The organism is Nucisporomicrobium flavum (genome assembly GCF_016464385.1).
GTDB classification, from domain to species: domain Bacteria; phylum Actinomycetota; class Actinomycetes; order Mycobacteriales; family Micromonosporaceae; genus Actinoplanes; species Actinoplanes flavus_A.
Genome location: NZ_JADMLH010000008.1, coordinates 129,688 through 360,373, shown reverse-complemented (window position 1 = coordinate 360,373; position 230,686 = coordinate 129,688). Strand labels below are relative to the sequence as shown.

Here is a 230,686-nt window from a genome sequence, read left to right as displayed (position 1 = left end):
CTTGGCGGCCCAGGCGACGGCCTCGTCGGCGTCCGCGCAGTCGATCAGGTAGAACCCGGCGAGGTGCTCCTTGACCTCGGCGTACGGGCCGTCGGAGGCGATCGTCCGGCCGTCGCGGACCGACACCCAGGTGGCGAGCGACGGGTCGGCGAGCCCTTCCGAGGCGACGAGCACGCCCGCCTCGGCCATCTCCTGGCTGAGCTTGAGGTGCCCGACCCCGAAGTCGGTGCGCTGCTGGTCGGTGAGCGTCTCCCAGACCGCGAGGGACCGCTCGTTCGACTGGATCAGGATCAGGTACTTCATCTTTTCCTCCTCAGGAATGGATCCTCCACCCGGTGACGTCGAAACCGCGTCCACCGCTTCGACATCACCGGTGACAGACCCGTACGCGAGGAGGAAATCGTGGAAGAGATCCGTACCGTCGTCCTGGAGCGAGCGGCCGCAGTGGCGGCGAAGGACCCGCGGGCGATGCTGGCCCACAACGCGCCCGGCATCGTCGAGTTCACGCTCGCGCCGCCGCTTCGCCAGCCGGAGAGCACCGTCGAATCGGTGTCGGCGTGGCTGGCGACGTTCGAGGAGTCGATGAGCCTGGAGGTGACCGATCTGGAGGTGACCGCCGGCGACGACGTGGCGTTCTGCACGAGCCTGAACTGCCTGACGGCGACGCCGAAGGGGATGCCGGAGAGTTTCACCCTGTGGTTCCGCTCGACGCTGGGCCTGCGCAAGGTCGCCGGCCGGTGGGTGGTGACCCACGAGCACGAATCGGTGCCGTTCGACATGGACGGCTCCTTCAAGGCCTCCATCGATCTGAAGCCGTGAAGCCGGCAGTTTGACCTTTCTTGCACGCACCTAGCGGAATCGGCACCTGATACGTACTGCTATCCGTGAACCAAGTTCACGGGAGGAACGACGTGCCGACATTCACCACCACCGAGGAGCAGGGCGCCTTCAATCTGGCCGAGGCGCTGAGCGAGAAGGGAATGGCGTGCATGCGCGAGGCCGAGCAGGCCGCGGAGAACTTCCGGCTCGGCAAGATGCAGATGCGGCGGAACTTCAAGGCGCGCGGGCTGTCCGAGGTCGATGCGGACATCCGGTGGTCGGGGATGACGCAGGCGAAGAAGGCGCTCGCGGACAACCAGTGGTACATGGCGCAGGCCTCGATGTACAACGAGGCCGCCGCCGCGCAGTACGCAAAGGCCCTATATCTCCGGAGCGCGGAAAAAATCTAGCGGCCGGCTGCCGCCCAGGTCGGCGGTGCGGCCGGCCGCATACCCCTGGCCGCGGCCGCTGCCGGCCAGCCGGCGAGGTCCCAGCCGGGCCAGCTTCGGGTACGTCTCGTCGCGCCGGCGCTCCACCGCAACGGTCCGGTCGACGAGCACCAGCTCCGCGCCCGGTGCCGAGGCGGCCGCCGCCTGCTCTGTTGCGGTGAGCCGGGCCCGGATCGCCTCGGTGAAGCCGACCAGCCACGAGCGCCGGAACGCCGCCGGGTGGTCGTAGGTCGGTACCGCGGCCGCGGCGAGGCCGTGCGCGGCCTGCACGAGCAGGGAGGTGAACAGCAGCTCGACGCGCTCGAGGTCGGCGCGGTGCCCGAAGAGGTGGATCCGCGCGGTGCCGCGCCGCTCCAGGTGCACGACCTTGCAGCGCAGAGCGATGGCGACGGCTCCGAGCAGGCCGGCCTTGTCCCTCGAGTACGGCGGTTCCACCGTCACGATGCGATCACCGACCGGGTCGGCGGCGGGATCGGCGCCGGCCAGCAACGCCTGGTCGACGCCGTACTTGGCGATGAGCTCGGCGGCCTTGGCGGTGAACGCCTCGGCCTCGGCGGGGGTGCACGCGGGGCTCTCCGCCTTCGCCAGCAGCTTCCTGACCCGCTCCAGGAGCCGATCGGTCATGCGGTCATGCCGCGCGGTGACGCAGCGTCGCCACCGTGGATCCCGCCAGTGCGAGCAGGCAGTCCGGGAGCTGACCGTCGGCGATGGCGGCCCCGAACAGAGCCTCACCGGTGGGGATGTCGCCGTTCACGTACGCGCTGACGAACCTGGCCACCCAGCGCTTGTCGTACCGGGCGTCGTCGATGCCGGGGAAGTCGAGGGTCCACGCGCCGCCCGTGGGCACGTTCTGTCCCACCATCGTTGCGGCGAGGCACCAGGCCACGTCGTACGCGCCCACCACGCCCGAACGGTCCACGACCGCGTCGAAGGTGCAGACCACAGCGTCGGAGTCGCCGCTGAGCGCGCAGTGCAGCACCTGCGCCGCGTCGTCCAATGCGTGCTGTGGTACGTCGGTCACGTCAAGAAAGGTACGCGGATTCGTCAAGAAACGCGGCTCAGGCCCCTCGAAGCAGGCAAGTCAGGCGGGCGGTGCACACCCGGTCGCCGTCCTCGTCCGAGATGACGATCTCGTACGTGACCGCCGTACGCCCGCGGTGCACCGGGGTCGCGACGCCCGTGACCTCGCCGGACCGTACGCCCTTGTGGTGCGTGGCGTTGATGTCCACGCCCACGGCGAACGGCCGGTCGACCGTGGCACCGTGCAGCGCCGCCCCCACGGAACCGATCGTCTCGGCGAGCACGCACGACGCGCCGCCGTGCAGCAGCCCGTACGGCTGGGTGTTGCCCTCGACCGGCATCGTGGCGACCACCCGCTCGGGGGTGGCCTCGGTGATCCGGATTCCCATCCGCTCGCCCAGGGATCCGCCCCCGCTGGCGAGGAGGGCCTGCATGGCATCTGCCGCTGTACTCACGAGGGGCAACGTTACCGGCGGGTTCCGCTCGATCCAGCGACTTCCGTCACAGCTCCGGCGACCGCCCGGGTCGCGGGGGTACCCCCTGGGCCCTACGTTGGTACCCACCTATTCGCATTGCCGGAGCGAGGAGACAGTTCATGAGCGAGCCGCAGGAGATCGTCGAGACTCGCGGGGACGACCGGGTCGACCTGCTCGCCACCGACACCAACGGCGACGGCAAGCCGGACGTGTGGGTGTCGGACACCGACGGTGACGGCAAGGCGGACCTGTTCCAGTTCGACACGGACGGCGACGGCAAGGTCGACATCACGATGGTGGACCTCGACGAGGACGGCACCCCCGACATGGTGGTCGACGGCGACGGTGGCATCCCGCCGGTCGTCTGAGCCGCGCCGGTCAGCCGCCGCCGAGCGTGCTGACGGCCGCCCACAGCACCGCGACGGCCAGGGCCGTGGAGAAGACCGCCGAGGCGGTACGCCGCCACGGACCCTTGCCCTCGGGCACGACCGCCTCCGGATGTCCCAGCCGGTTGAGGATGCGGCGCTGCCGGCGTACCTCCCGGCACCAGCGGCCGAGGTCCTCGGTGCCGCGGCTCAGCTCGACCGCCAGCCGGGCCTGGGCGCGCTGCAGCCGCCGTACGGCCGCCCGCGCGCGGAACCCGGCCTGGACCCGGGCGTGCCACCGCGCGCTGGCCCGCCGCGACCCTGACTTGAGGGCCTCGACCTCCGCCGGCGTGATGAGCTCCGGATCGTCCAGGGCCGCGAGCTGCTCGGCGTAGTAGTCGGCCTCCCGGTCATGCGCCGAGCGGACGAGCAGCCAGATCAGCAGCAGCGGCGGCAGCCCCTTGAGGACGAGCACGACGAGCAGGGCGATCGCGCCGTTGCCGAGCCCGTCGCGCAACAGCGGCGAGTTCCACAGCACGTGCGACGCCCACGCCCCGAGCACGCCCAGCATCGCCACGCCGATCCGCGTGCGCAGCGTCCGTTCGCAGCGCACGACGAGATACCCGATGCCCGCGCCCGCCAGCGCGCCGAACAGGGTGTGGCTCCAGACGCCGGAGAGGAAGCCCCGCAGCAGGAACGTGGTGATGACCGGTTCGACGTGGTCACCCCGGCCGGCCAGGGCGACCGCGCCCATCGCGTACACGATGTCCTCGACGATCTGGAATCCCAGGCCGACCAGCGCGCCGTACACGACCCCGTCCAGCACGCTGTTCACCTGTGCCCGGGCGACGAGCACGATGGCGACCACGCCGAGCGTCTTGGCGATCTCCTCGACGGTCGGCCCGGCCAACGCGGCGCCCCAGTCGGCCGCGAGGTGCGGCGAGCCCAGCTTGGCGATCACGTCGTCGAGGGCGGCGCTGGCCGGGATGGAGACCGCGGTGGCGACCAGCCCGCCCCAGCAGAACGCCAGCACGCGCAGCCCGAGCGGCTCCCGCTCGAGGAAGTCGAGCTCCGAGACGACGAACCAGAACGGGACGGCCAGCAGCGCGAACAGAGCGGCCGCGGTGAGCAGCGCGATCGGGTACGCGGCCGCGAACTGCCCCGCGATCATCGACATCCGTACGGCGCCCACGGCCAGCACCGCCACCACGATCCAGAACCCCGGCAGCCGCAGCACCCCGAGATCCGGCGGCGATCCCGGCTGTACGGGCGCGGACCGCGCGCTGCGCAACCGAGGCTCCGCGGTCACCGGGCCGGCTCCGGCGCCGACCGCAGCGTCCGGGTGCTGGCGTCGATCGCCGGCAACGTACGGCCGAGATCCAGGTCGGCGCCGCTCACGGTGACCTCGATGGTGTGACCGTCGGCGACGAAGACCGCGTACCGGCCGCCGCGACCCGGACCGCTGTAGCCGCCTTGCAGCCCCGCGAGGCCGCCGGCGGTCGCGACGGTCAGCTCGGTGCCGGTCACCTGGTAGCCCGACGTGCCGGTGATGCGCTGCCGCAGCCGTTCGACCGCGGCCCGCAGGTCCCCGTCGAACGGCTGGACGCTGATGAAATAGCGGACCGGCCCGAGCCGGAACAGCACGGTCCCGGACGTCTCGGTCGGACGGGTCTCGGTCACGTCGACGCGAGCTCCGGGCGGGGGCATGACGGTCACTCCACCCCCGATGTCGTACGGGCGATCCACCGGCACCGAACGCTCGGCCGGCAGCGCGTGGTCGAGCGCCGGCAGGCCGAAGGCGAGACCGCCCAGCGCGGCTACCAGGCTGAGCGCGCCGAGGAGGTTCGTCAGCTGACGCCGAGTAACACTCCCCATACCTTTACGCTATCGGGCCGGGGGCACGGGCTCGCGGTGGAGAACGTTTTGTCCGTTTACTCGGAACGTTCGCGCAGCTGAGCGGAGGGAATGGCGGCGGTCAGCCACACGCCGTTGGCGCTGCGATGAAAGACGTGTCCCGCCCGCGCCATGGCGGCCGCGTCTACCTCGAGGACCGCCACGTCGGGCGAGCGACGGCGGCCGACGACCAGCGCGGTCGCCAGGTCGGGAGACAGATGGACGTGGTGGCGGCTCCGCGGGCGCAGCCCCTCGCGCAGGATCGAGGGGAGGTTGGCCCGCGGCGTGCCGTGGTACAGAACAGCGGGTGGCGTGGCGGGCGGCAGTCCGAGGTCGACGTCGACCCGGCGGGAATGCCCCTGGCTCGCGCGGATCCGCTCGACGCCGTCCGCGCCGGTGGCGATCGCGAAACGCGACTTGTCGTTACCGGCGACGACCGCGTCCAGGGCGGCGCGGGCGAGGCCGAGCCCCGCCAGCAGGTCGGCGACCGGCACCCAGCCGTTCGCGTCCAGGATCAGCCCGGCGACCTCGGGACGGTGCCGCAGCACCAGGGAGATGCGCCGGCTGATGCGTACCTGATCCTTCGTCAGGCTCGTCATGGTTGAAGCTCCATGACCGCAAGGTAGTAAGGACGGTCCTCGTCGTCGATCGATGTGAGGCGCCACCGGGTGCCCTCGAGCAGCCCTTCGAGTTCCGCCACGGAGCAGACCAGGTAGTCGAACCACTCGGTCGTGAGGCGCCGATACCGCAGCCTCAGCCGGAGCTGACCGCCCAGCCGGCCACGCTCGCGGTTCCTCCGGTGATAGGCCGTATGGACAGGATCTTTCGTCCCGTACGGATCCGTGCCGTGCGCGATGATCCGGGCGCCGGGCCGGGCCAGCTCCGCCAGCGCGGCGAGGAAGGCCGGGGCGCGTCCGGGCCCTTCGAGCAGGCCGAGGTTGTTGCCCAGCATGAGGAACGTGTCGTAGCGGGAGGCCGCGCGGGCGGCGTACGTGTCGACGTCGGTGATCACGGTGTCCCGCAATCCCCGGGCCCGCGCCACTTCGACGGCACCGGGCGAGGTGTCCAGCCCGGTCACCGCCATGCCGCGCCGCTGCAGCTCGATCGCCGTACGCCCGGCACCGCAACCGATGTCGAGCACAGCGCCCCGGCACAGCCGCAGCGCGCGATGGTCGTGGTGCTGCCACTGCTCGGGCTCGTCCAGGTAATGGTCGGCGGGCGCGCCGTTGATCAGACCGTCGTCCCGCTCGATGATCTCGATGACCGGCCGGGGCAGCCGCCCGCCGGCCAGGGGCCGTGGGCCGATCCCGGTACGCACCGCGTACGCGTCCCGGATCATCTCCCCGAACACGTCTCCGACGACCGGCTCTTCCACCGCTACTACTCTTGGTCCATGACGGCGCTACGGCAACTCGGTTCGGAGAAGTACGTCCTGCTGACGACCTTCCGCAAGACCGGCAAGGCCGTGCCGACCCCGGTGTGGGCCGTGCCGGACGGGGACGGCCTGGCGGTCTGGACCACCAACGACGCGGGCAAGCTCAAGCGGATCCGCAACAGTCCGCGGGTGACCGTGGCGCCCTGCGACGTCCGGGGCAATCCGAAGGGCGACGAGGTCGAAGCGGCGGCGCGCATCGGCGACGCGGCCGATCTTGCCCGCGTGCGCGAGGCCCTCAAGCGCAAGTACGGCCTGCCCGGACGCCTTGTCCTGCTGGGGAGCCGGCTGCGCCGGGGTCCGCTCGGTACGACGGCGATCCTGATTGTATAGACGAAGAAGGGGCGATCGCCTTCCCCGGCGTTCGCCCCTCTATCGATCTCTCGGTCGACTGCGGTCCGTTCAGTCGCCCTGACGCTGCGTGGGAATCTGTCCCTGCAGCAGGGCGCGAACCTCCGACTCCCGGTAGCGACGGTGCCCACCCAGCGTGCGAATTGCGCTGAGCTTGCCCGCCTTGGCCCACCGGGTGACGGTTTTCGGGTCGACACGGAACATCGACGCCACCTCGGCCGGCGTTAGTAGCGGCTCAGGATCGTGCGTACGCGATGCCATCGGTCACTCCTCCACAGGTACCTAAAGACATCGGCCGGGGTCCCGCCGGCCGGTGCGTCTCTCATGGTCCGGCTAGTCCCCGATGTCCGACATGGGCCGAACGGCCGAACGTCCCTAGATAGACGGTTGAAGCATGCCCGATTTATACGAGTTTTCTACGCCAGAAAGTGTCTTGTTTGGACCGAAAATCACGCTTCGCGGACCCCTCGTTACGAAGAGTATTCACCTCGGAAGGGCCCTCCGGGGCACCGTTCCATGCCCCTTCGTCCTGTTTCCGCAGCTCAACAGCATGATAATCGTCGATCAGTTGCAGCGCTCCAGCAACTGCACCGCGCGCCACCGCGCGACGAGCTTCTCGTACGCCTCCGTGGCGGCGTCGGCGTCCCCTCGCGACAGCGCGGACAGGCCGGCGGCCACCAGCCCCGGGGAGTCGTCCTCCTGTAGATCGTCGTCCTTGAGGATGCCGGTGAGCCCGCCGTAGTCCAGCTCGACGATCGACCGCGGGTGGAACTCCTCCAGCCACCGCGTGCCCTCCTCCACCGCCTCGGTGATCGGGGCGTCGCCGAGCGACTTGCGCAGCACCGAGACGCCGCGGTGCGCCCGCCGGCGGGCCTTGGAGATCTCCGTGCGGTAGCGCAGCACCTTGCGGTCGCCGGACAGGCTGATCTCCCGCTCGTCCAGATCGACGAAGACGAACCAGCGCAGCGGCACACCCCAGGTGGCGATCTGCTCGTGCACCCGCGGCACGCCGCGCTCGAGCACCTTGGCCCCGCTGCGCCAGTCGTCGACCACGGCCTTCGCCTGGCCGGCCAGCACCGGCGGCACGAACGCGTCGGCCAGCACGCTGGGCACGCCGTCGCGGGCGTTCAGCGCGGCCTCGGCGACGCGCAGCCGAAGGTTCCACGGGCAGACCAGCAGCGTGTCGCCCCACTCCATGACGTACGCCTCGTCGGGCAGGTCGGGCAGGCGGGTCCACCCCGCGCCGAGCGCCTCCAGGACCGCGGTGCGCTGCCGGACCGGACCCTCGACCGGTCCGAGCGCCCGGCCCTCCCGGGCATAGCGGCGCCAGAAAATCTGGCGGTCGCGGTCGAAGGCGGTCAGCGGTTCGTAAACCCGCAGGTACGACGCGAACAGTGACGGCACGGCGCGATCCTTTCACGAAATGGCCGCCGGTTGACTTCCCGGTCGCCTGCCATTCCGGCGGCATGGATCACGACTAGGCTCGCTGATGTCCGGCACAACCCCGCCGGGACACCTCGGGCGCCCCACGAGGGCGTACCCACACACACTCGGGAGAGAGCAGCCATGGGCGTGTTCGTCAGCAGCGACGGCATCGACGCCGCCGGGCACGAGCAGGTCGTCTTCTGCCAGGACCGGCACACCGGCCTGAAGGCGATCATCAGTATCTACTCGACGGCTCTCGGGCCGGCGCTGGGCGGGACCCGGTTCTATCCGTACGAGAGCGAGGAGGCGGCGCTCACCGACGTGCTGAACCTCTCGCGTGGCATGGCGTACAAGAACGCCCTGGCGGGGCTGGACCTCGGCGGGGGCAAGGCGGTGATCTGGGGCGACCCGGCCACCGGCAAGTCCGAGGCGTTGCTGCGGGCGTACGGCCGCTTCGTCGAGTCGCTGCACGGCCGCTACTACACCGCCTGCGACGTCGGCACGTACGTCCCCGACATGGACGTCATCTCCCGGGAGACCCGCTACGTGACCGGGCGCAGCCTCGAGCACGGCGGCGCCGGGGATTCCTCCGTGCTGACCGCCTGGGGCGTCTTCCAGGGCATGCGCGCCGCGGCCGAGCACACCTGGGGCAGCCCGGCGCTGGCCGGTCGCCGGGTGGGCGTCGCCGGCCTCGGCAAGGTCGGCAAGTACCTGGTGGGTCACCTGATCGAGGACGGTGCCTCGGTCGTCGCCACGGACGTCAGCCCGGCGGCGCTCGAGTGGGCGCGCACGACGTACCCCCAGGTCGATCTTGTGTCCGACACCCCGGCGCTGATCACCAGCGACATCGACGTGTACGCACCCTGCGCGCTGGGCGGGGCGCTCGACGACGACACTGTGCCGGTGCTGCGCGCCAAGATCGTGACCGGTGCCGCCAACAACCAGCTGGCCCACCCCGGGATCGAGAAGCTGCTCGAGGAGCGGGGCATCCTCTACACGCCGGACTACGTGGTCAACGCGGGCGGCGTGATCCAGGTGGCCGACGAGATCGAGGGCTTCAACTTCGAGCGCGCCAAGCTCCGCGCCACGAAGATCTACGACACCACGGGCCAGATCCTGCGCCTCGCCGACGACGAGGGCGTACCGCCGGCGGTGGCCGCGGACCGCCTCGCCGAGCGGCGCATGGCCGAAGTCGGACGGCTCCGCAGCATCTACCTGGGTTGAGGCTTTTGTACGCCGTCGCGCGTCGAGTCCACGACAAGCCACGACGCGCGACGGTGGTACACGTAACCCGAGGTGCCGAAGGCGGCATCGTCCATGTACCGTAAGACCCACGAGAGATGCCTGACGTCATCGGGGCCCGCCTTCGGGCTGCCCCGAATTCTGTGCGAGGGGGTCGAGCCATGGGGCGCGGCCGTGCTAAGGCCAAGCAGACAAAGGTGGCCCGGGAGTTGAAGTACCACTCCCCGAACACCGACCTCACCGCCTTGCAGCGCGAACTGGCGGGTGCTGGTAAGTCCGACCGTCACTTCGACGCCGACGACAACGAGTTCGTCGACGACGAAGACGACGATGATCTGGACGACGAGCACGACGCCTGGTCGCCTTCAAGGCGCTGACCCGTATTGCACAGAGCACGCGGCTTCCCGCGTGCTTCCGTGTGTCGCGGTCGTTCCGGCAGTTCATGATGCCCTCGCGGGATGACCGCGCGGGCGTCGTGTCCTGTTCGTAGTCCCGCTCCCTCCATCGCCGTCGAAGCGAGGGTGACAGCCCCGGCGTCGTCATGACGTCCGGGCGGTTCGGTGTGCGGTTCTCCGGGGGGTGCGGTGCGTGCGTGTCGCGCGCTGATCATCTTCGGACACGGGCTAGCTACGCCGTGGCTTCGTCGTGCTCGGAACCGGGCGTTCGGCCCGGCGATCGATGCCGCGCGGGATCGCCATTCGGCTCGCTCCGCGGTGTCAGTGGTTCGTGCTCACGAGGCCGTGCTGGTCCGGCACGGCCTGACCCCGGGGCGCCGGCCAGACCGAGCGACGCCCGGGCGTCGCTCGTGCGCAGACGCCGGCGAAGCAACGCAACCGCCCGGCCTCATCCCCCGCAACCGGCGGTCAGGCGTATGACTGGCATGGCCCCATCCCGCTCCCACCAGCTGCCAGGCACGACCCGGCCTGCGGTGGGGCTCTGTCTCGGTTTGATCCGGGGGTCAGCGGGGCCGGTTGTTCCAGTTGTAGAAGGTCGGGATGTTCTCGAAGTGGTTCCAGGCGCACACCGCGGACCCGTCCCCGGCCGCCTCCGCACGCCGCTCCCGCGCCTCTTCCGCCTCCTCGATCAGGGCGGCCAGGCCCGTACGGGTGTCGCGCACCCGCGCGGTCACGGGATCGGTCTCCACGCGGTCAGACGGCCGTGGGCTCGTGATCTCGGGCATGGTCCAGCACTCCGTCCAGTAGGCGAATCTTGCTGTTGCGGCAGTGGTCCGTCGTCGTCACATCGAACCGGCCGTGCTCGAAGTAGCGATTGGCCGCGTGCGCCCCGCCGCAGAAGCCGAAATACGGGCACTGCGCGCGACACGCTTCGACACCGGTCAGGAACTCGCCGATCCAGGGGGTGCCGGCGGCGCCCGCGAGGATCTCCGCCAGCGGGGTGGTGAGCACGTTGCCGCTGCTGAAGTCGCCGTACCGGGGGTCGGAGAAGCCGGCGAGCTCGGGCGACAGCAGAACCACGCTGCCGTCGTACGCCACCGTGGGGATGGGGTCGAGGCGCCGGGGCAGGACGTCGTCCGCCGTACCCTCGAGCACCGCCGCCGCATAGCGCAGCGACCATTCGATCTCGCGCAGGTGGATGCGGGGGTCCCGGCGCCACGCGCTGACCAGTTCGGCCCAGAACGCGGTCACGTCACGCTCCGGATGCCGGTTGGCCCGGGTGTTCACGCCTTCCATCTCCTCGACGTTGATGCCGAGGACGTCGCAGCCCAGCTCGAGGAAGTAGCCGTACAGCTCGGTGGCCAGCCCCGGCTCGGGCCGCGCCACCACGCACAGCGCGGAGAACGGGATGTCGTGCCGCTTGAGCGCTTCGACGCCGCGCATGATCCGGTCGTACGCCGGCTTGCTTCCCCTGGTCACCCGCTCGCCGTTGCGGGGCTCGGGGCCGTCGACACTCACGCTGACCCGGATCCGGTGCTCGGCGAAGAACTCGCACCACGCGTCGTCGATCAGCGTCGCGTTGGTCTGCACGTGGTGCTCGACGCCTTCGGCGAAGGGCGCGATCAGGTCCGCGAAGTGGTCCCGTCCGGCGGCGAGCGGCTCGCCGCCGTGCCAGACCACCGAGAATCTTCCGGTACGGGCCCAGGGGCCGACAGACGCAGCAACGGCGCGGGCCACGTCGACGGACATCTTCCGGTCCACCCGCCGCAACGGAAGGTAGCAGTAGGAACAGTCGAGGTTGCAGAGAGTGGTGGGCTGCATGACGACGTACGTGGGAACCGTGGCGATGCCGCGCATACCGCTCCAGCCGAGCCCCACAGTCACCTCCCCGTCCACGCCGTCGCCGGCTCAGGCCAGGCTATGTGCCCGCGTCCACCCGAGTCTGCCCCGCAGCCGCCTTCATGACGAAAAGATCCGCGCGTGCCGATCCATCGACACACGCGGATCATTTCACACGAAGCACGAGAAATCCTCGGAAGCGGACCCCGCAACCGTCAGCGGGCGAAACGCCCGGCCGCGAGCCGGCCGCGCCCACGAAGGCCGACCGTCGCCGCCGTGGTCCCCCGCCCACCCGTGCCGGCGCGGGCGGGCCGCCGGGGTCAGCCGCGGGTGTACTGGCCGACCATCTGCACCTGGCCGGTGCCCTCGATGACCTCGCCCACCTGCCACGCCTCGACGCCGCGGCCGGTCAGGTACGCCATCGCGCGGTCCGCGTCGTCCGAGGAGACGATCGTGAACATGCCGACGCCCATGTTGAACGTGGCCTCCATCTCGGTGTCCTCGATGCGGCCCTTCGCCTGGATCAGGTCGAAGATCGGCTGCGGACGCCAGGACGAGCGGTCGACCACCGCGTCGACGTGCTCGGGGAGGATGCGGACCAGGTTGCCGGGGATGCCACCGCCCGTGACGTGCGAGAACGCGCGTACGTCGGTCTCCTCGATGAGGCCCAGGCAGTCCTTGGCGTAGATCTTGGTGGGGGTGAGCAGCTCCTCGCCCAGGGTGCGCTGCTTGCCGAAGTCGTCCACGACCGTGTCGAGGCGCATCCGGCCCGCGCCCAGCAGCACGTGGCGCACCAGCGAGTAGCCGTTGGAGTGCAGGCCCGAGGAGCGCATCGCGATGACCGCGTCGCCGATCTCGACCTTGTGGGCGCCGAGGATCTCACTCTCCTCGACCACGCCGACGCCGGTCGCGGAGACGTCGTACTCGTCGGGGCGCAGCACGCCCGGGTGCTCGGCCGTCTCGCCGCCCAGCAGCGCGCAGCCGGCGTACCGGCAGCCGTCCGCGATGCCGGCGCCGATCTCGGCGACCTTGTCCGGCACGACCTCGCCGCAGGCGATGTAGTCGAGCAGGAACAGCGGCTCGGCGCCGCAGGCGACCAGGTCGTCGACGACCATCGCGACCAGGTCGATGCCGATCGTGTCGTGGATGTCGAGCTGCTGCGCGATGACGAGCTTGGTGCCCACGCCGTCGGTCGACGAGGCGAGGATCGGGCTCTTGTACTTCTGCGTGTTCAGCTTGAACAGGCCCGCGAAGCCGCCCAGGTCGCCCATGACCTCCGGCCGCGTGGTCTTCTTGACCTTGGACTTGAGCAGCTCGACCGCGCGCTCGCCGGCGTGGATCGAGACGCCGGCGTCCGCGTACGTCACCGTGCGCTTACGGCCGCTGCGGCCGGCCCCGGCCGACCACGGCTGGCGGTCGGCACCCTCGGCGCCGTTCGATCCGGCACTGCTGCGCTCGGACACGTGGGTCACGGTTCTCCCCTTTGATGGTGGTGCTGCTCGGCTGGGCCGCTGTTACGACGTCTGGCGTGGTGCGGTGGTTCCGGTGCGACCCTAAGGGCGGTGCAGGGCGTCGACCCCACCCGGGCTGCCGACCAGCGGTTGCGACCGTTCGCGCTCGCCCTCGGCGTACTGCTCATCCTCGTACTCGTGCTCGAGCCCCGCCACCGCGGCGGTCGCGGCCTCCGCCGAGGCGTCCGGCATCGCAGCGCGCTTGCCGACGCTCTCGAGGAGGTGCTTGCCGATCAGGTGACCGGCCGGGAGCTCGATCGGATACTGCCCATCGAAGCAGGCCATGCAGAGTCGTGTCTTCGGCTGCTCGGTCGCCTGGACCAGGCCGTCCAGCGAAACGTAGCCGAGGCTGTCGGCGCCGATCGAGCGCCGGATGCCGTCGATCTCCAGGCCGTTGGCGATCAACTCGGCGCGGGTCGCGAAGTCGATGCCGTAGAAGCAGGGCCACTTCACCGGGGGCGACGAGATGCGTACGTGCACCTCGAGCGCGCCCGCCTCGCGGAGCATGCGGATCTGGGCGCGCTGGGTGTTGCCGCGCACGATCGAGTCGTCGATCACCACGATCCGCTTGCCCCGGACGACCTCGCGCAACGGGTTGAGCTTCAGCCGGATGCCGAGCTGACGGATCGTCTGCGAGGGCTGGATGAAGGTGCGGCCCACGTACGCGTTCTTCATGAAGCCCGCGCTGTACGGGATGCCGGACTCCTCCGCGTACCCGATCGCAGCCGGAATGCCCGACTCCGGGACGCCGATGACTAGATCCGCCTCGACGGGGTGCTCCTTGGCCAGCTTGCGGCCGACCTCGACGCGGGCGGAGTAGATGTTGCGGCCGGCGATCGTGGTGTCCGGGCGGGCAAGGTACACGTACTCGAAGAGGCAGCCCTTGGGCTCGGGGTTGGCGAACCGGCTCGAGCGCAGGCCGTGCTCGTCGATCGCGAGGATCTCGCCGGGCTCCACCTCCCGGACGAAGCTGGCGCCGACGATGTCGAGGGCCGCTGTCTCGCTCGCCACGGCCCAGCCGCGCTCCATCCGGCCGAGCACCAGCGGGCGTACCCCCTGGGCGTCGCGGGCGGCGTACAGCGTGCTCTCGTCCATGAAGACGAAGCTGAACGCGCCCCGCAGGCGCGGAAGCACCTCCATGGCCGCGGCCTCGACCGACAGGTCCGGGCGGCCGGCGAGCAGCGTCGTCACCAGCGAGGTGTCGTTGGTGGCGGAGTCCGCCTCGAGGCCGCGGTCGGCGATCTCCTTGGCCAGCTCGGCCGTGTTGACCAGGTTGCCGTTGTGCGCCAGCGCGATCGTCGTGCCGGCCGTGGTGGCCCGGATCGTCGGCTGGGCGTTCTCCCAGTTGGAACCGCCGGTGGTGGAGTAACGCGTGTGACCGATGGCGAGGTGACCCCGCAGGCTGGCCAGCGTCGGCTCGTCGAAGACCTGGGACACCAGGCCGAGATCCTTGTAGACCACCACACCCGAGCCGTCACTGACAGCGATGCCGGCGGCTTCCTGCCCGCGGTGCTGCAGTGCGTAGAGGCCGAAGTAGGTGAGTTTCGCAACCTCTTCCTCCGGAGCCCAGACGCCGAAGACGCCGCAGGCATCCTGGGGTCCGCGGTCCTGGGGGTCGAGATCGTCGGTCAACCGGCCGTCGCCTCGGGGCACGCGCTTGCTCCCTCATGCTGGTCTGCTCGGAGTAGGTGGGCTGTTCCGACGGCCCAGTGTACGCGAGATAACGGGCGTTCAGCTCGGGTGCACAGGGAGGTACGGAGTGAGATCAGTGCGTATTCCACTGGCCCGTACGCGTCCCGATTCCACCGCTTCCGCCCAGCTCAGGCGGCCCGTGGCGACGAGCAGCCAGGTCATCGGATCGGTCTCGACCACATTGGGCGGTGTGCCGCGGGTGTGCCGCGGACCGGCGACACACTGAATCGCACCGAAAGGTGGAATACGGACCTCCACCGATCGGCCGGGCGCGGTCCGCGCGAGCTCGGCCAGCAGTGCTCGCACAGCGTCACGGAGCACGGAACGCTCCGGTTCGGCACCGCCGTCCAGCGCGTCCAGCGCGTCCCTCACCGACTCGGATTTATTGTGCGCAGGAGACACGTCGGGACAATACGACCCGGCGAAAGAGCACAAGGCGGCGGCCCTGGGTCGCGCGGACGTCGTCCGACAGGGCATAGTGGCCGACGGTGTGTACTCGTCGCGGGATTCAGGGGGCCGACTCGAAGGCAACTTGGGACCGTGCGACCGGAAGGCGGTGGACGTGACAACGCACCTACGAGGCCGGATGGTTCAGGCCGGTGCGTTCCTGGCGCTGGTCTGCGGCATCATCGCCGCGGCGCCCACGGTTGCATCCGCGGCACCCCCGACGGTCACCATCAACAGTCTGTCGTCGGGCGACATCCCGTCCGGTGGCAAGACCACCTTGTCGTACACCATCACCAACCGGGTCCCGCCGACGCCGGAGGCGGCGGAGACGGTCACCGTCGTGATCAACGCACCGGGCATGAGCTGCGACCGGTGCAACTTCGACGACACGATCCCGCCCGGCCAGAGCAAGAAGTACACCGCCACGCTGACCGCGGGCAATGTCGAAGCTGGACAGACGCGCACCGTCAACGTCCAGATCAGCGCGACGATCGGTGAGGCCCCCGGCGGAGGCACCGGCAGCGCCGGCCGGGCCATCACGGTTCGCGGCGCCGACAAGCCCAAGACCGTGCGCGAGGTCAGCGGCCGGGTCCGCGACCAGGACGGCAACCCGGTCGCCGGCGCGGCGGTCGGCCTGCAGGACAGCGCCGGCCGGGCACACAACACCACCTCGGGCAACGACGGCCGCTACTCGATCTCCGGCTCGGAGAGCGACCCCATCGCGGTGGGCCGCATCGTCGTCGGCGCCACCAAGCAGGGTTACAACACCACCACGGCCACCGTTCAGGGCAGCGCGGACAAGTCGATCAACGTCCCGCTGACCATCAAGCTGCTGGCCGCACCGACCTCGGCGACCCCGTCGGTCTCCGCCACACCCAGCGCGACCCCGACCGAGGACGTCACCGACGAGGCGACGGAAGCCGCCACGGAGGAGGACACCGCGGCCGCGGCCCTCGACCAGAAGAAGACCTCCGGCGAGGACGACGGCAACGGCTCCCTGCTGTTCATCATCCTCGGCGGCCTGCTGGTCGCCGCGGGCATCGGCGCGATCGTGCTGGTCCTCATGCGCCGCAAGAACGGCGACCCGGACGACCCGGACGGCGTCGGCCCGGGTGGCGTCGTGCCGCCCAGCAGGGGCTTCGGCGCGGCGGACGAGACCCGCGTGGGCGCACCCATGGGCGGCCGGGCGAGCGACGCGACGATGATCGCGCCCCGCTCCGGCGCACCGTCCATCGCGGACGCCCCGACGATGATCCACCACGTGCCGGCGGCCGACCCGGTCGACGAGTTCCCGGACCCGTACGGAGCGCCACTGCCTCAGAACGGTGCGTACAACGCGCCGGGCGGCTACGGCGCCACGGCCGCGGCGGGAGCGGCCGGCGCGGCCGGCACCTACGGAGCGGCGACGCAGTACGGCGGCGCGCCGGTGCCGGCCCAGAGCGGCGGCTACGGCGACGACGACGGCTACGGCGGCGGATACGACGACCCGAACGGGTACGGCGGCCAGGGCGGCTACACCCCGAACGGCGGCCCGCAGCGCTACGACGAGCCCACCGGCATGTACCGCCCCGACCCCAACGGCTTCGAGGAGCCGGCCGGCTACGGCGAGCCCGGATACGACAACGGCTACGGCCAGGGCGGCGGCGACTACGCGGGCGGCGGCCGGCCCGGTCCCGACGACTACGCCGGCCCCGGCCGGGGTGGCGCGTACCAGGCGGGCGGCTACCAGGGCGGCGGCTACGGGCAGGGCGGCGACGACCAGGGCGGCTACGGCTCCTGGGACGACGCCGGCGGCATGGACAGCGGCAACGCGTACGGCCCCCCGGCCGGCGGCGGTGCGTACGGCGCCGGCACCGGCACCTACGGGGCCGGCGGCGCTGCGGGCGGTGGCGCGTACGGCGGCGGTGCCCCCGGCGGCGCGTACGGCGGTGGCGCGTACGGGAACGACCAGGATGCCGGCTACGACGAGGACTACGACCAGCGTGGCGGCGGCACGTACGGCGGCGGCGGTGCGGCGTACGGCGGCGGCGGGGCTCAGCCCGGCGGCGGGACGTACGGCGGCACCTACGGCGGCGGGGCTGCCGGTGGCGCGGCTGGCGCGGGCGGCACGTACGGGGGCGAGCAGGGGCGTCGTGGGGCGCCTCGGCAGCAGCCGGACGGTCCGCAGCAGCCCGGCCCGCGGCGGCCCATCGACTGGATGGACGACTGACAGCCGGGTCGTCCGGTAGATCTGCACCGGCCCTCGCCGATCATGGCGAGGGCCGGTTTTTTCGTGGCTGCCTCGGGCCGGATGCGGGGCTGCTGCGCCTTATCGGTCACTGCCGCCGGGCCGGATTCCGGGCCCCGCGGAATGCAACGCGCGGGCGGACACGGAATGCCCCACGGACGGCCCGGCGCGCAACACCTAGCCCGCGAGCCGACACGGTCTGCGCAACGCGCTAGCTGACGGGGGAATCTGCAAACGCGCGGGCAGACGCGGGGAATGCGCAAACGCGCGGGCAGACGCGGGGAATGCGCAAACGCGCGGGCAGACGCGGGGAATGCGCAAACGCGCGGGCTGGCGCGGAACCTGCAGACACGCGGGCCGGCGCAGTCCCCGGGCGCCGCACTCCGCGGGAAACGGGCCGGGGTCCGAATGCAGAACGCCGCGGCGAGCTGTTGCTCACCGCGGCGTTCACCGCTTGCTGCGTGGATCGGGTCAGGCCTTGGGCTCCGGCTTGTCGGCGCTGCCGTTCCCGGTCAGCTCGGTGTCGGAGGAGGCCGGCGCCGCGTCGGTTTCCTTCGTCGTGGGGGACGGGGCTTCCGCCGGCTTGGCGTCGACGGGGCCGCCCGGCAGCGACGCCGCCGGCTCGTCCTTTGTCGCAGCCTCGGGCTCGCCTGCCGAAGCGTCCTGCGCCGTGGCACCGGCTTCCGACGGCTCCGCCGGCAGCTCGGCAACCTCAGCCGCCGGCCCTTCGGCCGCCGGCCCTTCAACCGCGTCGGAAGCGGAGGCCGCATCGTCCCGCGACGAAGCCGGGTCGCTGATCTCCAGCGTGACCGACCGCCCCGTACCCTCAGCACCGTCGTCACCCGAAGCCGACGACGAAGCCGGGCCGGCGGCCGAAGCCGGGCCGGCGGCCGAAGCCGAAGAAGGAGCAGCGGCCGAAGCCGAAGAAGCAGCTGAGGCCGAAGAAGGAGCCGAACCCGGAGAGGTCGCAACCTCAGGAGCCCGCGAAGCCTCAACCGACGTCGACACCGCCGGCTCCGCGACCGGCGACACCGCGGCCGGGCGGGGGCCGATCTCCGCCGAGCCGCCGAAGAGGTTGCGCATCGTCGAGGTGAAAGCCTCGCGCAGCTCGTCGAGCGGGATGGCGAACTGGCCCTGGATGTCGAGGATCGGGTCCTGCGAGGTCACGCCGATCTGAGTGCAGGACACGCCGTGCTCCGCGGCCAGGGCGGCGAAGGCCTTGTCGTGGCCTCGGGGCACCGCGACCAGGACGCGGCCCGCCGATTCGCTGAAGAGCCAGACGAACGGGGTGGTCGCCTCGTCCTGCTCGGGGAGCGTGACGCGGGCGCCCACGTTGCGGCGGAGGCAGGACTCGACCAGGACCTGGGAGAGACCGCCGTCCGACAGGTCGTGGGCGGCCACGACGTGCTCGCGCTCCGACGCCTGGGCGATGAGCCGGCCGAGCCGCTGCTCGTGGGCCAGGTCCACGGCCGGCGGGCGGCCGCCGAGGTGGCCGTGGGTGACCCACGCCCATTCGGAGCCGGAGAGCTCGCAGCGGGTGTCGCCCAGCAGGAACAGCAGGTCGCCGTCCGAGCTCGGGGGCGGCGGGAAGCCCATCGGTACGCGGCGGGCGACATCCTGCAGCACGCCGAGCACGCCGATCACCGGGGTGGGGTGGATCGCCGCGGCACCCGTCTGGTTGTAGAAGCTCACGTTGCCGCCGGTGACCGGGATGCCGAGCTGCTGGCAGCCGTCGGCGAGACCGCGTACGGCCTCGGCGAACTGCCACATCACGGACGGGTCCTCGGGCGAACCGAAGTTGAGGCAGTCGGTGACGGCCACCGGTTCGGCGCCGGTCACCGCGACGTTGCGGTACGCCTCCGCGAGGCCGAGCTTGGCGCCCTCGTACGGGTCGAGCCGCGCGTACCGGCCGTTGCCGTCGACGGACAGCGCGACCCCGAGGCCGGTCCGCTCGTCGATGCGCAGCACGCCGGCGTCCTCCGGCTGGGCCAGGACGGTGTTGCCGAGCACGTACCGGTCGTACTGCTCGGTGACCCACGTCTTGTCGCAGAGGTTCGGCGAGGCGATCATCCGCAGCACGGTCTCGCGGAGTTCGTCCGCGGTGACCGGGCGCGGCAGCGTCTCGGCGCGGTCGGCCTGCAGCAGGATCAGGTCGCCGGGTTCGCGGATCGGCCGGGCGTAGACCGGGCCGTCGTCGGCGAGCGAGCCGGGCGGCACGTCGACGACCACGTGGTCGTTCCAGGTGATGATCAGGCGGCCGGGCACGCCCGGGTTCTCGCTGGGGGTGACCTCGCCGATGGCGGTGGCCCACACGCCCCACTTCTCGGCGACCGCGAGCACCTGGTCGAGCTTCTCCGGCGCCACGATCAGCAGCATGCGCTCCTGCGACTCGCTGGCCAGGATCTCGGTCGGCGACATCGAGGCCTCGCGCAGCGGCACCCGCTCCAGCCAGACCCGCATGCCGGTGCCGGCCGCGGCGGCGGTCTCGGTGAGTGCGCAGGTCAGGCCCGCGCCGCCGAGGTCCTGGATGCCGACGACCAGGCCGGCGTCGTACAGCTCGAGGCAGCTCTCGATGAGCAGCTTCTCCATGAACGGGTCGCCGACCTGCACCGACGGGCGGCGCTGCTCGGCGCCCTCGTCGAAGGTGGCGGAGGCGAGCACGGAGACGCCGCCGATGCCGTCGCGGCCCGTACGCGCGCCGAGCAGCACGACGACGTTGCCGACGCCGGCCGCCTTGGCGGTCTGCAGCCGCTCGACCGGCAGCACGCCGATGGAGAGCGCGTTGACCAGCGGGTTGCCCTGGTAGCACGGGTCGAAGACGATCTCGCCGCCGATGTTGGGCAGGCCGAGGCAGTTGCCGTACCCGCCGATGCCGGCGACGACGCCGGGCAGCACGCGGGCGGTGTCGGGGTGGTCCGCGGCGCCGAAGCGCAGCGGGTCCATGACCGCGACCGGCCGGGCGCCCATGGCGAGGATGTCGCGCACGATGCCGCCGACGCCGGTCGCCGCGCCCTGGTACGGCTCGACGTAGCTGGGGTGGTTGTGCGACTCGACCTTGAAGGTGACCGCGAGCTCGTCCGAGATCTGCACCACGCCGGCGTTCTCACCGATGCCGGCGAGCATGCGGGTGTTCTTCGGGGCCTTCTCGCCGAACTGGCGCAGGTGCACCTTGCTCGACTTGTACGAGCAGTGCTCGCTCCACATGATCGAATACATCGCGAGCTCGGAGGCGGTGGGGCGGCGTCCGAGGATCTGGCGGATCCGCTCGTACTCGTCGTCCTTGAGCCCGAGCTCGGTGTGCGGCTGCAGCTCGTCCGGCGTGTCGAACGCCTGCTGGACGGTGTCGACCCCACCGAACTCGTTGACCAGCACGTCGGTCGCGGCGAATCCGCTGCGCGTGGCCTGCTGGTTCGGCACCCCGCTCGGCGCCGGCGCGCCGCTGGTCGCGGTGTCGGGCTGGGTGGTCATCGGTGGGCTCCCCCTGTGAGCTGCCCGCCCGCGGCCGTCCCGGCCAGATGCCGCAGGGCGGAGGTGAAGAAGCCGAGGCCGTCGAGCGACGGGCCGGTCAGCGCCTCCACCGCGTGTTCCGGATGCGGCATGATGCCGACCACATTGCCGGCCGCGTTGGTGATCGCGGCGATGTCGCGCTGGGAGCCGTTGGGGTTGCCGCGGGTGTAGCGGGCGACGACCCGGCCCTCGCCCTCCAGCTCGTCGAGCGTCTTCTCGTCGGCGACGAAGCAGCCCTCGCCGTTCTTCACCGGGATCAGGATCTCCTGACCCTCGCTGAAGGCGTTGGTCCAGGCCGTGGCCGTGGCGCCGACGCGCAGGTACTGGTCGCGGTTACGGAAGTGCAGATGCTGGTTGCGGGTCAGCGCCCCGGGCAGCAGGTGCGCCTCGCAGAGGATCTGGAAGCCGTTGCAGATGCCGAGGACCGGCATACCACCCCGGGCGGCGTCGGCGACGGTCTCCATGACCGGCGCGAACCGGGCGATGGCGCCGCACCGAAGCGCGTCGCCGTACGAGAAACCGCCCGGGAGGACGACGGCGTCGACGCCGTGGATGTCCTCGTCGCCATGCCAGAGGCGGACGGCCTCGCCGCCGGCGATGCGGACAGCACGGGCCGCGTCGCCGTCGTCCAGGGATCCGGGGAAGGTGACGATTCCGATCCGCATGGTCACGCGCTCGTCTGCGCGGCGGCGGGCTCGTCGACCCGGAGCGTGAAGTCCTCGATCACGGGGTTGGCGAGCAGCTTGTCAGCGATCTCGCGGGCGGTTTCGAGGTCGGCTTCACCGGCGAACTCGATCTCGATGCGGCGTCCGATGCGAACGGAGGAGACCTCGCTCACGCCGAGCCGCGGCAGTGCGTTCGCGACTGCCTGGCCCTGCGGATCGAGGATCTCCGGCTTGAGCATGACGTCGACGACGACGCGAGCCACGGGCACTCCTGACTGTAGGCGCGCAGTTGGGTGGCCCTCTAAGGGGCGAGCACGCGAAGCCTACCTTGTACGGCCGCCGATCGACCCATCGGCCGGTGTCGGCAGGCCGACGGCCAGCGCGCTGAGCAGGGCATCTCGACGGTGATCTCGAACACGCGCCCCGGACGGTACGCGACCGGGTGATCACGGGAGGCGACGACGCCCCATCTCACGGTGATAGGTGCCAATTGAAGTCTTGTCCCGCGGCAGCGAGAACTTTAACGTTCGGTCACCACTTCGATGTATTCCCCCGCATCGATGACATCGGAAGGAGCCCGGCGTGCGCATCCGCATCGCTGTCGCCTCTCTGGCCACCGCCCTGACCGGCGTGCTGGCCGTACCCGCCGCCGCCCAAGCCGCCGACGACGGACCCCAGCAGATCATCGGCGGCAGCACCGTCTCCTCGGCCCCCTGGGTCGCGGCCGTCTTCAGCAACGGCAGCTTCACCTGCTCCGGCACGATCATCTCGGCCAACTACGTGCTCACCGCACGGCACTGCATCAGCGGCACGATGTCGGTGCGCGTGGGCAGCGTGAGCCGCTCGTCCGGTGGCGTGACGCGGACCGTCTCGTCCACGACGACCCGCAACGACCTCGCGCTGATGCGCCTCAGCAGCTCGGTCTCCACGTCCTACATGCCGCTGGCGAGCTCGAACCCGCCGGTCGGCTCGACGAACTCGATCTACGGCTGGGGCCAGACCTGCTACAGCGGCTGCGGCGCCTCCGCGACTCTCAAGACCGCCACCGTCCGCGTGTCCAGCACCAACGTCACCGACGCCTACGGCGGTCAGGCCATCCGCAGCACGGCGATCAGCGGGGCGGCCTGGCGCGGCGACTCCGGCGGCCCCGAGGTCTACAACGGCGCGCAGGTCGGCGTCGCCTCGACCGCCGACGGCCAGAGCATCCAGAACTACGGCAGCGTCGCGTACAACCGCAGCTGGATCTCCCAGGTGGCGGGCGTCTAGAAGATCAAGAGCTTGATGTCGTAGCCCGGTGGGTGGTGCTGACCGCAACTCCCGTCGAGGCCGGGGCCGGGGCCCAGCATTCGCTGGCCCTGGCCCCTTCATTCTGCGTGCGTGGCGAAGATCAACTACAGGATCGGCGCGGGCGCGTAACCCGCCGCCTCCGGGTGCGCGGCGACGATCTCCGCCACCCGCGCGGCCACGGCCTCGACCTGCGCGGGAGCAGCCCCGACGAACGCCGCCCGATCGGCGACCAGCGCGTCGATCTCGGCGCGGGACAGCTGCAGCCGCCCGTCCGCGGCGAGCCGGTCGAACAGATCGTTCTCGGCGATGCCCTTCTCACGCATGGCGAGCGCCACCCCGACCGCGTGCTCCTTGATGACCTCGTGCGCCACCTCGCGCCCCACGCCCTTGCGCACGGCCGCGACGAGGATCTTCGTGGTGGCGAGGAACGGCAGGAACCGGTCCAGCTCCCGCGCGATGACAGCCGGGTATGCCCCGAACTCGTCGAGCACGGTCAGGAACGTCTGGAACAGCCCGTCGGCGGCGAAGAACGCGTCCGGCAGGGCCACCCGGCGGACGACCGAGCAGGAGACGTCGCCCTCGTTCCACTGGTCGCCGGCCAGCTCACCGACCATCGACAGGTAGCCGCGGACGATCACCGCGAGCCCGTTGACCCGTTCCGACGAGCGGGTGTTCATCTTGTGCGGCATCGCCGACGAGCCCACCTGGCCCGGCTTGAAGCCCTCGGTCACCAGCTCCTGGCCGACCATCAGCCGGATCGTGGTGGCCAGCGACGACGGGCCCGCGACGACCTGCGCCAGCGCCGACACCACGTCGAAGTCCAGCGAGCGCGGGTACACCTGACCCACGCTGGTGAGCACGCGCTCGAAGCCGAGGTGCTGGGCGACCTTGCGCTCCAGCTCGGCGAGCTTGCCGGCGTCACCGTCGAGCAGGTCCAGCTGGTCGGCGGCCGTACCGACCGGACCCTTCACGCCCCGCAACGGATAACGGGCGATCAGGTCGTCGAGGCGCTCGTACGCGATCAGCAGCTCCTCGGCGGCGCTCGCGAACCGCTTGCCGAGCGTGGTGGCCTGCGCGGCGACGTTGTGCGACCGGCCGGTCATGACGAGATCGCTGTGCTCGACCGCCCGCTCGGTCAGCCGCGCGAGCGTGGCGACGACCCGGCCGCGGATCAGCTCGAGCGACGCGCGGATCTGCAACTGCTCGACGTTCTCGGTGAGGTCCCGCGAGGTCATGCCCTTGTGGATGTGCTCGTGCCCGGCGAGCGCGCTGAACTCCTCGATCCGCGCCTTCACGTCGTGCCGGGTGACCCGCTCGCGCTCGGCGATGCTCGCCAGATCGACGTCGTCGACGACCCGCTCGTACGCCTCCACGACCCCGTCCGGAACCGCGATCCCCAGATCCCGCTGGGCACGCAGCACGGCGAGCCACAGCCGCCGCTCCATCCGGATCTTCTCCTCCGGCGACCACAGGGCGACAAGGTCGGCGGAGGCATAGCGGCTGGCGAGGACGTTCGGGATGCTCACGAGGCCGATTCTTCCATGGACGTCGCTGCGGGCTCCGAGGCGCTCGCCCGGGTGAAAGCCGCCACCGATCAGCGATCGCTGCAGGCTCCGGGACGCTCGATCGGGGCTCCACGGCCATCCGGCCATCGCTGCGGGGTTCTCAAGCGCCCAGCCGGGCACCGCCGTCACCATCAGGGCATCGCTGCCCTCCCCGGGGCACCGCCGTGGTCATCCGGGGTGAGACGGGGCTCACTTCGAAGCCCTCCCTCGGAGGTTGAGAGACTGCACGGCGACGCGGTAATCGCTAGGGTTACTCGTGAGTAGGTCTGGCGCTCATCCCGAAAGGTCCACGATGACTGAATTCAGCCCCGAGTCGCTCGCCTCGATCGGTCCGAAGGAGTTCGCCCAGCTGGTGAAGTCCACCCCGGACTCGAAGATCACCGAGGCCATGGGCTCCGACAGCCGCAGCAAGATCCTGGACGAGGTCTTCGGCCGGATGCCCACGCTCTTCCGCGCGGACCGGGCCGGCGCCACCCAGGCGGTCATCCACTGGAACATCACGGGCGGCCCGGGCGGCACCACGGACACGTACGAGACGGTGATCGAGAACGGTGCCTGCACCGTGACCAACCAGCCGGTCCGCGAGCCCAAGCTCGCCATGACGATGGACCCGCTCACCTTCCTCAAGGTGGTCTCCGGCGACGGCAACCCGATGATGATGTTCATGACCGGCAAGATCAAGGCGAAGGGCGACCTCGGCCTGGCGGCCCAGGTGGCCAAGCTCTTCGACATCCCGAAGAGCTGACCCACCGCAAGGCCCTCCGGCACGAGTAACCCCCGGACGCCGGCCCGGTCGCTCCGCGCAGAAGCGCGAGGCCATCCGAGCCGGCGTTCGGCGTGCCGGGAGTGGAGCCCGCTTCCGCGGCGGGCCCGGGCAATCGAGCCCGCGCTCGGCGCGCCAGAGCAATCGAGGCCGCGCTCGGCGCGCCAGAGCAATCGAGGCCGCGCTCGGCGCGCCAGAGCAATCGAGGCCGCGCTCGGCGCGCCAGAGCGTGCGCTCGGCGCGCTCAGAGCTTGATGCGGCCCTCGACGGCGGCGAGCGCGATGTCCGTGCGGTGGTGCGAGCCTTCCAGCTTCACGCCCGCCACCAGGTCGTACGCCGCCGCGCGGGCAGCCGCCAGGTCGGAGCCCGTCGCGGTCACGCTCAGCACCCGGCCGCCCGAGGACACCAGGGCGCCGTCCGCGCGCCGGGCCGTGCCCGCGTGGATGACGCCGGGGCGCTCGCCGCCCTCGATGACGTCGCCGGTCCGGGGCGTACCCGGGTAGTTGTGGCCGGCCACGACGACCGTGACCGCCGCGCCCTCGTGCCAGCGCAGGGGTGGGAAGTCGGCCAGCGTGCCGGTGGCTGCGGCGTTGAGCAGTTCGCCCAGCGGCGAGGCCAGCAGCGCCAGCACGACCTGGGTCTCCGGGTCGCCGAAGCGGGCGTTGAACTCGATGACCTTCGGGCCGCCACTGGTGAGCGCGAGCCCCACGTACAGCAGGCCGGCGAACGGGGTGCCGCGCTTGCGCATCTCCGCCAGCGTCGGCCCGACCGTCTCGGTCATCACCCGCTCGACCAGGTCGGCGGGCGCCCAGGGCAGCGGCGCATACGCCCCCATGCCGCCCGTGTTCGGCCCCTCGTCCCCGTCGGCGACACGCTTGAAGTCCTGCGCCGGCATCAGCGGAACCGCGGCCGTGCCGTCGGTGACCACGAAGAGCGACACTTCGGGTCCGTCGAGGAACTCCTCGATCACCACGCGGCCGCATTCCCCGGCGTGCTGCGTCGCGACCGGGAGCGAGTCGGTCACCACGACGCCCTTGCCCGCTGCGAGGCCGTCGTTCTTCACCACATACGGCGGGCCGAACTCCTTGAGCGCGGCGCCCACCTCGTCGGGGGTCGTGCAGGTGTAGGCGCGGCCGGTCGGCACGCCCGCCGCCGCCATCACGTCCTTGGCGAACGCCTTCGAGCCCTCCAGCTGCGCGGCGGCGGCGCTGGGGCCGAAGCAGGCGATGCCCTTGGCGCGCACGGCATCGGCGACGCCCGCGACCAGCGGCGCCTCCGGGCCGACCACGACCAGGTCGGCGCCGACCTCGACGGCCAACGCGGCGACCGCCTCGGGGTCCGTGGCCTTCACATCACGCAGCGTCGCCACCGAGGCGATGCCGGGGTTGCCGGGAGCCGCGATGAGCTCCTCCACCGCGGGGTCGGCGGCCAGGCCGACAGCGAGGGCGTGCTCACGCCCACCGGATCCGATCAGAAGTACGCGCACGCCGCAGATCCTACGGGCCGCCGTGGATCGAGCTGACGGTCGTCCACAGGTCCACTTTGCACGCGGTGCGACCCCCGGATGACGCCCTGTGGATAACCTCCCTAGCCTGTGGATAACCGGTCCGACCTGTGGACAACCCGGCCGCGGCCTGGGACGGCGTCGCGTAAACTTCGGCAGTACCCGGGCCTCTCCGCGTACGACGTGTTTCAACGGAAGGCGTCATCAAGTGCCGGTGATCGTGTTGGTCGGCGCCCAGTGGGGCGACGAGGGCAAGGGCAAGGCGACGGACCTGCTGGGCGACCGGCTGGACTACGTGGTCAAGTTCAACGGCGGCAACAACGCCGGCCACACCGTGGTGATCGAGGGCGAGAAGTACGCCCTGCACCTGCTCCCCAGCGGCATCCTCACCCCCGGCGTGACCCCGGTGATCGGCAACGGCGTGGTGGTCGACCTGGCCGTGCTGTTCGAAGAACTCGACGCCCTCCAGGCGCGCGGCCTCGACACCTCCCGCCTGCGGATCAGCGCCAACGCGCACGTCATCGCCTCGTACAACCGGTCGCTGGACAAGGTGAGCGAGCGGTTCCTCGGTGCGCGGCGCATCGGCACGACCGGCCGCGGCATCGGCCCGACGTATGCGGACAAGATGAACCGCCTCGGCGTGCGCATCCAGGACCTGTTCGACGAGTCGATCCTCCGGCAGAAGGTCGAAGCGGCGCTGTCCTTCAAGAACCAGGTGCTGTCGAAGATCTACAACCGCAGTGCGATCAAACCCGACGAGGTGATCGCTGAGCTGCTGTCGTACACGGAACGGCTCCGGCCGATGGTGGGCGACACCGCCCTGGAGCTGTCGCAGGCGATCGACGAAGGCAAGGTCGTGCTCTGCGAGGCCGGCCAGGCGACGCTGCTCGACGTCGACCACGGCACGTACCCGTTCGTGACCAGCTCCAACGCCACGGCCGGCGGGGCCTGCACCGGCTCGGGCATCCCGCCCACCCGCGTCGACCGGGTGGTCGCGGTGCTCAAGGCGTTCACCAGCCGCGTCGGCGAGGGCCCGTTCCCCACCGAGCTGCACGACAAGACCGGCGACTACCTGCGCGAGGTCGGCCACGAGTACGGCACCACCACGGGCCGCCCGCGCCGCATCGGCTGGCTCGACCTGGTGATGGGCCGGTACGCGCAGCGCATCAACGGGGTCACCGACTTCGTGCTGACCAAGTTGGACAATTACGACGGACTGGACGAGATCGAGGTCTGCGTCGCGTACGAGGTGAACGGCGTACGGCACGACGAGATGCCGGTCAGCCAGTCGGACTTCCACCACGCCGTACCGATCTACGAGACGCTCCCCGGCTGGAAGAAGGACATCAGCGGCGCGCGCCACTTCGACGAGCTGCCGGAGAACGCGCAGCGCTTCGTCGAGTTCGTGGAGAGCCGCATCGGGGCCCGCATCTCGGTCGTCGGCGTCGGCCCGGGCCGCGAAGAGGTCATCGAGCGCCACCCCATCCTCAGCGAGACCCGGCGATGACGGGCGAGGGCTGAATCGTGTACGACGTGATTCTGCTCAGCCTCGCGGAGAGCTCCGGCGCGGCCGGCGGCGCCTGCGGTTCGGCGTGCGGCGGGTGCGATTCCGCCGAGAAGGAGACCTGCGAGACGCCGCGCGTGCCGGTGCTGAAGTGCGCCGACGCGCTCACCGAGGCGGGCGCCCGGGTCGAGACCGTGGTGGCCTCGTCCGACGCCGAGATCGATGCCGTCATCGCACGGTTCGACGCTGAGGCCCGTACCGATGGATTGGCCTGGCCCGACGCGGACAGCAAGCTGCGCCTGATCGTCGCGACCGCGACCGACGGGCAGTTGCGGGCCGTCATGCGACGGCTGGTCCGGCGGTACGCGCCGCCGCCGAGCAAGCGGCCGGCCGACCTGGCGGACAACCGTACGGTTCCGGATCTGCCGCCCGTGGCGATCCTGCCGCTGGACCCCGGCAACAACGCGGACCTGGCCGCCCAGCTCGGGCTGCCCCGGGATCCGGCGGAGGTGGCCGCGGCGGTCCTGGCCGGCAAGGTGCGCCGCCTCGACCTGCTGCGCAACGACGGCGGATCGGTCACTGTGGACGGTGCGCTGGTCGGCGGGGTGGACGAGTCCGGCCGGGCCGTGCCGTGGCGCGGACGGGTCGAGGTCGACGACGCGGTGCTGTCCGACGGCTCCGAGGGGATCATCGCCTGCGCGATCGGCAACGCGGGCGCCTACGCGGAGTTCGACGGGCTGCGACTGCTCGCCGACGGCGATCCGACCGACGGCCGGGTCGAAGTCGCGGTGGCGGTTCCGGTCGTGGTCAAACAGCGTTTCAAGAAGCCCCGCGTACGCGTGGAAGTGCGCCGAGCCCGCGGCCGAGCGGTGTCGGTGCTGCCGCGCGACGGTGAACTGCAGTTCCTCGACGACGGCGTCGGCGGATCGATGAACCGCAAACGTTCATGGTGGACCGAGCCCGGCGCCTGGGCGGTGTACGCAGCATGAGCGTCTGTGCGAGGCTGAAGTAGCACGCAGGTACGAAACCGTTTTACGGGGAGGTCGCATCCGTGGAGGACGAGAACGCCGACCGCGTCTACGTCCCGGGCACGAACGGCTCACCACCCGACCGGGACGTCGAACCGTTCTGGCCGCCGGAGGAGTTGAGCGCTCCGGTGCACGGTGGCAGGCCGGTGCCGCACGAGGCTTCGCCGGCATTCCCGCTCCCGTCACCCCCGGCGCCGCCGCACCAGGGCGAGGCCGCGGTCTACCGGCCGGTGGACCGCCCCGCGCCCACCCCGCCGGGCTACCAGGCACCGGTGCCCCCGGGCCCGGCACCCGCCCCGGCGCCGCGCCTTCCGGTGCAACCACCCGGCCCCGACGCCACCGGGCGGCCATGGTCGCAGCCCACGCCGGCACCCGAGTCCGGCCACTTCTCCGCGTCGGCGTCCGTTTCATCCGGCGCTGCCGCACCCGGTCCACCGCCGGCCGCTGCCGATTCCCCGTCGAGCGCTGGCCAGTCTTCCGGCCCGGCAACCACCGGTCCGGATCCAAGCTTGTTCCGGGGCGCGGTGGCGCAGCCGGGGCCGAACCTCTCCGCCTGGTCGGCGGGAGCCCGATCCGCGGAGGCCGCAGCCCGGTCCGGTGACGCGACCGGTCAGAACGCCGTCCGGAACGGGCAGAACCCCGAGCCGAACAAGCAGGCCACGGCAGGCGGCGCGCCGGCCGGGACACCCGCAGCTCAGACCGGCCCGCACGCCTCTCAGACGGGCACGCCTGCAGCTCAGACGGGCACACCCGCCTCTCAGAGCGGCACGCCCGCCTCTCAGACCGGCACGCCCGCTGGGACCCACGCCGCTCAGGTGGGGACGCCCCCAGCTCAGCCGGGGATGTCGGCCGCGCCGGCCGGGACCTCGGCCGCATCGGCCGCGCCGGCCGGGACCTCGGCCGCATCGGCTGGGGCGTCGGCACCGCAGGCCGGGACGCCGGCAGCATCGGCCGCGCCGGCCGGGACGTCAGCACCGCGGGGCGGGACGGCTGGGGATGCCGCTCAGCAGCCGCCGTCGGCGGATTCGCCGTGGGCACAGCCGCCGGCCCGGCCTATCCCGCCCATTGCAGACAAAGCAGAAAAAGCGGATCAGCAACCCGGTTCGCCCGGACAACTGCCCCAGCGCACCCGCTCGAGTGGCAGCGCGAGCGTGCCGGCCAGGCAGAGCGCTGACGAGCCCGAGCCGGACACGTCCGGGGCCGTGTACCGGCCGGGGCCGGTCACCGCGGGCACCCCCCGCGCGCAGGTGCCGAACCAGCCGATCCCGCCGCAGCCCGGCCCGGCCGTGCCGCCCCAATCCGGACCGGTCATGCCGCCCCAATCCGGACCGGTCATGCCGCCCCAGTCCGGCCCGGCCCCGCACGTGGCGCCGCCAACGCAGCCGGGCCCGGGACCGCACGGCGCCCCGACGCCGCAGCAGCCTGGCCCGGGTCCCCAGGTCGTGCCGCCCCAGTCCGGCCCCGGTCCGCAGGCCGCGCCGACGCAGCCCGGCCCAGGACCGCGCGCCATGTCACCGCAGCCGGGACCCGGTCCGCACCTCACACCACCCCAGCCGGGACCTCAGCACGGCGGTCAGCCCGGCCCCCAGCACGGCGGTCAGCCCGGCCCCTACCCCGGCCCGGTGCCCCCGCAACCGATCCCTCCGGCCCAAGGCCAGGCCCCACAGCACCCAGGCCCGCAGCAACCCGGACCGCACCAGCCCGGCCCTCAGCACCCCGGCCCTCAGCACCCCGGCCCCCAGCACCCCGGACCGCAGCAGCCGAACCCGTACCAGCCCGGGCCCCCAGCACCCTGGACGGGCAACGGCCAGCCCCCGCGGCCCGTTGCGGGGCCGTACCCGCCGGCCGTCGTGCCGCCGCACGGCACTGAGCAGGCGCCCGGGCCGAATCCTCCGCCGGTCGATCCGTACCAGCAATTGCCGTGGGTTTCCGACGGGACGCCGACCGCCGAGGAGTTCGCGCGGCGGCGGCTGGCCAAGCCGGCCGAGCCGGTGGCGACCATGGGTGCCCGGGCGATTCTGCAGAAGGGCACGATGGGCCTGGTCCGGCTGGCGCCGGGCAAGCGCGAGCAGGAGTACAAGCAGGACGTCGAGATGGTCCGGCGCAACTTCGGCGGGCTGCGGCAGGTGACCGTGGTCAACCCGAAGGGCGGCGCCGGCAAGACCGTGGCCGTGCTGCTGCTGGCCATGACGTTCGGGCAGAAGCGCGGCGGGTACGTGCTGGCCTGGGACAACAACGAGACCCAGGGCACGCTCGGCATGCGGGCGCAGCAGGACTTCCATGCGCGTACGGTCCGCGACATGATGCGGGACCTGCACCTGTTCCGTGGGTCGCACGGACGGGTGGGCGATCTGTCCCAGTATGTGCGCGCGCAGGGCGAGGGCATGTTCGACGTGCTCGCATCCGACGAGTCCGCGACCGCCGGTGAGATGCTCACGGCCAGTGCGTTCGCCGAGATCCGGGAGATCGTCAGCCGGTTCTACAAGCTGATCTTCGTGGACACCGGGAACAACGTACGGGCGCAGAACTGGCAGGCGGCCATGGACGCCACCGACCAGCTGGTGATCACCATGTCGGCCCGTAACGACTCGGCGGAGACCGCGGCGCGCATGCTCGACCACCTGGAGCAGAGCGGCCGGCAGCGGCTCGTGCGGCAGGCGGTGAGCGTCGTGACGATGCCGCCGACCCGCAAAGACATCGACCTGCCGGCGATCCAACGGCACTTCGCGGCGCGGACCCGCGCGGTGCTGCTGGCGCCGTACGAGAAGCTCATCGACTCGGGTGAACCGCTGCGCTACGGGCAGCTCTCCAGCGGCACGCGCGACTCCTGGCTGAAGATCGCGGCCGCGGTCGCGGAAGGTCTGTAGAACGGGCCAGGCCGCGCTGCGGCCTGGCCCGAACGTGTCAGGAGAGGGCGTCGGCCGCGGCCGGGTCGCTGTCGCGCAGGAACTGGGCGCAGCGGGCCGCCTCGTCGGCCTCGCCGATCTCCGCGGCGGCCAGCGACAGGCTGTGCAGGCAGCGCAGGAAGCCCTGGTTGGGTTCGTGCGACCAGGGCACCGGGCCGTGCCCCTTCCAGCCGTTGCGGCGCAGCGCGTCGAGGCCGCGGTGGTAGCCGGTGCGGGCGTACGCGTACGCGGTGACGGCCTGCTTCTCGGCGAGCGCGAGCTCGGCGAGGGCCGCCCAGCCGCCGCTGTACGCCGGGAACCGCGCGGCCACCTCCTTGTACGCGTCGGCGGTGCCGGTGGTCGCCGCTTCGGCGAGCGCTCGGTCGGCTGGCTCGTCGGCGGGCAGGCGCGTCGCCGGAGGCTCGGGGAGGAGATTCTGCATGACCACATTCAACCCGGAGCCGCCGAGATCATTCCTGGCGGATCCCGATCAGTCCCACCCGCGACCCGGAAACCCGCAGCGGCCGACCGATCAGCCCACGCGTCACTCAGAGGCGCCGCCGGTCAGTCCCAAGCGTCACCCAGGGCACGCAGCCGGTCGGCGTACTCGATGCGCCCGCTCCACGCTTCGGGCCAGGCCGCCATGCCCAGCGCCGCGCCCGCGAATGCGCCGGCCAGGCAGGCGATCGAGTCGGAGTCGCCGGACGAGGCCGCCCCGCGCCCGAGTACCGCCACCGGGTCGTGCGGCGAGATCAGGTAGCAGTACAGGGCTGTGGCCAGCGCTTCTTCGGCGATCCAGCCTTCGCCCGTGGCCAGGCACGGGTCCCCGCCGACGTCGCCGCGGCGCAGGGCCGTCTCGACCCGGGCCAGCGCGGCGTCCGTTTCTGCCCAGCCGACCGCGATGAACGCCTGAGGGTCCGAAGCGCCCGAGCGTCGCCAGAGGTCACCGAGCCAGTCCTCGCGGTAGTGCTGCCCGACGCAGCGTGCCCGGAGGGCCGGGAGAAGATCATGAGGATCAAGACCGTCGGCGAGCCACCGTACGGTCAGAGCGGTCAGTTCGCTGGCAGCCAGCCCGGTCGGGTGACCGTGGGTGAGCCCGGCCTGCAGCTGGGCCGCACCGGCGCGCTGGTCCTCGGTCAGCCCCGGCGCCAGGCCCAGCGGGGTGACCCGCATGTTCGCCCCGCACCCCTTCGAGTGGATCTGCGACGCGTCCTGCCACCGCTTGCCGTCGGCCAGCTCGGCGCACGCGCGCAGGCACGTCATGCCGGGCGCACGGTTGTTGTCCGGGCTGGCGGCCCAGTCGAGGAAGGCCTTCCGCAGCACCGGCTCGTAGCCTTCCGGGGTGAGCTGCGGCGCCGCGCCCAGGGCTTCGCCGACCGCCAGCATCATCTGCGTGTCGTCGGTCACCAGCGCCGGTTCGCCGGTCAGCTCCTGCGGCCCCTGCGCGCCGTAGCGCGCGACGATCGTCGCGTAGTCCTGGAACTCAGTGGGCTTGCCGAGCGAGTCCCCGTACGCGAGTCCGAACAACGATCCCGACGCGTTTCGCACGGTGGCTACCCTACGGTGATGTTCGGAGACCGTGCACACCCGTTCGACGCCACCGAGTTCGAGGTCGAGTCGCGCGCCGAGTTCGACGTCCACCTCGCCAAGCGGTCGCTCGCCGGCCTGATCGTGCTGGGGCTGCGGCTCGACTCCGATCCGCCGGACTTCACGGGCATCGACGTCTCCGGGACGTTCTTCGTCGGGTGCGAGTTCGCCGGCGCCGAGGTCGAGGTGGACCTGATCCGCCGCGGGGCGCACCTGATCCCGCCGTTCGACGCCCGGCCGTACCCGACGCATCCGGCACTGCTCTACACCCCGGAGGATCTGGCGTACGGGTTCGCCGAGGGCGGCTTCGCCGGCATGTTCGACACCCGCATCTACCAGCACTTCCTCGACCATGGCGGGGCGACGCCGGACCTGCGGGAGGCGATCGCGCAGCGGCTGCACGACGCGGGTATCGACAACGCGCTGGGCAAGGCGCTGACGGCGTGGCTGGCGGCGAACGGCAGCCACGGCGCGGTGGGGATCATGGGCGGGCACGCCGAGCCGCGGGGCTCGGAGGCGTACCGGATGGCCGCGACGCTGGCGCACCGCCTGGCCGCAGGCGGGCGGCTGATCGTGACCGGCGGCGGTCCGGGCGTGATGGAGGCGGCGAACCTCGGCGCGTACTTCGCGACCCGTCCCGAGGCGGAGCTCGCCGAGGCGATCGACATGCTCGCGCCGGCGCCGGTGTTCCACGACCACGACCCGTACACGGCCGCGGCGCTGGCCGTGCGGGAGCGGTTCCCGGCGCCGGTCGCCGGGGCGAACGACGTGGTGGGCCGGCTCACGCATGGCGGCCTGGCCCTGCCGACCTGGCTGTACGGGCACGAGCCGGCGAACCTCTTCGCGGGCCAGATCGGCAAGTACTTCTCCAACGCGGTACGCGAGGACTCGATCCTGCGGCTGTCCCGCGGCGGCATCGTGTTCGCGCCGGGCTGGGCGGGCACGGTGCAGGAGGTGTTCCAGGCGGCGACGAAGACCTTCTACCGTACGGACGGCCCGTCGGGCGCCTTCGTGTTCCTCGGGGTGGCGCACTGGGCGGAATTGCCGGTGGAGGCGCTGCTGCGGCCGCTGCTGGCGAAGTCCCCGCACGGCGACCAGTCCGATCTGCTGGTGGTCACCGACTCGCTGGACGAGGCGATGGCCGCGCTGAGCGAGCCGGCTGGGTGACGCAGTGGCGGGCGTCGCTCACACTGCGGTCATGGCGATGATCCTGTTCCTGGTGTTCCTGCTGGTGGTGGTCGCGGTGGCCGCGGCGAGTGCGCGCCGGAGCGGTGACCGGTCCCGGCGGCTGCGGGGCGGCGGCTGGACCGGCGGAACCGTGGGCGACGCGGCCTACGACGCGGGTCCGACCGACTACGGGCACCACGGCCACCACCACGGCCACGACGGCGGATGGGGCGGCGACGGCGGTTCGTGGGGTGGCGACAGCGGCGGGGGTGGCGGCGGCGACTGAGCCGCTCAGGCCACGTGGACGCGGCGCCAGCTGGTGACCGGCAGCTCCATCTCCGGCACGTCGGTCAGGCCGTTCTCGTCCATCGCGTTGAAGATCGCCAGGCGGGCGCCGTCGAAGAGGAACTCGACCGCGTGCAGGAAGCCCGAGTGCCACTTCGCGGGCGTCGTCCGCTCGATGATGTTGACCTCGCGCAGGATCCGGCCGCGGGCGTTGCGCAGCGCCGCGTGCGGATCGGCGCGCCAGTCCAGCTGGATGCCGGTCGCGTACCAGTCGATCGGTGCGGTCATGTCCACCTGGTCCCAGGTGATGGCGCACTCGTCGAACTTGCGGTGGGTGACCTCGACGTTCGTGCCGCCGAAGCCCAGGATCACCGGTCCGTCGGCGAACCAGCCGCGCTCGGACATGTCCCACATGAGCCAGCCGTGCAGCAGCTTGCGGCCGATGAGCCGGGAGAACCGTGCTCTGTGGACGGCGGCGAGCGCGACGGCATCGTGGTGCCATTCCGGGTCGTAACCCTCGATGCCGAGCAAGGTCACCGCCTCCCTGAGCAGCAGACGACGATGGTACCCACGGCCGAGCGGCACCTCGCAACACGAGAGCGGCCGGCCCCCACAACGGGGGACCGGCCGTCGGCGGTGCTTACTTCGAGAGCGTGGTGCCCGTCGAGCGCAGGTGCTCGCACGCCTCGACGACGCGCTGCGCCAGGCCGTTCTCGGCCAGCTTGCCCCAGGCGCGCGGGTCGTACGCCTTCTTGTTGCCGACCTCGCCGTCGATCTTCAGCACGCCGTCGTAGTTCTTCAGCATGTGATCGACGACCGGGCGGGTGAACGCGTACTGGGTGTCGGTGTCGATGTTCATCTTCACCACGCCGTAGTCCAGGGCGCCGTGGATCTCCGAGAGCAGCGAGCCGGAGCCGCCGTGGAAGACCAGGTCGAACGGCTTCTCCTTGCCGTACTTGGCGCCGACCGCCTCCTGGATCTCCTTGAGGATCTCCGGGCGCAGCTTGACGTTGCCCGGCTTGTAGACGCCGTGCACGTTGCCGAAGGTCAGGGCCGTCATGTAGCGGCCCTTCTCGCCCAGGCCCAGCGCGGCGGCGGTGGCCAGGCCGTCCTCGACGGTCGAGTACAGCTTGTCGTCGATCGCGGCGGAGACGCCGTCCTCCTCGCCACCGACCACGCCGACCTCGATCTCGAGGATGATGTGCGCGGCCGCGGCCTGGGCCAGCAGCTCCTCGGCGATCTGCAGGTTCTCCTCGACCGGCACGGCGGAGCCGTCCCACATGTGCGACTGGAACAGCGGGGCCTTGCCGTTGGCGACGCGCTCCTTGCTGATGGCCAGCAGCGGGCGGACGTACCCGTCGAGCTTGTTCTTCGGGCAGTGGTCGGTGTGCAGCGCGATGTTGATCGGGTAGTGCTTGGCCACCTCGGTCGCGAACTCGGCGAGCGCCACCGCACCGGTGACCATGTTCTTCACGGTCGGGCCGGACACGTACTCGGCGCCGCCGGTGGAGATCTGGATGATGCCGTCGCTACCCGCCTCCGCGAAGCCCTGCAGGGCCGCGTTCAGGGTCTGCGAGGACGTGACGTTGATCGCGGGGTACGCGAACGCGCCGGCCTTGGCGCGGTCGAGCATCTCGGCGTAGACCTCTGGGGAAGCGATGGGCATCGGTGCGCTCCTTGATTCTCTGGCGTGAAGAGGGCAGGACCGCGCTGTCCTCCAGCAGGCAGTATTCCGCAGTCGAGGGCGCCGGTGGTAATCACCCCGGTTTACGTACCGTCACGGCGGGGGACCGGGCACCATTGATGCTGCCCCTGACGGTGGAAGGGAGTCCGTTATGACGTACCCCGAGAACGAGCTCGACCTGGAGACCCCCGAGGTGGACGCGGCGGAGCAGGCCAAGGAGGCCGCGCCGGGCTGGCTGGAGGAGGACGCCGAGGAAGCGGAGGCGCCGGAGGCGATCGAGGTCTCCGAGTGGGACCGGCAGGAACAGAGCCGCGTCGTCGAGATGGACGACGACTACCGGTGATTTGCGTCTCGCCGGGCGCAAGCTCGACGTCTTCGCGGCTGAATCGGAACCGGTCGATCCGCGCCGGTAATACACAGCATTCGTACAGGCACCCCCCGAGCGTGGGCCGGTACCCTTCCATGTCGTGACCTACCGTGCGCTGACCGAGCAGCTCGCTCTGAACCCGATGGACCCGAAGGATCTGCTGCACACCTTCGGGCTCATCGGCGTCTGGGTGATCCTCTTCGCGGAGACCGGCCTGCTGGTCGGCTTCTTCTTCCCCGGAGACTCCCTGCTGTTCCTGGCCGGCGTCGCCGCGTCCCCGGTCGCCGACTCGATCTTCGGCGACGGCACCCGCATCTCGATCGCGGGCCTGCTGATCGGGGCGCCGCTCTGCGCGATCATCGGCGCTCAGCTGGGTCACCTCCTCGGCGCCAAGTACGGCCGGCGCATGTTCGACCGCCCGGACAGCAAGCTGTTCAAGCGCGAGTACGTCGAGAAGGCCGAGTACTACTTCGAGAAGTTCGGCCCGGCGAAAGCGGTGGTCCTGGCCCGGTTCATCCCGATCGTCCGGACCTTCCTGAACCCGGTGGCGGGCACCCTCGGCATGTCCGCCCGCAAGTTCCTGCTCTGGAACGTCGTCGGCGCGATCCTGTGGTGCGACGGCGTGATCCTGCTCGGCTACCTGCTGGCGCAGAAGATCTACGACACCATCGGCGACAAGATCGACCGCTACATCCTGCCGGTGGTCGCCCTCATCGTGCTGATCTCGGTGCTGCCGATCCTCATCGAGGTGCTCCGCGAGCGGCGCGCCAAGAAGCGCGGCATCACGCTCGGCAAGGGCCCCGGCGCGCCGATGGACGACCCGGGCCCGGCCACCGCGATCGGCGTGGTCGCGGCGGCGACCGTGGCGGGCATCGCCGAGGAGTTCGCCGACCGCGACGACGAGGACGACCACCGCCACCACCGCCCGCGCCACTCGGCCTGACGGCCCGGCCCGCCCGGGGGCCTCACGAGCCCCACCCGGCACGCCCGGCATGACGACCCGGCCCGGCTCGCCCGGGTCTCACGAGCCCCACCCGGCACGCCCGGCCTCACGACCCGGCCCTGCCTCACGGGGGCCGGCCGTCGGCGCTGCGTTCGTTACACGGAGACCGGTTCGGGGCCTGCCAGGCGGTCCAGGAATTGCTCCGGCACCTCGCGCAGATTGTCGAGGCGGCCCAGCGTGAGCGCCCGATAGGTCAGTTGCGCGGCCTCCTCGAGGTTCCGCGCGCGTTTGTGAGCCAGCTCCACGCTGTCGGCGAGCACCACGCACCCGTGCTGGCTGAGCACGAGGCAGTTCGTACCGTCCGCCGCCATGGCCGCGGTCAGCGCCGCGACCTCCGTGCCGCCGGGCATCCGGAACGGCACGGTCGAGACCCGGCGCAGGTAGTACGCGTGATCCGTGGTGACGATGCGGATGTGCTCGCCCAGGGCGTCGAGCAGCAGCGCAGTCTGCGGGTGCAGGTGGACGATCGCCTTCACGTCCGGCCTGGTCCGGTAGATCGCCAGGTGCAGCGCGATCTCACTGGTCGGCTCGACCCGCGGCTCGGGCAACCCACCGCCGCCCAGCGACGCCGGCGCACCGTCGAAGATCCGGATCGCGGCGAAGGAGTTGCGGCTCAGCCGCTCCAGCCAGGCTCCGCTCGCGGTGACCCAGCACGCGTCCTCGTCCGGGATACGGGCGGAGAGGTTCCCGCCCGAGCCGCAGACCAGGCCGGCCTGGACCACGTCGTAGCCCACGTGCGCGAGCTGGTCGCGCAGATCACCGGAAACGTAGTTCAAGAGTCGCTCCTCGGGTCCCGGGGGTGGATCCTGATGGAGGTGTCCCGCCTGGCGTCACGTCAGCTTCGGTGACGCCAGGCACCTTCCCGCCGAAGCGGGCGTCCCGTCACCCGCGCTCGTCCGCGCGGGCCCTGCCTTTCACCGCGCCTGTCGCGCGGGCCCTGCTTCGCCGACCGGTTGGGGCGGGCCTGCCCGTGGCCCGCCCGGTCTCCAGCGGGCTTCTTGTGCACCCGGCCCGAGGACCGAAACGGTGCTGCGGCTCCCGGCCGGGCCGGGTGCCGTTCCTCCTAGACGTACGCCTGTCTCAGCGCGCCTTCTTGGTCGCGCGCTTGCGCGGCGGGGTGAGCAGGTCCGCGATCGTCGCGATCGCCGTCGGGACCAGGCGGTAGTACGCCCACACGCCCCGCTTCTCCCGCTCCAGCAGCCCAGCCTCCGTGAGGATCCGCAGGTGGTGGCTCACCGTCGGTTGCGACAGCCCGAGCGGTGCGGTGAGGTCGCAGACACACGCCTCGCCGTCCGTCGCGGACTGGATCAGGCTGAGCAGCCGGAGCCGGGCCGGGTCCGCGAGTGCCTTCAGCACCCCGGCCAGCCGCTCGGCGTCGGCACGTTCAATAGGCTCGCCGGCCAGCGGCGAGATCTGAGGCATTGTCATTTCCGCCAACGCAGTTCCCACGATCTCCATCCTTCCACCAACTGCATCGATTCTCCTGCATGTGCGCAGGAACGAACCGGCTGACTTTCAGGCCGTAAGGCCGAAGTCGATCGAACGGTAGGCCGATCGGTACGTCTGTCCGGCACCCCGCACGGCAGCGTCCGCACCCCGATCGACCATTCCCACCACACCGACTTCGGTCTCTGCCTCCTGCAACGCCTCAGCCGCCGTCTGGTCGCTGTCCAACGCGGTCGAGCTCTTCGATCCCCGCCCCCGGAGTGAGCCGTCCCACATTTCCATGTCGCGATCAGTACGACGACTGCCCGGCACCCGCCCGGTCGCCGGAACCGCCGTGTCCTGCACCGTCACACGGCGTAGGGCCTCGTCACAGTCAGCTTCACGACCCGATGAAAGCACGGCACAACGCTGCGCGACGGGCAATTCAGTGATGAATTTACGCAGGTCGTCGTGGGCTTCCATGACATCGAGAGTACTGGCTGGACGAAAACCGGAACCTTCTGCCCTGGCAGGGCGGAAAGGAACTATTGACCCTCGCCTAAACATGAGCGCAACAGGAAATATTGTTAACTGAAGCACACCCGGCAGCCCCTTTCGGGGACACATAGACGCAGCTCAAAGCACTTCTCCCGTGCGCGGGCGCCGGGCTACGACTCATGGACGGTCATCAAACGCGTACGCACTGACACCGATGTCATCGCGACACGTCTGGCCGTCTTCCGGAAAAGCCGATCCGGAAAGCGAAGGCGGGCAGACCCTCGGCCACCAACGCTACCCGTTCGGGTGACGTACGACCATCGATGTCCTGTCCCCCGTCAGCTGGACGGACGGGCAGAAGAACCCTCTTCCGTGTCACCCGCCGCAGACCCTTCCGGGTGACGGTCCGCGGGTGTCCGGTCGGTGTCGGACCCGGCTGGGCCGGCCTGGTCGGCGAGCGAGGCACTGACGGCTCCACCGTGCGTGACGGCCGGCGGCCCGGCTTCTGGGGCCGGGGCAGGCTCCAGCGCTGCCGGCGGGGTCGGCGCGGGCTCCACCGCTGCCGGCGGGGTCGGCGCGGGCTCCACCGCTGTCGGCGGGATCGGCGCGGGCTCCACCGCTGCCGGCGGCGGGGTCGGCGCGGGCTCTGTGTCCTGCCCCACGATTGGCATGTTCTGCCCGACCGTCGGGGCGGAGGCCGACGAAGGAGCGGCCGGCGACGGTGTGGACGGCGACGGCGCGGTCGGGGCGACAGGCCGGGGCGGCGCCCACGGGCTCGGTTCGTCCGGATGCGCCGAGGCCGGCGCAGGGTAGGCCGGCGCGGGCGCCATCGGTGCCGACGGCGGCGCGGACGGGTAGGGCGCGCCGTACACGGGCTGGGGCGGGCCGTAGTAGCCCGGCTGGGCGTACCCGGCGGGCGGGAGCTGGGAGTTCACGGCGAAGGGGTCCGGCGGCGCGGGCTTCGACGGGCGGCCGAAGAACTCTCGCGGCGCCGCGAGCAGCAGCGCCCCGACCAGCACGTACCCGGCGATCTGGGCGATGGCGAGGCTGAGGTTGAGCGGGATCCACGACCCCGGGTACGCGTCGGTCAGCGCCGCGCCCAGCGAGCCCGGCGCGGAGTCCCCGCTGCGCTGCACGCCGACTGTCGTGGCCGAGGCGCAGCCGGCCAGCAGGCCCAGCGCGCACACCACCAGCGTGGCGACGCGGAAGCCGTTGCTGCCGCGGCGCAGCCCCAGGGCGAGGACCACGTACAGGGCGAAGAGGAGCACGGCCAGCACGGCGGCCACGGCGGCGCCCATCCAGACGACGGTCACGTAGCCGTCGACGTCGTCACCGGCGCCCGCCGCGGTCCGGAAGCGGTCCACCGTGCCGGGGGCGGTCGCCAGCGTGGCCACCGCGTACGCGAGACCGGCCAGCGCCATCATGATCAGCAGCACCGACGCGAGCGCCACCGAGGCGGGACGGCGCGGCGCGGCGACCGGTGGGGGCGCGGCGGCGAGCGGCGGCTGAACTGCGTACGACATGACCGTCTCCCGGGTGATCCGTTGCGGACGACCCTCCCGGGCCGCGTCACGCGCCGCCGGGCTTCCCCGGCGGCGCGTGCCGGGACCGATGTCAGGCGGGGTCGGTCGGCGGCCGGCCCGGCTCCTCCGGCGACGACGACGAAGGAGGAGGCGAAGTCGGCGACGGCGGCGGCGTCTCCGAGGAGGGAGGCGACGACGGCTGGGCCGGCGCGCTCCACGGATCGGTCGCCGGAACGCTGCCGGTATGCGGGTCACCACCGGGAGCCGTCGCACCCGGAGGCGTCGCGCCCGCAGGCGTAGCACCCGCAGGCGTAGCACCCGCAGGCGTCGCGCCGGGAGAGCCCGGTCCTGCGGGAGCGGTCCCTGGATAGGCCGGGAAGGACCCCGGCGCCGGGTACTGCGGATACCCGGCCTGACCCGGGTAGCCGGGCTGAGCGGGGTAGCCGGGCTGAGCCGGATATCCCGGCTGAGCGGGATAGCCGGGCTGGCCCGGGTACGCCGGGTACGGCATCGACGGGTCCCAGGTCTGCTGCGGCTTGCGGAAGTACGCGTTCGCGGCCGGCAGCATCAGCAGGATGATCGCGGCGAGGACGGCGAGGACCAGCAGGATGCTCAGCGTCGTCGTCACCGGCTTGTACCAGGACGGCAGCGCGTCGTTGAGCCGCTGCTCGACCTCCCGCGCGCTGGGCCCGGTGGTGCTGCCCGTGTCGAAGTTCATGCCGCTGGTCGCCGCGTTGCCGATCAGGCCGAAGCCGAAGCAGCAGAGCGAGATGCCGCCGATCACCCAGGTGGTGATCCGGGAGCCCTGCCGGCCCCGGTTGTTGAAGATCGCGAGGACCGCGAAGCCGGCCGCCAGCAGGAAGTCGATGCCGATGCCGACGGCGCTGGCCCCGACGATGACGCTCTCCATGCCGCTGTTGGAGGTGCCGGCGTACAGGTCGGTGTAGACGTCGGAGATCGCCGAGATCGTCGTCAGCGCCATCACCGCGTTGAGCACGATGAGCGCGGCGCTGAGATAGAGCAGGTACGACGAGACGGTGACGACCGTGGGGCGTGAACGCGGTGCCGGTGCTCCGGGGTACATCGGCGCTCCCTCCTAGATCCACTCACGGTATCGGGTGGCTGCCAGATGCGCGGACCGGCGGACACCGGCCCGGCACTGTGGCAGCATCGCCCGACGTAGGACGAAATCGGATGAAATTGGTCGCTCGTTCAGGGGGCGACAGACGGTGAGCCCGGCCCATACACTTCCATCTCGTGGCGCGCCGCAGGCATCGGAGTCTGACAGCGCCGCCCTGTGCCCATCCGAGTCGCCGCCCCCGCGTACCCATCGCCGGGGCCGAGGCAGACCGGATCCGGGCGCCCACCCGATTGCGCAGGCCGCGTGACCACGCCGCGGCTGCCCCAGACCAGTTAAGGACCGGTGAGTCCCATGCCGCACGCAGACACCCTGACCGTCGTTCACCATGACGACTCGAGAACCAGTTACGAGGACGTCCGGTATCAGCTCCACCGCGACGGGATCAGGATCTGGTCCGAGGAGGGCGAGCACGCCTTCACGGACATCCTCATGACCCACGCCTACCGGCAGCGGGAGGCGAAGGCGAGCTGAGCACGAGAAGGGCCCCGAGGCGCGACCTCGGGGCCCTTCTTCATGCGTACGGTCAGGCGCGGGCGACGCGAAGGCCGTCCTTGTGGTCGTTCAGGTCGACCACCACCGTGTCGCCGTCGACGATCTCGCCGGCGAGCAACGCCTTGGCGAGCGAGTCGCCGATCGCCGACTGCACCAGCCGCCTCAGCGGCCGAGCGCCGTAAATCGGGTCGTACCCGTGCTCGCCGAGCCACAGCACCGCCGCCTCGGTGACGTCGAGGCTGAGCCGGCGGTCCGCCAGGCGGGTCCGCAGCCGGCCGAGCTGGATGTCGACGATCGCCGCGAGGTCCTGGGCGGTGAGCGCGTGGAACACCACGATGTCGTCGAGCCGGTTGAGGAACTCCGGCTTGAAGTGCGACCGGACGACCGCCATGACCTCCTCGCGCCGCTCCTCCTCGCCGAGGGTGAAGTCGGAGATGACCGACGAGCCCAGGTTGGAGGTCAGCACCAGGATCGCGTTGCGGAAGTCGACCGTACGGCCCTGACCGTCGGTGAGCCGCCCGTCGTCGAGCACCTGCAGCAGCACGTCGAACACGTCCGGGTGGGCCTTCTCGACCTCGTCCAGCAGCACCACGCTGTACGGGCGCCGGCGTACGGCCTCGGTCAGCTGACCGCCCTCCTCGTAGCCCACGTACCCGGGCGGGGCGCCGACGAGACGGGCGACGGAGTGCTTCTCGCCGTACTCGCTCATGTCGATGCGGACCATGGCGCGCTCGTCGTCGAAGAGGAACCCGGCGAGCGCCTTGGCCAGCTCGGTCTTGCCGACGCCGGTGGGGCCGAGGAACAGGAAGCTGCCGGTGGGGCGGTCCGGGTCGGCGACGCCCGCGCGGGCCCGGCGTACGGCTCCGGAGACGGCCGCCACCGCCTCGGCCTGGCCGACCACCTTGGCCTGCAGCGACTCCTCCATGCGCAGCAGCTTGGCGGTCTCCCCCTCGAGCATCCGGCCGGCCGGGATGCCGGTCCACGACGCGATGACCTCGGCGATGTCGTCCGCGCCGACCTCCTCCTTGACCATCGGCGGCTCGGTCTTCTCGTCCTCCGCCTCGGCCGCGCTCTCGATCTCGCGCTCGAGCGCGGGGATCTCCTGGTACTGCAGGCGGGAGGCCTTCTCCCACTCGGCGTCGCGCTGGGCGCGCTCGAGCTCGGCGCGGGTCTCGTCGAGCTTCTTCTTCAGCTCACCGACGCGGTTCAGGCCGCCGCGCTCGCGCTCCCACCGGGCGTTGAGGGCGGTCAGCTCCTCCTCGCGGTCGGCGAGGTCGCGCTCGAGCCGCTCGAGCCGGGCGATCGACGCGGGGTCGGTCTCCTTCTCCAGCGCCAGCTTCTCCACGCGCATCCGGTCGACCTGCCGCTGCAGCTGGTCCAGCTCCACCGGCCGGGAGTCGATCTCCATGCGCAGCCGGGAGGCGGCCTCGTCGATGAGGTCGATGGCCTTGTCCGGCAGGAACCGGTCGCTGATGTAGCGGTCCGACAGCGCCGCGGCGGCGACCAGGGCGGCGTCGGTGATCTGGACCCGGTGGTGGGCCTCGTACCGGCCCTTGAGGCCGCGCAGGATGCCGATCGTGTCCTCGACCGTGGGCTCGCCGACGACGACGGGCTGGAACCGCCGCTCCAGCGCCGGGTCCTTCTCGATGTGCTCGCGGTACTCGTCGAGGGTGGTGGCGCCGACCATGCGCAGCTCGCCGCGGGCCAGCATCGGCTTGAGCATGTTGCCGGCGTCCATCGAGCCCTCGCCCTTGCCGGCGCCGACGACCGTGTGCAGCTCGTCGAGGAACGTGACGACCTGGCCGTTGGAGTTGCGGATCTCCTCGAGGACGCTCTTGAGGCGCTCCTCGAACTGGCCTCGGTACTGCGCGCCGGCGACCATCGCGCCGAGGTCGAGGGAGACCAGCTTCTTGTCGCGCAGGGTCTCCGGGACGTCGCCGGCCACGATGCGCTGGGCGAGGCCCTCGACGATCGCGGTCTTGCCGACGCCGGGCTCACCGATCAGCACCGGGTTGTTCTTCGTACGCCGCGAGAGCACCTGCACCACGCGGCGGATCTCGGCGTCCCGCCCGATCACCGGGTCGATCTTGCCCTCGCGCGCCTGGGCGGTGAGGTCGACGCTGTACTTCTCCAGCGCCTTGTACGTCTGCTCCGGGTCCTGGTTGGTGACCCGGCGCTCGCCGCCGCGCACCGACGGGAACGCCGCGACCAGCGCCTCCTCGGTGGCGCCGACGTCGTGCAGGACCTTGCCGACCGCACCGCCGACGCGGGCCAGGCCGGCGAGGAGGTGCTCGGTGGAGACGTACTCGTCGCCGAGCGGCTTGGCGATCAGTTCGGCCTCGCCGATGGCGTTGACGAACTCACGGGACAGGCTGGGCTCCGCGGTGCTGGAACCCCGCGCCGAGGGCTGCTGCTCGACGGCGCGGACGGCGGCGCGGCGGACGTCGGCAGGGTTGGCGCCGACCCCCCGCAGCAGCGCCGGGGCCGTGGAGCCACCGGTGTCGAGCAGCGACAGGAGCAGGTGCCACGGCTCGACGGTGGCGTGCCCGCGCTGGCTGGCGTTGGCGACCGCGCCGGTGATGACCTCGCGGCTCTTGGTGGTCAGGCGTTCGGCGTTCATGAGCTCCCCTGGTCGGATCTTCTGCCACAGCATCCGAGTGGTTCAGCACTCTCAGACTTGAGCGTATTCCACTCAACTCTAGGTCGGCGAGTCCACCGGCCGGAAAGAGACCTTCGTGACCGGTATCTCCGTGGGCAAGGGCCCCGGACGACCCGTAGCGTCGCGGCCATGGCCCTGGACACCTCGCGGCGTACGCCGCAGCTCGCTCGTGCGCTCCTCCCCCTGGGCCTCGTCTTCCTCGCCGTCGGCATCTCCACCGCCCTGGTCGGCCCGTTCCTGTCGCTCTTCCTCAGCACGGACGTTGACGCCGGCCCGCTGCAGGTGACGGTCTTCCTCGTGGTCGCGCCGCTGTCCGGCGTCCTCGGCTCCACGCTGATCGGGCGGCTGTCGGACCGGCGGCCGATCCGGCGGGTGCTGCTCGTCGGCGGCGCGCTGGCCGGCATGGTGGGCTGCGCGTTCACCGCCGTCGTGCGGGACTACTGGGTGCTGCTCGGGCTCACCGTCACGGCCATCGCCGTCGCCAACTCACTCTTCCCGCAATCCTTCGCGTACGCCCGTCAGGTGCTCGAACGTGACGCGCCGGAGCGGTCGGCGATGGGCATCAGCGCGCTGCGTACCGTCTTCTCCCTGGCCTGGGTGGCCGGCCCGCCGCTGGCCGCCTTTCTGCTCGACGCCGGAGGCTTCACCTGGGTGTACGGCGGCGCCGCCGTCATGTACGCCCTCGCCGCCGCGGTGGGCCTCCTCTGGCTCCGCGAGGTGCGAGTGCCCGCCGCCCCGGCCACCGAGCACTCCGGCGACGGCACCGACCTGGAGCCGCTGGAGACGCCCAGGTGGACGCTGCTGCTCACGGCCACCGCGTTCACGCTGATGCAGACGCCGCTGACCCTGGCCGTCCAGGCGCTTCCGCTGTTCATCAGCACCGACCTGGGCGGGGACGTCTCGGACGCCGGCCTGGTCCTGGGCCTCTGCGCCGCGCTGGAGATCCCGTTGATGCTCGGGGTCGGTGCCCTGTCGACCCGGCTGCCGCTGCGGCTGATGGTCTTCGCCGGTGCCGCGTTCGGGGTCGTGTACTACGCGACGGTGGCGGTGAGCACCAGCGTGTGGGTGCTCGTCGGGGCGCAGCTGTTCAACGCGCTGTTCATCGCGGCGGTGGGGGCGCTCGGGATCACGTACATGCAGGACATGCTGCCTCGGCACCCCGGGCGGGCGACGACGCTGTTCACGAACTCGTTCCCGCTGGGCGCCATGCTCGCCGGGCCGCTGTTCGGCCTCGCCCAGCACTTCGGCTACCGGCTCGCGTACTGGATGTGCACCGGGCTGTGCGCGGCCGGGCTGCTCCTGCTCGCCCTGGTCCGGCAGCGGCGGGTCACGGGTGCGGCCGGGTAGATCCGTTACCGTGGAACGGTGCGCGTACGGGTAGAGCAGACCCCACTTCCAGGCATCGGTGTCCGTCACGACCTGGTGACCTCCTCGGGCCGTACGGTCGGCGTCGTGTCGCACCGCAACGGCCGCCGCGACCTGGTGCTGTACGACGTCGACGACCCCGACGCGTGCCTCGCCTCGATACCGCTCACCGACGACGAGGCGGAGGCGCTGGCCGACGTCCTCGGCGCCTCGCTGATGCTCAGCCAGCTCTCCGGCCTGCGCCAGCAGGCCGCCGGCCTGCTCACCGAGCAGATCGCGCTGCCCGCCGGCTCGCCGTTCGTCGGCCGCCGCCTCGGTGACACCAAGGCGCGAACCCGGACGAGCGCGTCGATCGTCGCGGTCCTGCGTGACCGCGAGGTGATCGCGTCGCCGGGCCCGTCGTTCGTCTTCGAGGCGAACGACGTGGTGGTCGCTGTCGGCACCCGCCCGGGCCTGGACGGCGTCACCGCCATCCTCGCCGGCGACCACGGCGACTGAGCCGCGGTGCACAGCACGACGATCCTGCTCATCGAGGTCGGCGCGCTCCTCTTCGCGCTCGGCATGCTCGGCCGCCTGGGCCGGCGCATCGGGCTCTCCCCGATCCCGCTCTACCTGCTCGCCGGGCTCGCCTTCGGGCACGGCGGCCTGATCCCGCTCTCGGCGAGCGAGGAGTTCATCGAGATCGGCGCCGAGATCGGCGTGATCCTGCTGCTGGTGATGCTGGGGCTGGAGTACTCGGCGAGCGAGCTCGTCGGCAACCTGCGCTCGGCCGCACCCGCCGGCCTCATCGACGCGCTGCTCAACGCGTTGCCGGGCGCCGGATTCGCGCTGCTGCTCGGCTGGGGCTGGCAGGCGGCGCTGGTGCTGGCCGGCATCACCTGGGTCTCGTCGTCCGGCGTGATCGCCAAGGTCCTCGCCGACCTGGGCCGGCTGGGTAACCGCGAGACGCCTGTCATCCTCTCCGTGCTGGTCATCGAGGACCTGGCGATGGCGTTCTACCTGCCGCTGGTCACCGCCGTCCTGGCCGGCGCGGGCCTGCTCGGCGGGGTCAAGGCGCTGGCGGTCGCGGTGCTCACCGTGATTGCCGTCCTGGTCGCGGCGATCCGGTACGGCCACGCCATCTCCAGCTTCATGTCGGTCAAAGACGCCGAGGCGCTGCTGCTCAGCGTCCTGGGGCTCACCCTGTTCGTCGCCGGGGTCGCCGCCGAGCTGCAGGTTTCCGCCGCGGTGGGCGCGTTCCTGGTGGGCATCGCGTTGTCGGGCGAGCTGGCGCACAGCGCCGTACAGATGCTCTCGCCGCTGCGTGACCTGTTCGCCGCGGTGTTCTTCGTCTTCTTCGGGCTCTCCACCGATCCCGCCGCGATGCCGCCCGTGCTGCTGCCCGCCCTCGGGCTCGCACTGCTCACGATGCTCACCAAGGTGGGCACCGGCATCCTCGCCGCGCGCCGGGCCGGCATCGCTCTGCCCGGTCAGGTCCGCGCCGGCGTGGCCCTGATGCCCCGCGGCGAGTTCTCGATCGTCATCGCGGGGCTGGCCGTGGCGAGCGGCGTCGAGCCCGGGCTGGCCCCGCTGGCGACCGCGTACGTGCTGATCACGGTGGTCAGCGGGCCGCTGCTCGCCCGGGTGCCCGACTACACCTGGTTCAAGAAGTTCGTCCGGCGGCGGATGGCGGTCGGCCGTACGCCCGGGCCGCTGCCCGCAACGGACTGACCAGGCAACTTCCAGACTCCTCAAGGTTACTGACCAGTATCTGAAAGTGATACACCATCACTTCCGCCGGCTCGTGGATCGCGCTAACGTGTCGCCGCGACAACATCGTGTTATCGGGGCGACCAGCGACGCGGCGGAACGAGGGGGCTCTCCACCGCAGGCGCGGGCCCACTGCCGGAGGAGGACGGCGGATGAATCAGCGTGACGAGGCGGCATCGTGACCGTGCGCGAGTCGACGTTCTTCGGGTTCACCAACCCGGTCGACCCGAGGCCGGAGGAGCTGCAGGCCTGGGCGTACCACCCGGAGGCCGTGCCGCTGGACAGCATGCCGTCCGACTGGGACCTGCTCATCTCGGGCGACGTCCTGGCGCCGACCCTGTTCGAGCTGGCCATGGACCGGCAGTGCCCGGCCCGCCGGTTCGCCCAGCACTGCATGTACATCTACGCGGCGGACGGCGTGCGCCCGAACGCGTCCTCGCAGCGCAAGCGCCGCCTGAAGAAGTACGTGGAGCGCGCCGAGGAGGTCGGCGACGAGCCGATGTCGATCTGGGCGCACAACTGCCGGGTGCTGATGACCCGGCCGGAGCTGTTCGACTACGAGGACTGGATCGAGGGCGGCCTCGTCCGGCACCCGCGCCGCCTGGCGCTCTTCGGCCGCCGCTGAACCGCTGAACGGGAAAGCCGCCGGTGCTCTGCGCACCGGCGGCTTCTACTTGTCGCCCGAGCGGCGGGGCCGCCACACCACGAGGGCGGTCGACGGACGCTCCTGGCGGACCAGGTCGCGGCGCGGATACGACCCCATCGCCTCGAGCTGGGCGATCCGCCGGTACGCGTCGTCGAGCTGGGCCTCCAGCTGGGACACCCGCTCCTGCAGCTCACCCACGAGCTGTTCGAGGCCGATGATCCGCTTGATCCCGGCGAGGTTGACGCCCTCCTCCTGGCTCAGCTTCTGCACCTCGCGCAGCAGGGCGACGTCGCGTTCGCTGTACCGCCGGCCCCCGCCACCGGCCCGCCCGGCCTGCACCAGGCCGAGCCGGTCGTACTGGCGCAGGGTCTGCGGGTGCATCCCGGCCAGCTTCGCCGCGACGGAGATGATCAGGACCTTCGCGTCGGAGGCCCGCTCCACCGAGATGTTGATCTCCTCGTACATGCCACCTCCCGAAGGTGTCCCGGCACAGGCGATTATCCCCGGCGCAGCCGCGCCTCGATACGCCCTCGCTCCGCCTGCGGCGTCAACTTCGCCAACTGTTCGAGCGCGTCCCGCGCCTCGCCGGAGACGCCGGCCGGGACCTGCACCTCGACGGTGACCAGCAGATCGCCGGCCTGGCCGTCGCGGCGCTGCACACCCTTGCCCCGGGCCCGCAACTTGCGACCGCTGGGCGTGCCCGGCGGCACCCGCAGGGTCACCGGCGCGTCCAGCGTCGGCACCCGCAGGTCGGTGCCGAGCACCGCCTCCGCGAACGTGATAGGCACCGTCAACGTGATGTCGTCGCCGACGCGGCCGAACAGGTCGTCGGGGCGTACGCGGACCTGCACGTACAGGTCGCCCGCCGGGCCACCGCGCTCGCCCGGCTCACCCCGGCCGCTGAGCCGGATCCGCTGCCCGTCGGCGACACCGGCCGGGAAGCGGACGTTGATCGTGCGGTTCTTGGTGACCCCGCCCGTGCCGCGGCACTCCGGGCACTTCTCGTCGACGATCGTGCCCGCGCCCTGACACTCCCGGCAGGGCTCCGAGAAGCTGAACGAGCCCTGGTTGCGGGAGAGCAGGCCCGAGCCGTGGCACTGCGGGCAGGTGCGCGGCTGGGTGCCGGGCTTCGCCCCGTTGCCGTGGCAGGTGTCGCAGACGCCCGGCGAGCGCAGCGTCAGCGGCAGGGTCGTACCCCTGACGGCGTGCGCGAAGTCGAGCGTCACCTCGGCCTCGACGTCACGGCCCCGCTGCGGTCCCCGGCGCCCCGCCCCGCCGGCGTTACCGCCGGAGAAGATCGAGCTGAAGATGTCGGAGAAGCCGGCGCCACCGAACCGGCGGTCGCCGGCACCCGAGCCCGCTCCGGCGCCGGTGAACCCGCCGAACAGGTCCGACGGGTCGAACTGCGCCCCACCCGGGCGCGCGCCCCGGCGGAACGCGCCCGAGCCGAAGAGCGAGCGCATCTCGTCGTACTCTTTGCGCTTCTTGTCGTCGGAGAGCACGTCGTACGCCTCGGACGCGGCCTTGAACCGCTCCTCGGCCTCGTTGTTGCCCGGGTTGCGGTCCGGATGGTTCTCCCGGGCCAGCTTCCGGTACGCCTTCTTGATCTCATCGGCGGAGGCGGACTTGCCCACCCCGAGAACGGCGTAGAAGTCCTTCTCCAGCCAGTCCTTCGAACTCATCCGCCCCACCTCCTCCTGCAGAGCATCTTCAGTCCTGTTTTGGGCGGCGGGTGGGGCGGTCGGACGGTTGTCCCGCCCACCTGCATGTGGTGGGCGGGACGGGACATCGTCACGCGGGGTCGGCGACCGCGACCAGCGCGGGCCGCAACAGCCGCTCGCCGAGCGTGTAACCGCGGCGCATGACCTCGACGCAGGTCGGCTCGGTGACGTCGGCCGACGTCAGGTGCGCGACCGCCTCGTGGCGGGTGGGGTCGAACGCGTCGCCCTTCTCACCGAAGGCCGCCAGCCCGAGCTTGCCGACCACGGCGCCCAGCGACTCCGCGACCGAGGCGAACGGCCCGACCAGGTCGCCGTGCTCGCGCGCCCGGTCGATGTCGTCCAGCACCGGCAGCAGCGCGGTGAGCACCGCGCCCGTCGTCTGCTCGGCCGCCGCGCTGCGGTCACGGTCGACCCGCTTGCGGTAGTTGGCGTACTCGGCTGTCACCCGCTGGAGGTCGCGGGTGCGTTCCTCCAGCTCGGTGCGCAGCGCCTCGAGCTCCGCGCCGAGACCCGGCGTGGTGTGCCCCTCGTCCTCCGGCTCCTCGGCGGCGCGGTGCGCGCCGCCCTTGGACTCCGTCGGATCCCGGGGCTGCTCGTCGGCCTGCTCCTCGGGCTCCTTGGTCACCGTGGTGTCCTCACCGTTCAGGTTGATCTTGCGGCGATTCCGGATGACGACGCGTTCGGTCGCCTGAGCGTCCCCGTCGTCCGTCCGGCTCACTTCTTGTCGTCCTCGACGATCTCGGCGTCCACGACGTCGTCAGCGCCACCCTGCTGCGGACCGGCGCTCGCGCCCGCCGCGCCGGCCGGACCACCGGTCGCACCCTCGGTGCCGTCCGGCCCCGGGGCACCCTGGGTGCCGTCCTGCTGCTGCTGGGCGTAGAGCAGGGAACCGGCCTGCTGGGAGACCTGGGCGAGCTTCTCGTGCGCCGTCTTGATCTTCTCGATGTCGCTGCCGCCCAGCGCGCCGCGCAGGTCGCCCAGCGCCTCGCTGATCTGGTTGCGGGCGTCCTCGGGAAGCTTGTCGCCGCTCTCGGCCAGGAACTTCTCGGTCTGCCACTGAAGCTGCTCGGCGAGGTTGCGCGTCTCCGCGTCCTCCTTGCGCTTCTTGTCCTCGTCGGCGTGGTCCTGGGCGTCGCGCATCATGCGCTCGATGTCGTCCTTCGGCAGCGCGGAGCCGCCGGTGATCGTCATCTTCTGCTCCTTGCCGGTGCCCAGGTCCTTCGCGTGGACGTTCACGATGCCGTTCGCGTCGATGTCGAAGGTGACCTCGATCTGCGGCACGTTGCGCGGCGCCGGCGGCAGGCCGGTCAGCTCGAAGGTGCCGAGCTTCTTGTTGTACGCCGCGATCTCGCGCTCGCCCTGGAAGACCTGGATCAGCACGGACGGCTGGTTGTCGTCGGCCGTGGTGAAGACCTCGGAGCGCTTCGTCGGGATCGTGGTGTTGCGCTCGATGAGCTTGGTGAAGATGCCGCCCTTGGTCTCGATGCCCAGCGACAGCGGGGTCACGTCGAGCAGCAGGACGTCCTTGACCTCGCCCTTGAGCACGCCGGCCTGCAGGGCGGCGCCGACGGCGACGACCTCGTCCGGGTTCACGCCCTTGTTGGCCTCGCGGCCGGTCAGCGACTTGACCAGGTCGGAGACGGCGGGCATACGGGTCGAGCCGCCGACCAGGATCACGTGGTCGACGTCGGCGACCTTGACGCCGGCGTCCTTGATGGCCTGCTCGAACGGGCCCTTGCAGCGGTCCAGCAGGTCCTGCGTCATGCGCTGGAACTCGGCCCGGCTCAGGGTCATGTCCAGGTGCAGCGGGCCCGACGGGCCGGCCGTGATGTACGGCAGGTTGATGCTGGTCGTGGTCGCCGCGGACAGCTCGATCTTGGCCTTCTCGGCGGCCTCCCGCAGGCGCTGCAGGGCCATCTTGTCCTGCGACAGGTCGACGCCGTGCTCGCCACGGAACGTCTTGACCAGGTGGTCGATGATCCGCTGGTCCCAGTCGTCGCCGCCGAGGTGGTTGTCACCGGAGGTCGACTTGACCTCGATGACGCCCTCGCCGAGCTCGAGCAGGGAGACGTCGAAGGTGCCGCCGCCGAGGTCGAAGACCAGGACGGTCTGCTCCTTGGAGCCCTTGTCCAGGCCGTACGCCAGCGCGGCGGCGGTGGGCTCGTTGACGATGCGCAGGACGTTGAAGCCCGCGATCTCGCCGGCCTCCTTGGTGGCCTGGCGCTGCGCGTCGTTGAAGTACGCGGGAACGGTGATCACCGCGTCGGTGACGGTCTCGCCGAGGTAGGCCTCGGAGTCGCGCTTCAGCTTCATGAGCACCCGCGCGGAGATCTCCTGCGGGGTGTACTTCTTGTCGTCGATGTCGATGGACCAGCTGGTGCCGACCTCACGCTTGACCGAACGGATCGTCCGGTCGGGGTTCGTCACCGCCTGACGCTTGGCGACCTCGCCGACGAGGACCTCGCCGTTGCGCGCGAAGGCGACGATGGACGGAGTCGTCCGGGAGCCCTCCGCGTTGGCGATGACGGTGGGCTCGCCGCCCTCCAGAACGCTGACGCAGGAGTTCGTGGTGCCGAGGTCGATGCCGACCGCTCGTGCCATGTTCGCTTCCTCGCTTCTAACCGGGTTCTTGCTGGGGTGATGCAAGCTTCGGGTCTCAAGTTGAGTGGACCGGACTCAATGATGCCACGGGATCACCAGTCCGCAAGTCGGACTTGAGTCGACCCGGCGCAACTTCTGCGCCGAAGGTCCCTGTCCGGTCACGACGGGTGGGGTACCTGTTGTCTGCGATGCATAGATCGGGCACGCTTTACCCGTGACGACGCACGGTGACGCGGTCGGTCCGTCGGCCACGCCCGCCGTAGCCGACACCCCGCTGACAAAAACGCAGACCAACGCCGGTCCGGCCGCTGCCGGGACGAGCAGATCCACGGGTACGCCCCCAGCGTCCCCGACCGCACCACCACCCGGGCCGGATTCCATGGCAGAGACAGGCGAACCCGAGGAACGGGGCACTACCGCGCCCTCCGAGCCCCCGGAGGCGAAACCGGCGCCCGACCCGGCTCCGGCCGCTCCCGCCGCCCGGAAGAAGCGCCCCGCGAAAGCGCCCGCCAAGAAGCCGGCGGAGGCCGAGCCCACCGCCGAGGCCAAGCCCGACGCGAAGCCCGACGCCGCGGAGGCCGAGCCCGCCGAGGCCAAGCCCGACGCCGCAGAGCCTGAGCCCGACGCCGAGGTCAAGCCCGACGCGGAGGCCGAGCCCACCGCCGAAGTCAAGCCCGACGCGGAGGATGACCCGGGGCCGACCGCCGAGGCGAAGCCGGAACCGGCCGCGGACACCGACCCGGCCGCCGAGGTCAAGGCCGAGGACGACGGCGGGCACGGGACGCCCGAGTGGCCGCCGCCATCCGCGTCCACCAGCGGGAACACCGTCACCACGCAGGCCCGGCCGCAGACCCTGGACGATCTCGCCCCGCTGCCCACCAGCCCGGCCCCCACCTCCGCGGGTGCTGCCGCGCTGGAGGCCGTACCGCCGGTGGAGGCGCCGGCCGAGGTGGGGCGGCTCGCCACTGCTCTGTCCCGGCTGCGGGCGACGATCGGCGGGACCTCGTACCCGTTGGTGATGCCCTCGGCCGACGAGGCCAAGCGCGTCGGCGACGCGCTCGTCTCCCAGCTCGACGACTACCTTCTGCCGCGCCTGGCCCGGCTCGACGCGCCGCTGCTCGTGGTGGTCGGCGGTTCGACCGGCGCCGGCAAGTCCACGCTGGTCAACAGCCTGGTCCGCGCGCCCGTGAGCGCCGCCGGGGTGCTGCGCCCGACCACCCGGTCGCCGGTGCTGGTCAGCCACCCGTCGGACTCGTCGTGGTTCCGCAAGGGCGAGCTGCTGCCGGGGCTGACGCGGACGGCGGAGTCCAGCACCGACCCGCGGACCCTGCAGCTCGTCGCGGCGCCCGCGCTCGGGCCCGGCCTCGCGTTCCTCGACGCACCGGACATCGACTCGGTGGTCGACCGCAACCGGCAACTGGCGGCGCAACTGCTGGCCGCGGCGGATCTGTGGCTGTTCGTCACGACCGCGGCGCGCTATGCGGACGCCGTACCGTGGGAGCTTCTGAAGACGGCCCGGCTGCGCGGCACCGTGATCGCGCTGGTCCTGGACCGCGTGCCCGCGGACGCCGCCGGTGAGATCTCCGCGCACCTGGCCGAGATGCTCACCGCGAACGACATGGGCGCCGCGCCGCTGTTCGTGCTGCCGGAGACCACGCTGGACGGCCAGGGGCTGCTGCCCGAGGACGTGACACGGCAGCTGCACGACTGGTTCGCGCAGCTCGCCGCCGACGCGAGTGCGCGCGCCACCGTGGTGCGCCAGACGCTCGACGGCGCCCTGTCCGCGCTCGGGCCGGCCGTCGAAGGGCTGGCCGCGGCTGCGGACGAGCAGGCGGTCGCCGCGAAGGCGCTGGACGAGCGGGTGACGGCGGCGTACCGGACGGCCCGCCGCACCATGGAGAACGGGCTCCAGGACGGCCGGCTGCTGCGCGGCGAGGTGCTGGCCCGGTGGCAGGAGTTCGTCGGGACCGGCGAGTTCCTGCGCACCCTCGAGTCCCGGGTCGGGCACCTGCGGGACAAGGTCGTCGCGGCCATCACCGGACGGCCCGCGCCCGGCCGCAACCTGCAGGTGGCCCTGGAGTCGCAGCTCGTCACGTTGCTGCGGGGCGTCGCCGCCGACGCGGCCGAGCAGGCGTACGCGGCGTGGCAGGCGCATCCGGCCGGGGCCGGGCTGCTGGAGCCGTCCCTGCAGAAGCCCTCCCCCGACCTGCCCGACCGGGCCGAACGGCTGGTCCGCGACTGGCAGCAGTGGGTGCTGGACCTGGTCCGCCAGGAGGCCGGCGACAAGCGGATCGTGGCGCGCGGTGCCGCGTACGCGGTGAACGGCGTCGGCCTGGCCGTGATGATCGCGGTGTTCACGTCGACGGCGTTCATCCCGACCGGTGCCGAGGTGGCGGTCGGTGCGGGCACCACCGTGGCCGCCCAGAAGGTGCTCGAGGCGGTCTTCGGCGACCAGGCCATCCGTACGCTCGCCGCCCGCTCGCGCGAGGAGCTGCTGGCCCGGGTCAACGTGCTGCTCGACGAGGAAGCGGCCCGGTACACGGACCGTACCGCCGCGGTGGGCCTCGAACTGGAACCGGGCGCTACGCTGCGGCAGGCCGCCGCCGACGTGGAGCGCGCCAGGGAGGAACTCGCCTTGACCGGGACGCCGTCATGAGCCTCGTCGAGAAGGTGAAGCGTGCCCTGACCGGCGACGACCGGGTGGACGCCCAGCAGCTCGTCGAGCGGCTCGAGGCGCTGAAGCGCTTCCTGCGGGTCACCGACCCGTACCTGCCGGACAACGACCTGGTGGCCGCGCACACGCTGGTCGAGCGCGCGGGCAGCCGGCTCGCGCTCTCCCAGGACCACACGGTCGTCGCGCTCGCCGGCAGCACCGGCAGCGGCAAGTCCAGCCTGTTCAACGCCCTGGCCCGGCTCAAGCTCTCCCCCGTCGGCGTCCGCCGCCCCACCACTGGGGTCGCGCACGCCTGCGTGTGGGGACCGCTGGAGACGGCCAACCCACTGCTCGACTGGGTCGGCGTCCTGCCCCGGCAGCGGTTCGTCCGCGAGAGCGCCCTCGACGGCGACGACGAGGCGGCCCTGCGCGGGCTCGTCCTGCTCGACCTGCCCGACTTCGACTCCGTCGAGCGCGGGCACCGGCTCGAGGTGGACCGCCTGCTCGGCCTCGTCGACCAGGTCGTCTGGGTGGTCGACCCGCAGAAGTACGGCGACCGCATCCTGCACAACGCGTACCTGCGGCAGTTCCGCTCGCACACCGACGTGACGATCGTCGTGCTCAACCAGGCGGACCGGCTCTCGCCCACCGACACCGAGATCGTGCTGACCGACCTCAAGCGACTCCTCGACGAGGACGGGCTGAGCGGCGTGCCCGCCATGGCCACCTCGGCGAAGCAGCCGGGCATGCTCAACGAGCTGCGCGCGGCCCTGGAGAAGACGGTCGCCGAACGGCAGGCCTCGCTGCGCCGGCTCGCCGGGGACGTCGACGCGGTCGCCGAGCAGCTCGCCACGGCGATCGGGCCGCCGGCCGCCGAGGACGAGATCGACCGCGCGACCGTACGCCAGCTCAGCGAGGCCCTCGCCGCCTCCGCCGGGGTTCCCGCCGTGGCCGCCGCGACCGAGGGCGCGTACCGGCACCGGGCGATCGCGAGCACCGGCTGGCCGCTGATCCGCGGCGTCCGCAAGCTGCGCGCCGACCCGTTGAAGCGGCTCCACCTGAGCACGGACAAGAAAGAGAAGGAGACCGCCGAGCCGTCGAAGGAGCTCGTGCCGGTCTCGCGTACCTCCCTGCCGGAGGCCGACGCCGCGCAGAAGTCGGCGGTCGGCCTCTCCGTGCGGGCGGTGGCCGCCCGGGCCGCCGCGCCGATCCCCGACGTCTGGGCGCCGGCGCTCAACACGGCCGCCCGGTCCAAGCTCGGCGACCTGCCCGACGCGCTCGACCGGGCGGTGGCCAAGACCGATCTCGGGATGAGCCGCAAACCGTTCTGGTGGACCGCCGTCGGGCTGCTGCAGTGGCTGCTCACCATCGCCGCGGTCGTCGGCCTCGGCTGGCTCCTCGCCGGGTACGCGGTCCGGGCCCTCGGCCTGCCGGCGTTCGACAACCCGAAGGTCGGCGAGGTGCCGCTGCCCACGTTGCTGCTGCTCGGCGGCCTGATACTGGGCCTGCTGCTGGCCGTGGTGCTGCGCCCGATCGTCAACGCGGGGGCCCGCCGCGCGAAGCGCCGCGCCGAGCAACGGCTGCGGACGGCGGTCACCGAGGTCGGCCGCGAGTACGTCGTGGCGCCGGTGCGCGAGGTGCTCAACGGGTACGCCCAGGCTCGCGAAGCGCTGACAGTCGTCCGTTCGGAATAGGGTCTGCCCCCTGCCGTGCCGGTAGGCTCGGCGACATGGCCGCACCTCAGACTCCGTACGACGCGGTCCTGCACGCGGCGCGTGACGTCGCGAAGCTCGACTGTGCCCTCGACGCCGAGATGCTGGGCACCGCGCTGCTGGGCAGCGTCTACTCGGTCGCCACGGCCGATCGCGCGGCGGCGGTCCGCGAGTTCGTGGGCCAGTTCCTCAGCGCCACCGCACGCCGGCGCACGGCGTCCGCCACAACGATCCGCGAGGTGTTCGCGGCGCTCGTACCGGACGCCGAGGGCGCCGGGGAGGTCCGGGCCGGCGCCCAGGCCCCCGCCTGGACGGCGCAGCTGGGCCGGGTCCGCCCGACCGGCTGCTACGCGTACGGCGACGTGTACGGCGACCAGACGTCCTACGTGGTCACCTTCGCCTACGACGACACCGAGGAAGGCGGCCCGGAACACGCGGTCGTCGCCCTCGTCGACCACAACATCGGCATCACCAAGGACGTGTACGTCGGCGGCCCGGCGGACCGCATCCTCAGCCAGGTCCGCGAGATGTGTGCCGGCGACGAGCTGACGTGGTTCCGCGAGGAGGACCCGGCCCGGCTGCGCACCGAGGTGGACCGCCACCTCGAGATCACCGACGACCTCGGCGAGCTGCCCCAGGACGGCAACTTCGCCACCGACCGCGCCCTCGCCGTCGCCCGCCTCTCCCTGCTGCCCCGCTCGAGGGTCCCGGCACCGGCCGAGCCGCCGGAACTCACCGGGCCGGACCGCGAACAGCACGTCCGCGACTTCCTGTCGTCACCCGAGGCGGCCCGCTTCGGCCTCGACACCGTGTCGGCCGACGACGAGCTGGCGTCCCTGCACTTCTGCCTCAGCCTGCTGCTCGACCACGCGGCGAGCCTGCCGGACACCGACCCGCTGCGCTGGAGCCCGGCCGTCGCCGGCCTCTTCCTGCTCGACTGGGTGCACCGCCGCGCGGTCCTCGACATGGACGACGCGGCGATGCTCCCGCGCGTCACCCGGGCCTGGTCGGCGTACGCGATGCGCAAGAAGGGCCTGCCACCGGCCGCGGCCGAGCAGACCGACGAGATCGTCGAGGAGATGATCCCGGAGTTCGCCCGCCTGTACGCCACCGGCGAGAAGCGCAGCCCGGCGACGGCGGCGGTGGCGCAGCTGATCTCCGAGGGCGTGGACCCCAACGACCCGGACGCCATCGACGCCTGGATCGAGACCAACCGGCACCGCCTCTCCGACGACTCCTGAGCCCGCTACCGGCGCCTGTGGTGGTGGCCGCCGGTGCGGGAACTGCGGTCGGCGGCGGGCGTACGGTCGTCCGCCCGGTGACTGCCCCGGTACGGGCGGGTCGCGGCGTGGTCGGCGTCCGGCGCCCAGCGGTAGCGGTGGCTGTTGTGCGTACGGGCCGCCGTGGACGGGGAGCCGAGGTTGTGCGGGCGGTCGGTCACTGCTGATCTCCGGCTGGTGTGGGGACGGGCCGTCCGGTGAACGGCGATCTTCTTGAAGCGGGCCGGGAGGTGGTGGGCGGCCGGGGCGCGCCTGCGGTCGGCGCACCACGGCGGGCGGGCGGGCTCGTCGCCGTCATCGTCCTGACCGCCACCGTCGTGATCGCCACCGTCGTGATCGCCACCGTCGTGATCGCCGCCGTCGTGATCGCCCCCGTCGTGATCGCCACCGCCGTCATGGCCGCTGCTGTCGTCGCCGTCATGGCCGGGGTCCGGGGAGTCACCCGGATCCGGAGAACCGCCCGAATCGCCGTCGTCGCCCGGATCACCGTTATTCCCGGGGTCACCGTTGTCCCCGGGGTCACCGTTATCACCCGGGTCCGCCGAGTCGCCAGGGTCAACCGAGTCGCCCGGGTCGGAGTCGCCCGGGTCGGGGTCGCCCGGGTCCGGGCCGGGGTCGGCCGGTTGCCGGTCCGGCAGGGTCGGGCCGTGCGGTTTCAGCACGCCGGTCCAGCCGCCGCCCGCGGGGGCCGGGCGTACCGGGCCGGGCGGATTCGATCTCTCGGCTCGGCCGGGGGCCGGGGTGCTGCCCCTGGGGGCGGGACTTGTTGTCGCGGCGGTGCGCCGGGGACGCCGTGAATTGTCCGATGCGCTGTCCCCGTACTTTCGGACTTTGCGTTTCTGGGCCTGGCCCTGCACGGGCCCGGCGCCGGGCATCGGTGTCGTGCCGCTCGGCGGGGTCGGCACGCGGACCGGGCCCGACGAGGCCGGCGGGATGAACGGCACGTCGGTGACCTTGGTGTCGCCGCCGGCGAGCTCGTCGGAGCCGGCGGTGATCGCCGCGAGCGTCGGCAGCGACGCCAGGCCCACGAGCATCACGACGAGCAGGACGTAGCGGCGGGTCGGTCCGGTGAAGCCCTCCGCGCTGTAGACGCCGTTGAGGCGCTTGCGCAACACCTTGATCGGTGGCACGAGCCCGTCGTCGTTCGGCTGCTCCGGCACGGCCGGCACCCTCCCCAGAGTCAAAGATCCAGATGGATCCGTCGGCTGCTGGGGTGAACGACGGACGCGGCGTTCGGGAGCGGCGCGGATCGTCCGTTCAGACGGAAGTGACGGTACGAAAACCGCTTATTCGGACAAACACCTCTACCAATGGCTCGGCAAGATTTCGGATCTGTGATCGACCTGACCTGTGGCGACCCTCACGTTCTCTGCGAGGATGGGGCGGACGGCACCGCCGCCGTCGCCTCCGCCCACCAGCGGGGCGCGGTGGGGGTCGTCACTCCCCGGCGGGGTCTGCGACCTCGCCGACCAACCGCGCGGCAACCTCACCCGGGCCAGGCGCGGCGCACCAGCGGTCCGCCGCGCGGACGGGCAACACCCGCCGTGGGCGCAGAGATGAACAGGGAGACACGGATGGCGAACGACGAAAGCGAAGCCGGGGCGGACGCTCCGGCCGGCGGTTTCGTTCAACTGCTGACCCCGGACGGTGAGCGCGTCGACAGCGTCACCACGGCGGAGGGCGTCACGTACTCGGTCGACTTCACCGACGACGAGTACCGCGAGCTGTACAAGGACCTCGTCACGGTCCGCCGCCTCGATGCCGAGGCGACCGCCCTGCAGCGGCAGGGTGAGCTGGGCATCTGGGCCAGCCTGCTGGGTCAGGAGGCCGCGCAGGTCGGCTCCGGCCGCGCGCTGCGCCCGCAGGACATGGCGTTCCCCACCTACCGCGAGCACGGCGTGCTCTACACCCGGGGCATCGACCCGATCATGCCGTTCGGCCTGTTCCGCGGCGTCGACCAGGGCGGGTGGGACCCGAACGAGTTCAAGTTCAACACGTACACGATCGTCATCGGGTCGCAGACGCTGCACGCCACCGGCTACGCCATGGGCATCACCATGGACGGCAAGACCGGCAGCCCCGACGGCGAGGCCGTGATCGCGTACTTCGGCGACGGCGCGACCAGCCAGGGCGAGGTCAACGAGTCGTTCGTCTGGTCCGGCGTGTTCAACGCCCCGATCGTCTTCTTCTGCCAGAACAACCAGTACGCGATCTCCGAGCCGCTCGAGCGGCAGACGCGCATCCCGCTGTACCGCCGCGCCGCCGGCTACGGCTTCCCGGGCGTACGGATCGACGGCAACGACGTGCTCGCCACGTTCGCGGTGACCCGGGCGGCGCTGGACAACGCACGCAACGGCCAGGGCCCCACGCTCATCGAGGCGTACACGTACCGCATGGGCGCGCACACCAGCTCCGACGACCCGACCCGCTACCGGATCGCCAGCGAGGTCGAGTCCTGGAAGGCCAAGGACCCGATCAGCCGGCTCAAGGCCTTCCTGACCAAGCAGCAGGTGGCCGACGACACGTTCTTCGGCGAGGTCGACGAGAGCGCCCGCAAGCTGGCCCTCGACCTGCGCGAACGGGTGCTGGCCATGCCGGACCCGCAACCGGTCACGATGTTCGACAACGTCTACCCCCACGGCTCGCCCGAGGTCGACGCCCAGCGTCAGCAGTTCGCCGATTACCAGGCGTCGTTCGAGGGGAGCGGGCACTGATGGCCGAGAAGATCACCCTGGGCAAGGCGCTCAACCACGGCCTGCGCCGGTCCCTCGAGAGCGACTCCAAGGTCGTCATCATGGGCGAGGACGTCGGCAAGCTCGGCGGCGTCTTCCGGATCACCGACGGCCTGCAGAAGGACTTCGGCGAGGACCGGGTCATCGACACCCCGCTCGCCGAGGCCGGCATCGTCGGCACCGCGGTCGGCCTTGCCATCCGCGGCTACCGGCCGGTGTGCGAGATCCAGTTCGACGGGTTCGTGTTCCCGGCGTACAACCAGATCGTCGCCCAGGTCGCGAAGATGTACTTCCGCTCGCTGGGCAACGTACGGCTGCCGATCGTCATCCGGATCCCGTACGGCGGCGGCATCGGCGCGGTCGAGCACCACTCCGAGTCGCCCGAGGCGTACTTCGCGCACACCCCCGGCCTCAAGGTCGTGACGTGCTCGAACCCCGCGGACGCGTACGTGATGATCCAGCAGGCCATCGCCTCCGACGACCCGATCGTGTTCTTCGAGCCGAAGCGCCGCTACTGGGAGAAGGGCGACGTCGATCTCGACGTGGACCTGGCGGGCGCTTACCCGCTGCACGCCTCTCGCGTGGCGCGCGAGGGCAGCGACGCGACGGTGATCGCGTACGGCCCGATGGTCCGGGTCGCGCTCGACGCCGCCGCGGCCGCCGAGGAGGACGGCCGCAGCCTCGAGGTCATCGACCTGCGCACGCTGTCGCCGCTCGACCTCGGGCCGGTGTACGACTCGGTGCGCCGTACGGGCCGCGCCGTCGTCGTCCACGAGGCGCCGGGCAACCTCGGCATGGGCTCGGAGATCGCCGCGCGGATCACCGAGGAGTGCTTCTACTCGCTCGAGGCGCCGGTGCTGCGGGTGACGGGGTACGACACCCCGTACCCGGCGGCCCGCGTCGAGGAGGAGTACCTGCCGGACCTGGACCGGGTCCTGGACGCCGTCGACCGCTCGTTCGGCTGGTGACGCCGATGTCGCGGATCAAGGAGTTCACCCTGCCCGACCTCGGCGAGGGCCTCACCGAGGGCGAGATCCTCGCGTGGCTCGTCGAGGTGGGCGACACCATCGAGCTGAACCAGCCGATCGTCGAGGTGGAGACCGCGAAGGCCGCGGTCGAGATCCCGGCGAAGTGGGCCGGCGTCGTGACCCGCATCTTCCACGAGGCGGGCAGCACGGTGGAGGTCGGCGCACCGATCGTCGCGATCGACACCGACCCTTCGGCGGGCCCACTGCCGTCCTCTCCGCCGTCTTCCTCCCCGGAAGCTCCGCCCGGGTTCTCCGGTCCGGTGCCGTCGGCGGAATCGCTGGCCGCGGTCGAGGTCGCGCCGGCCGAGGGGGCGATCGAGCCCGGCCTGATCGGTGGTCCGGCCCCGGGCGGCCGCACGGCCGTGCTGGTCGGTTACGGCCCGCGGACCGTCACCGCCAAACGCCGACCCCGCATCGGTACGCCCACAGCGTCACCAACCGCAACACCGGCCACCCCGCCTGCGGCGGCTACCGCACCGGTTCCGGCGCCGGCCGCCGCTCCTCCGGTTGCTTCTCACCCGGCTGCTCCGGTTGTCGCCGCTCCTCCGGTTGCTTCGGTCCGGAGTGGCGTGGTCGTTCTCGCCAAGCCGCCGGTTCGCAAGCTGGCCAAGGATCTCGGGATCGACCTGTCCTCGCTGGCCGGGAGCGGCCCGCTGGGATCGGTGACGCGCGACGACGTGCAGCGTGCCGCCGCCGGCCTTGCTTCCGCTGCCACAGCCGCTCCGGCTGCTGCTCCGGCCACGTCGGTCAACGGCACTTCCGCGACGGCCGCTGCGGCGGCTCCCGCTCCCGCACCGGCGGTGTTCGACGCCTCACGCGAGCAGCGGATCCCGATCAAGGGCGTCCGGAAGCTGACCGCCGAGAACATGGTGGCCTCGGCATTCACCGCCCCGCACGTCACGGAGTTCCTGACCGTCGACGCGACGCGGGCGATGAAGACGCTGGAGCGGCTCAAGGCGCGCCCGGAGTTCCGGGACGTCCGCATCTCCCCGCTGCTGCTCGTCGCCAAGGCGGTCCTGCTCGGCATCAAGCGGCACCCGCTGATCAACTCCACCTGGTCCGGCGCGACGAACGAGATCGTCGTCAAGGAGTACGTGAACCTCGGCATCGCGGCGGCCACCGAGCGCGGCCTCATCGTGCCGAACGTCAAGGACGCCGGCCGGCTGTCGCTCCGGGACCTGGCCCAGGCGCTCAACAAGCTGGTGCAGGTGGCCAAGTCAGGCAAGACACCCCCGTCGGACATGTCGGGCGGGACGTTCTCCATCACGAACGTCGGGGTTTTCGGCGTCGACACCGGCACCCCGATCCTGCCCCCGGGCGAGTCGGCGATCCTGGCATTCGGGGCCATCCGCCCCACGCCCTGGGTCCACAAGGGAAAGATCAAGATTCGCCAGGTCACGACCCTCGGCCTCTCGTTCGACCACCGCATCGTGGACGGCGAACTAGGGTCGAAGTTCCTGCGCGACGTCGGGACCTTCCTCGAGGACCCGGAGGGCACTCTCCTCTCCTGGACGTGACTTTCGTCGGCCAGGGCTAAGGATTACCTACGATTCTTAGGCGGGTAAGCGAGATCACCCCCTGAAACGTTGGCTGCCTGTGTTTCGGTGCGGTTTAATGAATACAGCGCCGAAACACAGGCACGACGCCAAGAAGGCCCACAAGGCCGACAGGGGAGTGAGCACCACCATGAGCACCATCGAGCGCATCCGCCACCGCCGCCAGGTCAAGCGCGAGGCCCGCGCCATCGAGCGCGCCTGGAAGGCCGCGCCGACCCAGGCCATGCGCGACGAAATCGCCATCTTCGCCCAGCACCGAGTCCTCTGACCGGTCCGCTGCCGATCCGCGAGTGACCGGCCCGCCGGCGACCGCCCCGTCAGGCAGCCGCCGCTGACCGGTTCCGCCGGCGGCGGCACCGTCGCCGCGATCTCCGCGGCCAGCTGAGCAGATCGTTCCACCACCGCGTCTTCCGATCGCCTCCCGATCGACGCGGCAGACGAAGTCCAGGCCACCGCACCGGCCTGGACTTCGTCATATCTCCGGGATGCCGGCTCGCCACCCTCCGCGGCCCTCCGCGCTTCTGCCGCCGGCGGCTCCGCCTCCCGCCGGCCTGCTTCTGCCGCGGCCGGCCGCCTCTGCCGCCGGATGGCCTCCCGCCGCCAGCTGGCCTCCCGCCGCTGGCCGGCCTCCCGCCGCTGGCCCCTTGCTTCATCGGCCGGCCATTTTGTTGCGGCCCTTCTTCCATCAGCCGGTATCGGGTCTGGTTTGGTCTGCCGTATCGGATCGTGCGAGTCGGCTCCGCACCGAAACCCGCCGATCACAGCGTGCGATTTTGAATCCGGGCTTGGAGTGATTTGTCCGGCGTAACCATGATCACGTCAGGTGGTTTCTGCGCCGTTCCCGCGCTCAGCGGGGCGTACACCGGGATTCCGAGTGTCGTCGGCGACCGGTACGGTTGGGCACGGTCACCCGCCCCGGCTCGGCCGGTCGGGGAAGTGATCAGGGTCATGCCCAGCTCTGCTACGTCGGCCGCATCCGTGCATAAGCTGGCACGGCCGACAGTCATGGAGGAGGCGGATATGACGTCCGAGGGCCAGCAATCCGGCCGGCAGCCGGGGGCCACGTCGGGCGGCGGAGCCGAGCCGTTCGGCACCGACGGTTTTCCGCCGGACGCTTTCCCGCCGGACACGCACGGTTCCGCGCCGTCCGACCGCGCCCCGTCGTACCCGCACGCGCAGGACTCGTTCCCGAGCGCGTACGCCCCGCCGCCCCACTCGACCCCGAACGGCGGCTCGCCCTTCGTGGTCCCCGCCGTGCCGCCCACCGGACAGGTGTCCGCGCAACAGGGCCCCACCTTCGGCCCGGGCGCCGCGAAGTTCACCTCCACGGGTTCCGCCCGCGTGCCGGCCCCGGCCGCTCCCGAGGCTGAGGGCTCAGCCCGCCCGGCGGCCTTCCCGCAGGGCCCGACCGGCACCCCGGAGCCCGTACGCGCCTCCGCCACGCCCCCGGAGCCCCCCGCCTTCGCGCCTCCGGCCGCAGGCCAGGCACCGGCCTTCTCGCCGCCCGCGGGTCAGGCGTCCGCTGTGCCGCCGGCCGCAGCGCAGCCGCCCGCTTTCCCGCCGCCCAGCGGCGCAGCGCAGCCGCCCGCTTTCCCGCCGCCCAGCGGCGCAGCGCAGCCGCCCGCTTTCCCGCCGCCCAGCGGCGCAGCGCAGCCGCCCGCTTTCCAGCCCAGCGGAGCAGCGCAACCTCCTGCCTTCCCGCCGCCCAACGGTGCAGGCCAGGCTCCCGCGTTTCCGCCCGCCGCTTCGGGGTCCGCATTCCCGCCGCCGCAGGGCGCCGCAGGTCAAGCGCGCGCCGCGGTGCCGCCGCCCCGGGATGCCGGTCAGCAGGACGACGGCTTCCGCGGATCCGACGACAACGAGCAGCAGCCGGCCCGTCGGCAGGCCACCCTGGAGCCGGCCGCCCAGTCGTCGAACGCCACCCACCAGGACGAGTCGGCGCACTCCCTGTGGGCCCCGCCGGTGGCGGCCCGGTCCGCCGCCGACGAACGGAACCCCTTCGAGCCGCGGCAGGCGCCGGGCGCCGGTCAGCTCCCGCAGCGCTCCCCGGGCATCGCGGGCGGCCCGCTGTCCGGTCCGGTCGGCGAGTTCAACGGCTTCACCCCCGCCCGGTCCGCTCCCTCGCAGCCGGAAGGCCCGCGTCGCATCGGCGGCCCGTTCGACCGCGAGAGCGACCCATTCCAGCGCGACAGCGGCGCGGCCGACCGCGCAGGCGACCCGTTCCAGCGCGAGAACGGCTCGGCCGACCGCGCGAACGATCCGTTCCCACGCGAGAGCAGGCAGTTCGACCGCGAGAGCGAACCCGCTGACGCCCAGAGCTCGCCTGTCGGCCGCGGGCCCTTCGAACGGGACGGCGCCTCCTTCGATCAGGGCGGCCCCGGCCACAACGGTGGCGACCAAGCGTCCACCGGCCGCCCGCCGGGTGTCTCTGCCTTCGGTGACCAGCGCGTTCGCGTGCCCGGTGCCACGTTGACCGGCCTGCCGGACGGCCCGGCGTCCCCCGAGGACGGCGGCGCCCTTCCGGCGCGCGGCGGGTCGTCCGAGAGCGGCGGTTTTCCCGTACGCGGCAGAGCGCCCGAAGGAGCCAGCTTCCCGCTGCGTGGCGGTTCGCAGGCTGACGGTTCGCCGTTCGGCACCGATCGCCAGTTCGCGGGTGACGAGCGCTCGGAGGACCCGTTCGCCCGGCAGACCGACGACGCGTTCGCCCAGCAGCCGGGCGACCCGTTCGCTCGGCAGAGCGATGATCCGTTCGCCCGCCCCGCCGACGGTCCCTTCAGCCGTCCCGGAGCCGATGCGCCCCGCGACGCGGCGGAGCCGGCTTTCGGGCGTACGGAAGGATCCCGGGACGAGGGTGACCGGCCCGCCGGCTATCCGCAGCGCGTGCCTGGCGCGTCTTTCAACGCGCCTGACGCGGGTCGGCCTCCCGCACCCGACTCCGCGCCGCCCGGCCCGGCCGACGACCGGCCCAACCTGGCCGGCGGGTACCCACAGCGCATGCCAGGCGCTTCGTTCGGTGCCGCTGGTGCTCCCGTCGTCGCCGATCCGGTGATCGCCGAGCCCCGCAGCGCCGCATCGGTTCCGCAGCCCCGCGACCCGGCCGACGTCGCCGACCAGTCCGAGCCGTCCGGTCCCGCCAAGGGCTCGGCGCGCCCGGTCTCGGCCAGCGCCTCGGTGCCGGTGGCCAGCCGCGCCCCGGTCGAGGCGGACGAGATCCCGCCGCCGGCGCCGGCGCCGCAGTCCCGGGTGTACGGCCGCGCCGCCCCGGCGTCCGAGCCGGCTCAGGACGAGGACGGCTCGGAGCGCGCCTTCGGCACCCGGCCCGGCGAGAACCCCTCAGACGACGACAGCATGTTCGGACCACGCCCGACGTCGGGATCGGCCGGAACGTACGGCGCGGCACCCGCTGGGACCTACGGTGCGGCATCCGCCGGGACGTACGGTGCGGCATCCGCCGACGGGCCGTTCGGGGCCCGGCCGGCATCCGGATCGCCCGCTGACGGCTCCGCTCACCCGCCGTTCGAGGGTGGCCGGCCCGGCGGCTTCGAACCGGCTCCCCGCCCGACCAGCGGCGGTTTCGGTGGCCACGAGGGCGAGTCCGGCTCCGACGAGCAGTCCGGACCGGACCGGTTCGGCCCGCCGCCGAGCCGACCCGGCACCTACGGCACCCCGTCCTCCGGCGCGGCCTCCGTCAGCGGCGGCCCAGCCCCCATGAGCGACAGCCCGGCCTCCGTCGGCCGCGGCCCGGCACCCATGGGCGGCGGCCCGGCCTCCGTGAGCGGCGGCCCGGCACCCATGGGCGGTGGCCTGGCGGCCGGCGGTGGGCCGGCGCCCACGTCCGGTGGTCCCAAGGCTGCGGGACGGGCGACCGCGAGTGCCCGGGTCAGCCCGCCCGGCCAGCCCTTCACGCCCCCGGCACCCGGCTCGCCGGCGCCCGGGGCGTCGCAGGACGGACCGGACCCGGCGGCGTTCAGCGAGTTCACATCCGACCTCGCCGGGCGGGGACGGCCGGGCCAGCCCGGGCACCCCGGTCCGGTTCCCGGCAACCCGGCGAGCCGCACCACGCCGCCGGACTACAGCGAACACACCACGGACGTGTCCGGCCGCGGCCATGACCAGCCGGAACAGCCGTACGTGCCGGCGCCCGCCCTGCCGACCATGCACGCCCGGCCGCCGCTGGAGAACGGCTTCCCGCCGCCCTCGGCGCCACCGTTCGGCGAGCGGCCGCCCGCCGCCCCAGCGTTCGGCGAGCGTGAGCCCTTCGGCGACCGACCCGCCGGTGGGCAGCCGTTCGGCGAGCGGCCGCCATCGGCACCACCGTTCGGCGAGCGTGAGCCTTTCGGCGACCGACCGGCCGGCGGCCAGCCCTTCGGTGACCGGCCAGGCGGCCAGCTGTTCGGCGAGCGAGGCGAACGAGACCAGCGAGGCGAGCTGGGCCAGCGGCCGCCTGCCGACGCGACCGCGCAGTTCGGGGAGCTGCTGCCCGACGACCCCAACCAGCCGTTCGGGGCCCGGCCGCGGGACGGTGTCGTCAGCCGCGCCACGGTCACGCCGCCGCCCGATCCGGACCGGACCGCGAGCTGGCCCGGCACCGGCGGACACGACGATCAGGACCGGTTCAACTCGTTCCAGCCGGAGATCCAGCCGGCCTCGGACGCGGCCAAGCCCGAGACCCCGCACGTACGGATGCTGCCCGTGCTGCTCGGCGTCATCCTCGGTGCCGGCCTGCTGGTGGGGCTGACGTTCGGGATCACCTGGCTGATCGCCCGTGGTTCAGATTCCGGCGGCTTCGCGGTGAGCACCGGCGACTGCGTGAAGCGTGAGGGCACCGAGGCGGTGACCGCGAAGTGCGGTGATCCGGGAACGTTCGAGGTCACCTCCATCGTGGACACGAAGGAGCAGTGCTCGGACCCGGGGCAGCCGTACGTGCTGAACCCGACCGCGGACAACAAGACCAAGGTGCTGTGCCTGAAGCCGCGAGGCTGAACGCCGGCGAAGCGGAACGACCGCAAGCCGGACGGCCGCGAGGCTGAACAGCCGCGAAGCGGACGCCGGCGAGCCGGACGGGAGGTGTGCCGAGTCGCACACCTCCCCGCCCCTGATCCGCGCTGCTGATCGGGCACGATGGGCGGCATGAGCGCGCGCGTACGGGCCCCCGAGTTCCGGGGCCGTGGCTGGCTGAACACCGGCGGGAAGGACCTCCGGCTCGCCGACGTCCGAGGCCGGATCGTCCTGCTCGACTTCTGGACGTTCTGCTGCATCAACTGCCTGCACGTCCTGGACGAGCTGCGCCCCCTCGAGGAGAAGTACGGCGACGCGCTCGTCGTCATCGGCGTGCACTCCCCCAAGTTCGAGCACGAGCGTGACCCCGAGGCGCTGGCCGCCGCCGTCGAGCGGTACGGCGTGCACCACCCCGTCCTCGACGACGCCGACATGGTCATGTGGCAGCAGTACGCCGCCAAGGCCTGGCCGACCCTGAGCGTGATCGACCCCGAGGGGTACGTCGTCGCGTCGATGGCCGGAGAGGGTCACGCCGAGGGCCTGTCCCGCCTTCTCGACGAGCTCATCGCCACCCACGGGGCGAAGGGCACTCTCCAGCGCGGCGACGGGCCGTATGTGGCGCCCGCCCCGGAGCGGACGCTGCTGCGGTTCCCCGGCAAGGCGATCGAGCTGCCGGACGGCAACCTGCTGGTGTCCGACTCGGCACGGCATTCGCTGGCCGAGTTGTCCCCGGACGGCGAGCGGCTGGTCCGGCGGATCGGCACCGGTGAGCGGGGGCGCGCGGACGGTCCCGCCGACCGGGCGAGCTTCTCCGAGCCGCAGGGCCTCTGCCTGCTGCCGGACGGGCGGACCGTGGTGGTCGCCGACACCGTGAACCACCTGCTGCGCGGCCTGGACCTGGAGACCGGCGAGGTGTCCACGCTCGCGGGCACCGGGCGGCCGTGGCGTTCGGCCGAGGACGACGGCGTCTCGCTGTCCTCGCCGTGGGACGTGGCCTGGTACGACGGCCGCGTCATCATCGCGATGGCCGGCATCCACCAGCTGTGGTGGTTCGACCCCGAGCACGGCACCACGGGCGTGTACGCGGGCACGACCGTGGAGTCGCTGCGGGACGGCCCGATCCCGGATGTGTGGATGGCCCAGCCGTCGGGCCTGTCCGCGTACGGGACGAAGCTGTGGATTGCCGACAGCGAGACGTCCGCCCTGCGCTGGATCGAGGACGGCGAGTTGCACACCGCCGTCGGTCAGGGCCTCTTCGACTTCGGCCACGTCGACGGCGCCGCGAAGGAGGCGCTGTTGCAGCATCCGCTCGGCGTCGGTGCGCTCGCGGACGGTTCGGTGCTGGTCGCGGACACGTACAACGGCGCGGTCCGGCGCTTCGACCCGGCGACCGATGAGGTGTCCACGGTCGACTCCGGGCTGGCCGAGCCGAGTGACATCCTCGTCACCCGCGCCGGGGACGTGTTCGTGGTGGAGTCGGGCGCGCATCGCCTGGTGCGGCTCGCGCCCGGCGCGGTGAAGACGGTCGAGGGCGAGCGGCATCGCACCGAGCGGCCCCCGTCGCGGCTCGCGCCCGGCGAGGTCACGCTGGACGTGGTGTTCACCCCGGCGCCGGGTCAGAAGCTCGACACCACGTACGGTCCGTCGACCCGCCTGGTGGTCTCCGCCGCTCCCCCGGAGCTGTTGCTGGAGGGCGAGGGCACCGGCACCGACCTGTCCCGGCGGCTGGTGCTGAACCCGGCCGTACCGAAGGGAATCCTGCAGGTCGTGGCGCAGGCCGCGACGTGTGACGCCGACGTCGAGCACGCCGCCTGCCATCTCACCCGCCAGGATTGGGGCGTGCCGATCGTGATCGACGAGGGCGGCCCGAGCCGGCTGCCGCTGATTCTTCGGGGATTGGACATCTGAGGGACCAGGATCACTACTCAGGAGTAACCTACGGTGTCGTAACCTGAGAGGCGTGACGACCTCGACCCCGTTCCGGATGAAGCCTGCCGATGTCGGCAAGCCGCGGTTCCGCGGCCGGTTGCACCAGTACGCGTTCTTTGTCGCCCTCGCTTGCGGCATCGTGCTGTGCTCGATCGCCGCGACGCGTCCGGGCTGGGCCCCCTTCGTCAGTTGCCTGGTGTACAGCTTCACCGTCTGCGGCCTCTTCGGCATCAGCGCGCTGTACCACCGGCGGGTCTGGAGCGAACGCGGCTACCAGATCATGCGCCGGATGGACCACTCGATGATCTTCATCTTCATCGCGGGGACGTACACGCCGTTCTGTGTGCTGCTGCTCGACGGCCGCAAGAGCACCGTGATGCTGAGCCTGATCTGGGTGGGTGCGCTGGGCGGCGTCGCCCTCAAGAGCATCTGGCCGCACCTGCCCCGCTGGGTGGGTGCGCCGCTGTATCTGGCGCTGGGCTGGGGCGCCGTCGCGATCCTCCCGGATGTGCTGCACAGCGGCGGGGTCGCCACCCTGGTGCTACTCGCGGCGGGTGGGGTCATCTACAGCGTGGGCGCGGTCTTCTACGCGCTGCGCCGGCCGAACCCGTGGCCGGAGGTCTTCGGCCACCACGAGTTCTTCCACGCCTGCACGCTGGTCGCGGCTCTCTGTCACCACATCGCGATCTACTTCGCGCTCTATGCGTGAGCTGCAGGTCGGGTCGCTGCACGCGTACGACACCGGGGGCGACGGGCTGCCGGTGCTCTGGCACCACGGCACCCCGAACATCGGGACCCCGCCCGGGCCGCTGCGCCGGTCCGGCATCCGGTGGATCTCGTACGACCGTCCCGGGTACGGCGGATCAGCGCCGCAACCGGGTCGCGGCGTGGGGGACGCGGCCGGCTGGGCGACCCGGGTGGCCGACGCCCTGGGCATCGACCGGTTCGCCGTGGCAGGTCACTCCGGCGGTGGCTCACACGCTCTGGCCTGCGCTGCCCGGCTCACCGACCGCGTGCTTGCCGTCCTGAGCATCTCAGCGCCGGCGCCCTTCGACGCCGAGGGGCTCGACTGGTTCGCCGGCATGGGCCCGACCGGCGAGGCGACGCTCCGCGCGGCCGCAGCGGGGCGGACGTACACCGGCGAGGGTGTGGACTTCATCGCGGCCGACTGGGCGATGTTCGACGGTCCGTGGTCGTGGTTCTCGGAGGTCGTCGAGCCGGCCGTCGCGGGTGGCCGGGAGGGGCAGGACACCGACGACCGGGCGTACGTGTCTTCCTGGGGTGGTGACCCGGCGGCAATCGCCGCACCGACGCTGATCCTGCACGGCGGCCGGGATCTCGTCGTGCCGAGCTCGCATGGCGAGTGGCTCGCCGCGCGCATCCAGGGCGCGGAGCTACGCCTGAGCCCGGAGGACGGGCACATCTCGATCCTGAATCACGCCGACGCGGCGATGGACTGGCTGGTCGCGCGGGCGTCGTAGGCCTCGCGGGCGTCGATGACGTCGCCGATGTGCGTCTCCGCCCACTCCTTGAGGGCGTTGACCAGCCCCAGCAGGCTCTGCCCGAGTGTCGTGAGCGTGTAGTCCACCCGCGGCGGGACGACCGGGTGGACCGTACGCGTGACCAGCCCGTCGCGCTCGAGCCCGCGCAGGGTCTGGGTCAGCATCTTCGGGCTGACGCCGGGTATGCGCTTGGCGAGTTCGGTGTAGCGCAGCGAGCCGTCCTTGAGCGCGCCGACGATCAGCACGCTCCAGGCGTCGCCGATCCGGTCGAGCACCTGCCGGCTCGCGCAGTCCCTGGCGTAGACATCGGGGGCGTAGGCATCGGGTTCCACCTGCACACTATCCCTGAGGTGAGTACTGCACTTCAAGGTGCTCACTCTCCGTCGGGAAGTGCCGGTCCACCTGCGTCGTTGTGCCGTTGGGGCGGTCGACCGGCCGCCGTAGGACCACTCAGGGAGTTGTCATGACCATCGTCGTCACCGGGGCCACCGGACACCTCGGCCGGCTCGCCGTCGAGTCGCTGCTCAGCCGGGGCGTACCCGCCGACCAGATCGTGGCGATCGGCCGCAGCGTCGAGAAGATCCAGGACCTCGCGGACCGCGGTGTGGTCGTGAAGCGCGCCTCGTACGACGAGCCAGAGACGCTGCGCGCGGCCTTCGCGGGCGCCGACAAGCTGCTGTTCGTCTCCGCCAGCGAGCCCGGCAAGCGCATCCCGCAGCACCAGAACGTGATCGCCGCGGCCAAGGACGCCGGAATCGGCAAGATCGCGTACACGAGCATCGCGCACGCCGACACCTCGGACCTGATGCTGGCGTCCGAGCACATCGCCACCGAGCGCGCGCTGACCGAGTCCGGCATCCCCACGGTCTTCCTGCGCAACAGCTGGTACCTCGAGAACTACGACCTCAAGGGCGCCCTCGAACACGGCCTCTACGGCGCAGCCGGCGAGGGGAAGCTCAGCATCGCGACCCGGGCGGACTACGCGGAGGCTGCCGCGGCCGCCATCGCCGCGGACGGCATCGACCAGCAGGTGTACGAGCTGGGCGGCGAAGGCGTGACGCTGAGCGAGCTCGCCGCCGAGGTGGCCCGCCAGTCCGGCCGCGACGTCACGTACACGAACCTGACCCCGGAGAAGTACACGGAGTTCCTGGTCGGGCTGGGCGTACCCGAGGGGTTCGCCGCCGTCCTGGCCGACTCGGACCGGGGAGCCGCGGAGGGCGCCCTCCACACCGGCACCGAGGACATCGAGAAGCTCCTCGGCCGCCCGGTCACCCCGCTGGCCGACTCGGTCCGCGACGCGCTGGCCTGAGAAATGACGACGGCGCCGCCCCCTTCACCGGGAGCGGCGCCGTCGGTCTGCTTACGCGCCGTACCCGGGCGGCGGGGGCGGCGGGGCCTGGCGCCGGGTCGTCTCGCGGTACTCCTGGACCACCTGGCCGTCATCGCGGACCACCGGGCGCTGGTCGACCACCGTGGTACGGCGACGGCTGTTCCAGAACCAGAGCGTGATGATCAGACCGACCAGGCCGGCCAGCATCAGCACGTAGCCCACCACGTTGATGTCGAGACCGCTGATGTCGGCGTTGACGGCGAACGCGAGGATCGCCCCCAACGCGAGAAGGAAGATGCTTCCGCCGATGCCCATCGAGGACCTCCCTGGCTCGTGGCTGCCGCACCGAGCCGCGGCAATACGTCGATGAGGGTGTCTACCCAGCCGCGGGAGAACTCAATCAGGCATGCTCATCGGTATGACCGCGCGAAAGCTCGTCCTGCTCCGCCACGCCAAAGCCGAGACCCCCGGTGAGCTTCCCGACTTCGAGCGTCAGCTGACCGACCGCGGACGCGCCGACGCGGGGGCCGCCGGCGCCTGGCTGGCCGCCCAGAACCTGAGCCCCGACCTGGTGCTCTGCTCGTCGGCCACGCGTACCAGGCAGACCTGGCACGGCGTGGCGGTGGCGCTGTCCCAGGCCGCCCCGGAGGCGCCCGCGCCCGAGGTGCGCTACGAGGACTCCCTCTACCACGGTGGCCGTACGGAGGCCGTCGACCTGCTGCGGGCCGTACCCGAATCCGTCGCGACCGTGCTGGTGATCGGGCACAACCCGACCATCTCCGACGTCTCGCTGCTGCTGCGCCCGGACGGGGGCGCCCCGGCGACCGAGGGTCTCAAGACGGCGGGCATCGCCGTCCACGAGGTCGACGACTGGTCGTCGGCGGAGCCGGGCTCGATGCCGCTGATCGCGGAGCACACCGCTCGCGGCTAGCGAGAAAGAACCGGCGGACGCCCTTGTCCGCCGGTTCTTGGTCTTCTCACCAGAGGTCAGAAAGCCTCTTCGGGCAGGTCCATCAGGTCGAGCGTGGTGTTCTCGATGATCCGCCGGTCGGCGCCGATGCGGGGCAGCACCTCGCGGGCGAAGAACCGGGCCGCGGCGATCTTGCCCTCGTAGAACGCCTTGTCGGCGGCGCTCAGCTCGGTGCCCAGCTGCTTGAGCGCGACCTCGGCGCCGCGCAGCAGCAGCCACGAGACGACGACGTCGCCGAGCGCCAGCAGCACCCGCCGCGAGGTCAGGCCGACCTTGTACAGCTCCCGGGTGTCGCCGCCCTGGACCGCCTGCAGCCAGCCCATCTGCACGCCGAGGATGGCCTGCAGCTCGGTCAGCGCCTTGCCCAGCGCCAGCCGCTCCTCCTTGAGCCGGCCGTTGCCCGCCTCGGTCTCGACGAAGGCCTGCATCTCCGAGGCCACGGTCGCCAGCCCGACGCCCTGGTCCTTCACGATCTTCCGGAAGATCAGGTCGAGGCTCTGGATCGCGGTGGTGCCCTCGTACAGGGTGTCGATCTTGGCGTCCCGGACGTACTGCTCGAGCGGGTAGTCCTGCAGGAAGCCGGAGCCGCCGAAGGTCTGCAGCGACTCGTGGCCGAGCAGCTCGTACGCCCGCTCCGAGCCGACGCCCTTGACCAGCGGGAGCAGCAGGTCGTTGACCCGCGCCGCCGTCTTCGCGCCCTCGGTGTCACCTGCCGCCTCCGCGATGGCGACCTTGTCCTGCCAGGTGCCGGTGTAGATCACCAGGGACCGCAGACCCTCCGCGTACGCCTTCTGCAGCATCAGCGAGCGGCGTACGTCCGGGTGGTGGGTGATGGTGACGCGCGGGGCCGCCTTGTTCGTGTTCTGCACCAGGTCGGCGCCCTGGACGCGGTTCTTGGCGTACTCCAGCGCGTTGAGGTAGCCCGTCGACAGGGTGGCGATCGCCTTCGTGCCGACCATCATGCGGGCGTACTCGATGATCATGAACATCTGGCGGATGCCCTGGTGGACCTCGCCGAGCAGCCAGCCCTTGGCCGGGGTGCCGTGCTCACCGAAGGTCAGCTCGCAGGTGTTGGAGACCTTCAGGCCCATCTTGTGCTCGACGTTCGTGGCGTAGACGCCGTTGCGCTCGCCCAGCTCGCCGCTCTCCGGGTCGAAGTGGTACTTCGGCACGATGAACAGCGACAGGCCCTTGGTGCCCGGGCCGCCGACGCCCTCGACGCCCACGGGGCGAGCGAGCACGTAGTGGATGATGTTGTCGCTGAGGTCGTGCTCACCCGAGGTGATGAAGCGCTTGACGCCCTCGATGTGCCAGGAGCCGTCCTCCTGCGCGATGGCCCGGGTGCGGCCGGCGCCGACGTCGGAGCCCGCGTCGGGCTCGGTGAGCACCATCGTCGAGCCCCACTGCTTGTCGACGAAGAGCCGGGCCCACTTCTTCTGCTCCGGCGTGCCCTCGACCTGCACGACGTGTGCGAAGGAGGGGCCGGACGAATACATCCACACCGGGGCGTTCGCGCCCAGGATCTGCTCCGCGATGGCCCACCAGAGCGCCCGCGGGGCGAGCGTGCCGCCGAGAGCCTCGGGCAGGTCGAGGCGCCAGAACTCGGAGGCCATGAAGGCCGCGTACGACTTCTTGAAGGACTCGGGCAGCGGCGCGGTGTGCGTCGCCGGGTCGAACCGTGGCGGGTTACGGTCCGAGTCGGTGTAGCTGGCCGCGAGGTCCTCCCGGGCGAGCCGGTTCACCTCGGCGAGCACGTCGCGCGCCGTGTCGGCGTCGATGCCGTCGAACGGCGCCTGGCCGAAGGCGCGATCCGCCCCGAAGACCTCGAAGAGGTTGAACTCGAGGTCGCGCAGGTTGCTCTTGTAGTGAGTCATGTGGTCTGGCCCCGATCTCCGGACGCGAGTTACCCGTCAGTAACCAACACTGTATTACCCATCGGTAGCGACCGACAAGTCACCTGCGATCAACGGTTGCGCGCCCCCTGGGGGGCTAAACCCCTCCGATCGGGTGGGAAAAGAGACAGCCGTTCGGACATTTGCAAGCCGCCGCGCCGCGGGCACGTATCGACGTGTGCGCCGCCTCGTTGCTTCGGGTGTACGCGCAGGACGTACGCAGACCCGGGGAGGTCTTTCATGTTCGCGACGATCAAGAGTCTGATTCCTGAGCCTCGCCAGGCGGACCAGCCGCGCCACTACGTGGGGCGGCACCGGCAGCCGGAGACCGTCGCCGCCCGTGCCGCCGTACCGATGATCCCGGCACCCGCATCGGCCCCTGAGGCCGGCACAGCCGAGCCATCAGCGGTTCCGGACGCACCGGCGGCGACCGGGCCGGAGCCGGCCGGGCCGGGCTCGAAGGCCTAGCTGCCGGCGGCGCCGACCTCCCAGCTCGGCATGGGTACGACCGGCCCGCCGTCGGATCCGGCGTACTCCAGCAGCACCAGGGCGATGTCGTCCTCGAGCCGGCCGTGCACCCAGTCGACCAGGGCCGTCTCCAGCGAGGCCAGGCCGTCGCCGACCGTGCCGTGCCCGAGCAGCCGCCACGCGCGGTCGGTGGTCGGGAAGAACTCGCCGTCGCGGCGGGCCTCGCCCAGCCCGTCGGTGAAGAGCAGCAGCCGGTCACCCGGCTCGAGCCGCTCCACGCGGGGCCGGGCGACCGGCATGAAGCCCAGCGGGGGCGCCGGCGCCGGCGGGTCCAGGGCGATCACCTGACCGCGGCGCAGCAGCAGCGGCGCCGGGTGTCCACAGTTGACGATCGTCAGCGTGCCGCCGCGCTCCTCCACGAGGGCGGCGGTCACGAAGTCCTCGTCACCTACGCTGCGGGCCACCGCCCGGTCCAGGTCGGCGACGATCGCGCGCAGGTCGGAACGCTCGTACGCGACGTGCCGGTACGAGCCGAGGACGATGCTGGCCAGGCGTACGGCGTCGAGGCCCTTGCCGCGCACGTCGCCGATGATGATGCGGACCCCGTACGGTGTGTCCAGGGCCTCGTAGAGGTCTCCACCGATGTCCGCGGCGGCCGACGCGGAGATGTAGCGGCCGGCGACCGCGAGCGAACCGACCTGCGGGCCCAGCGGGCGCAGCACCGCCTGCTGAGCCACCGCGGCGAGCCGCAGCAGCTCGGCGATCCGGTGCGCCTGGCGCTGGCGGATCGTGGCCACGGCGGCGGCGATGCCGGTGGCGAGCACGATGCCCAGGACGTTGATCATGTCGACCGGGCCGAACGTGCCGTCCGCGGTCGCGAAGGCGGTGCCGGCCGCGGCTGCGAGGGCACCGACGGCGAGCACGGTCGGCCAGTAGGCGAAGACCGCGGCGAGGAACGGCACGGCCGCGAAGAGCCCCACGTAGTTCGCCTCGGTGCCGTCGGAGAGCTCCAGACCGGCGACGGCCGCGAGCAGCACAAGGGCCGCGCCGAGACCGGCGCGGGAACCAGGACTGAGCGGGCCGCGGCCCGACGGCGACTTAGGCATGAGTACGCCGAACAGCATGCCTGATGGAGGCCTGTGGCTGCATCAACTTGGCCCCTAATCCGATCGCGTTCTGCCCACTCGGTGGCGGAGGGCCGGAACGCCGGTGACACGATGTCGACGTGCCGTCAGATCTGCGTGACCTGCTGCGGAGCGAGTTCCGCTGGACCGAGCCGGAGCCGGGCAGCGGGCTGCTCGTCAGCGACCGCTCGGGATGGTGGCGCGACTCACGGATTCTCGACGGCCTCGGGCCCTCCCTGGCGGCGCTCTTCCCGGACGCCGCCCCCACGGTCGTCGTCTCGCCGGAGGTCACCGGGTTCCTCGTCGGGCCGCTGGTGGCCAGGGCCTCGGGGGCGGGGTTCGTGGAGGCGTACCGGATGGGCGCCCGCCGTCCGATCGCCGAGCCGATGACCTGGGCCGACGTCCCGGCCGACCACCGCGGTGACGCGCAGCGCCTGGGCGTACGCACCCGCTTGATCGGTGCGGCCGACCGGGTCCTCGTGGTGGACGACTGGGCGGTGACCGGCGCCCAGGCCCGCGGCCTGTACGCCCTCATCGCTTCACTCGGCGCGACCGTGATCGGCACGGCGGTGATCGTGAACGAGTGCGCACCCGCGGTCGCGGCCGAACTCGACATCAGGGGCCTGCTCACCGGGACGGATCTGAGCTGAGTACCCGGGCCCACCTAGGTAGCGCTACTCAGGAGGTCGCCGCGGAGCCTCACAAGGATGGTCCGCATGACCAGATTCCTCTTCGGCAACTGGGCGACGCGGATCTATCTGTTCGCCGTCGCGACCAGCGCGGTGATCCTGCTCGGCGGCAACCTCGCCACCGGCGACCACGAGCCGTCCGCCGCGGCCGCCTACCTGATCGGGCTCACCGCGCCGGTCTCGGTGATCTTCGCCCCGGTCTTCCTCCTGGGCGACGGCTGGCTCGCGATCGCCATGCTGTGGCTGAGCGTCGCGGCCGGCGTCCTGCTGAACACCCTGCTCATCAACATGATCGTCGGACAGGCGGGACGGCTGCGCCCGCACCGCATCCGATGAGGACAGACAGCGTCACACCCCTGCCCTAGAGTCTGTGCCACCAGATCGGCACTCTTGGATACGGGGACAAGCATGACCAAGCATGTACGCCGCTCAGCCCTGCTCGCGTTCGCGTCGGTCGCGGCCGTCGCGGGCACCCTCCTGGCCCCCGGCGCCGCCCAGGCCCAGCCCGTGAGCTCCGGCTCCTTCACCCTCTCCGGCGACCCCGGGGACTACATCTCCCAGGGCCGCGACTGGAGCTACAGCACCGAGGCCGGCGACCGGCTCTCGGTCAACGGCTCCGACGACGGCCGCGTCGTCAGCATCAGCATCGACGGCGCCAACGGCGACTGGTGGTACGCCGACTTCTCGGCGCCCGCCGGCGAGAAGCTCGAGCCGGGCACCTACACCGGCGCCACCCGCTACCCGTTCAACGACGAGGGACCCGGCCTCGACATCTCGGGCGAGGGCCGCGGCTGCAACCAGCTGACCGGCACCTTCACCGTCACGGAGGCCGCGTTCGGCCCGGAGGGCTACGTCGAGGACTTCGACGCGACGTACGAGCAGCACTGCGAGGGCGGCACACCGGCGGCCCGCGGCCGCGTGCAGGTGCACAACCAGGCCGCCCCGGAACAGCTCGCCGTCTCGCTGAACACTTCCACCGAGGGCACGTTCGACCGGCTGAACGGCAACGCCACCCTGCACGGCACGGTGACCTGCACGGCCGACGTCCCCGTCCACGTCAACGGCGACATCACGCAGGTCAAGCGCAAGACCATCATCCGGGGTACGTTCGCCGCCACGGTCGACTGCGTCGCGGGCGCGGAGGTGCCCTGGTCCGCCACGGCCGAGCCGAGCGGCACCACCCCGTTCCAGCTGGGCCGCGCCGAGGTGAACAGCACGGCGAGCGCCACCGACCCGGTGTACGGCAACTCCGTCACCGACAAGGAGACCGTGACGGTCGTCCTGACACGCGCCTGAGCGATGCCGGCGGCCCCGGCGGGCACTCCGCCGCCGGGGCCGTCAGGCCTTGCTCATCGCTGCCGGGCCGTCAAGCCTTGCCTTTCCAGGTGGACAGCACGCCGCGGGTGGGCTTCCATCCGGTGGCCTTGTACTCGGCGAGGCCACGCTGCACATACGGGTCCTGCGCGATCAGCTCCTGCGCCTCCTGCTCGGAGTCCACATCGAACAGGATCACGCCGCCCACCGGGGGCTCCTGCCGCCCGGCGGAGACCACCAGCCCCCGCTCCTCCAGGCCGGCGATGAACGCCAGGTGATCCTCACGGGCCTTGTCCACCTCGTCGAGCGGCGCGAGGTAGGTCGAGATCATCAGGTACACGTGGTGTTCCTCTCAGGCGGGAAACTCGCGGCAATCGTACGATCCGAGGAATGAATGAGATCGGACGCTTCGGACTGTGGATCAGCGGACGCCACTGGCCGGCCGACCCGGCGGCCATCGCGGAGGCGGCGGCGGAGATCGAAGCCCTCGGGTACGGCTCCGTCTGGATCGGCGGCAGCCCGGCGGATGACCTGGCGCTCCCCGAAGCTGTCCTGGCAGCGACCACCCGGCTCGTCGTCGGCACCAGCATCGTCGACATCTGGCGCAGCGACCCGAAGACCCTGTCGGCCGCCACCGCCCGCCTGCGCTCGGCCTTCCCGGGCCGCTTCTACCTCGGCCTCGGCATGGGTCACGCGCCGGCGGTGGAGGCAACCGGCCGGCAATACGTACGCCCGCTGAGCAAGCTCCGCGCGTTCCTCGCCGACCTGGTCGACGTGCCGGCCGAGGAGCGCCTCCTGGCGGCGCTGGGCCCGAAGGCGCTGGAACTGGCGTCGACATCCGCTGCCGGCGCCCTGCCGTACCTCGTGCCGGCGGCCCACACCGCCGACGCCCGCCGCATCCTCGGCCCGGACAAGCTCCTCATCCCGGAGCAGAAGATCTTCCTCGGCAGCGACCCGGCCACCGCCCGCACGGTCGGCCGCCGCGGCACCGCCATCTACCTCAACCTGCCGAACTACACCAACAATCTGCGCCGCTACGGCCTCACCGACGACGACTTCGCCGGCGAGGGCAGCGACCGCTGGGTGAACACGCTGGTCGCCTGGGGCGACGACGAGATGGTGCGGGCGCGTGTGGAGGAGCACTTCACGGCCGGAGCCGACCACGTGGCGTTGCAGGTGCTGTCGGCCAACCCGGCGCCTCAGCTGCCGATGCCGGAAATCCGTGCTGCCGCTCGAATCTTCCTCTCCTGAGCCGGAACCTCGTCAGCTCGGCTTACGCCAGCCGCCGCTCGTTGGCCGGCGGGCCTTCGTCGACCGGCCTTGATCAACCGCCTTAGCCTGGCCTGCCTTCGTCAGCTGCCTTGGCCCCGCCTGCCCTCGTCGGCCGCCTGGTCCGGGCCGCCTTCGTCGGCCGGCGTTGGTCAGCTGGTGGGCCAGGTGCGGAAGTTGTGCGAGCTGCGGCTGGGCGTCGGGCCGCGCTGACCCTGGTAGCGCGAGCCGTAGACCGCCGAACCGTACGGGTGCTCAGCCGGGCTGGACAGCCGGAAGATGCACAGCTGGCCGATTTTCATGCCGGGCCACAGCTTGATCGGCAGGTTGGCCACGTTGGACAGCTCCAACGTCACGTGCCCCGAGAACCCGGGGTCGATGAAGCCTGCGGTCGAGTGGGTCAGCAGGCCCAGCCGGCCCAGGCTGCTCTTGCCCTCCAGGCGACCGGCCAACTGGTCGCCCAGCGTGATCACCTCGAGCGTCGAGGCCAGCACGAACTCGCCCGGGTGCAGCACGAACGCCTCGCCGTCGGTCACCTCGACCTGGGCGGTGAGATCGTCCTGCTGCTCGGCCGGGTCGATGTGGGTGTACAGGTGGTTGTTGAACACCCGGAAGAACCGGTCCAGCCGCACGTCGATGCTGGACGGCTGCATCAGCTCCGGCTCGAACGGCTCGAGCGCGAGGTTGGCCGACTTGATCTCGGAGACCAGGTCACGGTCGGAGAGCAGCATCGGGACACCATACCGATCAGGACATCCCAGCTCACCACCTGGCCTCCCTACCCCTCGGCCGCGCTGCGTGGTTGCCGCGGAACCCACCGTGACCAGGCGTTCCACCCGTCACCCGATCCGTGCTTTCTGGCGCGTCGAGTGGCCCTCTCGTACATATGTTCGATATGATGTTGCCATGGCTTCCTGGTCCGAATTCACCGCCGCCGAGCCCGACCTGGCCGCGGCCGTCCGCGCACTGCTCCAGCAGTACGGCCCTGGCATGGGCTACCTCGCCACCGTGCGCGCCGACGGCGGCCCGCGCGTGCATCCGGTCTCGCCGGTGATCACCGACAAGGGCCTCTACTGCTTCGTGGTCGACTCGGCCAAGCGCCGCGACCTCGAACGCGACGGGCGCTACGCCCTCCACTCCTACCCACCCGAGGAAAGCGACGACGAGGCGTACGTGACAGGCCGCGCCCACCTTGTCACCGATCAGGCGGTCGTCGCCGAGCTCGCGGACGCCCTGCGCGCCTCCCCCCGAGTCGACTGGCGCCTCTTCGAGTTCAGCATCGAAACCGCCATGCTCCGCCGCCACGGCCCCGCGGGCGCCCTGCCGCTGGCCATGAGCCTCCGCTACCCACCTATCACCCTCACGTGGCGCGACCCGGCACTTGGCTTATCCACCGCCAGCTCCGCAGCGCCCCTCCGCGAGTCGACAGCCACGGTCACCCTCACCACCCCGACCCGCGACCGCCCCACACCCCACCCGCCCCTGCCGCCGGTTGCCGACCTCAACCCCCGCAGCGCCCCCCTCGGCATCCGCCTCCAAGACCTAGCCACGGCCACCACCAGTTCGTAGGCGCCGGCCGGACACCGCCACCTGCGTACGCGGGGCGCTGCCAGGCCTGGAGGGAGCTGGGCCGCGCCACGTCCGCCGGCGCCTACTTCACAGAAACACCCCGCCGCCCCGCACACGAGCGACCCACCCCGGCCGCCCGAAGTGCGGGGCGGCCCCGCCACAACGCCCGTCGATCGGGTACAGTGGTGCCGCTCGCGGGTGTAGTTCAATGGCAGAACATCAGCTTCCCAAGCTGACAGTGCGGGTTCGATTCCCGTCACCCGCTCCAACGCAAAGGCCCAGGCCAGGGACATGATCCCCGGTCCTGGGCCTTCGTCGTTCTGGGCCACGGACGGCGCTCGGGCCATCCACGGGCCATTAGCTCATTCGCCGTCCGGCCCGGCCTTGCCCTTCTTGCGCTTGCCGCCGGCCTTCTTCTTGGCCTTGCCGCTGCCCTTCTTGTCCTTCTTCCGCTCGGCCGTCATCACCTCGTCGACGGCCGCTGCGATGGCGCGGTCAGCCTCGGCCGTCGCGTGCTGGTAGATCAGCGCCGCCTGCGACGAGTCGTGTCCCATCCGAGCCATCAGCTCCCGCGTACTGGCCCCCGTCCGCGCGGCCACCGTGTTGCCGGTGTGCCGGAGGTCGTGGAAGTGCAGACCCTTGACGCCGATCTTCTCGACGGCAGCCGACCACCGCACCAGCGGGTTGAAGTTGCCCCGCCGGATCGGGGCGCCCAACGGCCCAGTGAAGATCAGCGCGTCCGGGTCGTCGTCCACGAACGCGGCCAGGTGCTCACGCAGCACGGGCAGGACACTCGCCGGCAGCGTGACCGTCCGCAGCCCCGCCCGGGACTTCGGCGGCCCGGCGACGAGGCCAACGCCGCGGATCTCGGTGAACGCCTGCCGCACCCGCACCGCCCCGGTCTTGAGGTCCACGTCCCTGCGCCGCAACGCCGATACCTCGCCCCAGCGCAGGCAGGCGAACGTGGCGACCAAGATCAGGGCGCGGTACCGCTCGTCCATCGCCTCTGCGAGCCGGAACACCTGGGCCACGGTAAGTACCGGCCGCTCGGCTGGGCGCTCCTGATCGGCACCAGGAATCCGGCAGGGATTGCGCCGCAGCAGCTCGTCCTGGTCGACCGCTGTCATGACCACCGCCCGCAACAGCCGGTACGCCTTGGCGGCCATGGTTGCCGAGACACCGTCGCGCAGCAGGTCCGAGCGCCACTGCCGGACCATCGGCGGATCGAGGCGGCCAAGCTCGACCTCACCGAGGTACGGCGTGATGTGCTTGCCGAGAGTCCATCGGTAGAGGGCGACTGTGCGGGGACGAAGTGCCGGCCGTTCGGTGATCCACCGGTCTGCGTAGTCACCGACCCTCACCTTGGCCCGCTCCGGGTCGGTCCACTCGCCGCGCGCCATTTGCGTCTCGATCATGGCGAGGTATCGGTCCGCGTCCGTCTTGCGCACGAACGTATTCGGCGCGGTCCGTTCCCGGCCATCGGGCCCGAAGTAGCGCACTTGGTACCGGCCCGACGCCCGCTTACGCACACTGCCGAAGCGCCGCCGGCCCGCCATCAGGCTGCCCTCCCGAGGTCACGCCACACCTCGGACGCGGAGAGAGTGTCCACGCGGCCAGCCTCGACGTGGGCGGCCAGGTCGCTCGCCTTGATTCGTACGCAGCGGCCCAGCTTGTGGAAAGGGATGCGCCGCTCGGCCACCAGGCGGCGGACGTACCGCTCGCTCATCTGGATACGCGTCGCCGCTTGCTCGATCGTCAGAACCTCATCCACTGTGTCGCGCTCCCCCGTTCGTGGTGGTCTGGGTGCCGATTGCCGAAAGGTTGGGTGAGTCGCCGGCCGCCGCCCGGTCCTTGGCTGCCAGCAGTTGAGAGCGCCACCGGGCGCGCTCGGATATGGAGCGCAGGAGCCGATGCGCCAGCGGCGGCACATCCCGGTCCGTCGGGTGGGCCATCTCCCAGGCATGCCGCAGCGGTGCCGGGCCAGCAGCGTCCGGGTCAGCATCGGTCCCAGCGAGATCGGTCGTGACGCCGAGCAGCGCCCGCACCCACTCTCGGGCGTCCGCCTTGTGGTCCGAGAGTGTCTTTCCGGACCAGTCGCGGGAGATGAGGATGCGCCGGCCGCCGATGCCGAGGGTTGACCGCTGGTGCACCTTGCCCTTGCACCGGCCGGGCCGCAGCTTGCCGGTGGCCTGCTTCGGCTGCACGCCGTAGAGCAGCCAGTTGGCGCACCGGTCGGTGCAGGGCGTGATCTGCAGTTGCTGCCACAGCCGTTCGAGGTGCGCCCGCTGCCGCCCCGTCCCGCTCGGGTGGCAGTCCGCCGCGTGCTTGGTGATGTACTTCGTGATGTAGCGCAGCGTGCGCTCGGCATCCTCAGTGCCCGGCATGACACCGCGCGCATCGACCTGGTTGCCGAAGCGGACTACGTGTACCGGTTCGGTGTCCGGTTCCTCGTCGATCGCGTCGAGCGCTTCATCCCAGGTCGCCAGCGGTACGCGGGTGTCAGGGTCGACCCAAGACTTGGCCTGCTCGTTCCAGACCGGCGGCCGGTCGACGCTGTACCGCTGCACGTCGACGGACGGCCACCACACCTGGTGATAGGTCGCTGCCGCCACCGTGCGCAGCACGTCACGCGAGATCGTGCCGCGAATGGCGAAGTGCGCGTGCGGAGCCAGCCGTCGTTGCGGCTCGACACAGCCGGCGTACTGGACGTTCCACCCCTCGCAACGGCGCAGGTTTTGCCAGAACCGGTCCAGCAGCCGGGGGAAGTGCACGGCGTCCCAGGCAGCGCGCCGGTAGTCGTACCGGCCCGGGTTGAGCGGCGTGCCGTCCTCACGGACCGGGCCGTACGAGCCGAGGGTGAGGGTCAACCACATCGACGGTTGGTAGGTGCTGCCGTCGGGAGCGGTGTAGACCTTGCCGACCGTGCGCGGCTCGACCTTTCTCCGGGGCAGTTCGACAGCGTCCTGCCGTCGGCGGGTAGAGCGCTTGCGGCGCGGCCCGGTCTCCGGTTCCTCATCGTCCGGCCCGTGGTGCGGCGGTGCGACTCGGCCGCGCAGGCCCTCGGTGGTGATCGCTTCTTCCAGCTCGCGGATGGCCTCGTCCAGGTCCGCGACCTCGCCCCAGCTCGCATCGCGGGCCGCCTTGTCCCGTTCGAATTCCAGGTGAGCCCGCATGACGATCATCGACCGCTGATCGTCAGCGGCCGGTTCCGGGCCGGGCAGCGGTTCGTCGGCCCGGTGCCAGCCTTCGCGGATCTGCGCCTGCCGCAGCCGGCGGTTACGCCGTGCGCAGGGCAGGCACTTGTCTTCACGGGTCGCCCCGCACGGCAGGTCGATGACCTCGGTCTGCCCGGTGTCCAGGTCGGTACGGCGCATGGAGATCGGCCGGAGGCACACGCCGTAGTCGGTGGCGAGGTCCTTCAGCACGTCGGCTGATCGAGGCAGCATCATGCGAGCCGCCCGCGACCCGGGCCGCGGTGGCTTGGTGGGCTTTGTGTCGTGTGCCGCCGGTTCGGCCGGCGCGAGTCCAGGCAGAGTCGGGGCGTTCACAGGCGGTCTCCGGTGTCGATCCGGGCGAGCTGGAGGGTGCGCAGCGGCGGCCGTTCCGGCACGGCCGGCCGTTCGGCAGGAGCCGGGTCGAACACGACCGGTTCTCGTTCCGGCTCTTCGACGGATACGGCTAGGTCCTCCTCCGCTGCGGTCGGTTCGGGACTGGCGGAGGCGCTGGAGAGCACCACCTTGACCAGGGCGAGGAAGGCCAGCGACGGTACGGCCGCAACGATCCAGCCCCACGCCGAAGCCTCGGCCTCAGCGACCTGTGCGGCCAGCGACAACAGTGCGAACGCGACGAGCAACGCCGCCATGAACCCGACGGGTCGCCCCGCTCGCCGTCGGGCGCGAATCTCCAGGCCCAGGTAGATCGTCATCAGCTCCACCGCGACGGCGTTCGCCCAGCCGATCCAGTGCGGCTGGCCGTGCGCCACGGTCAGGTCGTGCACGTGGGTGAACGCGGCGGCACCGGCCATGCCGCCGATAGCGAGGAGGATCAGCAGTCGGGCGGCCGACTCCAGCCGGAGCCGGGGCGCTTGCGTCTGTTCGGGCATCGTGGTCACCTCCCGCTCGGGCGAAGGTTGGTGCGGATGTAGTCGGGCGGATCTCCGAGTGAGGCGACCGCCTCGGAGAGGCAGCGCCAGAGGGTCCACGCCTCGGCGTCAGTGAGGTGCATGCGCCGACGGCCGGCGCCCACCGCGAGGTAGACCGGGAACGGGTCATCTCGTTCGGTGTCCACCCGGACGGACACGGCGGTTTGTTCTCCGCCCGTGCCGGGCGCGCGGAGTCGGTAGAAGCGGCGTGCAGGCTGTTCGGTGGTCACACGTCCTCCTCGGCGTCCGGCCGGGCCTTCAGGGCGTCGAGCAGCGACTTGGGCAGCAGCGGCCGGGCCGCAGCGGGGCGCGGCGACGGTCGGCGGGCCGGCTCCGGGGCGGTTTCACGGCCGACCTGGGCGAGGATGTCGGCCGCGTCCGCAGGTGCCGGGTGCTCGGCCGCCATCGCTCGGACCTGGTTGTCGTTCAGGTAGGAGAAGCGGACCCTCAACGGGTCCGGGGTGCCGTCGAGGAGCACGTAGCCAACACCCCTCGCCCATCGGGGCATCTGATCGGCCAGCGCGCCGCGGTCCCGCGCGCCGTCACCAAGCACCAGGTCCACCTCGGACTCTTCGGTGAGCCCGAGGGCGATCCGGGTCGGGAACAGGTTGCGGAAAGGCAGCACCTCCTTGCGCGGATCCTGGAGTGCGGCGACGACCAGGACGCCGACGCCCGCGCCTTGTGACAGCAGCAGACCCAGCGAGTTGGCGATCCGCTTCTTCAGGTCGCTGTCCTGGAGGTACGCGGTCAGCGCCGCCAACTCGTCGATCATGATCACCACGAGCGGGTCATCGGTGGTGGGAACGTGCACCCTGACCACGCCCGCCAGGCGGGCTTGCCGTTCTTGAAGCACGGTGACCGCTTCGTCCAGCAGGTCCGCCATAGCCTCGAACGACTTGCTCGCGAACCTGGCGAACATCGGCCGGCCTATCGCGAACTCCATACCGCCCTTTGGGTCGAGCACCCAGAGCCGCACCAGCCCGGACGAGATGCCGCCGGCCAGCGAGCGAACCAGAGACCACTGCACCGAGCCCTTGCCGCGCCGAGTTGCTCCGCCGATCAAGACGTGCGTCGCGAGTAGGTGTAGCGACCAGGTGCGCAGATCCTCCCGGCGGGCGAGCGGTAGAGCGGTGAAGTCCGGAACCGCCGGTACGGGGAACGGGTCGACGACCTTCCGCAGCGCGTCCGTCCGTACGAGGACCAGATAGACCACCGTTGGCCGGTCCCGGTATCGCACTCGGTCGAGCGCGCGCAGGAACCAAGCCGCCCGACCGGTCCGTGCCGGTGGGTCGTCTGGGTGCTCGGCGTAGACCCGCGCATGCCGCCGGCCGAAGGCGTACGCCAGGTTTTCTGTTGCCTTCTGAAAGTCCGTCGGCCTTTGCCCACGCACCATGCGGATGGTCAGTACGTCCAGTGCCTCGTCGCAGCGCACCCGCAGCAGCTTGGGCAGCACAGGCTTGTGGTCGTAGGTCTTCGCCAGGCCGCACAGCGTCATCGCCTCACGCCACGCCCAGCGGTAGATCGTCAGGCGCCGCACTCGGCCTAGCAGCGGCCCGCCGAACCAACCCCACCAAGAGCGCGGGTGACGCCACCACCAGAGCGCCGCACCGCCTGCCACGACGACGCCTGACATGACCAGGCCCACCCAGCCGTAGCGGTCGAGCAGTACGGCCACCGTGAGGACAACGCCGCAGGTACCGGGGTTGCGAAGGCACCACCAGCCGGCCCGGGCCAGCCAGCGGATCAGCATGCCGATTGCGACCACCCACAGGGGCAGCTCGAACCGCTTCGGCCGAACCATGACGAGGTCACCGGCCGTGGTCGTCACGACCTCGCCACGAGGCCGCCTCATCGGGCACCGCCGGTGTACCGCGGGGTGTTCGGAGAGTCGTGGTATCGGAGGGTGATCGCGGCTCTGGGCCGCCTACCCTGGGCCATGTCGAACCTTCCTCCTGGTGAGTGAGGGAAGACGGAGGGCGGGGCTGCGATCCGCCAAGATGTGTCAGCCCCGCCCGCTCCACGTCCGGTCACGCGGCCACCGAAGCGGTCGCGTCGGAGTCGTCCACTGCATCCGGTGCGACCAAGGCACCGGCCCGGATCGACCAGGCCAAGCGAGCCCGGCACTTGTGCGGGCGCCGCTCCCCCTTGCAGCCCATGCCATCCGTGTACGGCGTGACCGTGACGTCGGTGAACGCCACCGGAGTGACCGTGATGCCGCCCGGCAGCTTCACGCCCGCTGGCGGAACCGGCTGCTGGGGCGCCGCGATCTTGACTTTGACCTCGGTGGTGCGGCCGAACTTGCCCGCCTCCGGGTCCTGGTCCATGACCTTGACCACCCAGATCCGGACGCCGTTCTCGTCCCGCGCCTGGTTGTCGTCCTCACGGATGCGGTCGAAGTCGACCAGCTTGTCGACGCTGAGGAACAGCGCCCCGCTGGGGAAGACGTACGAGAACGGAACGGGGATCTTGATCGAGTTGGGAACCACTGCGCCTCCATCAGACATCAAGTCGACAACTTGACTTGTTATGTGGTTGCCCAGTTTAACTCGCGAAGATCGATCGTCAAGGAATTTGATGAGCAACTTTCAGCCGAGCGGGAACGTCGCCTCGATCTCCTGGCGGTTCGCCGGGATCACCGCGTCGACCGCAAGCTGCGGCCGACCGTCCCGGTCGTACACCGTGACCAGCATCGTCAGAACCGAGTCGCGCTCATCGATCTTGAGAAGCTCGGTCTCCTCGGCACTCGGCAGCCGGGCCGAGATCCGCTCTGTGACGTGGTCGAAGGTCACGCCCTTGCGGTCGGCCAGGTGCTTGAGCACGCCGTCCGGAAGCAGCTCGGACTTGCCGATGGCCGTTCCAGCCGACAGCTCCACCGGCACGTAGAGAGAGCTCAACTCGACCGGCCCGATCTCAGCCTCCACAAGGCGACGACGGGCGATCACAGGGGTGTCAGCGTCCAACTCCAGAGCTGATGCGGCCCGGTTGGTCGCCATGATCGCGCCGACGCGGAGCAGTGTCACGTTGGCGGTTTCGCCCTGACCGAGAAGCTGCGCCGACCGGTCCGCCGGCCGATGGGCGGCCGCAGTTGGCCTGCCTTTGACGAAGCGGCCCTTGCCCTGCTGTGACTCGATCCAGCCGTCCTGTTGGAGGATGCCCAGTGCCCGCACGATCGTCGGGCGGGAGGCGTTGAACTCGGCCATGAGCTGGGTTTCGCTCGGAATGGCCTCGCCCGGTCGATAGGTGCCGTCCTCGATGCGCTGCTGGACAGCGTTGACCAGGACTGCGTACTTCGGCGGTGGGACGTTGATAGCCACCTGGGACCCTCCGCGTACGCTCGACAGGACGTCAACTTGACTTGTTGACACCATAGAGCACTAGTCGCGCGTAAGGGAACCTGAGCGACTGACGCCCTTCCGACGAAGGCCGGTCAGCGAAGTCGGCTGGGCAGCCAGTGGGCAGACTCCACCTGCTCTGCTTGCCAGGCGTGCAGTGCGGCCTTGATCCGGTGATTCTCCGCGTACACCTCAGCGAGTTCTTCATACAGCGATGCCATGTCGTCGGCGACCTGGTCGACGAAGCGCTGCGCCTCCTCCGGCTTCACCCCACGCCCCAGCCGGAATACCGACCGCAACCGGGTCGCACGCACGGCGTCAGGAGTCAGGCGCCCGCGGCTGCGCGCCGGGTAAGTCGCGCCCGCAGCATGCCGGCCGGTCACAGTCGCTCACTCGCGGGCAGGAGATCAGGCAGGTTGCGGGAGGTCAGAAAGCCACGCACAGCCAGGTAGCGGCCGATACACGGGCTGAACTGCCCCGGCACGCACGTGACGCAGAACCCGTCGGCGGACGAACGATGATCTCGGTGCAGGCGATAGGCCATGGACCACATCAGGTAGTCCGCGCAGGCCGACGGCGGGCGGGCCGGCGGGTCGTTGGGATCGAAGGGCAGCGGGGCCAAGGTAATCGCTCCTCCACAACCGGCGTGGTCAAGACGAAGCGATGTCATCGAGGAGGCCGGCGCGGCACCCGGTGAACGGGACCTCGCCCGTCAGTCCGACTGCCGCGCTCGCGGGAGCGGTGGTGAGCAATCAGGGCATGCACGGCGTACCAGCTCGACCGCCTGTTCGCCGATGCGGACCCTGCGCCGCGAGGACGCCAACCGCCACCCGCGCCCTTCGCACGACCGGCACACCCCCGATGACATCGCCATACTCCGATCCTCGCGACCACAGCGCGGTCAACCCATCACACGGCGTGGTCCATTGGGGAATGACTTGTATCCGGGGGCCGGATAGCATCCACAGACGCCGCTATCTGCCACCTGGATAGGTCACCGCCGTACCGGCCGGAGGAGCCACACGTGAGCCCCCGCACCGCGACCGCCTCGTTCACGGTCCCCGAGCAGCTTTGGGAGGCCGAGCCGATGCTTGACGCTCTGGCAGCCCGCGATATCGCTCAGGTCTTCCGCCTAATCCAACGCGAGACCAAGGTCAGTCAGACCCACCTCGGCGTCGCTACCGGCCTCAGCCAGGCCCAGGTCAGCGAGATCATCGGCGGCACCCGTCGGGTCAGCAGCATCGACGTACTGACCCGGATTTGCGTCGGCTTGTGCATGCCGACCGATGCCCGCACCACCCTTCTTCTAGGCGAGGGCGGGCACGCCATCGGTGCCGCGGCTCCCACGGCGCCGTCACGAACGCGCGAAGAGATCGACCAAGCTCTGACCGAGCAGTTCGCTGACGTCGAGGCGGTCTACCCGAGCCGGTCGGAGTTCACCTCGAAGATGCCGCCGCACGCTCTCTTCGACTGCGCCACCGACATCCGAGCCGCCGGCCTTTCCCTCAACCTCATCTGTCAGCAGTACGCCGACACCGAGCTTGCCCAGCTGGTCCAGAACGGCGCTCGACTGCGACTGCTCTTTCTGGACCCGGCAGGCAACGCGATCCGGCAGCGGGAAGATGAAGAGGGCCACACGGCCGGCCACCTCGGCGCGCTCACGACTCTCAACCTGCAAGGCGTTCTCCGTGTCCGCGATCGGCTGCCGGCAGCGATCCGCGACCGGATCGAGGTTGCGACCTACGACCAGACCATCCGGGTCAACATCACGCTCATCAATGACGCGCTGTGCATCGCCCAGCCGTACCTACCCCACGCGCGAGGGGTCGAGTCCCCCACAATGGTGATCAAGAAGCGGTGGGCCGACAGGGGCCTCTACTCCGTCTTCGAGCGCACCTTCGACGAACTCTGGGACGGTGGACAGCCCCGATGACCGACTACGCCGATCTGCTACCCATCGCCCACCAGGCCGTCGACCTGTCTCGCGACATGATGCGAACCATGCAGCCGGGCACGCTCACCGCCAAGGGCGACCGGGACATGGCCTCCGAGGTTGACTACGCCATCGAAGAGCGAGTACGCGCCTTCCTCGCCGAGAAGACGCCTGACATCGGGTTCCTGGGCGAGGAGAATGGCACCAGCGGTGGCACCGACAAACTGATGTGGGCGCTCGACCCCGTGGACGGGACGGTCAACTTCGTCCACGGCTCCCCGCTCTGTGCGATCTCGCTGGGTGTCATCACCGAGAACCGGTCCGTCCTCGGCGTCATCGACCTGCCCTTCTTAGGCGGCCGGTACTCAGCAGTCGAAGGCCGCGGAGCGGAACTTGACGGCCAGCGCATCCACGTCAGCAGCGTGACTGACATATCTGAAGCCGTCGTAGCGATTGGCGACTACGCCGTTGGTGAGCGAGCTGAGGAGAAGAACAGGCAACGGTTTGCCATGACTGAGCGGCTCGCCGCGAAGGTACAGCGAATCCGCATGCACGGCTCGGCAGCCATCGACCTTGCTTGGCTTGCGGCAGGAAAGGTTGATGTCATTGCCATGCTCGCCAACAAGCCGTGGGACACGGCAGCCGGCGTCGTCATCGCTCGGGAGGCTGGCGCCGAGGTGGTCGACAGCTATGGACGTCCGCATAGCTTGACCGCACGGTCATCGATCGCGGCGAATTCTCAGCTCATACCGCATATCCTCGGACTAGTGACGGAGAACCGCCTCGACGGCCAGTCAGGCGATGGTTAAGGCGCGATACGCGTCATGCTCGTCCTACCCGGTTCAAACCTCTGTCGTTCTTCAAGGCGGCCCAAATGGACCACTCGCGCCGTCGACCGGGGCGTCGCATCTTTCACCCGTCGGCTGACATGAACTACGGACAGCGACGGCACGCGGCGATGAGCAGCGAAACCGTCGGAGTGCTAGCGGCAGCCCACCATCCCGGTCGGGACGATGCGGACGAGCCGTCCTCGTCCGACCGTAGCGCTCGCCGGGCTGGGTGTGGTGGGGCTAGTGCGCCTTCGGCGGGGGCGCCGGGATGGCCGCGCACCGGTCGCACCTGCCTCGGGCAAGCCGAACCAACACTCACCGGTCTCTACCGGCCCGACTGCCCACCGTCTAGGCAGTATCGACGCGGCGGGCGCCAATAAAAGACGCTCCTTATCGCATGCTCCCGGCAGAGCGAGCAAGGTCAGCTGCAAGCCTGCTGGTCGCGGCGTCCCCCTGGGCTGGATCTCGTCCTTGCAGCGCCGACAGACTCGCTGGCTCCAGTAATCGGGTCAGCGCCTGGCTCAACTGCCATCGGCGCCCGACAAGTGGGGCAGCAACTAGCCTACGTAAGCTGGAACTGCAAAGCAGGCGTCGCCTCGTCATGGGGCTCGGCAGAGACATGGGGGCTCAGTGACGAGGCATTCCGGACGGCTTGAACTGACGTGGACCGATAAAGACAAGGCGCTCCTGTCCGCTAGCGACGGTACGTACGATTACACCTTTGCCGATCGGCACGACCCTCGCGTTCAAGAAGTGCGCCTGCTCCATGAGGTCGACAAGGTCATGGTGCCGGCCCCGGCCGACCGGCCCGCTGATCTTCCCCCGCCCACTGACGACAACCTGTTGATTACGGGTGACGCAATGCATGTCCTCGATGCACTGCGGAAAACACCGGAGTGGGCTGCCAAATACGTTGGAAAAATAAAGCTCGTTTACATCGACCCCCCGTTCAACACCGGCCAAACGTTCAACGACTACGAAGATGGAATTGAGCATTCCATCTGGCTAACGATGCTACGGGATCGGCTAAGGCAAATAAAACAGTTGCTTGCCGACGACGGCTCCGTGTGGGTGCACCTTGACGATGTGGAGGTGCACCGGTGCCGTGCCGTGCTCGATGAGGAGTTCGGGTCCGACAATTTCGTGGCGGAAGTGGTTTGGCAGAAGGCGGACTCACCACGCTCCGACGCGAAAGGACTTTCCGTTTCACACGACACGATTTTAGTCTACAGGCGAACATCTAAGTGGATGCCTAACCGCGTTGCCCGGCTCGCTTCGACGGATGCAACCTTTGGCAGCCAGGATGGCGACCCTGTGCTGTGGAGGAAGAAGGACTCAACCGCACCGGGTGGTGCCACACACCAAGGAATGGTATACGCCATCCAGAATCCGGTCTCCGGGATCCTTATGTACCCTGGAGTGGGCCGCCACTGGGCAATGGACCAACAATGGATGCTCGAACAAATGTCGGAGTATGCCTCATACGAGCTGCGTGATATTGCAGACAATGAAAAGCGCGCTCATCTTTGTGGAATCGAGACAGCCGAGGTTCGGCCCGGAGTCAAGGCCCTAATGTTGGCCGAGCCTCTACACGTTGCCTCGGCGCGTGCGACGGCGCGCTATGAGGCCGGCAATTGGCCCACCGTCTACTTAACTGGACCGCGCGGGTCACGCGGTATACAACGGAAGCAGCACATCTCAGATATAGGACGCGTGCCTGAAACCTGGTGGCCGCACAGCGAGGTCGGACACAACCGATCAGCGAAAAATGAAATCAAGGCGCTATTCCCGCAGATTCATCCGTTCTCCACTCCCAAGCCCGAGCGGCTTCTTGAACGGATCATCCGGATTGCTAGCGCCCCAGGCGACATTGTTCTTGACTGTTTTGCAGGCTCAGGGACGACGGCAGCGGTCGCACACAAGATGGGTCGACGTTGGGTAACGAGCGAGCTACTTCCCGAGACGGCCAACACCTATACGAAGCCTCGACTTTTGAAAGTAGTCCATGGTGCGGACGCTGGCGGTGTCACCAGCGCGACACAGCGGGTCCCCCTAGACGATCTACCAGAAGGCATCACCGTTGAGGAGGCGCAGCAATTCAACCGCCTGCTCAATAAAGTCTCAAAGGTGGTCTCGGGCCTCGATCCGGGCACCATAAGGTCATTGAAGGACGCAACCAAAACCAAGGATGAGACGACCACCTTGTGGCACGGCGGTGGCGGATTTACTCATCTGCAGGTAGGTCCGTCAATGTACGAGGTTGACGACGACGAAGGCGACGTCTACCTATCTGAGGCGGCGGTGAACGGCGCTTGGTCCAAGAGCGTTGCAGCTCAGCTGCGGTTCACATTGACTCCCGAGCACCCCCTCTTCTGCGGTGTGCGTGGACGGCAGCGGTTGGCTGTCGTTGATGGCGTGGCCGACGAAATTGTTGTCCGTGTAGTGGTTGAGAATCTTCGCGACAAAGAGAGCGCGATTATCGTAGCGAAGATTGTATTGCCTGAAGCCGAAAACCTCCTGCAAGATCTTTCACCAGGAAGCCGCTTGAAGAAGGCGCCTCGCGACCTGTTCCCGAAAAGGACCATCCGATGACCGTAGATCTATCGTATGACCAGCCTCTGATTCGGGAGATTGCAGCCAGGTTCGACCTGCGGAGCCCGAACAGGGAAGCGCTGGAAGCGGTCATCCGAGCAATCGTCGGCAGCTCCACAGAAAACTACCCTGAAGTTGTCGCAGACCTTGCGACCGGGGTGGGAAAAACCTATCTTATGTCTTCTCTAGTTGACTACGTTGCTACGCAAGGCGTCCGGCACGTGCTCGTTGTAACGCCTGGCAACGTCATTCAAGATAAGACCGTCGCCAACTTCGACGAAGCCTCGTCAAAGTACGTGCCCGGGGCGGACGTGGTCCCGTTCATTATCACCCCCAACAATTTTCGCACCGCGGCGGTCGGTGCGGCGCTCCGCGACACGGATGTGCTCAAGGTATTTGTCTTCAATGTCCAACAACTGATTTCGCCCGCTTCTAAAGCGAGCCGGAAAACCCGGACACCCGACGAGAACCTCGGTGACGCACTTTACGACTATTTGCTTGCAGCGGACGACCTCCTCGTCATAGCCGACGAGCATCACTTGTACCACGAAAAAGCACTGTCATTCTCCGCTGCAATCCGTGACCTAAACCCGTTCGCATTGGTAGGACTGACGGCGACGCCAGCGGCATCGGACGAATCTAAAGTCGTATTCCGGTACACTCTTGGCCGAGCCATCGCCGAGAAACATGTCAAGGTTCCCGTCATCGTGTACCGGCGCGACGGAACCCGCGATGAAAAGACCCAATTGAAAGACGCATGCACCCTACTGCGGCAGAAAGAGGAGGCGTACGAGAAGTATCGGTCTGTGACGCCGGGTGCGGCGAGCGTAAAGCCAGTTCTGTTCGTAGTCGCCTCGAACATCGGTCACTGCACTGAGGTTGGCCAGGTTCTAGCCGGGCAGGACTTCATCGGTGACCCGCGTGCCGTCCTCGAAATCACCTCGGAGTCCTCGGAAGAGGCACTCGCCGCCCTTTCGGCGGTCGAAGAAGCCGATTCGCCGGTTCGTGCCATTGTTTCAGTCAACAAACTGCGTGAAGGCTGGGACGTCAAGAATATCGCAGTCATCGTAGCGCTCCGCCGGCTAGCGTCCCAAGCCTTGACAGAGCAGATTCTGGGTCGCGGACTTCGGCTCCCATTTGGAAAGCGGACGGACGTGCCGATGGTCGATCAGGTCGACCTCGTGGCTCACGATTCATACCGACAATTGCTGGCCCAAAAAGATATTCTCTTGCAGCGCATTCAGGCCACCCCGAGCGCCGCAGACGTTGATGATCAAGGGGCTGCGGTGGACGCGGGCGCCGTCGCCGACCTCGGTCCAAACGAATCAACCGGTCAGCAGCCGGACCCCGCCTCGACATCTACAAACGTGGGCGGCGGAAATGATACGGTCGCCAACCTTGAACCCGTAACCTTCAAAATTCCCAATGCCGAGGATGAAGGCGGCGGGGCCCTATTCTTCATTGAAACAGCCGACCGGAAGAACGAAACGACCCCAAAGCCGCAATTTCGGGTCGATGGCGCTCCACAGATCATCTTTCCTCGTCGACAGGCGAACTTGACTTACGCGACCTTCACTCTGTCAGATATCGCAGACGGCGATGCCGAAGCGGCTGGCGCCAGATTCATTGCTGAGGTGCCGACCTTTCTGGCCCGTGACGCACTTGAGTTGAAAGAAACGGACGGAAAACTGCGGGTCGCAGTCACGCCGCAAGCGAATGTGGAGGTTCAGCAGGCCCTTACAGGCATCGACACCATTCGCGAGGACCTGGCGAGCGCCATCCTTCGGCAAGTCGAAGAAACCCGAAGTGAGCGTGGAGCAGCACGCCGTCTAGTCCGGGCGTTCCTCAAAGGCGCGGGGGTAACCGCGGCAACGACGACGGCTTCGTGGGGGGAGCTGCGCCGCCATCACGCTATTCAAGGCATCAGCGACCTTATTCGAACCGCTCATGGCCAACGAAAGCGTGAGATAACTTACTCCCTCGTGCCGATCACACTACCTATCGAGCCGGTATTGGTTAGCGATCCGAGAGACGCCAATAACGCCAAGTTTGAGAAAAATGCGCAGTTTTTGGGATGGGCGAGGAATATTATGCCAGTAGCATCGTTCGACGCTGGCACTACGGAATGGTCATTGTCCCAGCTGCTGGACCGCGACCCCGACGTGGCATGGTGGCTGCGACTCTACACGAATGGCCCGGCATACATTCCGACGGTTGAGGGCAACTACTTTCCGGACTTCATCGTCCTTGACAAGGAGGACGAGTTCTGGGTCGTCGAAGGGAAAAGCGACAAGAACGCCAACGACGCCGACGTCCTTCGTAAGCGCGACGCGGCCGAGAAGTGGGCTAGGTCCGTCCGCGACAGCGGCGACTTTGGCGAGTGGCACTATTTGTTCGCCACCGAGTCTCACATTGCTAAGGCAGGGTCTTGGGCCGGTCTTAAGGTGCTCACGGCGCCCGAGTGACTCGATAGCGAGCGCGGCACTCCGACCTTCAGCGTGTGCCGCAGCAGTTGACCGCCGAAACCAAAGGGTGTCTCTTCAAACACGGTGGCACACCCGACGGACCATAACGCCGGATCCGGCGTTGAAGCCGGTACGTGCAGTTCGGGCCCCAATGCAGGGACCTTCCGACTGCGCGCGCGTGGGCGCATTGGTGGTGCTGCCGAATACGGCTCTTGGGGATCAAGGCACCGCGCTGCGCGCGGTGCGGGCGCGGCGAGACCGGCCGGCGGCAAGCCGCCCCGGTCAGCCTTCGGCACCGGGGCGGGAAGCCGCCGACACCCGCCGGAAGGCCGCGCCCAAGACCCAGACGCCGTGACGATCGCTTCAGGGGTCGCCCAGGACACGGCTCCGGGCGATCGGCTGCCGCACCGGCTCCGCCGGCTTGCCACCGAGTCAGCGGGTCACTCCAGGTGGAGTCCGACCGGGCCGTCCACGGGCCATAAGTCGGTGTCAGGTGAGGCCACTCCAGGCCACTCGGACCGCCTCTGAGCTGGACTGCAGCGCTTCTACCTCGGCCTCATCGCCTTTTCCCAAGCTGACAGTGCGGGTTCGATTCCCGTCACCCGCTCCAACGACTGAGGCCCAGGCCAGCGGCATGATCCGCGACCTGGGCCTTCGTCTTATCTGATCTCTATTCGGCGGCCGTGCCCCCTGCGTGCCCCTCCGGACTCGCGTGCCCTTCCGTGCCCTCCGCCTGCGTGCCCCGCGCGTCCTTCACCAGCTTGCCGAGCGCGTCGGCGATCTTCCTGTCCCGGCCAGCCTTCTTGTGCAGGTAAATCAGCGCGGCCCGCGTGGTCGAGTGACCCATCCGGTCCATCAGGTCTCGCAGCGTTGCCCCGGTCTCAGCCGCCCAGGTGTTCCCCGTGTGCCGGAGGTCGTGGAAGTGCAGACCGGGCACGCCGGCTTTCTCGATGGCCGCGCGCCAGTGCTCCTGGAAGTTCGATCGGCGCAGCGGCCCTTTCTTCGGTCCGACGAACAGCAGCGAGTCCGGGCGACCGCCGGTGAACTCGGCGAGGTGCCGTACCGCGTCCGGGATGAACACCAGCCGGGTCACCGTAGTCTGCTGGGCAGGCCGTGGGCAGACTCGCCCTGCTCTGTTTGCCAAGCGTGCAGCGCGGCCTTGATCTGGTGATTCTCCACGTACCCCCCAGCGAGTTCGTCGTACAGCGAGGCCCGTCGTCTTCTCAGCGGCGCCCTCCCAACGGCGTAGTCATCAACCGCCACTACCGCCTCGGAAATGTCGGTCATCAGCGCGAGTTAGCGATCAGTGCCACCGAGCCGCGGCAAGATCCTCGATGCCGACGCGCAGCAGAGCGACTACCGCTGGGCCGCCGGCCCCGGCACGACACAGTCGAACCACCAGCATGGCGCGATCGCAAGGGGCTCGAAACAAGCTGATCCTGACCGCATAGGCTTATCCCCCCACATCGCACCAGGATGCGGGCAGGAGACCGGAACGTATGCTGGGTAGGCTGCCCGAACTCGTCCGCCCCAGAGCATCGACCTCATCCGATGTGCCGAACTCGGGGATGCAACGGTGCCACTCTTCGCGGTCAGGGTCGCCGGGGCCGAAGATGGCGCATGTCCCACCTTCACCGTGGGCGGTTTCCCTTGCGATAGTCAGGCTATTGGCGACGACGACCCACGCGCCCAGATCAGTGACCAGCTGCACGGCGGACTGCTGCTCCCAGTGAAACTCGATGATGGGCTTCGAGAAGATCGGCACGAGAATGTGGGAGACGCCGAACGCCGCCGCTTCCCGGCTCCATGACATTCGCTGGGCGAGGTCCTCACAGATCGCGATGATCAGTCTCCCGACTATCGAGTCCCTCATCTCGAGAACGGAGCCGACCCGGATGCCTTCCACCACCCGGCCGATGGCCGGATCCCAGGGCACCTCCCACTCGCGTGCTTGACTACGAGTGATGGTGAACCGGGCCATCTTGTCCTGGGTCATCACGACTTCGCCGCTGATCCGGTCGATCAGGACGGCGCGATTCGGCGGCGGATACGACGGGTGGCAAGGGCCGCTGCCGACGAGGATCCAGCGCAGCGATGAGGAGGGCGTCGCCGTATCCTTCGCGACCTTTCGCCATGCCTCGAGAATTTCGCGGGACAGCGAGCCTTCCGGAATCATTCCGATGTGTGCGCCGGCATCGTCCATCTTTCGGACCACGGTGCGGATTCTCTCGACGAGCGCGTCGCTGTATCGTGGCGCGAAGCCGTAGGACGCGGGTCCATGTTCGAGATCCACCGACAGCCCCATCTCCTCAAAGCTGTCCATGAAAGGGGCGCACGCCACCAGGAGTTCCGCCCCTGGGCTGAACGGCTCGTGGGACGCGGGGAGTCGAGAATGGCATACATGGCGCGCCACCTCGGCTGACACTCGGTGAACCGAGAAGAAGTCCTCTTTCCGCCCCGAACCAAGCGGACGTCCTGGCATGGCGCAGCGCGGCAGGAGCAGGCCGTCAACGCATTGCGGATCATTGAAGGCGCCCGTGCGGGCATAGCGAATGGCGATTTCGGTCAGCCGGCCCGACTCGTAGGCGTTGGCGAACGGATTAGCATGCCATAGCGCGCCGTCAATCCCACGGACCGTCGCTAGGAGCAGGTACTGGTCCACTGTGTTGACCGTGGCCCCAGGAGACACTTGCGCCACATACCCATAGTGAAGAAGGTGCTCCTCGACCTCGGCGACAGTGTTTCTGAACTCCGGCTCGGCGCTCCACCGAGAGGCTCTTCCATCGTGAAAGATCTCTTCGTCGAGCATGTCGTACAGCTGCATGAAGAGATGCGCGGCGTCCTGCCAATGCAACAACTCGCCGGGTACCTGTGTCAGCTCCGTATCGAGCATACCCGCCCCCCGCTTCCGCTTAGATCGCGAAGCCGACACAACCCTACGGGGTAAGCGTGGATCCGATGGAGTGAACCGATGAAACTCACCGAGCGGCTGACTGAGGCCATCACTTGGCGTTCACTTGGCTAAGGCGGCGCACTGCCGCCGGGGAAGAGGTGAGCGGCCGTGCCCAACGATGAAATCACAGGCCGTGTCCTGCGGGATGCTGAAAATGCAGCGAGGCGGCGAGAACCGGACAGAGGCACTCGACTGGCTACGATAGCTGCGTTACGGGACGAACTCGATGCGCAGAGCGAGTTGACCGAGGGGGATTTCAGCGCCTGGGGGATGCTCGTCACCGACGCCTCATTGTCAGCCGACAAAGAAGCTCTTGAGGCGGCCCGCGACGGATTGCACTGGTTGCTGCGTCGCTACGAGTCCGCGGAGACCGGACCTGCCGCTCAGCACCGGGGCAGGATCCTCGGGCTCGTGGACGCGGCGTACTGGGCGATCCGTCGGCTGCCGTCCGTCCACCAACTGGGTCCCGCATCGGGCCATTCATACCGTTTCCTGGAGACCGTAGGCGAGTTCCCAGGGATGTCGAACAAAGAACTAGCGGCGGAATTGAGAATCAACGAGACGGAAGTCAGTCGCGTGGGTCGGCGACTCCGAGCAGCCGGCCTCGTGTGGGCGCGCCGGGACTGGCGGCGCAATGCTTGGGACATTACGCCGCGCGGCTACGGCTGCCTGACGGAGTCGGGATGGATTCCCTCCAGCGCGCGGGACACAGTGGAGCCCGTCGTGAATCCGCCGTCAGCAGATACGACCGCGTACGGCGTGCGGGCGCGTTCCCATCGCATCGTTGGTGTACGCACGGACGGCCGGTGCACGGTTCAACAGGAAGCTACCCAGAATCTGACGAATCCGAGCGACCCTGCCTGCCTCAGCTCCGCCATTGTCGACGTCATTCGTCGCCTCCAGCGCGGTACGCCGGGAACGGAGAACGACCTCGTCGCCGGGGTGGAGATCGACGGTCCGGTCGACGTACGCGCAGGCACCGTGGCCTGGTCCCCGCAGGGCTCGAGGGGACCCAGGGTGTCGCTGGCACTAGCCGCCAATCTTGAGGAGCGCACGGGCCTGCGGGTCGTCGTGGAGAACGACGCCAACGCGTTGGCCATCTACGAACACAAGTTCGGGTCAAATCGGGGCATGAGGTGTGCGGCGACGGTCGTCCTGGATGATGGCGTCGGTTGCGGGATCGTCGTGGGTAAACAGCTGATCCGAGGCTGGCACGGCGCAGCCGGCGAGATCGGACACATGATCGTCCAGCCCGAGGGCATCCCCTGTCGCTGTGGCAGGAAGGGGTGTCTGGAAAGCCTGGCCGCTCCGCAGTCCATCCTGGAGCTGATGCGGGAATTCGACCAGGGCACGTCGATATCGAGCCTGGCGGAACTGGCTGAGCACGCCGAAAAACGGGACAAGGCGGCGCTCCGGGCACTCGAGCGGGCTGGAACGGCGCTAGGACAGGGCCTGTGCACGTTGTCCATCACCGTGGACCCAGAGCAAGTCGTCGTCTACGGACCGAGCGAGTTGATGCACGAGAACGGATGCATGTCGGCCGCCATCTTCATGTCCGCGGTCCGCGCCGCGCGCGACGCGAACCTGCCACCCGCCGACCGGTTCGCCATCGTCCCGAAGATTTACGACGCACTTGACGGTGCACGCGCCGCGGCCGCTGTAGCACTTCGGGTGTGACGTGGAACGTTCCCTGCTCGCCGCCCGGGAGGCGGAGGACGGCGAAGGCGAGGTAGGCCCGGTGACCCCCTGGCTGGCCGGGGATGTACGCGACGAGTGATCGGACCGGGACGTTTAGAGTCATCTGGAGCTGGTCGCGGTGATGACGAGGTCACGTTGTACGGCTACAACTTGTCGGGGAGACGTACCTGGAGACCATCGTCACCGGCGCGGGCTGGGTTGGGCCTTCGATGCCTGGCGTTCGGTGGCTAGACCGGCCGTGACAGCGTGGAGGGTCGGCGGCGGGATGCCCGTGCCGTTGTCGGTTATACGGCATAGAGTGCCTCACGACTTGGCCGGTGGGCGCAAGCTCGCATGCCGGCACGGTCGCGCTTGCGCCGCCCATGCCGGTGGTCCGGCGATCAGCCCAGCACGAATGGACGAGAGGCAAGACCATGACAGCGGTACCGGACCAGCGGCCGACTGGCGTGGGCTCGGCCGCAGTCGGGCAGGCGGCGGAGGCTGATCTGCGGGCGTTGTTCGGGCAGTCCACCGCCGTTTTCGCCTCGCTCGCGGGGCCGGCGCATGTGCTGGAGGCGGCGAACCCCGCGTTCTTCGCCACCATCGGCGAGGATCGGGCCCGCACCGGGGTTCCGGTCGCCGAGCTGGTGCCCGAGCTGGCCAGTCAAGGGTTCACCGAGCTGCTGGACCAGGTCTACCGCACGGGTGAGGCGTACACCGGCCGCGATGCCCGGGCCGTGCTGGGGGCGGGAGCGCACGCCCGGGAGGTGTACTTCGACTTCACCTACGAACCGCGCCGGGATGCCGACGGGGCCGTGGTGGGGATTCGGATGCTGGGCGTCGAGACCACGCAGGTCAAGCAGGCTCAGCGGCTGATGGCGGGGCAGCGGGCCGTGCTGGAGCAGATCGCGCGTCAGGCGCCCCTGGGCGAGGTGCTCGACGGGATGGCGCGCTGCATCGAGGAGCTGGCGCCCGAGGAGATCCTGGTTTCCGTGCTGCTCGCCGACCCCGACGGCCGGCACCTGCGCCACGGTGCCGCTCCGAGCCTTCCCGGCTTCTACAACGAGGCCATCGACGGGATCGCGACCGGCGAGGGCGTCGGCTCCTGCGGCACCGCCGCCCACCGGCGGGAGCCCGTCATCGTCACCGACATCGCCACGGATCCCTTCTGGGCCGACTTCCGGGAGCTGGCCGGCCGGGCCGGGCTCGCCGCCTGCTGGTCCGTGCCGATCCTGGCCCGCGACGGCGAGCTGCTCGGCACCTTCGCCATGTACCACCGCACCCCGCGTGTCCCGCAGGACACCGACCTCGCCCTGATCCGGGTGTTCGCCGGCACCGCGGCGCTGGCCATCGAACGCCACCACATCGACCAGGCGAGGGCCGCCGCCGAGGCCCGCGCCAAGCAGGCCCACGAGGAGCTGGCCAAGGCCGTACGCGCGGAGCAGCACCTGCGGGCCCAGGCCGAGGAGCGGGCGGCCGCGGCCGCGGAGATCGCTGCCCAGATGCGCACCGCCGCGGCCGCGCAGGCCGCCATGCCGCATCCCGAGCACTGCCAGCTCGGCGGCGCGCCGGGGTGCACCGCGCCGGCCGAGATCAAGATCGCGGACTCGTGGGGCGATTCGGCGTGGGGCTGCCCCGCGCACGTCGAGGAGGCCATCATCAACGTCCGCTCGGTGTTCATCGCCAGCGAGGAGCTCGGCGGCCTGGCCGCGTACCGCAACCGGGCCTGAGGTCAGGGGACGAGGGCTACGAAGCTGAGGCCCGTCGTACGCTCCGCCAGGTCGAGGGCCGCCGCCGGGTCGTCCAGACCTACCGTCAGCAGCTCCACGGCGGACAGGTCCAGCAGCCCCGAGCGGACCAGGTTCCACACCGTGGCCACGGTCTCGTTGTCGCTCATCCAGGAGCCGCGAACGGTGAGCCTGCGATGCATGAGGTCGCCGTACGGGATGGTGAGGTTCTGGCGTACGCCGCCGATCAGCGTGAGTGAGCCGCCGCGGCGGAGGCTGTCGTAGGCGGCCATGGTGGCGTCCGCCGTCGGGGTGGCGCCGAGAGCGTCCAGCGCCACGTCGACCGGGCCGATTCCCGCCGCGTCCGTCGCGCGGTCGCCGGTCAGCTGATGGGTGCGTACGCGGGGGCCCAGCTCGGCCAGCCGGTCGAGCGCCGCCTTGTTGCGGCCCACCGCGGTCACCGTCGCCGCTCCCTCGGCGAGCGCCACCAGCACCGCCGCGCCGCCCAGCTGGCCGGTTGCGCCGATCACCGCGACGTCGCGGCCGGCCAGGGGACCTGCCGTGTGCAGGCCGGACGCGGCGATGCACAGCCACGGGAGGAACGCCAGGTGTGCCGGCTCCGGGTGGTGTTCGGCGCCGGGCAGCTTGACCATCGTCTCCTTGGCGCACAGGGCCTGCTCCGCGAAGACGCCGTCGTGCCACACCGTACGCATGTGATCCGTACGGTCGCTTCCGCCGCCCGGACCGCCCAGGCCGACCCAGCCGACCAGGATCTGGTCGTCGCCGCCGGCGTCGAGCAGCGCGGTGTCCAGAACGATGTCGCCCGGGGCGACATGGAAGACGTCGGGCGCGACGTCGGTGACGCGCCCGACGCACGAGGGGCCCAGGATCAGGGGGACCGGCAGGGCGCCGCGGTTGCCCTTGACCACCATTTTCGTGTACGCCGGCAGGTGCGCGGCGAGCACCTCCACGACCACACCGCCACCTCGCAGCGTGGGCGTCGGCACCTCGGAGAGGCGTACGTCGTCGTCGTGTTCAGCCACAGTCCAAGCTCGCATGGGACAAGCCTCGCGCCGTCTTAGACTGGTATCCAGAATCGCTTTATTCTGGTACTGGAGGTTCTAGGGTGAGCGCCGAACTCGGGACGTTCCTGCGCAGCCGCCGGGAACGGATGACGCCGGTCGACGCCGGGCTCCCCGCCACCGGGCGCCGCCGCACGCCCGGGCTGCGCCGGGAGGAGCTGGCGCTGCTGGCCGGCATCAGCGCCACCTGGCTCACCTACCTCGAGCAGGGCCGCGACGTACGCCCTTCCGGCCAGGTGCTGGACGCGTTGGCCCGGGCGCTGCGGCTGACGAGCGCCGAGCGGGAGCACCTGCGCCGTCTCGCCGGTGGAGGGGCGGTGCCCGCGGAGGACGTCCCCGAGGAGGTGGCGCCCGAGGTCGCCGGCGTCCCCGCGTTGCTGGGCGACAATCCCGCGTACGTCACGGGCATCTGTTACGACGTCCTCGCGCACAACGCCGCCGCCGCGGAACTGTTCCAAGCCATGGAACCGGGCGGCAACGTCGTGCGCTGGATGTTCACCGAGCCCGCTGCCCGGCACGTGCTGGTCGACTGGGAGGCCGAGGCCCGGAACCTCCTGGCTCGGTTGCGCGCCATCGCGGGGCGGCACCCCGGCCACCCTCGCGTGACCCGGCTCGTGAACGAGCTGACCGCGGCCAGCCCCGAGGTACGCGAGTGGTGGCCGCGGTACGACATCCAGTTCAGCCACGCGGGCCACAAGCGCTTCCGGCACCCGCGGCTGGGCGTCATCACCGTGTCGCACGCTGCGTTCCACGTCGCCGAGCGGCCCGAGCAGACGCTGGTCGTCTACCACCTCCCAGGCCGGCCCGGCGAAGCCGCAAGCTAGCCGCCGGCTGAAACGACGCGCCGAGCGGCCGCCTCCGGCACCTATGCTGGTCGGGTGAAGCCCGAGGAGCTCAAGCACCTGCGGCGGGCGCGGGACCTGATCGACCGGGAGTACGCGCGGCCGCTGGACGTTCCCGCGCTGGCCCGGGCCGCGTACATGTCTCCGGCGCACTTCTCCCGACAGTTCCGCGCCGCGTACGGGGAGTCGCCGTACAGCTATCTGATGACCCGGCGGATCGAGCGCGCCAAGACGCTGCTGCGGCGGGGCGACATGAGCGTCACCGACGTGTGCATGGCCGTCGGCTGTACGTCGCTCGGATCGTTCAGCACCCGGTTCACCGAGCTCGTCGGGGAGAGCCCGAGCGCGTACCGGGCGCGGGACCACGACGAGCTCGCGCCCATCCCCGGCTGCTGGGCGAAACTCGTCACGAGGCCGAGCAGATTTCGAGAAGCGCAGGTCAGCCCCGCCTCGTAGCGTTCCGGGCATGGATCTTTCGCTGAAGTACACGTTCCTGGAAGTCGACGACCACGAGGCCGCGCTGGCCTTCTACCGCGACGCCCTGGGCTTCGAGGTACGCCAGGACGTCTCCATGGAGGGCGCGCGCTGGCTGACCGTCGGGCCGCCGTCGCAACCCGCGCTCGGCATCGTGTTGCAGACCGCGGGGGTGGCCCGGCCCGCCGATGACGCGCAGGCGCTGCGGGAGCTGCTGGCCAAGGGGTCGCTGTCCGGGCTGGTCCTCGAGACCGACAGCGTCGACGACACGTTCGAGTCGGTACGCGCGACCGGCGCCGAGGTGCTGCAGGAGCCGATGGACCAGCCGTACGGGACCCGCGACTGCGCCTTCCGCGACCCGGCCGGCAATCAGGTGCGCATCAACCAGCGCGCGAAGGGCTAGGAGGCCCGCCGGGGCGAGGCACCACGCAGGTGACTCGCCCCGTGAACCGACGAACGGGCGTGCCGGCGGCCGCTCAGTCCTCGGTGATCGTCAGAACCAGCGGGCCACCGGGCAGCGCGCGGCTGTCGGACCGGTCCGGCATGTCCCAGTAGCTGCTCAGGCCCGCAGCGTCGTCCAGGCCGAAGCCCACGGTGTAGCGCCCCGGCTTGATGTCCCAGGGCAGGTACACCCAGTTCGTCACTGTGCCGTCCTCGGCCTGGCTGGTGCCACCGAACGACTGGGATGCCACCTCGCCGTCGGCGTCGTACAGGTAGACGCTGATGCCGTCGACCGGTGCCGTCTGCACCGCGGCCCGGATCGTCAGGGTCGGCGACCGGTAACTCGCCTCGCTCTGCGTCAGCGTCACCGGATCGAGGCTCGCGCCGAGGACGACCGGGGCGGTGGTGCTCGGCAGGCGGTTCACGGTCAGGCCCGGGTCGGGCGCCGCGTACGCCGGGCCGTACAGCGCGACGGCGCCGCTGCCGTCGACGACCGCGATGCCCTCGACCCTGCACCGCTCGGTCTGGCGGTACATCGTGACCGCGACCGCGATACGGCCGTCCTTGACGATCGGGTCGTCGGAGGCGTAGCACCCGCCGTACTCGAAGTCGACGCGGACGGCCGAGACGCCCTTGCGCGCTCCAGTCACCGACATGGACAGGTCCGTCTTCGCGGAGTCGCGCCAGTTGTCCACCGGGTTGGGGCTGATCGTGAAGTCGTCGGCCCGCACGGCCGCGTTCGACGTCACCGTGATCGACGGCGCGGTCGGGTTCTTCGACGTCGTCTGCCCGCCGGCGTTGTTCTGCAGCACGAGCGATGCCACGCGCCAGCTACCGGCGGCCGCACCCGCGGGGAGGGTCACGCCGATCGAGCAGGGCATGTACGTACCGTCGCGGTCGCCGCCGCTGACGGAGCCGCAGCGGAATCCGGTGCTGTAGTCCTCACGCTCCCAGGTGAACGAGGTCGTGATGCTCTGGCCGCCGGGACCGGCCAGCTTGATCTTGCCCTTCCAGAACCCCGACTGTCCGTCCTGGACGGTGAAGTCGAAGGAGGCGGTGGCCGAGCGGTCACCCACGTAGAGGTACGGCTTCCGCGAACCGCCGAGGCTGATGGAGTCCACCGTCGGGCCGGAGGAGTCGATCAGCGTACGGGCGCTGAACGCGTACCCGAAGGACTGCAGCCGGGCACCGGAGACGGCAGTCGAGGCGTCGTCGGACTCCATCGTGACCTTGGTGACCTCCCAGGTCGTCGTGGCGGCGTCGGAATACCGCCGGACCGGGAGGTAGAACTGGTACGTGGACTCCTGCGGCGTACCCGAGACGTATTCGGCGTCGCTGCAGCAGGTCTGGCCGTATTCGTAGCGTGCCACCCAGTCGTGCCCGACGAGCGCGCCGGTCACGGAGCTGCGCATGCGCATCGTCACGGTGCCGTGCACGGAGTCGGCGGCGGGGTCCGAGTTCGTGACCGTCCAGGTCAGCTTGTTGGCGGCGTAGTCCGTGGTGACGTCCACAGAGGACTGTTCCCACGTCAGGGCGGACAGGGCGAGCTGGGGAGCCGCCGCCTGGGCGACCGCGGATCCGGCAACCGTGGCGGCCGCCGCCAGGGCGAGCGTCAGTGCCCCGCGGAGCAGTGCGCGGGGAGCGCGAAGAAACATGAACGCTTTTTACCATCGCGCCGCATTTCCGGCTGCCCCGTTCCGGTCACCTCAGCCGATGGTCAGGAAGACGTTGTCGATCTGGCCCGCGTACTGGTCGTTGCCGTGGTTGGGGCCCTTGCCGCCGACCCGCAACGGCTCGGCGTTGGCGATCGACAGCGTCGCCGGCACCGGTACGGACGCCCGCTCGACGCCGTCGATGCTGATGGCCAGGCGATTGCCCGTACGGCTGCAGAGCACGTCATGCCAGTTGCCGTCGGCCACGTCGACCGGCGGCTCGGCCCGGTAGATGCGCGTACGGCCGGCGATGACGCAGCTGGGGTGCCCCTCGCGGTGATCGACCTGCAGCTTGAACTGGCTGACGCCGCCGACCGAGTAGCCCTTCTGCACCACGTTCGCGCCATCCGCCAGGTCACGGTGGGTCATGAGGATCGAGGCGCCGTACTGCATGGGCCGGGTGCCCGGGTTGAGGCTGTCGTCGCGCGTGCCCTCGAGGATCGCGCGGGGGCAGTCGCGCTCGCGGGGCAGCGTGCACCGGGCTGGGTACCGGACCGCGAGACCCGCGCCCTGGGGTACGAGCTCCAGCGAGCCGCCGTTCTGACCGAGGGCGCGCAGTTCGAAGCCGCCGTGGACATCCGTGATCGGCTCGGTCACGCCACCGTCGAACGTGTAGCGGACGGTCACGGGCGCCGCCGCGACGCCGATTCGACCCGGGTCGGGTGGCGTCTCGAGGCCGGAGCCGGCCACGGGCAGCGCGCCGGCCGACGCTCGCGGCAGCACGAGCGGGGTGAGCCGGGGGGCGGCGTCGCTGCGCTGGGCGAAGTGAGCGGCGGCCAGGAGGCCGGCACCGAGGACAGCGGTGGCCGCCAGCGCGCCGACGGGGGTGAACCAGGACCGGCGGGTGTCGAACATGCGGCTATTGTCCAAAACCGGGCGTTGACTTGTTAACTACAAACTCCGAGACGGCGCAAAAATGGGCTAAAGCACCCGAATGAGGTCGGCCAAACGGCCACGCGCGCCTCGGCGACGCGGCGCAGGCACGGGCGGGGCGCAGACGCGGGGGCGCGGCGGGGTCGCGGCGGAGGCCGGAGGGCCGCCGCGCTAGCTCGCCGGCCGGCCGGCCGGCTCGCCCACGACCGCGTGCAGCACGTCGTCCAGCGCGATCACCCCCAGCGGCCGCCTGCCCTCGCTCACCAGCACGATGTGCCGCCGGTCGCGGCGCATGGTCAGGAGGAGGTCGGCGAGGTTGCGGTCCGGCGGGACCACCGCGAGCGGGCGGATGATCTCCGCCGGGATCGGGAGGCGGCGCTGCGGGCCTTCGTAACCCAGGACGTCCTTGACGTGTACGAAGCCCAGCACGCGCCGGGATTCACGCTGCACGACCGGGAACCGGGAGCGTCCGCTGCGCGTGGACAGCGCCTCGATGGTGGCCGGGGACGCGTCGTCCGCCACCGTCGTCACGCCCGACCAGGGGCGCAGGGTGTCCGCCGCGGTCCGCTCGTTGAGGCCCAGCGCGGCGTGGATGCGTTCGTACTGTTCCGTGCCGAGCAGGCCTTCCGAGCGGGCCTGGGTGACCATCCCGGCGAGTTCCTCGGCCGTGAACACGGTCTTCACCGCGTCCGTCGCCTCGACCTTCCACAGGCTGAGGACCGTACGCGCCGCCCAGCGCATCGCCGTCAGGATCGGGCGGGTCGCCGTGCAGAAGGCCAGCATGAACGGGCCGAGGATGAGCGCGGACCGCTCGGGGCCGGCCAGCGTGATGTTCTTCGGCACCATCTCGCCGACCACCGTGTGCAGGAAGACCACAATGCCCAGCGCGACCACCAGGGCGACCGGGTGGACCGCGCCCTCGGGCAGGTGGGCCGCCGCGAACGGGCCCTCGAGCAGGTGGGCCACCGCGGGTTCGGCGATCGCGCCGAGGCCGAGCGAGCAGATCGTGATGCCCAGCTGGGCCCCGGCGATCATGAGCGGGATCTGGTTCATTGCGGACAGCGCCCAGCGGGCCGGGCGGGAGGTCGCGGCGAGCGGTTCGAGGGCCGTACGCCGCGACGCGATCAGCGCGAACTCGCCGCCGACGAACAGCGCATTGCCCAGCAGCAGTGCCACTGTCACGAAGAGCTCAGTCATCGGCCGGCTCCGGGGCCACGACGCGTACCTGTTCGACGCGGTGCCGGTCGACCTCCATGACGGTGAACTCCCAGCCGTCCTCCTCGAGCGACTCGCCCGGCACCGGGATGTGGCCAAGGCGGGCGAGCAGGAAGCCGGCGAGCGTCTCGTACGGGCCCTCGGGCAGCCGGAAGCCGGTCTGTTCCACCACCTCGTCCTCGCGCAGCAGCCCGTCGACCAGGAACGTCCGGCCGCCGTCCGGCGCGGTCAGCTCCTCGCTGGCGGCCTCGGTGACGTCCAGGTCGTACTCGTCGGCGATCTCACCGACCAGCTCCTCGATGAGGTCCTCGACGGTGACGACGCCGTCCGTGCCGCCGTACTCGTCGACCACGATGGCCAGGTCGGCGTCCGCCTCGCGCAGGGCGGCGAGGACCTTGTCGAGGCCCAGGCTCTCCGGGACGTAGATCGGTTCACGGGCCACGGCCGACACCGGCGTGGAGGCTCGGCGGTCCGGTGGCACGCCGAGCGCATCCGGCACCCCGACCACCCCCATCACGAGGTCGAGCGTCGACTCGTACACGGGGAAGCGGGTGTGTCCGGTCTCCCGCGCGACCTTGATCAGGTCCGCGACGCTCGCGGTGGTCTTCAGGCCGACCACGTCGACGCGCGGGGTCATCGCCTTGGCCGCGCGTTTCTCGCCGAAGCGGATCGTGCGGCGCAGCAGCGTCGCCGTCTCGGCCGGCAGCGCTCCCGCCCGGGCGCTGATCGCGGCGAGCAGGCCCAGCTCCTCAGGGGAGCGGGCGCTGGCGAGCTCCTCCTGCGGTTCGATCCCGAGGCGGCGGACCAGCCAGTTGGCGGAGCCGTTCAGCGCGCCGATGAGCCAGCCGAACAGCTTCGAGAAGGTCCGCAGCGGGGCCGCGGTCGCGAGGGCGACCCGCATCGGGCGGGCCAGGGCCGCGTTCTTGGGTACGAGCTCACCGAAGAGCATCGACAGGACGGTGGCGAGCACGAGCGCGAGCAGATGCGTGATCGTGTCGGTGCTCCCGCCGGCGACGTGCTCGATCATCGGCGTGAACAGCCGGGACAGCGCGGGCTCGGCCAGGTAGCCGGTCAGCAGCGTGGTCAGCGTGATGCCGAGCTGCGTACCCGAGAGCTGGAAGGACAGCTCGTGCAGCGCGTGCCGCACCGTCCGGGCCCGGCGGTCGCCGCCGTCGGCCCGCTTGTCGATCTCGACCCGGTCGACGGTGACCAGCCCGAACTCGGCCGCCACGAAGAAGGCGTTGCCCGCCGTCAGCAGCGCGAAAGCCACCAGCGGGAGCACCGCGGTCAGGAGCAGGCCGGCCATGATCGGTTCACCTCGGCCCTCATTGTGCCGGAACCGGGCATCGGGCACATGCACGCGGTGGCTCGTGCGCGCACCGTTTACCTTCGTGGCATGAACCTGGCCGAGGAGTTCGCATTGCTGGCGTACCGCGACGACGGGTCGAAGGACACCGACGGTACGAGCCTCGACAACGGCCTCGGCGGGGCGCTGCTGCTGGAGCTGGCCCTCGCCGAGCGCGTCGACGTGGTGGACAAGAAGGTCGTCGTCATCGACCCGAGCCCCACCGGCGATGCCCAGGTCGACGAGGCGCTGGCCCGGATCGCCGCCGACGAGCAGGGCCGCAAGCCCGGCTACTGGGTGGCGAAGCTCGCCAAGGACGCCCGCGGCCGGACGTTGGACCGGCTCGTCGAGGCGGAGGTGCTCACCCGCGAGGAGAGCAAGGTGCTGCGGTTCTTCCCGCGTACCCGCTATCCCGCCCGGGACGGCGTGGAGCCGGCGGAGGAGTCGGAGGCCCGGCAGCGGCTGCTCGCGGCCGTGTCGGGTCAGGGGCCGGTGGAGCCGCGTACGGCGGCCCTGTGCGCCCTGGTGACAGCGACCAGCCTGGACCGCAAGGTCTTCGCCGGCCTGGACCGCAAGCAGGTCAAGGCCCGGCTGAAGGAGATCTCCGCGGGCGCCTGGGCCGCGGCGGCCGTCAAGAAGACGATCGACGAGATCCAGTCCGCGGTGGTGGTGGTCGCGGTCGCCGCGGCGGCCGCGTCCTAGGCGGGCGCCTTGTCGCCCTTGATGCTGCGCAGCAGGACGCTGGCCACGTCGATGACCTCGACGTTCTCCTGCTCGCCCTTGCCGGTGACGCCGTCGCCGATCATCGTGTAGCAGAACGGGCAGCCGACCGCGATGGTCTTCGCGCCGGTCGCGAGGGCCTCCTCGGTGCGCTCCACGTTGATCCGCTTGCCGATCTTCTCCTCCATCCACATGCGGGCGCCGCCGGCGCCGCAGCAGAAGGAACGTTCGGAGTTGCGGGGCATCTCGATGAGGTTGGCCGCCTCGCCGAGGACCTCGCGGGGCGCCTCGAAGACGCGGTTGTGCCGGCCCAGGTAGCAGGGGTCGTGGTAGGTGACGTCACCCTCGATCGGCTGGACCGGGGTGAGCTTGCCCTGCTTCACCAGGTGGGCGAGCAGCTGGGTGTGGTGCACGACCTCGACCTTGAGGCCCAGCTGCTCGTACTCGTTGCCGAGCGTGTTGAAGCAGTGCGGGCAGGTGGCGACGATCTTCTTGACGTTCGCCTCGGTCAGCGTCTCGACGTTCTGCTGCGCGAGCATCTGGAAGACGAACTCGTTGCCGATGCGCCGGGCCGGGTCGCCGGTGCAGGTCTCACCCTCGCCGAGGATCGCGAAGTCGACGCCGGCCTCGTGCAGCAGCGTGGCGACCGCGCGGGTGGTCTTCTTCGCCCGGTCCTCGAACGCGCCGGCGCAGCCGACCCAGAACAGGTACTCGAAGTCGTCCTCGCCGACCCGCTTGATCTCGAAGTCGAGGCCCTTGGTCCAGTCCTCGCGGGTGTTCTGCGGCGCGCCCCAGGGGTTGCCCTTGTTCTCGAGGTTGCGCAGCATCACGCCCGCCTCGGCGGGGAAGCTCGACTCGATGAGCACCTGGTAGCGGCGCATGTCGACGATGTGGTCGACGTGCTCGATGTCGACCGGGCACTGCTCGACGCAGGCGCCGCAGGTGGTGCAGCTCCACAGCACGTCCGGGTCGATGACGCCGTTCTCCGCCTCGGTGCCGATCAGCGGCCGGTCGGCCTCCGCGAGCGCCAGCACGTCGACGCCCTTCAGCTGCTCCTCGGTCGCCTTCTCCTCGCCGGTCAGGTCCTTGCCACCGCCGGCCAGCAGGTACGGCGCCTTCGCGTACGCGTGGTCACGCAGCGACAGCACGAGCAGCTTGGGCGACAGCGGCTTCGCCGTGTTCCAGGCCGGGCACTGCGACTGGCAGCGGCCGCACTCCGTACAGGTGGAGAAGTCCAGCAGGCCCTTCCAGGTGAACTGCTCGACCTGGGCGACGCCGAACTGGTCCTTCTCCGGATCGGCCTCCTCGAAGTCCAGCGGCTTGCCGTCGCTCATCATCGGCCGCAGCGGGCCCAGGCCGGAGCCGGCCGGCTTCTCCGGGTTGCGCTTGAAGAAGATGTTGAAGAAGGCCAGGAAGCGGTGCCAGGCCACGCCCATCGTCACGTTCAGCGCGATGGTGATCAGCCACGCCATCGAGATGAGCAGCTTGACCAGCGCGACCCAGGTCGGGCCGTCCTCGGCCGCCGGCAGCAGCGCGCCGACGCCGTGGCTGACCGGGGTGGCCCAGGCCGGGAACTCGAAGGTGTCGTTGGCGACCTTGAACCCGCGGATCAGGAAACCGCAGACCAGCACGCCGAGGATGACGGCCTCGACGAAGTAGCCCTGCCACATCGTCGAGCCCAGGAACCGGCTGCGCTTGGCCCGCCGGTCGCGCTGCCGCCGGTAGATCAGGTACAGGATGCCGAGCAGGCCGAGCACGGCGACCCACTCGGTGACCAGGCCGTACACGGTCCAGTGGCCGACGATCGGCAGGCCGCCGGTGGGGTCGACGACCTCGAAGTACGCCTCCACCACCAGCAGGAACAGGATCATGAAGGAGACCATCACGAACCAGTGGGCGGCGCCGACGGTGCTCCACTTCAGCATGCGGGTGTGCCCGAGCGTCTCGACCAGCATGGTCCGGGTCCGGGGGCCCTTGTCCGTGAAGCGCTCCGGCGCCGGCTGGCCCTGCCGGATCACCGCGGTCATCGTCATGACGGCACGCACCGCGAGGACGACCGCTACGAGCGTGACGGCGCCCGCCAGGACGGTGGCGACGATCTGCGCGATGCCCATCTGCGTTGTGCCTCCTCGGTCGGGTGGCGACCATGTTACCCACGAGTAATCAGTGTGCGCGCCGCAGATCGCGGTTGGGTTCGTCTCAGCGACGACCGGGCCCGATCAGCCGAAAGCGCACCCCGCGGCCGGGAGGCCGGCAGGGTGCGCGGTCGCGGATCAGACTTTACGGCCGGTTGCGCCCACGGGCATCGGTTACGGCCGCGAGCAGCGCAGAAGGGTACGGCGACGCACCGCCACCGCCTCGAGGGCGACGACGGCCGACGGGCGTGCGGTCGTCAGCGCCAGCGCGACAGGATCGCCAGCGAGGCGACCATGCAGCCGAAGCCGACGAGCAGGTTCCAGTAGTGCCACGCCTCGACCGGGTACTGCTGCTCGGAGAGGTAGTACACGACCAGCCAGGCGATGCCGAAGACGATCAAGAAGACCGCCGTGGCGGGCAGCCACACCGGACTCGGCTTCTTGGACGCGGCCGTCGCTGCCGGACGGATGTCCGTCGGCGGCGTGTAGACCTTCTTCTTGCGAACCTGTGACTTCGGCACGGCGCTCTCCTGAGGGCAACAAGTGGTGAACAACCCACCCCTGAGCGGCTCCGGGGACACCGAAAGCTGCCCGTGGCGAATACTGTTCGATAGCTAGCGTAGTCAAGGCGGCGCGCGCACAGGCACCCGCCGGTGGGTTTTTCGGACATCCCGGGGAGGAAGACCGACGTGGAGTACACCACGGGGACGCCCTCGTGGCGACTTGTCATGCGCCGGGCCCTCGGCGGACTCCGCCCCCGGCGCCGCGGACAACGGCAACGGGGCTGGTCGGTGGGCGTACCGCTGATCGCACTGGCCGCCGGACTCCTCTTCACCACCTCGGCCACCACGGCCGACGGCACGGCGCTGCGCGACGACCGGCGCCCGCAGCTGGCCCAGCTGATTGCCGACAAGCGCACGCGCCTCGAGCAGCGGGAGAAGCAGGCCGCGGGACTGCGTACGACCGTCGACCAGGACGCCGCGCGCCTCGCCGACGTGGACACTCCGGTCAAAGAGGCCCGGCAACGGGCGGATGCGATGCGCGAGCCGGCCGGCTTCACCGCGCTGCACGGGCCGGGCCTCACCGTCACCCTCAACGACTCGTCGCGGCGGCCCACCGACACCGGCGGCGACGTCCCCCAGAACGATGATCTCGTCGTCCACCAGGGTGACGTCCAGGCGGTCGTGAACGCCCTCTGGGCTGGTGGGGCCGAGGCAATGTCGATCATGGATGTCCGCGTCATTTCGACCAGCGCGGTACGCTGTGTCGGCAATACGCTGCTGTTGCACGGCCAGGTCTTCTCGCCGCCATTCAAGATCACGGCGATTGGCGAACCCACAGGGATGCACCGAGCGTTGGAGTCCGCAGAGGGAGTCCAGCAATTCCGGGCAGCGGTCGCCGACTTCGGCCTCGGCTACACGGAAACCGTCGAGAGGAACGTGACTGTGCGGGCGTACGACGGGTCGAGTGACCTCCGATCCGCCGAGGTCACGAAGTAATGGCAGCCCCGGAGACGCCCAACTCGGGCCGGCACCGCGCACCCGACACCGACGCGCAGACCGCTTTCATCCCGCGCGTCACGGACGCCACGCCGGGCGGGGTGCCGGGCGGGCCGCTCGAGCCCCCGGTCGGGCTGGGGAACCCGGCCTGGCCGTCGGCCACCGGCGCCGCGGTCCCCGCCCCGCCCTCGGCGAGGCCCGTGACGCCTCCCGTCCCGGCTCAGCCTCCTGTCGCGTCCCCGCCATCTGCTGCTGCGGCGGTTCCACTTCAGCCCTCGCCGCCGGCCGGCCCTCTTCAGCCCACCCCGCCGGTCGGCGGGGCGCAGCCGGTGCGAGGGCCGGTGCCTGCGGGCCCGGCAGTGCCACCGCAGCCAACGGTGCCCTCCGTCGGCGCGTCGGTGCCGACCGGTGAGGCCGCGGGGGTCGACCCGCTCGTGGCCCGCGCCGCCGCTGCTGCCCGGGCGCGCTCGGATGCCGCCCCGGCAGGCCCCGGTGTGACGCCCGGCAGGCCCGGGACCTTCGACTTCTTCGCGCCGGCCGGCGGGAGCTCCGCCGCACCGGGGAGCACCGGGACCGACAGCCCTGCCATCCCGCAGAGTCCGGCCACGCCGCAGACCCCGGGCAGCATCCCGGCCGACGGACCGGCCGTCCCGCGAAGCCCGGTCATCCCGCGAAGCCCGGTCATCCCGCGAAGCGCGGCCACTCCGCAAGATCCGGCAATTCCGCGAAGCGCGGCCACCCCGGCCACCCCGGTCACTCCGCCGAATCCGGTGGTCCCGCAGAGCGCGGGCAGCGTTCCGGGGCCGACCGCCGGCAGTCCAGCCGGCCGGCAGCAGGGCACCGGCGGCTACGACACCCTGAACGAGGACGACCGGTGGCGCGGTGAGCGTCGCCGGGCGGCCGAGGGCGGCACCGGGTGGCAGAGCGGCACGGGTTCGACCAGTACCGGGTGGGATCACTCCGAGACCGGCGCCTGGATGAACAGCGCGGCCGGGAGCGCCTGGGAGGAGCTGGTCGAGCCGCAGACCGCCGAGGAGCCGTCGCGGGGCCGGTGGGGACGCCGGGACGAGCGGCAGGCCGCGGAGGCATCGCCACGGGGCAGGTGGGCACGCCGGGACGAGCCGGTGGCCGCCGAGCCGGTGGCTGCGGACATCGCGCGCCGGCCGGGCCCGGAGGCGGGCGGGAACGATCCTTCCGCCACGGCTGTCATCCGTACCGCCGATGCGCCGACCGGTTTGCTGCCCGCCGTACGGAAGAAGACCCCGCCGCAGGCGCCGGCCAAGCCGGCGCGGCCCCGCGGCAAGGAGGACGGCGTGGTCGGTGCGGCCTCGGTGGCCGCTGCCGCGGCGGCGGCCGAGCGGGAGCCGGATGTCGAGCCGGCCGAGGAGCCGAAGCCGAAGCGCGGCGAGAAGGTCGTCAAGCTGCGGCCCGAGCAGACCGGCGAGGGCTACAAGAGCGTGTATTCCGAGTTGACCCGCCCGACGCTGGGCTCGCGGATCCGCACGGGCGTCCGGGTGTCCGGCGAACTGATGATCACGTTCGGGCTGATCATCCTGCTGTTCGCCGGGTACGAGGTGTTCGGCAACTCCGCGAAGGTGCAGGACGAGCAGGACACCCTGGCCGACCAGCTCGACCAGGAGTGGAACGACCCGACCGTCGCGCCCAGCGCCGGGCCGACGAAGGCCGCTCCCGCCGCGCCCGGCAAGAACCTCGTCGGGCGGCTGTACATCCCGAAGCTCGGCATGGAATGGGTCGTGGTCAACGGCGTACGGCCGCAGGACATCCGGTACGCGCCGGGGCACTACCCGGACACCGCCCAGCCCGGCAAGGTCGGCAACTTCTCGGTCGCCGGCCACCGCATCCGCAAGATCTTCTGGCGGCTGGACGAGCTGAAGCCCGGTGACGTGATCGGCGTGGAGACGCGCTCGAGCTGGTACGTCTACAAGGTCAGCTCGAGCGAGGTGGTACGGCCGTCGCAGGTCGAGGTCGTCGCGCCCGTACCCGGCCAGCCCGGCAAGAAGCCCACGAAGGCGATGCTGACGCTGACCACCTGCAACCCGAAGTTCAACAACTACCAGCGGCTCATCGTGCACGCCGAGCTGGTGGACACGCTCAAGCGGGACCCGAAGCTGCCCGACGCGGGCCGGCCCGCAGAGATCCAGAAGGCGTAGGGAGGGCCCGTGTACGCGTGGATCTGGCGCAAACTGCCCTTCGGCCTGTGGGGCAAGCTGACGGGCTCGCTGGTGCTGGCCGTGACGGTCGGCGCGCTGCTCTGGTACGTGGTGTTCCCGTGGGCGACGCCCCTGCTGCCCTTCGACGACGTGCAGGTCGGCACCGGCACCGAGCAGAGCGGCCCGGCGCAGCAGAACCCGGACGCCGTGGTGCCCGGCGGCGACGACGCGCAGCTGGGACCGGACGAGATCCCGTACAACGAACACACGAACGAACCCGAACCCTCCACGAGCACCAGGTGATCCCCGTGCGCATCCTCGTGATCGACAACTACGACTCGTTCGTCTTCAACCTCGTGCAGTACCTGGGCCAGCTCGGCGCCGAATGCGAGGTGCGGCGCAACGACGAGATCTCGGTCGCCGAGGTCGGCGGCTTCGGCGCCGCGGGGGTCCTGCTCTCCCCCGGACCGGGTACGCCCGAACGCGCCGGCATCACGATGGACGTCATCTCCGCGTACGCCGGAAAGCTTCCGATGTTCGGGGTCTGCCTCGGCCATCAGGCGATCGGGGCGGCGTTCGGCGCGACGGTCACCCGGGCCCCCGAGCTGCTGCACGGCAAGACCTCGTCGGTGCAGCACAAGGGCGCGGGCGTGCTGGCCGGCCTGCCCGACCCGTTCACCGCCACCCGCTACCACTCGCTGGCGGTCGTCCCGGAGACGCTGCCGGACGAGATCGAGGTGACCGGCTGGACGGAGTCCGGCGTGGTGATGGCGATGCGGCACCGCACGCTGCCGATCGAGGGCGTGCAGTTCCACCCGGAGTCGGTGCTGACCGAGGGCGGCCACACCATGCTGGCGAACTGGCTGGCGTCGTGCGGGCTGCCGTCGGCGCTGGAGCGGGCCCCCGAGCTCGCCGCCGAGGTGGAGTCCCGCCGCCGGTCGGCGTTCGCCACCGCCTGACGGCCCCACGACCAAAGCCCGGGCTCCCGATGGGGAGGCCCGGGCTTTTCGCTGCCGTGGGTGCTAGTTGCCGAAGATGCCGCCGACGCCCGTGCCGGTACCGGTGCCGTCGTTCTCGCCGCCACCGGTGCCGTCGGGCGGGGTGGAGCCGTCCGGGTCCGGGGTGCTCGGGTCGGGCGTCGGCTGGGCGATCACCGTCAGCGTGATCCGGGTCGACACGCTCCGCTTCTGCTTCCCGCCCGGGGTCTGCTCGATCACCGTGCCGGGCGTTCCCTCCTGCGGGGACTCCTGCACCTGGATGTTGGTGAAGCCGCGGTCCTCGAGCCGGGCCTTGGCGACCTCGAGGCTCTGCCCGGTGACGTCCGGAATCTCCTTCAGGTTGCCCCGCGAGACCTTCACCGTGATCTTGCTGCCGGGCGCGACCTGCTCACCCTCGCTCTCGACGTCGAGCACCTCGCCCTCGCGCGCCTCGTTGTCGACGCGGTCGATGACCGGGACCAGGCCGCGGGCCTGGAGCGCCTGCCGGGCCGCCTCCTCCGTGCCGCCCCTGAGGCCGGTCGGTACGGGCACCTTCGACGGGCTCTTGCACATGGTGATCGTGATCGTCGTGCTCACCGGCTGCGTGGAGTTGGCCGCGGGGGACTGACTCTCCACCTTGTTCTCGCAGTCGGACGTCTCCTTCGGTGTGCCCGAAGCGATGTTGGTGAAGCCGGCCTGCTGCAGCCGGGTCCGGGCGTCGTCCTCCGAATACCCGGTGACCTTCGGGACCGTGGCCTGGGCCGGCGGCTCGTCCTTCTCGCCGTCCTTGTTGGCCAGCACCAGGCCGATGCCGAGCGCCACCACGGCCAGCACGCCGAGAGCGGCCAGGACCGCCATCACCCACGACGACGTCTTGCGCTCCGGCGGCTGCGGACCGCGCGGGCCGGCGGCCGCCGCCGGGATCGCGCGGGTCGTCGCGGTGGGCGCCTGGCGCATCGGGCCGGTCATCGCCATCGTCTCGGCCTCGGTCATCACCGGGGTCGCCATGACGGGACGGCCCGCTACCGCGCGCAGGGCGTCGGCGCGCATCTCCTGCGCGCTCTGGTAGCGGTTGAGCGGGTTCTTCGCCAGCGCCTTGAGGACGATCGCGTCGACGTCCGGCGGCACGTCCCGGTTGATGTCGCTCGGTGCCTTGGGGTCCTCGCGGACGTGCTGGTACGCCACGCTGACCGGGCTGTCGCCGACGAAGGGCGGGTGGCCGACGAGGAGTTCGAAGAGGACACAGCCAGCCGCGTACACGTCGGAGCGGGCGTCGACCGACTCGCCGCGGGCCTGCTCCGGGGAGAGGTACTGGGCCGTACCGATGACCGCGCTGGTCTGCGTCATCGTGGTGGCACCGCTGGCCAGGGCCCGGGCGATGCCGAAGTCCATGACCTTGACCTGCCCGTTCTGCGTGATCATCACGTTGCCGGGCTTGATGTCGCGGTGGATGATGCCGTGCCGGTGGCTGAACTCGAGCGCGGCGCAGATGTCGGCGATGATCTCGAGGGCGCGGCGCGGCTGCAGGCGCTGCTCGGCCGCGAGCACCTCCTTCAGGGTGCGCCCGTTGACGAACTCCATGACGATGAAGGGCTGCTTCTCACCGGCGGACGACGTCTCCTCGCCGGTGTCGTAGACGGCCACGATCGCCGGGTGGTTGAGGGCCGCGGAGTTCTGCGCCTCGCGGCGGAACCGCTCCTGGAAGGTCGCGTCGCGGGCGAGGTCGGACCGGAGCATCTTGATGGCCACGTCCCGGCCGAGCCGGAGGTCGCGCCCCCGGTGCACCTCGGCCATGCCGCCGTAACCGAGCAGCTCGCCGACCTGATACCTGCCACCCAGCAGGCGGGCCTGCGCCGTCATAACGTCTGTCGTCCTTCGGTCGCGGGGATGAGGCTGTGCGGTGCACCAGCCTGCTTCGTAAGACGGTACGACGCCGCCGCCGCGCCGTGATCGGCCGCGCCCAGCGCTGTCGTGTTCCCCTCCTTGAGCAGGAACGAGATCACGCCCGCGCAGAGCAGGACGAGCAGCGCGAGCACCACGGCCAGGACGATGAGGACCTGCCGGCCACCCGAATCCGCCGGCTTGCCGGGCGCGATCACCGGGTGCTGCATCGGCGGGGCCGACGGATGCCGGTACGGCTGCTGCAGCGGCGGCACCGAGGCGGCACCCCGCGCGCCCTGTCCACCCGACACCGGACGGGGCACGGGCGGATACGGCGGACGGGCCTGCCCACCGTTCGGGTGCCCGGGCGGGCCGGACGTCGGCGCGCCGGAGTGCGGCCGGTTGGCGACCGCGGGGCCACCGGAGTGCGGCCTGTTCGGCGCCGCGCTGCCCACCGGGCGTCCCGCGTTGCCGGCGCCGTTCACGGCCGGCTGATGCACCTGCGTGGTCAGCGACGACGCGGCCTGGCGGGCCACCGACGCCATCGCGGAGGCGGTGGGCCACCGGGCGTTCGGGTCCTTGGCCATGGCCCGCTCGACGATCGCACGCACCGAGGGCGGGATGTCGGCCGGCAGCGGGCGCGGGTTGTCGCGGACGTGCTTCATCGCGATCTCGATCGGCGTGGCGCCGTCGAACGGGCGGTGCCCGGACAGGCACTGGTACGCGACCACGCCCAGCGCGTACACATCGGAGGCAGCCGTGGCCACCGCGCCGGACGCCTGCTCGGGCGAGATGTAGGAGGCCGTACCGAGCACCGAGCCGGCCACCGTCAACTGGCCCACCAGGGCGGACCGGGCGATGCCGAAGTCGGTGAGGACCAGCGTGCCGTTCGGGCGTACCAGCAGGTTGCCGGGCTTGACGTCGCGGTGCACGATCCCGTTCGCGTGCGCGGCCTGCAGCGCGTCCGCGGCCTGCGCGACCAGCGCCATCGTGCGCGCCGGGGTGAGCCGGCCGACGCGGCTGAGGGTGCGCGAGAGCGCGTCGCCCTCCACGTACTCCATCACGAGGAACGCGAGCTGCTGGTCGCTGCCGTAGTCGTAGACGTCGACGACCCCGGGGTGGTTGATGGTGGCCATGGTCCGCGCCTCGCCACGGAACCGTTCGGCGAAGCCGGGCTCGTCCAGCAGGGCCGGGAGCAGGATCTTCACGGCGACCGTACGGCCGAGCACCTCGTCGGTGCCCCGCCACACGTCACCCATGCCGCCGCCGGCGATCCGCTCGTCCAGGCGGTACCGGCCACCGAGGGTCACCCCAGGGCTGATCATCTCAGTCCCCTCCCCCGCCGGCCGCGGCCTTCATGATGAGCCCGGAGATGCGGGCAGCCTCGGCGCTCGCGTGGCCGCCGGACACGTTCTCCAGCATGACGCACACCGCCGAGACCGGTTCACCCTTGTCGTTGAAGGCGAACCCGACGAACCACCCGTGCGGGTCGGCGCCCTCGGCGTTCTGCGCCGTACCCGTCTTGCCGCCGACCTGGAAGCCGTTGATCTGCGCGCGCCGGCCGGTGCCGTTCTCGACGACGCTGACCATCATCTCCCGCAGGTCGCCGGCCACCTGGCTGTTGATCGGGGTCCGCAGCACCTCGGGGTTGGCGTTGTAGATCGCCCGGCGGTCCGGGCTCAGCTCCTGCTTCACCAGGTACGGCCGCATCTGCCGCCCGCCGTTCGCGACGGTGGCGGCCATCAGCGCGCCCTGGACGGTGGTCATCCGGACGTCCTTCTGCCCGATCGACGACTGCGCCAGACCGGCCTGGTCGGTGCTGCCGTCCGGGTTCTGGATGTCGCCGGTGTGGCTGGGCGTGATCGGCAGGCCGCCGTCCTTCAGGTTGCCGATCGTGAGGTCTTCCTGCTCGAAGCCCCACGCCTGGGCTTCCTTCTTGACCTTGTCGCCGCCGAGCTGGACACCGAGCCGGGCGAAGCCGGTGTTGCAGCTGTCGGTCAGCGCCTCCTTCAGCGTGACGCGGGCGCCCGGGCAGGTCTCGGCCTCGGCGTTGTGGATCGGCGCGCCGGAGCCGGGCGCGACGTACTCCGAGCCGGCCTGGATCTCGGTGCTCTGGGTGAAGCCGTTCTTCAGCGCCGCCGCCGAGATGATGACCTTCATCGTGGAGCCGGGCGGGTACGTCTCCTGCGTCGCCCGGTTGAGCAGCGGCTTGTCCTTGTCGGCGTTGAGCTCCTTGTACGCCGCCGCCGCGACCTTGGGATCGTGGCTGACCAGCGGGTTCGGGTCGTAGCTCGGCATGGACACCATCGCCTGGATCGCGCCGGTGCGCGGGTCGATGGCGACCGCGGACCCCTTCTTGGCGCCGCGCTCGTTGTTCGTGAGCTGCTTCCAGGCGGTCTCCTGCGCCTTCGGGATGATCGAGAGGACGACGTTGCCGCCGCCCGGCTCGTCGCCGGTGAACATGGCGCTGATCCGGTCGGCGAACAGCTTGTCGCTGGCACCGGAGAGGAACTCGTTCTCGCTGCGCTCGATGCCCACCTCGGCGCCGCTCACCGGCTTGTAGCCGATGACGGGCGCGTACAGCTGCTTGTCCGGGTAGACCCGCAGGTATTTGAGCGTGCCGTCGGTGGCCTTGCTCTCGGCCAGCGGCTGGCCGCCCGCCTCGATGACGCCGCGGGGGATCTCGTACTCGGCGACCTGCACCCGGCCGTTGTAGTCGCTGGTGCGGTAGTCGTCGGCCTTGTACGCCTGCACCCAGTTCAGGTTGGCGAAGAGCAGCGCGAACAGCACGAGGATGACCACGCCGGCCCGGCGGAGAGGGGCGTTCACGGCTTGATCACCTCCGTCATGGCGCCGTGCAGCTGGGCGGGTGGTTGTTTCGGTCCGGCCTGGGCGGCCGGCCCGCCCGTCACCGGCCCGCGCGCCGCGTCGGAGATGCGCAACAGCATCGCGATGAGCAGCCAGTTGGCCATCAACGACGAACCACCGGCGGACAGGAACGGCGTGGTCTGACCGGTAAGCGGGATCAGGCCGGTGATGCCACCGAGGATGACGAACACCTGCAAGCCGAGCGTGAACGCCAGGCCGCCGGCGACCAGCTTGCCGAAGGAGTCGCGTACGCCCAGCGCCGCGCGCAGGCCGCGCTCCACGATGAGCAGGTAGCAGACCAGCAGGGCGGACAGGCCGAACAGGCCGATCTCCTCGCCCAGCCCGGCGAAGATGAAGTCGGTACGCACCTCGGGCACCAGCCACGGCGAGCCCGCGCCGGCACCGGACCCGAACAGCCCGCCCGTGCCGAGGCCCAGCAGCCCCTGCACGAGCTGGTAGCTGCCGCCGAACTCGCGGTTGTAGAACTTCGGCGCGAACGGGTCGAGCCACACCGAGGCGCGGTCGTAGAAGTTGGCGAACGGGCCGCCGACGGACGCGCCCAGCAGGTACGCCACGTAGACGCCGCCGAAGAACATCAGCAGACCGATGATCAGCCAGCTCGCCCGCTCGGTGGCCACGTACAGCGTCACGACGAACAGGCCGAAGTACAGCAGCGCCGTACCGAGGTCCTTCTCGAAGACGAGGACGAGCAGCGAGAGCAGCCACACCGTGACGACCGGGCCGAGGTCGCGGCCGCGCGGGAAGTCGATGCCGAGGAACCGGCGGCTCGCCAGCGACAGCACCTCCCGCTTGCGCACGAGGTAGTAGGCGAAGAAGGACACCAGCGCCAGCTTCGCGAACTCACCCGGCTGGATCGAGAAGGCGCCCAGCTTGATCCACAGGCGCGCGCCGTTGACCTCGGAGATCGAGGGCGGCAGCACCGCCGGGATCATCACCAGGACGATACCGACCAGGCCCAGCGTGTACGCGTACCGCGAGACGACCTTGTGGTCCCGGATGACCAGCAGCAGCACCGCCGCCAGGATCAGCGCGAACAGTGTCCACATCAGCTGGCGGCCGCCCGTGCCGGCGAACATGCCAGGGATCGGCTCCTTGCGGGCGATCGCCCGTTCGATGTCCATGCGCCGCAGGAAGCCCACGCCCAGGCCGTTGATCAGCGCGACAGTGGGGATCAGCACCGGGTCCGCATACGGCGCGGTGAAGCGCACGACCACGTGCAGCGCCAGGAACAGGACGCCGAGCAGGGCCGCCTGCACCCAGAAGGTCGACGTGATCTTGTCGAGCTGATTGGCCTCGGCCGTGGCGCCGAAGATCGCCACGATCGCCATCGCCAGCAGCAGGAGGACGAGCTCCGAGTTGCGTCTCGTCTTCGTGCCCGGGACACGCGGCATCTCACCCGTGGACGCGGGTGTGGGAGCCGGGAGGGCGGGCGCGGTCAAGAGGAGATCCCCAGACGTCGGTCGGGCGGCGCTCAGTCGACGGGCCGGCACCCGACCGGGTCGCTGTTGACCGGCGGGGTCGGTTCCGAGGGCAGAGCGTCCGGCGTGGTGGCGGGCGCGAGATCGGGCACCGAGGAGGTGGTGCTTCGAGTGGGAGCCGTGGTCTTCCCGGCGGCCGTCGAGCCCGAGGGCCTCGGCGGCGGCGTGGTGGACGGAGGCGCGCTGCTCGGCGTGCACACCGGCTTCAGGTTGGGGTTCGAGGCGTCCTCGCTGGTCAGCTCCGAGAGCCGGCGCTGGGCGTCGGGCCTGCTGTCGGCGTGGATGCCCTGCTTCACCCGGTCCTGCGCGACCGTGGTGAGGTCGTCGAGCCGGGCCGGGCTGGTCTCGGCGACGCTGGACAGGTCGAGGCCGGCGATCTGCCCGGGCACGCCCTGGAAGATCGCAAGCTGGCCCTCGTCGGTCGCGCCGACGTAGTACTGGTCCTGGGTGTACCGCCAGCCCATCCACAGGCCGCCGCCGAGCACGGCCAGGAGCAGCAGCACCAGCAGGCTCGTCCGCACGGGGTGCCGCTTCGGCTGCTCGGGCTCGTCCCGCTCGTACGCCGCGCCCTCCGGCTGGGCCGGCCGCGGCGGTGCCTGCAGCGCGGCCGCTCGGGCCGCGGCGGTGGAGCTGTCCGCCACTGTCGAGTTGCCGCGGTCGCGGGCCGCGGCGCCACCCACTATCGGCGACTGCTCCATGATGTCCGCGTCGGTCGCGTCGGCGATGACCACGGTGATGTTGTCGGGGCCGCCGCCACGCAGCGCCAGCTGCACGAGGCGCTCCACGCAGGCCTGCGGATCCGGGATGTCCCGCATGGCGTCGCCGATGGTCTCCGCGCTCACCACACCCGAGAGCCCGTCGCTGCAGATCAGGTAGCGGTCGCCCTTCAGCACCTGGCGGACCGAATACTCCGGGTCGATGTCGCGGCCGTCGAGCGCCCGCGTCAGCAGCGAGCGCTGCGGATGGCTGCTCGCCTCCTCCGGGCTGATCCGGCCCTCGTCGACCAGCATCTGGACGTACGTGTCGTCCTTGGTGATCTGCGAGAACTCGCCCTGGCGCAGCATGTAGGCGCGCGAGTCGCCGATGTGCACCATGCCGATCTTCGTGCCGGAGAAGAGCACCGCGGTCAGCGTCGTGCCCATGCCCTCGAGCTGCGGGTTGGCGTCGACGGTGTCGCGTAGCTGCTGGTTGGCAGTGCCGACCGCGTGCCGCAGGGCGTCGACGAGCGCGTCACCGGGCACGTCCTCGTCGAGCGGCGCCATGGCGGCGATGACGATGTTGCTGGCGACGTCACCGGCGGCCATGCCGCCCATGCCGTCGGCGACGGCAAGCAGCCGCGGTCCGGCGTAGACGGAATCCTGGTTTCCGTCACGGATCAGACCGCGGTCGCTCTGGGCGGCATAGCGCAGGGTGAGAGTCATGGCCGTAACTCGAGAGAAGTGCGGCCGATCCGGATCGGCACGCCAAGCGGGACGGGAGTAGGTCCGGAGACCTTACCGCGATCGAGATAGGTGCCGTTCGTCGAGCCGAGATCCTCGACGAACCACTGGCCATCGCGCGGAACGAGCCGGGCGTGCCGGGCCGACGCGAAGTCATCGGTGATGACCAGCGTGGAATCCTCGGCGCGCCCTATCGTGATTTGTGCCTCACCGAGCGTGATCCGGGTGCCGGCGAGCTGACCGGCGGTCACGACGAGTTGTCGCGCCGTCTTGCCACGCTTCGCCTTCGCCGGCCGGCCAGGAGCCATCACCCCACCCACCCCGCGAGGTGTGGCGACGATGCTCTTGGACCGGACGCCGGCGAAGAGATCCTTCCGGATCACCCCCACCACCGTGAACACGAAGATCCACAGCAGGATGAGGAAGCCGAAGCGGGCGACGGTGAGGACGAATTCGGGCAAGGTCGCTAGCCGTCCACTCGGAACGTCAACGTGGTGGTGCCCAACTGGATCATGTCGCCCGGGTTGAGGGCCACGGCCGACACGCGCTGACCGTTGACCATCGTGCCGTTCGTCGAACCCAGATCGGTCAGCACCACCTGGCTGCCGTCGTAGTCCAGCCGGGCGTGCCGGCGCGAGATGCCGACATCCGGCAGGCGCAGATTGGCCTGGTCACCCCGGCCGATCACCGTGGAACCCATCTGCAGCGGGTACGTCCGGCCGTCACCGGACACGAGGCCCACGTTCCGGCCGTTGTGCCCGTGCTGCTGGTAGCCGCCCGGCTGCTGGTCGTACGGCGAATACGCGGGCTGCGCGTCATAGGCAGGCTGCTGCACCGGGGCGACCTCGCCGCCGGTGTACACCTCCGCCGTGACCCGGAACATGCCCGTGTCCAGCCCGTCGCCCCGCTCGATCTCGACGATCACGTCGCCGTACACCGTCCAGGCCTGCTCACCGATGAACTCCGCCTGCGACTGGGCCAGCTCCTGGGCCAGTGCAGCGGCGTACGGCGCCAGCCGGCTGTGGTCGTACGGCGAGAGATCGATCACGTAGCGGTTCGGCACGAGAGTCCGGCCACCAGCGAGGATAGCCTTGTGCGCCTCGGCCTCCCGCTGCATGGCATTCAGAATCTCCACCGGGTGCACGACACCCTTGAACACCTTCGCGAAGGCCCCCTCGACCAGGCCTTCCAACCGCTTCTCAAAGCGCTGCAGCACGCTCACCGGCTCCTCCTCGGGTTCCGAGGACATGATGGTATCCGGCCGCCGCTTCCGCATCACTGCGGCGAGCGGCCGGTCGCTCCTGACCCTCGTATAACGGCCCTCGGCGCCGTGCTAATCTTCCCTGGCGTCGAGGGCAGTACCTGCTCGCGATGTAACGAGGGACAGCGTAGTCTGTTCCGGCTAACGCAGTGCCACGGGGATGTGGCGGAATGGCAGACGCGCACGGTTCAGGTCCGTGTGTCCGAAAGGACGTGGGGGTTCAACTCCCCCCATCCCCACGAGCGACCGGGTGGCCCCTGTCCGCGGAAAGCGCGGAGCGGGGGTCGCTCTTTTTTGTCTGCTCCGGGGGCCGAGCCCCCGGAAACCCCACGGTGCGGTGGTCACCCTGAGGGGCGTCCGTCACCCTCAACCCACGGTGCGGTGGTCACCCCGAGGACGTCCGTCACCCTCAACCCACCGTGCGGTGGTCACCCCGGGGGGCGTCCGTCACCCTCAACCCACCGTGCGGTGGTCACCCCGGGGGGCGTCCGTCACCCTCAACCCACCGTGCGGTGGTCACCCCGAGGGCGTCCGTCACCCTCAACCCACCGTGCGGTGGTCGCCCGTGGGCGGGGGTGGGGCTCGGCCCTCTTTGGGTACGGGTTGTGGTTCGTGACCGACATCGCTTCGCTCGTCTCGCTTGTTCGCCTCGTTCGGGTGAATCGGATGGGTGGGCGTGGGGGCGTTATGCTCTCGTCTTGTTTTTTGGTGCCTAGGCGTCTGGAGATTCGCTCGTGGCCGTTGCTCTGGTAACCGGATCAGGTGGTCTCATCGGGTCGGAGGCGGTTCGGCACTTCGCCGGGCTCGGACTTGACGTGGTCGGGATCGACAACGATATGCGGCAGGAGTTCTTCGGGGCCGAGGCGTCGACCGCGTGGAACGTGCAGCGGCTGAGCACCGAGCTGGGGTCCTCGTACGAGCACCACGGGGTGGACATCCGGGACCGGGACGCGGTCGCACGGATCTTCAAGAAGTACGGCAAGGACATCGCGGTGGTGATCCACACCGCCGCGCAGCCGTCGCACGACTGGGCCGTGCGGGACCCGTACACGGACTTCGATGTGAATGCCGGCGGCACGCTGACGATGCTGCAGAACACGCGCGACCACTGCATCGAGGCGCCGTTCATCCACTGCTCCACCAACAAGGTGTACGGCGACACCCCCAACCGGCTGCCGCTGATCGAGCAGGAGACGCGCTGGGAGCTCGACCCGGCGCACCCGTACTACAACGGCATCACCGAAGACATGTCGATCGACAACTGCCTGCACTCCATCTTCGGTGCGTCGAAGGTGGCGGCCGACGTGATGGCGCAGGAGTACGGCCGCTACTTCGGCATGAAGACCGCGATCTTCCGCGGGGGCACGCTCACCGGGCCCGCGCACTCCGCCACGGAGCTGCACGGCTTCCTCGGGTACGTGATGCGCGCCAACATGGAGCGGCGCACGTACCGGATCTTCGGCTACAAGGGCAAGCAGGTCCGCGACGCGATCCACAGCCACGACGTGCTGAGCGCGTTCGAGGCGTTCTTCCGCAACCCCGGCTCGGCGAAGGTCTACAACCTCGGCGGCGGCCGCCACTCCAACTGCTCCAACCTCGAGGCGTTCGCGATCGCGGCGAAGATCAGCGGCACCGAGATGATCACCGAGTACGTGGACGACAACCGCATCGGCGACCACCAGTGGTGGATCGGCTCGATGGCCGCCTTCCAGGCCGACTACCCGGAGTGGAAGCAGGTCTACGACGTGCCGATGATCCTCCAGGAGATCTACGAGGCCAACGTCGACAAGTGGGTCCCCGCGTCATGATCGACCAGGGCAAGCGCAACGTGCTCGGCGTCCTCGTCGACGCCGTGGATTACGACGCCGCCACGGCGAAGATCATCGAGGCCGCCCGGGAGCGCCGGCACTACGCGGTGACCGCGCTGGCCGTGCACGGCGTCATGACCGGCGTGCAGGACAAGGCGCACAACGCCCGGCTGAACTCCTTCGACCTGGTGACCCCCGACGGCCAGCCCGTACGCGGCGCGCTCAACCTGGTGCACCACGCCGGCCTGACGGACCGCGTCTACGGCCCCGAACTCACGCTGCGCGTCCTGCGCCAGGCCGCGGCTGAGGGCCTGCCCGTCTACCTGTACGGGTCCACCGAGCCGACCCTCGAGAAGCTGGTACCGGCGCTGGAGCGGATGTTCCCGGCGCTCAAGCTCGCCGGCGTCGAGGCCTCCAAGTTCCGCAGCAACCGCCCCGGCGAGGAGGCGGAGATCGCCGACCGGATCAAGGCGTCGGGCGCGCGGATCGTCCTGGTCGGCCTGGGTTGCCCCCGGCAGGAGATCTGGGCGTACGCGATGCGCCCGCTGCTGGACATGCCGTTGCTGGCGGTCGGGGCGGCGTTCGACTACCACGCCGGGCTGCTGAAGAACCCGCCGGCGTGGATGCAGAAGTACGCGCTGGAATGGCTGTGGCGGCTCGGCCTCGAGCCCAAGCGGCTGTGGAAGCGTTACGTGCTGCTGAACCCGGCGTACGTGTCGCGGCTGGCGATGCAGAAGGCCGGCTTGTGGAAGGCGAAGCCGCCGGCGCCGACCAGCGAGCCGGTCACGTCGTTCGCGGTCTGAGCCCCCGGCTCCCCGCCGGGCGGCGCCGGGACCCCGCGCCGCACACGCGAGGGATCCCGGCCGACCTCCCCAGGTCGAGCCCGTCGCCCGCACATCCGGGATCGCCCTCTCCGGACAAATCGCCGATGCATCGCGGGACGTCTGGCACTCGACACTAGGACAAGGGTCACGGTCGCAACAGGGGCCAATGTCCACTTCGCCCGTTGGAATGAGAGCGCACAGTAATACGGCGCTCACAGGCCGTTTCGCGATCACCCCTAGGGGACCCGGGTCCGGTGATATCCCGGTTTTGCGGGTTGCGCCGCAGGTGAAGTCTGTCGATGTGAACACCACGACGGACCTCATCCTCGTCGGCACCCTGGCCGCGGTCTGGCTGACCGCCGGGCTGCTCGCCGACACCCTGCCGGCCGCCCGTACGGCCCGGGAGCTCCGGCGGCGCGCCGGGGCGCTGTCCACGATGGTCGGTGCCGGCGTCGCGGTGTTCCTCGCCGTTCCCGTGATCACCGGCCTGCTGCCCGGCGAGTCGGCAGCGCCGTCCGCGGCTCTCCTCCCGGCCGTGCCGGCGCTGGTCGTCGTGACCGTGACCGCTCGCCGCCTGACGCAGCTCCGGCGCGGCGCGGCCACGTTCGCCACCGCCCCGCTCACGCCCGTTCCGCCGGCCCTGCGCGCCGCGGCGGCGCACCCGCTGGTCGCGACGCCCCTGCAGGTGACCGGCCTGGCCACGCTGATCGGCATCCCGATCGCGGCGGGCATCGTGGAGGTACCCGGCGCGGACATCGCCGGCATCGTCCTCACCGTGACCGGCCTCGCCGTGCTGGCCCTGGCCATCCGCCACGCGGTCCGGCACAGCCGCCTCAACCTCGCGGTGCTGGCACCCATCGGACGGCGGCGGCTCCGCCCGCTGCCGGTCACCCAGCAGCGCGCCGAGGCGTACGCGGCCCTCCCCGACGAGCCGCGCCCGGTCGCAGCCCCGGCGGCACCTGCGGCACACGAGGTCGACCTCGCCGCCTGATCACGTCCCGGCCCTCGCCCTACCCGCCGGCTGCGCGATCGGCCCGCCTCCCCCGCCGGCTGCGCGATCCGGCTGCGTCGCCCGCCGGCTGCGGTCCGGGACGGCTACTGCCCGCGCTTGGCTTCCTGCACGTAGAGCAGTTCGAGGATCGAGCGCGCCGCCTCGAACCAGCGGTCGAGCCAGTCCGACGCGGGCATCGTGCCGCGCGCCGGGAGCTCGAGCAGCAGGCCGCGGAGCAGCGGGTGATCGGCCATGGACTGCGAGGGGCCGGCGTCCACCCAGCCGCCCGACGGGAACACCGGCTCGGTGAGGCCCTGCAGGTCCAGCGACGGCAGCTTGGCCGCGCGGTCCAGGGCGCTGGTCGGCTCGATGGGCGTACGGGTCGGCAGGCCCGACGAGGACAGGCTCGGCCCGCCGCCGCGGGGAACCAGCTCGCCGTCACCGTTGTCGGCCAGCGCCGCTTCACGCCGGTTCTGCCGGTACGCGCTCACGCCGCCGCTGAACCGGTCCTGCGCGCTCGAAGATCCGTTGCTCAGGTTGTCGGAACCAATCGTCATGTTCTCGCCTTGCCTCGCTCGTTGAGTCAGCCCTGCCCGCACCGTCACGAGGGGGACGGTCAGCCGTACGGGCGACGGCAGTTCGCCGGCGCGGTCCGGTCCGCGCTTAAGGCGTTCAACGATGCGGGTCGCGGCGGGCGACGGTACAAATCCGGCGAAAATGGGGCGGGCGCTGTTCGTCATCGATGACGGGGCTTTTCCGGCCCGGACGCGGATCGACCCGCTCACCGGCGCCATGTCCGGCCCGGTGGGCGGGTCGGTCGGGGGCACGCGGGGAGCGGGTCGCCGTTTCGTTCTCGCCCGGCCCGTTCGTCAGGCTCCGGGAATCCGTTCCTACAGGTCGAACTCGCCGTCCTTGGCGCCACCCACGAACGCGTCCCATTCGTCGGCGGTGAAGATCAGCGCAGGTCCGGTGGGGTTCTTCGAGTCGCGCACCGCGATGGCCTCGTCGACGAACGCCACCTCGACGCAGTTGTCGCAGTTCGGGCCGCTACGGGTGCTCTTGAACCACTGCGCACGGCTCAAATCGATCCGGAAACCCTTGGTCTCGACTTCCACAATGGCTCCTCTGCCAGCATTGCGATCATGTTCCTGGACTCCTCCGGTGAGAGGGCCGTCGCCCGGATGGTCTCGAAGATGGAGTTGTACTTGCGGAGTTCGTCGGTCTTCTCCAGAAAGAGCCCGCCGGTCGCGTTCTCCGCGAACACCACGTCCGGGTCCTCGACATCGGGAAAGTCGAGGATCGCGAACGTGCCGTCCATCCCGGCGTGCGCTCCCACCGCGAACGGCAGGATCTGAAGGGTCACGTTCGGCAGCTCGCTCATCCGGGCCAGGTGAACCAATTGGTCCCGCATGACCTCGTCGCCGCCGACCGGCCGGCTCACCACCGCCTCATCGAGCACCACCCAAAGATCGATCGGATCGTCCTGAATCAATAACGCTTGGCGAGCCATCCGGACTCGTACCCGTTGCTCTATTTCTTGGTCGGTGTCACCCGGTCGGGCGGCCCGAATCATCGCAATTGCATACCTGTCGGTCTGCAGAAGTCCGGGCACCACCTGCTGCTCGTACGCCCGGATCGACTTCGCCGCGGCCTCCAGCCCCACATAGGCGCCGGTGAGCACCGTGCTGAACGGGTGCCACCACCCTTTTTGCCGCGCTTCCTTGGCAATCTGAACCAATTCTTCGGCTTCTGTGCCATGCACGCCGTAAATGTCCAACATGTCCTGAACATCGCGGGGCGTCGCGCTGGTGTGGCCGGTCTCGATCCGGGACACCTTGGACGGTGAACACCCGAGCCGATCGGCGACGACCTCGATCGTCACGCCGGCGCCGTCGCGATGTCTGCGCAGTTCAGCACCGAGGCGACGACGGCGGATGGTGGGGCTGCGGCGGGGATTCACGCTCACCTCCGGTACGACGGTGGAAACGGCGAGATGCTCCGCCGTACGGCGTTTGTCGGTTCCAGTCTCTCTGGTGATCTCTTGATCCTTCAAGCGTCGACAGTGATCACTTGGTCACGTTCGGCTGACGTGCAACTTGCATCGATCCTCGGGGTGGTGCAATCTTTGCGTATGGCAGGCATCACTGAGTGTTCTCGGTGAAGCGGCCCAGCCCGACCCATCGCACAAAAAAGCGACGCCGATGCGGGGGTCGGCTCCAACCAAATGTCCTTCGTGGACTGATCAAGTCACGGGGTCCTGGCGGGGGCCGACGGCGACGTTATGGCACCGTTGTGATGATTGGCATCTTCGCAACCTTGCCAACGCGTTTAAGCCGGGCACACTGGAGCATCTGTGTTCACTGTGCGGCAAATCGGTGTTTGCCCCGAGACTGGGTTCAGGACAGGAGTTGACGTGCTTCCTCGATCCGGCGATGTCATCCACGTGACGAAGGCGGCGAGCGTCCAATTCGCATCGCCGATGCTTTTCCGGGTCATCCGCGTCCACGACTGGCCGACGTACGAGGGCTGGATCTGGCTGGACGGCTACGAGCTCAACACCTCCGGCGACGCCGTGGAACGCCGATCAATCTTCGTGCAGGTCAGCGGCCTGCGCCAGGTCGGCAAGGCGCCCGACCCGCGCACCCGCAACGCCCGCCAGCCCGGCCTGACGTCGGGGGCGATCCCCGCCCGCGCGCTGCGCACCAACCGCTGACGGTCCCGGCAGCGGACCGGGACCCCGGCCCGCGGCCGGACGGCCGGAAGCACGTCCCGGCCGTCCGTCACCGAGCCGCGAGCCGCACCACCGCCCAACCGGCACCGCCCAACGGCACCGCGCGACCGACACCGGCGGCGACGCCCGCGGTCACCACCGCGTGTATCGGCCGCCGGCTGCGACACCGCCCGCCGGCGGCCGCAGGCACTGCCCGGCGGCCGCAGCGCAGCCTGGCGTCCCTGCCCCTGCCCAATCTCACCGTGGGGTCGTGAAACCCCCTGGTCAGTCCTCGTCCGGGACGTCGGCCGGTTCGGTCGCCGGGGTCGTCGGCGTTGTCGTCGGCGCCGTACGTTCGGAGGCGATGATGAGGTTGACGACCGTGTCGTCGGGAACCTGCTGGCCCTCCGGCGGATCGCTGTCGATCACCGTCCCCGGCGGCGCCTCCGTGCTCTGCACGTACCGCAGGCGATAGTTCAGGCCGCTGCGGTTCAACGCGGCCCGCGCCTCCTCCAGCGACAGCCCACGCAGCGCGGGGATCGTGATGTCGCTCGGCGACGTGGGTGGCGTCGTCGTCGGCTGGGTGGTCGTCGGCGCGGTGGACGTCCGGGTCTTCGTCGGCTCGGTGGTCGGCGGTGCGGCCGGGGAGATGGTCGCCGTCGGGGCGGGGGTCTGCGTACCGCCGTCGTCGTCGGTGGACTGCAGGATCAGGTAGATGCCCCAGGCCAGCAGGCCGAGCAGGATCAGCCCGACGATGCCCACCACGATCGGCGTCCACCAGCGGCCGCGCGGTTCGTCGGCCGGCACCGCCGCCCAGTCCGTGACCTCCTCGGCCGGGCGCGGCGCGCGGACACCGGCGCGACCGGCCCAGACGCCGTCGTCGTCGGCCCAGTTCGCGCCGGCCGGCGTGGGCGGGTAGACCGAGGTCGCCTCGACGCCGCGAGCCGGCGGAAGGACAGCGGTCGGATCGCCCGGCGCCGGCTCGTCGACCGGCGGCATCATCTGCGTACGGTCGCCCGGCTGCATCCGGGTGGAGTCGTCGGCCGCGGGCAGGAGCGCCGTACCGTCCGGATCGGCCTCCTGGCGCGGCATCTGCTGGGTGCGATCGGGTTCGGTGTCACCCGGACGCGTACCCCCATTCGGCTGATTTCCTCCCTCGACGGGGGGTTCGTCGCCGGAAGGGAAGGACTCGCGGGTGTCGCCGGGCATCGCCGTATCGTCTCCCTCGCCTGGGGCCTCGACCGTCAACCTAACCAATCTTGAGGCATCCGCTCATCGATTCGCAGCCATAGCCGGGTCCGGCTACAGTGCCCCGCATGGCCGCGAAGGGCTGGACAGGGCAGGTGGCAGCCGCGGCCGGAGCAGCCGCGGGAACGGGCGCTGCGCAGCTCGGCCTGGGGTACGGGCTGGGCGTGGTGGTCTGGCCCGCCGCGGGTACGGCCGACGACAGCGTCTGGCTCGGCAGCCTCGGCTGGGCGACCTGGATCGCGGCGAGTGCGACGGTGTTCGGCGCGGTTATCGGCGCACGGATCGGCCGCGCTCCGGGTGGACCCTGGCGCTTCGCGCTGGCCGCCTCCGCCGCGGTCGGGGCCCTGCTCACGGTGCTGCTCGTCGCCCTGCCGGCGCGGGCGGCCGTACGCACGGACACCTTCTCACCGCAGACGATCGCCGCCGGGTATGCCGCCATCGGTGTCGTGCTGGGCCTGCTCATCGCGTACTGGGCGGTGGTCTCCCGGCCCGTCGCGACGAACCTGCTCGTGACCGCGGGCTGGCTGTGGGCGCTGGCCGTGGCGGCGGTCGCCTCGGACATCTTCTGGAACCGGCCCTCGGCGGCGTACCCGTCCAGCTGGCAGTTCGCCGCCGGCGACGGTGGCACGTACGGGACGATCTATTGGCCCAGCGCGCTCCTCACCCTGCTGGCGGCCTTCATCATCGGCGTGCTCGGCGCCTGGCCGTCGGCTCGCCGCGGCAACCTCGGCGTGGGTACGGCCAGCTCCGGCGCGGTGGGTCCGCTGCTGGTAGCGGCCGCGTTCCTGGTGCTCGCCCCGCAGCTGACCCGGTCGCTCGGACCGCTCGAGTCGGCCTACCTGATCGCGCCGTACGCGGTCCTGGCCGGTCTCGCCGGGTCCGCGGCGACCGTGGCGCTCGCCCAGCGGACGGCGGCACGCGGCGCCACCCGAGCGACCGACCCGGTCGAGGCCGCGGAGGCGACAGGGGTGATAGCGGTTCCGGCGCAGCGTCCGTCTTCCTCGGAGGCTCCGCAGAGGGCGGCTTTCTCGGAGGCTCCGCAGCGGCCGGCTTCCTCGGAGGCGGCGAAGCAGCACGTGGAGCCGGCGAAGGAACCGGCGCGGGGGCGGGCCAAACCGGAAAGGGCAGAGCCGACCGACGCGCGAAGCACAGCGACGGCAGAGCCGCGAAGCGCAGCCGTCGCCGCGGCCGACCCCGCAGCGGCTGCCGGTGCCCCGCCCTCATTCGCGACCGGCCGCGCAAAGGCACGCCCACCGGCTGCAAAGCCCGCGCCGGTCGAAGCCCATCCGGCCCAGGCCAAGCCGGCCGAGACCAAACCGGCCGAGACCAAACCGGCCGAGACCAAACCGGCTGAAGCTCGGTCCACGGTCGCCCGGCCACCGGCAGCCCCGACCGTCGCGCAGATCAATCCCGGTCGGGCCGGGAGTGTCGCCGCGAAGAAGGCGGCCCCGGCGAAGAATGCGACTCCTGCCAGGAAAACCGGTGCACCGAAGGCTGCTCCACGCCAGGACGGGCCGGACGGTTAGTCGATCGGCCAGGTGTGGACCGGCTCGTTGGTCTGCTGGTGGACGCTGTACCGGAGCAGCATGTCGTGCAGGGCGGCGGAGCGGCTGAGGTTGCGGTGGTGCTCGGCCGACCACACCGCTTCCGCCTGCCAGGTCGCGCCGTTGCGGCCGGTCCGGCAGCGGCCGTCGATGATGCCGAGGAGCCGGTCGCGGTGGCGGCGGTCGACGCCGAACATCGCCAGGCCCTCGTCGGCCTTGGGGAGGAGGGTGTCGCGGACGAGGTCGGTGACGGCGCTTTCTCCCGTACCCGGCCAGAGGATTGTGGCTTCTATGCCTCGACGGGCCGCGACGTGGAAGTTGTCCTCGGCCACCGGGAACGCCAGGCGGCTCCAGACGGGGCGCTCCTCGGACGCGAGGCGGTGGGTGAGTCCGAAGTAGAAGGCCGCGTTGGCCAGCATGTCGACGACGGTGGGGCCGGCCGGCAGAACCCTGTTCTCGACCCGCAGGTGCGGGCGGCCGTCCATGACGTCGTAGACCGGGCGGTTCCAGCGGTAGACCGTGCCGTTGTGCAGGCGCAACTCGCCGAGGTGCGGTACGCCGCCCCGCTCCAGCACCGCGACCGGGTCCTCGTCGTCGATGATCGGCAGCAGCGGCGGAAAATACCGGACGTTCTCCTCGAAGAGGTCGAAGACCGAGGTGATCCAGCGTTCGCCGAACCACACCCGGGGCCGTACGCCCTGCGCCTTGAGCTCGTCCGGCCGGGTGTCCGTGGCCTGCTCGAACAGCGCGATCCGGGTCTCCGCCCACAGCTGCCGCCCGTGCAGGTACGGCGAGTTCGCCCCGATCGCCACCTGGATCGCCGCGACGGCCTGGGCGGCGTTCCACTGGGCGGCGAAGCGTTCCGGCGGGACCTGCAGGTGGAACTGGACGCTGGTGCACGCGGCCTCGGGGGCGATGGAGTCGTTCGCGGTCTGCAGGCGTTCGACGCCGCGGATGTCCACACTGAACTGTTCGCCGCGGGCGCCGGCGATCTGGTCGTTGAGCGCGCGGTAGCGATCGTTCGCGGACAGGTTGGCGAGCACCAGGTGATCCGGGGTCAGCGTGGGCAGGCTGCCGATGAGCACGATGGTCGCGTCGGACTTGGCCGCCCGGTCCGCGGCCCGGCCGAGGCTCTCGAGCAGGTCGTCCTCGTAGTCGGCGAAGCCGTCGCCGCTGATCAGCCTCGGACGGGCGTTGAGCTCGAGGTTGAAGCGGCCGAGCTCGGTCTGGAACGCGGGGTCGGCGAGGTCCGCGAGCACCTCGGCGTTGCGCATGGCCGGTTCGCCGTCGGCGTCCATGAGGTTGAGCTCGATCTCGAGGCCGGTCCGGCGGCTGTCGCTGTCGAACGCGGGGCCGCACCGCCCGCGCCGGTCGAGCATCAGCGCCAGGACGTCCAGGCAGCGCCGGACCTTCTGCCGATAGTGGACCCGGTCCTCGGTCGAGAACGTCGTACCGGACAGGTCCTTACCCATCGATCCTCCTGGCACGTTCGCATGACGCTCTCACGGTATGTGGACCCGCTAACGGAGGCCAGGGACGAAACGGACGTACATCAGCTCTTAGTAAGCACGCGGAAGCGCAGGGTCCACCTTCGCAGACAGTGGCGGGCTTCGCCAGCGGACCGGGAACGCGAAAGCGCCGCCCCTGCGGGGGCGGCGCTTTTCGGTATCGACGTGCGGCGGAGCGGCGCTGTTCGGTATCGACCTGCGCCCGAGCGGCGCTGTTCGGTATCGACCCGCGGCGGAGGGGCGCTTTCGGCGTCGGCACGAAGCGGGCGGCGGGATGGGCCGCGGTGGCGGTCAGGCCTGGCGGATGGCTTCGCCCTCGATCTCGATCTTGACCTTCTTGCCGATCATGACGCCGCCGGACTCGAGGGCCATGTTGTAGGTCAGGCCCCAGTCCTCGCGGTCGATCTCGGTGGTCGCGCTGAAACCGAAGAGCTGCTGACCGTACGGGCTGACGGTCGCGCCCTCGAACTCGACGAGCAGCTCGACCGGCCGGGTCACGTCCTTGATCGTGAGCTCACCGGTGAGCACGAACTCGTTGCCGTCGAACGACTTCACGCCGGTGCTGCGGAAGTCCATGGTCGGGTACTTCTCGGCCTCGAAGAAGTCGCCGGTGCGCAGGTGGTTGTCGCGGTCGGCCTGGCCGGTGCTGACGCTGGCGGTCTTGATGGAGGCGACGACCGAGGACTCGAGCGGGTTCTCGGCGACGGTGACGGTCGCGGTGGCCTCGGCGAAGTCGCCGCGGACCTTGCTGACCATGAGGTGGCGCACCACGAAGCCGACCCGCTTGTGCGCGGCGTCGAGCTCGTAGGTGCCGGCGGCCGGAATCTGGAGGCCCTGGAACTCGCGGGTACCAGTGGCGGCGGTGTCGGTCATGACGGGTCCTCTCGGTAGTGAGCCTGTATTTGTCTGACGTAGCAACTATACACTGAGCAATATTCCCCGTGTCAATAGGGTGCTGTTAGCATGGATGGCGTGGGAACCAACTTCGATGACCCCCGGTTCACCGCCTACGGCCTGTTCGCCGAGGCGTTCACGGGCCTGACCAACCGCTTCGCCGCCCAGTTCGAGCAGCACCGGCTCTCCAGCGTCGAGTTCGAGGTGCTGCTCCGCCTCGCGCGCTCGCCGCAGCACCGGCTGCGGATGACCGACCTCGCCGGCCAGACCTCGCTGTCCACCAGCGGAGTCACCCGCGTCGTCGACCGCATGGATCGTGAGGGCCTGATCCGGCGCGAGGCCTGCCCCAGCGACCGCCGCAGCTCGTACGCGGTGATCACCCCGGCCGGGGTGCAGCGGCTGGAAGAGGTGATACCGGGCCACCTCGAGCTCATGCAGCAGTGGTTCATCGGCCAGCTCAGCCCGGAACAGCTGGACCAGCTCCTGGACGCGCTCCGGACGATCCGTGACGCGGTGAACCCGTGCGCGACGGCCGGGAGCGCGGAGCTCAGCCAGGAATCGGCCGCGCCAAGCCGATCCTGACCCTGCCGCGCCCCGGGCCGGCGTCCTGCCGCGCCGCCGGGCCGGCGTCCTGCCGCGCCCCCGGGCCGGCACCCCGCTGCGCCGCTGCGCCGCCGGGCCGGCACCCCGCTGCGCTGCCGGGCCGGCGGTCGGGCGACTGGGCTTCTGCCGCGGGTCCGGGGCGTGTCGGCGGATGGTTCCGCAACCGCTGAGTGAGCGCCCGCGGGCCTGGAGTAAGCGCTTCCCCGGCGCCGCCGCCACGGCCGGGTGAGGAACCGGCAGAACTACCGGCAGAACCGCCCGGGACCGGGGTTCAAACGCACCGATCTACGCAAATCCGCCTATCGCCCCCGCTAAGGTGATCACGGCAGGGGGACGCGGCGCGGCCGAGGCCGAGGCGGGGGCCGAACGGGGGAGCCATCGTTCTCGCCGCGTACCGGGGCGTTGCGACGGCCGGCGTTGTGGGGGGCACGGAAACGCCGGTCGTCCACGCCCCGCGCTAGGCGATGTGCTTCTGCTCCCGGGGCAGCAGCGTGATCCCGGCCGTACGGCACAGCTCCGTCAGCCGGTGCACCGCCTTCGCCCGGCGGTCGAGGTCCCGGGTGCTGCGGATCAGCCCGATCAGCGCCTCCACGGCGTCGCGGGGGTCGTGGCCGCCGTCGTACGCCTCGATCGCCGCGGTGAATGCCTCCGCCGCGCGATCCGCGTCGCCGCGCTGCAGGGCCACCGCCCCGGTCACGACGGCGGCCGGGCCGTCCAGCGGAGCCGTCGAGCCGGGGGGCCGAAGCTCCTCGAGCACCGCCTCCGCCTCCTCCATGAGCCCGGCCTCCGCGACCGCCAGCCCCACCGTGGCCAGGACGCGGCGTCGATGGCCCGGATCGCCGACGTCCTCGAGCTCGGCGATCGCGTCGCGGCCGAGGCGGGCCGCCTCCTCGACGTGGCCGTCCAGCCGTTCGATCTCCGCGAGGTTGGCGACCGCCACCGCGCGCAGCCGGTGTTCGCCGCAACGGCTCGCCAGCCGGTCGACCTCGGCCAGGCGGGCGCGGGCCGCGTCGAGGTTGCCGGCCCGGACCTCGTGCCAGGTGAGGTTGTTCTCGGCCACGGCCATGTCGCGGATGCGGCCGCTGTCGCGGGCGAGTTCGCACGCCGCCTCGGCGTGGTGGCGGGCACGGTCGTAGTCGCGGGTCGTCATCCGCAGCGCGGCGAGCTGGGTGTGGGCGATGAGCTGCCCGGACACGTCGCCGAGCCGGATGAACCCGGCGAGCGCGGACTCGGCGGAGCTGATCTCCTCGGCGCCGGCACCGTGCTCGAGCGCCAGCTGCGCGAGGCCCACCTCTGCCCAGGCGCGCGTCGCGGGGGCCGCGTCGGCCGTACGGGGGTCCGCCAGCAACCGCCGCAGCCACTGCCGGCCCGTCACGTCGCGCCCCCGGAACCGCCACCAGCGAGGAAGGCAGGCGGCCAGGCGCAGCGCGGTGTGCGGTTGCTCGCGGGCGGCGTACGTGAGCGCGGCGCCGAGGTCCCCGGCCACGTCGTCGAGGCGGGCGGCCGCGTCGGCCAGGCGGGCTCCCTTGAGTTCGGCCGCGATGCTCATGGCCAGGTCGGCCATCACCTCGGCGTGCCGTCGCCGGGCTGCCGGGAGGTCACCCTGGACCGCGGCCTGCTCGAGGGCGTAGTCGCCGACCACGTCGAGCAGGCGGAAGCGGAACGCCCGGGCGCCCCGGGCGCTCAGCAGGCCGAGCTCGAGGAATCGGTCGAGCAGGTGCACCACGTCGAGGTCGGGACTGCGGTCGACGATCCGCTCGGCGAGGTCCAGGGACCAGCGGTTGCGGAAGGTCGCCAGGCGGTGCAGGGCCATCTGCTCGTCGGTGGAGAGCAGGCGATAGCTGGCCGCGACGGCTTCGCGTACCGAGACGACGCCGGTGTCCGCGGGCCGGCCGGACAGGTCGCGCACCGGCAGGACGCCTCCGTCGGCCGGGCGGCCGGACAGGTCGAGCACGCGGTCGCCGTACCGGTCGAGGATCTCGGGGATGGTGAGCACCCGGCCGCGGGCCGCCGCGAGCTCGATGGCGATCGGCAGGCCGCCGAGCCGGCGGACCAGGGCGGCGAGCGCGGTCACCTCGGCCGGTTCGACGGGCTCCTCGCGTACGCGGCCGAGCCGGTCCATGAACAGGGCGGCCGCCGGATAGCGGGCGACGTCCGCGGGTGCCGCGTCGGCGGGCGGCGCGTCCAGCGGCGCGACCGGGCGGACCCGCTCGGTGGGCAGGCCGACCGGGTGGCGGCCGGTGGCGAGGAACCGCAGCGTCGGATGCTGGGCGAGCAGCCGGCCGAGCGCCTCGGCGACCGCCTCCGGTGCGCGCTCCACCGCGTCGATCAGCAGCAGCGCGGACCGCCCGGAGAAGCGCGGCGCCAGGTCGTCGGGGCGGCCGACGCCGAAGACGGCCGCGACCCCGCCGAGCACCTCGCCCGTGGTGGAGCCGTCGGTGATGACGATGCCCGCGACCCCGCCCGGGTACGCCTCGGTGACCCGGTGGGCCACCGAGAGCGCGAGGCTGGTCTTGCCGACGCCGGCCAGGCCGACCAGCGTGATGCCCCGGCTGCCCTCGGCGGCGCGGTCGCGCAGGCGGTCGGCGAGCTCGGCGACGTCTCCGTCACGGCCGATCAGGTCGCCCGGCGGGGGCAGGCGTACGTAGCGTGGCGGCGGCGCGGTCTGCGAGGCCTGACCGCGGGCCGCGGCGAGGAAGGCGAGCCGGTCCGCGCCCGCCAGCCCCAGCGCGGCGGCGAGCAGCTCCACCGTGGTGCGTTGCGGGCGGGACGCGCGGCCGCGTTCCAGGTCCCGTACGGTGCGGACGCCGACTGCCGCCCGGGCCGCGAGCTCGTCCTGGGTCAGCTTCGCGCGCAGCCGGTAGCTGCGCAACACGGCGTCGAATCCCGGACCCCCCTGGTCCGCCCCGTGATCGGCCGTCATGGCAATGAACCTAGGCAGACATGATGATGAATGCCGAGTTCAGACGGCGGATTGTCGACTAACCGACGCAACCGCCGTCGGATTTATCGCGGATCCTGCCCGGGAGTCCAAGATCTACAGCGCGGCCCGCGGAGCCCCGCAGGCCGAGCCGCGGAGCCCCGCAGGCCGAGCCGCGAAGCTCTACAGCCCGAGCCGGCGAGCGATGATCATGCGCTGCACCTCGGACGTGCCCTCGCCGATCTCGAGGATCTTGGCGTCGCGGTAGAACCGGCCCACCGCCGACTCGTTCATGAAGCCGTAGCCGCCGTGCACCTGGGTGGCGTACCGGGCGTTGTCCATCGCTGCCTCGCTCGCGTACAGCTTGGCGAGGGCGGCGTGGTGCTTGAAGTCCTCGCCGGTGACCAGGCGCGACGCCGCGTCGTAGTACGCGAGCCGCGCGGTGTGCGCCCGCATCTCCATGTCCGCGATCATGAACTGGACGGCCTGGTTGGCGCCGATCGGCTTGCCGAACGCCTGACGCTCCTTGGCGTACGCCACCGACTCGTCGACACATCCCTGGGCGAGACCCGTGGACAGGGCGGCGATCGCGATCCGCCCCTCGTCGAGGATGCGCAGGAACTGGGCGAAGCCGCGGCCGCGCTCGCCGAGCAGGTTCTCGGCGGGTACGCGGACGTCGTCGAAGGCCAGCTCGTGCGTGTCCGAGGCGCACCAGCCCACTTTGGAGTAGCCGGGCGCGACGGTGAAGCCGGGGGTCCCGGACGGCACGATGATCGCCGACAACTCCTTGGAGCCGTCCGGGTTCGTGCCGGTCACCGCCATCACGGTCACCAGGCAGGTGATATCCGTGCCCGAGTTGGTGATGAACGCCTTGGAGCCGTTGATCACCCACTCCCCCGTGGCCTCGTCGAGCACCGCGCGGGTCGTGGTCGCAGCGGCGTCGGATCCGGTGCCCGGCTCGGTGAGACCGAAGGCCGCCAGGGCTTCCCCGCTGGTCAGCTGAGGGAGCCAGCGGCTCTTCTGTTCCGGCGTACCGAACAAATGGATCGGCATGGCACCCAGCGAGACGGCCGCCTCCAGGGTGATCGCGACGCTGCTGTCGACCCGCGCCAGCTCCTCGAGGGCCAGGCAGAGGGCGAAGTAGTCGCCGCCCATCCCGCCGTGTTCCTCGGGGAAGGGCAGCCCGAACAGCCCCATCTTCCCCATCTGGCGGATCAGGTCGTACGGGAAGGTCTTGTGCTCGTAGTGCTCGGCGATGACCGGGGCGACCTGCTCGCGGGCGAAGTCCCGGACGGTGTCCCGCAGCGCCTCCTGCTCCTCGCTGAGCCGGAAGTCGACCATGGCGTGTCCCTTTCGGAGGGTTGATCAGACGGGCGTGACGCCGTGGCGGCGACGGGAGAACGAGCGGTCCTTGCCGCGGGCGGCGGCGAACCGGCGGACGAGCTCGCCGCGCAGGTCACCGGGCTCGACGACGGCGTCGATCACGAGTTCGCTGGCGAGGCGGAGGATGTCGATGTCGCGTTCGTACTCGGCGCGGCGTTCGGCGATGAAGGCGGCGCGGTCCTCCTCGGGCAGCGCCGCGATCTTGTTGGCGTAGACGGCGTTCACGGCCGCCTCCGCGCCCATCACCGCGATCTTGGCGGTGGGCAGGGCGATCGTCGCGTCCGGGTCGAAGCCGGGGCCGGCCATCGCGTAGAGGCCGGCGCCGTACGCCTTGCGGACCACGACACAGATCTTCGGTACGGTCGCCTCGGAGATCGCGGTGATCATCTTGGCGCCGTGCCGGATGATGCCCTGCTTCTCCACCGCCGAGCCGACCATGAACCCCGGCACGTCGGAGAGGAAGAGCAGCGGCACGTTGAAGGCGTCGCACAGCTGCACGAAGCGGCTGGCCTTGTCGGCGGAGTCGACGAACAGCACCCCGCCCTTGAACATCGAGTTGTTGCCGACCACGCCGATGACCTGGCCGTCGAGCCGGGCGAAACCGATCGTCAGCTCCTTGGCCCACAGCGCCTGGATCTCGAAGAACGACCCGGTGTCGACGATGCCCTTGATGTAGCGGCGCATGTCGAACGCCTGCCGCTCGCTCTGCGGCACCAGCGCGCCAAGATCCACATTGGCCGGTTCCCCGGCCTCCGCGACCGGCGGCTGCTGCGTGTAGTTCGCCGGCAGGTAGGACAGGTACGAGCGGACGACGTCCAGGGCCTCCTGCTCGCTCTTGCACAGGAAGTGCCCGACGCCGGACTCCGCGCAGTGCACGCGCGCGCCGCCCATCGCCTCGAGCGTGGTCTTCTCCCCCGTGACCATCTCGACCATGCGGTCGGAGCCGAGGTACATGCTGGCGTTGCCCTCGACCATCGCGACCACGTCGCAGAAGGCGGGGATGTAGGCCCCGCCGGCGGCGGACGGCCCGAACAGCGCGCACACCTGCGGGACCGACCCTGAGGCGCGCACCTGGGTGTGGAAAATCTTGCCGGCTCCGCGCCGGCCAGGGAACAGGTCGACCTGGTCGGTGATGCGCGCGCCCGCGGAATCGACCAGATAGACCATGGGTACGCCGGTCGCGTACGCCCGCTCGATGATCCGGATGATCTTTTCCACGGTACGGGCGCCCCACGACCCCGCCTTCACGGTGGAGTCGTTGGCCATGACGCACACCTCGCGCCCGTCGATGCGGGCCGAGCCGGTGATCACGCCGTCCGCGGGAAGCCCGTCCGCGAGGCTGTTGGCGTAGAGCCCGTCCTCCACGAACGAACCGTCGTCGACGAGCAGGGCTATCCGCTCGCGCGCGAACAGCTTGCCCTTCGCGGCGTTCGCGGCGTGGTACTTCTCCGCGCCGCCGGCGACCGCACGCTTGCGTGCCTGTGCCAGCGCTTCCTCGTCGATTGCCACGTGCCCCCCTCGGCCACTGCCTGAACGATCGTTAGGTTAGCGCATCTTGCATCTGGGGGCCATACGCGAACGGGAGCCCTCGCAGGCTGCGAGGACTCCCGTCCGATGGGTGCCGGCGCTGTGGAGGAGCACCGGTTTCTTTTTCACTGCCCGGCGCCTCGCGGCGCCGTACGGGTCAGACCCGGGACCGGCCCGACCCGCGTCTCCCTGTGCGGGACCCGTTGCCTACTTGAGCAGGCCCGTGACGTCCAGGCCGCCCACGTTCAGGCCACCCGCGTTGCTCAGGTTCTGCGTGAGGCCGTCGACCGGGGTCGCCTCGGTCTTGGCGGCGGCGTGCTTGCGCGGGTGCTCGCCGTACGTGTCGTCGCCGCCCTGCGAGCCACCGTCGCCGCCGACGTCGTCACCGTCGTCGTAGCCGCCGTTGTCCCCGCCGTTGTCACCGCCGTTGTCCCCGCCGTTGTCGCCACCGTTGCCGGTGCCGTTGGCGCACGCCGCCGACGCGTTGGCCTCGCCCAGGATCGCGAGCGCGTTGCCGCAGACGTTCACCGGAACCGTGATCGGCGCAGCCACCTGCGTACCGTTCAGCACGCCGGTGTTGTCGCTGCTGTCCTGCTTGATGCCGCCGCCCTGGTGGCCGGACTCGTTCGCTGAGGCACCGGCCGCGTTGGCCTCGCCCAGCACCGCCGCCGAGTTGCCGGTGATGTTCAGCGGGACGTAGATCGGCGCGGCGATCTGCGTACCGTTGCCGATCCCGGTGTTGTCCGAGCTGTCCTGCTTGATGCTCTCGGTCTTGTGCCCGCCGCCGTTGACGCACACCGCCTGCGAGTTCGCCAGGCCCAGGATCGCCAGCGAGTTGCCGCAGACGTTGACCGGCACGTTGATCGGCGCGGCCACCTGCGTGCCGTTCAGCACACCGGTGTTGCCGGACGAGTCCTGGTCGACCTTGGCACCCTCGGTACGGGCGCTCTCGGTCTTGTTGACGCCGGAGCCGGCCGCGTTGGCCACACCCAGCACGGACGCCGCGTTGCCGACGACGTTCACCGGCACGGTGACCGGCAGCAGCACCTGGGTGCCGTTGAGGACACCGGTGTTGTTCGAGCTGTGCTGCTTGTACTTGCCACCCTTGCCGTGCTTGCCGCTCTCGACCCAGTTGATGCCCTGGCCGGCGGCGTTGGACTCGCCCGCGACGCCGATCGAGTTGCCGACGACGTTCAGCGGCACGGCGACCGTGGTGAACACCTGCGTGCCGTTGGCGATGCCGACGTTGTCGGACGTCGTCTGGGTGACGTCGGCGTGCGCCGCACCCGGGGCGAGCAGGAGGGCGCCCGCGGCCAGAACGCCGGCGCTCAGAGTCTTACGAACCCAAGTCTTCATGAGAAGAAACGTGCCTTTCACAATTGTCGAATGGTGAGTCGCATATTCAATTGAATGGTGCTCACGGGCGCAGCGGTGCCCTGGCGCAATTTCGGATGCCCTGACCCCGCTCGTCGACGTGCGCCCTCGTGGTGGCGCCTGCGCATGCGGTGATGTGATGACCCGCGGCCACGGAATTGATTCGCCGCTTGTTCGCAAACGGTTTCAGGAATCGGGCCGGGTCGTCACTGAACCCTCTTCGACCGGGCACCGGGCCCGACGGCGGTGGCCCAGCGGCCCCGCCACGTCGAAGAGACGTCCCCTAGTCAGGTGAGGCGGTCGGAGCCTCGGCGTCGTGGCGCCGGACCTCGACCTCGGTGGCGATCGGCAGCCGATGGCAGGCCATCGTGCTGTCGGCGATCGCCGACGGAAGGACGGCCGCGGAAGGACCGCCGTCCGTCGCTGTCCCCGACCCGGAGGCCGGGGCACCGTTCGCTGCCCCGAGGCGGACCTGTGCGGGTCCCTCACCATCGGGTGTCTCGCTGACCGTGTCGCGCACTCCGGCGGACCTGGTCGGCGCGAGCTTCTTCCTGCCCAGCGGCACGTCGGCCCCGGGCTTGCCGGCCCCGGGCTTGCCGGCCTTCTCGCCCGGCAGCGCGTGCGTGCCGTCGGTTGCGGCCGCGGCCGGTTCGATGACCTGGGGCGATGCCCCGGTTCCCGGCTGTGGCCGGTTCTGCTGTGGCTGGTCCTGCTGTGGCTGGTCCTGCTGCGGCTCGTCTTGCTGCGGCTGGTTCAGCTTCGGCTCGTCTTGCTGCGGCCGGTCCTGCGGTGCCTGGACCGCTGGAACGATGTGTCCGATGCCGACCGTCTCGCCGGTGAGGCGAACAGGGGCGGTCAGCTGACGGACGGCCCCGCCCAGGGCGGAGCCCCCGGCGCCGCCGGTGACCTCGCCCACGAGCCGCTTCGGGATCTTGGTCACCGCGCCGAGGTCGTGCCGGTCACCGGAATCCAACGGCTGGACGGCCGTCGTGAGGATCCGGTCGATCAGATGTTTTCCCTGCTCATCGGCACCGCTCCTGGTACCGGCGCCGGGCTTGCCGGCGTCTTGCCTGCCGGTTCGGGTGCCGTGCTCGCCGGTACCGTGCTCGCCGGCGCTGTGCTCGCCGGTACCGATGCCGATGACGGGCTTGCCGGTGCCGGCGCTGTGCGGCGCCGCCGTGATGTCGTGCACCACGGCGCCGAGCAGGCCGGTCGGCGGGTCACGGTCGTCGGCCTGGGCGGCGGCCCCGGAGAGCAGCCACGCCGCGCCGGCGATGCCGCCGACGACCAGGACGCGCAGACCCCAGGGGGATCCGGGACGCCCGGACCGGCGCCGCTGCCGCTCCGCCCCCTGGCTGGGAGGCGGCATGGGCGCGGAACCACCGGCGGGCGAAACGACCGACGGACGGCACGCCGGGCGCCGCTCGCGCTCGACCCCCCACCCCGTCATCGGATCCGCCCCTCATGTCGTCGGCTCGTGACCGGCGGCCGAAACATCGGCCGCTCGGTATTGGTAACGAAGCGACACAGTCAGGGTCACGCAGACGAATGGAGAAAAGTGATCGGCCGCTTTCCGTACCGACCAAAGAATGAGTCAGGAGGAGGCGACCAATCTGGTACGCGGCCCGGCCCGAAGAACACCCGACGGGAGGGTGCGCCCGAGCAGACCCTCGGCGAGTTCCGCCACCCGGATCAGCTCGTCGAGATCAATTCCCGTGTCGATACCCATGTCCTCGAGCATGTGCACCAGTTCCTCGGTCGCGATGTTGCCGGAGGCGCCCGGCGCGTACGGGCACCCGCCGATCCCGCCCACGCTCGCGTCGAACTCCGTCACCCCCAGCTCCAGGGCGGTCAGGACGTTCGCCAGCCCCGTACCCCTCGTGTTGTGGAAGTGCAGCAGCTCGGGGCGTACGGCCGACAGCAGGTCGCGGACCCGGCGCGGGGTCGCCATGCCGGTGGTGTCGCCGAAGGCCACCCGGTCCGCGCCGTCGGCGCGGACCCGCTCCACGATGGACGCCACCCGGTCCGGGGCGATGTCACCCTCGAAGGGGCACCCGAAGCTGGTCGCGACGATGACCTCGAGCGTCGCCCCGGCGTCGTGCACCAGCGGGATCAGGCCGGCGATGTCGTCCAGCGAATCCTCGGTCGACCGGTTCAGGTTCCGGCGGTTGTGGGTGTCGCTGGCGGAGACCACGACCTCGATCTCCCGGAAGCCGGCCTTGATCGCCCGCTCGGCGCCGCGCGTGTTCGGGATCAGCGCCGAATACCGCACATCCGGGTTGTGCCACGCCCGCGCCCACACCTCGTCGGCGTCCGCCATCTGCGGGATCGCCTTCGGGTGGACGAAGGAGACAGCCTCGATCCGCCGTACCCCGGTCCGGGACAGCGCGTCGATGAGCCGGACCTTGTTGTCGGCCGGGATGGGTTCCTCGTTCTGCAGCCCGTCGCGCGGAGCGACCTCGCGGACCGAGACAGCCGTCGTCGTCATGCCCCTCACCTCATCCGCGCAACGATGCCGGTGTCATAGTCGCCGCTGAGGAACTCCTCGTTCTCCAGCAGCTCGGCGAAGAACGGCAGGTTGTTCTTCGGCCCGGCGATCTCGAACCCGGCCACGGCGGCCCGCGCCCGCGCGATCGCCTCCGGGCGGTCCGCGCCGACGACGATCAGCTTCGCCATCAGCGAGTCGTAGAACGGCGTGACCGTGGTGTCGGGCCCGTACCCGGAATCCACCCGGATCCCCTCGCCGGACGGCTCCACCCAGGTGGCCACCTTGCCCGGCCCGGGCAGGAACCGCTTCGGATCCTCGGCGTTGACCCGCAACTCGATCGCGTGCCCACGGGTGGTGAGCTCGTCCACGTCGAAGGTCGGAGCCTCACCTGAAGCGATCCGCAGCTGCTGCTCGACCAGGTCGATGCCGTGGATCAGCTCGGTGATCGGGTGCTCGACCTGCAGCCGCGTGTTCATCTCCAGGAAGAAGAACTCGCCGCTCGCCGGGTCCAGCAGGCACTCCACGGTGCCGGCATTGCGATACTTCACGGCCTCACCGGCCTGCACGGCGGCGGCGAGGAACCGCTGCCGCAGCTCCGGGCCCACGGCCGGGCTCGGCGCCTCCTCCAGCAGCTTCTGGTTACGCCGCTGCACCGAACACTCCCGCTCGCTGAGAGCGATCACCCGGCCGTCGGCCAACCCGAGGATCTGCACCTCCACGTGCCGTACCCGGGGAAAGAACCGCTCGATCAGCACCGAACCGTCACCGAACATCCGCTCGGCGAACGCGCGCACCTTGTCGAACTCCGTCCGCAGCCCGGCCTCGTCGTTCGCCACGGCCATGCCCATGCCGCCACCACCGGCGGCGGCCTTGACCATCACCGGATACCCGATCGCGGCGGCGGCCCCGATCGCTTCCTCCACCGAGGCGGCGGGATCCTGCGAGCCCGGCGCCACGGGCACGCCGGCGGCAGCCATCAGATTCCGAGCATTGATCTTGTCGCCCATCGCGCTGATCGCATCGGCGGACGGCCCGACCCACACCAGGCCGTTCGCCTCCACCGTACGGGCGAAGTCGGCGTTCTCACTCAGGAAGCCATAGCCGGGGTGGATCGCCTGAGCCCCGGTCTGCTTGGCCGCGGCGAGAATGGCGTCAGTGTTGCGGTAGCTCTGAGCAGGGTTCGCGGGTCCGACACACACCGCCTCATCGGCCTCGAGCACAAACGGCATCGCGGCATCCGCCTCGGAGTGGACCGCGATCGCCCGGACACCGAGCCGCCGGGCCGTACGGATGATCCGGCGGGCGATCTCGCCCCGGTTGGCGATGAGCAGCGATTCGATCATGTCGCTCCTTGTGTGGAGGGCGGGTGCGGGGTGGCCGTGGGTGGGCCGTTAAGGGGTGGCTTTTGGCCGGTGGGTAGAAGGCCGGCGGGTTGCCGGCCGGAGGTTGCCGGCCGGAGGTTGCCGGCCGGGGGTTGGTTGCACGCGGGCCGAGGGTGGGTGGTCCGGGGCCAATTCGTCGCGGGCCGGCGTCCGCTGGCTTGAGGCCGGTTGGTCGCGGGCCGAGCGCGGCTGGCCTGAGACCGGCCACGGGCCGAACGGGGCTGGCCTGAGACCGGCCACGGGCCGAACGGGGCTGGCCCGAGGTTGGTCGCGGGCCAAGCGCGGCCCGAGGTTGGTCGCGGGCCAGGCGCGGCCCGAGGTTGGTGGCCGGCCGAGCGGGGCTGGCCTCGAAGCCGGTCGCCGGCCGAGCGGGGTTGCCCCGGGGCCGGTCGGCCGTCGATAGGCCGGCAGCAGCCGGTGGGCCGCCGCCAGGCATCCAGCCCGGGGGCGTCGGGCTTGATGATGAGTTCGGCTTCGACCATGTGCTCGATCTGCCGGTCGGTCAGCGGCCGATCAGTGCGTGCATGGTCGCCTCGCGCAGGAGGGCGGCCCGGCGTTGGCGGTCGACCTCGCCGCCCAGGAACGGCGTCGAGTTCATCAAGCCGAACGCCGAGTGCGCCAGTACCCGCGCCTCGCCGGCGTCCAGTTCGGGACGCAGCGTGGACAGCACTCCGACCCACTCCTCAACGTACAGGCGCTGCAGTCGCCGGATCTGTCGCTTCGGCTCCTCGGGCAACCTGTCCAGTTCGTGCAGGTGCAGCGCGATCACCGCGGGATTGGCCAGCGCGAACTCGACGTGGAACTCGATCAGGTCGGACAGCGTGGCCTGCGCGTCGCCGGAGTGACGCCCGACCCGCTCGCGGCCGCCGTGCAGGAGGCTCTCGCTGACCGGGATGAGCGCGGCGACCAGCATGGCCTCCTTCCCGGCGAAGTGGTGGTACAGCGCCGGACCGGTCACCCCGGCGGCCGAACCGATGTCGTCCATCGATACGCCGTGATATCCGCGGGCGGCGAAGAGGCCGACCGCGATCTCGAGGATCTCGTCCCGGCGCGACCGGCGGCGAGGGGCCGGCGGTCCAGGACGCTGGTGCTGATCTACCGTCACCTGGCCACTCTAACCCGCTGTCAAGCCGAGTACTTAACGGTCGTTCAGGCAGCGTGGTCCGGCACCTCGGCCGTACCCGGCGGGACACTTTGTCGGCTATGCGGCGGCGGAATCTCCCCGGCCGGCACGGGACACGCCCACCATCGCCGCGAGGCCGCAGCAGCCACCACGGCCCCGACGGTATTGATGAGCACGTCATCGGCGCTCGACACCCGGCCGATGGCCAGCACCCACTGGAGGGCCTCGACCACACCTGAGGCGACGGCAGCCACCACCGCCACCCGCCAGAGGGAAGCGAAAGAGTCGAACCGCAGCGGCAGAAAGAAGCCCAGGGCGGCAAGGACGAGCAGATTCCCGACAATCTGAGCCGCCGCGGTGCCCGGGCCGCCCGACACCCATGACGGCAGATCGTGCAGCGGTACGAGGTCGACCGAGCGCGGAGCGGCCTGCGGCGTGAAGAGCATGACGGCCCAGGGCAACGAGCCGGCCACCATCCCGACCTCGGCGATCGCATACCGGCGACCCGATCTGCGCCGACGCCACCGGTACGCCAAGAAGCTCGCCGCCGGAAGGAGGACGAGCGCGACGACGATGGTGACGCCGTGATCCCGCCAAGCCGCACCCATCGCCGCACCGTATGCCGCCCGGCCAAATCGACGCCGTGTCCGATGGATCGTGCGGCGAGCGGCTCATGGCTCAGGATCGGGCTCGGGAGAAAGCCGACAGCTGTGCCCGCAGCCATCTCAGCCGTCTCAGTGCGTTTCAGCCGCTTCAGCGGTCTCAGCCGTCTCCGCGGTCTCAGCCGTCTCCGCGGTCTCAGCGCGGCGGGCGAAGCACGAACGCTTGCGTCGGACGGGGGCGCGGCGGATATCCCTCGTCCTTGGTCCAGCGAAGCCGACGAGGCCGGCGACGTGCGCGGCGCCCACTCGCTCACGACTCACCCACTAGGTCGGGCGTCCCGACACCGGCGCGTTTCCGCGGGCGCCACGGCCAGACCTCCCGGTTCGCGAGCACCAACGCGGCGGCGAGGACGGGCAGCATGGGTAGCCACCAGTCGTGGGCCACATCCCACTGCGGGGAATCCGGAAGAGGCCATGCCGAGTACTTGGCCGGCAGGAAGAGCGTGGCGACCATCAGACCGCCCTGCGTCGCCGGGCCGGCCACGGCAGTGGTGAGGGAGTGCGCCCGTCGGGCGGCCACGGCGGCACCCACCAGCCCGGCCAGCCCACACACGGCCGCCTCCACTGCGAGATCCGGGGACGGGAGCCGACCAGGAGCCACGCTGGCGACGGCGGCCCGATGCAGACCTGCCCATATCGCCGCGGCCGGGATGAGGACGACGACGACGCGTAGCCATTGCCGCAGCCAGCGCGGGGTCGGCGTCACCGACAGCGGAGCCATCGGGTCGACCATGGCGAAGCTCGCACCCGCGCCGAGGACGACAGCGGCGATCCGTACGCCCCAGATCTGGCTCGCCGGAGCGGGTGCGCCGGCAAGCGCGGGAAGCAGGGCGAGCGCAGACACCGCGGTCGCGGCGGCGAGAGGGAGCCACGGCACGAGGCGCACGACCGGCGTCGCGAGGAGAAGCAACTGACGAACCCTCACGGACATGCCGCCTCCTGGTCGGCGGCCGGCAGGTTGGTCACCCCGAACGGCGCGAGCAGGTCACCGACCGGGGCTGCCGACCGCACCGCGCCCCAGTTGTCGGCCACCAAGGCGGTCACCCTGTCGCGGGGTACGTCGAGCAGGCGCTTCGCGGCCTCGATCTCGGCCTCGCCGACGTCGACCCGGCCGAAGTGCAGGTTCTTCGGATCGTTGAGCAGCGCACGGCCGTCTTCGCCGGACTGGCCGAGCAGCCACAGAGCGATGACGGTGCGCAGCTGACCTGCGCCCGAACATCTCGGTCCGGTGCTCAGCTCCAGCGAGCCGCCCGGAAGCACCGCCCTGTTGCGCTCGGGCAGGCTGCCAGGCCCGGGCCGGCCCGCGAGCTGATCCGGCATCCCGAGGAGCACGCGCACGTACTGCGTGGTGAGGTCGGTGCGGCTGGTGCGTGCCCACGAGCCGTGGCGGCCCCAGTGTTGGTCGACGACCACGCTGGTGGCGGGCCCGGCACCCTGCCGCACAATCGGCACATCGGTGACGCCGACGGGCAGCGCCGAAACCACCGGATCAACCGCTTTTTCCCACAGCGGGACCCAGCGCCCGTACCCGTGCAGCGCGCAGTACGTCACCCTGTTCCGTTGCTCGCAGTGCTGCACCGACTCGTCGAGATAGGGCTGCGCCGCCTCGGGGCCGGCCGGGAGCCGCTCGTCCTGTTGCCGCTCCACGGCGACAACGGCGACCACGAGCGCGACCGCCAGGACGGCCGAGGCCAGGATCCGCCAATGCCGGAGAAGCGCACCCGCGATCACGACCAGGAGAAGGGCAACCAGGTAGACCAGGTGGGCGCCGGTCGGCCGGGGCATCGTCGGCGCCACGTTCTCGTCGACCACGACCGGGAACAGCAGCCAGGCCAGGGCGTCCGCGCTGGATCCCAGCACCGGCAGGATGGCCAGCACCGCCGCGAGGCCGAAGAGGGTCAGCGGACCGGCTGCAGTCGACGGCAGCCACCGACCCACCGCGACGCCCACCGCCGCACCGATCATCGGGCTCACGACGGCTACCGCCATGAGCCACGGGTCGAAAGCACCCGCCGGCCACGACGGGAGCAGCAGAACCAACTCGACGCCCACGACCAGCACAGCCACGAGTCCTGCCGTCGGCACGAGCGCCAGCAGCCCCACCGTCCTGCGGCGCGCCGGGCTGGGCAGCGTACGGGCTGATTCCGTCGCGCCGTGCCGGTGGTCCCGCGACGCCGCCAGGTGCCCGATCAGCACGAGGAAGCCGGCGAGCACCAGGGACGCCATGCCGGAGTTCGCCGTGAACACGTCCCAGCGCGGCTCGGTCGTCCAGCCCCACGCCGTACACAGGGCCACGGCCAGGACCGCCCCGATCCACAGGGTCGACATGCCCAGCAGCAGGCGTGCTTCCTTGAACGCCAGCGATCTCGTTGCCACACGCGTCGCAGCTCCACCGGGCCTGACGAGCGTCGCGGTCATCGGACCGCCACCTCCGGGCCCAGCAGCATCAGGTAGCCGTCCTCGATCGAGGGCTTGACCGGCGTGCCGTTCGCCGGCTGCGGCCCGAGTGTGCGGAACTCGCCGTCGGAGTTACGCCAGTACAGCGGGTTGGTCTCCGGTGGCTCGGCGGACAACCACACCTGGCCTTCAGCCTGCTGCGCGAGGCCTCGGGGGGTGCCGTCGTACACCGCTCGCCCCTGCTTCATCACCACCACACGTCCGCAGAGCGCGCCGACGTCTTCCGTCTGGTGGGTGGAGAGCAGCACCGTACGCGTCTCCCCGAGCCGGGAGATCAGGGCGCGGAAGAGCATGCGCTGCTCGGGGTCCAGTCCCACCGTCGGCTCGTCGAGGATCAGCAGATCGGGCTCGCCGAGGAGCGCCTGGGCGAGCCCGAGGCGCTGGCGCATCCCGCCGGACAGCTTCCGCACCTTCACGGTGGCTCGGTCGGTCAGCCCGACCTCCTCCAGCACCCGGCGCACCTCGGCACGGCGGCGACGCCCGTCTGTCATCTCCTTCAGCACGGCGACATAGTCGAGCAGCGCGGCGGCGGAGAAGTTGGGATAGAGGCCCGGGTCCTGCGGCAGGTAGCCGAGGCGACGGCGCAACGCGGTCCGTTGGGCGCCGACGGCCGGATCCAGCCCGTACGCCTCCACCCTCCCCCGATCCGGTGCGAGCGCCGTCGCCAGGCAGCGCAGCAGGGTGGTCTTCCCGGCGCCGTTGGGACCGAGCAGGCCGGTCACGCCGATGCCGATGTCCAGGTCGAGATCGTCCACCGCGGTCGTGGATCCGTAGCGCTTGCTGAGCCCTTGAATGCGGACGGTGGTCATCTCGTCTCCCCCGGGTCGAGGCGGCGTCGGCGCACGGTCAGGACAGCGGTCGCCACGGCAGCCGCGGCGAGGTAGCCGGCCTGAGTGACCGGGCCGAAGAACAGCGTCTGAACAGGTGAACCGGCGATCGCCACCCCGCCGACGACGATCAGCCACAGTCCGCCGAAGACTCCGGCGGCGGTGGCGAGGGGCAGGGCTGTGGCCAGCGCAAGGGTGCTGACGCACAGCAGGAAGGCGGGCAACAGCCATGCGGCGGCCAACCATCCCGGCCCGGGAAGCAGGAGCGCCGCGACGGCGCCCATGGCCATGGAGACCCCGACGACAGCCGTCGCCCGCCACAGCACCAGCGACGGTCCGGCCACGGGGGTCGCCGAGGTGATCTCATGCATCGGGTCGGCGGGTGGGCCGTACGCGGTGGCGACCGCCAGCACAGGAAGCACAGGGGCAAACACCAGGAACAACACCAGCGTCGTACGGGCGCCCTCCTGACCGGTATAGGCAGCGGCGACGCCGAACGCGAGCACCGCGGCTGTGGCCAGAAGCCACGACCAGCGCAGGGCGGGAGTGGCAGCCAGCAGCCGCACGCGATGCTCGGGGAGCCCGACTCCTCCCAGCGCTCGCTCTGCCCGGCTCTGTCGAGGGACTTGGAGGGCCTCCGTCACCACGCTCCAGCTGCGCTCGAGCCAGGCGATGTCGGTCGGCACAGCCGCGCGGCAGAGTGCGCACGCTCGCAGGTGCGCGTCGACCGCCATCACGCGACTGGAGGTGAGCCGACCACCCGCGTACGCATCGAGAAGCTCCGCGTCGGCGTGCCAGGTGGCGGCGGTTTCCTTCGAGGTCATGCCAGCAACTCCCGTAGCCGTGCCCGGGCCCGCATCAGCCGGGTCTTCGCCGTGCCTTCCGCGACGCCGAGGTAACGCGCCGCTTCCTTGACCGTGAGGCCGTCGATCGCCGTGGCCTGGATGACCGCGCGCAGTTCCGGCGAGAGCCGGTCGAGGGCCTTGCCGAGGTCGCCGTGCTCGACCCGGAGAAGCACCAGGTCCTCGGCTGACGGCACGGTCTCGACGTCCTGCTCAGGAATGCCGCCCACCCACCGATGACCCGGCCCGCGGAGGTTGCCGATCAGCCGCCGGATCGCGATGGTCCAGATCCAGCCGGCGGGATCGGCGCGGGTCTCGCGATAATTCCGGGCATCCCGCCAGATGGCGACGAACGTGTCCTGGATCGCGGCGTCGACGACGTCAGGGTCCGCACAGCGGCGCGTGAGCCGGAACCTCAGCCAGGGTGCGTGGCGGCCGTGCAGCAGGTGCAGGGCCTCCATGTCCTCCGCGGCGATGGCGCGCAACAGCTCGGCGTCGCTGCTGTCCTGGGTCACCGGCCGGACCGGTGTCTGCCTTCTGCGCCTCACACAAGGACTATCGCGAAGCGAGCCGAATTTGGTTCACGCGGCGAAGCCTGCCTGTGGAAAACCTCGACGGCGCCCGGCCCGCAAAAGAAGACGCCGTCCGGATACCCGGACGGCGTCAGCGAGAAACAGCAGGTCAGGAGAGCCCGCCGGGCTCCGCACCCTTGGCGATGGGCGCCCGGACCAGGTTTCCCCACTCCGTCCAGGAACCGTCGTAGTTCCGCACCTGCGGGTAGCCGAGCAGGTGGTGCAGCACGAACCAGGTGTGACTCGACCGCTCGCCGATCCGGCAGTACGCGATGATGTCGTCGCCCGATTCGAGGCCGAGCTCGTCCTGATAGATCTTGGTCAGCTCATCGGCCGGCTTGAACGTGCCGTCCTCGTTGGCGGCGGACTTCCACGGCTTGCTGACCGCGCCGGGAATGTGCCCGCCGCGCAGCGCGCCCTCCTGCGGGTACGCCTCCATGTGGGTCAGCTCACCCGTGTATTCCTGCGGGGACCGCACGTCGACGAGGGGACGGCCGCTCGAGAGGTGCGCCATCACCTGGTCACGGAAGGCGCGGAGCTGGCTGTCGTCGCGCGTGGGGATCGGGTACGTCGCGGGCGGGCGTACCGTCTTCTCCCGGGTCGTCTTCCGTCCCTCAGCCACCCACTTCTGCCGGCCGCCGTCCAGAAGCCGCACGTCGCGGTGCCCGAACAGGCTGAAGACCCAGAGCGCGTACGCGGCCCACCAGTTGAAGTTGTCGCCGTAGAAGACGATCGTGTCGTCCCGGCCGATGCCCTTGGCCTCGCACAGCGCTGCGAACTGGGCCGGGTCCAGGTAGTCGCGGGTGAGCTGGTCGTTCAGCTCGAGGTGCCAGTCGACCTTCACGGCGCCGGGGATGTGGCCGGTGTCGTAGAGCAGGACATCCTCATCCGACTCGACAACCACCAGGCCGGGGGTGTCGAGGTTGGCGGCGAGCCAGTCGGTGGTGACCAGCTTCTCGGGGTGGGCGTACGCCTGCAGAGACGGCGCCGGGTCGTTCGCAACGGACATGTCACTCACGCTATCGCGTCGATGGGAGCCAGCCGGGGTCGCTTCGCCGTGACCTCGTCACCGGATGAGTCGCCGACGAGCCGCCGCTTCAGCCAGGGGGCGAAATGCTGCCCGGCCCAGCGCAGGTCGGCGCCGCGGGCCAGGAGCCAGGGCGTCGGCGCGGGCATCGGCGGGACCAGCATCCACTCCTCGTCGACGCCCACGCCGAGCGTGGTCAGAACGTGGGCGGCGACACGTCGATGTCCGGCGGCCGACAGATGCAAGCGGTCCGCACTCCACATCAGCGGGTTCCGGAAGGCGTCGTCGGCGAAAAGATCTATGAGGTACGCGCCGTGCCGCTGAGCCAGCTCACGCACGCCGTCGTTGAGCGCCGCAGCACGAGGGCCGACGATGCGCTGGCCCGGCAGGTGGCCGGTAACGTCCGCGAACCGGAAGAGGATGACGTCGGTGCCGGCTGCGCGTAGCCGCCCGATGACCGGATCGAGCCGGTGTACGAGGCCCCACGGGTCCACCTTGCGGCGCAGCACGTCGTTGCCGCCCGCGGCGAAGCTGACCAGGTCAGGCCGCATCGCCAGGGTCGGCTGCACCTGTTCGGCGACAACCTGGTCGAGCAGTTTGCCGCGGACGGCCAGGTTGGCGTACCCGAAATCGGGGCCGGTCTCGACGGCCAGCCGGGCCGCCACCAGGTCTGCCCACCCGCGGTAGGTCCCGTCGGGATAGTCGTCATCCATGCCTTCGGTGAAGCTGTCACCCATCGCCACGAAGCTCTTCCAGGTCATGCCCCCGCCCCCCTGAACGTCTCCTCAGTCGCAGATCCAAGGCGAGTTTTCCACCGGTCGGCGACGAACGGCAGAGTGACGCTGGCGACACTGGGCAGGGGCGCGATAACGGGATGTTTCTGTCGGTGGGCCTCCCTAGGCTCTCGGGCATGCTCACGCGAATGTCCACGATGCTGCTCAAGACCCTGCGCGAGGAGCCGGCGGAAGCGGAGGTGCCGAGCCATCGGCTGCTCCTGCGGGCCGGTTACATCCGCCGCGCGGCGCCGGGCGGATACACGTGGCTGCCGCTCGGCAAACTCGTCCTCGACCGCGTCACGGCGATCGTCCGGGAGGAGATGGCCGGCATCGGCGGCCAGGAGGTCGCCTTCCCGGCCCTCCTGCCGCGAGAGCCCTATGACGTCACCGCACGCTGGACGGAGTACGGCGACGACATCTTCCGGCTGAAGGACCGGCGCGGGGGCGACTACCTGCTCGCCCCGACCCACGAGGAGATGTTCGCGCTGCTCGTGCAGGACATGACGAGCTCCTACCGCGATTTCCCGCTGATCCTCTTCCAGGTGCAGACCAAGTTCCGCGACGAGGCGCGTCCCCGCGCGGGGCTGCTGCGCGGCCGGGAGTTCCTGATGAAGGACTCCTACTCGTTCGACCTGTCGGAAGAAGGACTGCGCGAGGCGTACGCGAAGCACCGGGCGGCCTATCAGCGCATCTTCGAACGGCTCGGACTCGACCACACCATCGTGTCGGCGGTGTCCGGGGCGATGGGTGGCTCCGCGTCCGAAGAGTTCCTCGCCGTGTCGGAGGTCGGAGAGGACACCTTCGTCGGCTGCACCCGGTGCGACTACGCGGCTAACACCGAGGCCGTGGTGACGCCCGCGCCGCCTCCGGACAGCCGCGAGCACGGTGCGCTCACCGTCCACGACACTCCCGCGACGCCGACGATCGCATCCCTCGTCGACCTGGCCAACGCCCGCGCGCTCGACGGCCGCACCGACTGGACGGCGGCGGACACCCTCAAGAACGTGGTCGTCTCCGTTCACCACCCCGGCAAGAAGGACGAGCTGCTGGTCATCGGCGTTCCCGGTGACCGCGAGGTCGACATGAAGCGCCTGGAGGCGGCCATCGCCCCCGCCACCGCGACGATGTTCGACGACTTCGCCTCCCGGCCCGACCTCGTCCGCGGCTACCTCGGTCCGCAAGGTCTCAAGGTGCGATACCTCGCCGATCCACGCGTCGTCACCGGGAGCGCATGGTTGACCGGCGCCAACCAGCCCGGGAAGCACGCGACCTGCGTCGTAGCGGGACGCGACTTCACACCGGACGGCACGATCGAGGCGGCGGAGGTCCGCGCCGGCGACCCCTGCCCCCGGTGCGGCGAGGGTGCGCTGACCATCCGCCGCGGCATCGAGATCGGGCACATCTTCCAGCTCGGCCGCCGCTACACCGATGTGTTCAAGGTCGACGTGCTCGGCGCCGTCGGGCGACCCGTACGCCCGACCATGGGGTCCTACGGCATCGGCATCTCCCGCGCGGTGGCCTCGATCGCCGAGCAGCACCACGACGACCGCGGCATCATCTGGCCCGACGAGGTCGCTCCGGCCGACGTGCACGTCATCGGCGCCGGCAAGGAGGGGCAGATACCGGCGGCGCTCGAGCTCGCGTCGCACCTGTCGGCCGCGGGGCTGCGCGTGCTGGTCGACGACCGGCCGCAACTGTCGGCCGGGGTCAAGTTCACCGATGCGGAGCTGATCGGCATCCGACGCTGCGTCGTGGTCGGCCGCCGTCTGTCCGAGGGGTACGCGGAACTACGCGATCGCCGTACGGGTGAACGCCGCGACGTCGCCCTGCCGGAGGTCGTCGATGCCGTCGCAGGCTGATCGGCGGCCGGCCGCGGCGATCCCTCGCCCGAGGGGCACGGGGTGTAATCGATGAGACGGTCGGGTACCCGCTCGCGTAACGGGCGGGTACGAGCGCGGGGAGGTACAGCCATGGCTCGGACGGCAGTGGCGGACGTGATGACCCGGAAGGTCGTCTACCTGCCGGGCGACACGATGCTCGACGAGGCGGCCCAGGTCATGCGCGACCAGGGCATCGGCGACGTCATCGTGACCAACGGCCCCACCATGTCCGGCATGGTCACCGACCGCGACATCGTGGTCCGGGCGATCGCCGAAGGTCTGCCGCCGCACTCGACGACCCTGGCATCGATCGCCACGGTGGAGCTCATCATGGTGGAGCAGGCCGCGACGGTGGAGGAGGCGGTGCAGGCGATGCGCGAGCGCGGCGTACGCCGGTTGCTGGTGTGCGACGCCGACCGCAAGGTGGTCGGGATTCTGAGCCTGAGCGACGTCGCCCTGGTTCCGACCTCAGCGCCGGCCTGACCCATTCGGCCCGGGCCGCCGATCTGTACGCGCGCGGCACGAGGCGCTGGCGCGACCCGTCCGGCAGGGCTTGCCTGCCGACTCGCTCACCGGCGCCGGGACCGCCGGTTGCGGGACGCGTTGATGCTCCAGCTGATCGTCAACGACTTGGTCGTCGGGCGGCGGCCAGACGGTGCAAGGCTCGTTGGCGCGCACCGGCTGATCGTCGACAGCTGGCCGGGACGGACGTGGCCATCGACACCCGGTTGGCCGGCCGGCGGGACCGGCGATGGGTGCTTGGGCGACGTAGGGTCACATCCGTGAGCGACATGCCGCCGAAGCTGGCCGAGATCGTCGACGAGTTCTCCTCCGCGCCTCGGGAGGTCGTGCTCGAGATGCTCCTGGAGTTCGCCGACTCGGTGCCTCCCCTGCCCGCCGAGCTCAAGGATCACGAGGGCATGGAACAGGTGCCGGAGTGCCAGACGCAGTTCTTCCTCCGCGCCGAGGTGCAGCCGGACGAGACGGTCAAGACGTGGTTCGACTGCCCGCCCGAGGCGCCGACCACGCGGGCCTTCGCGGGCATCCTGTCGGAAGGGCTCGAGGGCGCCTCGGCGGGCGAGATCCTCACCGTGCCCGACGACCTGTACAGCAGGATGGGCCTGGCCACGGCGATCAGTCCGCTGCGCATCCGTGGCGGGACGGCGATCCTGGCTCGGCTCAAGCGTCAGATCCGCGAGCAGGAAGAGGCCCGAGCGTGAACATCGAGGTGTGGTCGGACGTCGTCTGCCCGTGGTGCTACATCGGCAAGCGTCGGCTGGAGGAGGCGCTCGACGGGTTCACCGGGGACGTGACTGTCACGTTTCGGGCGTACCAATTGGATCCGAGTCCCGTGCCGCAGCCGGTGCCGACGAAGCAGGCCCTCGCGCAGAAGTTCGGCGGCGCGCAGCGTGCGGAGCAGATGTTCGCGCACGTCACCGCCATCGGTGCGGCCGGCGGGCTCGCGCTCGATTTCGACCGGGCGATCAACGCGAACACGTTCGACGCGCACCGGCTCATCGCGTGGGCAGCCGGGCAGGACCTCCAGCTGATGATGATCGAGACGCTGCAGCGCGCGCATTTCGAGCAGGGCGTCGACATCGGGAACCACGCCGCCCTGGCGCGGCTCGCAGGTTCCATCGGCCTCGACGAGGAGGCTGCACTGGCCTACCTCGCGTCGCCCGCTGGGACGGACGCGGTGAACGCTGACCTGCTGGAGGCGCGCGAGCTGGGCATCACCAGCGTTCCGACGTTCGTGATCGACCGGAAGTACGCGGTGCAGGGCGCTCAGGAGGTAGCGGTGCTCCGGCAGGCCCTCGACGAGATCGCCCGCCGTGAGGCCGTCGACGCGGCTCGATGATGTTCCACGTGAAACCAAGCTAGACCGGCCGGCCGCTACGCCTCACGGGCCAGTCCCTCGATCACCTCGGCCCCGGGCAGCGCCCCCAACGCCGGCCCCGCAATGGCGATCTTGCTGTGCCGTACGCCCGATCCGATGATCACGTGCGGCATCGCGACCACCCGAGAGTCGACCAGCACCGGCCACGACTTCGGCAGCCCGATCGGGGTGATGCCCCCGTACTCCATGCCGGTCAGCCGCACCGCGTCGTCCATCGGCGCGAAGCTGGCCTTGCGCACGTCGAGGTGCCGCCGCACCACACCGTTGACGTCCGCGCGCGTGGTGGACAGGACGACGCAGGCCGCATGCCGGGTCACTTCGCCGCGGCGGCCGGCCGCGATCACGCAGTTCGCGGACTGCTCGAGCCCCACCCCGTACGCCTCGCAGAAGGCCGCGGTGTCGGCCAGCTCGCCGTCGATCGGCGCCACCAGCACGTGGTCACCGTCGATCGGCGCATCCGCCGGCCACACCTCGAGCGCGGCAGCGACCGGCCGGGCGAGCAGGTCCAGGCGAGCGATCGCAGGCTCGAGCTTCAGAGATCCCATCACGCCCGTCATCCTGCCCGCATTCCGACCGGCCAACCACTCAGCCCGCCGTCGGCATCCGGCAGTGTCCCGGCCACCACAAAACCTGCCCAACCCACCCCGTCGCGGCCCCTCGATAAGACCGTCGACACCCGGCAACGTCCTGGCCGCGTGCCGGCCCGGGACGCACGCCTCAGCGGCAGCCCGGTGGCCCGCCTCAACCGGGCGCCGGGTGTCCCGGCCGCCCGAAGGCCTGCCCGCCTCACCGCGTCGCGGCCAATCGAGAAGACCGCCGGCCCCCACTGAACCAAGCCGCCCACATCGAGAAGACCGCCAACCCCACCGAGCCAAGCTGCCCACGCGGCCAATCACATCGAGCTCGCGCACCAGCCGTACCCATAATCAGACCGACCCCCCGCTCAGTCCGACCCCGATCCTGCCGACTGTCATGTGATGTGGAGGAAAGACGCAGCGCACGGGTCGGCACGGTCAGCGGCCTCGCCCTGCTCACCGGCGGTATGGCCGTCGCGGCCGTCGCCGGCGGTGCCCAGTCGATCTTCGCCACCGTGCTGCTCGGTCTGCTCGCGCTCGGCATGGGTCACGCGCTGCTGACCGAAATTCATCGCCAGGCGCGCCGCCGGACCGCGCGCTGGGCCGCGCATGACACCGCCAACGCGACCCTGCTCGCGATCTGGTCGGCGGCCGCTCTGGCCGTCGCGCTCCCGGCCGTCGTCCCGCTGAGGGTCCGGGCCGTCGGGCTCCTTCTGACTTTCGCGTACGCCCTCAGCAGCGCCTACTTCGTCACGGAACGTCGCCGCAGCATCAGCCGCGCCCCGGCCTCCCCGCGGGAACCGGCTCCGACGAGCGGGACGCCTACCCCGGGCGCAGCCCACCCCGACTCCACGAAGCCGATCCCCCGACACCGGGATTGACCGAGGCCAGGCAGCTCCTCGACGCCTCGACGCCCCGCTGGGTCGATGGCTCGCTGGCTCGCTGCCTCAACGGCTCCTTGGGTGCGACGTGCTGGCCGGGCTCATCAGCGACCGGTTCGGTCCCGCCAACTTCACCGCGCTATGGCCAGCCTGCCGACGCTGAGGAGCAGGTCGAAGCCGTTCAGGGCACAGGTGCGGCAAGGCCACCCCGGCTCGGCCGCCTACTCCAGCCGCATCGCAATGATCATGGGCGGGATCGGCACCAGCCCTCCAGCCCCCGGCTCCACGTCCGGCAGCGGCACCCAGGCCAGCCCGATCGGCTCCGGCCCGCCGAGGTGCGGCCCGAGCTCCGGCTCGCCGTCGCCCACCGTGCACGCGAACACCGAGGTCATGCCCGACGGGTACGGCACATCCTGCAGGTACCGCGCCTCCTTGACGACGAGCCCCACCTCTTCCAGGACCTCACGCCGTACGGCGTCCTCCGGGGTCTCGCCCGGGTCGATCCCGCCACCCGGCAGCGTCCACCATTCGCGGCCGCCGTCGCGCCGGCTCCGCTCGTGCACCATCAGCACTCGCCCGTCCCGCACGATGATCGCCGCGGCTCGTTTCCGTCCACTCACGAGTGAAGGCTACTCACGATGAGGCGAAGCCCGCGCGAACGAAGAGGCACGCACACGCGAACGAAAGCCCGTACCCGTGGCTCGGAAAGGGGTCGCGCAGCGTGACGGGGTGACCTAGCTTGGGCGGAATGCGCTACCGCTCCCCCGACGAGGACAGCGCCCGCTGGGACGGCTTCCCGTTCCGCCAGGGCGACATCGTGATCAGTACCCGATCGAAAAGCGGCACGACGTGGGCGCAGATGATCTGTGCGCTGCTCGTCTTCCAGGACCCCGAGCTGCCGGCACCGCTCCCGGAGCTGTCGCCGTGGCTGGACTGGCTGATCGTGCCCCGCGACGAGGTCTATGCCCGCCTGGAGAAGCAGCAGCACCGCCGCTTCATCAAGACCCACACGCCGCTGGACGGAATCCCCCTCGACCCGAGAGCAACGTACGTCGTGGTCGCCCGGCACCCGCTCGACATGGCGGTCTCCCTCTTCCACCAGGGCGACAACCTCAACCGCGCGCGCATCGCCGAACTCCTCAACCCGGGCCAGGACCCGCCCGCGGCCGACGAGCCGGCTCCGGAGGCCCGCCCCCTCCACGACTCCCTCGTTGACTGGATCAACAACGAGGTCGAGCCGGCGGAGTCGCTCGATTCGCTACCGGGAGTCATGTGGCACCTGTCAGACGCCTGGCGTCGCCGCGACGACCCGAACGTCGTCCTGCTGCACTACACCGACCTGGCGAACAACCTCGAAGGCGAGATGCGACGCCTCGCCGCCCGGCTGGCCATCGACGTACCGGAGGAGCGCTGGCCGACGCTCGTCGAAGCCGCAACGTTCGCGCAGATGAGAGCGCGCGCCGACCGTCTCGCCCCGGACCCGGCCGGCATCATGAAGGACCGCAACGCCTTCTTCCGCCGCGGGACGTCCGGCGCCGGCCGCGAGCTCCTCACCTCCGAAGAGCTTCTCCGGTACGAGCACAGAACAGCCGAACTGGCACCGGCAGATCTGCTGGCGTGGCTGCACCGCTGACGGCTTGAGTGCGCGGCCCGTCCTGCGGCCCACCGCTGCCGGACGGGCCGGATGAACGCGCATCGACGAGCCGCGCGACGGCGAGACCTCGGGTTCAGACGCTGCGGAGAACGCGCTCGAACTTCTCGGGTCGCATCGGGCGCGCATGGTCGGCCCGGCTGGCGGCGAAGGCGGCCAGCACCCGGCGACGCTCCGCCTCGGTGAGGATGCCGACGAAGGGCGACGCGGCCCGCAGCTCGACGGCGTACTCGGCGGAGGAGGTCAGCGCGTCGAGAACCGCCTCGACGCCCTGGTCGAGGACGGCGTCCCACCGGTCGAGCCACTCCCAGCCCCGGCCTTCGGGGTGCAGACGGCGGAGACGGCGCAGGTTGATGGCGGCCGCTGCCATGATCGCTCCGGGGTCCTGCACGAGCCGGCCGGCGACCGCCCGGTGCAACCACAACCCCTGCAGCTGCTCCCGGCTCATCCCCGGTTGGATGAGCGCCTCGACATCGGACCGCCGGATCCGCCGCTGCCCCTCAATCGTCACGTACGGCAACAGCCCGCGCAGGCACAGATCGACGACATGAGCCCGCGACGACCGCAGCAGTACCGCTGCCTCGCCCGTGGTCATCCAGCTCCGTGTGCGCATCGTCACACGTGGATATTGGCGCGATGGTTGACCTAATGCAACAACCGAACGGCCGATGGCTCTTTCACGCTCGGCGAGAAAGCCTATCGATGCGCGCCGCGGCCCGGAAGCAGACCGCCGCGGTCCTCGACTACGCCCCACCCAGGGGCAGGGGCGCCCACGAGGCACCGACTGGCGGTGAGGTCGGGGTGGCCGCTGCGGGGGTTGAGGGTGGCCGCTGCGGGGGTTGCCGCTGCGGGGTTGAGCCACCACACCGCCCGGCAACAGATGCGACGCAGAGACTGACGCGGCCCTTCGAGGGAAGCGAGCAGCGAGGTCGCCGGGGCAGGGCGCGCGAGAAAGCCGAGGGCCGTACGAGCGTGAAAAAGCCCCGAGGCCATAACAGCCCGGGGCCGAAGTCGATGCGGATAAGTGGAGCCCAGGGGACTTGAACCCCTAACCCCCGCCTTGCAAAGGCGGTGCTCTGCCAGTTGAGCTAGGGCCCCCAGACCGGGAAACCTATCGCAGGTCGGGTGCCGTCGTGGCCTCGTGCCACAGGGCGCGCTCGTCGCTGGAGGCCTTGACCTTCTTGACCACCAGGGCGGCCGCGCCGACGATGCCGGCGACGAGGAGGAGCTTCTTCAGCATGGGCCTGGTCCCCTTTAGGTCTTCGGCGGAGGACGTGCGTGGTGGGGCTAGCTGGAATCGAACCAGCGACCTCAGAGTTATCAGCTCTGCGCTCTAACCGACTGAGCTATAGCCCCGTGACAGCGACACGAAGGTTACCGTACCCGGTTCCGGTCGCCCAAATCGGGGGCCGCCGGGCCGTCACCGGTCCCACCACGAAATCAGCCCCGGCCCGGCGACGCCAGCGGATTAAGGCGGCGGCCGGTCAAGTCGCCCGCTTCCGACGACGGCCGGGACGTTGGTGCCGGCGGTCCGGAGCCACCCCCGCCCGTGGCGCTCAGCGAGCATCGGGACCGGCGGCGAGGCGGCCAAGCGGCCCCGCGGCCAAGCGGCCCGGCAGCCAAGCGGCCCCGCGGCCAAACGACCCGGCAGCCAAGCGGCCCCGCGGCCAAGCAGCCAAGCGGCCCGGCAGCCAGCAAGCGTCGAAGGGCCTGCGCGACGGGAATCGAGGCATCCGGCGCGCCCCGCTTCCCGGGAGAAACGAAATCGGCCGCCACGCGAACGTGACGGCCGATACCTACGCTCTCAGCGGCGCCGAGTGCCCGGGGCGGGACTCGACGCCGGGCCGGTCAGTCCCGCTCGGCGAGCGTCAGCTCGACGCCTCCGACCAGGTCGGCGCAGACGTTGTAGATGAAGGCGCCGAGGGTGGCCAGCGCCGTGAACAGGACCACGTTCACCGCGCCGATCAGCATGGAGGTGCCGATGACGCCCCAGGCCGTGATGCGGAAGCCGCCGCCCGAGGAGCCGTCGGTGCCGCCCGCGGAGTTGACGAGGCTTTCGAGGCTCTTGTTGACCTCGCCCCACACGCCCATGGCGTCGAGGGCGAGGTAGAGCACCGACGTGGCGACGACCACGACGATGAACAGGACGATGGAGACGGCGAACGCGAACTTCATCACGGACCAGGGGTCGATCCGCTTGAGGTTCAGCCGGGCGCGCCGGGGACCGCGGGCGGCGGCCGACGACACGGTGTTGCGGGCCGAGCGGACGGTCTCCGACACCCGGGCGGCGCCCACGGCGGCCGAGCCGGCGGCGGTGCCACCGGACGGGCGCTTGGGGGCCTCACCGGGCCGCTGCGGGGCCGTGGCGGGGTTCGCCGGTGGTGGCGCGACCCCCGCACGCGCGGCCGGCGCCGCAGGTGCGGCGCCGCCGCTCTTGCCCTTGGTGACGATCGGCACAGTGGCCGAGCCCTTCACCGCGCCCTTCGCCCCCGCGCCGGCCGGGCGCTTGCCGTCGGCCTGGCCGTCGCTGTCGGCGGGCGGTTCGCCCGGCGGCGGGGCCATGCCCGGCGCGCGGGTGAACTTCGGCGGGGACGGGGCTTCGGCGGGGACCGCCGCGCGGCCTGCGGCCTCACGCCCGGCCGGTGCGGCGCCGTCCTTCTTGGGCTCCGCACCGACGGGAGTCGCCGAGGCCCCCGGACCTCCCGACTTCGCCTGTGTCTCCGGCATCAACTAGTCCTGTTCGTCAGGCTCGTCGGCATTACGAGCAAGCGCCACGATGGTTACACCCTCTGGGAGGTCCATCAGCTTGACCCCCATTGTGTTCCGATCCCGCGTGCGCCGTACAGGCTTCACGGGAGTCCGGATGACACCACCATTGCTGGTGATGGCAAACAGTTCATCCTCCGGGTCGATCACGAGCGCTCCGACGAGGCCACCACGACGCTCCGTGATTTTCGCGGTCAGTACGCCCTTGCCACCCCGCCCCTGCACGGGATACTCCTCGATCGGCGTCCGCTTCGCATACCCGCCGTTGGTGGCGACCAAAACGTCGAGGCCCTCACGCACGACCTCCATCGCGAGCAACTCGTCGCTGTCGCCGAAGCGCATGCCGATCACGCCGGAGGTGGCCCGCCCCATCGGCCGCAGCGCCTCGTCGGTCGCGTTGAACCGGATGGCCTGGGCGTTCTTCGACACCAGGAGCAGGTCGTTCTCCGGAGCGGCCAGCGCGGCGCCCACCAACTCGTCATCCTCCCGCAGGTTGATGGCGATGATGCCACCGCTGCGGTTGGAGTCAAATTCGGTGAGGCGGGTCTTCTTCACGAGGCCATTCTTGGTGGCGAGCACAAGGTACGGCGCGACCTCGTAGTTCGGGATCTGGATGACCTGCGCGATGTGCTCGTCCGGCTGGAAGGCGAGCAGGTTGGCGACGTGCTGGCCCTTCGCGACGCGGTTGGCCTCCGGCAGCTCGTACGCCTTCGCGCGGTAGACCCGGCCCTTGTTCGTGAAGAACAGGATCCAGGAGTGCGTCGAGATGACGAAGAAGTGGCTGACGATGTCGTCCTGACGCAGAGATGCGCCGCTCACGCCCTTGCCGCCGCGCTTCTGCGAGCGGTACAGGTCGACCTTCGTGCGCTTCGCGTAACCAGTTCGTGTGATGGTCACCACAACGTCCTCGCGCGCGATGAGGTCCTCCATCGAGACCTCGCCGTCGAACGGGATGATCTGGGTCTTCCGGTCGTCGCCGAAACGACTCACGATCTCGGCGAGCTCCTCCGAGACGATCGCCCGCTGCCGCTCCGGCTTGGCGAGGATGTCCTTGAGGTCGGCGATCTCGACCTCGATGCTGGCGAGCTCGTCGATGATCTTCTGCCGCTCGAGGGCCGCGAGGCGCCGCAGCTGCATGTCCAGGATCGCCTGGGACTGCACCTGGTCGATGTCGAGCAGCTGGATGAGGCCCTGGCGGGCGTCCTCGACCGTGGGCGAGCGCCGGATCAGGGCGATGACCTCGTCGAGCGCGTCGAGGGCCTTCACCAGACCGCGCAGGATGTGCGCGCGTTCCTCGGCCTTGCGCAGACGGAAGGCCGTCCGCCGGCGGATGACCTCGATCTGGTGGTCGACGTAGTAGCGGATGAACTGCGCCAGGTTCAGCGTGCGGGGCACACCGTCGACCAGCGCGAGCATGTTCGCGCCGAAGGTCTCCTGCAGCTGGGTGTGCTTGTAGAGGTTGTTCAGAACCACCTTCGCGACTGCGTCGCGCTTCAGGACCAGGATCAGGCGCATACCCGTACGCCCGGAGCTCTCGTCCCTGATGTCGGCGATGCCGGTGAGCTTGCCCTCCTTGACCAGCTCAGCCACCCGCTCGGCCAGGTTGTCGGGGTTGACCTGGTACGGCAGCTCGGTGACCACGAGGCAGGGCCGGCCGCGCTGGTCCTCCTCGACCTCCACGACGGCGCGCATCCGGATCGAGCCACGGCCGGTGCGGTAGGCGTCCTGGATCGCCTGCTGGCCGACGATCAGCCCCCGGGTGGGGAAGTCGGGTCCCTTGACGATCTCCAGGACCGCCTCGAGGGTGGTGGCCTCGTCGGCGTCGGGGTTGTCGAGGTACCACTGCACGGCCCCGGCGATCTCACGCAGGTTGTGCGGCGGGATCTTGGTGGCCATGCCGACCGCGATGCCCTCGGAGCCGTTGACGAGCAGGTTGGGGAACCGCGCCGGCAGGATCGTGGGTTCCTTGGTCCGGCCGTCGTAGTTGTCCTGCATGTCGACGGTGTCCTCGTCGATGTCCCGCAGCATCTCCATGGCGAGCGGCGAGAGCTTCGACTCGGTGTAGCGCATGGCGGCCGGCGGGTCGTTGCCCGGCGAGCCGAAGTTGCCGTTGCCGTCGATCAGCGGGTACCGCAGCGACCACGGCTGGCCCATGCGGACCAGCGCGTCGTAGATCGACGAGTCGCCGTGCGGGTGGTAGTTACCCATCACGTCGCCGACGACGCGGGCGCACTTGACGTACCCGCGGTCCGGGCGGAAGCCCGAGTCGTACATCGCGTACAGGATCTTGCGGTGCACCGGCTTGAGCCCGTCGCGGACGTCCGGCAGCGCGCGCCCGACGATGACGCTCATGGCGTAGTCGAGGTACGACCGCTGCATCTCGACCTCGAGGCCGACCGGCTCGACGCGCTGGCCCACGCCGCCGCCGGTGGCGTCCTGCGGCTCCTCGGCGGGGATCTCGGGAGTATCCGTCACAGTTAACCCTTACTTACGGTCAAACCCGACAAACGGGTATGAGCTGCGCAACTAGCTGTGGATAACGCTGTGGAAAGCAGTGGAACGCTGTGCATAACCCGAGGTGAGCGGCGTCGCGTGACGCCGCTCACGACGGATCAGATGTCCAGGAAGCGCACGTCCTTGGCATTGCGCTGGATGAACGAACGGCGCGCCTCGACGTCCTCGCCCATGAGGACGCTGAAGAGCTCGTCCGCCACGGCGGCGTCGTCGAGGGTGACCTGACGCAGCGTCCGGGTGGCCGGGTCCATCGTCGTGTCCCACAGCTCGCGGAAGTTCATCTCGCCGAGACCCTTGAACCGCTGGATGTCGTCCGGCTTGGCGTTGGGCTTCTTCTGCTGCCGCAGGGCGATCAGACCGTCACGCTCCCGGTCCGAGTACGCGTACTGCGCGTCGTCACCGCGCTTGTTCCACTTGATCTTGTACAGCGGCGGGGCGGCCAGATAGACGTGGCCCACCTCGACCAGCGGCCGCATGAAGCGGAACAGCAGGGTCAGCAGCAGCGTCTGAATGTGCTGGCCGTCGACGTCGGCGTCCGCCATCAGCACGATCTTGTGGTAGCGCAGCTTGGCGATGTCGAAGTCGTCGTGGATGCCGGTGCCGAGCGCCGTGATCAGCGACTGGACCTCGTTGTTCTTCAGCACCCGGTCGATCCGGGCCTTCTCCACGTTCAGGATCTTGCCTCGGATCGGCAGGATCGCCTGGATCTGGCTGTCGCGGCCCTGCTTGGCCGAGCCCCCTGCCGAGTCGCCCTCGACGATGAACAGCTCGGAGACCCGCGGGTCGGTCGACTGGCAGTCGGCGAGCTTGCCCGGCATCGAGCCGGACTCCAGCAGCGACTTGCGGCGGGCCAGCTTGCGGGCCTGCTGCGCGGCGATGCGGGCGCGGGCGGCCTGGTCGGCCTTGGTGATGATCGCCTTCGCCTCGGCCGGGTTGCGGTCGAACCAGTCGGCCAGCTGATCGTTGGCGACCTTCTGGACGAAGCTCTTCATGTCGGTGTTGCCGAGTTTGGTCTTCGTCTGACCCTCGAACTGCGGGTTGGCCAGCGTCACCGAGATGATCGCCGCGAGACCCTCACGGATGTCCTCGCCGGAGAGCTTCTGGTCGGCCTTGAGCAGCTTCTTCTCGATGCCGTACCGGTTGACGATGCCGGTCAGCGCGGCGCGGAAGCCCTCCTCGTGGGTGCCGCCCTCGTGCGTGTTGATGCGGTTGGCGAACGTGTAGACCGACTCGCCGTACGACTCGTTCCACTGCATCGCGATCTCGACGGCCATCCGCGCCTCGTTGTCCTCGGCGCTGAACTCGACCACCGTCTTGTGGATCGGGCTCTTCGTGGCATTGAGGTGGCGCACGAAGTCGGCGATGCCGTTCTCGTACATGAAGGTGACCTGGCGGGCCTTGCCCTCCTCGTCGACATGGTCCGGCCGCTCGTCGAGCAGGTTGATGGTCAGCCTCTTGTTCAGGAACGCCATCTCCTGCAGCCGGCGGTAGATCGTCTGGAAGTCGAACTCGACCGTCTCGAAGATCGTCGGGTCCGGCCAGAACTGCACCGTCGAGCCGGTGCTGTCGGTCGGCTCGCCCTTCTCCAACGGCCCGGGCTTGCTGGCGTTGTACTTCTGCCGGTACACGTTCCCCGACTTGTGGATCTCCAGGGCCATCCGGGTCGACAGCGCGTTCACGACCGAGACGCCGACGCCGTGCAGACCGCCGGAGACCGCATACGCCTTGCCGTCGAACTTGCCGCCCGCGTGCAGCACCGTCAGCGCGACCTCGACACCCGGCTTCTTCAGCTTGGGGTGCAGGTCGACCGGGAAGCCACGGCCGTTGTCGGTGACCGAGACGCCGCCGTCGGCCAGCAGGACCACGTCGATGGTGTCGCAATACCCGGCGAGCGCCTCGTCGACGGCGTTGTCCACGACCTCCCAGACCAGGTGGTGCAGACCGCGCTCACCGGTGGAACCGATGTACATACCGGGACGCTTGCGGACCGCCTCGAGGCCTTCGAGCACGGTGATGGACTCGGCACCGTATTCCTGCTTCTTCTCTGCCACCCTCGGCCACTTTCTCGCGCCCGGTCCCCCACGCGGAGGCCCGGCCACGGGGTTGGCGGGCGACCGGCGGGCAGCCGGCGGGCACGGCGAACCACAGGCGAGCGAGCCGCGAGGAGGAGGCGGACCACCGGTGGAGCCGAGCGCGCCGGTCGCCGCGGGCGTCCCGCGGATCGTGATCGGCTGGAAAAATCGCGTAGCGTGACGGATGGCCCCTTGCGGGGTGAACAGCTCTGCAAGGGTTGAACAGCCCTGCAAGGTTGAACAGCCCGTGACGGTTCGCGACTTCCCGGTCTCCGTCGATTCTACTCCGTCCGGGCGAGTTATCGGAGGTCCGGCACCCTCGTACGGGCACCTCAGATTGCCGTAGCGCCCCGGAGGGCCGTTCCCACGGGTCCCCCTACACGGAAGAAGCTCCGCCCGCAACGGTGAACGCGTCCGGTGGTGGACGACGGGGCGCGCCTGCGCCGGGTCGGCGACACGCGCTGCGACACTGCCTCACAACGCCGGGCGGAGGTGTCGTAACCTCGCCCGCGCGGACCCGTGCGCGGCCGGGCGGTCCGCACGCCGCGGGCACGGTTCCCGCCGGACGGTCCGCAGCCGGCAGGTCGAGGAGAGGTGGTCCGCCATGGCGCACGACAAGGGGCTGGACAACGTCGCCGTGCACTGGCCCCGGACGAACCGGTTCTACGACCCGGTCGCCCCGGCCGAGTTCGTCGACTTCGGCGCCGTCGCGGACGCTCCGGACATCGCCGCGCCCACCGGCGCGCTCGCGCTGCACATCGCCAAGACGGGTACGGTGCGCGCCACCGCGTACACGGAACTGGTGGACCTGCTGCTGGGGCTGGAGGGCGTCCTCTACGCGACGGACGCGGCGGCCGAGGACGAGGATCCGGTCATCGACCCGGACGGCTGCGCGTGGATCGCCGGCGGGCTGGAGCGCTTCGTCGAGGGCCACCAGCCGTACGGGGACCTCGTCACGTTCGACAGCGTGGCGAAGGTGATGCGCGAGGCGGTCGCGGCGGGGCGCCTCGCCGAGCAGCAGCTGCGCTGGCTGGACCAGCGGCTGGCGGCGCTCCGCGACGACGCCGGCAACGCCCCGCACTGGAGCTTCGCGCGTACCGAACTGGCGATCCTGGCCGGCTTCTACCGCCGCTGCGCCGACCGCGGGTACGCCGTATTTGCGGACTACTGAGAAGCGGCTGTCAGCCGTACGTGTCTCGAGGGCCGCGGCCCTGCACCCGGCGCGGCCCTTTGTTCCAGGACGGTGCTGCCGGGCCGTGGATGTTGAGCCGTTTCACGACGTTGTGGCCGACCTCGGCGGCGATGCTGCGCAGCAGGGTGGCAGCCAGCAGACGCAGCTGGGTCGCCCACGCCGTCGACTCCGCCTCCACTGTCAGCACGCCGTCGTCGAGCTTCATCGGCCGGCTGTGCTTGGCGATGTCCGGGCCGACGACCTTCTCCCAGGCGCCGAAGACGGTCGCCTCGGCGGCCGGCTTCTGCCAGCCGCGCTGCTTCAGGATCCGTTCGAGGACCGCGCCGAACAGCTGCGGATCCCGGGGATCGGGGCCCGGGCCGGAATAGCCGCGCAGCCGTCGCCCGTCACCCTCGCCTGCCTGGGTGCGCCGGCGCGGCGCCTGCTGGGCGGCCCGGCGCTTGGCGAGCGCGGCGTCGAGGACGGCCCGGGCGAGCTGAGGCCCAGCCATGCCCTCGCTCGCGGCGCCTTCGGCGGACCCGGGCGTCGTCGAGGGACCTGAGGCGGCCGCTGAGCTCTTCTCGGGGCGATCCTCAGACACGGGTCACCGTTCCTGGTCCGACGTCGTAGCGGGCACCCTGGAGGGCCGCCGGCACATCCTCCGGCACGGCGCAGGTGACCAGCAGCTGGGCGGCGTCGGCGACCAGCATCGCGAGCCGTTGCCGCCGGCCCGCGTCGAGCTCGGCGAACACGTCGTCGAGGATCAGCACCGGCTCGATGCCGTCGGTGCGGAGCAGGTCGTACGCCGCCAGCCTCAGCGCCAGCGCGAACGACCAGGACTCGCCGTGGCTCGCGTACCCCTTGGCGGGAAGGTCCCCCAGCGACAGCGTGAGGTCGTCGCGGTGCGGTCCGACCAGCGTGACGCCGCGCTCGATCTCCGCCTGACGGCGTTCGGCGAGCGACGCGAGCAGGGCTTCCTCCAGCGCCGGGCGGTCCGGCGTGAGGCCGTCGCCGAGACGAGATGCGTACGCGATGGACGCGGCCGTCCGCCCGGCAGCCACTGCGTCGTACGCCTTCGTCAGGTGCGGCCCGAGCGCGCCCACCAGCTCGATCCGTCCGGCGAGCAGTTCGGCGCCGTGGTGCGCCAGGTGCTGATCCCACACCGCGAGAGTCGACAGATCCTGCCCTCGCGTACCGCCGACTTTGCGCGTCAGGTACGCCGTGCGCAGTAGTGCGTTGCGCTGCTTCACCACGCGGTCGTAGTCGGAACGCACACCGGCGTACCGCGGCTGCCGCGCCACGAGCAGGTCGTCCAGATAGCGGCGGCGCTCGGACGGATCACCACGGACCAGCTCCAGGTCCTCCGGCGCGAAGAGCACCATGCGCAGAGCGCCCAGAACCTCACGGGACCGGCGTACGGGTGAACGGTTGAGCCGTGCCCGGTTCGCCTTGCCCGGGACGATCTCCAGCTCGACCAGCAGCTCACGTCCATCGTGGACGATTGCGCACCTGATCACCGCCGAGGTCGCGCCCGCACGGACCAGCGGGGCGTCCGTGGCGACCCGGTGACTGTCCAGCGTGGCCACATAGCCCAGCGCCTCGATGAGGTTGGTCTTGCCCATGCCGTTCTGGCCGACCAGGACGCTGACGCCCGGGTCGAGGTCGACCGCCACCCGCTCGTACGAACGGAAATCGGTCAGCTCGACCCGGCGCACGTACATGGATCAGCGCTTGACGGCGTGGCCGCCGAACTGGTTGCGCAGCGCGGCGACGGCCTTCATCGCCGGCGAGTCCTCCTGGCGGGAGGCGAACCGGGCGAACAGCGACGCGGCGATCACATTGGCGGGCACGGCGAGGCGTACGGCCTCGTCGACGGTCCAGCGGCCCTCGCCGGTGTCCTCGGCGTACCCCTTGAGGTTGGCGAGCTCGGGGTCCTCGTCCAGGGCGAGGTCGAGGAGGTCGAGCAGCCACGACTTCACGACGGAGCCCTCGCGCCAGCTCTTGATGACCTCGGGGACGTTCTCGACGAGCTCCGAGGCCTTCAGGATCTCGTAGCCCTCGGCGTACGCGTGCATGAGGCCGTACTCGATGCCGTTGTGGACCATCTTGGCGTAGTGGCCGGCGCCGTGCGGGCCGGCGTGCGCGAAACCGTACGGGCCGGCCGGCTTGAGCGCGTCGAAGATCGGCTGGCAGTGCGCCACGATCTCGGCGTCGCCACCCACCATCAGCGCGTACCCGTTGGTGTTGCCCCAGATGCCGCCCGAGACGCCGCAGTCCAGGTAGTGGATGCCCTTGGCCTTGAGCCGCTCGGCGCGCGGGCCGTCGTCGGTGAACTTCGAGTTGCCGCCGTCGATGATGATGTCGCCCTCGGAGAGCAGCTCGGCGAGCTCGTCGATCGTCTTCTCGGTGATCTGGCCGGCGGGAACCATCGTCCAGACCACCCGCGGCGCGGCCAGCTTCTCGACCAGCTCGGCGAGGCTCGCGACGTCGGTGGTCTCCTTGTGGTGGTCGTAACCCACCACCTCCTGGCCGGCGGCGCGCAGGCGGTCCCGCATGTTGCCGCCCATCCGGCCCAGTCCGATGAGGCCGAGCTGCATGATGTTCCCCCTAGGTTTGTGACTCTTCCAGCCCAGTATCAGCGGGTTACCCGGATAGGCATGATCAGATAGCGGTATCCGGGCACGATTTCGCCGTCTTCGGCTGCGGGGGAGATCACAGCGGGCTTGAAGGCGTCGACGAACGACAGCACGGCCGTCGGGGCGCCCAGGTTCTGCAGACCGTCGATCAGATACTGCGGGTTGAAGCCGATCGTGAGCGGCTCACCGGTGAAGGTCGCCTCCATGGCCTCGCTGGCCCGCGCCTCCTCGGTGCCGCCCGCCTCGACCACGAGACCGTCCTCGCTGAAGCTCAGCAGGACCGGGGTGGTGCGCTCGGCGACCAGGGCGACGCGGCGGACCACCTCGACCAGGGCGGAGACGGTCACCCGGGCCTCGGCGTTGTGGCTCGCCGGGAACAGCGACCGCACCGGCGGGTAGTTGGCGCCGTCCAGCAGCCGGCTCGTGGTGCGCCGGGTGCCACCCGCGAAACCGATCATGCCCTCGCCGGCGTTGCCCTGCGCGAGGGCGAGCGTGACGGCGCCACCGATCGGGCCCAGCGCCTTCGCCGTGTCGTTCAGCGTCTTCGCCGGCACCAGGGCGTTCAGGCTGATGTCGGGGTCGTCCGGGTTCCACTCCAGCTCACGCATCGCCAGGCGGTACCGGTCCGTGGCCAGCATCGCCATCGTCGAGCCGTTCAGCTCGATCCGTACGCCGGTCATCATCGGCAGCGTCTCGTCCCGCCCGGCCGCGACCGCCACCTGCGCGACGGCGACGGCGAACGCCTGGGCGTCGACCGTGCCGGCGCTGGACGGCATGTCGGGAAGAGTCGGGTAGTCCTCCACCGGCATCACCGGCAGGGTGAAGCGGGCACTGCCGCAGACCAGCTCCAGGTGCGACCCCACCGCGGCGATGTCGACCGGCTTGGCCGGGAGCGCCTTGGTGATCTCGGCGAGCAGCCGGCCGGAGACGAGGGCGGCGCCGTCGGCGTCAGCCTGCACCTCCACGCTCACCTGGCTGGAGACCTCGTAGTCGAAGCCGGAGACGTGCAGCCTGCCGTCTGTCACCCGCAGCATGACCCCGGCCAGGACCGGCACCGAAGGACGGCTGGGGAGGCTCTTGGCCGTCCACGCCACCGCGTCGGCGAGTGCGTCTCGCTCCACCCGGAACTTCATGCCATGCCCTCCGCGTCACTTTCCTCGACGAACCAGCTTGAGATCGGAACCAGCTTCGGAGCTGGACCGGCTTGTGCACCAGAGCAGCTTGTACGCCGGACCGGTTGTGCACCAGACCGGGTCATGTATCGGACCAGCTTGCGCACCGGACCAGTTTGTCTGCTGGGCCGGCTTGTGCACCGGACCGGGTCGTGTGCCGGACCGGGTTGTCGCCGGCCCGGGTGGTGTGCCCGATCGGGTTGTGTGCCCGACCAGCTCACCTGCCCGGCCCGCTCGTGCACCGGTCGTCGCCGATGACCTGGACCGGCCACTGACCTGGACCAGCCTTTCACCTGCGCCGGCCACTCACCTGGACCGGCTCGAGACGGACCACCTCAAGAGGGTTCAGCTCGAGACTGACCTACTCGGGCGGACCAGCTTTCGAGACGGACCAGCTTTCGAGACGGACCAGCTTTCGAGACGGACCAGCTTTGGATGTGCTGATGGAGCCCACTGAACTCTATGGCGCGGGTGGGCGTGACGTCCGCCCGGCCCCCGATGCTGGTTGGACCTGCCCGGGGTGGATCGGGCCGCGAGCGGCTCGTCCACACCTTCCCCAACGCTGATGATTGGGTTTTGGATTTTCAGCAGAGAGATATCAGTCGTAATCATCGGGCCTGTGCACACTGTGGAGAACTCACGTTGTCGCAGGTCAGCGGGTTATCCACCGGTGATTCACATGTGGGCAACCGGGGTATAAACCGGGGTCTGCGTCCACAGCCGCGGACGAGACGGCGGTTGTCCACCGTTGTCCACCGGCTGTCCACCGCTTATCCACCGGGTTTGTCCCCGGGTCTGGGGATAACGCTGGGACGCTACCGGCTCGTCGTCCCCAGAACCTTCAACAGGAAATCCACACCCGTCCACAGGGTGTGGGCAACGTTGTGACGCTCAGTGTCTGTCCACATCGATTTCCCCAGGAGTTCTCCACATCTGTGCGGAACGGGGCGCGAAGTTGTCCACCGTTGGGGACAAGTCCTGTGAAGAGCTGTGGATTAGTGTGGAAAACGTTGGCACGAAACGGTTCCGTCGCGACGTTGACATTTCGCCGCGGAGGTGGGTGTGGATCTACGGCCTCGGCGGGCGGTTGTCGGAGAGGTTGGGGCGGGGCCTGTGGGTAGACCGGTGCAGAAGCTGTGGACAACTCGGTGAAAGTGCTGGTCACAGCCTCGTGGCCGCCTGAGGTTTAGTGTCGGCACTGCCAAGGGCCCGGGCGGGGGCGGCGGCACGCCGGCTGGGCGGTGGGGACGGCGGCTGGCCGGCTGGGCGGTGGGGGCGGCGGCTGGCCGGCTGGCCGGTGGGGGGCTGCGGCTGAGCAGCGTTGCCTGCTGTGGACGGAGCTTCGCCTGTTGCCCGTCGGGATGGGGAACGAGTCGACGGGCTCCGTGCGAGGGGTCGAAGTGGCCGGGACCCGGAGGGCTGACCGGCTGGCCACGCATGGGGCCAGCCATGACGGGCCGGCCGTGCGAGTCAGAGCGGCGGGTCAGTCGGGCGGGTCAGCGCGGCGCAGTCAGGCAGGCGGGTCGTGCCCGTGAGCGAGTCCGGCCCGTGAGTCCGGCCCCTGAGTCCAGCGGGTCGAGCCAGCAGGGTGAGCCCGGCGGGCGGGCCGACAGCGTGAGCTCGGCGGGTGGGCCGACACGGTGAACTGGTGGGTCTGCCGGCACGGTGACCGCGCTCCGCGCGAGACAGCCCAGCGGGTCGGGCCGGCAGGGTGAGCCCAGCGGGGCGGGCCGATACGGGGGCCCGGCGGGGTGGGCCGACACGGGAGCCCGGCGGGTCTGGCCAGCAGAAAAAGTCCGGCGGGTCAGGGCGGCGGGGTGAGCCCGGCGGCGGGCGACGGCCTGGGGTGGTTACGGCCTGGTCCGCGTGGGGGCTCCGGCCACGGTGGTGCGGTTGTGGGCGGGTGCGGCCGTACCTTCGAGACGGTTTTGATCTAGGTGTTCTGCTTGATGCGGTTCGTCAGCTCGGCGATCTGGTTGTAGAGGCTGCGGCGCTCGGCCATGTGCTGGCGGATTTTGCGGTCCGCGTGCATGACTGTGGTGTGGTCGCGGCCGCCGAAGGCCTGGCCGATGCGGGGCAGGGAGAGGTCTGTGAGCTCTCGGCAGAGGTACATGGCGACCTGGCGGGCGTTCACGAGGACGCGGGAGCGGGAGTGGCCGCGGAGGTCCTCGAGGCTCACGCCGAAGTAGTCCGCGGTCGAGACCATGATCTGGTCGGCGGTGATCTCCGGGCCGGCGCCGTCGGGCATGAAGTCGCGGAGGACTTCCTCGGCGAGGGAGAGTTGGACCGCGCTGCGGGTGAGGCTGGCGAAAGCGGTCACCCGGATGAGGGCGCCCTCGAGTTCGCGGATCGAGTTGGAGACGCGGGAGGCGATGAACTCGAGGACGTCGTCGGGGGCGTACATGCGCTCCTGCGCGGCCTTCTTCTGCAGGATCGCGATGCGGGTCTCGAGGTCCGGCGGCTGGATGTCCGCGAGCAGGCCCCATTCGAAACGGGTACGCATGCGGTCCTCGAGCGTCGCCAGCTGCCTCGGTGACCGGTCCGAGCTGATGACGATCTGCTTGTTGGCGTTGTGCAGGGTATTGAACGTGTGGAAAAACTCCTCCTGCGTACGCTCGCGGTTCTCCAGGAACTGGATGTCGTCGATCAGCAGGATGTCGACGTCGCGGTAGCGGCGCTGGAAAGCCTGGGTCTTGTCGTCGCGCAGGCTGTTGATGAAGTCGTTGGTGAATTCCTCGGTCGACACGTAGCGGACGCTGCGGGCGTGGCCGAGCGTGGTGGCGTAGTGGCCGATCGCGTGCAGCAGGTGCGTTTTGCCGAGCCCGGAGCTGCCGTAGATGAACAGCGGGTTGTAGGCCTTCGCCGGGGACTCCGCCACCGCCACCGACGCGGCGTGCGCGAAGCGGTTGGACGAGCCGATGACGAAGGTCTCGAACATGTACTTCGGGTTCAGCCGGTTGCCGTCGTTGCCGCCCGGGCGCCCGGCGGCCGGGCCGCGCAGGTCGATCGGGGCGCGGCCGGGACCGTTGTCGCCGCCGTGCCGCATCTGCATCGTGTCGTCGCGGCGGTCCTGCTGCGCGCGCTCGTCGTGATGGCGCTGGTTGTCCCGGAGCTGCGCCGGCTCGGTCGCCATCCGGTGCCCGGTGGAGTCGTTCGGCGTCTCCGTGTAGTGCGGCAGCTGCCGGGGCGGCTCGGGCGCCGGCTTCTTTTCCTCCGCGATGGTGGATTTCGCGGGCTCCGGCTGGCCCATCGGCAGCGGCGCGGCGAACAGCGCGTCCTGGCCGTCGCGCGCCGCCGGCACGCCGCGCGTGAAGGGCGCCTGCGCCGACCCGGTCGGCGCGTCACCCTGGTCGTAGCTCTCGCCGTAACTCTCGCTGTAGGCGGGAGGCTGTGGATAACGATCCGGGTACGGCGGGGGCTGCGGATCCGAATAGTGGGCGGGAGGCTGCGTCGCCGGCTCGGGCGGCGGGGTGCCGTACACGGTGCCCGGGCGGCCGGTGCCGTCCTCGGGCGGGCGGACCGTCACGGCGACCTGGATAGGGCGGCCGAGCCGGCGCGACAGGGCCTCGGTGATCGCCAGACGCAACCGCGACTCGATCACGTCCCGGGTGTACGTGTCCGGGACGGAGAGCAGCGCGGTGTCCTCCACGATGGCGCGCAGGCGGGTCAGCCGCAGGTACGCACGCTGCTGGGCGGACGCGATCTCGTCCGCCAGCTCGTCCGTCGCCGCAGCCCAGACCCCGCCAAGGTCGACCGTATCGGCCACCGCCGCGCCACCCCCATCGCCACCGGACCCCCGGTGGCCTTGTTCGGCTTCCGCCTTGCCTGCCGTCACCCGTACGGGCGACGGACCGGCTCCCCCCAACCCAGCACATCCAACGTGCTGAACATGCACGGCGCCACCGGCTGTCCACAGGTTATCCACAACCTGTGCACGCGTCGGCGGTCGCACCCCGGCCGGACGGTCGGCAGACTTCCCGGAGCCTGTGCTGGCGCGGGAAAACAGGCTCACCGTGCCGAACGATTCACCGCTCCGTCGGTTCCTCTGCGGTTCCCTCCCCAGCGGTTCCGTTCCCGGGGGAGTCCGTTCCCCGGCGGTTCTCCCAGGGGGCAGGCTCCGTGAGGCGGTGCCGTGAGGTGGATCCGTGAGGTGGTCCCGGCGAGGGCGGTTTGCGAACAGCGCTGAAGACCAGCAAACGGGCACGCTAACAGCGCAGGCGCGTCCGCATCAACCGGCGGTACCCGACCCGGGGCACACGTGGCACGAAAAGATTCACTCCGTACGCGTATAGACCGGCCTGGGTGACGGACGGTGCGGAGATCGGGGCTTGCCGGGGTTGTCCAGGTCCGTTCGTCCGGGGCGTGCTCGGTGGTCGGGAGCGTTGTCGACGGTCGGCGGCGTTGTCGGTCGGCCGCGTTGTCCCGGGCGTGTCTCGGGGCTCCGCTCCGGTGCAGGTTCCGCGCTGCCGGACCGGCTGGGGCGCGGCTCGACAGGGGTCTGGCCTGGGCCGGAATGCTCGGCGTGCCGGGCACCCGGTGGTTGACCACCGATGGAGCCTTGCGTAGGGTCGAGCGGTTGCTCCGCCGCGCTCTGCTAAAGTGGCGTCTTGCAGCCTGATGCCCCCTGGACGTAGTACGAAGACGGAGTTCTGACGTGAGCAAGCGCACCTACCAGCCGAACAACCGCCGGCGCGCCAAGACCCACGGTTTCCGGCTGCGCATGCGCACCCGGGCCGGCCGCGCCATCCTGGCCTCCCGCCGTGGCAAGGGCCGCAAAGAGCTGTCGGCCTGAGCCGACCGCTGGTCGGGCCGGATGCCGGGTAGTCGTGCTGGCCGCGGAGCAACGACTGCGGCGTAGCACCGACTTCGCCGCAGCGGTTCGTGGCGGCCGCAGGGCGGGCCGCGGCACCGTGGTCGTCCACCTTGTTGTCGATGAGCCGGCGCAAGCCTCCGAGGCGCGCGCCGGCTTTGTCGTGTCCAAGGCGGTCGGCAACGCGGTGGTCCGCAACAAGGTGCGCCGTCGCCTGCGCCATCTGGTGCGTCCACGGCTGAGTGAGCTCCCCGCGGGGACGTCGCTCGTCGTGCGCGCCCTGCCCGCCTCGGCGTCGGCTTCGTTCGAGCGGCTCGGCGCCGACCTGGACGCGGCTCTGGCTGCGGCGCAGTCACCCCGGCGGCGCCGATGACACCGCTTGCCCGGCTGCTGAGCGCGGCGATCGTCGCGTACCGTCGTTACGTGAGCCCGGCTCTGCCGGCTCGCTGCCGGTTCTACCCTTCGTGCAGCGCGTACGCCCTCGAGGCAGTCGCGAAACATGGAGCGCTCCGCGGGACCGGACTGGCGATCTGGCGGCTGCTGCGCTGCCACCCCTTCCACCCTGGCGGGTTCGATCCGGTTCCCGACCCGATCCGTCACCGTCCTGCCGATGTGACTGGAGCATGAATTGAGTCTCGACTGGATCTACTACGGCATTTCGTGGATCCTCCTGCGCTGGCATGCCCTGTGGGACACCATCGGCATCCCTGACGGACCGGTGCTCGGCACCAACTGGTCCTGGATCCTCTCGATCGTCTTCCTGGTGGTGACGCTCCGCGTCATCCTCTTCCCGGTCTTCGTCAAGCAGATCAAGTCCCAGCGGGCGATGCAGGCGCTGCAGCCCAAGGTCAAGGAGCTGCAGGAGAAGCACAAGGGTGACCGGGAGACGCTCCAGAAGGAAATGATGGAGCTGTACCGCGTCGAGAAGGCGAACCCGCTCATGGGCTGCCTCCCGATGTTCCTGCAGATCCCCGTCTTCCTGGGCCTGTTCCACGTGCTGCGCCGGCTGAGCCCGGACAACCCCCGGCCCACGCTGTACGGCTGGACCGCCGAGCAGTTCCACTCGGCGACCCACTCCGCGCTGTTCACGGCTCCCCTGCCGGCCAAGTTCGGCTCCACCCCCGCCGAGCTCGCCGCCCTGGACGCCGGCAGCGGCACCACGGTGAAGATCATCGCGGCTGTGCTGGTCCTCATCATGATGGCGACCACGTACCTCACCAGCCGGCAGATGATCCTCAAGACCGGCTGGGCCGAGGACCCGCAGCAGAAGATGATCCAGCGCCTGATGCTGTACGGCATCCCGCTGTCGCTGCTCGTCTCCGGCTCGCTGTTCCCCATCGGTGTGGTCATCTACTGGGTCACGAACAACCTCTTCAGCCTCGCGCAGCAGCAGTGGGTGCTCCGCAAGTTCCCGCCGCCGCAGATGGCCGGCAAGTCGGGCTCCACCTCGGCCCGCCCCGCGAGCGGCGCGACCGCCGGCAAGGGCTCCGCGAAGAACCCGGTGCAGCCAGCCACCCGTGGCCTCTTCGGCCGCAAGCAGGCCGAGCCGGAGCCGACCACCCCGGTCGTGGACACCAAGGCGCTCGCCCCGAAGCCCGGCGCGAAGCCGGTCAACCCGAAGAAGGGCGCCCGGCCCGCGAACAAGCCCAAGGGATGACGCAGCAGCGGCCCGGGCCATGCCCGGGCCGCGCGCGGCCCCGGCGAGGGCGGCGACACAGACCTCCCCGCGCACCGGCGACGGACCCGGCCGGCGCGGGAAACAGCGGACCGAGCAGGTCCGGCCCGAGAGTACGGAGATGAGACCGTGACCGACACCAGCACTCCCAGCGCCGAGGAGACCACCGCCACCGCCGCGGAGTCCGCCGGTACGGAGGAGACCAAGAAGTCGGAGAGCGTGGCCTCCGACTCCGACCTGTTCCGGCAGAGCGAGATCGCCGCCGACTACGTGGAGGGGCTGCTCGACATCCTCGACTACGACGGCGACATCGACGAGCTCGTGTCCGGGGGACGGCCGATGGTCGAGGTCGTCGGCGGCCGGCTGCAGCCGCTCGTCGGCCAGCGCGGCGCGACGCTGGAGGCGCTGCAGGAGCTGACCCGGCTGGCGATCTTCCGCGCCACCGGCTCCCCCAGCCGCCTCCTGCTCGACATCGGCGGCTACCGCGCCACCCGCCGCAAGGAACTCACCGCGGTCGCCCGCAACGCGGTCGAGAAGGTCAAGGAGCACGGGGACGCCGTACGCCTCGAGCCGATGTCGGCCTTCGAGCGCAAGTGCGTCCACGACGTGGTCAACGCGATCTCCGGCGTGGAGAGCGAATCCGAGGGCGTCGAGCCGAACCGCCGCATCATCGTCCGGCCGGCCGACTGATCGCGCGACATGACTGATCCCCGCTTCGGCGCGGGAGATGGTGGCCCGGGTGATGTGATGCCCGGGCCGTCGTCGTCTTCCGCTCCTTTCTCGCCTTCGTCGTCCGGCTCGGTCTCTTCCTCCGCGGCGTCTCCGTCTTCCGGCTCGGTTTCTTCGTCGGCGTCTCCGTTGTCCAGCTCTTCTTCCGCGGCGTCTTCGTCGTGCGGCTCGGTCTCTTCCTCCGCGGCGTCTCCGTCCTCCGGTGGTGCTGTCGTCGGCTCTCTCTTCGAGCCGCCGGCCGAGCACCGGGACGCTGCCAAGCGGGTGTTCGGCGAGCGTCTTGAGCTGGCCGGCCGATATGCCGAGCTCCTCGGCACTGACGGCGTCATCCGCGGTCTGATCGGCCCCCGGGAGGCGCCCCGCATCTGGGAACGCCACCTGATCAACTGCGCCGTTATGGCCGAGATGATCCCTATCGGCGCTTCGGTGACCGACGTGGGGTCTGGTGCCGGTTTGCCCGGTATCGTGCTGGCAGTGGCCCGGCCCGATCTCACGATCACCCTGGTCGAGCCGCTGGCACGACGTACCGCTTTCCTGACCGAAACGGTGACAACGCTCGGACTCGACACGGCCATCACGGTCGTCCGAGGACGCGCGGAAGACCTCGCCGGTGGACCCCCCGCCCCCGCCGATGTCGTCACCGCCCGCGCGGTGGCCCCGCTCGACCGGCTCGCCGGATGGTGCCTCCCGCTCGCCGCCGTCGGCGGCCGGCTGCTGGCACTCAAAGGTGCCTCGGCCGAGGAAGAAGTCGCGGAACACCGTCAGGCGGTCGCCCGCCTCGGCGGCGGCGAACCGGTCGTCCGGCTCTGCGGAGCCGGCCTGATCGACCCGCCGACCACGGTCGTCGAGATCGTGCGGGAGCGCGACGTCGTGGCACCACGGCCGAGGCCGTCCAAGCGGGCGGCCACCCCGGGCCGCTCCGCCGACGCCGGCGGGCGTGGCGCCGGGAAGAGGAGATCGCGGAGGGGATAGATGGGCAGGCGGGGCGCTCGGAAGCGTACGGGGAAGGTTCCACCCTCGCCCAGGCCGGCGGTTTCCGCGCCGCCGCCCTCTTTGGAAGGACCGGTGCCTTCTGCGGGTACGGCCCGGTCTTCGTTTGGATCGGCGCGGCCGGAGTCCCGTGATCGCGCCGGTTCGCCTTACTACAGCGCTCATGCCTCGGGCAGTTCTCGAGCTGGTGTCGATGGGTCGGCTGAACCGGAGCTGGTCGCGAGCGGACTTTCGCGCGGACTTCCGAACGGACTTCCGAGCGGACTTCCGCGCGGTGAGAGCGCAGCGGCTCGGATGGCGCCCGTGGCCGTGTCGATCGACATGGGGGCTGTATCCGTCCCCGGCTGCAACGCGATGGAGTCCCACTCCACGGGAGGGCTTCCCGATTCCGATTCCACGTCGCGCCCGGCTCCGGTCTGGCCGGTCGTCTCTGCTGCGGCTTCGGCTTTCTCCGGGGGCTCTGCTCGTTCTTCCGTTGCCTGGTCCGGGTCCGGTGGGAAGTCGGCTGCCGCCAGTGCTGCAGCGGGTGCGGCTGCTGGCGTGGGTGCGTCCGCTGACACTGTCGGCACCCCCACCTCCGCCGTAACTCCGTCTGCTGTCGTTGCCTCTACCGCCTCTACCGCCTCTACCGCCTCTACTGCTGCCGCCGCGACGGCAGCGACCGGCACGGCAGCCGCAACGGCAGCGAACGGCGCGGCGGCCGCGAACGGCGCGGCGGCCTCAACCGGCACTGCGGCCGCGACCGCAACCGGCGCGGTGGCCTCAACTGGCACTGCGGCCGCGGCCGCGACCGCAACCGGCACCGCAACCGTGGTCGCAACCGGCACCGCAGCCGCGGCTGCCGCTAGCCTCGATGTCGACGCTGCGGTCGACTCTCCGACCGCTTTTCAGGACGGTCCTTCTGCCCTCCCCGATCCAGTAAGTCCACTCCTCAGCGACGAATCGCTTGGCCCGAATCCGCCGGCCCCGGCCGTCTTCAAGCAAGACGCCGCCGGCCCGGCGCGCGGAAGAAGGTGCGTCTCCGGGGTGGGCTGGCCTGACCAGACTCGGACGTACGGCGCGACGCTGCGGCTCGTGCCCGGATTCATGACGTTCGAGGCGGCGCCGATTCATACGGTCTGGACTCAACAGGCGGACAACCGTGGCATGGCCCGCCCGACGGCCGTAGGCTGGCCGCGCGTCGATAGTGTGGACCGGACGGCGGGCGCGCCGGATGCGCCGCCGTTTCCTGCCGGACCGCACGCTCGCGGTGCCGACCCAATCCAACCAGGCAGGGATAAAACGGTGCATGAGTATGGCAGGGGCCCCGATGGTGACCCCGGCTGGGACGGTGTTTCACGTGAAACCGATCCGTACGCCGGTCCCGATCGGAGTGTGAGCTTGAGCGTCACCTTCAACAGTGGGGAGCAGGGCGTGCCACAGCCGCGTACGGGGAACGGCGGTCAGGTGTACGGCACCCCGGTCAGCCCCGACGTCTCCCCTCCGGATCCCCGTCGCCCCGCTCCCTCGCCGCGATCCGGCCCACCCGCCGCTTCGGTTTCGGGCTCTGCGGCCGTACCGTCGTCTGGTGCGCCGACCATGCAGCAGCATGAGATGGAGTACGCAGCTCAGCCGACGTCGGCGCCCCCGGTTGCGGCTCCTCCGGAGTCGTTGCCGCGTTCGGCGACGACGGCTGGTGGGGCCGCGGCGGACGGCCGGTCGGCGACTGATGGTGAGGTCTCGGTAGACGGCCGGTCGACGACTGACGGTGGGCATGCCGGGGGTGGGTTTGCCGCCGGCGATGGCCTGGCTGCGGTGAACGCGTCGACCGAGGCGCCTGCCGATGAGGCCTCCCCCGAGGATGTTTCACGTGAAACGCCGGGCCGGGATGACGACGATCCACCGCTGGCCATGGAAGCGTTGCGAGCTGTGCAGATTCTCAACCCGAGTGGCGAGATCACCATGCCGCGCCCGGATCACCCGAGGGTGCTCTGCGTCGCCAACCAGAAGGGTGGCGTGGGCAAAACCACGACGACGGTCAACTTGGCGGTGGCCCTCGCGCTGCACGGCAACCGCGTTCTCGTCGTCGACCTGGACCCGCAGGGCAACGCGTCCACGGGCCTCAACGTGCCGCACCACGCCGGCGTCCCGGACGTGTACGACTGCCTCATCGACAACGTCCCGCTCGCCGAGGTCGCACAGCCGGTCGAGGGCATCCCCAACCTCTTCTGCGTGCCGGCGACCATCGACCTGGCGGGCGCTGAGATCGAGCTCGTCTCCGTCGTCGCACGGGAGTCCCGCCTGGCGCGGGCGATCGCGGCGCACCCGGAGAAGTTCGACTACGTCTTCATCGACTGCCCGCCGTCGCTCGGGCTGCTCACGGTCAACGCGCTGTGCGCGGCGCAAGAGGTGCTCATCCCGATCCAGTGCGAGTACTACGCGCTCGAGGGCCTCAACCAGCTGATCAACAACATCAACCTGGTACGGCAGCACCTGAACCCCACGCTCGACGTGAGCACGATCCTGCTGACCATGTACGACCGTCGCACCCGTCTGGCCGATGCCGTCGAGCAGGACGTACGCAATCACTTCGGCTCCAAGGTGCTCGAGGCGGTGATTCCCCGCAACGTACGGGTGTCGGAGGCACCGAGTTATGGCCAATCCGTGATGACCTACGATCCGGGATCGCGGGGCGCCACGAGCTACTTCGAGGCTGCTCTGGAACTCGCTATGCGCGGAGTCAACACGGGAGGCGCGGCATGAAGAACCGTCCACGGGGTGGCCTCGGCCGCGGCCTGGGGGCATTGATCCCCACGGCGCCGCCGGCTGCCGCGACGGTAGCCGCAGAGGCACCGCCTGCCGCTCCCCCGGCCCCGGCCCAGTTCTCCGGTACGACCACGGAGCAGCAGCCGGCCGACACCGCAGCGTTCGCGCCGGAACCGACCGACGTCGCGGTGCCGGAGTCGTCGCCTGCGCCGACCGTGCCGCCCGCGGAGGATGATGGAGGGCTCGCGCCCGTACCCGGCGCAAGCTTCGCGGAACTTCCCGTCACGGCGATCGTGCCGAACCCCAAGCAGCCCCGTCACGTCTTCGACGAGGAGGCCCTGGAAGAGCTCAAGACCTCCATCCAGGAGGTCGGCTTCCTCCAGCCGATCGTCGTCCGCAACATCGGCGACGGCAAATACGAGCTGGTCATGGGCGAGCGCCGCTGGCGGGCAGCCCAAGCGGTCGGCAAGGAGACCATCCCCGCGATCGTCCGCGAGACCCGCGACGACGCGATGCTGCGGGACGCCCTCCTCGAGAACATCCACCGCGCCAACCTCAACCCGCTGGAAGAGGCGGCCGCGTACCAGCAGCTCCTCGACGAATTCGGCGCCACACACGAGGAACTCGCCCGGCGCATCGGCCGCAGCCGCCCGCAGATCTCCAACACGATCAGGCTGCTCAACCTGCCGGCCCCTGTACAGCGACGCGTCGCTGCGGGCGTCCTGTCGGCGGGTCACGCTCGGGCGCTGCTCAGCCTGGAAGACAACGACCAGCAGGAACAACTCGCGCTGCGCATCGTCGCCGAGGGTCTTTCCGTACGCGCAACCGAGGAGCTCGTCTCCCTCGCCATCGCGGACGGCCCGGCGAAGAAGTCAACGCCCACGCGCCGAGCGAAGGTACACGCCCCGGCGCTGAACGACCTGGCGGAGCGGCTCTCGGACCGGTTCGACACGCGGGTGAAGGTCGACATCGGCCGGAACAAAGGCAAGATCACGATCGAGTTCGCGACCGTGGACGATCTCGAACGGATAGTGGGCATGATCGGCGTCGAGGACGAAGGTACGAGCTCAGGAGACTGAGCGAGGACGCCGTCGGGCCGGCGGCGAAGGACGAACACCTGCGGGCACGTGATTCTGGCGGATCACGTGCCTTCTTCATCGGTACGGTCTCCTGAGTGCCGCCTCCGCGGTCAACGGATTTCATCAGGCGGCTACTTCCACTCCCTTGCTAGTGGGAGTGGCCGGACGATCGCCTGGACGAATTCGGTTCGCTTCATGGATCGCCATTTCGCGGGCCCTGATAGTTGCCTTGTGGCGAAGGATCCGCGTCCTTCATGTGGCGAAGGCGCCGGCGTCGCGATTCGTGAGGGCTTGCACCTCCGTTTTGGGCCTCGGGCGGTTCTGTCAGAACGATTCTCCTGGGATTTCGGTCTCCCCGGATTTCGACCAAGACCCGAATTCTGACGGCCCTCAAGGCGAAGTTGCGGGTGCTCTGCCGCATGGTGGGTTGCTTGACGATCGGACCGCTGCTAAACGTGATTCTGATTCATGTTCTATGCGACTGTCGTCTGGTGGGGTCCCGCGGCTCGTGGCCCCCTGAGTGACCAAGTGCAGTCGGCGTTGCTGACTCGGCAGCCGCGATCTCCGGCAGAGCCGGCTTAGGAAGCGCCCGCGGTAGGGGCAGTAACGGCAGCCGGTCGGTACCAGGGCCCGGTAGTTTTCCGTCACGGTGCCCGGTGAGCGACGGTGTCCGACGGACTCTACGACTCGTAAAGGGTCGGGCCTCGAGTCTCATCCCGCCCATCGTCCTCAGCAAGCCCTTCCGGTTGTCGTGACGTCTCGCAACGAGGCTGAGTACCTAACACAGTGGGGAGGTGTGATTGGCGCGGCGGTGAGACGCCGTGACCGTTCTCGGCTTGCCTGCCGTTGCCCGGCTCGTCGTTGACTTATGCGGAGTTCGAGTCGGAGTCGGCACGCCCGACCGGAGTCGGAGTCGGCACGCCCGACCGGAGTCTTATCCCCCTTCGCTGGGGTGAGTTGCCGGGCGCTGGGCCCTGCGTTGCGAGGCTGCGGGCGCCAGGCCGCGTGGTCCGGCTCCAGGGTTTGAAGCTGCACGCCCCCGGCTGCAGGCCTCTCTGGGTTCGGAACCCGGGCTGCACGTCCACGGGCTTTCCGCCTTTCCCGCTCCGGAATCCCTGCGCTTGCCCTGGCTAGGGTCCGGGCTCACGTATCAGAGGTGGGTGGCAGCATTGCCTTGGCGGAGCGGCGACACTCGGGCGGTTGCGTGGCAGGGGTTCTTCCTCCTCTTCAGAGCGCGGTGTGGGCAGCGGATTCACAACACCGCATTTGCTTCCTTTGCAGGGAGACTCACGGGGCGGTTCCCCATGCTCGTGTCGCTAGTCGACCCCCAAGTTTCACGTGAAACCTGCAGCTGCCAAACGATAGAGCAACGCCGGGCGACCACCTCGGCATCGGTATCGCCGCCCCCATGCCTAGGAACCGGAGGAGCCTCGGCGGTACCAGGCTGCGCGCTGCCCTCCTCTTTCTGTCGTCGCCCCTTAGTAGCTGGGTGGCCTCACACCTAAGGTCGGGAGGGAACGCGGTGAGAGGGGAACGCGGCATGAGAGAGCCTGGGCCGGCCTCCGATAATGGCGGTGAATTAGCGAGCGCATGGTCCATGGGGCGATGGGGATGTGGGCTGGTGCGGCAGAAGGTGTCCGATAGACGTGCTCGGTGTGAAACGGATGGAGATAGCGCCTGGGAGGTCTGAGTTCAGAGTCTCGGGAGGTTATGCCGGCGTTACCCAGTTGCAGTGGGCGAGAGGCACAACCTCAGCCAGTCCTCGAATGGTCTAGCTCACCGCGCTCTGACGCTTGCCCCCTCGTTTCACGTGAAACGGCGCGTTAGGCAGCGGAACTCAAGGCCCATCCGATGCTCACCCTTGTCGCCGGATGGGGGTGGTTCGCGGGACCGCCGCCTCCTCGTCGACCCGGAACCGGACCGACCCGCGCTGGACCGGACTGCCGTGGCCGGGCCTTGACCGCGTGGGCCGCGGGCATCTACTTCCTTCTCCGGTCTACTCCGAGTTGGCATAACATCCGGGGCGGCGGCCCAGCTGCGAGCTGGGTCGTGCCTGCCGACTGGCCAACTTGACCGCACGTATCCCCGGACGGGGTCCCGCGCTGGAGGCACGCCCCCGGACGGGGTCCCGCGCTGGAAGCACGCGTGGCCCATGACCGGCGCTCAAGACCGAGCAGGTATCTCTTGGATCGGTGTGCGTCGGACCTAGCCACGTCTCGGCGGTCATGGGGATCTGGCCCGCCGTCGGAGCGCGTGGCGGTGGCCACGCCACGAATGTGGCTTCGAATCGGCGGGGTCCGCCTCGTTTCACGTGGAACGTAAGCGGCTGGAACACGTGGAACGTAGCGGCTGGATGAGTGTCTTGACGCGGCCGCCCCGCGCGATGAGTTTCACGTGAAACGGTCGAGTGGCGCCGTCAGCCAGCACGCGGCTCCCGGTGCGAGATTTGGATGATCAGCGACCGGCCCTGCCGCCGCTCTGAGATCGAACTACGAGGGGCCCCGATCCCCTACCTCGGCAGTCTGCCGCTCCGTCGGCACGCATCCTGTCTCCCGAGGATCTCGAACCATGCCGCAAGCATTCTCGAATAGCTGCTGACTGAGCGACCCGGAACGGCAGCTACGGAAGCGCCGAGTGTTCTGACGTGCGGCGCTCAGCCGACTCCTAGCGATGGCGCCTTGCTCGCGAGAATCGCTGACCTCTGCGTACCCTCGGGACGGGGCCCAGCGCGTCGGCGACCGCTTGGCGATGCATGTAGGCGCCGGCCTGGCTGTGGGCGCAGGGCTGTCACAAGACCGGGAACGGTCACGTCCCGCCGCGGCCAAACCCCAGGACGATCTCCCAGCGCAACGAGGTCCTCCCGGTCGACGTGGTGCCAGACCGACAACGTTCGACTGAGGGGCGTAACGCGACGTGGGTGTCGCAACGTTCATTGCCCTCACGAGCGAGGAAGGTCGCCCACCGGGCTAGGGGAGGCCCATGAGGGCTTTGGTGGCGAGGCGGACTAGCACCCTAATGGCCGTCCGGAGACGCGCAGGTTGGTCGTCAGGCGCTGTGCCGAGTACCGCCGATACGGACCGCTGCCCATGCGCAGTCGCTCGGAGGCGACCGGATATTCGGCGAGTGCGGGGAGCCGCCGAGGGCTGCTGCTGCTGGCTCGGCTGCTGCTGGCTCGGGTGGTGCTGGCTCGGGTGCTGCCGGCTTGGTGCTGCTGGCTCGGGTGCTGCTGGCGTGGGCGCTGCCGGCTTGGTGCTGTCGGCGCCTCGGTCGGCCTGCCTGGGCGCTGCTGCACTGGGTGCCTGCTGTACTGGCGGATGTCGCTCTCCTGCCAGCCCGCATCATGTACCGGCAGGGAACGCTACATCGGTCGGCGACAGTATCCACAAGCTGTGTGTGACCTTGTTGACAACGATCGCGTCTGCCGTTTCACGTGAAACGGCGCCTATGGGTGGGAGGTCGTACACCGCGGTATCCACAGGGTGCACAGGCCTGCGACATGGCGTTTCACGTGAAACCGGCGGGCCTGTGGATAACTTCTGTGGATAACTTTGGGGGTGTCTCGGCGTAGGGCGACGGTGACGTTCGTCGACGGATGGCGGGTGGCTGAACGGACGAGGTCGCGGTGGCGGGTTCGGTGGGAAATTGACCCGGGACAGTGCCGTGTCGCCTGCATTAGGGTCAGCGGCGTGCCTGAGTACAGCCCCTCGCTTCCCGAGTTCACGCGGTGGCCCTCGTTCCCTTTCGAGGGCGACATGCGGGTCAAGCGCCTGGCCGACCCCGTCGACGTCGAGCCTCCGCGCAGCGGCGAGGATGCTGGGGACTGCGTCGCCTGCAACACTCCCGATGACTCGTACATCTGGGTCAGTGAGCGGTGGCGTGTCCGGGCGATGGACCGGCCGACCGGGCTTCCGATGGTCCTGATCCTGGAGTGCCGATCGCACCTCGACCTCGGCGACCTGCCGAACCTGTTGGCCGCCGAGCTCGGAGTCATGACCGTACGCCTCGAGCGGGCGATCCGCTCACTCGACGGGGTCGCGCGAGTCCACGTGAACCGGTGGGGTGACGGCTCCGCGCACCTGCACATGTGGTTCTTGGCGCGGCCCTACGGACGACTCCAGCTCCGCGGCACGTTCCTGTCGCTGTGGGACGACATTCTCCCCGTCATCCCCGAGGAGCAGTGGCGCGGGAACCTGGCCCTCGTCGCGGCGTGGCTCGCGGAGTTCGGTGGTCGTGCCATTGCCGAGCCACCTCACATCCACTGGGAATCTCCGTCCACGTTCAGCAACGACGCCACCGTCTCCGGGGCTACGCGGAATCACGATGCGATGGATCCGGCGGAGGTTGGCGGCCAGGGCGACGCAGATGGCACTACCGAGATCAGGCTCCCGACAGCTGCGGTCGAGATGTCGGAGCGGGCGCCGGGGCCGGAAGATGTCGCGGCGGCCACCAATGAGCAAGCCGCGGAGGACGTAGACGCCGTGGATCGGCGGAAGGCGGTCGAAGGCGGGAAGGCCGCCGGGGACAGCCGGATCGATATCGGTGACGACTCGGAGCTCGAGGCCGCGCGGAATTCCGAGACCGCGCAGGAAGGCACGGGCGCGCCGGATGGCGAACGCGGGAGCGCGCCGGGCGACGAGAGCCCGCCGGAAGGTGGTAGCGCGGCCGGACGCGGGAGCGCGCTGGAAGGTGAGGGTCCGCCGGAAAGTGGTAGCGCGGCCGGACCCGGAAGCACGCCGGGAAGCGGAAGCGCGCCGGCGGCCGGGCGTCTGGTGGAAGGCGGGAGCGCGCCGGAAGGCGGGCGCCTGGCGGAAGGCGGGAGCGCGCAGGAACGCGAGAGCGAGCAGGAAGGTGGGAGCGCGCAGGAACGCGAGAGCGAGCAGGAAGGCGGGAGCGCGCAGGAACGCGGGAGCCGGCTCGGACAAGGGAGCGCGCTGCGAGGTGGGAGCGCCGGGGAAGACGGCAGCGTCGGCGGGACCGGGACTGACGCCCGAAGCGACGAACCTGGAGAGAGCACGACCGACGGAAAGACGGGGAACGCTGGAGCGGAGAGAGCCGCGGGACGGGACCGCCCTCACGAGTCACTTAACCCGAGCACCCCGCCCGCTCAAGCAGCGAAAGACCGAGACACGGCCGATCTCACCGACTCCGCTCGTCGCACCTTCGATGAGGGTCAGACCCAGAACTTGACGGCTTACGCGAGGACCCTGGACCAACCGGCGGCGCCGATTGAGTCGGCCGCCCATCCGGCTGAGCGATCTGCCCTCCACACTTCTTCGCTGGCCAACCCGGCTGAGCAATCCGCTCCGCCCACTGCTTCGCCCGCCCAGCCGACCGAACCCTCCGCCGAGGAGAGCAGCGCTCAGATCCGAGACGCCTAATCGCAGACGCCGACGTTCGTGGCGCTTGGGCCCAGCATTACGCCGGTCGGCGTCGCGAAGGGCGGCCGCGCAGGAGGCTGCTCACGTAGGAGAAGCGCAGGTGGGGCAGCGCAGTCGAGAGCCGAAGCTCAAGCCAGCCCTACCCCACCCCTCATCATGACCATCCGCGTCGGCGAAGACTCACCACACCTCCGTGCCCGAGAAGACTCGCGCCACGTACCGGCAAGGCTCACCCATGCCCACGCCCACGCCCGCGCCGGGAAGGGTTCGCCCGCGGATCGGGAAGGCTCACCCATGCCCACGCCGGGAAGGTTCGCCCGCGGATCGGGAAGGCTCACCCACGCCCACGCCGGGAAGGTTCGCCCACGCGCCGGGAAGGCTCAGCCACGCCCGCGAGCGATAGCCGACCCCACAACCTGAGCCAGAACCTTCCCCAGGTCCAACCCCCCAGCCTGCACCGCCAACGGAAGCAGCGAAGTCTCCGTCATCCCAGGCGACACGTTCACCTCAAGCACGTGGGCCACCCCCTCCGCGTCGACGATCAGGTCGACCCGCGAAAGGTCCCGCAACCCCAACGCCTCGTGCGCCGCCAAGGCCGTACTGGCTACGGATGATGCAACCGATGGGGACAACCGAGCAGGGGTGTGCCACGTAGTCAGCCCAGCCGTGTACCGGGCTGCGTAGTCGTACACGCCGTTCCTCGGCACGATCTCCACCGGTGGGAGGGCGATCGGGCCCTCGCCCAGGTCGACGATCGAGACCGCCACGTCCATGCCGGCCACGTACTTCTCCACGAGCGCCGTCGAGTGGTACGCGAAGCAGCCCACCATCGCCGCCGGGAGGGCCGTCGCCTCGCGGACGACGGATGCTCCGAGGCCGGAGCCGCCCTGGGCCGGCTTGACCATCAGCGGCAGGCCGAGGCGGTCGGCGATGCGATCCAGGACGGCCACCGCGCCCAGTTCCGAGAAGCGGTCGTGGGGCAGGGCCACCCAGTCCGGCGTACGGATGCCTTTTTCGCGCAGCATCGATTTGGCCGAGGGTTTGTCCCAGGCGAGGCGGGATGCCGACGCCGAGCAGCCGACGTACGGCACCCCGCACAGATCCAGTACGCCGCGCAGAGAACCGTCCTCGCCGGTCGCGCCGTGGAGTGCGATCACCACCGCGTCCGGGGGGTCCTCGTGGAGCGTCGGCAGCAGGGACACGTCCGCGTCGCGCATCTCCGCCGAGACGCCCACCGCGCGCAGGGCGTCGAGGACGCGGCGGCCCGAACGAAGGGAGACGTCACGCTCGTACGAGAGGCCGCCGGCGAGGACGAGGACATGCGGTTCTGTGGACGTACCCATGGATGTGATCATGCCAAGTCGGGACCGGGAGCGTCCGCGCCGGCCGGGCCACGACGGCGGTGCGGAGTGGTGGGGCCGAAGACCGCGCGCATCGCAAGCTCCTGCTCCATCACCCCGGCCAGCCGGCGCACGCCCTCGCGGATGCGCTCGGGTGCCGGGAACGAGAAGTTGAGCCGCAGGCTGTCGGTGCCGGTGCCGTCGGCGTAGAAGCCGGTGCCCGGCACATAGGCGACCCGCGCGGCGATGGCGCGCGGCATCATTGCCTTCGAGTCGAGGCCCTCGGGCAGCGTCGCCCACACGAACAGGCCGCCGTCCGGACGCGTCCAGGTGGTGCCCGCCGGCATCAGATCCTCGAGCGCGTCGAGCAGGGCGTCCCGGCGCTCGCGGTAGATCTCGCGGTACGTCTTGATCTGTTCGCGCCACGGCATGGTGGACAGGTACTGCGTCACGGCGCCCTGGGCGAACGCGCTCGGGCACAGGATGTTCGCCTCGGACGCCATGACCAGCTTTTCGCGTACGGCATGGGGAGCCAGGATCCACCCGACCCGCAGCCCCGGCGCGAAGGTCTTGGAGAACGTGCTCAGGTAGAACACGCCCTCGCGGCGGCGGGCGCGCAGCGGCCGCGGCGCCTCACCCTCGAAGCTGAGCATTCCGTACGGGTCGTCCTCGACCACCAGCAGCCCGTGGCGCTCGCAGATGTCGAGGATCTCCTCCCGGCGCTCCTCGGTCAGCGTGACGCCGGCCGGGTTCTGGTACGTCGGGATGGTGTAGAGGAACTTGGCCCTCCCACCTGCCTCTGCTATCGCTGCCTCGAGGGCCGCCGGGACGAGACCGTCGGCGTCCATGGCGATGTGCCGCACCTGTGCCTGGGCGGCCTGGAACACGCCGAGTGCGCCGACGTACGTCGGCCCCTCGGCGAGCACCACGTCGCCCGGGTCCAGGAACAGCCGTGCCACCAGGTCGAGCGCCTGCTGACCGCCGACGGTCACCACCACATCGTCCGGGGACGCGCCGTTCGAGGCGTCGATGCCGGAGAGCGTCATGACCTCGCAGATGCGTTCGCGGAGTTCGACCGTGCCCTGCCCGATGCCGTACTGGAGGCTGGTCGTACCCATGTCGGTGGCAAGCTTGCTCATCATCTCGCCGACGGCGTCCAACGGCAGCGCCGCGATGTACGGCGACCCGCCGGCCAGCGACACCACCTCGGGACGGCTGGCGACGGCGAAGAGGGCGCGGATCTCGGAGGTCGTCATCCCGCGGACCCGTCGCGCATAGCGATCGGTGTAATCATCTTGGGTCGTGCCGGTCATGGAGCTTCACCTCGTCCGGTAGCTGGGCACATCGGCGTCCATGCTAGACGCGGGGCGCAGGAGGTAGCTGTTTCTCTTCACAGCGCGGGACGGCTGCGCCTCGTTCACTCACTTCAGCCACCCACCCGATGGAGTCCGATCCGCTCCCGTTCAAGCCGATTGCGGCGTAGGATCCGTCCGGGGGCGCGGACGAGCACGTGAGCAGGACCGTGCCGCGGAGTCCGGAAACGCTCATCGACACCATCAAGGGGTCCCGCCAATGTCGCGACGCCTGGTCAACTTGACCCTCGACACGCTCGAGGATCTGCCCCGTCCGTGCCGGGCCTGCGTCTACTGGGAACTGGACCCGGTTTCCGCCGAGCGCGCGTGCGCCTCCGGTGATCCGGCGCTCGAGAAGGAAGCATGGGTGTCGCAGACCCTCCTGGAGTGGGGGTCCTGCGGCAAGCTCGCGTACGTCGACGGCATGCCGGCCGGCTTCGTCATGTTCGCGCCGCCCGCGTACGTCCCGCGGTCGATGGCGTTCCCCACCTCCCCGGTCAGCGCCGACGCCGCCCTGCTGATGACCGCGCACGTCGTCCCCGCTTTCGCGGGCGGCGGGCTGGGCCGGATGCTCGTGCAGGGCGTCGCGCGTGACCTCACGAAGCGGGGCGTGAAGGCGATCGAGGCCTTCGGCGACGCGAAGTTCGGGGAGGCCGGCGAGGGCGAGGAAGGCTGCGTCGCCCCGGTCGATTTCTTCCTGTCGGTGGGCTTCAAGACGGTACGCCCGCACCCCCGGTATCCGCGGTTGCGGCTGGAGCTGCGTACCGCGCTGTCGTGGAAGTCGGACGTCGAGTACGCGCTGGAGAAGCTGCTCGGGTCGATGAGCCCGGACGCTCTCCTCCGCCCGGTCCGCCCGGCCACCGCAACCAGCTCCACCCCGAGCTGACCGCCAGGGCTGGCCGCCCCAAGCGGGCAACGACACGAAAACGGCGGCCCCATGTCGGGGCCGCCGTTTCACATGAAACCAAACGCGGTCAGGAGTTCCGCGACGCCAACGCCAGCCGCAACTGCCGCACATCGATCGACCCGGTCGGGACGTCCGCCTCCACCGGGTAGTACATCCGCTGCACCGCCGCGAGCACCGCCTCGACGATCTGCTCCCGGAACATCGGGTCGATCAGCCGCTCCCGGTCCACCGGCGACGTCAGATAACCCAGCTCCACCCGTACGGCCGGCATCCGCGTGAACCGCAGCAGCTCCCACGTCTTGGCGTGGATGCGGCAGTCGCGCATGCCCGTACGGACGACGACCTCGCGCTGCACCAGGTTGGCGAGCCGCTCCCCCACTGTCGACGTGACGCCGTTGCCGGTGCCGTAGTGGTACGTCGCGACGCCGTCCGCGGCCGGGTTGTCGTGCCCGTCGAGGTGCAGCGAGATGAGCAGGTCCGCGCCGAGGCTGTTGGCGAGGGCCGCGCGCTCCTGGCCGGTCATCGACTGGGCCGGGGACGGGCCGCGGGTCAGGTGCACCCGCATGCCGGCCGCCGCGAGCCGGCCCTCGAGCCGGGTGGCGATGTCGAAGGCCAGGTCGGCCTCGGTCCAGCGGAGCTGCCCGTCGGGGACGACCACGCCGAGGTCTTCGGGGCCGCCGTGGCCGGGGTCGATGACGATCGTCTTGCCGACGAGGCTGGACCCGGACTGCCGGAACGCTTCGGCCTCGCGCAGCCAGTTGGGGCGCCCGCCGACGACCTTGCGGCCGAGCCGGCGTAGCGCCTTCATCGTCTGCGGGCCGCAGGAGCCGTCCGGGGTCAGGCCGACCTCGCGCTGGAACTGGGCGACCGCCCGGGCCGTCCGCGGACCGTAGATCCCATCGGCGCGGCCGGTGTCGAAGCCCATCTCGAGCAGCCGCTCCTGCAGCGTCCGGACGTCCTCGCCGACCAGCGACGTCGGTACGGAGTGGAAGAGGGTTCGCGCCCCGAGCTTCCACCGCGCCCCGTCCAGCGCCGACCAGGTCTCGGGGCCGACGAGGCCGTCGACGCCCAGCCCGCGGCTCTGCTGGAAGGCCCGTACGGCGGTCTCGGTCGCCGAATCGAACTCGGTACCGCCGGTGTCCAGCAGGTCGAGCCCGACCAGGATCGAACGGATCTCCTCGACGGCCGGTCCGGTGTCTCCACGTCGGATCGAACGCACGCGCGGCTCCCTAACAACTGAGGGGGGTAGTGCTGAGGGCAACTCCCGGAGCGTACTCCCCGGGGTCTGACTTGGCCCGGCGGCGACGGGCGCTCCGTGCGGGGAATCACGCGGGGGTGACCTCGCGCAGAGCGACGCCCCGCATTCATCGGAATGCGGGGCGTCATAGTGCCTGGGTCAGAGCGCGGACTCGATGAAGTTGACCAGCGCGCCCTTGGGCTTCGCGCCGGCGACCGAGTTCACCGGCTCGCCGCCCTTGAACAGGGTGAGGGTCGGCACCGACATGACCCGGTAGGCGCGGGCCGTCTCCGGGTTCTCGTCGATGTTGACCTTCACGATCTCGACCTTGTCACCCATCTCGGTGGCGATCTCCGCCAGCAGCGGGTCGACCTTCTTGCACGGTGCGCACCACTCGGCCCAGAAGTCGACAAGGACGACCTTGTCGGACTGCAGCACGTCACTGGCGAAGGTGGCGTCGGTGACGGCCTTGGTTGCTCCCACTAGGACCTCCTGGTTTACAGCTCGACGAAAGATGCGATGAAGCGCTCGGCGTCCAGCGCGGCCGCGCAGCCGGTGCCGGCGGCGGTGATGGCCTGACGGTAGGTGTGGTCGACGAGGTCACCCGCGGCGAACACGCCGGGGACGTTGGTGCGGGTGCTCGGGTGGTCGACCTTCACGTAGCCTTCGTCGTCCAGCTCGACCTGGCCCTTGAACAGCTCGCTGCGGGGGTCGTGGCCGATCGCGACGAACACGCCGGTGACGTCGAGGACCTTGGTCTCGCCGGTCTGCACGTTGCGCAGCCGGGCGCCGGAGACCTTGCCGTCGGCGCCGAGGACCTCCTCGACCACGGAGTTCCACTCGACCTTGATCTTCTCGTTGTTCATCGCGCGCAGCTGCATCACCTTGCTAGCGCGGAACGAGTCGCGCCGGTGCACGATCGTCACGGTCTCGGCGAACCGGGTCAGGAAGGTGGCCTCCTCCATCGCGGAGTCGCCACCGCCGACCACGATGATGTGCTGGCCGCGGAAGAAGAAGCCGTCACAGGTGGCACAGGACGAGACACCGTGGCCGAGCAGCTCCTGCTCGCCGGGGACGCCCAGCGGCCGCCACGCGGAACCGGTGGAGAGGACGACCGCGCGGGCGAAGTACTGCTTGTCACCGACCCAGACGGTCTTGAGCCCCTCGGTGCCTGCCTCGGTGGGCTTGTCGGTCAGCTCGACCCGGGTGACGTCGTCGGTGATGAACTCCGCGCCGAACCGCTCGGCCTGCTTGCGCATGTTGTCCATGAGCTCGGGGCCCATGATGCCCTCGGGGTGCCCCGGGAAGTTCTCCACCTCGGTGGTGGTCATGAGCGCGCCGCCGGACTGAACGCCCTCGATGACGAGCGGCTTGAGGTTGGCCCGGGCCGCGTAGAGCGCCGCGGTATATCCGGACGGTCCCGAGCCGATGATGATCAGGTTTCGGACCTCGTCCACTGCCGACTCCTCAGTCTGGGTTCGCCGACTCATCGGCGACATCGCACGCTAGAACGTCATGGTAGGAGAGCAACATTCCCCGGCGTCACAGCCTTGTGGGCCGCGGCATAGTAAGGGTGCTCACGCTCCCTGGGTGTGCGCTCAGCCTACCTTCACAGCGGCGAGCCGGTCAGCGCCGGAGCCGCCCCGTCCGCAGTCCGCGCCGGTCGCCCAGACCCACGTCCCGTTGTCCGCGGCGAACTGCACGACGAGCGCCGGAGCACCCTCGAACCGGGCGTAGTCGACGGCCTGCGCGGTGACCGGACCGGCACCGTTCTGCCGCGAGATCGCATCGAGGCAGGCGAGCAGCGACTCCTGCGCGCGCAGCCGGACGAGCGGGTCGGCCCGGTCCGCCATCACGCCGGCGCCCGGAGCGCTCCCCTTACCCTGCGCCTCACCCGCATCGGCGGTCTGCGGCACGCGCTTCCCGGCATCCGAGGCTGCCGCGGCCCGCGTAGCCACCTGCGTCAGCGTCCGTTCCGTGTAGTCGACGCCACTCGACACCGCCTCCGCGGGACCGGCCGGCAACGCGAGCGTCCGCCCGGGAGCGTCCTGCTCGGCGGCCGAGCCGGCCGCCGACGTGGCGTCGGAGGAGTCGGCGGCGTCCCACTGCTGGATCCCGAAGCCGAGGAACGCGAGCACACCGGCGGCGATCCCGATCGGCGCGGCCCACTTCAACCGCCGGGTCCGCTTCCGGGCCGTCGCGGGTCGCTCCCCATCATCGGGTACGGCGACCAGATGCCGAACAGGAGCAGCACCATCGCTACCCGGCTCCATGCGCCCGCGGCGCCCCGTGACACCGCCCACGCCGGCGCCCGACGTGGCGAGCCCGGCATCCACCCCGCCGGCACCGTCGTCATCGGCGAACCCGTCCGCCGACGAAGAACCGGAGTCCGAGGCGGACGACGAAGAAGCGGAGGTCGGAGCGGAGGGAGAACCGAAGGCGGATTCCAGCCGCGACAACACGTCGGCCGGCATCGGCTCGGGCTCGGTCCCCCAGGTCCGCAGCACCGCCGTCACCGCCGCGGTCCCGTCGGCAAGCTGGTCGTACGCAGAACGCCAGGCCGGATCGTCGGCGACCAGCGCGGCCACCACGGCTTCGTCGGGGGTGCCGTCCAGCGCGCCGCCGACATAGTCGGCCAGCAGGTCGAGATCGACCCCGCTGAACTCTGCCCCGGTCACGCCTGGTCCCCTCTGTCGCCGGACGCCCCGATCGGGCCCGCGGCCGGGAGCGGCACGGAATCTCCCGACCCCGATGGGACGTGCCCCGAACCGCCGCGGTTCCCGCCGTGACCGCCGTCTCCCCCACTACCCCCGCCGGCCCGCTCCCCGCCGGCCCGCTCCCCGCCGGCGCGCTCCCCGCCGGCCCGCTCGCCGCTGGGTCGGTCTCCGCTGGGTCGGCCAGCGCCGGGTCGACCGCCGGCCTGCCGCTCCCCGACAGCCGGGGTGGCCGCCGGAGCGTCGTCACCGGTGCGGAGGTGGCCGAGTGCCAGCGCCATCCGGGCCCGTCCGCGGGCGCACCGGCTCTTGATGGTGCCCTCCGCGACGCCGAGGATCTCCGCCGCCTCCGCCACCGGGTAGCCCTGCACGTCGACGAGCACCAGCGCGGCCCGCTGCTCCGGTGGCAGGGCGGCGAGGGCTGCCCGTACGACCAGGGCGGTGTCGTGGTCCTGAACCGGCGCGGTGGGCTCGGCGCGGTTGCCGGCGCCGCCGTCGTCGGTGTGGGTGCCGTCCGGCAGGGGCACGGTGGGGTGTGCCTGGCGGCGGCGGATCCGGTCGAGGCAGGCGTTCACGACGATGCGGTGCAGCCAGGTGGTGACGGCCGAGTCGCCCCGGAAGCGGGCAGCGGCCCGGTGCGCGGACAGCAGCGCGTCCTGTACGGCGTCCGCCGCCTCCTCGCGGTCCCCGATCGTGCGGAGCGCGACGGCCCAGAGGCGGTCGCGGTGGCGGCGTACCAGCTCGTTGAAGGCGTGCGGGTCGCCCTCCACGTGGGCGCGCAGCAGGTCGGCGTCGGCCCGTCCGGGACCGTCCGCGTCACCGAGAGCGCCGCTGGAAGTCACGCCAGCAATCTAGCGGAGCGATACGACAGGACCCCACCCGGCGACGTACCCGGCGCGCCACCAGCAAACCTGATCACCCACCGCGCAGGTCGCCCCCGGCGCCGGCCGGCCGGGGAACCCGGGGGTCAGTTGCCCCAGACCTCGACCTTGGAGATCTCGACCCGGTACTTGCCGTCGTTGTCGCGCGGGAGCTCGGTGATGAAGACCATGAGGTACTGGTACTTCTGGCTCTCGCCGACCGGGATGACGGTGTTGGTACCCGTGGTCTTCTTGACCTCGCCCTTGCCGCACTGCTGCGGGGTGGCCACGGCGTCGTCGGAGTCGTCCGCGTCGCCCGTGCTGAGCTGCTTGTACGTCTTGACGATCTGGTCGTCGCCCTGGCTGCTGTTGCCCGGGTCGGCGGTGCCGGTGCACAGCGTCATCGCCACGCCCGGCGAGGAGGCCTCGACGCGGACGTCGCTGATCGAGTGCGGCGAGCCCAGGTTGATCAGCAGGCCCATGCCGGGCTTGTTGTAGAACTTGGCCTCGTTGAAGCCGGAGGTCCGCCACGCGGTGTCGTTGTCGTCGTCGACCGTGAACTTGGCCTCGCCCTCGTCGGTGCGGCCGCCGTCGGGCGGGTCGACGATGCGGACCATGTCGGCGGTCAGCGCGAGCTTCTTCGGGGCCTCGTTGGGCGTACCCGAGCCGGGGTTGGCGGGGTCGCCCGTGCCGTTCTGGCCGGTCTGCTGGTTGGTGCCGGCCTGGGTGGTGCCGGTCGGCTTGTCGGCGCCGGAGTCGCTGATCGCGCGGATGCCGAAGATGAGGCCGAGCACCGCGATGACGGCGAGCGCACCGATGCCGATGACGATCTTGCGGGTGCTGCGGACCGGTTCGGCGGACGTGCCCTGGGTGAAGCGCAGCGGGCCGACGTCCTCGTACTCCTCCTCGGCGGAGTCGAGGCGGGCCAGCTCGGCGGCGAGCGCGTCGGCCTCGGGGGCCGCGACGCGCTTGTCCAGCAGGTCCATCGTCAGGTCGTCGAGGTACGCCGGGACGCCCGCGCGGATCTGGCGCGGGTTGGCGATCGTGCCGTTGCCGTCGCGCATGGCGTCGGGCAGGGACGAGGTGCGGCCGATCTCGGCCTGCGGCCAGTGACCGGTCAGCGCGTAGTAGAGGATGCCGCCCACGGAACGCACGTCCGACTCGGTGCTGTCGGAGTTGTCGGCGCGTGCGTCGGCCAGGACCACCCGGCCGTCGTCGCCGATCAGCGTGGTGCCGGGGTGCACATTGCCGTGGACCATGCCCGTGGCGTGCACGGCGGCCAGCGCGTCGGCGATCGAGTGGGCGATCGCGGTGGCCCGGGCCGGGTCGAGCGGACCCTCCTGGGTCACGAGCTCGCGCAGCGCCTCGCCGTCGACCCATTCGCGGACCACGTAAGCCCGCTGGGCCTCGTCGATCGCGTCGTAGACGCCGACCAGGTTGGGGTGGATGACGCGGCTGGCGTCGACCGCCGCCTGCAGCATCTCCGTGGCGGACTCGCCGCCGGGGTGGCGCAGCACGACCGCGACGGGCCGCCGGAGGATGACGTCAATACCCCGCCAGACCTGCCGGCCGGCGCTGTCGTTGTTGACGTGCTCCTCGAGCTGATACCGCTCGGCCAGGATCTCACCGACGGTGGGGACACCGAAGGTCATGACCGGTCCGGCCTCGTCGGCCGCGGTGCCGTGGCCTTCGCCGACCTGGGTCACCCGTCCTCCCTCGGTGGGTCCGCACGTGTCGCCCCCGACCTTACCCGCCCGGGGCCAGAGTCTTACAGGTCAGCCCTGGGCGCGGCACCCGTCAGGGGCCGCTCGTCGGGCCTGTCCGGGCCGGTCGGTACGGGGGAAATAGCTGTTCAGGGGGTTATCCACAGGCGTTGTCCACAGGAATCAGCGCCCGAGTTTGCGGCGCACCATCCCGACGACTTGACTCACCTCGTGGACCTTCAGCAGCGTAGCCGTCACCAGGTAGGTCAGCATGATCACCCCACCACCTGCGATGACCTGCACCGCGGCGGCGACGCGCCCGGGCGTGTCACCGCCGGGCAGCACCTGCCGGATCAGCAGGCCCGCCACGGCCGCGACCGCGGCGGCGACCACCACTTTCACCAGCGCGGCGGCCACCGAGCCGAGGTTGAGCCGGCCGATCCGGCGGCGCAGGACGGCGAGGGAGACCACGGCGGACAGCAGGTAGGACACCGCGTTCGCCGCGGTCATGCCGGCCGCGGCCAGCGACTCCGACAGCACGGCGGCCAGCAGGAAGTAGCCCGCGATGCGTACGGCGACGACGGGCAGGTTGATCAGCGCGACCGTCTTGTTGCCCTGCAGCGAGTAGAAGGCATAGGTGCACAGGTAGCTGATCGACAGCGGGATAACGGCGAACGCGGCGACGACGAGCACCCGGCCGGTGGCGAACGCCTGGTCGTAGGAGAGCGCGCCGCCCTGGAAGAGCGTCACCGCGATCGGCACGCCGAGCACGCCGTAGGTGACCGCGATCGGCGCGAGGGCCGTGGTCGTGAGGCGGATGCCGCGGCTGAGGTTCTCGCTGACCTCCTGGAACCGGCCGTCGGCGGCGGCTGCGCTCATCCTGGGCAGCAGCGCGGTCATGACGGAGACGCCGATGATGCCGTGCGCCATCATCGTCAGCAGGAAGACGTTGTTGAAGGCCAGCGTGCTGGCGTTGCGGTCGTCGCCGGAGACCCCGCTGAGCACCCGGACCACCAGGAAGACGGCGGCCTGGTTGGCGGCGACGTAGCAGAGCATCCAGCCGGCGAGCCGGCCGATCTCGCCCAGCCCCAGCTCCCGGGGCGCCCAGCGCCACTTCCAGGCGAAGCCCACCTTGCGCAGCGCCGGGAGCAGGCCGAGCGCCTGCACGACGATGCCGAGCAGGGTGCCGCCGCCGATGACCGCGATCTCGCCGGTGCTCATGTCGCCGGGCGTCGCGCCGGCCTTGCCGAAGAAGAGAAGGAAGACGCCGCAGGTAGCGATGACGACGAGGTTGTTGAGGATCGGCGCCCACATCGGCGCGGCGAAGTGGCCGCGCACGTTGAGCACCGCACCGATCAGCGCGGACAGGCCGGTGAAGAAGATGATCGGCAGGATCAGGTACGCCAGCGACGTGACCAGGTGCCGGTAGTCCGAGGTGGTGTCGCTGCTGGACTGGATGGCCGTGATCACCGGTGCGGCGACCGTGACGAGCACCGTGGCGATGCCCAGCGACACGACGGCGAAGGTCAGCAGCCGCTGGGTGAACAGCTGGCCGCCGTCCGGGTCGGCCTTGCGACGGCGCACCAGCAGCGGGATGAGCACGCTGGAGAGGATGCCGCCGAGCAGCAGCTCGTAGATCTGGCTGGGCAGGAACTGCGCGCTCGTGTAGGCGTCGCCGACACCGGCGCCCAGCGTCATGCCGATCAGCATGTTCCGGACGAAGCCGATGACCCGGCTGACCAGGCTGCCGGCCGCCATGATCGCGCTGTTGCCGGTGGTGCTGCGTTCCTGGGTGTCACCAGCCGGCTCGGTGCGGGTGGGCTCGTCGGCTGCGGCGGCGGACGCGCTGCCATAGACGGTGCCGCTTCCGGACGACTCGAGAACCGTGGGCGGGATCACCTCGGGCGGCAGCGCCTGGTCGGCCGCGGCGGTGGGGATGGTGCCGGTGTTGTCGACGGAGATGAGCGTCACGCCCTCGGGCGCTTCGGGCTCATCGCCGGGCGCGGCGTGCGCGCTGCGGTACAGGCCGCCGCTCACCAGAACCTCCCCAGGGGTACGAGTACAGACGACACCCTAGCCAGTGGGGCCAGGGCGCGTCCTAGACGTGACGGCGTACGAGGGTGCCCGGGATCGCGCCGGCCAGCGTCTCCACCATCCAGCACGCCTCGAGGGGCACGAGCGGCTCGCTCAGCGCGTCGAGGACCGTCGGGTGGTCACAGCCGGCCTCCGTGAGCACGCCGAGCAGAGCGTTGACCGGACCCAGATCGCCCGTGTCCGCCATCTGCCGCGCTAGGGGGCGGACCTGGGCGTACCACTGTTCGTCCGGGAGCTGGGACAGTCGCTGTGCTGCGTGCCGTACCAATTCATTGAGGCCCTCGTGCGGGAAGCGTGAGCCGCCGCGGACCTGGAGGTGGGCCGGCGCGGGGGCGGTGTAGGCCGCGATCGCGGCCTCGTCGAGAACCTGGGGCGACAGTTGCTCGGGCTGGGGCCACCAGTCGGCGCCGGCGAACAGCGGCAGCGGCGTCTGCTCGGGGCCGGCGGGCTCGACGGCCGGGACATCGCGGCGCAGCGACCGGTACGCGGCCTCGCGCACCGCCGCGATCGTGGTCTCGTCGTCCTCCGCGGTGGCCGGCGCGAACGGCCCGAGCAGCGCCACCACCAGGCCGGGATGCGGCAGTGTCGGGTCCTCCAGAGCGATCACCCGGGCGCACAGCTCGAGCTCGTGCCAGCGCAGCGCGGCGGGGTACGGCCGGCCGGGAGCCACCCAGCCCAGCTGCACCGGTTCGCTGGTGGCCGGTTCGCGCAGGCCCAGCGTCTGATCGCCGGTGACCAGGTCGAGGTCGAGCACGAGACCGTACCCGCCGGTGACGGGCAGGCTGATCCGCAGCGCGGCGGGCTCGGGGTCGGCGGTCGCGCTCTCGTCCGCCCGCAGGAAGGACCAGAACCGGGGATCCTCGCTGAGGCGACGCAGCGCCTCGGGTACGGGCACGCTCCCATCCTGCCACCCGCGGCCGGACCGAAGGCCCGTCCGCCTGCCGCCCCCGGCCGGACCGAAGGCCGGCCGCCCTGTCTCGCGCGCAGCGCGGGCCGTCCCGGGCCGGACTGAAGTCCGCCCGCCTGCGGCCCTCGGCGGACTGACGGCCGTCCGCCCGCCGCCCGTGACCCGGGTGAGGGCCGCCACCCACAGCCGGGGCCGGGGCCTCCGATACCCTGGTCGTCCCATGTCTGTGTTGAATTCGGCCCAGCGCAACGCCGTCCAGGAGCTGCTGCGGGTCTCCCCTGTCGCCGACGAGCTGGGGCGCCGCTTCGGTGCCGCCGGCCATGAGCTGCACCTGGTGGGCGGCTCGGTGCGCGACGCGCTGCTCGGCCGCCTCGGTGACGACCTCGACTTCTGCACCGACGCGCGGCCCGAGCAGACCCTCGCCGTGGTCAAGGGCTGGGCGGACGCGATCTGGGAGACGGGCCGCGAGTTCGGCACGATCGGGGTCCAGAAGGACGGCCTGCGCCTGGAGATCACCACGTTCCGTGCGGAGGCGTACGACGGGGTGACCCGTAACCCGGTCGTGGAGTACGGCGACAACCTCCTCGACGACCTGCGCCGGCGCGACTTCACGATCAACGCGATGGCCGTCAGCCTGCCGGGGCACGTCTTCACCGACCCGTACGGCGGGCTCGAGGACCTGGCCGCGGGCCTGATCAGGACGCCGGCGCGGCCGGAGGAGTCGTTCGGCGACGATCCACTTCGGATGCTGCGCGCCGCCCGATTCGCGGCGAAGCTGCGGTTCACTGTGGACCCCGGCGTGCTGACGGCCATGCGGGAGATGGCGGCCGATCTCGACCGGATCACCGCCGAGCGCGTCCGCGACGAGTTCACCAAGCTGCTCTCCGGCCTCGACCCGGTCGGTGGCCTGCGACTGCTCGTCGACACCGGGCTCGCCGACCGTTTCCTCCCGGAGCTGTCCGGCCTCAAGCTGGAGATCGACGAGCACGCCCAGCACAAGGACGTGTACGAGCACACGCTCATCGTGGTCGCCAACGCGGTCCGCCTGGAGGGTGACGCCGGGCCGGACTTCATCCTGCGGATGGCCGCGCTGATGCACGACGTCGGCAAGCCCGCGACCAAGGCCGTGGGCCGCGACGGACGGGTCAGCTTCCACCACCACGAGGTGGTCGGCGCGCGGCTGACGAAGCAGCGCATGAAGGCGATGAAGTACCCCAAGGACGTCATCTCGGACGTGGTCGGGCTGGTCGCGCTCCACCTGCGCTTCTACGGGTACGGCCGGGGTGAGTGGACCGATTCGGCCGTACGCCGTTACGTGACCGACGCCGGCCCGTTGCTGCCCCGCCTCCACAAGCTCACCCGCTCGGACTGCACGACGCGGAACAGGCGGAAGGCGGCGGCGCTGGCTGCCGACTACGACGCGCTGGAGGAGCGGATCTCCCGGATTCAGGAGGAGGAGGACCTCGCGCGGGTCCGCCCCGACCTGGACGGCAACGCGATCATGGAGCTGCTCGGTGTGCCGCCGGGGCCGATCGTCGGGCAGGCGTGGCGGCATCTGAAGGAGCTGCGGCTCGACCGGGGACCGCTCTCCCGCGACGACGCCGAGACCGAGCTGCTGCGCTGGGCCCGCGAGCACGGCCACATCTCCTGATTGTCGTACCCCGGGCGCACAATCGAGGCGTGCGGATGCTTCTGGAGACACCCATCGGCCCGCTCGGCGTCGACCTCGACGGTGAGACGGTGATCGGCGTCCGGTTCGGCGCGTCGCCGGCATGGGCGCCCGAGCCCGGTGGTCCGGCGTGGGCGTCCGGGTCCGGCGATCCGGCGGCGGAGCGGGTGCTGGCCGAGCTCGGCGGCTACTTCTCCGGCACGGTCACGGAGTTCTCGGTGCCGGTCGAGATGCGCGGCGGGTCGGATTTCGAGCGCGCGGTATGGGCCCAGATCGCTTCGATTCCGTACGGCGAGATGCGCACGTACGGGGCGATCGCCACGGCACTGGGTGATCCCGGAGCGGCCCGCGCTGTGGGGACGGCGTGCAACCGGAATCCGGTGCCCGTCATCGTCCCGTGTCACCGGGTGGTGGGTGCCGGCGGCAAACTCGTCGGGTTCGGCGGCGGGCTTCCCCGGAAACGGCAGCTGCTCGAGCTGGAGGCGCGGGTGGCGCTGGAACGGGCGTGGGGCTGAGTTGCTCCATTCGCCGGAACGCGCCCGGATGCCATTCTCGGCAACAAGAAACTCCGGGGCACGGCGGGCCGCTGAACCAGTCGGACCGCCGTACCCCGGAATGGATCAGATAGGCCGGATGTTGCTGGCCTGCGGGCCCTTCTGCCCGGGCGTGACGTCGAATTCCACCCGCTGGTTCTCCTCGAGGCTGCGGTAACCGTCCGCCGCGATGGCCGAGAAGTGGGCGAACACGTCGGCGCCGCCCCCGTCCTGGGTGATGAAGCCGAAGCCCTTGTCGGCGTTGAACCATTTAACGGTGCCAGAAGCCATGTCGTCTCCTTCGAAGGCGATGGGGAGCCCGCACCGTGCGGGATCCCGTGTCGTCGAATTGATCAACCGCGTCCGGAGAGACGGGAACGCAAAAAAGCGCCCCACGGGTTCGGATACCCATCAGGCGCCGGCAACGTCTACGGAAATCAAAACTGCAACGAGGCCACCGTAGCACCGTTTTCCACCGGCGGCTGAACGGAGTGTTATTTGTCGCCGGCGTCACCGGAAATGATGGACAGGCGAATTCCGCTCACGGTCTCCTCGACGAGGAACCGTTCGCTGAGCCCGTGACCGGGCAGCATGGCGTCGTAGAGCTCGGTGTTGGCCACCTCGATCGTGCCGCCGGCGCGTTCTACCAGGACGGCGAGGACAGCCCGGAGATTGACGTCGCTCAGGTATGGCATGGTGACCTCTTTGTCCTATTCGGTGCCCTGCCGTCAGAGTCGGTTGGGCCGGCCGAGCGGCCGCCTGAGCCGTCTGAGCCGTCTGAGCCCGTCCGGCGCGGCGACCTGGACTCTTTCCACCCTACGGGCGCTTTTCGCGTCCGGTAGGTGTGGAGCGGGACTTTTGTTCCACGGGTACAAGAGTGGGAGCCAGATTTACTTCGGCGGGTCAGGCGATTGTCCGCCCGGTGCAGGAACGCTTGTTACGTGGCTGTTATCAAAGCGCTCCGGGCCGGCGCGCAGCGTGCCGTGGAACTGATCACGGCGCCGCTGGTACCCGACGACTACCTCGACGCCGTGGCTCCGCTGCGCAACCCGCGGGTGCTGCGTGCCCGCGTCGAGGCGGTACGCCCGGAGACGCCGGACAGCGCCAGCCTCCTGCTCAAGCCCGGCGTCGGCTGGGCCGGGCACGTACCCGGCCAGTACGTGCGGCTCGGCGTGGACGTCGACGGCGTACGGCTGTGGCGCTCGTACTCGGTGACCAGCCGGGCCGGCCGCCGCGACGGGCGCATCTGCATCACCGTGAACGCGATACCCGGCGGCGCGGTGAGCACCCACCTCGTACGCCGGGCCCGGCGCGGCATGCTCCTGCACCTGGACCAGCCCATGGGCGAGTTCGTACTCCCGGCTCCCCTGCCGGCCAAATCATTGTTCGTGACCGCGGGCAGTGGCATCACACCCGTCATGGGCATGCTGCGCAGTCACCTGGCCGAGCTGGCCGACGTGGTTGTCGTGCACTCCGCCCGTACCCGGGAAGCGGCCGTCTTCGGCGCCGAGCTGCGCGCCCTGGCCGGCCATGGCCGCATCCGGCTCGTCGAGCGCCACACCGCCGCCGACGGGCGGATCAAGCCGGCCGACCTCGACGAGCTGGTGCCGGACCTGTTCGCCCGGCAGACCTGGGCCTGCGGGCCCAACGAGCTCCTCGACGACCTGGCCACGCACTGGGCCGACGCGGACGCGGCGCATCTGCTGCACGTCGAGCGCTTCCGCCCCACCGTGACCACCACGGGCGAGGGCGGCACCGTCACATTCACGCGTTCCGGCACCGTCGTGGAGACCGACGGAACCGTGCCCCTCCTGGACGCCGGGGAGGCCGCCGGGGTGCTCATGCCCTCCGGATGCCGCATGGGCATCTGCTTCAGCTGCGTGCTGCCGCTGCGTGAGGGCGCCGTGCGCGACCTGCGCGACGGTCAGCTCACCGTCGCCGAGCCTGGCGACAGCATTCCCGTACAGACCTGCGTATCGGCCGCCGCCGGTCCTTGCCAGATCGACCTGTAGGAGAAGAGGACCGCCCGTGACCACGATCCAGCACAAGAAGACCAATCCGATCGCTCACCTCACGCCTGAGGACATCGAGCAGATCGGGATCGAGCTCGACGCGATCCGCGACGAGGTCATGGGCAGCCGCGGCGAACGCGACGCCGCGTACATCCGGCGCATGATCAAAATCCAGCGCAGCCTGGACGTGGGCAGCCGGGCCGTCCTTCTCTTCTCGCTGTTCCCGCCGGCGTGGCTGGTCGGCACGGCCGGGCTGTCGATCGCCAAGATCCTGGACAACATGGAGATCGGCCACAACGTCCTGCACGGCCAGTGGGACTGGATGCGGGACCCGAAGATCCACTCGACCACGTGGAAGTGGGACTTCGCGTCCCCGGCGGAGCAGTGGCAGCACTCGCACAACGAGCTGCACCACACGTACACCAACGTGGTCGGGCGCGACAACGACCTCGGGTACGGCATCATGCGCGTCGACGAGGACCAGCCGTGGACGCCGGCGTACCTCGGCCAGCCGTTCTACAACTTCCTCAACGCCTGCCTCTTCGAGTACGGCATCGCCGCGTACGACCTGGAGCTCGGGTACAACCTGAAGACCAAGGAGCGCCGCCGGGACCCGAAGTTCCGGGCCGCGCTGAAGAAGGTCCGGCGCAGCATCGGCAAGAAGGCGCTCAAGGAGTACGTGATCCACCCCGCCCTGTCGGGGCCCTCGTTCCTGCACACGATCGCGGCCAACGCCACCGCCAACCTGATCCGCAACCTGTGGAGTCACTCGGTGATCATGTGCGGCCACTTCCCCCACGGGGTGGAGACCTTCGAGAAGACGTCCATCGAGGGCGAGACGCGCGGCGAGTGGTACCTGCGTCAGATGCTCGGCTCGGCCAACGTCAGCGGCAGCAAGCTGCTGCACGTCATGACCGGCAACCTGTCGCACCAGATCGAGCACCACCTCTTCCCGGACATGCCCAGCAACAGGTACGGCGAGATCGCGCCGAAGGTGCGGGCGCTGTTCGAGAAGTACGACCTGCAGTACGTCACAGGTCCGCTGCCGAAGCAGGTCGCCTCGGCGTGGGCGAAGGTCATCCGGCTGTCCCTGCCGAACCGGCGCAAGGACGAGGCGGCCCGGACCGGTGCCCCGTCCCCGGCGAAGGTGCGCGCTGCGGCCGAGCGCTGGCGGCGTACCCCGGTTGCGGCGGCCGCGCCCGTCACCACCGCGAGCTGATCCACCGACGCGAAAGGCCGGACCGTATGCCGGTCCGGCCTTTCGTGCGTTCGAGCGTCAGCGCTCGATGTCGCCCTTGATGAAGGCCTCCACGGCCTCCTTCGCGTCGTGGTCGTTGTACTGCACCGGCGGGCTCTTCATGAAGTACGAGCTGGCCGAGAGGATCGGGCCACCGATGCCGCGGTCCTTGGCGATCTTCGCGGCGCGAACCGCGTCGATGATCACGCCGGCCGAGTTCGGCGAGTCCCACACCTCGAGCTTGAGCTCGGCGGTCAGCGGGGTGTCGCCGAAGCTGCGGCCCTCGAGCCGGATGTAGGCCCACTTGCGGTCGTCGAGCCACGGCACGTGGTCCGACGGGCCGATGTGCACGTCGCTCTTGACCATCTCGTGCGGGATCTGCGAGGTCACCGACTGGGTCTTCGAGATCTTCTTCGAGACCAGGCGGGTGCGCTCGAGCATGTTCATGAAGTCCATGTTGCCGCCGAAGTTGAGCTGGTACGTGCGCAGCAGCTCGACACCGCGGTCCTCGAACAGCTTGGCGAGCGCGCGGTGCACGATCGTCGCGCCGACCTGGCTCTTGATGTCGTCGCCGACGATCGGCAGACCCGCGTCCTCGAACTTCTTCGCCCAGACCGGGTCCGAGGCGATGAAGACGGGCAGCGCGTTGACGAACGCGCAGCCGGCGTCGATCGCGGCCTGCGCGTAGAACTTGTCGGCCTCCTCGGAACCCACCGGCAGGTACGAGACGACGACGTCGACCTCGGCGTCCTTGAGGGCCTTGACGACGTCGACAGGCTCGGCCGACGACTCCTCGATGATCTCGCGGTAGTACGTGCCCAGACCGTCGAAGGTCGGTCCACGCTGGACGGTCACCCCGGTGGGCGGCACGTCGGTGAGCTTGATCGTGTTGTTCTCGCTGGCGACGATCGCCTCGGCGAGGTCCATGCCGACCTTCTTGGCGTCCACATCGAACGCCGCGACGAACTTCACGTCATTGACGTGGTAGTCGCCGAAGGTGACGTGCATGAGACCCGGAACGCGGTCGTTCGGGTCGGCGTCGCGGTAGTACTCCACGCCCTGTACGAGGGACGAGGCGCAGTTACCCACACCGACGATGGCGACGCGGACGGAGCCCATCGCGTTTGCCTCCTTGTTCATCACGGCCGGTCCTGATGCGGAGCCGGTTCTTCGGGGGGTGCTTCCACGACCGGTTCGGCCGCGGAATCGGGTGTGCCGCCAGTCGCGACGGACGGGGCACGGCCGGAGCGCTCGTTCGTGATGAGCTCCTCCAGCCAGCGGACCTCGCGCTCACACGCGTCGAGCCCGTGGCGCTGCAGTTCGAGGGTGTACGCGTCGAGCCGGTCCCCGGCGCGCGCCAATACGTCCCGCAGCCCTTCCCGGCGTTCCTCGATGCGACGACGGCGACCCTCGAGGATGCGCAGCCGGGTCGCCCGGTCGGTCCGGGAGAAGAAGGTGAAGTGCACGCCGAAGCCCGCGTCGTCGTACGTCTCCGGGCCCGCCTGGGCCAGCAGGTCGGCGAACCGCTCTTTCCCCTCGGCAGTGATCTTGTAGACAATCCGGCCCCGTTTGCTCGTCATCGGCGGGACGATGTCGGTCTCGGGGGCCTGTTCACTGATCCAGCCGGCGCTGTGCAGCCGTTTGAGGGTGGGGTAGAGGGTGCCGTAGCTGATCGCGGCACGGATCGTGCCCAGCTTGGTGGCGAGCTCTTTGCGCAGCTCGTACCCGTGCATCGGGGCCTCCTGGAGGAGGCCGAGGATCGCTAGTTCCAGCATCGGGCCACCTCCTTGAGTGCGATGTATCGGGCCGATACATCGCAACCGTAGGTCGGTGCGAGGCGTATCGCAAGACGGTGTCGGTATCGCAGTCGCCGCGCCACGCTGTGTGATGGCTGTCGCCGTTCCGGACCGGACCGCGTACTCTCTTCGCCATGCGCACGCAGCGGCAGGTCGTCGACTACTCGCTACAGAAGCGAGCGCTGCTGCGTGACGTGCACAACGGCAAGGTCGGAACCCTCGAGGTCTGCGATGCCTCGCCGTACCTCAGAAACGCAGCTCGGTTCCACGGCGAGCCGACCGACGAGCGTTGCCCGGTCTGCCGCCGCGACAACCTCACCTTGGTGCACTACATCTACGGCGACGAGCTGAAGCAGTCCGCCGGCCAGGCCCGGAAGCTCGCCGAGCTGCCGGTCCTCGCGATGACGCTGCGTGAGTTCCAAGTCTTCGTGGTCGAGGTGTGCCAGTCCTGCGCGTGGAACCATCTGATCGAGCAGTACCTGCTCGGCAGGGACGCGCTGAAATCCGACGAACTGGACAACGGCGCGGCGGCAGCCGCCGCGTCCGCCTCGGGCCGCCACCGCGAGACAGGGTCGTCGTCACATCGCCGGGAGGGCAGACAGTGATCGCCCTCAACGTCGCTAACGTTGACACGACCCCGACCGACACGGGCATCCAGCGCCGCAATCGGTCATTCTTGACATCCGACAGGGCGGCTGCGGCGATGCAGCCCAGAATGTCCGCTCGTGGCCCAGCCGGCGGGAGCCCCTCCAGGGCTCCCCGGGCGCGCCACCGCGACCGGTAGGTGTAACCGAATGAACTCGTACGGCGATCCGCAGTCTGCACGCGCCCGGGCCCGAGTGCCCGGGCCGTCCGCTGCTTCCACGCCTGACGACGACCCGTCCGGCTACGACGAGCGCCCCGCGCCCGACGCCTATCGGCGCCCGGCCGGCGGTCGTGCCTCCGTCAGCGGCTCCGCGCCCCGCGGTGCGGCCTCCGTCGGATCCGCCTCGGTCGCCGGGCGTGCCCCGGCGGGCGCCGGCCGTGCCTCCGTCGGCGCCGGCACCGGCGCCGTGGGCGCGCGCGCCTCGGTCGGCGGCCGTGCCTCCGCGGGTGCGCCGAACGCCGCGGGCGCCGGCGGACGGGCCTCTGTCGCCCGCGCCGCCGTCCGGCCCGTCTCCCCCGCGGTCGGTGGGGGCGGCAACATCGACCTCGGCGACCCCTCCGGCAACGGCAAGCGGGGCAGCGCGCAGAAGATCCTCACCAAGGCGGCCAAGAAGCGCCGGCGCACGAACATCCTGACCGCCGCGGCCGCCGTCCTGGTGATCATGCTCGGCGCCGGCGTCGTGGGTGGCACGTACCTCTGGGACGACGTCGACCTGCCGCCGCAGAAGACCGAGGCGCAGACGAACGTCATCCTCGACGAGTCGGGCAACGTGCTCGCGCGCCTCGGCGACCAGAACCGCACGATCGTGCCGCAGCCGAAGATCAACATGGTCGTGCAGCACGCCGTCGCCGCGGCCGAGGACAAGAACTTCTACCACCACAACGGCATCGACATGAAGGGCATCGTCCGGGCCGCGTGGAACAACTTCACCGGTGGCAGCACGCAGGGCGCCTCGACGATCACCCAGCAGTACGCCCGGCACGCCGCGGACCTCAAGGCGATCAGCTACAACCGCAAGCTCCGGGAGGCCGTGCTCGCCCGCAAGCTCGAGGGCAAGTACGACAAGAACCAGATCATGGGCCTCTACCTGAACTACATCTACCTCGGTGAGGGCCGGTACGGCATCGAGGCCGCGGCGCAGGGCTACTTCGGCAAGTCGGTGATGACGCCCGAGGGTGACAAGAACGCGATCACGCCGTACGAGGCGGCGGTGCTCGCCTCGATCATCAAGCAGCCCGAGCCGGACCCGTCGGGCGGGCACAAGGGCTTCGACCCCAACTACAACCTCCAGGCGGCCAAAGACCGCTGGGAGTACACGATGAAGAACATGCTCGAGGAGAAGTGGATCTCTCCCGAGGTGTACGCCGCCCGCAAGTACCCGAAGGTGAAGCCGCCGTCGAAGGGCGGCTGCAAGACGTGCGCCGCGGACAAGCCGGTCGGCATGATCATGCGCCACGTCAACGCCGAGCTGCGCGAGATGGGCATCAGCGAGACCGAGTTCCAGCGGGGCGGCTACACGGTCACCACGACCATCAACCCCGAGGTGCAGAAGGCCGCCGAGGAGGCCGGCTCGCGCAAGAGCGACGAGTCGCCGATGCACGGCAAGCCGAAGTCGTACCAGGCCGCGGTCATCGGCATCGACCCGACCACCGGCCGGGTGCTCGGCTACTACGCGGGCGACGACCCCAACGGCACCGACTACGGCAGCTACATGAACGGCGACGGCACCGGCTTCAGCGGCCGCGGCCAGTCCCCCGGCTCGACGTTCAAGATCTACACGCTGGCCGCGGGTCTGCGGGAGAACATCTCGTTCGACACGATCTGGGACAGCACCAAGAAGCGCGAGGGCGGCCGGGAGATCAACAACGCCGGTGCGGACAAGGGCACGCTCTGCGGCGGCAAGATCAGAAACTGTGACCTCGAGACGGCGACGATCAAGTCGTACAACTTCCCGTTCTACTGGATCGCCGACGGCATCGGCCGCGACAAGGTCATCGCCGCCGCGCGCGACGCCGGCATCCAGCACATGTGGCCGGACAACGGTCCCATGGTCGACCTGGACAACACCCAGGCCACCACGTGGAAGAAGAACTTCGACAACGAGGTCGCCTTCGGCCAGTACCACGTCGTGCCGCTCGAGCACGCCGAGGGCGTCGCGACCATCGTCAACCAGGGCATCCGCAACAAGGTGCACTTCGTCAAGTCGGTGAAGGCGGTCGACCCGGACACCGGCAAGAAGAAGGTCGTCAAGTCCGAGAAGCTCGCCCCGAAGCGGGTCTTCGACAAGGACCAGATGTCCAACCTCTCCGGCGTCATGTCGAAGATCCCGGCGCACGCCGAGAACACCCTGCGCAACGGCCGCTCGGCAATCGCCAAGTCCGGCACCTGGGAGTTCGACGACGGCAAGGACAACCACACCGGTAGCGGTGACACCTGGTTCGTCGGCGGCATCCCGCAGCTCGCGGCCACGGTGTGGGTCGGTGGCGCCAAGAACAAGGTCGAGCTGAAGGACAACGGCGGCGACATGTTCGGCTCCGGTACGCCGGCGGCCATCTGGGAGAAGTTCATCAACACCGTCACCAGGGCGCTGGACATGAAGCAGGAGAGCTTCCCGGAGCGCGTCCGCACCGGTGATCCGAACAGCCAGTACGCCAACGGTGTGGCCCCGCCGCCTCCGCCGCCGACCCAGGAGCAGACGCCGCCGGACCAGAGCTTCATCTGCCGGATCGCGCCGCAGCAGTGCCAGGACGGCAACGGCAATGGGAACGGCAACGGCGACAACGGCGGCAACAACGACGGCAACAACGACAACGGCGGTACGAACGACGGCGGTCAGAACACGCTGCCCGGCGTGCCCGGCGGTGGTGGTACCGGGCCCGGGGTGGGCGGTGGCCAGACCGACGGCAACCAGAACGACGGCGGCTGACCGTACGCGGATCCGAACGACACCGGCGCTCACCCCCAGGGTGGGCGCCGGTCGGTTTTCCGGGGTGTCCGCGAGCCGGCACCGATCCGGCCTTCCCGCCCGCTTCTCGCCCGGACGGGACCGTCACTTCCGAACCGGAATGCGGCATGATGCGGAGTCATGAGCGCGACTTCGCCGTCGGACACCGACCGGACCGACCTGCCCGCCGAGTCCGACGGCTTCGTCCGCGGGCTCTCGCAGGCCATCGGCGGGCCCGTCGGGTCACACGCCGTCCGGCCCGGGGCCCGCAGCGGCGGCTTCTGGACCGCGCAGCGGATCATCCTGGCGCTGGTCTGCCTGACGCTCGCGTTCAGCTGGGTGCAGAAGTCACCCTGCCAGGACGGTGACTGGCAGAAGAACGTCCAGTACACGCGTTTCTGCTACACCGACGTGCTGGCGTTGTACTACGCGGAGGGCCTCAACGAGGGCAAGGTGCCGTACCGGGACCACCCCGTCGAGTACCCGGTCGTCACCGGCTACTTCATGGGCGCGCTCGGCCTGCCCGTGCACGCGCTCGGCCAGAAGTACCCCGAGATCAACCAGGGCAAGTGGTTCTACAACGCCAACGCGCTCGTGCTCTCGATCCTGGCGGTCGCGTCCGCGGCGGTCATCCTCGCCCTGCGCCGCCGCCGCCCGTGGGACGCCGCGATCTTCGCCCTCTCCCCGATCCTGCTGGTCACCGCGACGGTCAACTGGGACTTCCTGGCGATCGGCCTGGCGATGTTCGGGCTCCTCGCCTGGGCGCGGCGCCGACCCTGGCTCGCCGGGGTCCTCCTCGGCCTCGGCGGCGCGGCCAAACTGTGGCCGCTGTTCATCCTCGGGCCCATCTTCGTGCTCGCCCTGCGCTCCCGCCGGCTCCAGGCCTTCTGGGCGGCCGTCGCCACGGCGGTCGGTGCCTGGCTGGTCGCCAACGTCCCGATCGCGGTCCTGTACCCCGACAGCTTCTCCCGCTTCTTCGACCTCAACCGCACCCGGCCCATCGACTGGGGCACGCTCTGGTACGTCGGCCGCTACCTCGACACCAAGTGGAACACCGGTGGAGCCGGGGACCAGGGCCCGTTCCAATGGCTCAGCGACCACGTGCCGGCCCTGAACACCCTGACGTACGCGCTGACGATCCTCGCCTGCATCGCCATCGGGGTGCTCTGCCTGCTGGCACCCCGGCGGCCCCGCCTCGCCCAGGTGGCGTTTCTCGTCGTGGCGGTCTTCCTGATCTTCAGCAAGGTGTGGTCCCAGCAGTACGTCCTCTGGCTCCTCCCGCTGATCGTCCTCGCCCGCCCCCGCTGGGGCGCGATCATCGCCTGGTCGGTCGCGGAGATCGGCTACTTCACCGCCTTCTACGCCGAGCTCCTGGGCGCGGGCGGCAAGCCGGTGATCCCGGAGGGGACGTTCGTGTTGGCCTCCAGCCTGCGGCTCATCACGGTGGCTGTCCTGTGCGGCCTGGTGATCCGCGAGATCTGGCACCCGGAACTCGACCCGGTCCGCCGCACCTACGAGGACGACCCGGACGGGGGCGTGCTCGACGGAGCCGAGGACGCGGGATGGGTGGCGTCGCTGCGGCGCGTGTTCCACGTGGAACAGCGGCCGGCGGCGGCGGCGGTCGAGGCGGGGGACGCGTCGCCTACGCCCGTGGGGTGAGCGGCGGCCCTGCCTGCGCCTAGCAGTGCCAGCACGGCCTGGCGCGCTCGTGCGCCGGCGGGGCCCACGCCGGCCGGGGCTCGCCGGATCACCTCGGGCGGTGGCTCGGCGGCCCAGCGTTGGCCGGCGCCGGCCTGATCGCTTTGGTCGGCGAGCGGTTCCAGGTGCGAATGGTGCGGCTGTCAGCCGAGGCGGAACAGGACCGAATTCTCGTCAACGTCCTCGCGGGTGATGCCCAGGCTGTCGACCGGCAGATCCCCCGCGCGCTCCCACGACGTACCCGCGGCCTGCGAGCGGAGCAGCAGAACCGTGCCGATGCCCTGCGTGCGCAGGTACTGGACGCTCGTCGCGTCGGGGAACGTCGCCACCGAGCGGCGCAGCTCGGCCTGCCGGCTGGGGGCGAAGCCGCCGCCGCCGTTCGCCAGCTGCTGGAAGCGGGTCGTGGACCACAGCATCACGGTCTGATCGGTCAGCGCCGTCGTGGGCAGGACCAGCATCGGGCCGGTCACCGTACGCATCGCCGCCGGCTGTTCCGGCACCACGGGGTGCGCGGTCGCGTTCCAGGACTCGCCGACGACGAGCAGCAGCGGTACGAACGTCGCCAGCCGCAGCCACGGCCCGGGCCACGGCGGGATCCGGGACGCCGCCAGGTGCTCGGCGCGACGCACGAACTCGGCGACCGCGCCGGCCGCCAGGATCACCAGGAACAGGGTCACCCACAGCATCAACCGGCCGGGAATGCGTACGCCGAAAGAACCCGGCAGGTGTCCGAAGAGCGGCAGGTAGGTCCAGCGGCCCTCGAAGAAGGTCGTGCCCAGCGTGAACACGGCGCTGACCAGGATGGCGGCCAGCAGGATCAGTCGTTGCCACATGCGCCAGACCGAGAAGACCAGCCCGACGAGGGCGAGGGCGTACAGCACGAATCCGGGCAGCAGGCTCATCTCGGCCGGCCACGCCAGCGACTGCCGGGCCACGGCGTGCGGCGCGCCCCAGATGCGCGACTCCGCGGGGCCGATCAGGAGGCTGCGTACGGGTGGCGAGAAGAACCCGATTTCCGTGCCGGCCGGCCCGGTGTCCGGCACGCGCAGGTACGGGACGGCGATGAGCGCACCGACCCCGGCGACGATCAACGCGCCCAGCAGGTCGGTGATGAGCAGGCGCCACCCCAGCACCGGTACGGGCGACCGCCGCCGAAGCCGACGCACCAGCACGGCGCACCCGACGACCAGAATCAGGCCGGCCAGCACGTACGCGAACGGCAGCCCGAGCGGGAACCCCAGGCTGAGCTGCCACGTGGCCACGACCCACCCGGCCGCCGCCCACCCCGCGTGCCGCCGGCCGGGGCGGAACCCGTACCGCAGCGACCAGCCGTGCCCGCGCGCCAGCATCGCCAACGCCAACGGGATCGCGCCCGCGGAGACGATGTCGAGGTGCCCCTCCTGCGCCAGCCGCCACGGGGCGTACGCGAACGCGACCGCCCCGACGACCGCCCCGGTCCGCCCGGCGCCGAGCTGCCGCACGAGCGCGTACCCACCGATCGCCAGCAACGCGTGCGCGAGTACGAACAGGAGGTTGTACCGCAGCGTGGCCGCCAGCGGGCCCTCGCCGAGCATCCCGGCCGGGGCGTACCCGAGCAGGTTGCTCCCGAACGCGAAGCTGTACCGCTCGGGGAAGAACGCGTTCGACTGCCACAGCCGCGCAGGCTCGGTGAGCAGGACATGCCCAGCCCACGACACCTGCCACGCCTGCCGGGACGGATCCCAGACGTCCTGCGGAACGGTGTGCAGCGGATAGCGCAGCGTCGGCCACGTGAGGAGTACGGCCAGCAGCAGCGAACCGTAGACGACCAGGGCGTACTCGTGAATGAACGCCCGGCCGACCACCCGCAGCGCGCGACGGACGCGGCCGGGCTGGCGCTCCGTGGTCTCCGCGAAGACGGTCCAGGGGTCCGGCGGGGCGCCGGGTGGCCGGGTTGTGGGAAGTGCGGGCTTGCGACGGCGGAAGCGGCCGGTGGAGGGTTCGTCCTGCTTGGCGGTGGGCTCGCCGGGCTGCTTCTGCGGCTCGGCGGTGGGGTGGGTCAGGTCGCTGGGCTCATCCGTGGGTTTTCCCGGTTCGGCAGTCGACTTCTCCGAGGTCGCTGGGGATGAGCCCGGGGTGCCCGGTGCGTTCGCCGTCTCCGGCGCGTTCGCCGGGTCCGGCGCGTTCGCCGGGTCCGGTGGGTCCGGTGGGTCCGCCGTCTCCGGTGGGTCCGCCGGGACGGATTGCGGCGGCACGGCGGGCCGGAGTCCGCGATTGGCGTCGGTCCGCTCCCCTGCCTCAGCGGCACGGCCGCGTCGCAGTCCCGCCCAACGGCGGATCCTCGGCTGCTTCGTTTCGCCAGAATTCGGCGCACCGACGGCGGTCGACTGCACGACGGCGGCCTGCGCCGCGGTGGGGCCTGGCTGCCCGGCGGCGGTGCTCGGCTGACTGGCGGCGATGCTCGGCTGACCGGCGGCCGTCTGCGCCACGGCTGGACTCGGCTGCGCCACAGCTGGACTCGGCTGTGCGGCGGCGGTCGGGGTTTCCGCGGCGCCCGGCTGACCAACGGCATCGGCGGATCCCGTCGCGGCTGCGGATCCGGGCATGCCCGGCTCTCCGGCCGTGCCCGCTTCGCCCGCTCCGGATCCATCCCGGGCGCCGACCTGCGGCTGCTCGGTCGTCATTCCGCTCCCTCGTGCCGCCGGTTCAGCTGCCCGTTCGCTCGCGCATCAGAGCTTCGCGCGCAACAACGCGATGTCGGCGGACTGGCCCTCGGCGCCGCCGGGGGTTTCGACGATCGCCGGGGCGCCCGCCGCACGGATGGCCGCCACCACCAACTCAGGGTCGATCTTGCCATTGCCGAGGTTGTCGTGCCGGTCTCGGCCCGAATCGAAGGCGTCCTTGGAGTCGTTGGCGTGGATCAGGTCGATGCGGCCGGTGATGGCCTTGACCCGGTCGACGATGTCGAGGAGCTCCTCGCCGCCGGCGTGGGCGTGGCAGGTGTCGAGGCAGAAGCCCGCGCCGAACTCGCCGACCGCATCCCAGAGGCGGGCGAGGTTGTCGAAGCGGCGGGCCATGGCGTTGTCGCCGCCGGCCGTGTTCTCGATGAGGATGGGGAGTGGGAGGCCGCCCTCCTTCTCCGCGTACGCGAAGGTTTTGCGCCAATTGTCGAATCCGACCGCGACGTCGTCGCCCGCATTGACGTGTCCACCATGGACGATCAGTCCGCGGGCGCCGATGGCGGCGGCCGCGCGGGCGTGGGTCAGCAGCAGTTTCCGGCTCGGGATGCGGATGCGGTTGTTCAGCGTCGCCACGTTGATCACATAGGGCGCGTGGACGTAGACGTCCACGTCGGACGCCTGCAACGCCTCGGTGTCGGGCCGGGCCGCCGGTGCCTTCCAGCCCTGCGGATCGGCCAGGAAGAACTGGACGGCGTCGGCGCCGCGGGCGGCGGCTGCGTCGAGGGGATCGGCGGGGTCGACATGGGCTCCGATGCGCATGGACCGAGCCTACGACGCGGGTACGACGCTCACCTTCCGTCGCCCACCCACCACCGAGCGCGTCACCGGCCTGGACAAGACGTCGTTAATCGAAGGATTGCACGACGAATTGGGAGATGGTGGCATGTCGCGGCAAGTCCGACACCGGGTGACGGCGATCGTGGTAGGCGGGTTTCTGCTGGGCGCGGCGGTCGTCTCCACGGGTACGGCGAACGCCGAGCAGGTCGAGCAGGTCGAGGGAGGTGGCCGCCAGGTCGTGTTCGCGGGCGGCGGGATGCTCGGCCTGTCGTGTGAGTCCACTCCCTCGGTGGGGTCGATGACCGTTCCGGCGGAGAGCACCGTACGGGTGGTCAACCGCACCGGCCGGCACGCGAACCTGATGCTGAACGGCGACTCGAAGGGGTCCATCCCGGACGACGGGTCCACCGAGGTCGTGTTCCGCCGGGGTACCACCGCTGTCACGCTCAACCCGAACTGTGCCGTCGCCGATCGTGCGACGCCCGTGCTCGTCACTGCCACGCCGTCCCCGTCCGCGACGCCGGATCCGACTCCCGTACCTCCGGCCGGCGGTACCGACGGGGCGACCTCCGCGCCGACGGGACCGACGTCGCCCGCGAGCTCGAGCGGCGGTGCCTCCGCGCCGGGCTCCGGGCCTGCGACGACTCCGCCGCAGCGTCCGTCGAGGCCGGGGCCGGCCACCGCGCCGGCGGGCAAGTCGCGCGACACGGTGATCGTGACTCGCGGGCGAGGGAACCAGTCCATGCCGCAGGGCGGCGCGGCGTCGCGTTCCAAGAACCGGACCGCCACGGGTACGACGGGAGCGAACGTTCCCGCGTTCTCGGGGATGCCGCCGGGTGAGGACAAGAAGGTGCTCGGGGGCGTACCCACGGTGGATCTGTCGTCGACTGCCACGCAGGCGACGCCCGCCCAACCGGCCGGACCGGCGACCCAGATGGCCGCGGCGGAGCCGGTCGCGGCGATGGAGCCGATGGCCGACTCCAAGCCGCTCGGTCTGCTCGCAGTGATCGCGTGTATCTGCGTGGTCGGCGTCGCTACCGGAGCAATTCGGGCAATCGTGTCGCAACGTGCATCCCGGACAAACATGGCGTAGGCTGTCGCCCAGAAGCTCCGCGGGGCGGCCGTTCCAACCTCATCGGTGTGGTCGTTCCTCCCCAGGTCCCACCCAACGAATGCGGACCGGACGCCCCGCGGCTCCACGAGGAGAGCCCCGTCGCCCAGACGGGGCTCTCTTTTTGGTTGCCCAGCTCGGCGCGGGTATGCTGGCTCGGTTCGCAGTGACTCGCCGTGGGAGACAGTGCCCGCGGTTTCTTTCTGCGATCGACACAAGACCTCCTGCCACGGAGAGACCGTGGCCGTTCAGCCCACAGGAGGTGAGAACGTCTTGCGTCATTACGAACTCATGGTGATCCTCGACCCCTCGCTCGAGGAGCGCACCGTCGCCCCGTCGCTCGACCAGTACCTGAACGTGATCAGGACCGCGGGCGGCTCGGTCGAGAAGCTCGATGTCTGGGGCCGTCGCCGGCTCTCGTTCGAGATCAACAAGAAGTCCGAGGGCATCTACGCCGTCGTGGACCTGCAGGCGACGCCCGAGGCCGTGGCGGAGCTGGACCGTCAGCTGCGGCTCAACGAGTCCATCCTGCGTACCAAGGTCATCCGGCCGGAGACCCGCTGACCCTCGTTTTTGTCGTAGGGCTCTGAGAGCCTGTGCGCGAACGAGAGAAGCGGCGAGGAGAAGATCATGGCAGGAGAAACCACCATCACGGTCGTCGGCAACTTGACCGACGACCCTGAGCTGCGCTTCACCCCTTCGGGTGCGGCGGTCGCCAAGTTCCGCATCGCCTCGACGCCGCGGACCTTGGATCGGCAATCGGGCGAGTGGAAAGACGGCGAGCCACTCTTCCTCGCATGCAACATCTGGCGTGACGCCGCCGAGCACGTCGCCGAGTCGCTGCAGCGTGGCGCTCGGGTGATCGTGCAGGGCCGGCTGCGCCAGCGGTCTTACGAGACCCGCGAGGGCGAGAAGCGCACCGTCTACGAGCTCGAGGTCGACGAGATCGGCCCGTCCCTGCGCTACGCCACGGCGAAGGTGCAGAAGATGAACCGTTCCGGTGGCGGCGGAGGCGGCTTCGGCGGCGGCGGTGGTGGCAGCCGGCAGCCCAGCGGCGGTGGCGGCGGCGGAGGCGGCAACTCCTCCTCCTTCGACGACCCGTGGGCGACGGCGGCCCCGGCTTCTGGCGGCAACCGCTCCGGCGGCGGCAGCAGCTCCTCTTTCGACGACGAGCCTCCCTTCTAAGCCCCGCAACGGGCTTTCTTGAGTTCAGGAGTAAGAGCAATGGCCAAGGCTGCGGCACTGCGCAAGCCGAAGAAGAAGGTGAACCCGCTCGACAAGGACGGGATCACCTACATCGACTACAAGGACACCGCGCTCCTGCGGAAGTTCATCTCGGACCGCGGCAAGATCCGCGCTCGGCGGGTCACCGGCGTGACCTCCCAGCAGCAGCGGCAGATCGCCCGCGCGGTCAAGAACGCCCGTGAGATGGCGCTCCTGCCGTACACCGCGACGGCTCGCTGAGGGGAGGCACGACAATGAAGATCATCCTCACCCAGGAGGTGTCGGGCCTCGGCACCCCCGGCGACATCGTCGAGGTCAAGAACGGCTACGGCCGTAACTACCTGCTGCCGCAGGGCTTCGCGATCCCGTGGAGCAAGGGCGCCGAGAAGCAGGTCACGGTCATCAAGCGGGCCCGCGACGCCCGCGAGATCCGCGACCTGGGCCAGGCCAACGAGGTCAAGGGCCAGCTCGAGGGCCTCAAGGTCACGCTGTCGGCCCGCTCCGGCACCGGCGGCCGCCTCTTCGGCTCCATCACCCCGGCAGAGATCGTCGACGCGGTCAAGGCCGCCGGCGGCCCGTCCCTCGACCGGCGCCGCCTCGAGCTGCCCGGCCACATCAAGACCACGGGCTCGTACAAGGTCCAGGTCAAGCTCCACCCCGAGGTGACCGCGGCGTTCCCCGTGAACGTCGTCGCCGCCAAGTAACACCCGCGCCACGAAAGCGGGCCCCCCCCCGGGGGGGGGGGCGGTGCCCAAGAAAGAAGGGGTGGACGCACGGCCGGCGGGGATCCC

General features: G+C 70.5%; 204 protein-coding genes, 4 tRNA genes and 2 pseudogenes (1 of these 210 cut by a window edge). 90 read left to right on the top strand and 120 right to left on the bottom strand.

Translation table 11 applies throughout. The features are described 5' to 3' along the window. A protein-coding gene (locus IT780_RS21535) for a YciI family protein (protein ID WP_199513396.1) crosses the window boundary here: on the bottom strand, positions 1 to 303 show its 5' portion. Its footprint begins 69 nt before the window's first position; only the first 303 of its 372 coding nucleotides appear in the window; its start codon is at positions 301 to 303; its stop codon lies off the left edge, out of view. 99 nt (positions 304 to 402) lie between these two features. Between IT780_RS21535 and IT780_RS21530 the strand changes: the two genes are divergently transcribed. Beyond that, the gene (locus tag IT780_RS21530; protein WP_199513395.1) at positions 403 to 819 is read left to right on the top strand and encodes a YybH family protein; all 417 of its coding nucleotides are present in this window, start codon (positions 403 to 405) and stop codon (positions 817 to 819) included. Positions 820 to 911: 92 nt separating this feature from the next. Next, entirely contained in the window at positions 912 to 1,229 is a 318-nt protein-coding gene (locus tag IT780_RS21525; protein ID WP_199513394.1) for a hypothetical protein, read from the top strand. Here the strand turns inward: IT780_RS21525 and IT780_RS21520 are convergent. Genes IT780_RS21520 through IT780_RS21510 form a run of 3 tightly spaced genes read right to left on the bottom strand, consistent with a single transcriptional unit; the run spans position 1,200 to position 2,743 of the window. Continuing rightward, positions 1,200 to 1,892, bottom strand: coding sequence for a DUF2786 domain-containing protein (locus tag IT780_RS21520; protein WP_199513393.1), 693 nt, complete (start codon positions 1,890 to 1,892; stop codon positions 1,200 to 1,202). The genes IT780_RS21525 and IT780_RS21520 overlap by 30 nt on opposite strands. 4 nt (positions 1,893 to 1,896) lie before the next feature. Further along, complete coding sequence (locus IT780_RS21515) at positions 1,897 to 2,289, bottom strand: hypothetical protein (RefSeq protein ID WP_199513392.1); 393 nt, start codon at positions 2,287 to 2,289, stop codon at positions 1,897 to 1,899. 37 nt (positions 2,290 to 2,326) lie between these two features. Continuing rightward, a complete protein-coding gene (locus IT780_RS21510) occupies positions 2,327 to 2,743 on the bottom strand; it encodes a PaaI family thioesterase (protein ID WP_307831300.1) in 417 nt (138 codons plus the stop codon). Between the two features lie 140 nt (positions 2,744 to 2,883). Between IT780_RS21510 and IT780_RS21505 the strand changes: the two genes are divergently transcribed. Further along, a complete protein-coding gene (locus IT780_RS21505) occupies positions 2,884 to 3,132 on the top strand; it encodes a hypothetical protein (RefSeq protein WP_199513391.1) in 249 nt (82 codons plus the stop codon). A 10-nt stretch (positions 3,133 to 3,142) separates the two neighbouring features. On the opposite strand, the gene IT780_RS21500 is transcribed toward IT780_RS21505, so the two are convergent. The 4 genes from IT780_RS21500 to IT780_RS21485 are packed head-to-tail and all read right to left on the bottom strand — an operon-like array spanning position 3,143 to position 6,361. Continuing rightward, entirely contained in the window at positions 3,143 to 4,438 is a 1,296-nt protein-coding gene (locus IT780_RS21500) for a PrsW family intramembrane metalloprotease (RefSeq protein ID WP_307831299.1), read from the bottom strand. Continuing rightward, entirely contained in the window at positions 4,435 to 5,004 is a 570-nt protein-coding gene (locus IT780_RS21495) for a hypothetical protein (RefSeq protein ID WP_199513390.1), read from the bottom strand. Before IT780_RS21495 ends, IT780_RS21500 begins: the two co-directional genes overlap by 4 nt. A 56-nt stretch (positions 5,005 to 5,060) precedes the next feature. Next, the gene (locus IT780_RS21490) at positions 5,061 to 5,621 is read right to left on the bottom strand and encodes an RNA 2'-phosphotransferase (RefSeq protein ID WP_199513389.1); all 561 of its coding nucleotides are present in this window, start codon (positions 5,619 to 5,621) and stop codon (positions 5,061 to 5,063) included. Continuing rightward, positions 5,618 to 6,361, bottom strand: a complete 744-nt coding sequence (locus tag IT780_RS21485) for a class I SAM-dependent methyltransferase (protein ID WP_199513448.1) — start codon at positions 6,359 to 6,361, stop codon at positions 5,618 to 5,620. The genes IT780_RS21490 and IT780_RS21485 overlap by 4 nt, the downstream gene beginning before the upstream one ends. 54 nt (positions 6,362 to 6,415) lie before the next feature. Between IT780_RS21485 and IT780_RS21480 the strand changes: the two genes are divergently transcribed. Next, positions 6,416 to 6,787, top strand: a complete 372-nt coding sequence (locus IT780_RS21480) for a PPOX class F420-dependent oxidoreductase (protein ID WP_199513388.1) — start codon at positions 6,416 to 6,418, stop codon at positions 6,785 to 6,787. Positions 6,788 to 6,856: 69 nt separating this feature from the next. Here IT780_RS21480 and IT780_RS21475 read toward each other — a convergent pair whose 3' ends face one another. Then, positions 6,857 to 7,066: a BldC family transcriptional regulator gene (locus IT780_RS21475; RefSeq protein WP_014687221.1), complete on the bottom strand. Its 210-nt coding sequence runs from the start codon at positions 7,064 to 7,066 to the stop codon at positions 6,857 to 6,859. 303 nt (positions 7,067 to 7,369) lie between these two features. Beyond that, on the bottom strand, positions 7,370 to 8,209 hold the full coding sequence (locus tag IT780_RS21470) for a DUF8083 family protein (RefSeq protein ID WP_199513387.1): 840 nt from the start codon (positions 8,207 to 8,209) through the stop codon (positions 7,370 to 7,372). 162 nt (positions 8,210 to 8,371) lie between these two features. On the opposite strand from IT780_RS21470, the gene IT780_RS21465 reads away from it, so the two are divergent. Together IT780_RS21465 and IT780_RS21460 are read left to right on the top strand one after the other, a co-directional pair. Then, positions 8,372 to 9,454 (top strand): Glu/Leu/Phe/Val family dehydrogenase, encoded by a 1,083-nt coding sequence (locus tag IT780_RS21465; protein ID WP_199513386.1) that lies wholly within the window; start codon positions 8,372 to 8,374, stop codon positions 9,452 to 9,454. A gap of 179 nt (positions 9,455 to 9,633) precedes the next feature. Next, on the top strand, positions 9,634 to 9,849 hold the full coding sequence (locus IT780_RS21460; RefSeq protein WP_199513385.1) for a DUF3073 domain-containing protein: 216 nt from the start codon (positions 9,634 to 9,636) through the stop codon (positions 9,847 to 9,849). A gap of 581 nt (positions 9,850 to 10,430) precedes the next feature. Here the strand turns inward: IT780_RS21460 and amcA are convergent. The 5 genes from amcA to IT780_RS21435 form a co-directional block, all read right to left on the bottom strand. Beyond that, entirely contained in the window at positions 10,431 to 10,652 is a 222-nt protein-coding gene (gene amcA, locus IT780_RS21455; RefSeq protein WP_199513384.1) for a multiple cyclophane-containing RiPP AmcA, read from the bottom strand. Then, complete coding sequence (gene amcB, locus IT780_RS21450) at positions 10,621 to 11,724, bottom strand: cyclophane-forming radical SAM peptide maturase AmcB (protein ID WP_199513447.1); 1,104 nt, start codon at positions 11,722 to 11,724, stop codon at positions 10,621 to 10,623. The genes amcA and amcB overlap by 32 nt, the downstream gene beginning before the upstream one ends. A gap of 302 nt (positions 11,725 to 12,026) precedes the next feature. After that, positions 12,027 to 13,178 carry a phosphoribosylformylglycinamidine cyclo-ligase gene (gene purM / locus IT780_RS21445; RefSeq protein ID WP_199513383.1) on the bottom strand — a complete coding sequence of 384 codons (1,152 nt, stop codon included), beginning with the start codon at positions 13,176 to 13,178 and terminating at the stop codon, positions 12,027 to 12,029. An 81-nt stretch (positions 13,179 to 13,259) separates the two neighbouring features. Continuing rightward, positions 13,260 to 14,870 (bottom strand): amidophosphoribosyltransferase, encoded by a 1,611-nt coding sequence (gene purF / locus IT780_RS21440; RefSeq protein WP_199513382.1) that lies wholly within the window; start codon positions 14,868 to 14,870, stop codon positions 13,260 to 13,262. Between the two features lie 78 nt (positions 14,871 to 14,948). Next, on the bottom strand, positions 14,949 to 15,311 hold the full coding sequence (locus IT780_RS21435; RefSeq protein ID WP_307831298.1) for a sterol carrier family protein: 363 nt from the start codon (positions 15,309 to 15,311) through the stop codon (positions 14,949 to 14,951). Between the two features lie 184 nt (positions 15,312 to 15,495). Here IT780_RS21435 and IT780_RS21430 point away from each other — a divergent pair, with 184 nt between their 5' ends. Then, positions 15,496 to 17,565: a carboxypeptidase-like regulatory domain-containing protein gene (locus IT780_RS21430; RefSeq protein WP_199513381.1), complete on the top strand. Its 2,070-nt coding sequence runs from the start codon at positions 15,496 to 15,498 to the stop codon at positions 17,563 to 17,565. A 927-nt stretch (positions 17,566 to 18,492) separates the two neighbouring features. Here IT780_RS21430 and purL read toward each other — a convergent pair. The 3 genes and pseudogenes from purL to purS form a co-directional block, all read right to left on the bottom strand. Next, positions 18,493 to 21,051, bottom strand: a pseudogene (gene purL, locus IT780_RS21425) (phosphoribosylformylglycinamidine synthase subunit PurL); the annotation flags it as partial. Then, positions 21,048 to 21,761 carry a phosphoribosylformylglycinamidine synthase subunit PurQ gene (purQ, locus tag IT780_RS21420; RefSeq protein ID WP_199513379.1) on the bottom strand — a complete coding sequence of 238 codons (714 nt, stop codon included), beginning with the start codon at positions 21,759 to 21,761 and terminating at the stop codon, positions 21,048 to 21,050. The gene purQ and the pseudogene purL, both read right to left, overlap by 4 nt. Further along, positions 21,758 to 22,018: a phosphoribosylformylglycinamidine synthase subunit PurS gene (purS, locus tag IT780_RS21415; RefSeq protein ID WP_199513378.1), complete on the bottom strand. Its 261-nt coding sequence runs from the start codon at positions 22,016 to 22,018 to the stop codon at positions 21,758 to 21,760. The genes purQ and purS overlap by 4 nt, the downstream gene beginning before the upstream one ends. Positions 22,019 to 22,337: 319 nt before the next feature. Here purS and IT780_RS21410 point away from each other — a divergent pair, with 319 nt between their 5' ends. Further along, complete coding sequence (locus IT780_RS21410) at positions 22,338 to 23,021, top strand: S1 family peptidase (RefSeq protein WP_199513377.1); 684 nt, start codon at positions 22,338 to 22,340, stop codon at positions 23,019 to 23,021. 125 nt (positions 23,022 to 23,146) lie between these two features. Here IT780_RS21410 and purB read toward each other — a convergent pair whose 3' ends face one another. Further along, positions 23,147 to 24,568 carry an adenylosuccinate lyase gene (gene purB, locus IT780_RS21405; protein WP_199513376.1) on the bottom strand — a complete coding sequence of 474 codons (1,422 nt, stop codon included), beginning with the start codon at positions 24,566 to 24,568 and terminating at the stop codon, positions 23,147 to 23,149. A gap of 331 nt (positions 24,569 to 24,899) precedes the next feature. On the opposite strand from purB, the gene IT780_RS21400 reads away from it, so the two are divergent. Beyond that, a complete protein-coding gene (locus IT780_RS21400) occupies positions 24,900 to 25,352 on the top strand; it encodes an SCP2 sterol-binding domain-containing protein (protein ID WP_199513375.1) in 453 nt (150 codons plus the stop codon). Positions 25,353 to 25,614: 262 nt separating this feature from the next. On the opposite strand, the gene purD is transcribed toward IT780_RS21400, so the two are convergent. Next, positions 25,615 to 26,856, bottom strand: a complete 1,242-nt coding sequence (purD, locus tag IT780_RS21395) for a phosphoribosylamine--glycine ligase (protein WP_199513374.1) — start codon at positions 26,854 to 26,856, stop codon at positions 25,615 to 25,617. A 226-nt stretch (positions 26,857 to 27,082) separates the two neighbouring features. Between purD and IT780_RS21390 the strand changes: the two genes are divergently transcribed. From IT780_RS21390 to IT780_RS21380, 3 genes are all read left to right on the top strand, one after another. Next, positions 27,083 to 28,381, top strand: a complete 1,299-nt coding sequence (locus IT780_RS21390) for an adenylosuccinate synthase (protein ID WP_199513373.1) — start codon at positions 27,083 to 27,085, stop codon at positions 28,379 to 28,381. A 17-nt stretch (positions 28,382 to 28,398) separates the two neighbouring features. Continuing rightward, positions 28,399 to 29,367, top strand: coding sequence for a diacylglycerol kinase family protein (locus IT780_RS21385; RefSeq protein ID WP_199513372.1), 969 nt, complete (start codon positions 28,399 to 28,401; stop codon positions 29,365 to 29,367). 1,094 nt (positions 29,368 to 30,461) lie between these two features. Next, positions 30,462 to 32,273, top strand: coding sequence for a MinD/ParA family ATP-binding protein (locus tag IT780_RS21380; protein ID WP_199513445.1), 1,812 nt, complete (start codon positions 30,462 to 30,464; stop codon positions 32,271 to 32,273). A gap of 37 nt (positions 32,274 to 32,310) precedes the next feature. Here IT780_RS21380 and IT780_RS21375 read toward each other — a convergent pair whose 3' ends face one another. Further along, entirely contained in the window at positions 32,311 to 32,733 is a 423-nt protein-coding gene (locus tag IT780_RS21375) for a DUF3151 domain-containing protein (RefSeq protein ID WP_199513371.1), read from the bottom strand. Positions 32,734 to 32,855: 122 nt separating this feature from the next. Beyond that, the gene (locus tag IT780_RS21370) at positions 32,856 to 33,839 is read right to left on the bottom strand and encodes an ADP-ribosylglycohydrolase family protein (RefSeq protein WP_199513370.1); all 984 of its coding nucleotides are present in this window, start codon (positions 33,837 to 33,839) and stop codon (positions 32,856 to 32,858) included. Between the two features lie 18 nt (positions 33,840 to 33,857). Here IT780_RS21370 and IT780_RS21365 point away from each other — a divergent pair, with 18 nt between their 5' ends. Both IT780_RS21365 and IT780_RS21360 read left to right on the top strand, forming a co-directional pair. Continuing rightward, complete coding sequence (locus tag IT780_RS21365) at positions 33,858 to 35,045, top strand: LOG family protein (RefSeq protein ID WP_199513369.1); 1,188 nt, start codon at positions 33,858 to 33,860, stop codon at positions 35,043 to 35,045. A gap of 31 nt (positions 35,046 to 35,076) precedes the next feature. Next, positions 35,077 to 35,331 (top strand): hypothetical protein, encoded by a 255-nt coding sequence (locus IT780_RS21360; protein WP_199513368.1) that lies wholly within the window; start codon positions 35,077 to 35,079, stop codon positions 35,329 to 35,331. A 5-nt stretch (positions 35,332 to 35,336) separates the two neighbouring features. On the opposite strand, the gene IT780_RS21355 is transcribed toward IT780_RS21360, so the two are convergent. Both IT780_RS21355 and fbaA read right to left on the bottom strand, forming a co-directional pair. After that, on the bottom strand, positions 35,337 to 35,867 hold the full coding sequence (locus IT780_RS21355; RefSeq protein WP_307831297.1) for a hypothetical protein: 531 nt from the start codon (positions 35,865 to 35,867) through the stop codon (positions 35,337 to 35,339). A gap of 103 nt (positions 35,868 to 35,970) precedes the next feature. After that, positions 35,971 to 36,996: a class II fructose-bisphosphate aldolase gene (fbaA, locus tag IT780_RS21350; RefSeq protein WP_199513367.1), complete on the bottom strand. Its 1,026-nt coding sequence runs from the start codon at positions 36,994 to 36,996 to the stop codon at positions 35,971 to 35,973. A 169-nt stretch (positions 36,997 to 37,165) separates the two neighbouring features. Here fbaA and IT780_RS21345 point away from each other — a divergent pair, with 169 nt between their 5' ends. Continuing rightward, a complete protein-coding gene (locus IT780_RS21345; protein ID WP_199513366.1) occupies positions 37,166 to 37,357 on the top strand; it encodes a hypothetical protein in 192 nt (63 codons plus the stop codon). Between the two features lie 124 nt (positions 37,358 to 37,481). Then, positions 37,482 to 38,324 carry a DedA family protein gene (locus IT780_RS21340; RefSeq protein WP_307831296.1) on the top strand — a complete coding sequence of 281 codons (843 nt, stop codon included), beginning with the start codon at positions 37,482 to 37,484 and terminating at the stop codon, positions 38,322 to 38,324. 155 nt (positions 38,325 to 38,479) lie between these two features. Here the strand turns inward: IT780_RS21340 and IT780_RS21335 are convergent, their stop codons facing one another. The 5 genes from IT780_RS21335 to IT780_RS21315 all read right to left on the bottom strand — a co-directional run bounded on the left by IT780_RS21335 (position 38,480) and on the right by IT780_RS21315 (position 42,914). Then, a complete protein-coding gene (locus IT780_RS21335) occupies positions 38,480 to 39,160 on the bottom strand; it encodes a class II aldolase/adducin family protein (protein WP_199513365.1) in 681 nt (226 codons plus the stop codon). 304 nt (positions 39,161 to 39,464) lie between these two features. Next, positions 39,465 to 39,842 carry an ArsR/SmtB family transcription factor gene (locus tag IT780_RS21330; RefSeq protein WP_014440216.1) on the bottom strand — a complete coding sequence of 126 codons (378 nt, stop codon included), beginning with the start codon at positions 39,840 to 39,842 and terminating at the stop codon, positions 39,465 to 39,467. A 57-nt stretch (positions 39,843 to 39,899) separates the two neighbouring features. Further along, entirely contained in the window at positions 39,900 to 40,292 is a 393-nt protein-coding gene (locus IT780_RS21325; RefSeq protein WP_199513364.1) for a hypothetical protein, read from the bottom strand. A gap of 353 nt (positions 40,293 to 40,645) precedes the next feature. Then, the gene (locus IT780_RS21320; RefSeq protein ID WP_199513363.1) at positions 40,646 to 41,830 is read right to left on the bottom strand and encodes a hypothetical protein; all 1,185 of its coding nucleotides are present in this window, start codon (positions 41,828 to 41,830) and stop codon (positions 40,646 to 40,648) included. 91 nt (positions 41,831 to 41,921) lie between these two features. After that, a complete protein-coding gene (locus IT780_RS21315; protein WP_199513362.1) occupies positions 41,922 to 42,914 on the bottom strand; it encodes a hypothetical protein in 993 nt (330 codons plus the stop codon). A 348-nt stretch (positions 42,915 to 43,262) separates the two neighbouring features. Here IT780_RS21315 and IT780_RS21310 point away from each other — a divergent pair, with 348 nt between their 5' ends. After that, positions 43,263 to 43,442 carry a hypothetical protein gene (locus IT780_RS21310; protein ID WP_199513361.1) on the top strand — a complete coding sequence of 60 codons (180 nt, stop codon included), beginning with the start codon at positions 43,263 to 43,265 and terminating at the stop codon, positions 43,440 to 43,442. A 52-nt stretch (positions 43,443 to 43,494) separates the two neighbouring features. Here the strand turns inward: IT780_RS21310 and clpB are convergent, their stop codons facing one another. After that, complete coding sequence (clpB, locus tag IT780_RS21305; RefSeq protein WP_199513360.1) at positions 43,495 to 46,083, bottom strand: ATP-dependent chaperone ClpB; 2,589 nt, start codon at positions 46,081 to 46,083, stop codon at positions 43,495 to 43,497. 168 nt (positions 46,084 to 46,251) lie between these two features. On the opposite strand from clpB, the gene IT780_RS21300 reads away from it, so the two are divergent. The 4 genes from IT780_RS21300 (at position 46,252) to IT780_RS21285 (ending at position 49,861) form a co-directional block, all read left to right on the top strand. Beyond that, complete coding sequence (locus tag IT780_RS21300) at positions 46,252 to 47,469, top strand: sugar efflux transporter (RefSeq protein ID WP_199513359.1); 1,218 nt, start codon at positions 46,252 to 46,254, stop codon at positions 47,467 to 47,469. 18 nt (positions 47,470 to 47,487) lie between these two features. Then, positions 47,488 to 47,985: a cation:proton antiporter regulatory subunit gene (locus tag IT780_RS21295; protein WP_199513358.1), complete on the top strand. Its 498-nt coding sequence runs from the start codon at positions 47,488 to 47,490 to the stop codon at positions 47,983 to 47,985. Positions 47,986 to 47,991: 6 nt separating this feature from the next. Then, on the top strand, positions 47,992 to 49,197 hold the full coding sequence (locus tag IT780_RS21290; protein WP_199513357.1) for a cation:proton antiporter: 1,206 nt from the start codon (positions 47,992 to 47,994) through the stop codon (positions 49,195 to 49,197). A gap of 217 nt (positions 49,198 to 49,414) precedes the next feature. Further along, positions 49,415 to 49,861, top strand: coding sequence for a hypothetical protein (locus IT780_RS21285; RefSeq protein WP_199513356.1), 447 nt, complete (start codon positions 49,415 to 49,417; stop codon positions 49,859 to 49,861). A gap of 45 nt (positions 49,862 to 49,906) precedes the next feature. Here IT780_RS21285 and IT780_RS21280 read toward each other — a convergent pair whose 3' ends face one another. The 4 genes from IT780_RS21280 to dnaK all read right to left on the bottom strand — a co-directional run bounded on the left by IT780_RS21280 (position 49,907) and on the right by dnaK (position 54,204). Then, positions 49,907 to 50,347, bottom strand: coding sequence for a heat shock protein transcriptional repressor HspR (locus IT780_RS21280; protein ID WP_199513355.1), 441 nt, complete (start codon positions 50,345 to 50,347; stop codon positions 49,907 to 49,909). 32 nt (positions 50,348 to 50,379) lie between these two features. After that, the gene (dnaJ, locus tag IT780_RS21275; RefSeq protein ID WP_199513354.1) at positions 50,380 to 51,564 is read right to left on the bottom strand and encodes a molecular chaperone DnaJ; all 1,185 of its coding nucleotides are present in this window, start codon (positions 51,562 to 51,564) and stop codon (positions 50,380 to 50,382) included. Between the two features lie 109 nt (positions 51,565 to 51,673). After that, a complete protein-coding gene (gene grpE, locus IT780_RS21270) occupies positions 51,674 to 52,321 on the bottom strand; it encodes a nucleotide exchange factor GrpE (RefSeq protein ID WP_199513353.1) in 648 nt (215 codons plus the stop codon). Further along, entirely contained in the window at positions 52,318 to 54,204 is a 1,887-nt protein-coding gene (gene dnaK / locus IT780_RS21265) for a molecular chaperone DnaK (protein ID WP_199513352.1), read from the bottom strand. Before dnaK ends, grpE begins: the two co-directional genes overlap by 4 nt. A gap of 379 nt (positions 54,205 to 54,583) precedes the next feature. Here dnaK and IT780_RS21260 point away from each other — a divergent pair, with 379 nt between their 5' ends. From IT780_RS21260 to IT780_RS21250, 3 genes are read left to right on the top strand one after another with little or no spacing between them, the layout of a single operon-like run. Beyond that, positions 54,584 to 56,860, top strand: a complete 2,277-nt coding sequence (locus IT780_RS21260) for a dynamin family protein (protein ID WP_307831295.1) — start codon at positions 54,584 to 54,586, stop codon at positions 56,858 to 56,860. Continuing rightward, positions 56,857 to 58,551 carry a GTPase gene (locus IT780_RS21255; RefSeq protein WP_199513351.1) on the top strand — a complete coding sequence of 565 codons (1,695 nt, stop codon included), beginning with the start codon at positions 56,857 to 56,859 and terminating at the stop codon, positions 58,549 to 58,551. The genes IT780_RS21260 and IT780_RS21255 overlap by 4 nt, the downstream gene beginning before the upstream one ends. 35 nt (positions 58,552 to 58,586) lie before the next feature. Then, positions 58,587 to 59,810 carry a hypothetical protein gene (locus IT780_RS21250; RefSeq protein ID WP_199513350.1) on the top strand — a complete coding sequence of 408 codons (1,224 nt, stop codon included), beginning with the start codon at positions 58,587 to 58,589 and terminating at the stop codon, positions 59,808 to 59,810. Positions 59,811 to 59,815: 5 nt separating this feature from the next. Here the strand turns inward: IT780_RS21250 and IT780_RS21245 are convergent, their stop codons facing one another. After that, a complete protein-coding gene (locus IT780_RS21245; protein ID WP_199513349.1) occupies positions 59,816 to 61,009 on the bottom strand; it encodes a hypothetical protein in 1,194 nt (397 codons plus the stop codon). 414 nt (positions 61,010 to 61,423) lie between these two features. On the opposite strand from IT780_RS21245, the gene pdhA reads away from it, so the two are divergent. The 8 genes from pdhA (at position 61,424) to IT780_RS21205 (ending at position 73,573) form a co-directional block, all read left to right on the top strand. Beyond that, complete coding sequence (pdhA, locus tag IT780_RS21240) at positions 61,424 to 62,563, top strand: pyruvate dehydrogenase (acetyl-transferring) E1 component subunit alpha (RefSeq protein WP_199513348.1); 1,140 nt, start codon at positions 61,424 to 61,426, stop codon at positions 62,561 to 62,563. Next, positions 62,563 to 63,549 carry an alpha-ketoacid dehydrogenase subunit beta gene (locus IT780_RS21235; protein WP_372443749.1) on the top strand — a complete coding sequence of 329 codons (987 nt, stop codon included), beginning with the start codon at positions 62,563 to 62,565 and terminating at the stop codon, positions 63,547 to 63,549. Before pdhA ends, IT780_RS21235 begins: the two co-directional genes overlap by 1 nt. A 5-nt stretch (positions 63,550 to 63,554) precedes the next feature. Continuing rightward, positions 63,555 to 65,126, top strand: a complete 1,572-nt coding sequence (locus tag IT780_RS21230) for a dihydrolipoamide acetyltransferase family protein (protein WP_199513347.1) — start codon at positions 63,555 to 63,557, stop codon at positions 65,124 to 65,126. Positions 65,127 to 65,295: 169 nt separating this feature from the next. Beyond that, a complete protein-coding gene (locus tag IT780_RS21225; RefSeq protein WP_199513346.1) occupies positions 65,296 to 65,433 on the top strand; it encodes a hypothetical protein in 138 nt (45 codons plus the stop codon). A 752-nt stretch (positions 65,434 to 66,185) separates the two neighbouring features. Continuing rightward, complete coding sequence (locus IT780_RS21220; protein ID WP_199513345.1) at positions 66,186 to 70,148, top strand: LppU/SCO3897 family protein; 3,963 nt, start codon at positions 66,186 to 66,188, stop codon at positions 70,146 to 70,148. Positions 70,149 to 70,295: 147 nt separating this feature from the next. Further along, complete coding sequence (locus tag IT780_RS21215; protein ID WP_199513344.1) at positions 70,296 to 72,071, top strand: thioredoxin-like domain-containing protein; 1,776 nt, start codon at positions 70,296 to 70,298, stop codon at positions 72,069 to 72,071. A gap of 52 nt (positions 72,072 to 72,123) precedes the next feature. After that, the gene (gene trhA, locus IT780_RS21210; RefSeq protein ID WP_199513343.1) at positions 72,124 to 72,801 is read left to right on the top strand and encodes a PAQR family membrane homeostasis protein TrhA; all 678 of its coding nucleotides are present in this window, start codon (positions 72,124 to 72,126) and stop codon (positions 72,799 to 72,801) included. Next, positions 72,794 to 73,573 (top strand): alpha/beta fold hydrolase, encoded by a 780-nt coding sequence (locus IT780_RS21205; protein ID WP_199513342.1) that lies wholly within the window; start codon positions 72,794 to 72,796, stop codon positions 73,571 to 73,573. Before trhA ends, IT780_RS21205 begins: the two co-directional genes overlap by 8 nt. Here IT780_RS21205 and IT780_RS21200 read toward each other — a convergent pair. Further along, complete coding sequence (locus tag IT780_RS21200) at positions 73,528 to 73,926, bottom strand: winged helix-turn-helix transcriptional regulator (protein ID WP_199513341.1); 399 nt, start codon at positions 73,924 to 73,926, stop codon at positions 73,528 to 73,530. The two genes, IT780_RS21205 and IT780_RS21200, sit on opposite strands and share 46 nt — an antisense overlap. 131 nt (positions 73,927 to 74,057) lie before the next feature. Here IT780_RS21200 and IT780_RS21195 point away from each other — a divergent pair, with 131 nt between their 5' ends. Beyond that, a complete protein-coding gene (locus tag IT780_RS21195; RefSeq protein ID WP_199513340.1) occupies positions 74,058 to 74,903 on the top strand; it encodes an SDR family oxidoreductase in 846 nt (281 codons plus the stop codon). Between the two features lie 51 nt (positions 74,904 to 74,954). Here IT780_RS21195 and IT780_RS21190 read toward each other — a convergent pair whose 3' ends face one another. After that, positions 74,955 to 75,239 carry a DUF6458 family protein gene (locus IT780_RS21190; protein ID WP_199513339.1) on the bottom strand — a complete coding sequence of 95 codons (285 nt, stop codon included), beginning with the start codon at positions 75,237 to 75,239 and terminating at the stop codon, positions 74,955 to 74,957. Positions 75,240 to 75,342: 103 nt separating this feature from the next. Between IT780_RS21190 and IT780_RS21185 the strand changes: the two genes are divergently transcribed. Continuing rightward, positions 75,343 to 75,855 (top strand): SixA phosphatase family protein, encoded by a 513-nt coding sequence (locus IT780_RS21185; protein WP_199513338.1) that lies wholly within the window; start codon positions 75,343 to 75,345, stop codon positions 75,853 to 75,855. Between the two features lie 56 nt (positions 75,856 to 75,911). Here IT780_RS21185 and IT780_RS21180 read toward each other — a convergent pair whose 3' ends face one another. Both IT780_RS21180 and IT780_RS21175 read right to left on the bottom strand, forming a co-directional pair. Beyond that, a complete protein-coding gene (locus tag IT780_RS21180; RefSeq protein ID WP_199513337.1) occupies positions 75,912 to 77,768 on the bottom strand; it encodes an acyl-CoA dehydrogenase in 1,857 nt (618 codons plus the stop codon). 482 nt (positions 77,769 to 78,250) lie between these two features. Beyond that, on the bottom strand, positions 78,251 to 79,378 hold the full coding sequence (locus IT780_RS21175; protein ID WP_199513336.1) for a PP2C family protein-serine/threonine phosphatase: 1,128 nt from the start codon (positions 79,376 to 79,378) through the stop codon (positions 78,251 to 78,253). Positions 79,379 to 79,479: 101 nt separating this feature from the next. Here IT780_RS21175 and IT780_RS21170 point away from each other — a divergent pair, with 101 nt between their 5' ends. The 3 genes from IT780_RS21170 to IT780_RS21160 all read left to right on the top strand — a co-directional run bounded on the left by IT780_RS21170 (position 79,480) and on the right by IT780_RS21160 (position 81,363). Next, the gene (locus IT780_RS21170; protein ID WP_199513335.1) at positions 79,480 to 80,028 is read left to right on the top strand and encodes a phosphoribosyltransferase; all 549 of its coding nucleotides are present in this window, start codon (positions 79,480 to 79,482) and stop codon (positions 80,026 to 80,028) included. A gap of 66 nt (positions 80,029 to 80,094) precedes the next feature. Next, on the top strand, positions 80,095 to 80,403 hold the full coding sequence (locus tag IT780_RS21165; protein ID WP_199513334.1) for an SCO4225 family membrane protein: 309 nt from the start codon (positions 80,095 to 80,097) through the stop codon (positions 80,401 to 80,403). A 72-nt stretch (positions 80,404 to 80,475) separates the two neighbouring features. Next, the gene (locus IT780_RS21160) at positions 80,476 to 81,363 is read left to right on the top strand and encodes an SH3 domain-containing protein (protein WP_199513333.1); all 888 of its coding nucleotides are present in this window, start codon (positions 80,476 to 80,478) and stop codon (positions 81,361 to 81,363) included. A gap of 70 nt (positions 81,364 to 81,433) precedes the next feature. Here the strand turns inward: IT780_RS21160 and IT780_RS21155 are convergent, their stop codons facing one another. Continuing rightward, a complete protein-coding gene (locus tag IT780_RS21155) occupies positions 81,434 to 81,712 on the bottom strand; it encodes a YciI family protein (protein ID WP_199513440.1) in 279 nt (92 codons plus the stop codon). Positions 81,713 to 81,771: 59 nt separating this feature from the next. Here IT780_RS21155 and IT780_RS21150 point away from each other — a divergent pair, with 59 nt between their 5' ends. Then, the gene (locus tag IT780_RS21150; protein ID WP_199513332.1) at positions 81,772 to 82,632 is read left to right on the top strand and encodes a TIGR03620 family F420-dependent LLM class oxidoreductase; all 861 of its coding nucleotides are present in this window, start codon (positions 81,772 to 81,774) and stop codon (positions 82,630 to 82,632) included. Between the two features lie 170 nt (positions 82,633 to 82,802). Here IT780_RS21150 and dcd read toward each other — a convergent pair whose 3' ends face one another. Continuing rightward, a complete protein-coding gene (gene dcd / locus IT780_RS21145) occupies positions 82,803 to 83,381 on the bottom strand; it encodes a dCTP deaminase (protein ID WP_199513331.1) in 579 nt (192 codons plus the stop codon). Between the two features lie 175 nt (positions 83,382 to 83,556). Between dcd and IT780_RS21140 the strand changes: the two genes are divergently transcribed. Both IT780_RS21140 and IT780_RS21135 read left to right on the top strand, forming a co-directional pair. Then, on the top strand, positions 83,557 to 84,219 hold the full coding sequence (locus IT780_RS21140) for a pyridoxamine 5'-phosphate oxidase family protein (RefSeq protein WP_199513330.1): 663 nt from the start codon (positions 83,557 to 83,559) through the stop codon (positions 84,217 to 84,219). Positions 84,220 to 84,413: 194 nt separating this feature from the next. After that, a tRNA-Gly gene (locus IT780_RS21135) sits at positions 84,414 to 84,487 on the top strand. 94 nt (positions 84,488 to 84,581) lie between these two features. Here the strand turns inward: IT780_RS21135 and IT780_RS21130 are convergent. The 10 genes from IT780_RS21130 to IT780_RS21085 form a co-directional block, all read right to left on the bottom strand. Beyond that, the gene (locus IT780_RS21130; protein WP_199513329.1) at positions 84,582 to 85,775 is read right to left on the bottom strand and encodes a site-specific integrase; all 1,194 of its coding nucleotides are present in this window, start codon (positions 85,773 to 85,775) and stop codon (positions 84,582 to 84,584) included. Beyond that, positions 85,775 to 85,990, bottom strand: coding sequence for a helix-turn-helix domain-containing protein (locus IT780_RS21125; protein WP_199513455.1), 216 nt, complete (start codon positions 85,988 to 85,990; stop codon positions 85,775 to 85,777). Before IT780_RS21125 ends, IT780_RS21130 begins: the two co-directional genes overlap by 1 nt. Next, positions 85,983 to 87,767 carry a replication initiator gene (locus IT780_RS21120; protein ID WP_372443748.1) on the bottom strand — a complete coding sequence of 595 codons (1,785 nt, stop codon included), beginning with the start codon at positions 87,765 to 87,767 and terminating at the stop codon, positions 85,983 to 85,985. The genes IT780_RS21125 and IT780_RS21120 overlap by 8 nt, the downstream gene beginning before the upstream one ends. Then, positions 87,764 to 88,321, bottom strand: a complete 558-nt coding sequence (locus IT780_RS21115; protein ID WP_199513328.1) for a DUF2637 domain-containing protein — start codon at positions 88,319 to 88,321, stop codon at positions 87,764 to 87,766. Before IT780_RS21115 ends, IT780_RS21120 begins: the two co-directional genes overlap by 4 nt. A gap of 5 nt (positions 88,322 to 88,326) precedes the next feature. Further along, complete coding sequence (locus IT780_RS21110) at positions 88,327 to 88,590, bottom strand: hypothetical protein (RefSeq protein WP_199513327.1); 264 nt, start codon at positions 88,588 to 88,590, stop codon at positions 88,327 to 88,329. Beyond that, positions 88,587 to 90,212: an FtsK/SpoIIIE domain-containing protein gene (locus tag IT780_RS21105; RefSeq protein WP_199513326.1), complete on the bottom strand. Its 1,626-nt coding sequence runs from the start codon at positions 90,210 to 90,212 to the stop codon at positions 88,587 to 88,589. The genes IT780_RS21110 and IT780_RS21105 overlap by 4 nt, the downstream gene beginning before the upstream one ends. Before the next feature lie 175 nt (positions 90,213 to 90,387). After that, positions 90,388 to 90,846, bottom strand: coding sequence for a hypothetical protein (locus IT780_RS21100; RefSeq protein ID WP_199513325.1), 459 nt, complete (start codon positions 90,844 to 90,846; stop codon positions 90,388 to 90,390). 99 nt (positions 90,847 to 90,945) lie between these two features. After that, positions 90,946 to 91,674 (bottom strand): GntR family transcriptional regulator, encoded by a 729-nt coding sequence (locus IT780_RS21095; protein WP_199513324.1) that lies wholly within the window; start codon positions 91,672 to 91,674, stop codon positions 90,946 to 90,948. A gap of 113 nt (positions 91,675 to 91,787) precedes the next feature. Next, complete coding sequence (locus IT780_RS21090; protein WP_199513322.1) at positions 91,788 to 91,961, bottom strand: hypothetical protein; 174 nt, start codon at positions 91,959 to 91,961, stop codon at positions 91,788 to 91,790. A gap of 110 nt (positions 91,962 to 92,071) precedes the next feature. Continuing rightward, on the bottom strand, positions 92,072 to 92,314 hold the full coding sequence (locus tag IT780_RS21085; protein ID WP_199513321.1) for a hypothetical protein: 243 nt from the start codon (positions 92,312 to 92,314) through the stop codon (positions 92,072 to 92,074). Between the two features lie 402 nt (positions 92,315 to 92,716). Between IT780_RS21085 and IT780_RS21080 the strand changes: the two genes are divergently transcribed. The 4 genes from IT780_RS21080 to IT780_RS21065 all read left to right on the top strand — a co-directional run bounded on the left by IT780_RS21080 (position 92,717) and on the right by IT780_RS21065 (position 99,512). Then, positions 92,717 to 93,625 (top strand): DUF5919 domain-containing protein, encoded by a 909-nt coding sequence (locus IT780_RS21080; RefSeq protein ID WP_307831291.1) that lies wholly within the window; start codon positions 92,717 to 92,719, stop codon positions 93,623 to 93,625. Next, a complete protein-coding gene (locus IT780_RS21075; RefSeq protein ID WP_199513320.1) occupies positions 93,622 to 94,434 on the top strand; it encodes an inositol monophosphatase family protein in 813 nt (270 codons plus the stop codon). The genes IT780_RS21080 and IT780_RS21075 overlap by 4 nt, the downstream gene beginning before the upstream one ends. Positions 94,435 to 95,085: 651 nt before the next feature. Continuing rightward, positions 95,086 to 97,047 carry a site-specific DNA-methyltransferase gene (locus IT780_RS21070; protein ID WP_199513319.1) on the top strand — a complete coding sequence of 654 codons (1,962 nt, stop codon included), beginning with the start codon at positions 95,086 to 95,088 and terminating at the stop codon, positions 97,045 to 97,047. Continuing rightward, positions 97,044 to 99,512, top strand: coding sequence for a DEAD/DEAH box helicase (locus IT780_RS21065; RefSeq protein WP_199513318.1), 2,469 nt, complete (start codon positions 97,044 to 97,046; stop codon positions 99,510 to 99,512). The genes IT780_RS21070 and IT780_RS21065 overlap by 4 nt, the downstream gene beginning before the upstream one ends. Before the next feature lie 670 nt (positions 99,513 to 100,182). Here the strand turns inward: IT780_RS21065 and IT780_RS21060 are convergent. The 3 genes from IT780_RS21060 to IT780_RS21050 all read right to left on the bottom strand — a co-directional run bounded on the left by IT780_RS21060 (position 100,183) and on the right by IT780_RS21050 (position 102,405). Beyond that, complete coding sequence (locus IT780_RS21060; RefSeq protein WP_307831290.1) at positions 100,183 to 100,605, bottom strand: tyrosine-type recombinase/integrase; 423 nt, start codon at positions 100,603 to 100,605, stop codon at positions 100,183 to 100,185. Next, complete coding sequence (locus IT780_RS21055; protein ID WP_199513454.1) at positions 100,602 to 100,799, bottom strand: hypothetical protein; 198 nt, start codon at positions 100,797 to 100,799, stop codon at positions 100,602 to 100,604. Before IT780_RS21055 ends, IT780_RS21060 begins: the two co-directional genes overlap by 4 nt. 166 nt (positions 100,800 to 100,965) lie before the next feature. Continuing rightward, complete coding sequence (locus IT780_RS21050) at positions 100,966 to 102,405, bottom strand: hypothetical protein (protein ID WP_199513316.1); 1,440 nt, start codon at positions 102,403 to 102,405, stop codon at positions 100,966 to 100,968. A 168-nt stretch (positions 102,406 to 102,573) separates the two neighbouring features. Between IT780_RS21050 and IT780_RS21045 the strand changes: the two genes are divergently transcribed. Next, complete coding sequence (locus IT780_RS21045) at positions 102,574 to 104,142, top strand: ROK family transcriptional regulator (RefSeq protein WP_199513315.1); 1,569 nt, start codon at positions 102,574 to 102,576, stop codon at positions 104,140 to 104,142. Between the two features lie 434 nt (positions 104,143 to 104,576). Further along, the gene (locus tag IT780_RS21040) at positions 104,577 to 105,872 is read left to right on the top strand and encodes a GAF domain-containing protein (RefSeq protein ID WP_199513314.1); all 1,296 of its coding nucleotides are present in this window, start codon (positions 104,577 to 104,579) and stop codon (positions 105,870 to 105,872) included. Positions 105,873 to 105,874: 2 nt separating this feature from the next. On the opposite strand, the gene IT780_RS21035 is transcribed toward IT780_RS21040, so the two are convergent. Further along, entirely contained in the window at positions 105,875 to 106,912 is a 1,038-nt protein-coding gene (locus IT780_RS21035; protein ID WP_307831289.1) for a zinc-binding dehydrogenase, read from the bottom strand. 83 nt (positions 106,913 to 106,995) lie between these two features. Between IT780_RS21035 and IT780_RS21030 the strand changes: the two genes are divergently transcribed. The 3 genes from IT780_RS21030 to IT780_RS21020 are packed head-to-tail and all read left to right on the top strand — an operon-like array spanning position 106,996 to position 108,670. Continuing rightward, positions 106,996 to 107,775 carry a helix-turn-helix transcriptional regulator gene (locus IT780_RS21030; RefSeq protein ID WP_199513312.1) on the top strand — a complete coding sequence of 260 codons (780 nt, stop codon included), beginning with the start codon at positions 106,996 to 106,998 and terminating at the stop codon, positions 107,773 to 107,775. A gap of 54 nt (positions 107,776 to 107,829) precedes the next feature. Beyond that, positions 107,830 to 108,249 carry a helix-turn-helix transcriptional regulator gene (locus IT780_RS21025; protein ID WP_199513311.1) on the top strand — a complete coding sequence of 140 codons (420 nt, stop codon included), beginning with the start codon at positions 107,830 to 107,832 and terminating at the stop codon, positions 108,247 to 108,249. A gap of 10 nt (positions 108,250 to 108,259) precedes the next feature. Then, positions 108,260 to 108,670, top strand: coding sequence for a VOC family protein (locus IT780_RS21020; protein ID WP_199513310.1), 411 nt, complete (start codon positions 108,260 to 108,262; stop codon positions 108,668 to 108,670). Between the two features lie 73 nt (positions 108,671 to 108,743). On the opposite strand, the gene IT780_RS21015 is transcribed toward IT780_RS21020, so the two are convergent. From IT780_RS21015 to IT780_RS21000, 4 genes are all read right to left on the bottom strand, one after another. Continuing rightward, on the bottom strand, positions 108,744 to 110,363 hold the full coding sequence (locus tag IT780_RS21015) for a hypothetical protein (protein WP_199513309.1): 1,620 nt from the start codon (positions 110,361 to 110,363) through the stop codon (positions 108,744 to 108,746). 51 nt (positions 110,364 to 110,414) lie between these two features. Continuing rightward, a complete protein-coding gene (locus IT780_RS21010; RefSeq protein WP_199513308.1) occupies positions 110,415 to 111,275 on the bottom strand; it encodes a LamG-like jellyroll fold domain-containing protein in 861 nt (286 codons plus the stop codon). A 189-nt stretch (positions 111,276 to 111,464) separates the two neighbouring features. Then, on the bottom strand, positions 111,465 to 112,490 hold the full coding sequence (locus IT780_RS21005; protein WP_199513307.1) for a hemolysin family protein: 1,026 nt from the start codon (positions 112,488 to 112,490) through the stop codon (positions 111,465 to 111,467). Beyond that, complete coding sequence (locus IT780_RS21000; protein WP_199513306.1) at positions 112,483 to 113,814, bottom strand: hemolysin family protein; 1,332 nt, start codon at positions 113,812 to 113,814, stop codon at positions 112,483 to 112,485. Before IT780_RS21000 ends, IT780_RS21005 begins: the two co-directional genes overlap by 8 nt. A gap of 90 nt (positions 113,815 to 113,904) precedes the next feature. Here IT780_RS21000 and IT780_RS20995 point away from each other — a divergent pair, with 90 nt between their 5' ends. Beyond that, positions 113,905 to 114,555, top strand: coding sequence for a GOLPH3/VPS74 family protein (locus IT780_RS20995; RefSeq protein ID WP_199513305.1), 651 nt, complete (start codon positions 113,905 to 113,907; stop codon positions 114,553 to 114,555). Here the strand turns inward: IT780_RS20995 and IT780_RS20990 are convergent. Both IT780_RS20990 and IT780_RS20985 read right to left on the bottom strand, forming a co-directional pair. Further along, positions 114,552 to 116,687, bottom strand: coding sequence for a (Fe-S)-binding protein (locus tag IT780_RS20990; protein ID WP_199513304.1), 2,136 nt, complete (start codon positions 116,685 to 116,687; stop codon positions 114,552 to 114,554). The genes IT780_RS20995 and IT780_RS20990 overlap by 4 nt on opposite strands. A gap of 278 nt (positions 116,688 to 116,965) precedes the next feature. Beyond that, positions 116,966 to 117,229, bottom strand: coding sequence for a cell division protein CrgA (locus tag IT780_RS20985; RefSeq protein ID WP_199513303.1), 264 nt, complete (start codon positions 117,227 to 117,229; stop codon positions 116,966 to 116,968). Between the two features lie 168 nt (positions 117,230 to 117,397). On the opposite strand from IT780_RS20985, the gene IT780_RS20980 reads away from it, so the two are divergent. From IT780_RS20980 to IT780_RS20965, 4 genes are all read left to right on the top strand, one after another. Then, positions 117,398 to 118,207 carry a DUF881 domain-containing protein gene (locus IT780_RS20980; protein WP_199513302.1) on the top strand — a complete coding sequence of 270 codons (810 nt, stop codon included), beginning with the start codon at positions 117,398 to 117,400 and terminating at the stop codon, positions 118,205 to 118,207. Positions 118,208 to 118,977: 770 nt separating this feature from the next. Further along, entirely contained in the window at positions 118,978 to 120,378 is a 1,401-nt protein-coding gene (locus IT780_RS42745) for a class E sortase (protein WP_307831288.1), read from the top strand. 9 nt (positions 120,379 to 120,387) lie between these two features. After that, the gene (locus IT780_RS20970; protein WP_199513301.1) at positions 120,388 to 120,681 is read left to right on the top strand and encodes a hypothetical protein; all 294 of its coding nucleotides are present in this window, start codon (positions 120,388 to 120,390) and stop codon (positions 120,679 to 120,681) included. A 5-nt stretch (positions 120,682 to 120,686) separates the two neighbouring features. After that, positions 120,687 to 121,337 carry an aminodeoxychorismate/anthranilate synthase component II gene (locus IT780_RS20965; protein WP_199513300.1) on the top strand — a complete coding sequence of 217 codons (651 nt, stop codon included), beginning with the start codon at positions 120,687 to 120,689 and terminating at the stop codon, positions 121,335 to 121,337. A gap of 63 nt (positions 121,338 to 121,400) precedes the next feature. Here IT780_RS20965 and pknB read toward each other — a convergent pair whose 3' ends face one another. The 7 genes from pknB to IT780_RS20930 all read right to left on the bottom strand — a co-directional run bounded on the left by pknB (position 121,401) and on the right by IT780_RS20930 (position 130,291). Beyond that, a complete protein-coding gene (gene pknB, locus IT780_RS20960; RefSeq protein ID WP_199513299.1) occupies positions 121,401 to 123,215 on the bottom strand; it encodes a Stk1 family PASTA domain-containing Ser/Thr kinase in 1,815 nt (604 codons plus the stop codon). After that, a complete protein-coding gene (locus tag IT780_RS20955) occupies positions 123,212 to 124,561 on the bottom strand; it encodes a serine/threonine-protein kinase (RefSeq protein WP_199513298.1) in 1,350 nt (449 codons plus the stop codon). The genes pknB and IT780_RS20955 overlap by 4 nt, the downstream gene beginning before the upstream one ends. A 1-nt stretch (position 124,562) precedes the next feature. Then, positions 124,563 to 126,065, bottom strand: coding sequence for a peptidoglycan D,D-transpeptidase FtsI family protein (locus tag IT780_RS20950; RefSeq protein WP_199513297.1), 1,503 nt, complete (start codon positions 126,063 to 126,065; stop codon positions 124,563 to 124,565). Next, positions 126,062 to 127,516 carry an FtsW/RodA/SpoVE family cell cycle protein gene (locus IT780_RS20945; RefSeq protein WP_199513296.1) on the bottom strand — a complete coding sequence of 485 codons (1,455 nt, stop codon included), beginning with the start codon at positions 127,514 to 127,516 and terminating at the stop codon, positions 126,062 to 126,064. The genes IT780_RS20950 and IT780_RS20945 overlap by 4 nt, the downstream gene beginning before the upstream one ends. 80 nt (positions 127,517 to 127,596) lie before the next feature. Further along, positions 127,597 to 129,024, bottom strand: coding sequence for a PP2C family protein-serine/threonine phosphatase (locus IT780_RS20940; RefSeq protein WP_199513295.1), 1,428 nt, complete (start codon positions 129,022 to 129,024; stop codon positions 127,597 to 127,599). Beyond that, the gene (locus tag IT780_RS20935) at positions 129,021 to 129,503 is read right to left on the bottom strand and encodes an FHA domain-containing protein FhaB/FipA (RefSeq protein ID WP_199513294.1); all 483 of its coding nucleotides are present in this window, start codon (positions 129,501 to 129,503) and stop codon (positions 129,021 to 129,023) included. Before IT780_RS20935 ends, IT780_RS20940 begins: the two co-directional genes overlap by 4 nt. A 5-nt stretch (positions 129,504 to 129,508) precedes the next feature. Beyond that, positions 129,509 to 130,291 carry an FHA domain-containing protein gene (locus IT780_RS20930; RefSeq protein WP_106128832.1) on the bottom strand — a complete coding sequence of 261 codons (783 nt, stop codon included), beginning with the start codon at positions 130,289 to 130,291 and terminating at the stop codon, positions 129,509 to 129,511. Positions 130,292 to 130,459: 168 nt separating this feature from the next. Here IT780_RS20930 and IT780_RS20925 point away from each other — a divergent pair. The 4 genes from IT780_RS20925 to IT780_RS20910 all read left to right on the top strand — a co-directional run bounded on the left by IT780_RS20925 (position 130,460) and on the right by IT780_RS20910 (position 133,926). Beyond that, positions 130,460 to 130,542: transfer RNA gene (locus tag IT780_RS20925), tRNA-Leu, on the top strand. 495 nt (positions 130,543 to 131,037) lie between these two features. Then, positions 131,038 to 132,111 (top strand): NAD-dependent epimerase/dehydratase family protein, encoded by a 1,074-nt coding sequence (locus IT780_RS20920; protein ID WP_199513293.1) that lies wholly within the window; start codon positions 131,038 to 131,040, stop codon positions 132,109 to 132,111. Then, complete coding sequence (locus IT780_RS20915) at positions 132,093 to 132,914, top strand: WecB/TagA/CpsF family glycosyltransferase (protein WP_372443746.1); 822 nt, start codon at positions 132,093 to 132,095, stop codon at positions 132,912 to 132,914. Before IT780_RS20920 ends, IT780_RS20915 begins: the two co-directional genes overlap by 19 nt. A 322-nt stretch (positions 132,915 to 133,236) precedes the next feature. Continuing rightward, complete coding sequence (locus IT780_RS20910) at positions 133,237 to 133,926, top strand: hypothetical protein (protein ID WP_199513292.1); 690 nt, start codon at positions 133,237 to 133,239, stop codon at positions 133,924 to 133,926. Positions 133,927 to 134,030: 104 nt separating this feature from the next. Here the strand turns inward: IT780_RS20910 and IT780_RS20905 are convergent, their stop codons facing one another. From IT780_RS20905 to IT780_RS20895, 3 genes are all read right to left on the bottom strand, one after another. Beyond that, a complete protein-coding gene (locus tag IT780_RS20905; protein WP_199513291.1) occupies positions 134,031 to 134,483 on the bottom strand; it encodes a hypothetical protein in 453 nt (150 codons plus the stop codon). Positions 134,484 to 134,816: 333 nt separating this feature from the next. Further along, positions 134,817 to 135,041, bottom strand: a complete 225-nt coding sequence (locus tag IT780_RS20900) for a DUF397 domain-containing protein (RefSeq protein WP_199513290.1) — start codon at positions 135,039 to 135,041, stop codon at positions 134,817 to 134,819. After that, positions 135,005 to 135,886 carry a helix-turn-helix domain-containing protein gene (locus IT780_RS20895; protein WP_199513435.1) on the bottom strand — a complete coding sequence of 294 codons (882 nt, stop codon included), beginning with the start codon at positions 135,884 to 135,886 and terminating at the stop codon, positions 135,005 to 135,007. Before IT780_RS20895 ends, IT780_RS20900 begins: the two co-directional genes overlap by 37 nt. A gap of 453 nt (positions 135,887 to 136,339) precedes the next feature. Between IT780_RS20895 and IT780_RS20890 the strand changes: the two genes are divergently transcribed. Continuing rightward, positions 136,340 to 136,639 (top strand): hypothetical protein, encoded by a 300-nt coding sequence (locus IT780_RS20890; RefSeq protein WP_199513289.1) that lies wholly within the window; start codon positions 136,340 to 136,342, stop codon positions 136,637 to 136,639. A gap of 282 nt (positions 136,640 to 136,921) precedes the next feature. On the opposite strand, the gene IT780_RS20885 is transcribed toward IT780_RS20890, so the two are convergent. Continuing rightward, positions 136,922 to 137,728 carry a PASTA domain-containing protein gene (locus IT780_RS20885; RefSeq protein WP_233413198.1) on the bottom strand — a complete coding sequence of 269 codons (807 nt, stop codon included), beginning with the start codon at positions 137,726 to 137,728 and terminating at the stop codon, positions 136,922 to 136,924. A gap of 224 nt (positions 137,729 to 137,952) precedes the next feature. Here IT780_RS20885 and IT780_RS42045 point away from each other — a divergent pair, with 224 nt between their 5' ends. Beyond that, positions 137,953 to 139,410, top strand: a complete 1,458-nt coding sequence (locus tag IT780_RS42045; RefSeq protein ID WP_233413197.1) for a Hansenula MRAKII killer toxin-resistant protein 1 — start codon at positions 137,953 to 137,955, stop codon at positions 139,408 to 139,410. Here the strand turns inward: IT780_RS42045 and IT780_RS20870 are convergent. Both IT780_RS20870 and IT780_RS20865 read right to left on the bottom strand, forming a co-directional pair. Then, complete coding sequence (locus IT780_RS20870; RefSeq protein ID WP_199513285.1) at positions 139,407 to 140,900, bottom strand: glutamate-cysteine ligase family protein; 1,494 nt, start codon at positions 140,898 to 140,900, stop codon at positions 139,407 to 139,409. The genes IT780_RS42045 and IT780_RS20870 overlap by 4 nt on opposite strands. A gap of 327 nt (positions 140,901 to 141,227) precedes the next feature. Beyond that, positions 141,228 to 141,809, bottom strand: coding sequence for a YceI family protein (locus tag IT780_RS20865; protein ID WP_199513284.1), 582 nt, complete (start codon positions 141,807 to 141,809; stop codon positions 141,228 to 141,230). A 90-nt stretch (positions 141,810 to 141,899) separates the two neighbouring features. On the opposite strand from IT780_RS20865, the gene IT780_RS20860 reads away from it, so the two are divergent. After that, a complete protein-coding gene (locus tag IT780_RS20860) occupies positions 141,900 to 142,412 on the top strand; it encodes a MarR family winged helix-turn-helix transcriptional regulator (protein ID WP_199513283.1) in 513 nt (170 codons plus the stop codon). Positions 142,413 to 142,890: 478 nt separating this feature from the next. Here IT780_RS20860 and IT780_RS20855 read toward each other — a convergent pair whose 3' ends face one another. The 16 genes from IT780_RS20855 to IT780_RS20780 form a co-directional block, all read right to left on the bottom strand. Continuing rightward, on the bottom strand, positions 142,891 to 145,356 hold the full coding sequence (locus IT780_RS20855; RefSeq protein WP_199513282.1) for an ATP-binding protein: 2,466 nt from the start codon (positions 145,354 to 145,356) through the stop codon (positions 142,891 to 142,893). Positions 145,357 to 145,536: 180 nt separating this feature from the next. Then, positions 145,537 to 146,694, bottom strand: a complete 1,158-nt coding sequence (locus IT780_RS20850) for an acyl-CoA dehydrogenase family protein (protein ID WP_199513281.1) — start codon at positions 146,692 to 146,694, stop codon at positions 145,537 to 145,539. A gap of 24 nt (positions 146,695 to 146,718) precedes the next feature. After that, positions 146,719 to 148,245, bottom strand: a complete 1,527-nt coding sequence (locus IT780_RS20845; protein ID WP_199513280.1) for an acyl-CoA carboxylase subunit beta — start codon at positions 148,243 to 148,245, stop codon at positions 146,719 to 146,721. A gap of 225 nt (positions 148,246 to 148,470) precedes the next feature. Continuing rightward, the gene (locus tag IT780_RS20840) at positions 148,471 to 149,619 is read right to left on the bottom strand and encodes a chaplin (protein ID WP_199513279.1); all 1,149 of its coding nucleotides are present in this window, start codon (positions 149,617 to 149,619) and stop codon (positions 148,471 to 148,473) included. Between the two features lie 301 nt (positions 149,620 to 149,920). Beyond that, positions 149,921 to 151,006, bottom strand: coding sequence for a hypothetical protein (locus tag IT780_RS20835; protein ID WP_199513278.1), 1,086 nt, complete (start codon positions 151,004 to 151,006; stop codon positions 149,921 to 149,923). A gap of 225 nt (positions 151,007 to 151,231) precedes the next feature. After that, positions 151,232 to 152,125: a hydroxymethylglutaryl-CoA lyase gene (locus tag IT780_RS20830; RefSeq protein WP_199513277.1), complete on the bottom strand. Its 894-nt coding sequence runs from the start codon at positions 152,123 to 152,125 to the stop codon at positions 151,232 to 151,234. 5 nt (positions 152,126 to 152,130) lie between these two features. After that, on the bottom strand, positions 152,131 to 153,468 hold the full coding sequence (locus tag IT780_RS20825; RefSeq protein ID WP_199513276.1) for an acetyl-CoA carboxylase biotin carboxylase subunit: 1,338 nt from the start codon (positions 153,466 to 153,468) through the stop codon (positions 152,131 to 152,133). A 541-nt stretch (positions 153,469 to 154,009) separates the two neighbouring features. Further along, a complete protein-coding gene (locus tag IT780_RS20820; protein ID WP_199513275.1) occupies positions 154,010 to 154,612 on the bottom strand; it encodes a TetR/AcrR family transcriptional regulator in 603 nt (200 codons plus the stop codon). Between the two features lie 44 nt (positions 154,613 to 154,656). After that, entirely contained in the window at positions 154,657 to 155,238 is a 582-nt protein-coding gene (locus IT780_RS20815) for a VanZ family protein (RefSeq protein WP_199513274.1), read from the bottom strand. Between the two features lie 304 nt (positions 155,239 to 155,542). Beyond that, positions 155,543 to 156,223, bottom strand: a complete 681-nt coding sequence (locus tag IT780_RS20810) for a hypothetical protein (protein WP_199513273.1) — start codon at positions 156,221 to 156,223, stop codon at positions 155,543 to 155,545. Beyond that, positions 156,214 to 157,668 carry a hypothetical protein gene (locus IT780_RS20805; RefSeq protein ID WP_199513272.1) on the bottom strand — a complete coding sequence of 485 codons (1,455 nt, stop codon included), beginning with the start codon at positions 157,666 to 157,668 and terminating at the stop codon, positions 156,214 to 156,216. Before IT780_RS20805 ends, IT780_RS20810 begins: the two co-directional genes overlap by 10 nt. A gap of 38 nt (positions 157,669 to 157,706) precedes the next feature. Continuing rightward, positions 157,707 to 158,558, bottom strand: a complete 852-nt coding sequence (locus IT780_RS20800; RefSeq protein WP_199513271.1) for an ATP-binding cassette domain-containing protein — start codon at positions 158,556 to 158,558, stop codon at positions 157,707 to 157,709. After that, positions 158,555 to 159,400, bottom strand: coding sequence for an anti-sigma factor (locus IT780_RS20795; RefSeq protein ID WP_199513270.1), 846 nt, complete (start codon positions 159,398 to 159,400; stop codon positions 158,555 to 158,557). The genes IT780_RS20800 and IT780_RS20795 overlap by 4 nt, the downstream gene beginning before the upstream one ends. After that, positions 159,397 to 159,966: an RNA polymerase sigma factor gene (locus tag IT780_RS20790; RefSeq protein WP_307831286.1), complete on the bottom strand. Its 570-nt coding sequence runs from the start codon at positions 159,964 to 159,966 to the stop codon at positions 159,397 to 159,399. The genes IT780_RS20795 and IT780_RS20790 overlap by 4 nt, the downstream gene beginning before the upstream one ends. Positions 159,967 to 160,099: 133 nt before the next feature. Then, positions 160,100 to 160,999, bottom strand: coding sequence for a sulfurtransferase (locus IT780_RS20785; protein WP_199513269.1), 900 nt, complete (start codon positions 160,997 to 160,999; stop codon positions 160,100 to 160,102). A gap of 5 nt (positions 161,000 to 161,004) precedes the next feature. After that, entirely contained in the window at positions 161,005 to 161,778 is a 774-nt protein-coding gene (locus IT780_RS20780; protein ID WP_199513268.1) for an SGNH/GDSL hydrolase family protein, read from the bottom strand. A gap of 149 nt (positions 161,779 to 161,927) precedes the next feature. Between IT780_RS20780 and IT780_RS20775 the strand changes: the two genes are divergently transcribed. From IT780_RS20775 to IT780_RS20760, 4 genes are all read left to right on the top strand, one after another. After that, positions 161,928 to 163,652, top strand: coding sequence for a proline--tRNA ligase (locus tag IT780_RS20775; protein ID WP_199513267.1), 1,725 nt, complete (start codon positions 161,928 to 161,930; stop codon positions 163,650 to 163,652). 111 nt (positions 163,653 to 163,763) lie between these two features. Next, entirely contained in the window at positions 163,764 to 164,156 is a 393-nt protein-coding gene (locus IT780_RS20770; RefSeq protein WP_199513266.1) for a CBS domain-containing protein, read from the top strand. Positions 164,157 to 164,455: 299 nt separating this feature from the next. After that, a complete protein-coding gene (locus tag IT780_RS20765) occupies positions 164,456 to 164,893 on the top strand; it encodes a SufE family protein (protein WP_199513265.1) in 438 nt (145 codons plus the stop codon). Then, a complete protein-coding gene (locus tag IT780_RS20760; protein ID WP_199513264.1) occupies positions 164,890 to 165,531 on the top strand; it encodes a DsbA family oxidoreductase in 642 nt (213 codons plus the stop codon). Before IT780_RS20765 ends, IT780_RS20760 begins: the two co-directional genes overlap by 4 nt. 35 nt (positions 165,532 to 165,566) lie before the next feature. On the opposite strand, the gene IT780_RS20755 is transcribed toward IT780_RS20760, so the two are convergent. Next, positions 165,567 to 166,115: a YbaK/EbsC family protein gene (locus IT780_RS20755; RefSeq protein WP_199513433.1), complete on the bottom strand. Its 549-nt coding sequence runs from the start codon at positions 166,113 to 166,115 to the stop codon at positions 165,567 to 165,569. Positions 166,116 to 166,549: 434 nt separating this feature from the next. Between IT780_RS20755 and IT780_RS20750 the strand changes: the two genes are divergently transcribed. Continuing rightward, positions 166,550 to 167,026 (top strand): hypothetical protein, encoded by a 477-nt coding sequence (locus tag IT780_RS20750; protein ID WP_199513263.1) that lies wholly within the window; start codon positions 166,550 to 166,552, stop codon positions 167,024 to 167,026. 221 nt (positions 167,027 to 167,247) lie between these two features. On the opposite strand, the gene IT780_RS20745 is transcribed toward IT780_RS20750, so the two are convergent. Continuing rightward, positions 167,248 to 167,646: an NUDIX domain-containing protein gene (locus tag IT780_RS20745; protein ID WP_199513262.1), complete on the bottom strand. Its 399-nt coding sequence runs from the start codon at positions 167,644 to 167,646 to the stop codon at positions 167,248 to 167,250. 128 nt (positions 167,647 to 167,774) lie between these two features. Here IT780_RS20745 and IT780_RS20740 point away from each other — a divergent pair, with 128 nt between their 5' ends. Continuing rightward, the gene (locus IT780_RS20740) at positions 167,775 to 168,659 is read left to right on the top strand and encodes a sulfotransferase domain-containing protein (protein ID WP_199513261.1); all 885 of its coding nucleotides are present in this window, start codon (positions 167,775 to 167,777) and stop codon (positions 168,657 to 168,659) included. Between the two features lie 94 nt (positions 168,660 to 168,753). On the opposite strand, the gene IT780_RS20735 is transcribed toward IT780_RS20740, so the two are convergent. The 7 genes from IT780_RS20735 to gyrB form a co-directional block, all read right to left on the bottom strand. Next, a complete protein-coding gene (locus tag IT780_RS20735) occupies positions 168,754 to 169,272 on the bottom strand; it encodes a helix-turn-helix domain-containing protein (RefSeq protein WP_233413196.1) in 519 nt (172 codons plus the stop codon). A gap of 430 nt (positions 169,273 to 169,702) precedes the next feature. Continuing rightward, positions 169,703 to 169,775 (bottom strand) — tRNA-Ala (locus IT780_RS20730). Positions 169,776 to 169,788: 13 nt separating this feature from the next. After that, the gene (locus tag IT780_RS42040) at positions 169,789 to 169,917 is read right to left on the bottom strand and encodes a DLW-39 family protein (protein ID WP_233413195.1); all 129 of its coding nucleotides are present in this window, start codon (positions 169,915 to 169,917) and stop codon (positions 169,789 to 169,791) included. Positions 169,918 to 169,956: 39 nt separating this feature from the next. Then, positions 169,957 to 170,033: transfer RNA gene (locus tag IT780_RS20725), tRNA-Ile, on the bottom strand. A gap of 492 nt (positions 170,034 to 170,525) precedes the next feature. Beyond that, complete coding sequence (locus tag IT780_RS20720; protein ID WP_199513259.1) at positions 170,526 to 171,404, bottom strand: DUF3566 domain-containing protein; 879 nt, start codon at positions 171,402 to 171,404, stop codon at positions 170,526 to 170,528. Positions 171,405 to 171,407: 3 nt separating this feature from the next. Beyond that, entirely contained in the window at positions 171,408 to 173,918 is a 2,511-nt protein-coding gene (gene gyrA / locus IT780_RS20715; RefSeq protein WP_199513258.1) for a DNA gyrase subunit A, read from the bottom strand. A gap of 137 nt (positions 173,919 to 174,055) precedes the next feature. After that, positions 174,056 to 176,008 (bottom strand): DNA topoisomerase (ATP-hydrolyzing) subunit B, encoded by a 1,953-nt coding sequence (gene gyrB, locus IT780_RS20710; protein WP_199513257.1) that lies wholly within the window; start codon positions 176,006 to 176,008, stop codon positions 174,056 to 174,058. 625 nt (positions 176,009 to 176,633) lie between these two features. Between gyrB and IT780_RS20705 the strand changes: the two genes are divergently transcribed. Beyond that, positions 176,634 to 177,200, top strand: a complete 567-nt coding sequence (locus IT780_RS20705) for a hypothetical protein (protein ID WP_199513256.1) — start codon at positions 176,634 to 176,636, stop codon at positions 177,198 to 177,200. Positions 177,201 to 177,210: 10 nt separating this feature from the next. Here IT780_RS20705 and IT780_RS20700 read toward each other — a convergent pair whose 3' ends face one another. The 5 genes from IT780_RS20700 to dnaA all read right to left on the bottom strand — a co-directional run bounded on the left by IT780_RS20700 (position 177,211) and on the right by dnaA (position 184,774). Beyond that, the gene (locus IT780_RS20700) at positions 177,211 to 177,711 is read right to left on the bottom strand and encodes a DciA family protein (protein ID WP_199513255.1); all 501 of its coding nucleotides are present in this window, start codon (positions 177,709 to 177,711) and stop codon (positions 177,211 to 177,213) included. A gap of 82 nt (positions 177,712 to 177,793) precedes the next feature. Further along, a complete protein-coding gene (recF, locus tag IT780_RS20695; protein WP_199513254.1) occupies positions 177,794 to 178,921 on the bottom strand; it encodes a DNA replication/repair protein RecF in 1,128 nt (375 codons plus the stop codon). A gap of 3 nt (positions 178,922 to 178,924) precedes the next feature. After that, on the bottom strand, positions 178,925 to 179,797 hold the full coding sequence (gnd, locus tag IT780_RS20690; RefSeq protein ID WP_199513253.1) for a phosphogluconate dehydrogenase (NAD(+)-dependent, decarboxylating): 873 nt from the start codon (positions 179,795 to 179,797) through the stop codon (positions 178,925 to 178,927). A gap of 38 nt (positions 179,798 to 179,835) precedes the next feature. Beyond that, positions 179,836 to 180,969, bottom strand: a complete 1,134-nt coding sequence (dnaN, locus tag IT780_RS20685; RefSeq protein WP_199513252.1) for a DNA polymerase III subunit beta — start codon at positions 180,967 to 180,969, stop codon at positions 179,836 to 179,838. A gap of 1,972 nt (positions 180,970 to 182,941) precedes the next feature. Further along, a complete protein-coding gene (dnaA, locus tag IT780_RS20680) occupies positions 182,942 to 184,774 on the bottom strand; it encodes a chromosomal replication initiator protein DnaA (RefSeq protein WP_199513251.1) in 1,833 nt (610 codons plus the stop codon). 888 nt (positions 184,775 to 185,662) lie between these two features. On the opposite strand from dnaA, the gene rpmH reads away from it, so the two are divergent. The 9 genes and pseudogenes from rpmH to IT780_RS20635 all read left to right on the top strand — a co-directional run. Further along, on the top strand, positions 185,663 to 185,800 hold the full coding sequence (gene rpmH, locus IT780_RS20675) for a 50S ribosomal protein L34 (protein WP_199513250.1): 138 nt from the start codon (positions 185,663 to 185,665) through the stop codon (positions 185,798 to 185,800). 34 nt (positions 185,801 to 185,834) lie between these two features. Beyond that, positions 185,835 to 186,191, top strand: a complete 357-nt coding sequence (gene rnpA, locus IT780_RS20670) for a ribonuclease P protein component (protein ID WP_199513249.1) — start codon at positions 185,835 to 185,837, stop codon at positions 186,189 to 186,191. Further along, a complete protein-coding gene (gene yidD, locus IT780_RS20665) occupies positions 186,188 to 186,445 on the top strand; it encodes a membrane protein insertion efficiency factor YidD (RefSeq protein WP_199513248.1) in 258 nt (85 codons plus the stop codon). The genes rnpA and yidD overlap by 4 nt, the downstream gene beginning before the upstream one ends. Position 186,446: 1 nt before the next feature. Further along, a complete protein-coding gene (gene yidC / locus IT780_RS20660) occupies positions 186,447 to 187,475 on the top strand; it encodes a membrane protein insertase YidC (RefSeq protein ID WP_199513247.1) in 1,029 nt (342 codons plus the stop codon). 147 nt (positions 187,476 to 187,622) lie between these two features. Continuing rightward, on the top strand, positions 187,623 to 188,183 hold the full coding sequence (locus tag IT780_RS20655; RefSeq protein WP_199513246.1) for a Jag family protein: 561 nt from the start codon (positions 187,623 to 187,625) through the stop codon (positions 188,181 to 188,183). 303 nt (positions 188,184 to 188,486) lie between these two features. Continuing rightward, positions 188,487 to 189,194, top strand: coding sequence for a 16S rRNA (guanine(527)-N(7))-methyltransferase RsmG (gene rsmG, locus IT780_RS20650; RefSeq protein WP_307831285.1), 708 nt, complete (start codon positions 188,487 to 188,489; stop codon positions 189,192 to 189,194). Positions 189,195 to 190,790: 1,596 nt separating this feature from the next. Beyond that, positions 190,791 to 191,954, top strand: coding sequence for a ParA family protein (locus tag IT780_RS20645; RefSeq protein ID WP_307831284.1), 1,164 nt, complete (start codon positions 190,791 to 190,793; stop codon positions 191,952 to 191,954). Further along, positions 191,951 to 193,036 carry a ParB/RepB/Spo0J family partition protein gene (locus tag IT780_RS20640; protein WP_199513245.1) on the top strand — a complete coding sequence of 362 codons (1,086 nt, stop codon included), beginning with the start codon at positions 191,951 to 191,953 and terminating at the stop codon, positions 193,034 to 193,036. The genes IT780_RS20645 and IT780_RS20640 overlap by 4 nt, the downstream gene beginning before the upstream one ends. 3,752 nt (positions 193,037 to 196,788) lie before the next feature. Further along, positions 196,789 to 197,302: pseudogene (locus IT780_RS20635) on the top strand (hypothetical protein); the annotation flags it as partial. Positions 197,303 to 198,794: 1,492 nt separating this feature from the next. Here IT780_RS20635 and IT780_RS20630 read toward each other — a convergent pair. Both IT780_RS20630 and IT780_RS20625 read right to left on the bottom strand, forming a co-directional pair. Then, positions 198,795 to 199,757 carry a D-alanine--D-alanine ligase family protein gene (locus IT780_RS20630; protein ID WP_233413193.1) on the bottom strand — a complete coding sequence of 321 codons (963 nt, stop codon included), beginning with the start codon at positions 199,755 to 199,757 and terminating at the stop codon, positions 198,795 to 198,797. A gap of 8 nt (positions 199,758 to 199,765) precedes the next feature. Further along, positions 199,766 to 201,067 (bottom strand): aminotransferase-like domain-containing protein, encoded by a 1,302-nt coding sequence (locus IT780_RS20625; protein ID WP_199513243.1) that lies wholly within the window; start codon positions 201,065 to 201,067, stop codon positions 199,766 to 199,768. 259 nt (positions 201,068 to 201,326) lie between these two features. Here IT780_RS20625 and IT780_RS20620 point away from each other — a divergent pair, with 259 nt between their 5' ends. After that, complete coding sequence (locus IT780_RS20620) at positions 201,327 to 201,992, top strand: GNAT family N-acetyltransferase (protein WP_199513242.1); 666 nt, start codon at positions 201,327 to 201,329, stop codon at positions 201,990 to 201,992. Positions 201,993 to 202,080: 88 nt separating this feature from the next. Here the strand turns inward: IT780_RS20620 and IT780_RS20615 are convergent, their stop codons facing one another. The 8 genes from IT780_RS20615 to IT780_RS20580 all read right to left on the bottom strand — a co-directional run bounded on the left by IT780_RS20615 (position 202,081) and on the right by IT780_RS20580 (position 211,516). After that, complete coding sequence (locus tag IT780_RS20615) at positions 202,081 to 203,232, bottom strand: N-acetylmuramoyl-L-alanine amidase (RefSeq protein ID WP_199513241.1); 1,152 nt, start codon at positions 203,230 to 203,232, stop codon at positions 202,081 to 202,083. 177 nt (positions 203,233 to 203,409) lie between these two features. Then, positions 203,410 to 203,733 carry a thioredoxin gene (gene trxA / locus IT780_RS20610; protein WP_199513240.1) on the bottom strand — a complete coding sequence of 108 codons (324 nt, stop codon included), beginning with the start codon at positions 203,731 to 203,733 and terminating at the stop codon, positions 203,410 to 203,412. 14 nt (positions 203,734 to 203,747) lie between these two features. Continuing rightward, entirely contained in the window at positions 203,748 to 204,707 is a 960-nt protein-coding gene (trxB, locus tag IT780_RS20605; protein WP_199513239.1) for a thioredoxin-disulfide reductase, read from the bottom strand. Between the two features lie 141 nt (positions 204,708 to 204,848). Beyond that, the gene (locus tag IT780_RS20600) at positions 204,849 to 205,928 is read right to left on the bottom strand and encodes an RsmA family anti-sigma factor (RefSeq protein WP_199513238.1); all 1,080 of its coding nucleotides are present in this window, start codon (positions 205,926 to 205,928) and stop codon (positions 204,849 to 204,851) included. Continuing rightward, on the bottom strand, positions 205,925 to 206,815 hold the full coding sequence (sigM, locus tag IT780_RS42035) for an RNA polymerase sigma factor SigM (RefSeq protein WP_199513430.1): 891 nt from the start codon (positions 206,813 to 206,815) through the stop codon (positions 205,925 to 205,927). Before sigM ends, IT780_RS20600 begins: the two co-directional genes overlap by 4 nt. A gap of 116 nt (positions 206,816 to 206,931) precedes the next feature. Then, on the bottom strand, positions 206,932 to 208,530 hold the full coding sequence (locus IT780_RS20590) for a protein kinase family protein (protein WP_307831283.1): 1,599 nt from the start codon (positions 208,528 to 208,530) through the stop codon (positions 206,932 to 206,934). Positions 208,531 to 208,710: 180 nt separating this feature from the next. Next, positions 208,711 to 210,564: a murein biosynthesis integral membrane protein MurJ gene (gene murJ / locus IT780_RS20585; protein ID WP_199513237.1), complete on the bottom strand. Its 1,854-nt coding sequence runs from the start codon at positions 210,562 to 210,564 to the stop codon at positions 208,711 to 208,713. A gap of 61 nt (positions 210,565 to 210,625) precedes the next feature. Next, positions 210,626 to 211,516 carry a hypothetical protein gene (locus tag IT780_RS20580; protein ID WP_199513236.1) on the bottom strand — a complete coding sequence of 297 codons (891 nt, stop codon included), beginning with the start codon at positions 211,514 to 211,516 and terminating at the stop codon, positions 210,626 to 210,628. A gap of 232 nt (positions 211,517 to 211,748) precedes the next feature. Here IT780_RS20580 and IT780_RS20575 point away from each other — a divergent pair, with 232 nt between their 5' ends. Then, positions 211,749 to 213,179, top strand: a complete 1,431-nt coding sequence (locus IT780_RS20575) for a CCA tRNA nucleotidyltransferase (protein WP_199513235.1) — start codon at positions 211,749 to 211,751, stop codon at positions 213,177 to 213,179. Positions 213,180 to 213,214: 35 nt separating this feature from the next. Then, positions 213,215 to 213,712 (top strand): methylated-DNA--[protein]-cysteine S-methyltransferase, encoded by a 498-nt coding sequence (locus IT780_RS20570; RefSeq protein WP_199513428.1) that lies wholly within the window; start codon positions 213,215 to 213,217, stop codon positions 213,710 to 213,712. Between the two features lie 105 nt (positions 213,713 to 213,817). Here the strand turns inward: IT780_RS20570 and IT780_RS20565 are convergent, their stop codons facing one another. Both IT780_RS20565 and IT780_RS20560 read right to left on the bottom strand, forming a co-directional pair. Next, on the bottom strand, positions 213,818 to 214,021 hold the full coding sequence (locus IT780_RS20565) for a cold-shock protein (protein WP_199513234.1): 204 nt from the start codon (positions 214,019 to 214,021) through the stop codon (positions 213,818 to 213,820). A 203-nt stretch (positions 214,022 to 214,224) separates the two neighbouring features. Continuing rightward, entirely contained in the window at positions 214,225 to 214,425 is a 201-nt protein-coding gene (locus tag IT780_RS20560) for a hypothetical protein (RefSeq protein WP_199513233.1), read from the bottom strand. Positions 214,426 to 214,680: 255 nt separating this feature from the next. Here IT780_RS20560 and IT780_RS20555 point away from each other — a divergent pair, with 255 nt between their 5' ends. Together IT780_RS20555 and IT780_RS20550 are read left to right on the top strand one after the other, a co-directional pair. Next, positions 214,681 to 215,742, top strand: coding sequence for a ferredoxin reductase (locus IT780_RS20555; protein WP_372443757.1), 1,062 nt, complete (start codon positions 214,681 to 214,683; stop codon positions 215,740 to 215,742). A 16-nt stretch (positions 215,743 to 215,758) separates the two neighbouring features. Then, on the top strand, positions 215,759 to 216,961 hold the full coding sequence (locus IT780_RS20550; RefSeq protein ID WP_199513231.1) for a fatty acid desaturase family protein: 1,203 nt from the start codon (positions 215,759 to 215,761) through the stop codon (positions 216,959 to 216,961). A gap of 57 nt (positions 216,962 to 217,018) precedes the next feature. Here IT780_RS20550 and IT780_RS20545 read toward each other — a convergent pair whose 3' ends face one another. Together IT780_RS20545 and IT780_RS20540 are read right to left on the bottom strand one after the other, a co-directional pair. Beyond that, positions 217,019 to 218,098 carry an inositol-3-phosphate synthase gene (locus tag IT780_RS20545; protein ID WP_199513427.1) on the bottom strand — a complete coding sequence of 360 codons (1,080 nt, stop codon included), beginning with the start codon at positions 218,096 to 218,098 and terminating at the stop codon, positions 217,019 to 217,021. A gap of 20 nt (positions 218,099 to 218,118) precedes the next feature. Further along, positions 218,119 to 218,754: a PadR family transcriptional regulator gene (locus tag IT780_RS20540; protein ID WP_199513230.1), complete on the bottom strand. Its 636-nt coding sequence runs from the start codon at positions 218,752 to 218,754 to the stop codon at positions 218,119 to 218,121. A gap of 155 nt (positions 218,755 to 218,909) precedes the next feature. On the opposite strand from IT780_RS20540, the gene IT780_RS20535 reads away from it, so the two are divergent. The 3 genes from IT780_RS20535 (at position 218,910) to IT780_RS20525 (ending at position 224,024) form a co-directional block, all read left to right on the top strand. Beyond that, positions 218,910 to 219,380 carry a DUF5318 domain-containing protein gene (locus IT780_RS20535; RefSeq protein WP_199513229.1) on the top strand — a complete coding sequence of 157 codons (471 nt, stop codon included), beginning with the start codon at positions 218,910 to 218,912 and terminating at the stop codon, positions 219,378 to 219,380. A gap of 189 nt (positions 219,381 to 219,569) precedes the next feature. Beyond that, on the top strand, positions 219,570 to 222,347 hold the full coding sequence (locus IT780_RS20530) for a transglycosylase domain-containing protein (RefSeq protein ID WP_199513228.1): 2,778 nt from the start codon (positions 219,570 to 219,572) through the stop codon (positions 222,345 to 222,347). 159 nt (positions 222,348 to 222,506) lie between these two features. Next, entirely contained in the window at positions 222,507 to 224,024 is a 1,518-nt protein-coding gene (locus tag IT780_RS20525) for a glycosyltransferase family 87 protein (protein ID WP_199513227.1), read from the top strand. Between the two features lie 182 nt (positions 224,025 to 224,206). Here IT780_RS20525 and IT780_RS20520 read toward each other — a convergent pair whose 3' ends face one another. Then, the gene (locus IT780_RS20520; RefSeq protein ID WP_307831281.1) at positions 224,207 to 226,297 is read right to left on the bottom strand and encodes a hypothetical protein; all 2,091 of its coding nucleotides are present in this window, start codon (positions 226,295 to 226,297) and stop codon (positions 224,207 to 224,209) included. Between the two features lie 474 nt (positions 226,298 to 226,771). Continuing rightward, the gene (locus IT780_RS20515; protein ID WP_199513226.1) at positions 226,772 to 227,542 is read right to left on the bottom strand and encodes a deoxyribonuclease IV; all 771 of its coding nucleotides are present in this window, start codon (positions 227,540 to 227,542) and stop codon (positions 226,772 to 226,774) included. Here IT780_RS20515 and IT780_RS20510 point away from each other — a divergent pair. The 5 genes from IT780_RS20510 to rplI all read left to right on the top strand — a co-directional run bounded on the left by IT780_RS20510 (position 227,535) and on the right by rplI (position 230,599). Beyond that, a complete protein-coding gene (locus IT780_RS20510; RefSeq protein ID WP_199513225.1) occupies positions 227,535 to 228,653 on the top strand; it encodes a hypothetical protein in 1,119 nt (372 codons plus the stop codon). The genes IT780_RS20515 and IT780_RS20510 overlap by 8 nt on opposite strands. 291 nt (positions 228,654 to 228,944) lie before the next feature. Beyond that, entirely contained in the window at positions 228,945 to 229,235 is a 291-nt protein-coding gene (gene rpsF, locus IT780_RS20505) for a 30S ribosomal protein S6 (RefSeq protein WP_067509699.1), read from the top strand. Between the two features lie 66 nt (positions 229,236 to 229,301). Then, positions 229,302 to 229,856, top strand: a complete 555-nt coding sequence (locus tag IT780_RS20500) for a single-stranded DNA-binding protein (protein ID WP_199513224.1) — start codon at positions 229,302 to 229,304, stop codon at positions 229,854 to 229,856. Positions 229,857 to 229,895: 39 nt separating this feature from the next. Beyond that, on the top strand, positions 229,896 to 230,135 hold the full coding sequence (gene rpsR, locus IT780_RS20495; protein WP_007073789.1) for a 30S ribosomal protein S18: 240 nt from the start codon (positions 229,896 to 229,898) through the stop codon (positions 230,133 to 230,135). Positions 230,136 to 230,149: 14 nt separating this feature from the next. Continuing rightward, on the top strand, positions 230,150 to 230,599 hold the full coding sequence (gene rplI, locus IT780_RS20490; protein WP_199513223.1) for a 50S ribosomal protein L9: 450 nt from the start codon (positions 230,150 to 230,152) through the stop codon (positions 230,597 to 230,599). Positions 230,600 to 230,686 lie beyond the last annotated feature (87 nt).

Bases quoted from the DNA above. Each gene is read 5' to 3' on its own strand.
- IT780_RS21520 (WP_199513393.1), bottom strand. From the start codon at position 1,892: ATGACCGATCGGCTCCTGGAGCGGGTCAGGAAGCTGCTGGCGAAGGCG.
- IT780_RS21505 (WP_199513391.1), top strand. From the start codon at position 2,884: ATGAGCGAGCCGCAGGAGATCGTCGAGACTCGCGGGGACGACCGGGTC.
- IT780_RS21495 (WP_199513390.1), bottom strand. From the start codon at position 5,004: ATGGGGAGTGTTACTCGGCGTCAGCTGACGAACCTCCTCGGCGCGCTC.
- IT780_RS21490 (WP_199513389.1), bottom strand. From the start codon at position 5,621: ATGACGAGCCTGACGAAGGATCAGGTACGCATCAGCCGGCGCATCTCC.
- IT780_RS21485 (WP_199513448.1), bottom strand. From the start codon at position 6,361: ATGATCCGGGACGCGTACGCGGTGCGTACCGGGATCGGCCCACGGCCC.
- IT780_RS21480 (WP_199513388.1), top strand. From the start codon at position 6,416: ATGACGGCGCTACGGCAACTCGGTTCGGAGAAGTACGTCCTGCTGACG.
- IT780_RS21475 (WP_014687221.1), bottom strand. From the start codon at position 7,066: ATGGCATCGCGTACGCACGATCCTGAGCCGCTACTAACGCCGGCCGAG.
- IT780_RS21465 (WP_199513386.1), top strand. From the start codon at position 8,372: ATGGGCGTGTTCGTCAGCAGCGACGGCATCGACGCCGCCGGGCACGAG.
- IT780_RS21460 (WP_199513385.1), top strand. From the start codon at position 9,634: ATGGGGCGCGGCCGTGCTAAGGCCAAGCAGACAAAGGTGGCCCGGGAG.
- amcA (WP_199513384.1), bottom strand. From the start codon at position 10,652: ATGCCCGAGATCACGAGCCCACGGCCGTCTGACCGCGTGGAGACCGAT.
- amcB (WP_199513447.1), bottom strand. From the start codon at position 11,724: ATGCGCGGCATCGCCACGGTTCCCACGTACGTCGTCATGCAGCCCACC.
- IT780_RS21430 (WP_199513381.1), top strand. From the start codon at position 15,496: ATGGTTCAGGCCGGTGCGTTCCTGGCGCTGGTCTGCGGCATCATCGCC.
- IT780_RS21400 (WP_199513375.1), top strand. From the start codon at position 24,900: ATGACTGAATTCAGCCCCGAGTCGCTCGCCTCGATCGGTCCGAAGGAG.
- IT780_RS21375 (WP_199513371.1), bottom strand. From the start codon at position 32,733: ATGCAGAATCTCCTCCCCGAGCCTCCGGCGACGCGCCTGCCCGCCGAC.
- IT780_RS21365 (WP_199513369.1), top strand. From the start codon at position 33,858: ATGTTCGGAGACCGTGCACACCCGTTCGACGCCACCGAGTTCGAGGTC.
- IT780_RS21360 (WP_199513368.1), top strand. From the start codon at position 35,077: ATGGCGATGATCCTGTTCCTGGTGTTCCTGCTGGTGGTGGTCGCGGTG.
- fbaA (WP_199513367.1), bottom strand. From the start codon at position 36,996: ATGCCCATCGCTTCCCCAGAGGTCTACGCCGAGATGCTCGACCGCGCC.
- IT780_RS21345 (WP_199513366.1), top strand. From the start codon at position 37,166: ATGACGTACCCCGAGAACGAGCTCGACCTGGAGACCCCCGAGGTGGAC.
- IT780_RS21330 (WP_014440216.1), bottom strand. From the start codon at position 39,842: ATGGAGATCGTGGGAACTGCGTTGGCGGAAATGACAATGCCTCAGATC.
- IT780_RS21325 (WP_199513364.1), bottom strand. From the start codon at position 40,292: ATGGAAGCCCACGACGACCTGCGTAAATTCATCACTGAATTGCCCGTC.
- IT780_RS21320 (WP_199513363.1), bottom strand. From the start codon at position 41,830: ATGTCGTACGCAGTTCAGCCGCCGCTCGCCGCCGCGCCCCCACCGGTC.
- IT780_RS21315 (WP_199513362.1), bottom strand. From the start codon at position 42,914: ATGTACCCCGGAGCACCGGCACCGCGTTCACGCCCCACGGTCGTCACC.
- IT780_RS21310 (WP_199513361.1), top strand. From the start codon at position 43,263: ATGCCGCACGCAGACACCCTGACCGTCGTTCACCATGACGACTCGAGA.
- clpB (WP_199513360.1), bottom strand. From the start codon at position 46,083: ATGAACGCCGAACGCCTGACCACCAAGAGCCGCGAGGTCATCACCGGC.
- IT780_RS21300 (WP_199513359.1), top strand. From the start codon at position 46,252: ATGGCCCTGGACACCTCGCGGCGTACGCCGCAGCTCGCTCGTGCGCTC.
- IT780_RS21280 (WP_199513355.1), bottom strand. From the start codon at position 50,347: ATGTACGAGGAGATCAACATCTCGGTGGAGCGGGCCTCCGACGCGAAG.
- dnaJ (WP_199513354.1), bottom strand. From the start codon at position 51,564: ATGAGTTCGAAGGACTGGCTGGAGAAGGACTTCTACGCCGTTCTCGGG.
- dnaK (WP_199513352.1), bottom strand. From the start codon at position 54,204: ATGGCACGAGCGGTCGGCATCGACCTCGGCACCACGAACTCCTGCGTC.
- IT780_RS21260 (WP_307831295.1), top strand. From the start codon at position 54,584: ATGGCAGAGACAGGCGAACCCGAGGAACGGGGCACTACCGCGCCCTCC.
- IT780_RS21255 (WP_199513351.1), top strand. From the start codon at position 56,857: ATGAGCCTCGTCGAGAAGGTGAAGCGTGCCCTGACCGGCGACGACCGG.
- IT780_RS21250 (WP_199513350.1), top strand. From the start codon at position 58,587: ATGGCCGCACCTCAGACTCCGTACGACGCGGTCCTGCACGCGGCGCGT.
- pdhA (WP_199513348.1), top strand. From the start codon at position 61,424: ATGGCGAACGACGAAAGCGAAGCCGGGGCGGACGCTCCGGCCGGCGGT.
- IT780_RS21235 (WP_372443749.1), top strand. From the start codon at position 62,563: ATGGCCGAGAAGATCACCCTGGGCAAGGCGCTCAACCACGGCCTGCGC.
- IT780_RS21230 (WP_199513347.1), top strand. From the start codon at position 63,555: ATGTCGCGGATCAAGGAGTTCACCCTGCCCGACCTCGGCGAGGGCCTC.
- IT780_RS21225 (WP_199513346.1), top strand. From the start codon at position 65,296: ATGAGCACCATCGAGCGCATCCGCCACCGCCGCCAGGTCAAGCGCGAG.
- IT780_RS21220 (WP_199513345.1), top strand. From the start codon at position 66,186: ATGACGTCCGAGGGCCAGCAATCCGGCCGGCAGCCGGGGGCCACGTCG.
- IT780_RS21215 (WP_199513344.1), top strand. From the start codon at position 70,296: ATGAGCGCGCGCGTACGGGCCCCCGAGTTCCGGGGCCGTGGCTGGCTG.
- IT780_RS21205 (WP_199513342.1), top strand. From the start codon at position 72,794: ATGCGTGAGCTGCAGGTCGGGTCGCTGCACGCGTACGACACCGGGGGC.
- IT780_RS21195 (WP_199513340.1), top strand. From the start codon at position 74,058: ATGACCATCGTCGTCACCGGGGCCACCGGACACCTCGGCCGGCTCGCC.
- IT780_RS21190 (WP_199513339.1), bottom strand. From the start codon at position 75,239: ATGGGCATCGGCGGAAGCATCTTCCTTCTCGCGTTGGGGGCGATCCTC.
- IT780_RS21185 (WP_199513338.1), top strand. From the start codon at position 75,343: ATGACCGCGCGAAAGCTCGTCCTGCTCCGCCACGCCAAAGCCGAGACC.
- IT780_RS21180 (WP_199513337.1), bottom strand. From the start codon at position 77,768: ATGACTCACTACAAGAGCAACCTGCGCGACCTCGAGTTCAACCTCTTC.
- IT780_RS21175 (WP_199513336.1), bottom strand. From the start codon at position 79,378: ATGCTGTTCGGCGTACTCATGCCTAAGTCGCCGTCGGGCCGCGGCCCG.
- IT780_RS21165 (WP_199513334.1), top strand. From the start codon at position 80,095: ATGACCAGATTCCTCTTCGGCAACTGGGCGACGCGGATCTATCTGTTC.
- IT780_RS21160 (WP_199513333.1), top strand. From the start codon at position 80,476: ATGACCAAGCATGTACGCCGCTCAGCCCTGCTCGCGTTCGCGTCGGTC.
- IT780_RS21155 (WP_199513440.1), bottom strand. From the start codon at position 81,712: ATGATCTCGACCTACCTCGCGCCGCTCGACGAGGTGGACAAGGCCCGT.
- IT780_RS21150 (WP_199513332.1), top strand. From the start codon at position 81,772: ATGAATGAGATCGGACGCTTCGGACTGTGGATCAGCGGACGCCACTGG.
- dcd (WP_199513331.1), bottom strand. From the start codon at position 83,381: ATGCTGCTCTCCGACCGTGACCTGGTCTCCGAGATCAAGTCGGCCAAC.
- IT780_RS21140 (WP_199513330.1), top strand. From the start codon at position 83,557: ATGGCTTCCTGGTCCGAATTCACCGCCGCCGAGCCCGACCTGGCCGCG.
- IT780_RS21130 (WP_199513329.1), bottom strand. From the start codon at position 85,775: ATGGCGGGCCGGCGGCGCTTCGGCAGTGTGCGTAAGCGGGCGTCGGGC.
- IT780_RS21115 (WP_199513328.1), bottom strand. From the start codon at position 88,321: ATGCCCGAACAGACGCAAGCGCCCCGGCTCCGGCTGGAGTCGGCCGCC.
- IT780_RS21105 (WP_199513326.1), bottom strand. From the start codon at position 90,212: ATGAGGCGGCCTCGTGGCGAGGTCGTGACGACCACGGCCGGTGACCTC.
- IT780_RS21075 (WP_199513320.1), top strand. From the start codon at position 93,622: ATGACCGACTACGCCGATCTGCTACCCATCGCCCACCAGGCCGTCGAC.
- IT780_RS21065 (WP_199513318.1), top strand. From the start codon at position 97,044: ATGACCGTAGATCTATCGTATGACCAGCCTCTGATTCGGGAGATTGCA.
- IT780_RS21055 (WP_199513454.1), bottom strand. From the start codon at position 100,799: ATGACCGACATTTCCGAGGCGGTAGTGGCGGTTGATGACTACGCCGTT.
- IT780_RS21050 (WP_199513316.1), bottom strand. From the start codon at position 102,405: ATGCTCGATACGGAGCTGACACAGGTACCCGGCGAGTTGTTGCATTGG.
- IT780_RS21040 (WP_199513314.1), top strand. From the start codon at position 104,577: ATGACAGCGGTACCGGACCAGCGGCCGACTGGCGTGGGCTCGGCCGCA.
- IT780_RS21020 (WP_199513310.1), top strand. From the start codon at position 108,260: ATGGATCTTTCGCTGAAGTACACGTTCCTGGAAGTCGACGACCACGAG.
- IT780_RS21015 (WP_199513309.1), bottom strand. From the start codon at position 110,363: ATGTTTCTTCGCGCTCCCCGCGCACTGCTCCGCGGGGCACTGACGCTC.
- IT780_RS21010 (WP_199513308.1), bottom strand. From the start codon at position 111,275: ATGTTCGACACCCGCCGGTCCTGGTTCACCCCCGTCGGCGCGCTGGCG.
- IT780_RS21005 (WP_199513307.1), bottom strand. From the start codon at position 112,490: ATGACTGAGCTCTTCGTGACAGTGGCACTGCTGCTGGGCAATGCGCTG.
- IT780_RS21000 (WP_199513306.1), bottom strand. From the start codon at position 113,814: ATGGCCGGCCTGCTCCTGACCGCGGTGCTCCCGCTGGTGGCTTTCGCG.
- IT780_RS20995 (WP_199513305.1), top strand. From the start codon at position 113,905: ATGAACCTGGCCGAGGAGTTCGCATTGCTGGCGTACCGCGACGACGGG.
- IT780_RS20990 (WP_199513304.1), bottom strand. From the start codon at position 116,687: ATGGGCATCGCGCAGATCGTCGCCACCGTCCTGGCGGGCGCCGTCACG.
- pknB (WP_199513299.1), bottom strand. From the start codon at position 123,215: ATGACGGCGCAGGCCCGCCTGCTGGGTGGCAGGTATCAGGTCGGCGAG.
- IT780_RS20955 (WP_199513298.1), bottom strand. From the start codon at position 124,561: ATGATCAGCCCTGGGGTGACCCTCGGTGGCCGGTACCGCCTGGACGAG.
- IT780_RS20945 (WP_199513296.1), bottom strand. From the start codon at position 127,516: ATGCCGCGTGTCCCGGGCACGAAGACGAGACGCAACTCGGAGCTCGTC.
- IT780_RS20940 (WP_199513295.1), bottom strand. From the start codon at position 129,024: ATGACTCTCACCCTGCGCTATGCCGCCCAGAGCGACCGCGGTCTGATC.
- IT780_RS20930 (WP_106128832.1), bottom strand. From the start codon at position 130,291: ATGTCCTCGGAACCCGAGGAGGAGCCGGTGAGCGTGCTGCAGCGCTTT.
- IT780_RS20905 (WP_199513291.1), bottom strand. From the start codon at position 134,483: ATGACGATTGGTTCCGACAACCTGAGCAACGGATCTTCGAGCGCGCAG.
- IT780_RS20885 (WP_233413198.1), bottom strand. From the start codon at position 137,728: ATGCCGCGCCAGGAGGCCGATCCGGACGGTACGGCGCTCCTGCCCGCG.
- IT780_RS42045 (WP_233413197.1), top strand. From the start codon at position 137,953: ATGGCCGCGAAGGGCTGGACAGGGCAGGTGGCAGCCGCGGCCGGAGCA.
- IT780_RS20870 (WP_199513285.1), bottom strand. From the start codon at position 140,900: ATGGGTAAGGACCTGTCCGGTACGACGTTCTCGACCGAGGACCGGGTC.
- IT780_RS20865 (WP_199513284.1), bottom strand. From the start codon at position 141,809: ATGACCGACACCGCCGCCACTGGTACCCGCGAGTTCCAGGGCCTCCAG.
- IT780_RS20860 (WP_199513283.1), top strand. From the start codon at position 141,900: ATGGATGGCGTGGGAACCAACTTCGATGACCCCCGGTTCACCGCCTAC.
- IT780_RS20855 (WP_199513282.1), bottom strand. From the start codon at position 145,356: ATGACGGCCGATCACGGGGCGGACCAGGGGGGTCCGGGATTCGACGCC.
- IT780_RS20850 (WP_199513281.1), bottom strand. From the start codon at position 146,694: ATGGTCGACTTCCGGCTCAGCGAGGAGCAGGAGGCGCTGCGGGACACC.
- IT780_RS20840 (WP_199513279.1), bottom strand. From the start codon at position 149,619: ATGAAGACTTGGGTTCGTAAGACTCTGAGCGCCGGCGTTCTGGCCGCG.
- IT780_RS20835 (WP_199513278.1), bottom strand. From the start codon at position 151,006: ATGCCGCCTCCCAGCCAGGGGGCGGAGCGGCAGCGGCGCCGGTCCGGG.
- IT780_RS20830 (WP_199513277.1), bottom strand. From the start codon at position 152,125: ATGACGACGACGGCTGTCTCGGTCCGCGAGGTCGCTCCGCGCGACGGG.
- IT780_RS20825 (WP_199513276.1), bottom strand. From the start codon at position 153,468: ATGATCGAATCGCTGCTCATCGCCAACCGGGGCGAGATCGCCCGCCGG.
- IT780_RS20815 (WP_199513274.1), bottom strand. From the start codon at position 155,238: ATGGGTGCGGCTTGGCGGGATCACGGCGTCACCATCGTCGTCGCGCTC.
- IT780_RS20810 (WP_199513273.1), bottom strand. From the start codon at position 156,223: ATGTCCGTGAGGGTTCGTCAGTTGCTTCTCCTCGCGACGCCGGTCGTG.
- IT780_RS20800 (WP_199513271.1), bottom strand. From the start codon at position 158,558: ATGACCACCGTCCGCATTCAAGGGCTCAGCAAGCGCTACGGATCCACG.
- IT780_RS20795 (WP_199513270.1), bottom strand. From the start codon at position 159,400: ATGACCTCGAAGGAAACCGCCGCCACCTGGCACGCCGACGCGGAGCTT.
- IT780_RS20785 (WP_199513269.1), bottom strand. From the start codon at position 160,999: ATGTCCGTTGCGAACGACCCGGCGCCGTCTCTGCAGGCGTACGCCCAC.
- IT780_RS20780 (WP_199513268.1), bottom strand. From the start codon at position 161,778: ATGACCTGGAAGAGCTTCGTGGCGATGGGTGACAGCTTCACCGAAGGC.
- IT780_RS20775 (WP_199513267.1), top strand. From the start codon at position 161,928: ATGCTCACGCGAATGTCCACGATGCTGCTCAAGACCCTGCGCGAGGAG.
- IT780_RS20770 (WP_199513266.1), top strand. From the start codon at position 163,764: ATGGCTCGGACGGCAGTGGCGGACGTGATGACCCGGAAGGTCGTCTAC.
- IT780_RS20755 (WP_199513433.1), bottom strand. From the start codon at position 166,115: ATGGGATCTCTGAAGCTCGAGCCTGCGATCGCTCGCCTGGACCTGCTC.
- IT780_RS20740 (WP_199513261.1), top strand. From the start codon at position 167,775: ATGCGCTACCGCTCCCCCGACGAGGACAGCGCCCGCTGGGACGGCTTC.
- IT780_RS20735 (WP_233413196.1), bottom strand. From the start codon at position 169,272: ATGACCACGGGCGAGGCAGCGGTACTGCTGCGGTCGTCGCGGGCTCAT.
- IT780_RS42040 (WP_233413195.1), bottom strand. From the start codon at position 169,917: ATGCTGAAGAAGCTCCTCCTCGTCGCCGGCATCGTCGGCGCGGCCGCC.
- IT780_RS20720 (WP_199513259.1), bottom strand. From the start codon at position 171,404: ATGCCGGAGACACAGGCGAAGTCGGGAGGTCCGGGGGCCTCGGCGACT.
- IT780_RS20705 (WP_199513256.1), top strand. From the start codon at position 176,634: ATGGCGCACGACAAGGGGCTGGACAACGTCGCCGTGCACTGGCCCCGG.
- IT780_RS20700 (WP_199513255.1), bottom strand. From the start codon at position 177,711: ATGGCTGGGCCTCAGCTCGCCCGGGCCGTCCTCGACGCCGCGCTCGCC.
- recF (WP_199513254.1), bottom strand. From the start codon at position 178,921: ATGTACGTGCGCCGGGTCGAGCTGACCGATTTCCGTTCGTACGAGCGG.
- gnd (WP_199513253.1), bottom strand. From the start codon at position 179,797: ATGCAGCTCGGCCTCATCGGACTGGGCCGGATGGGCGGCAACATGCGG.
- dnaN (WP_199513252.1), bottom strand. From the start codon at position 180,969: ATGAAGTTCCGGGTGGAGCGAGACGCACTCGCCGACGCGGTGGCGTGG.
- yidD (WP_199513248.1), top strand. From the start codon at position 186,188: ATGACACCGCTTGCCCGGCTGCTGAGCGCGGCGATCGTCGCGTACCGT.
- IT780_RS20645 (WP_307831284.1), top strand. From the start codon at position 190,791: ATGCAGCAGCATGAGATGGAGTACGCAGCTCAGCCGACGTCGGCGCCC.
- IT780_RS20640 (WP_199513245.1), top strand. From the start codon at position 191,951: ATGAAGAACCGTCCACGGGGTGGCCTCGGCCGCGGCCTGGGGGCATTG.
- IT780_RS20630 (WP_233413193.1), bottom strand. From the start codon at position 199,757: ATGGGTACGTCCACAGAACCGCATGTCCTCGTCCTCGCCGGCGGCCTC.
- IT780_RS20625 (WP_199513243.1), bottom strand. From the start codon at position 201,067: ATGACCGGCACGACCCAAGATGATTACACCGATCGCTATGCGCGACGG.
- IT780_RS20620 (WP_199513242.1), top strand. From the start codon at position 201,327: ATGTCGCGACGCCTGGTCAACTTGACCCTCGACACGCTCGAGGATCTG.
- IT780_RS20575 (WP_199513235.1), top strand. From the start codon at position 211,749: ATGTCTGTGTTGAATTCGGCCCAGCGCAACGCCGTCCAGGAGCTGCTG.
- IT780_RS20570 (WP_199513428.1), top strand. From the start codon at position 213,215: ATGCTTCTGGAGACACCCATCGGCCCGCTCGGCGTCGACCTCGACGGT.
- IT780_RS20565 (WP_199513234.1), bottom strand. From the start codon at position 214,021: ATGGCTTCTGGCACCGTTAAATGGTTCAACGCCGACAAGGGCTTCGGC.
- IT780_RS20560 (WP_199513233.1), bottom strand. From the start codon at position 214,425: ATGCCATACCTGAGCGACGTCAATCTCCGGGCTGTCCTCGCCGTCCTG.
- IT780_RS20545 (WP_199513427.1), bottom strand. From the start codon at position 218,098: ATGGGCTCCGTCCGCGTCGCCATCGTCGGTGTGGGTAACTGCGCCTCG.
- IT780_RS20540 (WP_199513230.1), bottom strand. From the start codon at position 218,754: ATGCTGGAACTAGCGATCCTCGGCCTCCTCCAGGAGGCCCCGATGCAC.
- IT780_RS20535 (WP_199513229.1), top strand. From the start codon at position 218,910: ATGCGCACGCAGCGGCAGGTCGTCGACTACTCGCTACAGAAGCGAGCG.
- IT780_RS20530 (WP_199513228.1), top strand. From the start codon at position 219,570: ATGAACTCGTACGGCGATCCGCAGTCTGCACGCGCCCGGGCCCGAGTG.
- IT780_RS20525 (WP_199513227.1), top strand. From the start codon at position 222,507: ATGAGCGCGACTTCGCCGTCGGACACCGACCGGACCGACCTGCCCGCC.
- IT780_RS20510 (WP_199513225.1), top strand. From the start codon at position 227,535: ATGCGCATGGACCGAGCCTACGACGCGGGTACGACGCTCACCTTCCGT.
- IT780_RS20515 (WP_199513226.1), bottom strand. From the start codon at position 227,542: ATGCGCATCGGAGCCCATGTCGACCCCGCCGATCCCCTCGACGCAGCC.
- IT780_RS20500 (WP_199513224.1), top strand. From the start codon at position 229,302: ATGGCAGGAGAAACCACCATCACGGTCGTCGGCAACTTGACCGACGAC.
- rpsR (WP_007073789.1), top strand. From the start codon at position 229,896: ATGGCCAAGGCTGCGGCACTGCGCAAGCCGAAGAAGAAGGTGAACCCG.
- rplI (WP_199513223.1), top strand. From the start codon at position 230,150: ATGAAGATCATCCTCACCCAGGAGGTGTCGGGCCTCGGCACCCCCGGC.